The organism is Bacillus sp. WP8, assembly GCF_000800825.1.
GTDB classification, from domain to species: Bacteria; Bacillota; Bacilli; order Bacillales; family Bacillaceae; genus Bacillus; species Bacillus safensis.
On the sequence record NZ_CP010075.1, the window covers coordinates 574,742 to 805,427 of the forward strand.

214 protein-coding genes, 4 tRNA genes, 3 rRNA genes, 4 pseudogenes, 2 riboswitches and 1 other annotated feature (2 of these 228 cut by a window edge) are annotated in these 230,686 nt (G+C 41.5%); of the genes and pseudogenes, 152 read left to right on the forward strand and 73 right to left on the reverse strand.

All coding sequences use genetic code 11. The features are described 5' to 3' along the window. Positions 1-610, reverse strand: the 5' portion of a protein-coding gene (bglS, locus tag QR42_RS02755) for a beta-glucanase (RefSeq protein WP_039176748.1). The gene continues 119 nt to the left of window position 1, outside the view; only the first 610 of its 729 coding nucleotides appear in the window; it begins with the start codon at positions 608-610; the stop codon falls past the left edge of the window. Positions 611-845: 235 nt separating this feature from the next. Between bglS and QR42_RS02760 the strand changes: the two genes are divergently transcribed. Then, positions 846-1,442 carry a TetR/AcrR family transcriptional regulator gene (locus QR42_RS02760; protein ID WP_224930346.1) on the forward strand — a complete coding sequence of 199 codons (597 nt, stop codon included), beginning with the start codon at positions 846-848 and terminating at the stop codon, positions 1,440-1,442. Positions 1,443-1,521: 79 nt separating this feature from the next. Then, positions 1,522-2,961: a DHA2 family efflux MFS transporter permease subunit gene (locus tag QR42_RS02765; RefSeq protein WP_039176750.1), complete on the forward strand. Its 1,440-nt coding sequence runs from the start codon at positions 1,522-1,524 to the stop codon at positions 2,959-2,961. 291 nt (positions 2,962-3,252) lie between these two features. Here QR42_RS02765 and QR42_RS02770 read toward each other — a convergent pair whose 3' ends face one another. Both QR42_RS02770 and QR42_RS02775 read right to left on the reverse strand, forming a co-directional pair. After that, the gene (locus QR42_RS02770; protein WP_039176753.1) at positions 3,253-4,386 is read right to left on the reverse strand and encodes an aminotransferase; all 1,134 of its coding nucleotides are present in this window, start codon (positions 4,384-4,386) and stop codon (positions 3,253-3,255) included. Between the two features lie 100 nt (positions 4,387-4,486). Beyond that, positions 4,487-5,542, reverse strand: a complete 1,056-nt coding sequence (locus QR42_RS02775) for an ornithine cyclodeaminase family protein (RefSeq protein WP_039176756.1) — start codon at positions 5,540-5,542, stop codon at positions 4,487-4,489. A 394-nt stretch (positions 5,543-5,936) separates the two neighbouring features. Between QR42_RS02775 and QR42_RS02780 the strand changes: the two genes are divergently transcribed. The 5 genes from QR42_RS02780 (at position 5,937) to QR42_RS02805 (ending at position 11,319) form a co-directional block, all read left to right on the forward strand. Next, positions 5,937-6,818, forward strand: coding sequence for a LysR family transcriptional regulator (locus QR42_RS02780; protein WP_039176759.1), 882 nt, complete (start codon positions 5,937-5,939; stop codon positions 6,816-6,818). 283 nt (positions 6,819-7,101) lie between these two features. Next, positions 7,102-7,995: an alpha/beta hydrolase gene (locus tag QR42_RS02785; RefSeq protein WP_039176762.1), complete on the forward strand. Its 894-nt coding sequence runs from the start codon at positions 7,102-7,104 to the stop codon at positions 7,993-7,995. A gap of 140 nt (positions 7,996-8,135) precedes the next feature. Then, the gene (locus tag QR42_RS02790) at positions 8,136-8,513 is read left to right on the forward strand and encodes an MmcQ/YjbR family DNA-binding protein (protein ID WP_039176765.1); all 378 of its coding nucleotides are present in this window, start codon (positions 8,136-8,138) and stop codon (positions 8,511-8,513) included. A gap of 112 nt (positions 8,514-8,625) precedes the next feature. After that, positions 8,626-9,387, forward strand: a complete 762-nt coding sequence (locus QR42_RS02795; protein WP_039176767.1) for an SDR family NAD(P)-dependent oxidoreductase — start codon at positions 8,626-8,628, stop codon at positions 9,385-9,387. A gap of 783 nt (positions 9,388-10,170) precedes the next feature. After that, positions 10,171-11,319 (forward strand): type II asparaginase, encoded by a 1,149-nt coding sequence (locus QR42_RS02805; RefSeq protein WP_039176770.1) that lies wholly within the window; start codon positions 10,171-10,173, stop codon positions 11,317-11,319. Positions 11,320-11,354: 35 nt separating this feature from the next. Here the strand turns inward: QR42_RS02805 and QR42_RS02810 are convergent, their stop codons facing one another. Together QR42_RS02810 and QR42_RS02815 are read right to left on the reverse strand one after the other, a co-directional pair. Continuing rightward, complete coding sequence (locus QR42_RS02810) at positions 11,355-12,248, reverse strand: alpha/beta fold hydrolase (RefSeq protein WP_039176773.1); 894 nt, start codon at positions 12,246-12,248, stop codon at positions 11,355-11,357. Positions 12,249-12,304: 56 nt separating this feature from the next. Further along, positions 12,305-12,757, reverse strand: a complete 453-nt coding sequence (locus QR42_RS02815) for a MarR family winged helix-turn-helix transcriptional regulator (protein ID WP_039176776.1) — start codon at positions 12,755-12,757, stop codon at positions 12,305-12,307. Between the two features lie 309 nt (positions 12,758-13,066). On the opposite strand from QR42_RS02815, the gene QR42_RS02820 reads away from it, so the two are divergent. The 3 genes from QR42_RS02820 to QR42_RS02830 all read left to right on the forward strand — a co-directional run bounded on the left by QR42_RS02820 (position 13,067) and on the right by QR42_RS02830 (position 15,819). After that, positions 13,067-13,672 carry a TetR/AcrR family transcriptional regulator gene (locus QR42_RS02820; protein WP_039176779.1) on the forward strand — a complete coding sequence of 202 codons (606 nt, stop codon included), beginning with the start codon at positions 13,067-13,069 and terminating at the stop codon, positions 13,670-13,672. A gap of 31 nt (positions 13,673-13,703) precedes the next feature. After that, on the forward strand, positions 13,704-14,906 hold the full coding sequence (locus QR42_RS02825) for an MFS transporter (protein WP_039176781.1): 1,203 nt from the start codon (positions 13,704-13,706) through the stop codon (positions 14,904-14,906). 127 nt (positions 14,907-15,033) lie between these two features. Continuing rightward, positions 15,034-15,819, forward strand: coding sequence for a GNAT family N-acetyltransferase (locus QR42_RS02830; protein WP_039176783.1), 786 nt, complete (start codon positions 15,034-15,036; stop codon positions 15,817-15,819). Here QR42_RS02830 and QR42_RS02835 read toward each other — a convergent pair. Next, on the reverse strand, positions 15,814-16,287 hold the full coding sequence (locus QR42_RS02835; RefSeq protein ID WP_039176786.1) for a GNAT family N-acetyltransferase: 474 nt from the start codon (positions 16,285-16,287) through the stop codon (positions 15,814-15,816). The two genes, QR42_RS02830 and QR42_RS02835, sit on opposite strands and share 6 nt — an antisense overlap. Positions 16,288-16,340: 53 nt before the next feature. Between QR42_RS02835 and QR42_RS02840 the strand changes: the two genes are divergently transcribed. Further along, on the forward strand, positions 16,341-16,610 hold the full coding sequence (locus QR42_RS02840; RefSeq protein WP_039176789.1) for a YesK-like family protein: 270 nt from the start codon (positions 16,341-16,343) through the stop codon (positions 16,608-16,610). Here QR42_RS02840 and QR42_RS02845 read toward each other — a convergent pair. The 3 genes from QR42_RS02845 to QR42_RS02855 all read right to left on the reverse strand — a co-directional run bounded on the left by QR42_RS02845 (position 16,607) and on the right by QR42_RS02855 (position 18,230). Then, a complete protein-coding gene (locus tag QR42_RS02845; RefSeq protein WP_039176793.1) occupies positions 16,607-17,146 on the reverse strand; it encodes a GNAT family N-acetyltransferase in 540 nt (179 codons plus the stop codon). The two genes, QR42_RS02840 and QR42_RS02845, sit on opposite strands and share 4 nt — an antisense overlap. Continuing rightward, positions 17,143-17,538: a VOC family protein gene (locus QR42_RS02850; RefSeq protein WP_039176795.1), complete on the reverse strand. Its 396-nt coding sequence runs from the start codon at positions 17,536-17,538 to the stop codon at positions 17,143-17,145. Before QR42_RS02850 ends, QR42_RS02845 begins: the two co-directional genes overlap by 4 nt. A gap of 68 nt (positions 17,539-17,606) precedes the next feature. Beyond that, complete coding sequence (locus QR42_RS02855) at positions 17,607-18,230, reverse strand: GNAT family N-acetyltransferase (protein ID WP_039176798.1); 624 nt, start codon at positions 18,228-18,230, stop codon at positions 17,607-17,609. A 149-nt stretch (positions 18,231-18,379) separates the two neighbouring features. Here QR42_RS02855 and QR42_RS02860 point away from each other — a divergent pair, with 149 nt between their 5' ends. From QR42_RS02860 to QR42_RS02885, 6 genes are all read left to right on the forward strand, one after another. Then, positions 18,380-18,931: a TetR/AcrR family transcriptional regulator gene (locus QR42_RS02860; protein ID WP_039176801.1), complete on the forward strand. Its 552-nt coding sequence runs from the start codon at positions 18,380-18,382 to the stop codon at positions 18,929-18,931. Positions 18,932-19,016: 85 nt separating this feature from the next. Continuing rightward, the gene (locus QR42_RS02865) at positions 19,017-19,559 is read left to right on the forward strand and encodes a dihydrofolate reductase family protein (protein ID WP_039176803.1); all 543 of its coding nucleotides are present in this window, start codon (positions 19,017-19,019) and stop codon (positions 19,557-19,559) included. A gap of 108 nt (positions 19,560-19,667) precedes the next feature. Next, positions 19,668-20,141 (forward strand): MarR family winged helix-turn-helix transcriptional regulator, encoded by a 474-nt coding sequence (locus tag QR42_RS02870; protein ID WP_039176806.1) that lies wholly within the window; start codon positions 19,668-19,670, stop codon positions 20,139-20,141. Next, on the forward strand, positions 20,125-20,748 hold the full coding sequence (locus tag QR42_RS02875) for a nitroreductase family protein (protein WP_039176810.1): 624 nt from the start codon (positions 20,125-20,127) through the stop codon (positions 20,746-20,748). The genes QR42_RS02870 and QR42_RS02875 overlap by 17 nt, the downstream gene beginning before the upstream one ends. Before the next feature lie 17 nt (positions 20,749-20,765). Next, the gene (locus QR42_RS02880; RefSeq protein WP_024425426.1) at positions 20,766-21,818 is read left to right on the forward strand and encodes an LLM class flavin-dependent oxidoreductase; all 1,053 of its coding nucleotides are present in this window, start codon (positions 20,766-20,768) and stop codon (positions 21,816-21,818) included. Positions 21,819-22,168: 350 nt separating this feature from the next. Further along, positions 22,169-22,462, forward strand: a complete 294-nt coding sequence (locus QR42_RS02885; protein WP_039176812.1) for a hypothetical protein — start codon at positions 22,169-22,171, stop codon at positions 22,460-22,462. Positions 22,463-22,495: 33 nt separating this feature from the next. On the opposite strand, the gene QR42_RS02890 is transcribed toward QR42_RS02885, so the two are convergent. Continuing rightward, entirely contained in the window at positions 22,496-23,059 is a 564-nt protein-coding gene (locus tag QR42_RS02890; protein ID WP_039176816.1) for a helix-turn-helix domain-containing protein, read from the reverse strand. 110 nt (positions 23,060-23,169) lie between these two features. Here QR42_RS02890 and QR42_RS02895 point away from each other — a divergent pair, with 110 nt between their 5' ends. Beyond that, on the forward strand, positions 23,170-23,757 hold the full coding sequence (locus tag QR42_RS02895) for a LysE family transporter (RefSeq protein WP_039176819.1): 588 nt from the start codon (positions 23,170-23,172) through the stop codon (positions 23,755-23,757). Positions 23,758-23,761: 4 nt separating this feature from the next. Here QR42_RS02895 and QR42_RS02900 read toward each other — a convergent pair whose 3' ends face one another. Next, entirely contained in the window at positions 23,762-24,313 is a 552-nt protein-coding gene (locus QR42_RS02900) for a GNAT family N-acetyltransferase (protein WP_039176822.1), read from the reverse strand. Positions 24,314-24,437: 124 nt separating this feature from the next. Here QR42_RS02900 and QR42_RS02905 point away from each other — a divergent pair, with 124 nt between their 5' ends. Then, positions 24,438-24,623, forward strand: a complete 186-nt coding sequence (locus QR42_RS02905; protein WP_034665964.1) for a CsbD family protein — start codon at positions 24,438-24,440, stop codon at positions 24,621-24,623. Between the two features lie 148 nt (positions 24,624-24,771). After that, the gene (locus QR42_RS02910) at positions 24,772-25,434 is read left to right on the forward strand and encodes an O-methyltransferase (protein WP_039176827.1); all 663 of its coding nucleotides are present in this window, start codon (positions 24,772-24,774) and stop codon (positions 25,432-25,434) included. Positions 25,435-25,470: 36 nt separating this feature from the next. Here QR42_RS02910 and QR42_RS02915 read toward each other — a convergent pair whose 3' ends face one another. Together QR42_RS02915 and QR42_RS02920 are read right to left on the reverse strand one after the other, a co-directional pair. Further along, positions 25,471-25,797 (reverse strand): AzlD domain-containing protein, encoded by a 327-nt coding sequence (locus tag QR42_RS02915; protein WP_039176830.1) that lies wholly within the window; start codon positions 25,795-25,797, stop codon positions 25,471-25,473. Then, complete coding sequence (locus tag QR42_RS02920) at positions 25,794-26,519, reverse strand: AzlC family ABC transporter permease (RefSeq protein ID WP_039176833.1); 726 nt, start codon at positions 26,517-26,519, stop codon at positions 25,794-25,796. The genes QR42_RS02915 and QR42_RS02920 overlap by 4 nt, the downstream gene beginning before the upstream one ends. 298 nt (positions 26,520-26,817) lie before the next feature. Between QR42_RS02920 and QR42_RS02925 the strand changes: the two genes are divergently transcribed. After that, positions 26,818-27,693: a DMT family transporter gene (locus QR42_RS02925; RefSeq protein ID WP_039176836.1), complete on the forward strand. Its 876-nt coding sequence runs from the start codon at positions 26,818-26,820 to the stop codon at positions 27,691-27,693. Between the two features lie 78 nt (positions 27,694-27,771). After that, on the forward strand, positions 27,772-28,791 hold the full coding sequence (locus tag QR42_RS02930; protein WP_039176838.1) for a S66 family peptidase: 1,020 nt from the start codon (positions 27,772-27,774) through the stop codon (positions 28,789-28,791). 35 nt (positions 28,792-28,826) lie between these two features. On the opposite strand, the gene gltP is transcribed toward QR42_RS02930, so the two are convergent. Beyond that, positions 28,827-30,077, reverse strand: a complete 1,251-nt coding sequence (gltP, locus tag QR42_RS02935; protein WP_039182997.1) for a glutamate-aspartate/proton symporter GltP — start codon at positions 30,075-30,077, stop codon at positions 28,827-28,829. A gap of 370 nt (positions 30,078-30,447) precedes the next feature. Here gltP and QR42_RS02940 point away from each other — a divergent pair. The 12 genes from QR42_RS02940 to tsaD all read left to right on the forward strand — a co-directional run bounded on the left by QR42_RS02940 (position 30,448) and on the right by tsaD (position 39,688). Next, positions 30,448-30,524, forward strand: a tRNA-Arg gene (locus QR42_RS02940). A gap of 11 nt (positions 30,525-30,535) precedes the next feature. Next, positions 30,536-30,609 (forward strand) — tRNA-Gly (locus QR42_RS02945). A 178-nt stretch (positions 30,610-30,787) separates the two neighbouring features. Further along, a 16S ribosomal RNA gene (locus QR42_RS02950) occupies positions 30,788-32,336 on the forward strand. A gap of 182 nt (positions 32,337-32,518) precedes the next feature. Further along, positions 32,519-35,449, forward strand: a 23S ribosomal RNA gene (locus tag QR42_RS02955). Between the two features lie 61 nt (positions 35,450-35,510). Beyond that, positions 35,511-35,626: ribosomal RNA gene (gene rrf, locus QR42_RS02960) — 5S ribosomal RNA — on the forward strand. Together the 16S, 23S and 5S rRNA genes with 4 tRNA genes alongside form the textbook arrangement of a ribosomal RNA operon. An 18-nt stretch (positions 35,627-35,644) precedes the next feature. Continuing rightward, a tRNA-Met gene (locus tag QR42_RS02965) sits at positions 35,645-35,721 on the forward strand. Between the two features lie 4 nt (positions 35,722-35,725). Next, positions 35,726-35,802 (forward strand) — tRNA-Asp (locus tag QR42_RS02970). A gap of 273 nt (positions 35,803-36,075) precedes the next feature. Next, positions 36,076-37,053, forward strand: a complete 978-nt coding sequence (gene thiL, locus QR42_RS02975; RefSeq protein WP_039176841.1) for a thiamine-phosphate kinase — start codon at positions 36,076-36,078, stop codon at positions 37,051-37,053. Positions 37,054-37,066: 13 nt separating this feature from the next. Continuing rightward, complete coding sequence (gene tsaE, locus QR42_RS02980) at positions 37,067-37,543, forward strand: tRNA (adenosine(37)-N6)-threonylcarbamoyltransferase complex ATPase subunit type 1 TsaE (RefSeq protein ID WP_039176845.1); 477 nt, start codon at positions 37,067-37,069, stop codon at positions 37,541-37,543. Further along, positions 37,524-38,213, forward strand: coding sequence for a tRNA (adenosine(37)-N6)-threonylcarbamoyltransferase complex dimerization subunit type 1 TsaB (tsaB, locus tag QR42_RS02985; RefSeq protein ID WP_039176848.1), 690 nt, complete (start codon positions 37,524-37,526; stop codon positions 38,211-38,213). The genes tsaE and tsaB overlap by 20 nt, the downstream gene beginning before the upstream one ends. A 25-nt stretch (positions 38,214-38,238) precedes the next feature. Beyond that, positions 38,239-38,667: a ribosomal protein S18-alanine N-acetyltransferase gene (gene rimI / locus QR42_RS02990; RefSeq protein WP_039182999.1), complete on the forward strand. Its 429-nt coding sequence runs from the start codon at positions 38,239-38,241 to the stop codon at positions 38,665-38,667. Beyond that, positions 38,660-39,688 carry a tRNA (adenosine(37)-N6)-threonylcarbamoyltransferase complex transferase subunit TsaD gene (tsaD, locus tag QR42_RS02995; RefSeq protein ID WP_039176852.1) on the forward strand — a complete coding sequence of 343 codons (1,029 nt, stop codon included), beginning with the start codon at positions 38,660-38,662 and terminating at the stop codon, positions 39,686-39,688. Before rimI ends, tsaD begins: the two co-directional genes overlap by 8 nt. Positions 39,689-39,957: 269 nt before the next feature. Here tsaD and QR42_RS03000 read toward each other — a convergent pair whose 3' ends face one another. Then, positions 39,958-41,880, reverse strand: a complete 1,923-nt coding sequence (locus QR42_RS03000; RefSeq protein WP_039176855.1) for an ABC-F family ATP-binding cassette domain-containing protein — start codon at positions 41,878-41,880, stop codon at positions 39,958-39,960. A 138-nt stretch (positions 41,881-42,018) separates the two neighbouring features. Between QR42_RS03000 and moaC the strand changes: the two genes are divergently transcribed. Genes moaC through tatC form a run of 4 tightly spaced genes read left to right on the forward strand, consistent with a single transcriptional unit; the run spans position 42,019 to position 44,151 of the window. Further along, positions 42,019-42,510, forward strand: coding sequence for a cyclic pyranopterin monophosphate synthase MoaC (gene moaC / locus QR42_RS03005; protein WP_039176857.1), 492 nt, complete (start codon positions 42,019-42,021; stop codon positions 42,508-42,510). Between the two features lie 15 nt (positions 42,511-42,525). After that, positions 42,526-43,179, forward strand: coding sequence for a redox-sensing transcriptional repressor Rex (locus QR42_RS03010; protein ID WP_008355687.1), 654 nt, complete (start codon positions 42,526-42,528; stop codon positions 43,177-43,179). A gap of 27 nt (positions 43,180-43,206) precedes the next feature. Beyond that, the gene (locus QR42_RS03015; RefSeq protein WP_008355689.1) at positions 43,207-43,386 is read left to right on the forward strand and encodes a twin-arginine translocase TatA/TatE family subunit; all 180 of its coding nucleotides are present in this window, start codon (positions 43,207-43,209) and stop codon (positions 43,384-43,386) included. 6 nt (positions 43,387-43,392) lie between these two features. Then, positions 43,393-44,151 carry a twin-arginine translocase subunit TatC gene (gene tatC, locus QR42_RS03020; RefSeq protein ID WP_098676753.1) on the forward strand — a complete coding sequence of 253 codons (759 nt, stop codon included), beginning with the start codon at positions 43,393-43,395 and terminating at the stop codon, positions 44,149-44,151. Positions 44,152-44,190: 39 nt separating this feature from the next. Here the strand turns inward: tatC and QR42_RS03025 are convergent, their stop codons facing one another. From QR42_RS03025 to QR42_RS03035, 3 genes are read right to left on the reverse strand one after another with little or no spacing between them, the layout of a single operon-like run. After that, positions 44,191-44,817, reverse strand: coding sequence for an NUDIX hydrolase (locus QR42_RS03025; protein WP_039176861.1), 627 nt, complete (start codon positions 44,815-44,817; stop codon positions 44,191-44,193). Between the two features lie 56 nt (positions 44,818-44,873). Continuing rightward, the gene (locus tag QR42_RS03030; protein ID WP_003213897.1) at positions 44,874-45,068 is read right to left on the reverse strand and encodes a YdiK family protein; all 195 of its coding nucleotides are present in this window, start codon (positions 45,066-45,068) and stop codon (positions 44,874-44,876) included. Next, positions 45,065-45,799 carry a CPBP family intramembrane glutamic endopeptidase gene (locus tag QR42_RS03035; RefSeq protein ID WP_039176864.1) on the reverse strand — a complete coding sequence of 245 codons (735 nt, stop codon included), beginning with the start codon at positions 45,797-45,799 and terminating at the stop codon, positions 45,065-45,067. Before QR42_RS03035 ends, QR42_RS03030 begins: the two co-directional genes overlap by 4 nt. Positions 45,800-46,028: 229 nt before the next feature. On the opposite strand from QR42_RS03035, the gene groES reads away from it, so the two are divergent. From groES to QR42_RS03070, 7 genes are all read left to right on the forward strand, one after another. Then, positions 46,029-46,313, forward strand: coding sequence for a co-chaperone GroES (gene groES / locus QR42_RS03040; protein ID WP_024426730.1), 285 nt, complete (start codon positions 46,029-46,031; stop codon positions 46,311-46,313). A gap of 56 nt (positions 46,314-46,369) precedes the next feature. Beyond that, entirely contained in the window at positions 46,370-48,004 is a 1,635-nt protein-coding gene (gene groL, locus QR42_RS03045; RefSeq protein ID WP_039176868.1) for a chaperonin GroEL, read from the forward strand. Positions 48,005-48,693: 689 nt separating this feature from the next. Then, on the forward strand, positions 48,694-50,001 hold the full coding sequence (locus QR42_RS03050) for an SIR2 family NAD-dependent protein deacylase (RefSeq protein ID WP_039176871.1): 1,308 nt from the start codon (positions 48,694-48,696) through the stop codon (positions 49,999-50,001). After that, positions 49,985-50,476 (forward strand): hypothetical protein, encoded by a 492-nt coding sequence (locus QR42_RS03055; protein WP_039176874.1) that lies wholly within the window; start codon positions 49,985-49,987, stop codon positions 50,474-50,476. The genes QR42_RS03050 and QR42_RS03055 overlap by 17 nt, the downstream gene beginning before the upstream one ends. Continuing rightward, the gene (locus QR42_RS03060; protein WP_039176877.1) at positions 50,473-52,416 is read left to right on the forward strand and encodes a hypothetical protein; all 1,944 of its coding nucleotides are present in this window, start codon (positions 50,473-50,475) and stop codon (positions 52,414-52,416) included. The genes QR42_RS03055 and QR42_RS03060 overlap by 4 nt, the downstream gene beginning before the upstream one ends. Positions 52,417-52,598: 182 nt before the next feature. Further along, positions 52,599-52,868, forward strand: coding sequence for an FMN-binding negative transcriptional regulator (locus tag QR42_RS03065; protein ID WP_442852922.1), 270 nt, complete (start codon positions 52,599-52,601; stop codon positions 52,866-52,868). Between the two features lie 177 nt (positions 52,869-53,045). After that, complete coding sequence (locus QR42_RS03070; RefSeq protein ID WP_039176880.1) at positions 53,046-53,483, forward strand: hypothetical protein; 438 nt, start codon at positions 53,046-53,048, stop codon at positions 53,481-53,483. A 47-nt stretch (positions 53,484-53,530) separates the two neighbouring features. Here QR42_RS03070 and QR42_RS03075 read toward each other — a convergent pair whose 3' ends face one another. Beyond that, entirely contained in the window at positions 53,531-53,998 is a 468-nt protein-coding gene (locus tag QR42_RS03075) for a hypothetical protein (protein ID WP_039176883.1), read from the reverse strand. A gap of 125 nt (positions 53,999-54,123) precedes the next feature. After that, positions 54,124-54,797: pseudogene (locus tag QR42_RS03080) on the reverse strand (hypothetical protein). Positions 54,798-55,006: 209 nt separating this feature from the next. Here QR42_RS03080 and QR42_RS03085 point away from each other — a divergent pair. Continuing rightward, positions 55,007-55,375 (forward strand): RlpA-like double-psi beta-barrel domain-containing protein, encoded by a 369-nt coding sequence (locus tag QR42_RS03085; RefSeq protein ID WP_024424478.1) that lies wholly within the window; start codon positions 55,007-55,009, stop codon positions 55,373-55,375. 73 nt (positions 55,376-55,448) lie between these two features. Next, positions 55,449-56,498, forward strand: a complete 1,050-nt coding sequence (locus tag QR42_RS03090) for a hypothetical protein (protein ID WP_039176887.1) — start codon at positions 55,449-55,451, stop codon at positions 56,496-56,498. Positions 56,499-56,712: 214 nt separating this feature from the next. Here the strand turns inward: QR42_RS03090 and QR42_RS03095 are convergent, their stop codons facing one another. From QR42_RS03095 to gabP, 3 genes and pseudogenes are all read right to left on the reverse strand, one after another. After that, a complete protein-coding gene (locus tag QR42_RS03095; protein ID WP_039176890.1) occupies positions 56,713-57,084 on the reverse strand; it encodes a carboxymuconolactone decarboxylase family protein in 372 nt (123 codons plus the stop codon). A 274-nt stretch (positions 57,085-57,358) separates the two neighbouring features. Further along, positions 57,359-58,891, reverse strand: a complete 1,533-nt coding sequence (locus tag QR42_RS03100; RefSeq protein WP_039176892.1) for a multicopper oxidase family protein — start codon at positions 58,889-58,891, stop codon at positions 57,359-57,361. An 89-nt stretch (positions 58,892-58,980) separates the two neighbouring features. Continuing rightward, positions 58,981-60,377, reverse strand: a pseudogene (gene gabP / locus QR42_RS03105) (GABA permease); the annotation flags it as partial. 481 nt (positions 60,378-60,858) lie between these two features. Here gabP and QR42_RS03110 point away from each other — a divergent pair. The 5 genes from QR42_RS03110 (at position 60,859) to guaA (ending at position 67,952) form a co-directional block, all read left to right on the forward strand. Next, the gene (locus QR42_RS03110; RefSeq protein WP_034282879.1) at positions 60,859-61,758 is read left to right on the forward strand and encodes a cation diffusion facilitator family transporter; all 900 of its coding nucleotides are present in this window, start codon (positions 60,859-60,861) and stop codon (positions 61,756-61,758) included. 102 nt (positions 61,759-61,860) lie between these two features. Then, a complete protein-coding gene (locus QR42_RS03115; protein ID WP_039176899.1) occupies positions 61,861-62,823 on the forward strand; it encodes an AAA family ATPase in 963 nt (320 codons plus the stop codon). A gap of 101 nt (positions 62,824-62,924) precedes the next feature. After that, complete coding sequence (locus QR42_RS03120) at positions 62,925-64,010, forward strand: DUF58 domain-containing protein (protein ID WP_228285989.1); 1,086 nt, start codon at positions 62,925-62,927, stop codon at positions 64,008-64,010. 9 nt (positions 64,011-64,019) lie between these two features. Next, positions 64,020-66,224 (forward strand): DUF4129 domain-containing transglutaminase family protein, encoded by a 2,205-nt coding sequence (locus tag QR42_RS03125; RefSeq protein WP_039176905.1) that lies wholly within the window; start codon positions 64,020-64,022, stop codon positions 66,222-66,224. A gap of 186 nt (positions 66,225-66,410) precedes the next feature. Then, entirely contained in the window at positions 66,411-67,952 is a 1,542-nt protein-coding gene (guaA, locus tag QR42_RS03130; RefSeq protein ID WP_039176907.1) for a glutamine-hydrolyzing GMP synthase, read from the forward strand. 88 nt (positions 67,953-68,040) lie between these two features. Here the strand turns inward: guaA and QR42_RS03135 are convergent, their stop codons facing one another. Genes QR42_RS03135 through QR42_RS03145 form a run of 3 tightly spaced genes read right to left on the reverse strand, consistent with a single transcriptional unit; the run spans position 68,041 to position 71,253 of the window. Beyond that, positions 68,041-68,517 (reverse strand): YbaK/EbsC family protein, encoded by a 477-nt coding sequence (locus QR42_RS03135; protein ID WP_039176909.1) that lies wholly within the window; start codon positions 68,515-68,517, stop codon positions 68,041-68,043. An 18-nt stretch (positions 68,518-68,535) separates the two neighbouring features. Continuing rightward, positions 68,536-69,591, reverse strand: coding sequence for a helix-turn-helix domain-containing protein (locus tag QR42_RS03140; protein WP_039176911.1), 1,056 nt, complete (start codon positions 69,589-69,591; stop codon positions 68,536-68,538). Continuing rightward, the gene (locus QR42_RS03145) at positions 69,592-71,253 is read right to left on the reverse strand and encodes a 2-isopropylmalate synthase (RefSeq protein WP_039183004.1); all 1,662 of its coding nucleotides are present in this window, start codon (positions 71,251-71,253) and stop codon (positions 69,592-69,594) included. 59 nt (positions 71,254-71,312) lie between these two features. Continuing rightward, positions 71,313-71,577 (reverse strand) — a binding site (T-box leader). 309 nt (positions 71,578-71,886) lie between these two features. On the opposite strand from QR42_RS03145, the pseudogene QR42_RS19545 reads away from it, so the two are divergent. Next, positions 71,887-71,988 (forward strand): annotated as a pseudogene (locus tag QR42_RS19545) (GMP synthase (glutamine-hydrolyzing)); the annotation flags it as partial. A 90-nt stretch (positions 71,989-72,078) separates the two neighbouring features. On the opposite strand, the gene QR42_RS03155 reads toward QR42_RS19545, so the two are convergent. The 4 genes from QR42_RS03155 to QR42_RS19550 all read right to left on the reverse strand — a co-directional run bounded on the left by QR42_RS03155 (position 72,079) and on the right by QR42_RS19550 (position 76,372). Continuing rightward, complete coding sequence (locus tag QR42_RS03155) at positions 72,079-74,451, reverse strand: hypothetical protein (RefSeq protein ID WP_039176914.1); 2,373 nt, start codon at positions 74,449-74,451, stop codon at positions 72,079-72,081. Positions 74,452-74,704: 253 nt separating this feature from the next. Next, positions 74,705-75,595, reverse strand: a complete 891-nt coding sequence (locus QR42_RS03160; RefSeq protein WP_039176916.1) for a hypothetical protein — start codon at positions 75,593-75,595, stop codon at positions 74,705-74,707. A gap of 26 nt (positions 75,596-75,621) precedes the next feature. After that, positions 75,622-76,182, reverse strand: coding sequence for a GNAT family N-acetyltransferase (locus QR42_RS03165; RefSeq protein WP_039176918.1), 561 nt, complete (start codon positions 76,180-76,182; stop codon positions 75,622-75,624). 4 nt (positions 76,183-76,186) lie between these two features. Continuing rightward, positions 76,187-76,372: a hypothetical protein gene (locus QR42_RS19550; RefSeq protein ID WP_039176920.1), complete on the reverse strand. Its 186-nt coding sequence runs from the start codon at positions 76,370-76,372 to the stop codon at positions 76,187-76,189. Between the two features lie 179 nt (positions 76,373-76,551). Between QR42_RS19550 and QR42_RS03175 the strand changes: the two genes are divergently transcribed. Both QR42_RS03175 and QR42_RS03180 read left to right on the forward strand, forming a co-directional pair. Further along, on the forward strand, positions 76,552-77,097 hold the full coding sequence (locus tag QR42_RS03175) for a sigma-70 family RNA polymerase sigma factor (protein WP_039176922.1): 546 nt from the start codon (positions 76,552-76,554) through the stop codon (positions 77,095-77,097). Next, positions 77,066-78,514, forward strand: coding sequence for a DUF4179 domain-containing protein (locus tag QR42_RS03180; RefSeq protein WP_039176925.1), 1,449 nt, complete (start codon positions 77,066-77,068; stop codon positions 78,512-78,514). The genes QR42_RS03175 and QR42_RS03180 overlap by 32 nt, the downstream gene beginning before the upstream one ends. Positions 78,515-78,532: 18 nt before the next feature. Here QR42_RS03180 and QR42_RS03185 read toward each other — a convergent pair whose 3' ends face one another. Next, positions 78,533-79,720 carry an MFS transporter gene (locus tag QR42_RS03185; RefSeq protein WP_039176926.1) on the reverse strand — a complete coding sequence of 396 codons (1,188 nt, stop codon included), beginning with the start codon at positions 79,718-79,720 and terminating at the stop codon, positions 78,533-78,535. 100 nt (positions 79,721-79,820) lie between these two features. Between QR42_RS03185 and QR42_RS03190 the strand changes: the two genes are divergently transcribed. The 21 genes from QR42_RS03190 (at position 79,821) to ablB (ending at position 99,259) form a co-directional block, all read left to right on the forward strand. Further along, entirely contained in the window at positions 79,821-80,726 is a 906-nt protein-coding gene (locus QR42_RS03190) for a LysR family transcriptional regulator (RefSeq protein WP_039176929.1), read from the forward strand. 107 nt (positions 80,727-80,833) lie between these two features. After that, a riboswitch (purine riboswitch) is annotated at positions 80,834-80,935 on the forward strand. A 144-nt stretch (positions 80,936-81,079) separates the two neighbouring features. Next, positions 81,080-82,405 (forward strand): NCS2 family permease, encoded by a 1,326-nt coding sequence (locus QR42_RS03195; protein ID WP_034282847.1) that lies wholly within the window; start codon positions 81,080-81,082, stop codon positions 82,403-82,405. A 207-nt stretch (positions 82,406-82,612) separates the two neighbouring features. Further along, a complete protein-coding gene (locus QR42_RS19395) occupies positions 82,613-82,774 on the forward strand; it encodes a hypothetical protein (protein WP_166644707.1) in 162 nt (53 codons plus the stop codon). An 11-nt stretch (positions 82,775-82,785) separates the two neighbouring features. After that, a complete protein-coding gene (locus QR42_RS03200) occupies positions 82,786-82,968 on the forward strand; it encodes a YezD family protein (RefSeq protein WP_034282845.1) in 183 nt (60 codons plus the stop codon). 216 nt (positions 82,969-83,184) lie between these two features. Next, the gene (locus QR42_RS03205; RefSeq protein WP_039176931.1) at positions 83,185-83,976 is read left to right on the forward strand and encodes a hypothetical protein; all 792 of its coding nucleotides are present in this window, start codon (positions 83,185-83,187) and stop codon (positions 83,974-83,976) included. A 205-nt stretch (positions 83,977-84,181) separates the two neighbouring features. Beyond that, complete coding sequence (locus QR42_RS03210; RefSeq protein ID WP_024424505.1) at positions 84,182-84,736, forward strand: DUF2179 domain-containing protein; 555 nt, start codon at positions 84,182-84,184, stop codon at positions 84,734-84,736. Further along, positions 84,733-84,933, forward strand: a complete 201-nt coding sequence (locus tag QR42_RS03215) for an NETI motif-containing protein (protein WP_012009137.1) — start codon at positions 84,733-84,735, stop codon at positions 84,931-84,933. The genes QR42_RS03210 and QR42_RS03215 overlap by 4 nt, the downstream gene beginning before the upstream one ends. 79 nt (positions 84,934-85,012) lie before the next feature. Next, a riboswitch (purine riboswitch) is annotated at positions 85,013-85,114 on the forward strand. A gap of 169 nt (positions 85,115-85,283) precedes the next feature. Beyond that, positions 85,284-85,772 (forward strand): 5-(carboxyamino)imidazole ribonucleotide mutase, encoded by a 489-nt coding sequence (gene purE / locus QR42_RS03220; protein ID WP_039183007.1) that lies wholly within the window; start codon positions 85,284-85,286, stop codon positions 85,770-85,772. Next, positions 85,765-86,907 carry a 5-(carboxyamino)imidazole ribonucleotide synthase gene (gene purK / locus QR42_RS03225; RefSeq protein ID WP_039176934.1) on the forward strand — a complete coding sequence of 381 codons (1,143 nt, stop codon included), beginning with the start codon at positions 85,765-85,767 and terminating at the stop codon, positions 86,905-86,907. The genes purE and purK overlap by 8 nt, the downstream gene beginning before the upstream one ends. Continuing rightward, positions 86,904-88,199, forward strand: coding sequence for an adenylosuccinate lyase (gene purB / locus QR42_RS03230; protein ID WP_024426701.1), 1,296 nt, complete (start codon positions 86,904-86,906; stop codon positions 88,197-88,199). Before purK ends, purB begins: the two co-directional genes overlap by 4 nt. Positions 88,200-88,271: 72 nt before the next feature. After that, positions 88,272-88,994: a phosphoribosylaminoimidazolesuccinocarboxamide synthase gene (gene purC / locus QR42_RS03235; protein ID WP_039176936.1), complete on the forward strand. Its 723-nt coding sequence runs from the start codon at positions 88,272-88,274 to the stop codon at positions 88,992-88,994. Further along, the gene (gene purS / locus QR42_RS03240; RefSeq protein WP_003214349.1) at positions 88,987-89,241 is read left to right on the forward strand and encodes a phosphoribosylformylglycinamidine synthase subunit PurS; all 255 of its coding nucleotides are present in this window, start codon (positions 88,987-88,989) and stop codon (positions 89,239-89,241) included. The genes purC and purS overlap by 8 nt, the downstream gene beginning before the upstream one ends. Next, the gene (purQ, locus tag QR42_RS03245; protein WP_024424510.1) at positions 89,238-89,921 is read left to right on the forward strand and encodes a phosphoribosylformylglycinamidine synthase subunit PurQ; all 684 of its coding nucleotides are present in this window, start codon (positions 89,238-89,240) and stop codon (positions 89,919-89,921) included. Before purS ends, purQ begins: the two co-directional genes overlap by 4 nt. Continuing rightward, positions 89,905-92,136: a phosphoribosylformylglycinamidine synthase subunit PurL gene (purL, locus tag QR42_RS03250; RefSeq protein ID WP_039176940.1), complete on the forward strand. Its 2,232-nt coding sequence runs from the start codon at positions 89,905-89,907 to the stop codon at positions 92,134-92,136. The genes purQ and purL overlap by 17 nt, the downstream gene beginning before the upstream one ends. Further along, positions 92,112-93,542, forward strand: a complete 1,431-nt coding sequence (gene purF, locus QR42_RS03255; protein ID WP_039183010.1) for an amidophosphoribosyltransferase — start codon at positions 92,112-92,114, stop codon at positions 93,540-93,542. The genes purL and purF overlap by 25 nt, the downstream gene beginning before the upstream one ends. A gap of 96 nt (positions 93,543-93,638) precedes the next feature. Then, positions 93,639-94,679, forward strand: coding sequence for a phosphoribosylformylglycinamidine cyclo-ligase (gene purM, locus QR42_RS03260; protein WP_039176942.1), 1,041 nt, complete (start codon positions 93,639-93,641; stop codon positions 94,677-94,679). After that, on the forward strand, positions 94,676-95,245 hold the full coding sequence (gene purN / locus QR42_RS03265) for a phosphoribosylglycinamide formyltransferase (RefSeq protein WP_039176945.1): 570 nt from the start codon (positions 94,676-94,678) through the stop codon (positions 95,243-95,245). The genes purM and purN overlap by 4 nt, the downstream gene beginning before the upstream one ends. Positions 95,246-95,260: 15 nt before the next feature. Next, positions 95,261-96,799 carry a bifunctional phosphoribosylaminoimidazolecarboxamide formyltransferase/IMP cyclohydrolase gene (purH, locus tag QR42_RS03270; protein WP_039176947.1) on the forward strand — a complete coding sequence of 513 codons (1,539 nt, stop codon included), beginning with the start codon at positions 95,261-95,263 and terminating at the stop codon, positions 96,797-96,799. A gap of 12 nt (positions 96,800-96,811) precedes the next feature. Beyond that, positions 96,812-98,086 carry a phosphoribosylamine--glycine ligase gene (gene purD, locus QR42_RS03275; RefSeq protein ID WP_039176950.1) on the forward strand — a complete coding sequence of 425 codons (1,275 nt, stop codon included), beginning with the start codon at positions 96,812-96,814 and terminating at the stop codon, positions 98,084-98,086. A 111-nt stretch (positions 98,087-98,197) separates the two neighbouring features. Further along, the gene (locus QR42_RS03280) at positions 98,198-98,392 is read left to right on the forward strand and encodes a hypothetical protein (RefSeq protein WP_039176953.1); all 195 of its coding nucleotides are present in this window, start codon (positions 98,198-98,200) and stop codon (positions 98,390-98,392) included. Positions 98,393-98,413: 21 nt separating this feature from the next. After that, positions 98,414-99,259, forward strand: a complete 846-nt coding sequence (gene ablB, locus QR42_RS03285) for a putative beta-lysine N-acetyltransferase (protein ID WP_039176955.1) — start codon at positions 98,414-98,416, stop codon at positions 99,257-99,259. Here ablB and QR42_RS03290 read toward each other — a convergent pair. Further along, a complete protein-coding gene (locus tag QR42_RS03290; protein ID WP_039176958.1) occupies positions 99,254-100,912 on the reverse strand; it encodes a PucR family transcriptional regulator in 1,659 nt (552 codons plus the stop codon). The genes ablB and QR42_RS03290 overlap by 6 nt on opposite strands. A gap of 191 nt (positions 100,913-101,103) precedes the next feature. Between QR42_RS03290 and QR42_RS03295 the strand changes: the two genes are divergently transcribed. Genes QR42_RS03295 through QR42_RS03310 form a run of 4 tightly spaced genes read left to right on the forward strand, consistent with a single transcriptional unit; the run spans position 101,104 to position 105,089 of the window. After that, positions 101,104-102,468 carry an aspartate aminotransferase family protein gene (locus QR42_RS03295; RefSeq protein WP_039176960.1) on the forward strand — a complete coding sequence of 455 codons (1,365 nt, stop codon included), beginning with the start codon at positions 101,104-101,106 and terminating at the stop codon, positions 102,466-102,468. 12 nt (positions 102,469-102,480) lie between these two features. After that, positions 102,481-103,167, forward strand: coding sequence for a CoA transferase subunit A (locus QR42_RS03300; RefSeq protein ID WP_084096353.1), 687 nt, complete (start codon positions 102,481-102,483; stop codon positions 103,165-103,167). After that, the gene (locus QR42_RS03305; protein WP_024424520.1) at positions 103,143-103,808 is read left to right on the forward strand and encodes a 3-oxoacid CoA-transferase subunit B; all 666 of its coding nucleotides are present in this window, start codon (positions 103,143-103,145) and stop codon (positions 103,806-103,808) included. Before QR42_RS03300 ends, QR42_RS03305 begins: the two co-directional genes overlap by 25 nt. A 15-nt stretch (positions 103,809-103,823) precedes the next feature. After that, positions 103,824-105,089 carry a peptidase gene (locus QR42_RS03310; protein ID WP_039176964.1) on the forward strand — a complete coding sequence of 422 codons (1,266 nt, stop codon included), beginning with the start codon at positions 103,824-103,826 and terminating at the stop codon, positions 105,087-105,089. Positions 105,090-105,120: 31 nt separating this feature from the next. On the opposite strand, the gene QR42_RS03315 is transcribed toward QR42_RS03310, so the two are convergent. Beyond that, complete coding sequence (locus tag QR42_RS03315) at positions 105,121-105,342, reverse strand: YgaP family membrane protein (protein WP_024424522.1); 222 nt, start codon at positions 105,340-105,342, stop codon at positions 105,121-105,123. 125 nt (positions 105,343-105,467) lie between these two features. Here QR42_RS03315 and QR42_RS03320 point away from each other — a divergent pair, with 125 nt between their 5' ends. Together QR42_RS03320 and QR42_RS03325 are read left to right on the forward strand one after the other, a co-directional pair. Continuing rightward, on the forward strand, positions 105,468-107,210 hold the full coding sequence (locus tag QR42_RS03320) for an adenine deaminase C-terminal domain-containing protein (protein ID WP_039176967.1): 1,743 nt from the start codon (positions 105,468-105,470) through the stop codon (positions 107,208-107,210). 561 nt (positions 107,211-107,771) lie between these two features. Then, positions 107,772-108,086 (forward strand): YerC/YecD family TrpR-related protein, encoded by a 315-nt coding sequence (locus tag QR42_RS03325; protein ID WP_024424524.1) that lies wholly within the window; start codon positions 107,772-107,774, stop codon positions 108,084-108,086. A 241-nt stretch (positions 108,087-108,327) separates the two neighbouring features. On the opposite strand, the gene QR42_RS03330 is transcribed toward QR42_RS03325, so the two are convergent. Then, a complete protein-coding gene (locus tag QR42_RS03330; protein ID WP_039176970.1) occupies positions 108,328-109,908 on the reverse strand; it encodes an FMN-binding glutamate synthase family protein in 1,581 nt (526 codons plus the stop codon). A gap of 139 nt (positions 109,909-110,047) precedes the next feature. On the opposite strand from QR42_RS03330, the gene QR42_RS03335 reads away from it, so the two are divergent. Further along, entirely contained in the window at positions 110,048-110,278 is a 231-nt protein-coding gene (locus tag QR42_RS03335; protein ID WP_039176971.1) for a hypothetical protein, read from the forward strand. A 24-nt stretch (positions 110,279-110,302) separates the two neighbouring features. Here QR42_RS03335 and QR42_RS03340 read toward each other — a convergent pair whose 3' ends face one another. Continuing rightward, positions 110,303-110,668, reverse strand: a complete 366-nt coding sequence (locus tag QR42_RS03340) for a DUF2283 domain-containing protein (protein WP_039176974.1) — start codon at positions 110,666-110,668, stop codon at positions 110,303-110,305. Between the two features lie 274 nt (positions 110,669-110,942). Between QR42_RS03340 and QR42_RS03345 the strand changes: the two genes are divergently transcribed. The 5 genes from QR42_RS03345 to QR42_RS03365 all read left to right on the forward strand — a co-directional run bounded on the left by QR42_RS03345 (position 110,943) and on the right by QR42_RS03365 (position 118,314). After that, on the forward strand, positions 110,943-111,635 hold the full coding sequence (locus QR42_RS03345; protein WP_039176977.1) for a heptaprenylglyceryl phosphate synthase: 693 nt from the start codon (positions 110,943-110,945) through the stop codon (positions 111,633-111,635). A gap of 57 nt (positions 111,636-111,692) precedes the next feature. Beyond that, positions 111,693-113,915, forward strand: coding sequence for a DNA helicase PcrA (pcrA, locus tag QR42_RS03350; RefSeq protein WP_039176979.1), 2,223 nt, complete (start codon positions 111,693-111,695; stop codon positions 113,913-113,915). Positions 113,916-113,959: 44 nt separating this feature from the next. After that, positions 113,960-115,966, forward strand: a complete 2,007-nt coding sequence (gene ligA / locus QR42_RS03355) for an NAD-dependent DNA ligase LigA (RefSeq protein WP_039176982.1) — start codon at positions 113,960-113,962, stop codon at positions 115,964-115,966. 15 nt (positions 115,967-115,981) lie between these two features. After that, positions 115,982-117,178, forward strand: a complete 1,197-nt coding sequence (locus tag QR42_RS03360) for a CamS family sex pheromone protein (RefSeq protein WP_039176984.1) — start codon at positions 115,982-115,984, stop codon at positions 117,176-117,178. Positions 117,179-117,306: 128 nt separating this feature from the next. Then, positions 117,307-118,314, forward strand: a complete 1,008-nt coding sequence (locus QR42_RS03365; RefSeq protein ID WP_039176988.1) for a phosphotransferase enzyme family protein — start codon at positions 117,307-117,309, stop codon at positions 118,312-118,314. Between the two features lie 44 nt (positions 118,315-118,358). On the opposite strand, the gene QR42_RS03370 is transcribed toward QR42_RS03365, so the two are convergent. Next, a complete protein-coding gene (locus tag QR42_RS03370) occupies positions 118,359-119,051 on the reverse strand; it encodes an MgtC/SapB family protein (protein WP_024424547.1) in 693 nt (230 codons plus the stop codon). A 167-nt stretch (positions 119,052-119,218) separates the two neighbouring features. Further along, positions 119,219-120,700: a sodium/proline symporter PutP gene (gene putP / locus QR42_RS03375; RefSeq protein ID WP_039176990.1), complete on the reverse strand. Its 1,482-nt coding sequence runs from the start codon at positions 120,698-120,700 to the stop codon at positions 119,219-119,221. 423 nt (positions 120,701-121,123) lie between these two features. On the opposite strand from putP, the gene gatC reads away from it, so the two are divergent. Genes gatC through gatB form a run of 3 tightly spaced genes read left to right on the forward strand, consistent with a single transcriptional unit; the run spans position 121,124 to position 124,330 of the window. Continuing rightward, positions 121,124-121,414, forward strand: coding sequence for an Asp-tRNA(Asn)/Glu-tRNA(Gln) amidotransferase subunit GatC (gatC, locus tag QR42_RS03380; protein ID WP_024424549.1), 291 nt, complete (start codon positions 121,124-121,126; stop codon positions 121,412-121,414). 14 nt (positions 121,415-121,428) lie between these two features. Beyond that, complete coding sequence (gatA, locus tag QR42_RS03385; protein ID WP_039176993.1) at positions 121,429-122,886, forward strand: Asp-tRNA(Asn)/Glu-tRNA(Gln) amidotransferase subunit GatA; 1,458 nt, start codon at positions 121,429-121,431, stop codon at positions 122,884-122,886. Positions 122,887-122,899: 13 nt separating this feature from the next. Beyond that, positions 122,900-124,330, forward strand: a complete 1,431-nt coding sequence (gene gatB / locus QR42_RS03390) for an Asp-tRNA(Asn)/Glu-tRNA(Gln) amidotransferase subunit GatB (RefSeq protein WP_024424551.1) — start codon at positions 122,900-122,902, stop codon at positions 124,328-124,330. A 180-nt stretch (positions 124,331-124,510) separates the two neighbouring features. Here the strand turns inward: gatB and QR42_RS03395 are convergent, their stop codons facing one another. Continuing rightward, positions 124,511-125,356 carry a TetR/AcrR family transcriptional regulator gene (locus QR42_RS03395; RefSeq protein ID WP_039176996.1) on the reverse strand — a complete coding sequence of 282 codons (846 nt, stop codon included), beginning with the start codon at positions 125,354-125,356 and terminating at the stop codon, positions 124,511-124,513. Between the two features lie 131 nt (positions 125,357-125,487). Here QR42_RS03395 and QR42_RS03400 point away from each other — a divergent pair, with 131 nt between their 5' ends. After that, on the forward strand, positions 125,488-128,697 hold the full coding sequence (locus tag QR42_RS03400; RefSeq protein ID WP_039176999.1) for an efflux RND transporter permease subunit: 3,210 nt from the start codon (positions 125,488-125,490) through the stop codon (positions 128,695-128,697). Positions 128,698-128,728: 31 nt separating this feature from the next. Here QR42_RS03400 and QR42_RS03405 read toward each other — a convergent pair whose 3' ends face one another. Continuing rightward, positions 128,729-129,688 carry a nucleoside hydrolase gene (locus QR42_RS03405; RefSeq protein ID WP_039177002.1) on the reverse strand — a complete coding sequence of 320 codons (960 nt, stop codon included), beginning with the start codon at positions 129,686-129,688 and terminating at the stop codon, positions 128,729-128,731. 181 nt (positions 129,689-129,869) lie between these two features. On the opposite strand from QR42_RS03405, the gene QR42_RS03410 reads away from it, so the two are divergent. The 4 genes and pseudogenes from QR42_RS03410 to QR42_RS03425 form a co-directional block, all read left to right on the forward strand. Then, positions 129,870-130,778, forward strand: coding sequence for a diacylglycerol kinase (locus QR42_RS03410; protein WP_039177003.1), 909 nt, complete (start codon positions 129,870-129,872; stop codon positions 130,776-130,778). Positions 130,779-130,839: 61 nt separating this feature from the next. Continuing rightward, on the forward strand, positions 130,840-132,216 hold the full coding sequence (gene rlmD / locus QR42_RS03415; protein ID WP_039183014.1) for a 23S rRNA (uracil(1939)-C(5))-methyltransferase RlmD: 1,377 nt from the start codon (positions 130,840-130,842) through the stop codon (positions 132,214-132,216). 254 nt (positions 132,217-132,470) lie between these two features. Continuing rightward, positions 132,471-133,445, forward strand: a complete 975-nt coding sequence (locus tag QR42_RS03420) for a tRNA dihydrouridine synthase (protein WP_017366774.1) — start codon at positions 132,471-132,473, stop codon at positions 133,443-133,445. Positions 133,446-133,553: 108 nt separating this feature from the next. Next, positions 133,554-134,003 (forward strand): annotated as a pseudogene (locus tag QR42_RS03425) (SMI1/KNR4 family protein); the annotation flags it as partial. 135 nt (positions 134,004-134,138) lie between these two features. Here the strand turns inward: QR42_RS03425 and QR42_RS03430 are convergent. Continuing rightward, positions 134,139-134,903 carry a MurR/RpiR family transcriptional regulator gene (locus QR42_RS03430; protein ID WP_039177006.1) on the reverse strand — a complete coding sequence of 255 codons (765 nt, stop codon included), beginning with the start codon at positions 134,901-134,903 and terminating at the stop codon, positions 134,139-134,141. Positions 134,904-135,051: 148 nt separating this feature from the next. On the opposite strand from QR42_RS03430, the gene QR42_RS03435 reads away from it, so the two are divergent. Both QR42_RS03435 and QR42_RS03440 read left to right on the forward strand, forming a co-directional pair. Next, positions 135,052-136,638: an alpha-glucoside-specific PTS transporter subunit IIBC gene (locus QR42_RS03435; RefSeq protein ID WP_039177009.1), complete on the forward strand. Its 1,587-nt coding sequence runs from the start codon at positions 135,052-135,054 to the stop codon at positions 136,636-136,638. Between the two features lie 17 nt (positions 136,639-136,655). Continuing rightward, positions 136,656-137,981 (forward strand): 6-phospho-alpha-glucosidase, encoded by a 1,326-nt coding sequence (locus QR42_RS03440; protein ID WP_039177012.1) that lies wholly within the window; start codon positions 136,656-136,658, stop codon positions 137,979-137,981. 96 nt (positions 137,982-138,077) lie between these two features. Here QR42_RS03440 and QR42_RS03445 read toward each other — a convergent pair whose 3' ends face one another. Beyond that, complete coding sequence (locus QR42_RS03445) at positions 138,078-138,449, reverse strand: hypothetical protein (protein WP_039177014.1); 372 nt, start codon at positions 138,447-138,449, stop codon at positions 138,078-138,080. A 172-nt stretch (positions 138,450-138,621) separates the two neighbouring features. Here QR42_RS03445 and QR42_RS03450 point away from each other — a divergent pair, with 172 nt between their 5' ends. Together QR42_RS03450 and QR42_RS03455 are read left to right on the forward strand one after the other, a co-directional pair. After that, the gene (locus tag QR42_RS03450) at positions 138,622-139,059 is read left to right on the forward strand and encodes an Rrf2 family transcriptional regulator (RefSeq protein ID WP_039177017.1); all 438 of its coding nucleotides are present in this window, start codon (positions 138,622-138,624) and stop codon (positions 139,057-139,059) included. A 64-nt stretch (positions 139,060-139,123) separates the two neighbouring features. Further along, on the forward strand, positions 139,124-140,035 hold the full coding sequence (locus tag QR42_RS03455) for an NAD(P)/FAD-dependent oxidoreductase (protein ID WP_039177019.1): 912 nt from the start codon (positions 139,124-139,126) through the stop codon (positions 140,033-140,035). A gap of 10 nt (positions 140,036-140,045) precedes the next feature. Here the strand turns inward: QR42_RS03455 and QR42_RS03460 are convergent, their stop codons facing one another. Continuing rightward, entirely contained in the window at positions 140,046-140,246 is a 201-nt protein-coding gene (locus tag QR42_RS03460; protein WP_039177022.1) for a hypothetical protein, read from the reverse strand. Positions 140,247-140,359: 113 nt separating this feature from the next. Here QR42_RS03460 and QR42_RS19555 point away from each other — a divergent pair, with 113 nt between their 5' ends. Next, positions 140,360-140,698: a DUF3885 domain-containing protein gene (locus QR42_RS19555; protein ID WP_235354787.1), complete on the forward strand. Its 339-nt coding sequence runs from the start codon at positions 140,360-140,362 to the stop codon at positions 140,696-140,698. Between the two features lie 56 nt (positions 140,699-140,754). Then, complete coding sequence (locus tag QR42_RS19770; RefSeq protein ID WP_442852923.1) at positions 140,755-141,006, forward strand: DUF3885 domain-containing protein; 252 nt, start codon at positions 140,755-140,757, stop codon at positions 141,004-141,006. Between the two features lie 35 nt (positions 141,007-141,041). Here the strand turns inward: QR42_RS19770 and QR42_RS03470 are convergent, their stop codons facing one another. Then, positions 141,042-142,370, reverse strand: a complete 1,329-nt coding sequence (locus QR42_RS03470) for a 6-phospho-beta-glucosidase (protein WP_039177025.1) — start codon at positions 142,368-142,370, stop codon at positions 141,042-141,044. 197 nt (positions 142,371-142,567) lie between these two features. On the opposite strand from QR42_RS03470, the gene QR42_RS03475 reads away from it, so the two are divergent. Beyond that, complete coding sequence (locus tag QR42_RS03475; protein ID WP_039177027.1) at positions 142,568-143,299, forward strand: MurR/RpiR family transcriptional regulator; 732 nt, start codon at positions 142,568-142,570, stop codon at positions 143,297-143,299. 17 nt (positions 143,300-143,316) lie between these two features. Here QR42_RS03475 and QR42_RS03480 read toward each other — a convergent pair whose 3' ends face one another. Next, positions 143,317-144,516, reverse strand: coding sequence for an MFS transporter (locus QR42_RS03480; protein WP_039177030.1), 1,200 nt, complete (start codon positions 144,514-144,516; stop codon positions 143,317-143,319). A 145-nt stretch (positions 144,517-144,661) separates the two neighbouring features. Between QR42_RS03480 and QR42_RS03485 the strand changes: the two genes are divergently transcribed. Next, positions 144,662-145,141 (forward strand): aminoacyl-tRNA deacylase, encoded by a 480-nt coding sequence (locus tag QR42_RS03485; protein WP_039177033.1) that lies wholly within the window; start codon positions 144,662-144,664, stop codon positions 145,139-145,141. Positions 145,142-145,173: 32 nt separating this feature from the next. On the opposite strand, the gene QR42_RS03490 is transcribed toward QR42_RS03485, so the two are convergent. Continuing rightward, the gene (locus QR42_RS03490; protein ID WP_039177035.1) at positions 145,174-146,082 is read right to left on the reverse strand and encodes a LysR family transcriptional regulator; all 909 of its coding nucleotides are present in this window, start codon (positions 146,080-146,082) and stop codon (positions 145,174-145,176) included. 103 nt (positions 146,083-146,185) lie between these two features. On the opposite strand from QR42_RS03490, the gene QR42_RS03495 reads away from it, so the two are divergent. Beyond that, positions 146,186-147,388 (forward strand): MFS transporter, encoded by a 1,203-nt coding sequence (locus tag QR42_RS03495; RefSeq protein WP_039177037.1) that lies wholly within the window; start codon positions 146,186-146,188, stop codon positions 147,386-147,388. Positions 147,389-147,452: 64 nt separating this feature from the next. Here QR42_RS03495 and QR42_RS03500 read toward each other — a convergent pair whose 3' ends face one another. Then, positions 147,453-148,532, reverse strand: coding sequence for a DUF3900 domain-containing protein (locus QR42_RS03500; RefSeq protein ID WP_039177040.1), 1,080 nt, complete (start codon positions 148,530-148,532; stop codon positions 147,453-147,455). A 200-nt stretch (positions 148,533-148,732) separates the two neighbouring features. After that, positions 148,733-148,882 (reverse strand): DUF1540 domain-containing protein, encoded by a 150-nt coding sequence (locus QR42_RS18795; protein WP_072367870.1) that lies wholly within the window; start codon positions 148,880-148,882, stop codon positions 148,733-148,735. A 355-nt stretch (positions 148,883-149,237) separates the two neighbouring features. On the opposite strand from QR42_RS18795, the gene rfbF reads away from it, so the two are divergent. Genes rfbF through QR42_RS03525 form a run of 5 tightly spaced genes read left to right on the forward strand, consistent with a single transcriptional unit; the run spans position 149,238 to position 154,019 of the window. Further along, the gene (gene rfbF / locus QR42_RS03505) at positions 149,238-150,002 is read left to right on the forward strand and encodes a glucose-1-phosphate cytidylyltransferase (RefSeq protein ID WP_039177042.1); all 765 of its coding nucleotides are present in this window, start codon (positions 149,238-149,240) and stop codon (positions 150,000-150,002) included. A 4-nt stretch (positions 150,003-150,006) separates the two neighbouring features. Next, on the forward strand, positions 150,007-150,978 hold the full coding sequence (locus QR42_RS03510) for a GDP-mannose 4,6-dehydratase (RefSeq protein ID WP_039177044.1): 972 nt from the start codon (positions 150,007-150,009) through the stop codon (positions 150,976-150,978). Positions 150,979-150,990: 12 nt separating this feature from the next. Beyond that, positions 150,991-151,902: a putative nucleotide-diphospho-sugar transferase gene (locus tag QR42_RS03515; protein WP_039177047.1), complete on the forward strand. Its 912-nt coding sequence runs from the start codon at positions 150,991-150,993 to the stop codon at positions 151,900-151,902. Next, on the forward strand, positions 151,899-153,089 hold the full coding sequence (locus tag QR42_RS03520) for a glycosyltransferase family 2 protein (RefSeq protein ID WP_039177049.1): 1,191 nt from the start codon (positions 151,899-151,901) through the stop codon (positions 153,087-153,089). Before QR42_RS03515 ends, QR42_RS03520 begins: the two co-directional genes overlap by 4 nt. Continuing rightward, positions 153,090-154,019: a putative nucleotide-diphospho-sugar transferase gene (locus QR42_RS03525; protein WP_039177052.1), complete on the forward strand. Its 930-nt coding sequence runs from the start codon at positions 153,090-153,092 to the stop codon at positions 154,017-154,019. It abuts the gene before it with no gap. A 37-nt stretch (positions 154,020-154,056) separates the two neighbouring features. Here QR42_RS03525 and QR42_RS03530 read toward each other — a convergent pair whose 3' ends face one another. Together QR42_RS03530 and pbp4 are read right to left on the reverse strand one after the other, a co-directional pair. After that, positions 154,057-155,295 carry an MFS transporter gene (locus QR42_RS03530; protein ID WP_039177054.1) on the reverse strand — a complete coding sequence of 413 codons (1,239 nt, stop codon included), beginning with the start codon at positions 155,293-155,295 and terminating at the stop codon, positions 154,057-154,059. 147 nt (positions 155,296-155,442) lie between these two features. Continuing rightward, a complete protein-coding gene (gene pbp4 / locus QR42_RS03535) occupies positions 155,443-157,482 on the reverse strand; it encodes a penicillin-binding protein PBP4(5) (RefSeq protein ID WP_039177056.1) in 2,040 nt (679 codons plus the stop codon). Between the two features lie 537 nt (positions 157,483-158,019). Here pbp4 and QR42_RS03540 point away from each other — a divergent pair. Further along, positions 158,020-158,982 (forward strand): helix-turn-helix transcriptional regulator, encoded by a 963-nt coding sequence (locus QR42_RS03540; RefSeq protein ID WP_039177059.1) that lies wholly within the window; start codon positions 158,020-158,022, stop codon positions 158,980-158,982. 74 nt (positions 158,983-159,056) lie between these two features. Continuing rightward, positions 159,057-159,689 (forward strand): type 1 glutamine amidotransferase family protein, encoded by a 633-nt coding sequence (locus QR42_RS03545; protein ID WP_039177062.1) that lies wholly within the window; start codon positions 159,057-159,059, stop codon positions 159,687-159,689. Between the two features lie 130 nt (positions 159,690-159,819). Here the strand turns inward: QR42_RS03545 and QR42_RS03550 are convergent, their stop codons facing one another. Further along, a complete protein-coding gene (locus QR42_RS03550) occupies positions 159,820-160,164 on the reverse strand; it encodes a hypothetical protein (RefSeq protein WP_024424580.1) in 345 nt (114 codons plus the stop codon). A 92-nt stretch (positions 160,165-160,256) separates the two neighbouring features. Here QR42_RS03550 and QR42_RS03555 point away from each other — a divergent pair, with 92 nt between their 5' ends. Then, a complete protein-coding gene (locus QR42_RS03555; protein WP_039177063.1) occupies positions 160,257-160,484 on the forward strand; it encodes a hypothetical protein in 228 nt (75 codons plus the stop codon). Here the strand turns inward: QR42_RS03555 and QR42_RS03560 are convergent. Then, positions 160,465-160,944: an Hsp20/alpha crystallin family protein gene (locus QR42_RS03560; RefSeq protein WP_039177065.1), complete on the reverse strand. Its 480-nt coding sequence runs from the start codon at positions 160,942-160,944 to the stop codon at positions 160,465-160,467. The genes QR42_RS03555 and QR42_RS03560 overlap by 20 nt on opposite strands. 65 nt (positions 160,945-161,009) lie before the next feature. Here QR42_RS03560 and QR42_RS03565 point away from each other — a divergent pair, with 65 nt between their 5' ends. Then, on the forward strand, positions 161,010-161,267 hold the full coding sequence (locus QR42_RS03565; RefSeq protein ID WP_003213975.1) for a hypothetical protein: 258 nt from the start codon (positions 161,010-161,012) through the stop codon (positions 161,265-161,267). A 6-nt stretch (positions 161,268-161,273) separates the two neighbouring features. Beyond that, positions 161,274-161,507, forward strand: a complete 234-nt coding sequence (locus QR42_RS03570) for a hypothetical protein (protein ID WP_024424583.1) — start codon at positions 161,274-161,276, stop codon at positions 161,505-161,507. Positions 161,508-161,542: 35 nt separating this feature from the next. On the opposite strand, the gene QR42_RS03575 is transcribed toward QR42_RS03570, so the two are convergent. Continuing rightward, complete coding sequence (locus QR42_RS03575; RefSeq protein WP_039177068.1) at positions 161,543-162,934, reverse strand: branched-chain amino acid transporter BcaP; 1,392 nt, start codon at positions 162,932-162,934, stop codon at positions 161,543-161,545. Between the two features lie 180 nt (positions 162,935-163,114). Then, positions 163,115-164,188 carry a tetratricopeptide repeat-containing glycosyltransferase family 2 protein gene (locus QR42_RS03580; RefSeq protein WP_039177071.1) on the reverse strand — a complete coding sequence of 358 codons (1,074 nt, stop codon included), beginning with the start codon at positions 164,186-164,188 and terminating at the stop codon, positions 163,115-163,117. Positions 164,189-164,320: 132 nt separating this feature from the next. Between QR42_RS03580 and QR42_RS03585 the strand changes: the two genes are divergently transcribed. Beyond that, positions 164,321-166,204, forward strand: a complete 1,884-nt coding sequence (locus tag QR42_RS03585) for an ABC-F family ATP-binding cassette domain-containing protein (protein WP_039177072.1) — start codon at positions 164,321-164,323, stop codon at positions 166,202-166,204. A 30-nt stretch (positions 166,205-166,234) separates the two neighbouring features. Here QR42_RS03585 and folE2 read toward each other — a convergent pair whose 3' ends face one another. Beyond that, entirely contained in the window at positions 166,235-167,131 is an 897-nt protein-coding gene (gene folE2, locus QR42_RS03590; protein WP_039177073.1) for a GTP cyclohydrolase FolE2, read from the reverse strand. 143 nt (positions 167,132-167,274) lie between these two features. On the opposite strand from folE2, the gene QR42_RS03595 reads away from it, so the two are divergent. Then, complete coding sequence (locus QR42_RS03595) at positions 167,275-167,700, forward strand: MerR family transcriptional regulator (RefSeq protein WP_039177074.1); 426 nt, start codon at positions 167,275-167,277, stop codon at positions 167,698-167,700. A gap of 56 nt (positions 167,701-167,756) precedes the next feature. Continuing rightward, complete coding sequence (locus QR42_RS03600; RefSeq protein ID WP_039177075.1) at positions 167,757-168,947, forward strand: MFS transporter; 1,191 nt, start codon at positions 167,757-167,759, stop codon at positions 168,945-168,947. 46 nt (positions 168,948-168,993) lie between these two features. Here QR42_RS03600 and QR42_RS03605 read toward each other — a convergent pair whose 3' ends face one another. Next, positions 168,994-170,547, reverse strand: a complete 1,554-nt coding sequence (locus QR42_RS03605) for an ABC-F family ATP-binding cassette domain-containing protein (protein WP_039177076.1) — start codon at positions 170,545-170,547, stop codon at positions 168,994-168,996. A 152-nt stretch (positions 170,548-170,699) separates the two neighbouring features. On the opposite strand from QR42_RS03605, the gene QR42_RS03610 reads away from it, so the two are divergent. From QR42_RS03610 to QR42_RS03620, 3 genes are all read left to right on the forward strand, one after another. Continuing rightward, positions 170,700-171,830 (forward strand): DEAD/DEAH box helicase, encoded by a 1,131-nt coding sequence (locus QR42_RS03610; protein WP_039177077.1) that lies wholly within the window; start codon positions 170,700-170,702, stop codon positions 171,828-171,830. 145 nt (positions 171,831-171,975) lie between these two features. Next, complete coding sequence (locus QR42_RS03615) at positions 171,976-172,413, forward strand: hypothetical protein (protein WP_039177079.1); 438 nt, start codon at positions 171,976-171,978, stop codon at positions 172,411-172,413. Between the two features lie 274 nt (positions 172,414-172,687). After that, positions 172,688-175,111, forward strand: a complete 2,424-nt coding sequence (locus QR42_RS03620; protein ID WP_039177080.1) for an ABC transporter permease family protein — start codon at positions 172,688-172,690, stop codon at positions 175,109-175,111. A 53-nt stretch (positions 175,112-175,164) separates the two neighbouring features. Here QR42_RS03620 and QR42_RS03625 read toward each other — a convergent pair whose 3' ends face one another. Then, entirely contained in the window at positions 175,165-176,169 is a 1,005-nt protein-coding gene (locus QR42_RS03625; protein ID WP_039177081.1) for an NADP-dependent oxidoreductase, read from the reverse strand. A gap of 121 nt (positions 176,170-176,290) precedes the next feature. Continuing rightward, positions 176,291-176,668, reverse strand: a complete 378-nt coding sequence (locus tag QR42_RS03630) for a YfmB family protein (RefSeq protein WP_039177083.1) — start codon at positions 176,666-176,668, stop codon at positions 176,291-176,293. A 221-nt stretch (positions 176,669-176,889) separates the two neighbouring features. Here QR42_RS03630 and QR42_RS03635 point away from each other — a divergent pair, with 221 nt between their 5' ends. The 12 genes from QR42_RS03635 (at position 176,890) to QR42_RS03695 (ending at position 194,149) form a co-directional block, all read left to right on the forward strand. Further along, on the forward strand, positions 176,890-177,237 hold the full coding sequence (locus tag QR42_RS03635) for a YflT domain-containing protein (protein ID WP_039177084.1): 348 nt from the start codon (positions 176,890-176,892) through the stop codon (positions 177,235-177,237). A gap of 959 nt (positions 177,238-178,196) precedes the next feature. Beyond that, complete coding sequence (locus tag QR42_RS03640; RefSeq protein ID WP_024424594.1) at positions 178,197-178,853, forward strand: class I SAM-dependent methyltransferase; 657 nt, start codon at positions 178,197-178,199, stop codon at positions 178,851-178,853. 277 nt (positions 178,854-179,130) lie between these two features. Then, entirely contained in the window at positions 179,131-179,856 is a 726-nt protein-coding gene (locus QR42_RS03645; RefSeq protein WP_039177087.1) for a GTP cyclohydrolase II, read from the forward strand. A 32-nt stretch (positions 179,857-179,888) separates the two neighbouring features. Then, complete coding sequence (locus tag QR42_RS03650; protein ID WP_039177089.1) at positions 179,889-180,692, forward strand: formylglycine-generating enzyme family protein; 804 nt, start codon at positions 179,889-179,891, stop codon at positions 180,690-180,692. Between the two features lie 4 nt (positions 180,693-180,696). Next, the gene (locus QR42_RS03655) at positions 180,697-182,454 is read left to right on the forward strand and encodes a WD40 repeat domain-containing protein (protein ID WP_039177092.1); all 1,758 of its coding nucleotides are present in this window, start codon (positions 180,697-180,699) and stop codon (positions 182,452-182,454) included. A gap of 283 nt (positions 182,455-182,737) precedes the next feature. Beyond that, a complete protein-coding gene (gene ribD / locus QR42_RS03660) occupies positions 182,738-183,820 on the forward strand; it encodes a bifunctional diaminohydroxyphosphoribosylaminopyrimidine deaminase/5-amino-6-(5-phosphoribosylamino)uracil reductase RibD (protein ID WP_039177094.1) in 1,083 nt (360 codons plus the stop codon). Between the two features lie 110 nt (positions 183,821-183,930). Next, entirely contained in the window at positions 183,931-187,296 is a 3,366-nt protein-coding gene (locus tag QR42_RS18805; protein ID WP_084096355.1) for an exosporium glycoprotein BclB-related protein, read from the forward strand. Positions 187,297-187,437: 141 nt separating this feature from the next. Beyond that, the gene (locus QR42_RS03675) at positions 187,438-189,033 is read left to right on the forward strand and encodes a sensor histidine kinase (RefSeq protein WP_039177096.1); all 1,596 of its coding nucleotides are present in this window, start codon (positions 187,438-187,440) and stop codon (positions 189,031-189,033) included. Between the two features lie 3 nt (positions 189,034-189,036). Further along, positions 189,037-189,732: a response regulator gene (locus QR42_RS03680; protein WP_025092679.1), complete on the forward strand. Its 696-nt coding sequence runs from the start codon at positions 189,037-189,039 to the stop codon at positions 189,730-189,732. Positions 189,733-189,735: 3 nt separating this feature from the next. After that, a complete protein-coding gene (locus QR42_RS03685) occupies positions 189,736-190,713 on the forward strand; it encodes a tripartite tricarboxylate transporter substrate-binding protein (protein WP_039177098.1) in 978 nt (325 codons plus the stop codon). Between the two features lie 329 nt (positions 190,714-191,042). Then, positions 191,043-192,341 (forward strand): Mg(2+)/citrate complex secondary transporter CitM, encoded by a 1,299-nt coding sequence (locus QR42_RS03690; protein WP_034283666.1) that lies wholly within the window; start codon positions 191,043-191,045, stop codon positions 192,339-192,341. Positions 192,342-192,517: 176 nt separating this feature from the next. After that, positions 192,518-194,149, forward strand: a complete 1,632-nt coding sequence (locus QR42_RS03695; RefSeq protein ID WP_039177100.1) for a M14 family metallopeptidase — start codon at positions 192,518-192,520, stop codon at positions 194,147-194,149. A gap of 53 nt (positions 194,150-194,202) precedes the next feature. On the opposite strand, the gene QR42_RS03700 is transcribed toward QR42_RS03695, so the two are convergent. Then, complete coding sequence (locus tag QR42_RS03700) at positions 194,203-194,688, reverse strand: phenolic acid decarboxylase (protein ID WP_008341777.1); 486 nt, start codon at positions 194,686-194,688, stop codon at positions 194,203-194,205. 112 nt (positions 194,689-194,800) lie between these two features. Here QR42_RS03700 and QR42_RS03705 point away from each other — a divergent pair, with 112 nt between their 5' ends. Continuing rightward, positions 194,801-195,358: a PadR family transcriptional regulator gene (locus QR42_RS03705; protein ID WP_039177106.1), complete on the forward strand. Its 558-nt coding sequence runs from the start codon at positions 194,801-194,803 to the stop codon at positions 195,356-195,358. A 104-nt stretch (positions 195,359-195,462) separates the two neighbouring features. Then, on the forward strand, positions 195,463-196,569 hold the full coding sequence (locus QR42_RS03710; RefSeq protein WP_039177108.1) for a nitric oxide synthase oxygenase: 1,107 nt from the start codon (positions 195,463-195,465) through the stop codon (positions 196,567-196,569). A gap of 182 nt (positions 196,570-196,751) precedes the next feature. Here the strand turns inward: QR42_RS03710 and QR42_RS03715 are convergent, their stop codons facing one another. Further along, entirely contained in the window at positions 196,752-197,024 is a 273-nt protein-coding gene (locus tag QR42_RS03715) for an acylphosphatase (RefSeq protein WP_039177109.1), read from the reverse strand. A gap of 122 nt (positions 197,025-197,146) precedes the next feature. Between QR42_RS03715 and QR42_RS03720 the strand changes: the two genes are divergently transcribed. Further along, positions 197,147-197,797, forward strand: coding sequence for an MOSC domain-containing protein (locus tag QR42_RS03720; RefSeq protein ID WP_039177111.1), 651 nt, complete (start codon positions 197,147-197,149; stop codon positions 197,795-197,797). 42 nt (positions 197,798-197,839) lie between these two features. Here the strand turns inward: QR42_RS03720 and QR42_RS18815 are convergent, their stop codons facing one another. The 3 genes from QR42_RS18815 to map form a co-directional block, all read right to left on the reverse strand. Then, complete coding sequence (locus tag QR42_RS18815; RefSeq protein ID WP_064497716.1) at positions 197,840-197,977, reverse strand: YflJ family protein; 138 nt, start codon at positions 197,975-197,977, stop codon at positions 197,840-197,842. A gap of 134 nt (positions 197,978-198,111) precedes the next feature. After that, complete coding sequence (locus QR42_RS19400; RefSeq protein WP_087976421.1) at positions 198,112-198,273, reverse strand: hypothetical protein; 162 nt, start codon at positions 198,271-198,273, stop codon at positions 198,112-198,114. Between the two features lie 123 nt (positions 198,274-198,396). Next, positions 198,397-199,146, reverse strand: a complete 750-nt coding sequence (gene map, locus QR42_RS03725) for a type I methionyl aminopeptidase (RefSeq protein WP_024424611.1) — start codon at positions 199,144-199,146, stop codon at positions 198,397-198,399. Between the two features lie 189 nt (positions 199,147-199,335). Here map and nagE point away from each other — a divergent pair, with 189 nt between their 5' ends. Beyond that, a complete protein-coding gene (gene nagE, locus QR42_RS03730; RefSeq protein WP_039177113.1) occupies positions 199,336-200,703 on the forward strand; it encodes an N-acetylglucosamine-specific PTS transporter subunit IIBC in 1,368 nt (455 codons plus the stop codon). Positions 200,704-200,721: 18 nt separating this feature from the next. On the opposite strand, the gene QR42_RS03735 is transcribed toward nagE, so the two are convergent. Both QR42_RS03735 and QR42_RS03740 read right to left on the reverse strand, forming a co-directional pair. After that, positions 200,722-201,480 (reverse strand): DUF817 domain-containing protein, encoded by a 759-nt coding sequence (locus QR42_RS03735; protein ID WP_039177115.1) that lies wholly within the window; start codon positions 201,478-201,480, stop codon positions 200,722-200,724. A gap of 578 nt (positions 201,481-202,058) precedes the next feature. Next, a complete protein-coding gene (locus QR42_RS03740) occupies positions 202,059-203,420 on the reverse strand; it encodes a DJ-1/PfpI family protein (protein ID WP_039177117.1) in 1,362 nt (453 codons plus the stop codon). A gap of 479 nt (positions 203,421-203,899) precedes the next feature. Here QR42_RS03740 and QR42_RS03745 point away from each other — a divergent pair, with 479 nt between their 5' ends. Next, positions 203,900-204,403 carry a DoxX family protein gene (locus QR42_RS03745; RefSeq protein WP_024426621.1) on the forward strand — a complete coding sequence of 168 codons (504 nt, stop codon included), beginning with the start codon at positions 203,900-203,902 and terminating at the stop codon, positions 204,401-204,403. 43 nt (positions 204,404-204,446) lie between these two features. On the opposite strand, the gene QR42_RS03750 is transcribed toward QR42_RS03745, so the two are convergent. Together QR42_RS03750 and QR42_RS03755 are read right to left on the reverse strand one after the other, a co-directional pair. After that, entirely contained in the window at positions 204,447-205,034 is a 588-nt protein-coding gene (locus QR42_RS03750; protein WP_039177122.1) for a YjgB family protein, read from the reverse strand. Between the two features lie 98 nt (positions 205,035-205,132). After that, positions 205,133-207,118 (reverse strand): lipoteichoic acid synthase, encoded by a 1,986-nt coding sequence (locus QR42_RS03755; RefSeq protein ID WP_039177124.1) that lies wholly within the window; start codon positions 207,116-207,118, stop codon positions 205,133-205,135. Between the two features lie 579 nt (positions 207,119-207,697). On the opposite strand from QR42_RS03755, the gene QR42_RS03760 reads away from it, so the two are divergent. The 7 genes from QR42_RS03760 to QR42_RS03790 all read left to right on the forward strand — a co-directional run bounded on the left by QR42_RS03760 (position 207,698) and on the right by QR42_RS03790 (position 216,235). Then, positions 207,698-209,356, forward strand: coding sequence for a pyridoxal phosphate-dependent decarboxylase family protein (locus tag QR42_RS03760; protein ID WP_039177127.1), 1,659 nt, complete (start codon positions 207,698-207,700; stop codon positions 209,354-209,356). Positions 209,357-209,387: 31 nt separating this feature from the next. After that, positions 209,388-211,112 (forward strand): methyl-accepting chemotaxis protein, encoded by a 1,725-nt coding sequence (locus tag QR42_RS03765; RefSeq protein WP_039177128.1) that lies wholly within the window; start codon positions 209,388-209,390, stop codon positions 211,110-211,112. Positions 211,113-211,272: 160 nt separating this feature from the next. Further along, positions 211,273-211,659, forward strand: coding sequence for a DnaJ family domain-containing protein (locus QR42_RS03770; protein ID WP_024425857.1), 387 nt, complete (start codon positions 211,273-211,275; stop codon positions 211,657-211,659). Between the two features lie 168 nt (positions 211,660-211,827). After that, positions 211,828-213,264 (forward strand): PTS system trehalose-specific EIIBC component, encoded by a 1,437-nt coding sequence (treP, locus tag QR42_RS03775; protein ID WP_039177130.1) that lies wholly within the window; start codon positions 211,828-211,830, stop codon positions 213,262-213,264. A gap of 15 nt (positions 213,265-213,279) precedes the next feature. Further along, positions 213,280-214,980 (forward strand): alpha,alpha-phosphotrehalase, encoded by a 1,701-nt coding sequence (treC, locus tag QR42_RS03780; protein WP_039177132.1) that lies wholly within the window; start codon positions 213,280-213,282, stop codon positions 214,978-214,980. 19 nt (positions 214,981-214,999) lie between these two features. Further along, positions 215,000-215,728 (forward strand): trehalose operon repressor, encoded by a 729-nt coding sequence (gene treR, locus QR42_RS03785; RefSeq protein WP_039177134.1) that lies wholly within the window; start codon positions 215,000-215,002, stop codon positions 215,726-215,728. Positions 215,729-215,800: 72 nt separating this feature from the next. Beyond that, complete coding sequence (locus QR42_RS03790; RefSeq protein ID WP_039177135.1) at positions 215,801-216,235, forward strand: hypothetical protein; 435 nt, start codon at positions 215,801-215,803, stop codon at positions 216,233-216,235. 39 nt (positions 216,236-216,274) lie between these two features. Here the strand turns inward: QR42_RS03790 and QR42_RS03795 are convergent, their stop codons facing one another. Then, on the reverse strand, positions 216,275-220,567 hold the full coding sequence (locus QR42_RS03795; RefSeq protein WP_039177137.1) for a multifunctional 2',3'-cyclic-nucleotide 2'-phosphodiesterase/3'-nucleotidase/5'-nucleotidase: 4,293 nt from the start codon (positions 220,565-220,567) through the stop codon (positions 216,275-216,277). A 254-nt stretch (positions 220,568-220,821) separates the two neighbouring features. Here QR42_RS03795 and QR42_RS03800 point away from each other — a divergent pair, with 254 nt between their 5' ends. Next, complete coding sequence (locus QR42_RS03800; RefSeq protein ID WP_024425275.1) at positions 220,822-221,340, forward strand: type 1 glutamine amidotransferase domain-containing protein; 519 nt, start codon at positions 220,822-220,824, stop codon at positions 221,338-221,340. Positions 221,341-221,448: 108 nt separating this feature from the next. Here QR42_RS03800 and QR42_RS03805 read toward each other — a convergent pair whose 3' ends face one another. Next, complete coding sequence (locus tag QR42_RS03805) at positions 221,449-221,664, reverse strand: DUF1128 domain-containing protein (protein WP_003214000.1); 216 nt, start codon at positions 221,662-221,664, stop codon at positions 221,449-221,451. Between the two features lie 77 nt (positions 221,665-221,741). Then, positions 221,742-223,097, reverse strand: a complete 1,356-nt coding sequence (locus tag QR42_RS03810) for an alanine/glycine:cation symporter family protein (RefSeq protein ID WP_039177145.1) — start codon at positions 223,095-223,097, stop codon at positions 221,742-221,744. A 173-nt stretch (positions 223,098-223,270) separates the two neighbouring features. Here QR42_RS03810 and QR42_RS03815 point away from each other — a divergent pair, with 173 nt between their 5' ends. The 3 genes from QR42_RS03815 to QR42_RS03825 are packed head-to-tail and all read left to right on the forward strand — an operon-like array spanning position 223,271 to position 224,931. Continuing rightward, the gene (locus QR42_RS03815; RefSeq protein ID WP_024425850.1) at positions 223,271-223,741 is read left to right on the forward strand and encodes a low molecular weight protein-tyrosine-phosphatase; all 471 of its coding nucleotides are present in this window, start codon (positions 223,271-223,273) and stop codon (positions 223,739-223,741) included. 20 nt (positions 223,742-223,761) lie between these two features. Further along, positions 223,762-224,085, forward strand: a complete 324-nt coding sequence (locus QR42_RS03820; protein ID WP_039177147.1) for a YtxH domain-containing protein — start codon at positions 223,762-223,764, stop codon at positions 224,083-224,085. 27 nt (positions 224,086-224,112) lie between these two features. Continuing rightward, a complete protein-coding gene (locus tag QR42_RS03825) occupies positions 224,113-224,931 on the forward strand; it encodes a YihY/virulence factor BrkB family protein (RefSeq protein ID WP_039177150.1) in 819 nt (272 codons plus the stop codon). Between the two features lie 205 nt (positions 224,932-225,136). On the opposite strand, the gene QR42_RS03830 is transcribed toward QR42_RS03825, so the two are convergent. Further along, positions 225,137-226,318: an MFS transporter gene (locus QR42_RS03830; protein WP_039177152.1), complete on the reverse strand. Its 1,182-nt coding sequence runs from the start codon at positions 226,316-226,318 to the stop codon at positions 225,137-225,139. 75 nt (positions 226,319-226,393) lie between these two features. Here QR42_RS03830 and QR42_RS03835 point away from each other — a divergent pair, with 75 nt between their 5' ends. The 3 genes from QR42_RS03835 to QR42_RS03845 all read left to right on the forward strand — a co-directional run bounded on the left by QR42_RS03835 (position 226,394) and on the right by QR42_RS03845 (position 228,754). Beyond that, positions 226,394-226,771 (forward strand): OsmC family protein, encoded by a 378-nt coding sequence (locus QR42_RS03835; protein WP_039177155.1) that lies wholly within the window; start codon positions 226,394-226,396, stop codon positions 226,769-226,771. Positions 226,772-226,836: 65 nt separating this feature from the next. Next, positions 226,837-227,904, forward strand: coding sequence for a calcium/proton exchanger (cax, locus tag QR42_RS03840; protein WP_039177158.1), 1,068 nt, complete (start codon positions 226,837-226,839; stop codon positions 227,902-227,904). A gap of 67 nt (positions 227,905-227,971) precedes the next feature. Beyond that, positions 227,972-228,754, forward strand: a complete 783-nt coding sequence (locus tag QR42_RS03845; protein WP_039177159.1) for a YfkD famly protein — start codon at positions 227,972-227,974, stop codon at positions 228,752-228,754. Between the two features lie 356 nt (positions 228,755-229,110). Here QR42_RS03845 and QR42_RS03850 read toward each other — a convergent pair whose 3' ends face one another. The 3 genes from QR42_RS03850 to QR42_RS03860 all read right to left on the reverse strand — a co-directional run. Beyond that, complete coding sequence (locus tag QR42_RS03850) at positions 229,111-229,830, reverse strand: YebC/PmpR family DNA-binding transcriptional regulator (protein WP_024425262.1); 720 nt, start codon at positions 229,828-229,830, stop codon at positions 229,111-229,113. A gap of 131 nt (positions 229,831-229,961) precedes the next feature. Then, the gene (locus tag QR42_RS03855; RefSeq protein ID WP_039177161.1) at positions 229,962-230,363 is read right to left on the reverse strand and encodes a nuclear transport factor 2 family protein; all 402 of its coding nucleotides are present in this window, start codon (positions 230,361-230,363) and stop codon (positions 229,962-229,964) included. 99 nt (positions 230,364-230,462) lie between these two features. Continuing rightward, positions 230,463-230,686: the 3' end of a mechanosensitive ion channel family protein gene (locus tag QR42_RS03860; protein ID WP_039177163.1), read on the reverse strand. It continues 613 nt past the right edge of the window; only the last 224 of its 837 coding nucleotides appear in the window; its start codon lies off the right edge, out of view; it ends in the stop codon at positions 230,463-230,465.

The following is a 230,686-nucleotide window of genomic DNA, read 5'->3' on the forward strand; positions in this document are numbered from 1 at the left end:
GTGTTTGAGGAATTTGTGTGGTGGCGGTATGCTTTAATTGTCCATCGACATACCATTTGATGGAGTTTGGCTGCCAGTCAAATGCATACGTGTGATAAGAGTTCGCTGCATCGAAACCAAGGTTGACGATCTTTTCATGATTTCCTACACCATTGGTATAGTAGTTAAACTGTACCTTTGTCGTATCTTTTCCTAGAAATTCAATGTCAATCTCATCCCAAGGCGTGCCATCAGTCGGTCCCGTATAAGTGAAGAAAGAAGAGACGATCCCCACATTTTTGGCGGGCTTCATGTTGACTTCATATAGCCCATAGCCGTACGTTTGAACGGAGCGGTTTTCTCCGCAGTCAAACTTGTTATAGGAGGGACTTGTGAGCGATAAACGCATTTCACCTGCTGAGGTCATAGACACATTATTTGCACGCCACGTACAGTTAAACATGTTTCCATTCGAGTATCCATCGGCTTTTTGCCATAACCCCGTATTATAGTTGTTAAAAGGTTCATAAAACGATCCACCCGTTTGTGCCGAGGCACCCGCAGTAAATGTGGACAAACTCAAGACTAATCCAGTGACAACCAGCATCAACATTCGTTTCATACGGTACATATTCGCATTCTCCTCTCCTTTTGTGGAAGCGCTTTCTTTATTGATCATACATGATTCTTTCAAAAGGGAAAATCGGTCTAAATAATGATAAACTGTGTGCATCATTTAATAGAATTGAAAGAAAAAAATAATGATTGACAATGCGGACAGTTGTCCGTAAGATAATATCGGGACAATTTTCCTAAGAAAAACCTAAAGTGTTTTGATTTAACACATAGAGATGAGTGTCATGTGGATGAAGGTAAAGAAGGTGTGTATGGTGGAAAAGGATATTGGTGAGGAAATTGAAGAGATCGCATTCTCCTTGTTTCAAGAATTTGGTGTAGAAAATGTCAGCATGCATAAAATTGCGAAAACAGCTGGTGTTGGACAGGGCACTCTATACCGCCGCTACGCCAATAAAAGTGATCTGTGCCTTTCTATCCTTGGGGAGAGATTTGAACAGCTGATCCCAGCTTTGCATCTTTACTTGAGCAAAATAAGTGATCAGCCGGTTCGTGAACGTTTACGCTATGTTCTCGAAGAAATTCATCTGATCGTCGGTCACCATTTAGACTGGATTCGGATGCTCACAATCTCTGGGAATTTAGAGCAGACAAGTAAAGTGTATGATAGTCATTACAGTCAATCACTAAGACAAATCATTCGTGAATTGCTTGAAGAAGCGAGAGAAAAGGGAGAAGCGAATATACAGGATATAGAACTGACAACGTTATGTATGTCCTCTCCAATGACGCCTGAGCTCATGTTTTATATACATGAATCTGGCTATTCGATCGACAAAATTGCTCAATTTGCAGCAGAAAAACAGATTTTATCCGTCTTTCAATAGACATGAAAGTGGCTCATTTCTGACCACCCTGACTTCCTAAGGTTCATCTAAATTGAAAAAGAAAAGGAGCCAACTTAATATGAACAAAAAGAAAGCAGCAGCTTCTGAAATTCGAACGCTGCCCATTATTATTTCTTTTATCACAGCTGGATTTATTGGCCTGTTCAGTGAAACGGCATTAAACATGGCGCTGAGAAGTTTAACGTTAGACTTTGGAATTGAAGCGACGACTGCTCAGTGGCTGACAACAGGATATTTATTAACACTTGGTATTCTCGTACCGATTTCAGGACTCATTCTTCAATGGTTTACAACAAGACAGCTTTTCATTACGTCGCTCGTCTTTTCGATCATCGGAACATTTATTGCGGCGGTTGCCCCGGTCTTTAGTATTTTAATGGTAGCACGTGTCGTGCAGGCAGTCGGTACAGCATTGCTTCTGCCATTGATGTTTAATACGATTTTGGTCATCATCCCGCCTCATAAACGAGGCAGATCAATGGGGATTATTGGTCTTGTGATTATGTTTGCACCAGCTGTCGGCCCGACAGTCTCTGGTCTTATTTTGAAATCGTTGACTTGGCATTGGATTTTCTGGATTTCACTTCCTTTATTAATGGCTGCACTTGTCTTTGGTTTTATCTTTATGCAAAATATTACAGAACCAACAAGACCGAAAATCGACATCTTATCGATTGTGCTTTCAACCATTGGTTTCGGTGGAATAGTATATGGCTTTAGCAGTGCCGGTGAAGGGGGCGGCTGGAGCAGTATGCATGTCATCGTTGCAATTGTAGTTGGTGTCATAGGGATTCTCGTGTTCTCTTTAAGACAGTTGAACATGAAAGAACCAATGCTGAACTTAAGCCCGTTTAAATATCCGATGTTTGTCATTGGTTTACTTCTGATTTTAGTGTGTATGATGGTAATGCTGTCTGCTATGATGATTTTGCCATTGTATCTGCAAACGTCCTTGGCGCTTTCTACATTTACAGCAGGTTTAATGCTGTTGCCAGGTGGAATTATCAACGGACTGCTCTCTCCAATCATGGGTGGTCTATTTGATAAGTTTGGTCCAAAATGGCTTGTCATTCCAGGTCTTGTCATTGTCGCAGCGACGATGTTTGGCTTTACGAATCTAAGTGTCAATACGTCAATTGGTTTCATTGTAACCCTTCATATTACCTTAATGATCGGAATCGCAATGATCATGATGCCTGCTCAAACCAATGGATTAAATCAGCTTCCGCCAGAGCTATATCCGCATGGTACAGCGATTATGAATACCTTGCAGCAAGTGTCAGGAGCCATTGGTACTGCGATCGGTATCTCGATCCTTTCATCAGGAGCTCGCAGCTTTATGGAAAATGTATCTGATCCCGCAAATCCGGTGAATCAGCTGCTCGCCTTTACAAATGGTGTCCAGCATGCATTTATCTTTGCCGTGATCATGACCGTCATTGGATTGATTATTGCTTTCTTCATTAAACGAGTGAAGGTAGAACAGCAAGTATCATAAGAGAAATGAAAAGCACTGAGGACATAGCGCCGCAGTGCTTTTTTTCAATAAATTAGTCTTTCATCAAATAATGATATCATTAAATATGAAAATAAATGAAAAAAAAAGAGTCGTACATAATGGTAACTATTGAAATTAATGATGTGAGATAATCTGATAAGTTATTTCAATGTTTTTTTAAGGGTTTTAAATATCCCTTATTCACTTTATAAAAAACCGAACTAACCATTATTGGCAGTTCGGTTTTTTGTACGATCAGATATTCCAAATATCTATCTTAATGGTTGTTAATCAGCTATTTACTTTAAGGGTACGCAAATATTCAGAGAATTTCTCAAGACCTGCTTTTAATACATCTGTTGAACATGCGTAACCGATACGAACGTATCCTTCCATATCAAAGCAAGAACCTGGCGTTAAGAATGTGCCATTCGTTTTAAATAGGTCAACGCAAAATTCTTCTGATGAAACAGGGTAATCGTATTTCAGCATAGATGTTGTGCCTGCACGTGGCTTTACGTAGGAGATTGAAGGTTCGTTTTGAACCCACTCATCTAAAATAGCCAGATTATCTTTGATAATTTTGCGGCTTCTCCCTAGGACTTTGTCGTAGTTTTTAAGAGCATGAACGGCTAACATATCGTCAAGCACACCACAGCTGATTGTTGTGTAATCACGGTGTTTTATGCATTCAGCGATCACATCACTTGGACCTGCAATCCAGCCAAGGCGCAATCCGGCTAATGAAAATACTTTTGACATACTTGATGTACTGATTCCTTTTTCATATAAATCAGCAACAGATGGCACAACAAGGTTATCTTCCTGTAATAGGTTTCTGTATACTTCGTCGCACAGCAAGTAAGCATCACTTGAGCGTGCAATTTCTACAATCTCTTCAAGCATTTCTCTCTCAATAATAGCACCTGAAGGATTATTCGGATTGTTGATAATAATCAATTTTGTTTTTTCGTTAATCAGAGACTTTAATTCGTTTAGATCCGGCAGGAAGTTATTTTCTGGTCTCAATGGCAGCAGATCTACATTCGCGCCAAATGAAGCAGGCACATCATATAACTGCTGGTATGTTGGGTGTACAGCAATTACATGATCTCCTGGCTCAATAAGAGAATAGAGCACTAAGAAGTTTGCACCAATTGCTCCATTCATGACAAGTACATTATCAGCTTCAACTGTCTCATACAGGCCAGATACTAAGCTTTTAAACTCTGGAGATCCTTCAATATGTCCGTATGTTAATTTTTTCTTTCCGACTTCATTGAAAAAATCTGCCGGATTTGTGCCGTCAATCCCAATCAACTCATTTACAGTGAAAGATTCAACACATGTTTCCGCGATATTATAAACGGCCTCTTGCTCGTATAAATTCATCCAATGTTCTACAGCAAATGTTTTAATATTCATCCGATTAACTCCTTTGTAAGTATGATCTTATTTTTTGATACATAGTCTTTTGGTAAAGAATACTTTCTAAAATCTGCTTATTTAAAAGGCTATCGATCAGTTACAGCTTTGTCGACATCCCAATTTGTTTTTCTTCTGCCTGTTCTAGAACATAGCTCGCTGTCAATAGATCTTGAAGAGAGATGCCTGTACTGTCAAAAACAGTGATATCTTCTGGAGAAACGCGTCCTGGTGCTTGATTTGTAATCACTCCTCCAATTTCCGAAATGATGCTATCTTTTGCGATGATGCCTTTTTTGAATGCAGTTTCAAATTCTCCTACCGTAACAGACTGTTCAAGGTCATCAACGAATATGCGAGCATCAGTTAAAATATTTTCATCAATTTCCTGTTTTCCTGCCATGTCTGCACCCACACATGAAAAATGAGTACCTGGCATTACCCATTCTTTTAGAATAATTGGTTGGCGTGCTGGAGTAGCTGTAATAATAATATCTGCATTTCTCGTAGCTGATTCAATATCATTAACCGGCGTATACTCAATCTCTATCTTTTGAAGCATTTCTTCATAAACTTCCGGGTTTTGTTCTTTAGTTTGAGCTAACAGCTCTTTTAACTTGCCTTTGATGTCTGCACAAAACTGACCAGCTCGGTCAAATGAATGAGCATTATACACTCGAACTCTTTTGATATGGTTCATTGTCATTAAAACAGCTAAGATTTGATAAGCCGCAACATGACCTGATCCTACCATAAGTAATTCTTCTGATTCTTTTCTTGCTAAATATTTAGCTCCAATTCCACCAGCTGCTCCGGTGCGCATCATGGTCATATACTCACCGCTCAAGATACCGATTGGAAGGCCTGTACGGCTGTCAAGAACTAAGACAGTTCCAACAACAGCAGGAAGGCCTTTAGAAGGGTTGTCACCGAACCAGGAAACAAGTTTTAAACCGAAAATGCCTGCTCCTGACAATTCTCCTGATTTAATATCCATGTCCGCTTTACCAGGTTCGAACTCGTGAAACACCATTGGGAATAAAGAAGCTTCTTTATTTTCTTTTAAGACGTAAGCTTTTTCTACGATATCGATTACATTTTTCATATCAAGAATAGCTTTGATATCTTCATGATTTAATACTTTAAATGGGTACATAATATTCTCCCTTTCCCTTACTTCGTTAAGCTCTTTATCAAATCTATCACAGGATGAAACAAGCTAAAAATTAATTAATTTAATAGTATGCATTAGAAAACTTTAGCGATATATCATAACCTTAAGAGTAAGGAGATGATTTGGTTTTTTATTGGTATTTTAAATTAGGCGATTCAATAGTTACCAATAAAAAATGAATGATTCGTATCAAACTTTTAGATTCTCCCGTTAAAATTTTTGATATAATGATTTGATTGCTATTCGCTTCAGAGCATCTTGTCTATGGGGTTATATGGTTAACCTTATATCCTATGAGAAAGATGATTACTTTATATACTTTTGGTTAGGAGCTTTTGTAGGCTATAAAAAATATAGATAGTGAGATGAAGGTTAAATGGAACTCAGAAATCTAAAAACTTTTCAAGTAGTAGCCAATGAATTGAATATGACCAAAGCTGCAAAGATCTTAAAATATACTCAACCCACTATTACTTTGCAAATTCAAGTATTAGAAAGGGAACTAAACCATTCTCTATTCACCCGTATTGGAAAAAAAACGTTTTTGACGCCTGCTGGAAAAAAATTAAAGCAGCATACAGATAGATTATTTGAATTAATGGAATATATGGAAAGAGACATGGAAGAGTTAAATGGTCCTTCCGGAAGTCTAACTGTGACAGCTTCAGAATATTATTGTACGAATCACCTTTCCCTACTGCTTAGTTCTTATACAAAATTGCATAAACAAGTTAAGCTGCGCCTCATGCCAGCAAACAGCCTTATAGCTGTCGATAAAATTTTAAATAATGAAGCAGATATTGGGATTGTTGCAGGGGAAGTTGATTCCTCAGAATTAGAAAAGTTTGTTTTAGAAAGGGAAAAGGCGGTGTTGGTTGTCTCCGCCGATCTTACAAAAAACCGCTCTAAAGAAGAGATTATAGAATCTTTTCCGTTTCTTGCTTATCATGAACATTGCGGTTTTAGCTCAATTACAGAGCAGTGTTTTTCTGAAATTAACACCCGTCCATCTTCTATCATTGAATGCGGGGGAAGTGATGAAACGATTAGGCGGGCAGTTTTAAATAAAACCGGAATCGCCTTGCTTGGTGAAAATATGATTAAAGAAGAATTAGCAGAGGGTATTCTTATCCCATTGCATTACTGTGAAAAACCAATTGAAACATCTGTCGTATATTTAAGAAGTCGTTCAGAAGGACCAACCATTCAATCTTTCTGTGAATTGCTCAAAGAAACTTGGTTTGCAGTTACAGATTGATCGTATTTTAGGTTTTTTGCGTAATATAAAAACGAGTTTTCCCATTTACATTAAACATGGAAAACTCGTTTTCTTCGTTTTTTCATTCTCTTAGTATCGTGTGTTAAATTCAGTGCGTTACTTAGCTTTATTGATAAGTTTAGCTAATAAACGTATACCTTCTTCAATGTCTTCTTTTTTTATTTTGATTATTCCAGTAAGGTGCTGCTGATTCAGTAGAAGGAAAAGAGGAAAAAGGAACGAATGAGTTAAGAAGAAATGAATAAGATAGGAGTCTGAGATCATGAACTTAGAAGAACAAATCAAAATCGCTGCTTCATTACGCCAGCCATCTGAAGGTTCATTAGCGAGTCAATCGGAACTAAAGCCAGTAAATCCTCCTGATGTGAACAAAATGGAATATGACATTCCAACAAGTGCTGGCGAAACAAAGGTGTGGGTGTTTAAGCCAGTGAACACATCAAAGCAGCCACTTCCTGTTTTTGTGAATTTACATGGTGGCGGATTTATCATGGGCAGTGCTGAAATGGATAATCCATGGTGTCCAGTCATTGCAGACCGGGCGCAATGTATCGTGGTCAATGTCGAGTATCAGCTTGCTCCTGAGCACCCTTTCCCAGCGGCTCTTCATGAATGCTACGATGTACTGAAGTGGCTGTATGAACACCCTGACGAGCTTCAAATCGATCGGAATGCATTAGCCGTTGGCGGACATAGTGCAGGAGGAAATTTGGCAACGGCTGCTTGTCTATTGAATATTCAAAAAGGAAATACACTCCCAATTGTTTATCAGGTGCTTGATTATCCGCCGCTTGATCTAGCCACTGATCCAGCAGAAAAGCCAGCGTTTGATGAAGCGATTCCAGTTGAATTGGCGAGACTTTTTAATTCCTTCTATCTGCAAGGCCAAGATCCGCGCAATCCGCTCGTTTCTCCGGTTTTTGCAGATCGTACATCCTTGGCACAAATGCCTCCAGCTCTCGTCATCACAGCAGAGAAGGATTCGCTGGCTGAAGAAGCTGAGCAATATGCTGCCAAGTTAAAAGAAGCTGGGATAGACGTCACGTATAAACAATTTAAAGGAGTTCCACACGGCTTCACGCACGCCGGAGATTTAGCCATAGCTGAAGAAGCTTGGCATTTGATGGGGGATCAACTAAAGAAGGCGTTTGAATAAAAAAAGCAGAGTGATTCAAAAGCACAGGAGACAATGGGCCTGTGCTTTTCTTATTGTTTCTGAAAAAAAGCGTCAGATATCTTTCCTCATTGTCGATATAATAGAAAAAATAGATGATTTCTAAAAAAGGAGCTAATGAAATGAAAAAAGAACAGCTGCAGGCATTTTGTCTTTCCTTAAAAGGAACAACCCATGATTATCAACCTGAGTGGCAGGCAGATCGTTATCATATTGGCGGAAAGATGTTTGCTATGATGGGGGGAGATGCGAATCGAAAGCCTGTCATCACTTTAAAATGTGATCCTCTTCGTGCTGAAGAACTAAGAGAGATGCATGAAGGAATTATCCCTGGCTACTATATGAATAAGACTCATTGGAATTCCATTTACCTTGATGCAGACATTCCATCCTCATTTGTAGAGGAGTTAATCGAACATTCCTATCAATTGGTTTTTCAGAAATTATCAAAAAAATCTCAGCATGACATCCTCCAAAATGATTCAAAAGGAAGTAACTGAGGAGCTGTATCTAAGTTGACATGATGCCCTTTGACTCTCTTCAAAATTGACTTGAGTGAAACGCTGTCGTTATAATTTAACCAGTTAGAAGACGCGAATAGGGGGATATAAAATGGGCTATACAGTCATTACAGGAGCAAGCTCAGGTATTGGATATGAGGCGGCTCTCGCATTTGCAGCACGAGGGAAAAATCTTATATTAGCTGCACGCCGGCTCAATAAACTCCAAGAATTGAAGAAAAAGATTCATGATCAATATCCCGATATCACAGTAGTCATACAGTCAGTTGATTTAACAAACATAGAGCAAGTGTATTCATTTTATGAATCATTGTCAGATTATGAACTGGATACGTTCATTAATAATGCAGGGTTTGGTCATTTTGGCTCTATAGGAGAACAAGATTTAAGTAAAATTGGGGATATGCTTCATCTGAATATAGAAGCATTAACGATTCTATCCACCTTATTTGTTCGTGATTATGAGCAAGTAGAGGGAGCTCAGCTCATTAACATTTCTTCACGAGCAGGCTATACAGTCGTTGGCAATGCCGTCACCTATTCAGCAACGAAGTTTTACGTGAGCGCCTTTACAGAAGGACTGGCCCTAGAATTGAAAGAAAAAGGTGCCAAATTAAAGGCAAAAGTTTTAGCGCCATCCGCGACAGAATCAGAATTTGCAAAGCGCTCATTGGATCTAGACGAATTTGAATATGAAGGCAATTTCAAGAAATATCATACATCAAAAGAAATGGCTGCTTGTATGCTTGAGCTTTATGACAGTGAAAAAACAGTCGGTATTGTGGACGGAAAGACATTCGAATTTGAATTGAAAGATCTAATCTTTTCACACGCAGGTTCAATGAAGAAATAACGATTCCCATCACTGAGGTAGATAACCTCAGTGCTTTTTTTATGGCATGATTGATTGTGTGGTCAAGGATAGGAGGTATGTAACAAGATATATACCCTTCGTCTCTATTTAGAACAGGAGCTTGTACGTCCTGCGCATTATGTATTTTTTTCATGCATTCTTTGATAAAACAAGGAATCACAGGTCCAGTAGATAAGACTGCTCATGATGATGATGGGTAAAGACACCGGGCTCCCAATACCATCAACGAAAAAGAGCATGACAACCAATGCAATCAGTAAATAAGCAGCTAAATAAAGAGGATGAAAAGCCTTTGGCTGCAAAGAAAACAATAACTGCAAAGGAACCGCAAAGACGAAATAATAAACAAAAAAGATAGGAATGTAAAATATCAGAAACGCAGGCTCAGCTTGAATAGGTGGAAATAAGCAGACAAACAAGCCGAGTAAAGTAGAGCTGATGAATAGTGTGATTAGGATTTTGTAAAAGGGTGGAAGCGAATGCAAAATGTATACTCCTTTTTTGTAAAATTTACTATATTTTATCATAAATTCATTATCAAGCATCGGTTATTTTTAAAATACGCCACCTTCAATACTCAATTTAATTACAGCAAATTTAGGTATTAAGAATTGAATAAACTCTTAATATCATGCCCTTTTTACCTTTATTTGGTTCTATATCTTTAGCCTCATGCCGATGAATGAAGGTATGGTATAAAGTAAAGTCTATAGAAAGAGATTTAGCCATGAAATCCATCAAATGAGGAAAAGAGATGATCCAATGAACATGACAAAATGGTTAGGTGCTGTCCTTCTTTCTGTTTTATTACTAGTGACAGCAGCTTGTGCGAACACAGGCACTCAAGAGAATAGTCAAAGCGAAAAAGAAAACGTATCCAGTGAAACAAAAGAGAAAAACAATGCGGTTGAAACAGGGAATAAGTCCTTATCAAATATTAAGGTATTAGCCACAGGCGGGACGATTGCTGGCAGTTCAGACAGTGATACAGATACGACGGGCTATAAATCTGGTGCACTTGGCATCGATAAAGTCATTGCTTCAGTTCCACAGCTGAAGGATATTGCAAATGTCACTGGTGAGCAGGTAGCGAATGTTGGAAGTGAAAATGTTGATGACGCTCTTCTTTTAAAATTAGCCAAACGAGTCAATGAGCTATTAAAAGATGATCAAGTGGATGGCATTGTCATCACGCATGGAACAGATACACTTGAAGAAACAGCTTACTTTTTAAATCTGGTGGTCAAAAGTGATAAGCCTGTTGTGGTCGTTGGCTCAATGAGACCAGCATCGGCTATCAGTGCAGATGGCCCGCTTAACTTGTATCAGGCGGTGAAAATTGCATCCACCAAAGAAGCAAAGGGCAAAGGGGTCATGGTCACATTAAATGACCGAATTGCATCAGCTCGTTTTGTTACGAAAACAAACACAACCACAACTGATGCCTTCAAGTCACTTGAGCAAGGATACATGGGAGAAATTGCTGGTGAAGTGGTGTCCTTTTATAACGAACCGACAAGAAAACATACGACTGAAAGCGATTTTGATGTATCGAAGATAAAAGAATTGCCACAAGTTGATATTTTATACGGCTATCAAAATGATCAAAAATATATGTATGATGCTGCAGTAAAAGCAGGAGCGAAAGGGATTGTTGTAGCCGCAGCAGGAAATGGAACGATGTCAACAGAAGCCATCAAAGGAGCAACAGATGCAGTGAAAAAAGATGTGGTTCTCGTGCGATCAAGCCGTACGGGTAATGGAATTGTCACCCATGAAAAAACGGATGATGAACATCACTTTGTGTCGTCTGATTCATTAAACCCGCAAAAAGCACGTATTCTGCTCATGCTGGCACTGACGAAGACAAAGGATCCAGATAAAGTGCAGAGGTATTATGAACAATATTAATGAAGAAAAAGACCCGAGTCATATCGGGTCTTTTTTCATGCATGTTTCTGATGTTCAGCACGCTCCTTTAAAGAGCGTAAAATATCTCGCCAAATATCGTCTACATCAGTAAGAAAATGCCCTGCTTGATCTATATAATGCGTTTTGACGTTTGGAATCGCCCGAGCTATTTTTTCTATTTCTACAAATGGAGCCATCGTGTCTTCTTTTCCATGCCAGACATCAACAGGGATTTGAATATCTTTCATATCGAATGCCCATGGTTTCGAAAGTAAAATGGGTTCACGAATACACTCATCCACCGATTGACGAGTCGCTTCGTGTAAATGTGTCATCATCATTTCTACCTGCTCATCGGTTTGAAGGAATTGCCGATCCCACGGATGTAAATGCTTGTTCCCGTTTTTGGCCAGCTTCTTAAATTTCTCTGGTTTGTTCTCAATCATTTTTTTCTGGGAACGATAGCTTGCTTTCAATAGCCAAGGAAACTTCTTACTAAGGAAAAAGGCTAATTTATTTTCTTTCAGCATGCTTTTTGGCGGTTTTCCGTCCTGAAAAGGGGTTGTACTTGAGATCAGAGCGGCAGAAAGAACGCGATCCGGCAATTGATAGGCACAACCAGCAGCGAATGCACCGCCTCCAGATACACCCATCACTGAAAAATGTTGAATGCCAAGATCATCTGCCACTTCCTGCACGTCTTTTGCCCAGTCTAAAATTGTGCGGTCAGGTAGAGGGGTGGATAAACCAAATCCAGGTCGATCCAAACAGATGAGACGAATGCCGAGCTTTTGAGAGATTGGATCATCATCTAAAAACATCACTCTTGATCCAGGTGTTCCATGAAAAAAGAAAATTGGAAACCCCTCAAGATCACCGTATTGAATCAAACCGATGTGCCGGCTATCTTGTAAATGAATGCTTCTCATATTTTCAACCCCTTAATAGTTTAGTTAACTTAAATGTTGGGGAGAGAAACACCGTATTAAGGCGCTTCTTTCGCAATCTGATAGATTTTTTCGTATAGAGATAGTAATGTTTTTAAATCTTCTTTTGGAAGCTTTGCATAGTATTTTTGAATTAGATGCAATTGAATGTCTTCTGTATTCTTGTGATAGTCATGGCCCTTTTGAGCACAATCAACAATGATTTCTCTTCGGTTATGCGGATTAATTTCTCGTGTGACATAGCCGAGCTGCTCAAGCCTTGATACAAGCTGGCTAGCTGCGCTGGCAGAAATCGAAAAGTAATCAGCTAATTCATTGATCGTTCTCGTTTTCGTACGCAGCAACTCAAGCGTCAGCTCTTGTTTGGCTGATAAATCTGCATACTCATGTTTTAAAAATCGCTGATACTCTTCTACATAAATTGAGCCTAGAGCATTCGAGTATTCTATGATTTTTTTACTGTAATGAATAATTTCCTCATCCAATGACATCACCTCTATTCTATTATAGGCAATTTTTATATTTAAGTGAAGTTAAATATAAAGTGAAATTAAATGAATGATGAACACGTAGTAGGTCAAGGCAGTCATGAAAAGGCCGCAGAAGAAAGATGCGTATAAGTCCTTTTTAGTGATAACGCAGATGACTGTTTTGTTTGTTTTCACATGAATTACGCCTTATGAATCGATGCCTTTTTCATTGTATTATGAGGAAAATCCATTTATAATGAAAAAATAAACCAACTGGTCGGTTTTATTTTTTCACATAAAGAAATGTAGGGTAGAAAGGGATTGTGACACATGACAAGTACACAAAGCGGGGCTGGAAAGAGTGAGAAGACGAAGCAAAAAATCGTCACCGCTTCTCGTGATTTATTCGCGAAAAAAGGTTATTCAGAAACATCCGTACGCGATATTTTAGAGGCTGCTGAGGTGAGTAAAGGCAATCTCTATCATCATTTCAAAGGAAAAGAGTTTTTGTTTCTTCATATTATGGAAGAGGATCATCGTTTGATGATGGAAACGTGGCATGAGGAAAAGAAAACACTGAACCGAGCTATTGATAAGCTTGCCGGATTTGCAGAGCTGCTCAGTCAAATGGGGATTAACTACCCATTAATGAGAGCGAGTGAGGAATTTTGTGCCAGCGCCTTTACATCAGATGAAGTCATGGAACGGCTGAACAAGATTGATGTCGATTTTGATGATGTGATGAGAGATATCTTACTTGAGGGAAATGAAGATGGCAGCTGGTCGATCCAGCATGTGGAGTCAAAAGTGAAAATATTACTTTCCGTTTTTTATGGATTAGACGTGTTATATAAAAATGACACCATTGAGCAGAAGAAAGAGTTACAAAAAGAGGCGATCTCATTGTTTATTCACGGAATCAACCATCATGAGTAACAAGTGAGTCAGTAAAGGGGAAACAAACATCATGCAAAAACCGATTCGTGAGCAAAAAGCTGTACTCGTTATTTTATTGAGTAATATTTTTATTGCGTTTTTAGGCATTGGTCTCATTATTCCTGTCATGCCGCTATTCATGAATGTGATGCATCTAACAGGAAGTACGATGGGATACCTTGTGGCGGCGTTTGCCGTTGCTCAGCTCATCGCATCACCGATTGCAGGTAGATGGGTAGACCGCTACGGAAGAAAGATAATGATTGTGTCTGGGCTGTTCCTCTTCGCGTTATCGGAACTCGTTTTTGGTCTTGGAACACACGTGTATGTTCTGTATGTTGCAAGGCTTCTAGGCGGAATTAGTGCGGCATTTATCATGCCGGCTGTCACTGCGTATGTCGCAGATATTACGACCGTTCAAGAAAGATCAAAGGCGATGGGCTATGTTTCTGCGGCCATTAGTACTGGTTTTATCATTGGCCCGGGAATTGGCGGGTTTATTGCAGAATACGGCGTACGCCTGCCATTCTTCTTTGCAGCAGGGATTGCGTTTATTGCCGTCATTTCGTCTATGTTTATGCTGAAGGAGCCTTTAACAAAAGAAGAGCGAGAGAAGCAAATGATTGAAGTGAAAGAATCGACTTTCTTTAAAGATTTGAAAAAATCGATTCATCCTAGCTACCTCATTGCCTTTATCATTGTATTTGTCCTCGCATTTGGACTATCTGCATATGAAACAGTCTTTAGCTTGTTCACAAATCATAAGTTTGGATTTGGTCCAAAAGATATAGCCGTGATTATTACCGTCAGCTCAATTGTGGCAGTCATCATCCAAGTACTTGTGTTTGGTAAACTGGTAAATACCCTAGGAGAAAAAAGAGTCATTCAGCTATGTCTGATTATCGGGGCTGTCCTTGCTTTCGTTTCAACCGTCGTGTCAGGCTTTTTGGTTGTATTGATTGTCACATGTGTCATTTTCCTTGCGTTTGATTTATTGCGTCCAGCATTAACCACCTTCTTATCCAAAATCGCTGGCAATCAGCAAGGATTTGTCGCAGGAATGAACTCTACCTACACAAGCCTAGGTACGATTTTCGGGCCGGCACTTGGCGGCATCTTATTCGACCAAAATATTCACTTCCCATTTCTATTCGCAGGTGTTGTCTTATTTCTTGGATTAGGCTTAACCCTGATTTGGAAGGGAAAAGTGACAGAAGAGGCAACGGCAGAATAATGAGAGACCTTTTAAATAAGGTCTCTTTTTTTAAATTGCGCCATTGATGCAGAAGATTGCTTTTGCTGAAAAGAGTCCTGTATGTCAGCAGCTTTTTCTTTATAATGGAAGGAAAGGAGGAAAAATCGTGCATCTCTTGGAACGGAAAAAGATACCATCAATGAAAAAAGGAATTAAGCAGATCGATCCGGCATATCCAGTGTTTGTAGATGCAGTCATGGATGGCGTCATACAAGGGCATCTTTATGTAGATGATGAAGCGCATCCGCTTGTATATTTTCTCGAAGCTTCATGCGGCATTTATTATGTGGCAGGAAGGAGTGAAGCGGAGCTGTTACGCTGTTCAGCCTTCATTGTGGATGTGTACGAAAGGCAGAAAAGACAAAATGCCCGATTCACCATATTTTCAGCAAACCCATTAACAGATGCGTTGATGAAAAAATGTCTTGGGTTATATCTGAATGAAATGGAAAGACATGCGTACGTTTATTCACAGGCACATTCTCATGTCTCTGCGCCTTATCCAGGCTATAGAGTAGAGCGGACAAATGAGCAGGTGATGACTGCAAGCAGGGCTTTTCCTCCCAGCTATTACGAAGTCTATTGGGGTGAAACAGCTCGCTTTCTTTTAAAGGGAATCGGGATTGCCATTTTAGATGGAGAGAACGTGGTGAGTGAATGTGTCTCTATTTTTTCAAGTAAGGATCGTGCAGAGATAGATATTTGGACAGATGAGACTTATCGAGGAAAAGGTTTGGCGCTGCTGGCAGCTCAGCATATGCTCAGCATCTGTCATGAAAAAAAGAGGACACCGCATTGGGATTGCGATGTCCATCACCAAGCTTCAATCAAACTAGCAGAGAAGTTAGGCTTCCGGAGGATCAAAACCTATCGATTGTTTTATGGTTCATGATGAGAAGGTCTTGAGATACCAAGCATCCATTGCAGAATGCTCGGAGCCTTCAAGCGGTTCTGAAAGAAGAGAAAAGCCGTATCGCTGATAAAGGCCTATAGCCGCTGTTAATTCTCGGCGGGTTTCTAAATAACACGCTTCGTAGTATGTAGAGGCATATTCCAGCGCCGTATCCATCAGTTTTTTGCCCGCACCTTTTCCTTGTGCTTTTGGACTTAAATAAAGCTTTTGTAATTCACATACTCCATTTGTGAATGGAGCAATCCCTACACCACCCACAATCTCACCATGCTCTTCAGCAATCCAATAGGCTGCATGAGTCAATGATTGATAATATTCGAAAAGCTGGTCAAGTTGGGGGTCAGTGTAGGCTGTTCCTTCAATTGCTAGATTCGCTGATTCTAGTGACTGGCGGATAATCGCTGCGATATACGGATTGTCTTTTTGCTCGATGGGTCTAATGTTCATTTGAAGTACCTCCATTGTCATGGGATCAAAAAGAGAAAGGGAGTTGATATCACATGTTCTGGCTGCAAACAGCTATTTTTACAATCGTTATTTTGTGTCTCTCATGGTGGGCAGGGAAAAGAAGCCGGCAGCGTCATGCGGGGTTCATTGTCCCTATATGCTTGATTTTATTTGGTTTGGTTTTATTGATTGTCAGTCTCTTTATTGGTAGGTGGGAAGGCATGGCGCTCAGTCTATCAAGCGTCTCTATCGTTCTCTCTTCCATCATTTGTTTAATCATCGTCACTGGGATTCAATTTTTTAAAAAAGATGACCCTTCTTAAGCAGGAGCATCTGTATTCATCATGTTTTTATATTCTTCACGAAGGATGCCCATGATGATGACATCTGAGTATGTACCGTTGAAATAGAGCGCTTGGCGTCTTTTTCCTTCATATTGAAATCCGGCTTTCTCATAGCTTCGAAAGGCTCTTGGATTGTGGGAAAAGACTTCAAGCTCAAGACGGTTGAGTTCTAATGTGTCAAAGGCAAATGCTTGAACCATCCGAACAGCTTCAGTGCCATAGCCCTTTTGAAAATGCTCCGGCCCGTGAAGCGCAATGCGGAAGCTTGCCGTATGATTGATTGGATCAATGTCCACAATCGCCGCATCTCCAATCATCTCTTTCGTATCCAGCAGACAAATGGCGAAATCTCGTCTGCTGTCATCCTGCAAAAAACGGGTATAGGCGGATCGAATTTCTTCTAGTGTGAACGTTTTTCGTGTACCAGTCATATGAAGTGTTTCTGCATGCTGACACCCTCTTTGAATACCAGGATAATCTTGCTCTTCAATCGGTCTCAAAAATATACGAGTCATGACGGATCACCCTCCTCTATATATCGAGAGATTTCAATTAAATTCAGATCAGGATCACGGATATAAACAGATTCAATTGGACCTAATGTACCGGTACGTCTGACCGGTCCCTCTTCAATCGGGACCACTTGCTTCCGGAGGTGCAGCAGCAAACTGTCCATGTCTAAATCGGTGATAAAGCACAAATCATGAGATCCAGGAAGAGGATGAGCCGCTTTTGGCTCAAATTCATGACCAGCTTCATGAAGGTTGATCTTCTGTAAACCAAAACGAAGCGCTTTACGGCCTTCACCAAAAGTTTCTTCCTTCATTCCTAATACGTTCGTATAAAAGCGAATGGTTTCCTCCATATGTTGTACAGTCAACACGATATGATCAAGTCGTCGTATCATCAGTCTCTCCTCCAAGTATGATCATTGATTGAACTGACTCTATTATATCATCACCTGAAGAGGATACCTTATTTAATCACGGTTTTATAGCTCCAGCTTTCCAAGGACATTTCCTTTCCTCGCAATACCCTTTCATCAAACTCCATCCAGCCATTTTTTCGGTAGAAATGACGATTGGCCTCGTTGTGTGTAATCAGTGTGAACAGTCCGCCGCCTTGCCGGGCGATAAAGGGAAAAAGGCATTGCTTTAACATGCGGCTTCCGAGTTTTTTCCCTTGCTGGTCTTTTGCCACGACAAGTGCTTCTAAATACCAGTAAGGCTGCTTTAAGGAAGAACACGCTTTTTTTGCCTCCTTTAAAACACGGAACACATGCTGAATGGCCGATATACCGCCAGTGAAGAGCAGCTTTAACCCACCTGACAATACATAACCCATGATGCCTGGTTCAGGAAGATGCGGATGCTTTAAAAGGGCAGCAGACACAACCTTCTCGTTCTCAACCCCGACAAAACAGATTTGATGCTGAAAATACACCTTTGTATTGACCAAATGCAGCTGACGAGCGAAAGCAGAGCGCTTTGAGACCTTTTCACATAATAAGTCAAAAAATGAATAGTCCTGAAACGAATCATCTAACAACTCTGCCACTTGAGGCAGTTCATCCTCTCTGGCAAGTCTGAAATGAAGCATATGACGGCCTCCTTTTTTTGAACAGATATATATTATTGAACATGTGTTGATTATAATAAGAAATAAAGAGATCGAACATCGGCAATGGATGATAACCTGTTCATAATTAGACAGTTAGCGCCTGATTGTTCAAAAACGGAGGGGATTTCATGAAGGACAGACGAACAATCAAAACAAAAAGAGCCATTCGGGAAAGCTTCCTTGAGCTGTTAAAGGAAAAGGAAGTGCAGCAGATTACGGTATCAGAGCTATCAAGGAAAGCGGATTTAGGCAGGGGAACCTTTTATTTGCACTATCAAGATGTGTTTGATTTATATGAACAGCTTGAGAAAGAACTATTCGATCAGCTCGGTGGATTATATGATGAAACCTTTCCAAGTCAGGATCCTCTTGATATGCTTTCCTTTTTAAACAAAACGACTGAATACTTGAAAGAGAATCAGTATATGTTGACGTTATTTGTAAAACCAAATGGCCCAACGACCAATCAATTCAAAGCCTTTTTCAAAGAAAAAGTCATGAAAGAGTGGCAGCTTGATCAGCGTCCTATTACAGAGAATGAACAAATAGAGGCCTCTTTTGTCGTATCTGGTGTCGTGGGGGTACTAGAGGAATGGATTCATGAAGAAATGACCATTGATGCCGGCAAGCTCGCGCAAAAATTATACGAGCTTCTCGTCAAGGTGGAACAGGAATCGTAAAAAGGGAGAAAGTTATGTAGCCTTTGTCTTTCCTTTTTGATAAAATAGAATATATGTTCTTATTTGAGGTAAGGGAGTGGTGGGATTGAGTGAGAAAAGAAAACTGCTTTTTTATGGGGCGATGAGTATCGATGGATATTTAGCGAGAGAGGATCACAGGCTCGATTGGCTAATAGGGACAGAGGGCGAAGATGAAACGAGCTACGACACCTTTTATGCGTCAGTCGATACGCTGATCATGGGGCGCAATACATATGAACAAGTTCTTCAGCTGTCACCAGATGAATTTCCTTATGAAGGAAAGACATGTTATATCATGTCACGTACGTTACAAGACAGTCTGGAAGGAACCCATATCATTCGCGAAGATGTCTTATCATTTGTGAAAAAATTAAAGAATGAAACAGGCCGGAATATTTGGATTGTCGGCGGCGGGGGACTGCTTCAATCTTTCATAAAAGAAAAATTGGTGGATGAGCTTTTTCTTCAAATCGTACCTGTCATCATTGGAAGAGGAATTCCTCTCTTTTCGCCGGCGGATCTGGAATCCAAGTTTTCATTACAGGAAGTACATCAATATAAACAAATTGCTGAAATGCATTTCACCTTAAAAGATGAGGACCACTGAGACAAGGTGGTCTTTTTTTCATGAAACAAACTCATTGACAAGAAAATATCCTAGTGTTAGGATAAATTTATCCTAGTTTTAGGATTTATTGAAAAAGGAGTAGTTGCCATGGTGCAGCATGATCATGAATTAGATTTAAGGCTATTCCGCGTATGGATGAAAGCCTATCAAGCCCTTTTTACAAATATCCAAAAAGACATTGAACATTATGATATCGGATTTGAAAACTTTCAGATCCTTGAATTGCTCTACAGTAAAGGGCCTCAGCCTGTTCAAAAAATTAGCGACATCTTGTCAATCCCAAGTGGAAGTATGACATATGTCGTGAACAAACTAGAAAAACAAGAACTGGTGAAAAGGCAATGTGCGCCTTCAGATAAGCGGGTATTCCATGTACAGCTTACGGAAAAAGGGAAGCAATTGTTTGACGACATTTTCCCTAAACACACAGAGGTCATTTCGCAAAATCTATCCTTTATTGAAAAAGAAGAAAAAGAGCAGCTCATTGAATTACTAAAAAAAATCGGTTTAGGTGCAAAACAACTTCGCGAAAAGGGGAAACAAGATGACACTCAGCTTTGATACATTGGTACGTGAAAGACGATCTGCATCAAATTTTTTGCCAAATATCTCGATTTCGAGAGAAGAACTTAACAGCATATTTGAAGAGGTCAAGCTGGCACCATCTGCTTTTAACTTACAGCACACACAATATGTTGTCGTCCAAACAGAAGAGCTGAAAGAACAAGTAAGAGAAGCGGCATTTGGACAATATAAAGTGCACTCTGCTTCAGCAGCGATCATCGTACTCGGAGATCCAAACGCTTATGAGCACGCAGGGGACATATATGAAGGCCTGAAAATGCTAGGCATTTTAAATACGCAGCAATATGAAGAAATGGTCAGAGAGACCATGAGCTTTTATGAGCAGAGAGGGGCAGATTTCCAGAAGGAAGAGGCGATCCGCAATGCTTCCTTATCTGCCATGCTGTTTATGCTTGCCGCTAAAAATAAAGGCTGGGATACTTGCCCGATGATCGGTTTTGATCCCGAAGCAATGAAAAAGGTATTAAACATTCAATCAGATTTGGTTCCTGTGTTAATGATTACACTTGGAAAAGAAAAAGTAGAGAGCAGACAAGCGAGAGGTTATAGAAAGCCAGTTTCTGAATTTGTGACATATTTATAAGATAGGGGGTTCCAATCATGGAACTAGGAATTAGTACATTTGTCGAAACAACACCTGATTTTCAAACAGGAAAAACAGTCAGTCATGCACAGCGTATTCGAGAAGTAGTAGAAGAAATTATTTTAGCAGATCAAGTCGGTCTCGATGTATTTGGCGTAGGTGAGCATCACCGTGAGGATTTCGCCGCATCGAATCCAGCTGTCGTCTTAGCGGCTGCAGCAACACAAACGAAAAATATTCGTCTGACAAGTGCAGTGACAGTCCTTTCATCAGCAGATCCGGTTCGTGTATTTCAGGATTTTGCAACATTAGATGGACTATCAAATGGACGTGCAGAGATCATGGCAGGCCGTGGTTCCTTTATTGAATCATTCCCGCTCTTTGGCTATGATCTTGATGACTATGAAGAATTATTTGAAGAAAAGCTTGATTTGTTGTTGAAGCTGCAGCAGTCAGAGCGTGTAACATGGAGCGGAAAGCATCGCCCATCTATTCAGGATGTTGGGGTGTACCCAAGACCTGTTCAAGATCCGCTTCCGATCTGGATCGGCAGTGGAGGAAACCGTGAATCCGTCGTACGTGCTGGATTACTAGGATTACCGCTTGTACTTGCCATCATTGGCGGAAGTCCAAGACAGTTCGCACCGCTCGTTCAACTGTACAAGCAAGCGGCAGTGCACGCTGGACATGACCCTGAAAAATTAACTGTAGCATCACATTCTCATGGATTTGTTGCGGCAGAAACAGACCTGGCAGCAGATCAATTTTTCCCATCCACACAGCATGTGATGAACACATTAGCGAGAGAGCGAGGCTGGGGACCTTATACTCGTTCTACGTTTGACGCAGCGAGAACTTTAGAAGGTGCGCTGTATGTAGGAGATCCAGATACCGTGGCAGAGAAAGTCATTCATCTTAGAAAAAATGTAGGCATCACACGTTTTATGCTTCATGTACCGGTTGGTTCAATGCCGCATGATCAAGTGCTAAAAGCCATTGAGCTATTTGGAAAAGAAGTGGCTCCTAAAGTAAGAGAAGAGGTTGCCCGCTGGGAAGCAGAGCAAAAATAAATAAAAAGGCCGATCAAGTGAATAGGCTTGATCGGCCTTTTCTTATGCTTAAGGATCAGTGATACATGGTTTTACTGTAGGACATTTAGCAGCAGAAGCAATTGGTGTGATCGCCAAGGTGAAGAGGAAAACAAGTTGAAAACAGATGAGCCATTTTTTCATGAAATCACCTCCGTTCACAATTGTTTCACTAGGTTGAGATGAGGATAAAAGCATAGAAGTATGTAACACACTCTATCCAGCGTAAGACAATGATATCATAATTTTCAAAAAAATGAAAAAATAAACTTACAAAAGTTCTAAATTATGGTATAGTTTATACGTTCAACAAAAAAGGGAGGGATTTTTTTATGAAAAAGGTCATGTCTTCTGTTTTGGTTGGAGCAATTGTCTTAACGGGTGCTGGGGTCACAACTGCTCCAGTGGAAGCAAAGGAGCAAACAAACAGTGAAATAACGGCTCAGGCCAGTCGAACTGTTTCAGTAACAAGAACATATACGACCTCAAACATCCCAGACAGTATTGTATATGCAGAGGATGGCTGGGTCGGTATTTTAGAACAAACCTCTATTAAAGAATTAGGATTAGGAAAATATAGTGTCACATTTACTGGCACAGTGGTACGCGATCCGGGATTTAATTAAATAAAACACAAAGCTGACAGGTGGACAAGCCTGTCAGCTTTTTTCTTGAGGATAATAAAGAATCATTTGCATCCGTACCATTTGTTCTCCGGATTGTTTATACGTGTGCGTCCGGTCCGCTTTAAAACGAATAGAGTCTCCGGCTTTTAAGGTGTATTGTTCATCACCAATGGATAAATCAAGGACTCCCTCAAAAACAGTGATCAATTCCTCTGTTCCCCCAATGTGTTCACTCGCACGCAGCGATCCGCCTCGGTCAATTTCTACTCGGTACATTTCAAATTTCCCCCGGTCATCGAAAGGAAAAGTCGTGTATACGCGATAACGGCCGTCGTCCTCAGTTAAAACCTGCGCATCCTCCTTGCGTACCACCTTGATTTCAGGCTGTGGTGCGTAAATGAGCTCACTAAAAGATACTTTTAATCCGTTGGCGATTTTCCACAAAGTCGTGATGGTAGGGGTAGATTCTCCTCTTTCGATTTGTCCAATCATGGTCTTGCTGACACCAGTTAATTCTGCCATCTTTTCGAGGCTTAATTTTTTTTGATCTCTAAGAAGCCTCACATTTTTAGAAATAATCGATTGTACGTCTTCCATGAAAAAAGCTCCTTTCTCTATTTACTTTATAAAGACCGAACGTTACAATAAAACGTAATATACGCAATAAAGTAATTAAAGTCTAAATAACGTATAAGGGGGACGGCATCTTGATTGTATCTATGTTGATCTATGCTTTTGTTAGCAGCTTTACCCCAGGGCCAAACAACATCATGGCCATGGTCTTTACGAATAAATATGGGGTCAAGCAAACATTTCGCTTTTGTTTAGGTGTGGGTATCGGATTTCTCGTTATTTTGTGTTTGAGCTGCTTCTTTAATATCATTCTTTATCAAGTGATGCCGAAAATAGGCTGGGTCATGGCGTTCATCGGAGCCGCATACATGATTTATTTAGCGGTCAAAATCATGAAAAGTAAAGGCGGTGATGACGAAACACTTGATCGCTACAATCATTTTATCCCTGGTATGATGCTGCAATTTATCAACCCAAAAGCGATCTTGTATGGATTGACTGTGATTTCAACATTTGTTTTGCCATATGGACAATCTAATATGCAGTATGTCATATTGACGCTGATTCTCGCACTTATTGGCTTTCTCGGTACATTCAGCTGGAGCTTATTTGGCTCTTTGTATAAGCGCTTTTTGACTGCTTATGAAAGACCGTTCCAGTATGTGATGGGGATGCTTCTGATATACAGTGCAATTTCGATGATATGGGGCTATGTGATGTAAGCGGTCAGGAACTTGGCAGCTGCCTGCCCATCACAACAGTATCATAATATAATCCGTCACTCAGCCGTTTATCGTTTTTTAATACACCTTCAATCAAAAAGCCATGGTTCTCATATAACCGAATGGCTTTTTTGTTCGTTTCAAGCACATGAAGAGAGATCTTCTGAATGCCCTGCTGATCTGCCCAGTCAATTGAAGCGGCTAAAAGCTCTTTCCCAATGTGATAGCCCCAAGCATCTTTCTGGATAGCGACGCCAAATGTCACTTTGTGAGCAGAGCGCTTGAGTGAATGGCCCTCGCATCTTGAAAAACCGACAATCTTTCCTTCAATAGCAGCGACCAAAAATAAATGCCGGCTTTGCTTGGTATCCTCTTGAATCAAAGCCTCAAATGCTTTTTCATCAAGAAAGGCTTCGCCTGGTTCACGGTCTAAATATTCTGTTTCACCATCGATTTTCAGTCTGAGAGCTGATAACTGTTTAGCATCGGAAGCTGAAGCGGACCGAATATGATAGGTCAACTCACGAACTGTGAATATTTTTTCAGAGATGATCATTGATGAACACCCACCCTTCTTTCCAGTATGTCTATCATACCTGAAACGTGTACATCGCACACTCAGATGTTTTGTATCTTTCAAAAAGGCTAAATGAATAGTATCAAACTTGGAGGTGGAACAAATGAGTGAAGAAAAAGGACATATGGATAAAGCGAAAGGAAAAACAAATCAAGTCAAAGGTCAAGTCAAGGAAAAGCTTGGAGAAGCAACGGATCATCAAAACCTGAAAGCAGAAGGGAAAAAGGATCAAGCAAAAGGAAAACTTCAAGATAAAAAAGGTGATGTCAAAAATAAGCTGAACGAGTAGATTTGAAACCAGTGCGTTGCTTCATGTATTCATCATCGCATGTCTTTCATCAAAAAAATGAATAGATGTGTGAAAAGAATTGATTATACGCTCTCACGATCATCATGTAGACTTGAGATAGAAGACATGATCAAGGGAGATGGATGAAATGGAGCACGTGTGGGAGAAAGTTGACGAGTATATCATAGACAAGTTGATTCCTAAAGATGACGTATTGGAGCAAGCCCTTACTCATAATAAGCAAGCAGGTCTGCCAGCAATTGATGTGTCACCAGCCCAAGGGAAAATGCTTTATTTATTAGCAAAAACGAAGAATGCAAAGCGCATTTTAGAGATCGGGACACTTGGTGGATACAGTACTATTTGGCTTGCGCGTGCTCTTGAAGAGGATGGAGAACTCATCACATTAGAGGCTGACAGCCATCATGTACAGATCGCACAGCAAAACATCAGCAGAGCGGGCTTATCGGAACGAGTGAGCATTTTGCAAGGAAAGGCATTAGATACGTTATCTCAGTTAAAAGAGAGGGCTGCGCTTCCATTCGATTTGATTTTCATTGACGCAGATAAACCAAACAATCCGAAATATCTAAAGTGGGCGTTAGATTTCTCAAAAAAGGGAACAGTCATTATTGCGGACAATGTCGTCAGAAATGGAGCAGTCCTTCATGACTCTAGTGGGGATGAACGAGTGCAAGGAACTCGTGAATTTTTTGATTTACTCAAACAAGAACCGAGAATAGAGGCAACAGCGATTCAAACTGTTGGTGAAAAAGGTTATGATGGATTTGTATACGGAATCGTCAAATGAAAAAAAGCTTAACCACATGTGGTTAAGCTTTTTCTTTTAGAAAAACCATCTAGCAGTGCCCATCAGCATGACGCCGACAAGAACAGTAAGTGATAAGCTTTTTGTCCAAACAGCGATGAGTACAGTGGGAGTCAAGACAGCAAGATACATCCAATGGATAGTGACGCCTGTGCCTGTTGTTGTATGGATGAAGAGATGCTCTGCAATCAAAGCTGTAAAGATACAAATAGGAATAAACGATAACCATTTCAGCACCACTTCAGGCAGCTGAATACTTCGTACAAATATAAAGGGTACGACTCTTGGAATGATGGTGACGATCATACAACCAACAATGAGCCATAACATAAAGCTGCTAATCATTTATCTGTCACCACCCCAATGGTTGCGACAATCATGGTGGCTAACAGAACAGCCACGTGTGAAGGAACGAAATGAAGCAGAACAAACATGGCAATGACCATATACAAAACAAGTGACAGGCGATGAGTTAACTTATTTTTGGGAACTGTCTGTAACGAAAGGACTAGCAGTGCAGCAAACATCGCTGATAAAGCAAAATCAAGACCAAGCGCTTCAGGATTTGAAATCCAGTGTCCAAAAATGCCGCCAAGTATGCAGGCTGCAATCCAGCATAAATAAGCCGTTATGTTCAGTCCGTGCATCCACCGGTTATTCAGCTTTCCATGCTGAGCTAATTTATTCATGGCTACGCCAAAGGATTCATCAGTCAGCAAGAGACCGAATCCGATATTTTGTTTTAAAGAGTAGCGTGTAAAATGAGGAGCCAGCGTCAGGCTGAGTAATAAATGACGCAGATTCACAATAAATGTAGTGAGAATAATAGCGGAAAGGGGACTTCCCGTGACAAGCAGTGCACAGATAATAAACTGTGAAGCACCAGCATAAATAAAGATTGCTAGAAGTGCAATGTCCCATAAGCTCAACTGTGCACTAATTCCAACAATTCCAAAGGCAAACCCGATACTCATATAACCAAGCAGGGTTGGCACACAATCTTTTATTCCCTCGATAAACGGTTCGTGTTCCGTGCTGGGAATGTGTTTCCTCGCTTCAATATCCAACGACCTCTACTCCTTTTCTGCGTGACCACCTATAGTTTTACTTACTATATGAAAACGAATTCAGCATGTCAAGACCCGTTTATCTTCTATTATATGAAGAAAAATGGTGACAAAAAAGGATTGAAGTCAACCAGAATTTGTTATAAAGTAGTCTGAAAATAAAAACAAATGAGGTGACGACAATGCAATGGAAGCCTTTATTTGAACATGATGTACCAAACACCCTCCGTCCATAACGGAGAGTGATCTCCGTTTTGTGGATATGGCGATCAATATATCCAGTAACGGAGGGGAAAAGATGAATGAAAAATATATAGGCGCCCTTTACCTAGCAATCGCTGCAAGTATTTGGGGCGGCATGTACGTTGTTGTCAAAGTAACAGTAGCGGTGGTTCCGCCGCTTGAGCTTGTATGGATGAGATATGCTGTAGCAGGAATTGTGCTGGTGTGCACCATATGGCGCTTGGGCTATTCCTTTCGATTAGATAAAAAAGATATCCCGCTTGTTGTAATGATCGGATTGATCGGAAATTTCCTATCAATTGTGACCCAAGAAATCGGCACCATGTATACATCTGCACAAATGGGGGCTGTGATTACATCTGCGACCCCTGCTTTTATGGTGCTGTTTGCGTTCTTTCTATTAAAAGAAGCCATGACTGTTAGAAAATGCGCATCCATCCTGCTTGCTACAGCAGGTGTATGGCTCATGATTGGACCAGTCGCAGTGCAAACAGATGAATTTATTGGCGGTCTCTCACTCGTCATCGCTGCTTTTACATGGGCGCTCATGTCTGTTTTGCTTAAACGAGTTCCAGGAAAGTACCCTCAAGTGGTGACGACCACATATGCGATCATCATTGCATTCATTGTCTTAACACCACCTGCTTTATTTCGTTTACCTCACCTAGATGTGGAGCAGATGGCAAGACCGGAGATTTGGGGCGGTATTCTCTATCTAGGCATCATCTCAACAGCTCTTGCATTCTTTTTGTGGAATAGAGGGCTTCAATTGATGGATGCCTCGAGCGGCGGTCTGTTCTTTTTCTTTCAACCGATCGTAGGGGCAGCTCTTGGCTGGCTGCTTTTAGGTGAAGAGATGGGGATACGCTCATTCATTGGGATTCTATGTATCTTTGCAGGAGTCTATATCGTACTGCGCCAAAAAGAATAAAAAGAGATGTCCCTTATAAAAGGGGCATTTTCTCTAAAATGGATAGGGTAAGAGAGATAGAGATTGGAGGGAAGCAGAGTGATTCAATTTCCGCATTTGCAAAAAGGACAAACAATTGGCGTCACTGCACCTTCCTCAGGTGTACAGCCAACTTTACATGATATGTTTAAGCTTTCATGTGAACGAATGAAAAATAGAGGCTATGATGTCATATGTGGAGAGACGGTCTGGCAGCAGGAAAAGGCAAAATCTGCCCCTGCGATAGAACGAGCAAACGAACTTCAGTACATGATGACATGTGATGAGATTGATCACATCATCCCGCCATGGGGAGGACAGCTGCTTATGGAAGTGTTAGAGCACCTCGATTTCTCATCGATGCAGAAAAAGTGGATTCTTGGTTACTCAGATACGAGTGCACTCCTGCTGGCGCTCACATTAAAAACAGGCATTGCCACAGCGCATGGACCGAACTTAGTCGATCTAAGAGGAGAAGAGCTTGATCAAACGACTGCCATGTGGGAGCGAACACTTTCCGCAAAAGAGGAGACGGAGATAACCCAGTTTTCTTCATCTATGTATCAAAAGGAATGGCAGCATGACAATCCGAGTAAACATGTCTTTCATTTAACAGAACCTACCGCATGGCATACATTTGATCAACAAGAAATGAAAGTGAAGGGAAGACTGATGGGTGGCTGCATTGATATTATACGTCACTTAGCAGGGACACCTTTTGGAGACGTCAAAGCTTTTCAGGAAACATTCATAAAAGGCGAACCGATTCTCTGGTATTTCGAAAACTGCGCATTAAATGCTGCAAGCATGAAGAGATCGCTTGTTCAATTAAAACTAGCAGGGTGGTTTGATCACTGTTCAGGTATGATGTTTGGGCGAAGTGCAGTAGATGTGCCTGTTGAAGGGTATCAGTATCAGGATGTATATGAAGAATTACAAAAGGAACTACAAATCCCCATTTTTTACGATATAGATTGTGGGCATGTCCCGCCGCAAATGACGATGATAAATGGGGCATATGCAGAAGTGCAGCTGCATCCTCAAGGAAAAGCCGTACTAAAGCAAACGTTTTTAGCATAAAAAAGGAAAGGGCGAGCCCTTTCCTTCCTATAACATTACATCCCTTTTGTTTCTTTACCTGCTTTTGGAACTTCCCAAGCTGACTCACGGAATACCTTTTCCCATTTAGATACGACAATACAAGCAACGGCATGCCCTGGAACATTCACGCCTGTTCGTGCCATATCCATAATTCGGTCAACACCGGCTATAATGGCAACGCCTTCTGCTGGAAGACCGACTGCATGAGCAGTTGCCAAAAGAACAACAAGTGAACCGGATGGCACAGCTGCAATCCCTTTACTCGTTAACACAAGAACAAGCATCATCAAAAGCTGCTGTGACAGACTCATGTCGACACCAAACGCTTGTGCAAGGAATACGCAGGCAACTGATAAATATAAACTTGATCCATCACAATTGAGAGAAAGACCAGATGGAATCACGAAGGAAACGATTCTTTTTGGACACCCGTATTTCTCCATTCGTTCCATCAATTGAGGAAGGACAGTTTCGGTGCTCGTAGTAGAGAAGGCAACAAGGAACAAATCCCAAATCATTTTTAATACTTCGAAGTAGTTAAAACGGAAGATCAGTGCGACCAGAGGGAATAAAGCAAAGAGAATAATGAATAATCCTAAAAAAACAGTCCCGACAAGCTTCATCATTGGGATTAATAAAACAATGCCATATTGGCCGACAGAAGCAGCCATTAATGCAAGAACCCCAATAGGTGCTGTTACCATCACCATCTGTGTGAGCTTAAACATGATTTGTGCCACTGATTCAAAGAAGGTGAGAACAGGAGCAGATGCTTTACCGATGCCGCTTGCCGCTACACCAAATAATATGGCGAAGAAAATGACAGCAAGTAAATCATTCTGAGCCATAACATCGACGATATTGGTTGGAATGATATCTAATACCATTTGTTTAAAGTCAACGACCTTCTCAGTATAACCATCTAATTCCCCAATATCTTTCTTAGCTAATTTAGAGAAATCGAGACCAACGCCAGGCTTTAGACCATTTGCCAATAATAGCCCTATCCCAAGAACGATGGTTGTGATGACCTCAAACCAAATGATCGTCTTTAATCCAAGACTGCCCATTTTCTTCATGCCGCCGCTGCCGGCTGCACCAATAACAATGGTAGAGAAAACGATTGGAACAACGATCATTTTAATCAGCCTGATGAATCCATCTCCAATTGGCCGCAGAGCCATTCCGAAGTCAGGGAAGAAATGGCCGATAAGAGCTCCTATCACCAAAGCGATCATGATCTGAAAAGCGATAAACTTTTTCATCATCTCCTACCTCCTTTAAATGCTTGGAAAAATATTAAGAATTTTCCAATAAATAAAAATTCTATGTGGCCGTGTTTTGTCCTCCTTTGTATTTAGAAAGATTTTATTTAAGAATCATTGGAATTATGAAGAAAGAGAAGAAAATAGGGCTATTACATGTCTATTGATCTAAGAAAAAATCAATTTTAAAAAAACATGAAACTTTTTTAGAAAAATGTATTGACCCTTTTATGTGATCCGTGGTATATTTTTATTCGTCGCTGATGACGTATTTGAAACACAGACGTTCACACGGATGCGGCAAATAAATTTTAAAAAGATGTTGACTTAATAAAATCGATATGTTAAGATAATTAAGTCGCCTGATTAAGCGCCCGTAGCTCAATTGGATAGAGCGTTTGACTACGGATCAAAAGGTTAGGGGTTCGACTCCTCTCGGGCGCGCCAATACAAACCACGCGGGTGTAGTTTAGTGGTAAAACCTCAGCCTTCCAAGCTGATGTCGTGAGTTCGATTCTCATCACCCGCTCCATTTTGAACATGATCTTTGAAAACTAAACAAGACAAAACGTACCTGTTAATTCGAGTTTTTATAAAAAAATCCTATGATATTTCATAGGTAGTCAGTCAAACGCTGACGAGGCAGGAAATGATCACATGCTAAGTTCGCTACATCGTGTAGCAACGCATGTGTGATATGCATCCTGCATACCTCGGAGAGTTTGATCCTGGCTCAGGACGAACGCTGGCGGCGTGCCTAATACATGCAAGTCGAGCGGACAGAAGGGAGCTTGCTCCCGGATGTTAGCGGCGGACGGGTGAGTAACACGTGGGTAACCTGCCTGTAAGACTGGGATAACTCCGGGAAACCGGAGCTAATACCGGATAGTTCCTTGAACCGCATGGTTCAAGGATGAAAGACGGTTTCGGCTGTCACTTACAGATGGACCCGCGGCGCATTAGCTAGTTGGTGGGGTAATGGCTCACCAAGGCGACGATGCGTAGCCGACCTGAGAGGGTGATCGGCCACACTGGGACTGAGACACGGCCCAGACTCCTACGGGAGGCAGCAGTAGGGAATCTTCCGCAATGGACGAAAGTCTGACGGAGCAACGCCGCGTGAGTGATGAAGGTTTTCGGATCGTAAAGCTCTGTTGTTAGGGAAGAACAAGTGCGAGAGTAACTGCTCGCACCTTGACGGTACCTAACCAGAAAGCCACGGCTAACTACGTGCCAGCAGCCGCGGTAATACGTAGGTGGCAAGCGTTGTCCGGAATTATTGGGCGTAAAGGGCTCGCAGGCGGTTTCTTAAGTCTGATGTGAAAGCCCCCGGCTCAACCGGGGAGGGTCATTGGAAACTGGGAAACTTGAGTGCAGAAGAGGAGAGTGGAATTCCACGTGTAGCGGTGAAATGCGTAGAGATGTGGAGGAACACCAGTGGCGAAGGCGACTCTCTGGTCTGTAACTGACGCTGAGGAGCGAAAGCGTGGGGAGCGAACAGGATTAGATACCCTGGTAGTCCACGCCGTAAACGATGAGTGCTAAGTGTTAGGGGGTTTCCGCCCCTTAGTGCTGCAGCTAACGCATTAAGCACTCCGCCTGGGGAGTACGGTCGCAAGACTGAAACTCAAAGGAATTGACGGGGGCCCGCACAAGCGGTGGAGCATGTGGTTTAATTCGAAGCAACGCGAAGAACCTTACCAGGTCTTGACATCCTCTGACAACCCTAGAGATAGGGCTTTCCCTTCGGGGACAGAGTGACAGGTGGTGCATGGTTGTCGTCAGCTCGTGTCGTGAGATGTTGGGTTAAGTCCCGCAACGAGCGCAACCCTTGATCTTAGTTGCCAGCATTTAGTTGGGCACTCTAAGGTGACTGCCGGTGACAAACCGGAGGAAGGTGGGGATGACGTCAAATCATCATGCCCCTTATGACCTGGGCTACACACGTGCTACAATGGACAGAACAAAGGGCTGCAAGACCGCAAGGTTTAGCCAATCCCATAAATCTGTTCTCAGTTCGGATCGCAGTCTGCAACTCGACTGCGTGAAGCTGGAATCGCTAGTAATCGCGGATCAGCATGCCGCGGTGAATACGTTCCCGGGCCTTGTACACACCGCCCGTCACACCACGAGAGTTTGCAACACCCGAAGTCGGTGAGGTAACCTTTATGGAGCCAGCCGCCGAAGGTGGGGCAGATGATTGGGGTGAAGTCGTAACAAGGTAGCCGTATCGGAAGGTGCGGCTGGATCACCTCCTTTCTAAGGATATATGGAGCAGCGTGCGTTTTCGTCTTGTTTAGTTTTGAAGGATCATTCCTTCAAAACATGTCTCTAGCGAGACAGGATTGTTCTTTGAAAACTAGATAACAATAAGTAATACATTCACATTGAATGCAATGCAAAGTTCATCACACATAGTGATTCTTTCTAAAGTAAGAAATGGTTAAGTTAGAAAGGGCGCACGGTGGATGCCTTGGCACTAGGAGCCGATGAAGGACGGGACGAACACCGATATGCTTCGGGGAGCTGTAAGCAAGCTTTGATCCGGAGATTTCCGAATGGGGAAACCCACTGCTCGTAATGGAGTAGTATCCATACTTGAATACATAGAGTATGAGAAGGCATACCCGGGGAACTGAAACATCTAAGTACCCGGAGGAAGAGAAAGCAAATGCGATTCCCTGAGTAGCGGCGAGCGAAACGGGAACAGCCCAAACCAAGAGGCTTGCCTCTTGGGGTTGTAGGACACTCTATACGGAGTTACAAAGGAACGATATAAGCGAAGAGGTCTGGAAAGGCCCGCCAAAGAAGGTAACAGCCCTGTAACTGAAATGTTGTTCTCTCCAGAGTGGATCCTGAGTACGGCGGAACACGTGAAATTCCGTCGGAATCCGGGAGGACCATCTCCCAAGGCTAAATACTCCCTAGTGACCGATAGTGAACCAGTACCGTGAGGGAAAGGTGAAAAGCACCCCGGAAGGGGAGTGAAATAGATCCTGAAACCGTGTGCCTACAAGTAGTCAGAGCCCGTTAACGGGTGATGGCGTGCCTTTTGTAGAATGAACCGGCGAGTTACGATCCCGTGCAAGGTTAAGCAGAAGATGCGGAGCCGCAGCGAAAGCGAGTCTGAATAGGGCGCATGAGTACGTGGTCGTAGACCCGAAACCAGGTGATCTACCCATGTCCAGGGTGAAGTTCAGGTAACACTGAATGGAGGCCCGAACCCACGCACGTTGAAAAGTGCGGGGATGAGGTGTGGGTAGGGGTGAAATGCCAATCGAACCTGGAGATAGCTGGTTCTCTCCGAAATAGCTTTAGGGCTAGCCTCAAGGTAAGAGTCTCGGAGGTAGAGCACTGATTGGACTAGGGGCCCCTACCGGGTTACCGAATTCAGTCAAACTCCGAATGCCGATGACTTATCCTTGGGAGTCAGACTGCGAGTGATAAGATCCGTAGTCGAAAGGGAAACAGCCCAGACCGCCAGCTAAGGTCCCAAAGTATACGTTAAGTGGAAAAGGATGTGGAGTTGCTTAGACAACCAGGATGTTGGCTTAGAAGCAGCCACCATTTAAAGAGTGCGTAATAGCTCACTGGTCGAGTGACTCTGCGCCGAAAATGTACCGGGGCTAAACGTATCACCGAAGCTGCGGACTGTTCTTACGAACAGTGGTAGGAGAGCGTTCTAAGGGCTGTGAAGCCAGACCGGAAGGACTGGTGGAGCGCTTAGAAGTGAGAATGCCGGTATGAGTAGCGAAAGACGGGTGAGAATCCCGTCCACCGAATGCCTAAGGTTTCCTGAGGAAGGCTCGTCCGCTCAGGGTTAGTCGGGACCTAAGCCGAGGCCGAAAGGCGTAGGCGATGGACAACAGGTTGATATTCCTGTACCACCTCCTCACCATTTGAGCAATGGGGGGACGCAGGAGGATAGGGTAAGCGCGGTATTGGATATCCGCGTCCAAGCAGTTAGGCTGGGAAATAGGCAAATCCGTTTCCCATAAAGGCTGAGCTGTGATGGCGAGCGAAATTTAGTAGCGAAGTTCCTGATTCCACACTGCCAAGAAAAGCCTCTAGCGAGGTGAGAGGTGCCCGTACCGCAAACCGACACAGGTAGGCGAGGAGAGAATCCTAAGGTGATCGAGAGAACTCTCGTTAAGGAACTCGGCAAAATGACCCCGTAACTTCGGGAGAAGGGGTGCTTCTTAGGGTGTTAAAGCCCCGAGAAGCCGCAGTGAATAGGCCCAGGCGACTGTTTAGCAAAAACACAGGTCTCTGCGAAGCCGTAAGGCGAAGTATAGGGGCTGACGCCTGCCCGGTGCTGGAAGGTTAAGAGGAGCGCTTAGCGTAAGCGAAGGTGCGAATTGAAGCCCCAGTAAACGGCGGCCGTAACTATAACGGTCCTAAGGTAGCGAAATTCCTTGTCGGGTAAGTTCCGACCCGCACGAAAGGCGCAACGATCTGGGCACTGTCTCAACGAGAGACTCGGTGAAATTATAGTACCTGTGAAGATGCAGGTTACCCGCGACAGGACGGAAAGACCCCGTGGAGCTTTACTGCAGCCTGATATTGAATGTTGGTACAGCTTGTACAGGATAGGTAGGAGCCTTGGAAACCGGAGCGCTAGCTTCGGTGGAGGCATCGGTGGGATACTACCCTGGCTGTATTGACCTTCTAACCCGCTGCCCTTATCGGGCAGGGAGACAGTGTCAGGTGGGCAGTTTGACTGGGGCGGTCGCCTCCTAAAATGTAACGGAGGCGCCCAAAGGTTCCCTCAGAATGGTTGGAAATCATTCGCAGAGTGTAAAGGCACAAGGGAGCTTGACTGCGAGACCTACAAGTCGAGCAGGGACGAAAGTCGGGCTTAGTGATCCGGTGGTTCCGCATGGAAGGGCCATCGCTCAACGGATAAAAGCTACCCCGGGGATAACAGGCTTATCTCCCCCAAGAGTCCACATCGACGGGGAGGTTTGGCACCTCGATGTCGGCTCATCGCATCCTGGGGCTGTAGTCGGTCCCAAGGGTTGGGCTGTTCGCCCATTAAAGCGGTACGCGAGCTGGGTTCAGAACGTCGTGAGACAGTTCGGTCCCTATCCGTCGCGGGCGCAGGAAATTTGAGAGGAGCTGTCCTTAGTACGAGAGGACCGGGATGGACGCACCGCTGGTGTACCAGTTGTTCTGCCAAGGGCATCGCTGGGTAGCTATGTGCGGACGGGATAAGTGCTGAAAGCATCTAAGCATGAAGCCCCCCTCAAGATGAGATTTCCCATTCCGCAAGGAAGTAAGATCCCTGAAAGATGATCAGGTTGATAGGTCTGAGGTGGAAGCGTGGTGACACGTGGAGCTGACAGATACTAATAGATCGAGGACTTAACCTATATTCTATTGTGAAGCATGAACATTGTTATCTAGTTTTGAGAGAACATTCTCTCCATCAGGTTTGGTGGCGATAGCGAAGAGGTCACACCCGTTCCCATACCGAACACGGAAGTTAAGCTCTTCAGCGCCGATGGTAGTTGGGGGTTTCCCCCTGTGAGAGTAGGACGCCGCCAAGCTTGTAATATTTATATCATCGCGGGGTGGAGCAGTTCGGTAGCTCGTCGGGCTCATAACCCGAAGGTCGCAGGTTCAAATCCTGCCCCCGCAACCAAAATGGTCCGGTAGTTCAGTTGGTTAGAATGCCTGCCTGTCACGCAGGAGGTCGCGGGTTCGAGTCCCGTCCGGACCGCCATTTTTATAACTTGTAAACGAAAACGTATAGTTTCGTTTTTTTTTATGTCTTTTTCTTTCTACAAGTACCCAAGATGCAATGAAATGATTTGTGTTTGGCTACACTATATGAAAGAATAGATAGATTACTTCAACCCAGCCTGGTTTTTACACACCAGGCTTTCTTTATATCATTTTTAGTTGGAACTGAGACTTATATTCGCTACACTAATACTAACTGTGTTTGACATCATGTCTACTTAACCAATTGATTGCAAGAAGGGGCTGTCTTTTTATGGATGAATTTGATCTTATTCGCCGAATCACACCAAAAGATACATACCAGCGCTCTTTGATCATGGGCATCGGTGATGATGCAGGTGTTTATCAACCTCATTCACATTGTGAAGAGGTCGTTTGTGTTGATACAATGGTGGAGCATGTTCATTTTCGTTTTGACTTTTCCACACCATTTGAAGTTGGCTTTAAGGCACTGGCAGTCAATGTCAGTGATATCGCTGCAATGGGAGGGACTCCAAAGTATTATCTTGTTTCAATTGCGATCCCGCCTCATGGAGATGAGACAATCGTCACGGACCTTTACGAGGGAATGAAAGCGTTGGCTGACTCCTATCATATGGATTTGATTGGTGGAGATACAGTGGCCACCCGCAGTGACTTTGTCATTACCGTGACGGTCATTGGTGAGGTTTCCAAGGGAACAGCTTGTTATCGTCACAGTGCTCAGACTGGAGACATCGTCTTTGTCACAGGTGAACTTGGTTCATCAGCTGCTGGGTTATCAATCTTAATGAACGAAGTAGCCCCTTCTAAGGCGGTCGATGCTGATTTTTTTCTTAAGCGTCATAAAATGCCTCAGCCTCATATTGCTGCTGGTCACATTTGTTCAAGTTTCCCGCGGGTCACCTTGAATGATGTGAGTGATGGATTAGCGAGTGAGTTGAATGAGATAGCCGAAGCGAGCGGTGTGAGGATCGAGATAGAAGCTGATAAGCTTCCAATTCATCCAGATTTACAGGTGCTGCGCAAAGACTGGCTTGAATGGGTGTTATTTGGTGGAGAAGACTTTGTTTTAACTGGTACGATACCAGAATCTGATTGGGAAAGCTTTGAATCTCAATGTCAAAAAGAAGGCATTCAGATCACACGTATTGGACAAGTCAAAGATGATCAAGCAGCCAGTGTTATGTTAAAAGACAATGATCAACAAACAATGTTAATGAAAAAAGGATATAATCATTTTAAGAAATGAGGTGACATCAACGGTGAAAATAACATGGACAACAAAAGGTGCGGATGAGACGAAACGAATTGCCGCTGCTTTGGCCAAACTTGTGATGCCAGGCGATGTATTGACATTAGAAGGAGATTTAGGCGCAGGCAAAACCACTTTTTCAAAAGGTTTTGCGGAAGGCTTAGGAATTACCCGTATCGTCAACAGCCCCACCTTTACAATTATTAAAGAATATACCGATGGCAGACTGCCACTTTACCATATGGACGTGTACCGCATGGAAGATGCGGAAGAAGACATCGGACTAGAAGAATATTTTGAGGGTGAAGGTGTATGCTTGGTTGAATGGGCACATCTTATTGAACCTCAATTGCCTTCTTCCTATTTAAAAATTGAAATGCTGAGAACAGAACGTGAAGAAGAACGGCATCTCACGTTTGATGCAAAAGGGGAGCGTTATGAGTCCCTTTGTAAGGAGATGAAAGAATTTGACCATACTGGCCATTGATACATCAAACCATACACTAGGAATTGCTCTTGTAAGAGACCTCACTGTGATTGGAGAGAGCATTACGTATTTAAAAAAGAACCATTCCGTCCGAGCGATGCCCACTGTTGAAGCATTGATGAAAGAATGTGGTGTAGCACCAAGCGAATTAAGTAAAATCGTTGTGGCAAAAGGACCTGGTTCTTACACTGGCGTCAGAATCGGTGTTACCATAGCAAAAACACTTGCGTGGACGCTGTCTATCCCGATATCGGCTGTTTCGAGTTTAGAAGCGCTTGCGGCAAATGGCCAATATTTTGATGGGTATATCTCACCTCTATTTGATGCGAGAAGAGGACAAGTTTATACTGGGCTATATACGTTTGAAAAAGGTAAGATCAAAGAGGTCGAACCAGATCAAAATATCCTGCTCACGGATTGGCTTCATGAGCTGAAGAAGATAGGAAAACCTGTTCTATTTCTTGGACAAGATGTGCACATTCATGAAGAGAGCATTCGCTCCATTTTAGGAGAAACGGCTGTACTGGCAGAGGGGACATTTCATAACCCAAGACCTTCAGTGCTTGCATTTTTAGGCGCAGATCGTCCTGCTGAAGATGTTCATCAGCTTGTTCCTAACTATATTCGTTTGGCAGAAGCGGAAGTGAAATGGCTTGAAGGACAAAAATAACCTTAACATAGCAGAAATACGACAAATGACAGTAGCGGACATTCCAGATGTGTATACGATTGAAGTGCATTCGTTTACAGCGCCTTGGAAAAAGGAATCGTTTGTCTATGAGATTCTGCATAACCAATACAGCCATTACTTCCTCATCGAGGAAGATAAGCAGCCTGTTGGATATTGCGGGGTCTGGATTGTCATGGACGATGCACAAATTACGAACATTGCGATTCTCCCTGAGCATAGAGGAAAAGGCTACGGGGAAGCATTGCTTCGATATGTCATGGAATTTTGCAAAGAAAAAAAGACAGATCATCTTTCTTTAGAGGTGCGGGTTTCGAATACACCAGCACAATCCCTCTATGAAAAGCTCGGTTTCAGACCAGCTTCTATTCGAAAGAATTATTATACGGATAATGGAGAAGATGCGTTAGTCATGTGGGTGAATATAAATGAGTGAACAAACAGATCGATTCATATTAGGTATAGAAACAAGCTGTGATGAAACAGCTGCATCCATTGTGAAAAATGGAAAGGAAATCGTGGCAAATGTGGTCGCCTCGCAAATAGACAGTCATAAACGATTTGGCGGTGTTGTACCTGAAATTGCTTCGAGGCATCACGTGGAGCAAGTCACCATCGTATTAGAAGAAGTGATGACACAGGCGGGTATGAGCTTTAAGGATTTGGATGCGATTGCTGTTACGGAAGGACCTGGCCTCGTCGGTGCCCTGCTGATTGGCGTCAATGCAGCAAAGGCACTGAGCTTTGCCCATCAAATTCCTCTTGTTGGTGTTCATCATATTGCAGGGCATATTTATGCCAACCAGCTGGTTGATGAATTGGAGTTTCCATGTTTAGCTCTTGTTGTCTCTGGCGGACATACTGAGCTTGTTTTAATGAAGGAGCACGGATCTTTTGAGGTCATCGGAGAAACATTGGATGATGCAGCTGGAGAAGCCTACGATAAAGTGGCCCGGACGATGGGTCTCCCGTACCCAGGCGGACCTCATATTGATCGGTTAGCACATGAAGGAGAGCCGACAATTAAGCTTCCTCGTGCATGGCTTGAAGAAGGGTCTTATCACTTTAGCTTCAGTGGTTTAAAATCAGCTGTGATCAACACCTTACACAATGCGTCACAAAAGGGAGAAACGATTGCCCCAGAGAATTTAGCCGCAAGTTTTCAAGCAAGTGTCATTGAGGTGCTTGTTGGGAAAACATTGAAAGCAGCAGCAGCCTATGGTGTGAAGCAGGTTGTTCTAGCTGGAGGAGTCGCTGCCAATAAAGGACTAAGAGAAGCTTTAACATCAGCATTTACGAAACTGCCAGACGTGAAGGTCATTATTCCGCCATTATCACTATGCACAGACAATGCAGCCATGATCGCTGCCGCTGGAACCATTGCGTTTGAAAAAGGAATCAGAGGCGATATGGCGATGAATGGCCAGCCAGGATTGCCGCTAGTCTCATATAAATAAAACTCCTGTGGATTACAGGGGTTTTTATTTTTCTATGAAAGCGATTTATTCACATGTAAACGCTATATATCCACAATTGTTAGAAAATTTTGTTTTAAAGTGAAGAGGATGTGTATAATCACGAACTTTTTTGTGGATATGTGATTAAAAACTTGTGGATAAAGTGGATAAGTCCAAAGTATTTAAGAATAATCAAGAAGTTGTTGTGGGTATCGTTGTGGATAATGAGTTTTCATTGAAAGAAAAAAGAGTACCCTCTAGGGTACTCTTTAAGAATCTGACAGCTCTTCCCACTCCGCAAAAAGTGATTCTAACTCTTGATTGAGCGTATCATTTTCTGTTTGAATGGCTTGAACCTTCTCGTGATCTTGAAAAATATCAGGATCACATAACAGCTCTTCATTTTCACCGAGCTTGTCTTCAATGACAGCAATCCGTTTTTCAATTTCTTCAATCCTGCGCTGCTTTTGTCTTTCTTTCTTTTTCAGTTCTTTTTCTTCCGCATAAGAAAGCTTTGTTGTTTCTACTGGTTGGGCAGCTTGTTTTTTAACAGGTTCATTTTCTTGAAGTGCATTCAGCTCTAGTTGTTCATTTTTCTTTTCAAGGTAGTAGTCATAATCACCGAGATATTCTTTAGTTTCTGTAGGCGACAGCTCAAATACTTTCGTTGCCAGACGATTGATGAAATAACGATCATGCGAAACAAATAAGATAGTTCCTGGATAATCGATCAATGCATTCTCTAAAATTTCCTTACTATCTAAGTCCAGATGGTTTGTAGGTTCATCGAGAATAAGAAAATTGGCTTTTTGGAGCATCAGCTTTGCCAGCGCAAGGCGTGCTTTTTCCCCACCGCTTAATGCATGGACAGGCTTTAAAACGTCATCCCCTGAAAAGAGGAAGTTTCCTAAACATGTCCGAATTTCTTTTTCATTCATATGAGGATAATCATCCCAAAGCTCATTTAGCACTTTTTTCGAGGATGTCAGTTTGGCTTGCTCTTGGTCATAGTAGCCGATCGTGACATGAGATCCAAAAGTGATGTCGCCTTTTACTGGTGTTAATGTGTTCGTTAACGTTTTTAAAAGGGTTGATTTCCCGATCCCGTTAGGACCAATGAGTGCCACACTATCCTCGCGTTTAATCTGAAAAGAAAGCGAGGATAGGAGCGGTGTTTTTTCATCATAACTAATATCGAGATCATGTACCTTCAGTACATCATTGCCGCTTTGTCTCGTAATATCAAAATGAAAGTTTGCGGATTTTTCATCTCCTAAAGGCTTATCTAAACGATCCATCCGTTCGAGCTGTTTGCGTCTGCTTTGAGCGCGCTTTGTGGTGGAGGCTCTTGCCAGGTTGCGGTCCACAAAATCCTGGAGCTTTGAGATCTCTTCTTGCTGCTTTTCGTATAGTTTCATATCCCGCTCGAGCTGCTCTGCTTTCAGATCCAGATACTTACTATAGTTCCCTGCAAACTTTTTCATCGAAGTTCTTGAGACTTCATAGACGTGGTTTACGACTTTGTCTAAGAAATAGCGGTCATGGGACACGATGAGAATGGCACCTGTATAATTTTGCAAATACTGCTCAAGCCATGATAAGGTATCAATATCTAAATGGTTGGTCGGCTCATCCAGAATTAAGAGTTCTGGTTTCATTAACAAGAGCTTTCCAAGCGCTAGACGGGTTTTCTGGCCGCCGCTTAAAGATTGGACGGTTGTCTCATCTTCAAAATGACTAAAGCCGAGTCCATGAAGAATGGAGCGGACATCTGCTTCATATTGATAGCCGCCTTGATCTTTAAATTCCTGCTGAAGCCTGTCATAGGTTTTCATAAGGGCTTCCAGCTCAGAACCTGTGGAAGAAGCCATTTTCTCCTCAATGGTTCTCATCTCTTGTTCCATCTCTTTTAAATGATCAAAAACCGATAATAATTCGTCTTTTAGCGTACGTGTAGACGTCACATCGGTATGCTGTGCTAAATAGCCGATCGATAGGTCTTTTGGTTTGATGATCTCACCTTGCTCGTAAGACATTTGACCGGCAATGATTTTCAAAAGCGTGGATTTGCCTGCGCCGTTACGACCTACAATGGCAATTCGATCCCTTGCTTTGACTTCCAATTTTATATTCGTTAAAACGGTATCAGCGCCAAACGATTTGGACAGCTGATTCATTTGTAGAATCATCATGTAACTTCACCTCTGCTATAATATGTTAAGTGTAGCTTATCAGCAGTAAACCGGCAAATGTTACATACAATCGCCATATTCAAATGAAAGACAGATAGGAAAAAATAGTGTATCATTTGAGTGAGGGAGCGTTGAAAGATGAGTCAATTTAGCCACTTTAACGAACAGGGAAGAGCAAAGATGGTCGACATTAGTGACAAATCGTCTACAGTGAGAACCGCCGTTGCTGTTTCAAGTGTTCGTATGATAAAAGAAGTGTTTCATAAAATACAACAGCATGAAATTGGAAAAGGGGATGTGCTGTCTGTTGCACAGGTTGCTGGCATCATGGCAGCAAAGCAAACATCTACCATCATTCCAATGTGTCATCCGCTTGCACTAAAAGGCGTGGATATCTCCTTTAATTGGGAGGAAGACGGAAATGCGCACATCCTGAACATACAAGTACAGGTGAAAACAAAAGGAAGTACGGGTGTGGAGATGGAAGCGCTCACTTCTGCTTCAGTATGTGCACTGACCGTTTACGATATGTGCAAAGCGATTGATAAAGGCATGATCATCGGTCCAACCTATCTAATTGAAAAGACAGGCGGGAAAAACGGTGATTTTCACAGAGCATCTGATATTTAAGTTGGAGGACCTTATATGAATATAGATCAGTCAAAAATTCCACAAGCGACAGCCAAACGTTTGCCGCTTTACTACCGTTTTTTAAAAAATTTGCATGCATCAGGAAAACAAAGGGTGTCATCAGCTGAGCTTAGTGATGCAGTCAAAGTGGATTCTGCTACCATTCGCCGAGATTTTTCGTACTTTGGTGCACTTGGGAAGAAAGGGTATGGCTATAATGTCGATTATCTCTTGACCTTCTTCAGAAAGACCCTTGACCAAGATGAAATGACCAATGTCATGCTCATTGGTGTCGGGAATTTAGGGACTGCTTTTTTACACTATAATTTCATAAAAAATAATAATACAAAAATTTCAATGGCTTTTGACGTCAATGAGAGTAAAATAGGAAGTGAGATAGGCGGCGTGCCTGTCTATGATTTGGATAAGCTTGAAGAGCATGTTCAAGAGGTAGGAGATATCCCTGTTGCAATTTTGACAGTACCTGCCGTAGCAGCTCAATCCATTACAGATCGTTTGATTGCCCTTGGCATCAAAGGAATCCTTAACTTTACGCCGGCTCGATTGAATGTGCCGGAACACATTCGAATTCATCATATAGATTTGGCGGTTGAACTTCAGTCTCTTGTGTATTTCTTAAAGCATTACTCTGTTACGCAGGAGGACTGACGAAAAGGGGTAAAGGGGGTGGAGCAAATGGGTCCGATCGGTCCTGGGAGTTTGATTCTGATTGCGATTGTAGCGCTCATTATTTTTGGGCCGAAAAAGCTTCCTGAATTAGGAAGAGCAGCAGGAGATACATTACGTGAATTCAAAAATGCCACAAAAGGCTTAGCTGATGATCAGGAAGAAAAAAAGAAAAAAGAAGATCAGTAGAATAGGATGAGCTTCATGAATGTCAAAGATATGCCGCTTATGGAGCATATTGTGGAACTGCGAAAACGCCTAGTGATCATTGCGATGTTTTTTGTCGCCTTTATGGTGGCTGGTTTTTTTCTCGCTAAGCCGGTCATTGTGTATTTACAAAATACCGATGAAGCGGCAACACTGACGCTGAACGCATTTAAGCTTACAGATCCACTGTACGTGTTTATGCAGTTCGCATTTGTCATTGCTTTGGTTTTGACGTGTCCCGTTATTTTATATCAGCTGTGGGCGTTTGTGAGTCCTGGCTTATATGAAAAAGAAAGAAAGGTGACACTTGCTTACATTCCGATTGCACTGCTTTTATTTTTGAGCGGTGTGGCTTTCTCTTACTTTATTTTATTTCCGTTTGTCGTCGATTTTATGATGCGAATGTCGAATGATTTAAATGTAGAGCAAGTCATTGGGATTCATGAGTATTTTACATTTCTAATGCAGCTAACACTTCCATTTGGCTTTTTGTTTCAGATGCCCGTCGTGTTGATGTTTCTCACAAGACTTGGCATCATCACACCGATGTTTTTATCAAAAATACGGAAGTATGCCTATTTTGTCCTCCTTGTCATTGCCGCACTCATTACACCGCCAGAGCTTGTTTCTCACCTCATGGTCACCTTGCCAATGCTCGTTTTATACGAAGTGAGTATTATCATTTCAAGAGTGACCTACCGCAAAATGCAGCAAACAGAGGAGAAAGAAAAACATTATGTTTCATAAAAAAGCATCATGATCCAATAAGGGATCACGATGCTTTTTCTATTGTATAAGAAATTGATTGATCGTGTGAAAGAGGTGCTCATAATAGGCAGGCTCATGCGGGACAAAATTATGAATACCCACTTCGATGCTTTCCTCACGTCGTTCTCCGTTTGCATCAACTATAAAGCCCTCGATACGAATTCTTTCACATGATCCTGTTAAAAGCTGCTGTGCATCAGGCAGCTTTGCTCTGTACAGACCAGCGACTTCTTCTTTCTGTAGATGAACTTCCATGTGCTTTTCTTCATTCATATAAAGATACACATGACAGAACTCACGGTCGATGAAAGAAGGCAGGTGAATTTCATCTTTTATGATTCCTGTATAAGTAAGGTCCTCAAAAAGGATAGAAAGACCAAGTTCTTCTTCTACCTCTCTTAAGCCATCAGAAGGCTGTTCATCTGCGAGAAGGTGACCTGCTGCGGTGATATCAAACAGTGAAGGAAAATCCTTTTTTGCAGGACTCCTTAGCTGAAAATAGAGATACACGGTGCCAAGCTCCTTTTTAAGAAGCCAGAAATGAAATGTTTCATGCCAAAGACCTTGGGCGTGGACATCTGAACGAGCGGCAGCTCCAATGGTTTCATGCTGATCATTGAAGAAACGAAGTTTTTCATGTTCCATGAAGTTACATCCTCCATAAAAAAACCATTTTCCAAACACGGAAAATGGTTTTTAATTTATTTTTGTTGCTGTTTTTTGAGTTTGACAGAGAAGGCAAACATTTTAAGCGCGATATTGATATTATAGGCCGCAAACACCATCAGCAAAATGCTGTAAAATGACCACATGTCACCTGGGTTTTGAATGGCCATATAGGTGAAAGCGACACCTACGGCAAAATAAATGATGCCCCATACGACTGGGTTTCTCATGAGAAAAAGCCTCCAATAATCATTTGCATGGTTTGAGATTGTTCTTCAATCATTTTTTTCACTGGCTCAATCTGCACAAGAACAACAAGTGAATTCATCAGCATATGAGCGCCGATTGGGACAATGATTCGTTTTGTTTTCGCATATAAAAAGGCAAAGGTAAAGCCCATTGCGGTATAGAGCAAGATATGGGGAAAATCATTGTGTACAGCAGCGAAAACCACTGAACTGGCAAGTGCCCCAATGAAGAAATTCGTTTTTTCATAAATCACACCAAAGATGATTTTACGGAAAATGATTTCCTCTAAGATCGGACCAATCAGGGCGATGACGATCACAAGCCAAGGAACGGCATTCATAATGGATAATATGGTTTGCGTATTTTCTGATTCACGGCCAATGCCGAATGCATATTGTTCAATCACGCCTGCAATCGATTGTGCAAAGAGAGAAAGAAAGAAACCGCCAATGATCCATGCGATAGCAGAACCGATTGAAGCAGGCGCTTCATTTCGCAGTGAAGCTTTTGGGACGGTTCGAAGGATGAGCAGAATAATGATCAATCCGATACAGAAACTGATGATTGTCCACGTTCCTGATAATTTTGAAAGCTCTGTTTGAGTCATCGGTGTTTGAATGAATCCCAGCCATTTCATTATGAGAAAATAAGGAAACGCAGATACCTGTACCAATATATACGTTAAGATGATGTACCAATATTGTTTTTTCAAGTAACGAAAACCCCTTTACTAAAAGAACTAAATTTATTGTAACACAAGTCTTCTTTTTCGATGAAAAGGAAAGAATCTGAGATTCAAAAAGATCGTGAAAGCGTAAAAATTTTTAAAGGTTTTCACTTGAAATTGCAGAAGACATTCTTTATTATAATAAATGTGTTAGCACTCACTGGTGATGAGTGCTAAAAAAGACTACATATAAAAATTGAGGAGGTTGTTTCTTATGTTAAAGCCATTAGGCGATCGCGTAATCATTGAACTCGTTGAATCTGAGGAAAAAACCGCTAGCGGTATTGTTTTACCGGATTCTGCAAAAGAAAAACCGCAAGAAGGTAAAATTGTTGCAGCAGGTTCAGGGCGTGTACTTGAAAGTGGTGAGCGCGTTGCGTTAGAAGTAAGCACAGGCGACCGCATTATCTTCTCAAAATATGCAGGCACTGAAGTGAAATATGAAGGAAAAGAATATTTAATCCTTCGTGAGAGCGACATTTTAGCTGTTATTGGATAATCACATAAAAAAGCATTGAGATATATTTTTAAAAAGACTGAGGAGGTTTCGTTATTATGGCAAAAGATATTAAGTTCAGTGAAGAAGCACGTCGTGCGATGTTACGTGGTGTAGATGCACTTGCAGATGCTGTAAAAGTAACTTTAGGACCAAAAGGACGTAACGTGGTTCTTGAGAAAAAATTCGGTTCTCCACTTATCACAAATGATGGTGTAACGATTGCAAAAGAAATCGAATTAGAAGATGCATTTGAAAACATGGGTGCAAAACTTGTGGCTGAAGTTGCAAGCAAAACAAACGACGTAGCTGGTGACGGTACAACGACTGCAACAGTTCTAGCTCAAGCGATGATCCGTGAAGGTCTTAAAAACGTAACAGCTGGTGCAAACCCTGTTGGCGTTCGTAAAGGGATCGAAGAAGCAGTGAAAGTAGCACTTGTAGGCTTGCACGAGATTTCTAAACCAATCGAAGGTAAAGAATCAATTGCTCAAGTTGCGGCTATTTCTGCAGCAGACGAAGAAGTCGGCAGCCTAATCGCTGAAGCGATGGAACGCGTAGGTAACGACGGTGTCATCACAATTGAAGAATCTAAAGGATTCACAACTGAGCTTGAAGTGGTTGAAGGTATGCAATTTGACCGCGGATATGCTTCACCATACATGGTGACTGATTCTGATAAGATGGAAGCAGTTCTTGAAAATCCTTACATCTTAATCACTGATAAAAAGATCACAAACATTCAAGAAATCCTTCCTGTACTTGAGCAAGTTGTACAACAAGGAAAACCATTATTGCTTATTGCTGAAGATGTAGAAGGCGAAGCACTTGCAACTCTTGTTGTGAACAAACTTCGTGGTACATTCAACGCAGTAGCAGTAAAAGCACCTGGGTTCGGTGATCGTCGTAAAGCAATGCTTGAAGACATCTCTGTTCTAACTGGCGGAGAATTAATCACAGAAGATCTAGGACTTGACCTGAAATCAACTGAAATCGGTCAGCTTGGCCGCGCGTCTAAAGTCGTTGTGACAAAAGAAAACACAACAATCGTTGAAGGTTCAGGAGATTCTGCTCAAATTGCAGCACGTGTGAACCAAATCCGTGCACAAGTAGAAGAAACAACTTCTGAATTCGATAAAGAAAAATTACAAGAACGTCTTGCAAAACTAGCTGGCGGCGTCGCTGTCATCAAAGTTGGTGCTGCAACTGAAACAGAACTAAAAGAGCGTAAACTACGCATCGAGGATGCACTGAACTCAACTCGCGCAGCAGTTGAAGAAGGTATCGTATCCGGTGGTGGTACAGCACTTGTGAATGTATACAACAAAGTCGCTTCAATTGAAGCTGATGGTGACGTTCAAACAGGTGTAAACATCGTTCTACGTTCTCTTGAAGAGCCAATTCGTCAAATTGCTCACAACGCTGGACTTGAAGGATCCGTTATCGTTGAGCGCTTGAAAAACGAAGAAATTGGCGTAGGCTTCAACGCAGCAACAAACGAATGGGTAAACATGATCGAAAAAGGAATCGTTGACCCAACAAAAGTAACTCGCTCTGCACTTCAAAACGCAGCTTCTGTAGCAGCAATGCTTCTAACAACTGAAGCAGTCGTAGCTGACAAACCAGAAGAAGGCGGCTCAGGCGGCGGAATGCCAGACATGGGCGGCATGGGTGGAATGGGCGGAATGATGTAAACGCCTAAAACCCTTTTAATAGAAGGTGGCAAGTGAAATAAGAATTTTTTGTTAATCCTTTACGAAAAACAAAGATAATTGTTTTATAAAAGGCCTTTTGTATGTTCACTGAACTTACAAAAGGCCTTTTTGGCATTAGTATAAAAGCGTAGATAATCATGTGTCTGCATTCACTAATTGTTCCTGAATTAATCATGTATATGTGTATCTTCATTTATATAATGTAAAGTGTTTTTGGATATTCACATGCTTCATTATTAATTTTAATCAGTTTTTATTCAATTTAATATATATTAGGTATATGGTGTCATCAAAGAAAACAAAATTTTGGTCAGTATAAATCAATTGTTGTTTCATTTTATTTTTTAAAACATGATTTAGTTATTTAAGAATTTTTTCTTTATCTGCTTTTGAAAGATGAATGCCCTATAAGCTAAAATTTAGATATTTCTTTAATTTTTGACTGTTTAGTGCAGAAATTCAAAGAAAAATTAGCTAAACTAAAGGATCTAAGTGAGAATCCTCATCTTAAGATATTGTGATGGTGTTAGAAAAGTAGAATTCGAAGATATGGAGTTAAAAAGGGTAAGGAGAGGATTTATATGGATATAACTGTAATGATAAGTTAAAATGAATATAAAAAATCATATTCTGGACTTTTAATTAAGAGTAGAGAAAGAGGAGGCAATATGAACATTCACTTAGAAGATCTAAAAAAAGATTACCATGATGGAATACTAGTACCCTTTATTGGTGCTGGACTATCTTTACCTTTTAAAGTGCCAACTTGGGGGGGGCTAATTAGAGATTTAACTGAAAAATATGCTGTAGAGCAATTAGCTTTTATAAAACAAGCAGTTGAAATAGACTTGAAAAAACATGACTATTGGGGGGCTATCGATGCAATAAAGAAATATGCTCCTATAGAAGAGGAAGATATTCAAGAAAGAATAGTAGAATTAATTTTAGAAAAACAAAAAAAATTAGATGACAATTCCGAGCATAACTATTATGACCTTAGTAAAATGAATTTCTCTTTATACTTGACTACTAATTATGAAAACCTCTTACAAGAATACTTGAAATTTGATTTACAACCCATCCTTCTTAAGGATATAAATTTTAGTACTCAAAAATTATTTAGTCAAAAAAGGGTTTGTCACCTACACGGAACCATTTCTAACTCTGGACACATTGTAATTAGTCGACAAAGTTATCAAGAATTATATAATGATAAAAAATACGACAATTTATTGAAAGCTGTAACTGCGAATAAAAAGCTTTTGTTTATGGGGTTTTCCTTTGACGATCAATTTATTAAGACTTTAATTAAAGAACATAAAGAATATTTTAAAAGTACCCACTACATTTTATTAAGTAATCCAACTGAAGATAAGATTAGAGAATTAAGAAAAAACTACGGATTAATTACCATTCCTTATGATGCAGAAAACTCAACTCATCCAGCTGAAATAAGAAAAATCCTTCATGAAATTTCTAAACCTGCAAAAAAAAAGAGCCTTGAATCTAATAATGAAGGTAAACAAAATAATTCCGTAGTTGTAGCAGGTGCTGGATTAAAATCTTTTAAGAAAAACTTAGAAGGCAACTTATTTTATAAAAAGTTAAAATTAGAAAAAATAAATCCTGCTTTAATAGAATTAAGTTCTGTTTTTTATGTTACGGCAGATGAATATATTAGAGCTTTGAATAAACTAGGAATGTCTATCGATGTCATAGATTTGATACTAGGACAAGTATTTGTTGAATATATGGATCGATATGTTGATTCATATTCAGAACATGGTGACAGTGAAGAATTTTTAAAAGAAGTTCATAAAAGTCTAGAGGAAATTGATTTTGGAAGATACAATGAATTTTTAAAAGTTAATAAATCGAATAAATCTGAAAATAGAGGTTTTGTTCATATTCTAGCAGATAATGAAAAAGAAGAGATATGGTGGGGGAGGGAACGTTTCGATGGAGCTAGAAACTAAATATAAATCTTCGGTACCTATCTCAATACAACTTTTATTCAATAATCAAAAATTAGACATTATGAAGGTATTATGTTTAATGAATGCGCTTTCTATTCAAAATAAAAAACAAAGAAAAGTAGAAGAAATTTTATTTTATTATAGTTTAGTAAATTTTGATTTGGCTAAGATCTTTCATGATGATATAGACAATATTGATAAATTTACTCTTTCTCCTAATCAATATTTTCGTTTTCAAACAAAAATAAATGAAATACTGTTAATCATGTCACATTTACAATTTATTGAGGTAAAAGGGAAGATGTATAATAAAATAGGTGAATTAAAAGTGAAATTAATATCTTCTGGAGAAAAATTTTATCATGATAATAAATCGGAATATTTAAATTCACTTTTTAATAAATATGTTGAAATGTATACAAAAATAAGCTATTCAGCAGAAAATGCTAAGAGAATTAAGGAGGGAAGGTATTGAGTCGTATAATTCTACATAAATTAATAGTTCAGGGTATCTCTTATAGAAGGGTAATACACTTTAATAAGGATTTAACCATTATAAGTGGTGAAAAAACATCTGGGAAATCTCTTATACTTAGTTTGATTGATTATTGTTTTGGAAAATCTGAAAAAATTGATTTAAATGTTCAGCTTGAATTAGATGCCAAGTGTGATCAAGTTTTTTTAGAGTTAAGCATTGATAAAGAGATTTTAACTTTAAACAGAATGTTAAAAAAGAAACAAACTAAAATTAGCATTTATTTTTGTCCCTATGAAAATTTAGATGAATATACACCTAAGACCCTCGATATTCAAGATGCGATGAAGATTTTAATGAACAAATTAAATATAAATGAATATAAATTAATACGTCATCAAAAACATAGTAATCAAAAAGAAATAGAAACTGTATCTTTTAGAGATATTTTTAGGTATGTATATATTCATCAGCATGAACTTGGAACAGGTGATTTTTTAGAGAAAAAGAGCACCTTCAAAGCAAATAAAAATCCTCATGCTTTTAAAATGATGTTTAACTTAGTAGATGTTGATAAGGATACATTAAATGAACAATTGGTTAAAGTACAAAATGAAATTGATGAAACAAGAAGAGAATTGTATGGATTAAATTCATATTTGAAAGATTTAGATGCACTAGACAGATTTAGCCTTCAATTAAAATCTGATAAACTTCATTTAGAGATTGAGGAACAAAAAGAAATTAAAGTCAGTGTATTGGAAAAAAGCGTTACTAAAAGTAATAACAATGACGAGAATAAAATGTATGTCAAATTGAAAAATGATTTTAACGAAACTTCCAACGAGATTTTTGAGTATCAACGTAATAAAAGGCATTGTCAACTTTCAGTAAATTCTAAGAAACTGTTGATTAAAGAATATGAAGTTGAACTAAAGGAAGTTCAAGAAACTCTGGAACTTAATTATAATCTGACAATTCCTGACCAAAGTGTAGAATGTCCTCTTTGTAGTTCAAAAGTTTTGGGATACTTACATAATAGAGTACACCAAAGTGAAAATGCTGAGAAGACTCTTCAAAAGATAAAGAAACAAATTGTAAATAAAATAAGTTTAGTTCAGGGGCTAATTGAAAAGGAAAGTAAACAAATTGAAGATTATAACAAAGAAATTTCATTACTTTCAGAAAAACAATCAATTTATAATGAAGCGTTAGGAGAGTACTCAAAAAAAACTGAGGTACCATATCTTTCTCATATTGATAGTATTAACGCAGTTATTAATAAGTTGACTAAGAAACAAGAAAGTTTAAAAGAAGCGCTGAGAATACATCATAAAATTGATGAAAAAGAGAAGCTAATTGAAGATTTGAAGGCCCAAGAATCTCGACTAATTAAAGACATTGAAGCTTTACATGTTAGTAGTGCAGAGAAAGAAGAGATTTTTAAATTTCTAGATAAGAAGTATAAGAGTTTTATGAAAAGGTTAAAATATGATACTACAAATGAAACAAATATTCATCAAGAGCAAATGATACCGTATTACAATGGAGCAAGTGTATATGCACATGAAAGCGGTGGACTATTAGAATGTATGCAGCTCTCTTTTTTGGGAGCAATCCTAACAAGTAAAACCAAGGGTTATGCTAAAGGTCATCCTGGAATTCTTTTATTGGACTCAATAAGTAAATATGTGGGAACATTAGAGAAGAAAGAGGAAATTGGTGAAGAGTTTGCTTCTCCAAAAAATAAAATTAATGATCCTGAAGTTTACGATGAGTTTTATAAGATTTTAATAGAACTTAGTGAAAATCATCAAATAATACTTGTAGAGAATACACCACCAGATAAATATGATTCAATTTATACGAAGTATACCTTCTACAAAGGAAAAAGAGGATTTATTGATGAGGAAGAAAATGAAATAAGAGAAGATATCTAAATTATTTAGGAATGAGACTATTATGTGAGTGGAGTAACCCTCATATCAGAGGGCCACATTTTCTGTGAAAGAGGATTTAATCCGCAAGAAGATGAGGTATCAGACGTTTTTGATTCTAAAGGTGAAGGTATATGAAAATCTGAAAATTTGGGCTTTTTCAAACAGGGGGGCATGCCTTTCACATGGGAGACGAAGAGCAAAAGAAATTAACCACAATGCTGGAGACATACGAAAGTCACAGAGAACAGCCGGTGCTATGGGATACGTTATCTGAGGAACTGTTAGAGAAGCAAATGAAAGGCATTGTAGGCTTTAAGATCATCATTGATGAAGTTCAGGCTGCTTTTAAATTAAGCCAAAATCGCCACGAAAGGGATTATGCCCGCATCGTTGAAAAGCTCGAAGCAGAGGGTGAAGTGGAAATCGTTGAGGCGATGAAGGAAAGATTATAGGAAGTATGAGAAAGCACTCTTATGATCAAGAGTGTTTTTTTATTTTCAGAGATATAAGATATCTTGGCTTATAATGTCACATTTTCTTTAAAATTACATAAAAAAATCCACTATTTCCATAAAAGATCAGATCAATTCCTTATAATAAAGGTATCTGAGAATGGGGAGTGAGTCGAGATGGACCAAAACTTGTTGCAAATGGATCAAGTAAGATCAGAGGACGAATTAGCGGTTGTGAATATTTCTTCTACAGAGATTGGTGCGCTATCAAAAGAAACAGCGGAGCGGATTTTACAAACGCAGGATACGGATTATATTCATCAGCTGATGTATGTTCCGATTGAAAAGAAAGAAGATTTGAATTGGTTGATTCAAAGTGTTGGAGAGGCGTTAGACGATGAAAATGAAGATGACGCTGCACTTGAATTCGCTGATTTGCTCTATTTCTTTGTAATTCCGTTATATGAGGAATATATAATGAGAGATCATCATTTGTATGAATGTTTAGAGGATTTGCTGGTACGATTAGCATCAAGGGCTCACTCAGATATTCACGCACTGGTCAATGTTATGAGAGATGATTTAACCGAGATGAACATTAAAAAAAGCTTGTAGAGTGATTCTCTACAAGCTCTTTATTTATAAGAAAATCCATCAAGCAGTTATTGGGCTCTTTCCCAAGTAATTTTTGTTTCGTTTGTTTTTTTCGTTCCCTTTGCCAGCACCTTGCCGTTTTCTTGTTTCACGGTGATGTTTAGGTCATAAAAGGAATAGAGGGCGCCGAGGCTGTCGTTTTCTGGTTTATGAAGATTGTTTTCTTTTTCGGTTGATGCTCCAATGGCAAGCGTCTTGGCAAAGTTTAAACCGATGACTTCAGCGTAATCACTATTGGTATCAGAGGAAGCTGTTACGTTTAAAGAAATGATTTTTTTCTTTTGATCAACGGTGATGTCAGTGTCTTTGATGAGCTTAGACTGCTCCATCACTTCTTTCGTTTCCTTTTGAATGCGTTCATTAATTGTTGGAAGTGCCTTCGTTTCTGTTTTTTGTTCTTTCGTCGTATTTGAGCAAGCTGCTAGAATGCAGAGACTTGCAACTAGACTCATGAAAACAAGTAGACTTTTTTTCACGTTCGATCTCCTTTTTTCTCCGAAGTATGTATGCTTATGTTACCACGAATCCTTGTTTTGATTAAAAGAGAAGTGTTGATAAGCTGTGAACAATAAAAAGCACCCTCTATCGGGTGCTTTATTTCTTATTGTGCTGAAAGGCTTGTACTTAATGGAATAGAAGAAATAACAGTGAATTTAGGAGTGGCAGCACCAGATTCTAAATTTTACGTAAAAGCGATGATTTGATTGACCCATCCCATTTTTTATAGACACTTCCTGATGTATTTGCTCGAAGCTGTACATTTGAGAAGCTTGCTTGTGAATAGCTGTTTGTTCCATTATCCTGTACGCCGTGTACCATTTTGACAACATCAAGGTTTTTCAGACGGCTAGGGTTGTAAACAGGCTGCTTATAACGCAGTTTTCCATTGACGTATAGTGACACTGTACCATCACCGTTGTTGATGAGCTTTAAGTTGACGCGTGCGCCATCTTTAATACTTGAATCGTATTCGCTGTTCCAGTATTTACTGCCGCCTTGTGAGCCGCTGCCTAGAAAGACCTTATAGCCAGAAGACGTTTTTGAAATACCGCTCTCTACAACGGCAGAGCCGAGACCGAGATACCAGTCCGCATAGCCATTTTTAATGGTGGCTGTTTTCGGCAGGACAATATCGGCAGAGATACCTGACCATTTGGCTTCATCCGTTTGTGTCACAATGGCGCCGTGACGAGGACTAGCCGCTGAGGCAGGAAGGCTTGAAAACATCAAAACGAAGGCCAAACTTACAATCAAAACAGTGAACCACTTTTTCATGAAAATTCCCCCTTAAATTTGATTCACCTTCATTATATAAAATGAAAGAGGGGAGCTGCTTACAATGTTCTAGCTGATTTTGGCAGTATTTATGAACTTAATCGGTCATAAAGTGGTCAACTTGTATTTGAATTGTAATGTGTCTGTAAAATAACTGGGTTCATCTTCATGTATAATAAGTGCAGAAACCAAAAACGGAGGATTTCTTAATGAATAAAAAGCTTATCACGACAATCGTAACAGTAGCTAGTTTATTTTTAGCATTCAGTTTCTCACATGGAGCAAGTGCAAAAAAAGTAAGCGGCAATATTACTTGGTATAATGGTGTCGGCAAAAAAGGCGCAGATGGAAAAAAACTCGGTCATTGGGATGCAGCAACTAAAATGGGCTTTGACGTACCGAAAAAAGGTACAAAACTAAGAGTGACAACAAAAGCGAAACCACATAAAGTGATTACAGTATATAAATATGATGTAGGCAGAATGCCAAATGCTGTACTAGACGTAAGTCCAAAAGCATTCAAAGCACTTGGGTATAAAACAAGTAAAGGTGTCGTAAAAGGGCATTACACTTATTAATACATAGGCATGCAAAGAAGCGGGAAAAGTTCATTTTCTGGCTTCTTTTCTTGTAGAGAGGGTCTGAAAGGCAATGAAAAAATCAACATGGTGGATCATCACAGTCATTGGCGTCGCAGTAATTGCGGCAGTTCTTTTCTTCATGATGAAGCCGGGGCAAGAGGCAAAACATGCAGGGAAAGTCAAAACAAACCAAGATGCAAAAGACGAATTGCTCGTTTCATTTACAGATCAAAAGTTAAACAATACTTATTACTTGCATGATCGGGCGCTTCATACGGAGAAACTGACAGCATATCCTTCGATTGCTTATGATTCTACGAAACAGGTTTTATATTACACGTATACAGATGAAGATACGCAAAAGGTGAGTATTCGGGAATTAAAGGTGAAATCTGAAGAAGAAAAAACACTGTTTACGAGTGATGATTCCATCGACAGTATGAGACTGTCTGGTGATGGGAAGAAGTTATTTCTTAGGTATAACAAGGAGTCTGGAGAGCAATTTTATGTCGCGTCTTTTGATTTGAAAACACACAAAATGAAGGAGCTGTATCCAGAAAAAAGCAAGGACGATACGGTGAGTTCTTTTGCATATGATCCGACTTCAAATGATTTGGCGATCCAGCATTATTCTTTAAAAGAAGATTATCAAAAAACCGATGAAGCGAATGAAAAGGGCAGAGATCCTGAACCAACAACCATGAAGATCACCCTTCAAACAGGTGAGAAGGGGAAACGCATTGCACGCATCTCACAAACGATCAATGACATTTCATTTTCTCCAGATCATAAGAAATTGATTTATACAGAAGTAAAGGTTCGTAAAGAAAAAGAAATATCCTCTATTAAAATGCTTGATGTAGAAACAGGAAAAACGACGACACTCGTTAAAAACAGTCAGGATGTTCATATTTTAAGTGCTGCACAGCCGCAATTTTCTACGGACGGGTCGTCAGTTTATTTCTTAGGTGTTGCAAAAAACGCAAAAGAATTAAAGGATGACACTGGACGAAAGGCGAAGGTAAGAACGATTTTTGAATACAATATGAAGAAGAAAACAGTGGAAGCCGCTTGGGAGAAGGATGGCGGAATCATTAACAATTTCACTGTCAATCGATAAAGGAAACGTTCAGTTATTTATATAACTGGACGTTTTTTTATTTTGTCATTTGAAATGCTGGAGAAATGGTGAGTTTATAGGAAGAAAATCAGCTTTTAAACAGTGATACGAGTGCTATTTTCATATTTTGCTTATGTGACAGAGAAAAAGAAAAAGAGTAATATGAGTGAACATAAAAAAACGAGAGGACTGATGACATCTCGTTTTCTCTGTTTTATTTGTTTTCATCTAATAAGTTTTGAAAGATAAACAGGGCATTAATGGAGTGAGGGAAGCCAGCAACCTTTGTACAGTGTTTAATAATCTCCATAATTTCTATGACAGAAAGTCCAATATGTAATGCTTGTTCAAAATGAGTCTTTAAGTCTTCATCACAATCGCCTTTTGTGATGAGGGAAGATAATGTGCTGATGGCCTTTTGTTTTTCATCTAATATGAAGTGGTTGAATTCTTTTTGTTCACTGAGTTCAATGGTTAGTTGTTCAATGTTTGACCGAATGCTCTCGTTCTCATGAATTGAAAGCTTCTCTCTGTTACCTGCCGCTGTTTCTTGTTTGACCTGGCAAGTTTCTTTTTCTTCATTCAAATTGAACTCCTCCGTTTGTTATCGCAATTTTCCATTTGTTCGTTCATTATGGCTTATGTGCCTTTTGATAGATGTAATGGGTATATAGTAGTATTATCGGTTTGCTGCGTCAACTTTTTAAGTGTGTAATGCTCCTCAAAGGAATGATTCATGCGATTTATTTTTCCATTTTGAAATGGATCATAAAAGGGCTAATGAATAGATGTCCGTTAGCCCTTTGTAATCAGCAATTTCATAAAAGTTCTACGCATTTAGCGGAAGAATGGTTTCATTTTTAATGAATGATATCCATCGGCCTCATCATGTCATAATCTTCATGCTCTAAAATATGACAATGCCACACATATCGGCCGGTATATGGAACAAATCGAGCAACGATCCGAATGACTTCACCTGCATGCGCCTGAATGGTGTCCTTGTAGCCTTGTTCATGTAAAGGAGGCGCTTCGTTTGGCCCTGTATACACGATTTCTCCTGTCGATTGATAGACTTCTGTATCAAACGGCCTTCTGTCTAATACCCTAAATTGAACAAGATGCAAATGAATAGGGTGTGTACCCCTGGTTGGATTGACGATGGACCAAACCTCTAGACTGCCAAGACGAGGATTTTCCGTGACAGGGTCATTCCAAAAGTTGTTATCGAGCAATAGGATTGGGCGGCCGTATTTATCCTGTGTGCCGGTAAGTGTGAGTGTACGCTCTCTATCAGCTCGACTTGGCCGAAGCGGTGGCAGCGGTTTGAAAATCGGACGTAATGTCTTAGGTACCCTTCCTTTTAGCGGACGTGTGACTTTGAATTGCATAATGTTCGCATCTGTTTCAGGATTCACATCCTGTCCGCAGCCGGCTGTATTTTTGAGAGTGATCGTTTTGTTTTCGTAAGCTGAAAAGTCGATGATGACATCGAAACGTTCAGCAGGCGCGATGCTAAATGATTGATGGCGAACGGGTCTTGGCAAAAAGCCCCCATCTGAACCAATTTGCATGATTGTAGCGTCGTTATCTAGATGCAGCTCATAAGTTCTAGTATTGGACGCATTTAAAATACGAAAACGGTATTTTCGCGGCTCTACTTCTAAATACGGCCATACTTTTCCATTGACTAAGATTGTTTCTCCACAAAAAAAGGGCACGATGGATGGGTCTGGAATGTCACTGTCTTCTGGCGAGTCGTTTGGTCTGCTAGGATAAAACAGTGAGCCATCCTCTTGAAACGTACGGTCCATAATCATTAAAGGAATGTCATAGTCATCTTTCGGAAGCTCTAAGGACTTTTCAAATGCATCTGAGATCAAATAAAACCCAGCTAAACCGGCGTACACATTTAGTCGTGTCAATGCCATCGCATGATCGTGATACCACAATGTGCAGGCTTGCTGATGATTCGGGTATACGTAAGTCTCTCTTTCAAAAAAAGGGCCGGTTGCTTCAAAGTCCCTTGAAAACCAGGCCTCTGGGTAGCCGTCACTGCTTGCTGGCGTGACACCGCCATGCAGATGAACGACTGTTTTGACCTCTGGTTCATCGTGATGCCCAGGATGAATGGTGTGATCGACAGGGAGGAAATGTTTCAATGGCAATTTGTTCATCCATTTCACTTTGACCTTTTCATTTCGATTGGCTTTAATGGTTGGACCAGGCAAACTGCCATTATAGGTCCATAACTTGGTTGGGGGCAGGTCTCTATGAACTTTTAAGAATACCTCCTCCATAGCAATTTCATAATACGTTTGTCTTGGGTTTTTTTTGACGGGCTCCGCGACTTCTGGAATTGGAAGCTCGTCAACAAATTTTTCTAGGTTCATGTTGACTAATCCTCACTTAAATACAATTTGATACAGTATAAGTGCGGACATCCAAATAGGTGAATAAAATAAAAAAACCCGCTTTTCAGCGGGAGAATTACGGGTGTTTATTTTCAAGCGCCGCATTTGCAGGCACTTTTTTATTCGGTTTAAAGATAAAATAAGCAGCCAGTACGCTAAAGGTAATGATACTCGTCAAAATGAGCTGTGGCCGCATGGATTCGATAAACAGCATCGATGCCAAGATGGCGCAAATGACCAAAATGGTAAAGTACGTGAGGTATGGGAACAGCCACATTTTGATTTTGAGCTGTTCTGGATTTTCTTTTTCGATTTTACGGCGCATTCTTAATTGTGAAACGGCGATGACCAAGTAGACAAGAAGGGCAATGGCTCCAGATGCATTGACTAAGAACAAAAAGATGGTTTCAGGATAAAAATAGTTCATCATGACAGCAATGTAGGAAAAGAAGGTACCTGCGACTGTAGCCGCTACAGGAACACCACGTTTGCTGATTTTCATAAAGCGTTTCGGCGCTTCGCCTCTTTCTGCTAATGAATAAAGCATTCTGGACGTTGTGTACAATCCGGAGTTTAAACAAGATAGAACAGCTGTTAAGACAATAACGTTCATGACTTGAGCGGCTGATGGAACACCGATGTATTCTAATACCGCAACGAACGGGCTTGTTAAAATACTTGCGGAATTCCACGGAAGTAAGGTGACAACGACAGCAATTGATCCGACATAGAATACGATAATACGCCATACAACAGAGCGTGTGGCTGTCGTCACAGATTTGACTGGGTCTGCTGATTCACCAGCCGCTATGGCCACAATCTCCGTTCCCATGAAGGAAAAGATGACGACAACGATTCCGAGTAACACAGAGCTGAATCCATTTGGAAGGAAACCGCCGTTCCCTGTTAGATTGGCAAGTCCTGAAGTATGATGACCGCCAAAACCAAAGATAAATGCAAAACCAATGAGTAGAAAGAGAATGATGCTGACGACTTTAATCAATGAAAACCAATATTCAAATTCGCCAAAAGATTTAACAGAAAAGATATTTGTTAATGTTAAGAGGATTGTGAGGATAAGACTTGTGAGCCAAACAGGTGCATCTCCATACCAATATTGAATAATGGCAGCACCAGCAATGGCTTCAATGGCGATGACGATCACCCAGAAGAACCAGTAAAGCCAGCCGATTGTAAAACCGGCCCATGGACCGATAGCATCGCTCGCATATTGTGAGAAAGAACCGCTTGTCGGATAGGCACATGCCATTTCTCCGAGCATTCTCATAATAAAGATCACCAGAAGTCCGGCAAAAGAATAGGAAAGAATGGATCCAGGCCCTGCAGAATGAATGACAGCGCCGCTACCAACAAATAGCCCTGCCCCAATGACCCCAGCAATGGAGATCATCGAAATATGTCTTGTTTTAAGGTTTTTTTGAAGACCGTTTGTCATGTTGGACATTTCTTTACCTCCAAACATTTCTCATGAATAGAGAATTTGTTTTTAGAATATTTTAAATTTTATCACACTGAATTGTCATTCAGCATTGGACAGGTTATCAAACTGACATTTCAAACCTCTTAACATGATGTTAAAAAGTAGAAAGGATTTGAGAGATTATGTTCCCTCTTTTCCTTCGGATGATTCTTAAAATAACATAAAAAAGGGAGTGGGGAAGTTGTGTCACAAAATAAAATTATTCTGATAATTCATCCAAGGAGAGAGATTTGACGATATGTCCATTTCGAAGAGAATTGGAAAAGGTTGATAGGAGTAAGGCTTGAGGTCATTTGACCTTGTAAAAATAAGTTTACTTAGGTCAACACATTTCTATTTATCCTATTTTGCTGACATAAGCGAATCATGTTGCTGTAGACCCACACGGGCTTTGCTTTGTAAGATAAATAATAGAAAAGTGATGTGTGAGGAGGCGCGGTTCGACATGGAGCGCTATAACGAATTAAGACAAGGTGAAACGGGTGCTTGGGTCAGCATCATTGCCTATGTGATCTTATCTGCGGTCAAACTCATTATTGGATATGTGTTTCATTCAGAGGCTCTTTCTGCAGATGGATTGAATAACACGACGGATATTATTGCATCCCTTGCTGTGTTGATTGGGCTGCGTATTTCTCAAAAGCCGCCTGATGAAGATCATCCATACGGTCATTTTAGAGCGGAAAATATTGCGTCTCTTGTGGCTTCCTTTATCATGATGCTTGTTGGGCTTCAGGTTTTGCTGAGTGCAGGGAAGTCGCTCTTCTCATCTGAGCATCAAACGCCGGATATGATCGCGGCTTGGACGGCAGCAGGAAGTGCTGTTGTGATGTACGGTGTGTATATTTATAACCGCAATCTGTCCAAACGGATCAATAGCCAGGCTCTTCATGCGGCAGCTGCTGATAATAAATCAGATGCGTATGTGAGTATTGGAACATTTGTAGGAATTATGGCTTCTCAATTTCAGCTGGCATGGATTGATACGCTTGCAGCGTTTGTCATTGGCTTAATTATTTGTAAAACTGCATGGGAGATTTTCAGAGATGCCTCTCATTCGTTAACAGACGGTTTTCATATCAAAGATATGTCTAAATATAAAGAGACCATTGAAGCAACACCAGGAGTGGGCGATTTAAAGGATATTAAAGCGCGTTATCTTGGAAGTACAGTCCATGTGGATGTAGTGGTTGAGGTCGAGCCCAACTTGAACATTGCAGAAAGCCATGATATTGCAGATGAAATTGAACGCAGAATGAAACAAGAGCATGATATTTTACACTCTCATGTTCATATGGAGCCAGCAAGTGAGCCGAAAGAAGAGAAGAAGTCTTTTCCATCGTGAGAAGGCTTCTTTTTTATACGTGCTGATGTTATATGCAAATGCGTGTTGTATGGTAAAGTTAGACTATATGAAATTTGACAGAAACGTGATAGGAGGATCAGGATGGCATTTGAAGAACCGATGCATTCAGATTTACAAAAAATCGTAGATAACATCAATAAAGTCATGGTTGGGAAAAAAGACATTGCGATATTAAGCCTTGTTGCGATTTTGGCGAAGGGGCATGTGCTGCTAGAGGATGTGCCTGGTGTAGGGAAGACGATGATGGTTCGTGCTTTGGCAAAATCCATTGGTTGTGAGTTTAAGAGAATCCAATTCACTCCTGACCTTTTGCCGTCAGATGTAACAGGCGTGTCGATTTACAATAAAAAGACGAATGAATTTGAATTTAGGCAAGGACCGATCATGGGGCAGATTATTTTAGCTGATGAGATCAACCGGACCTCTCCTAAAACACAATCAGCATTACTTGAAGCGATGGAGGAAGGCAGTGTCACTGTGGACGGGGAAACGATGCCGCTTGCGGATCCATTTTTCGTCATGGCGACGCAAAATCCAGTTGAATATGAAGGAACTTATCCGCTGCCAGAAGCGCAAATGGACCGGTTTTTATTCAAGCTGCAGATGGGATATCCGACCATGCTCGAGGAGCTGGAGGTGCTCAACTTGCAGGAGAAGCAATCCCCGATTGATACGCTCCAAGCTGTCATGACAAAGGAACATATCCATGCGTTGCAACAGGCTGTTCAAACCATTCATGTGGATGCATCCATTAAAGAATATATTGTTGAAATTGCTCAAGCGACGCGTAAACACCCATCTGTTTATCTAGGTGTCAGTCCAAGGGGATCGATCGCCTTGATGAAAGCGGCACAGGCGTATGCGCTTTTGAATCAGCGCGATTATGTGATTCCTGATGATGTACAGTATTTGGTGCCTTATACATTACCGCATCGTATGATTTTGACATCAGAAGCGACATATGAAGGGAAGAAGGCGGAGACACTGCTGCGACAAATGCTTGAGCAAATTGGCGTGCCAGTTCAAAAGTCGATGACTCAATGAAGTCGCGTCATCGTTTAGCAGTTTCATTATGGTTACGGGTGATGATGCTCATCATTCTCACCGCGGCAGCCTTTTGTTATGCCATGTTTCAGGGAGGGTTTGTGAGCTGGTTCCTTTTTTATGCATTTTTACCATATGCTTTGTATGCATTGCTGTTTGCGCTCGTACCGCTTCGCGCGACAGCCAAGAGAACATTACAGCAAACCCGCTTGAAGGCGGGGGATGTGCTGTCCGTTGACCTTGAAATCAAGCGTACACATCCATTTCCGTACGTTTACGTCATGATAGAGGATGCTCCGCCAGACACCTTTCATTTACAGGAACAGATTGAAATGAAGAAAATGCTGTTTCCTTGGTTTCGGAAAACATGGCGATTTACTTATCAATTGAACGATATTCCGCGGGGAGAGCATCATTTGACAGCGATTAGAATCAAAACGGGTGATATGTTTGGGTTTGTTGAAAAAGAAATCATCATTCCGCTAGAGAAAAAGCTGCTTGTCTACCCAAAAGTGCTGGATATCCCTGTAGAGCCTGCTGAGTCAGTGAGTGAAAATGGAGGCAAAGCGGTTCACTCGTGGTTAAATGAACCGACCCATGTGACAACAGGCGTACGGGAATACCAGCAAGGAGACCGGTTTGCTTGGGTGGATTGGAAGACGACGGCCAGAAGAGGCCAGCTGATGACGAAGGAATTTGAACAGAATCAAGCAAAGGACCTTGTCGTGTTTGCTGATTTTACTGATCAAGCTGTTTATGAAACAGTTGTCTCTATTACAGCATCTGTTCTTCAAACGGCTGTGAAAAAAGGAGTGCCGTCCGGTCTTGTCCCTCTGGGAGATCAGCATGCCTTTCGAGTCGATCAAGGAGAACTTCATTTACAGGACATGCTTTATTATTTAACAAGGGTGCAGCATCAGCCTTCCCGCGCACTAGAATATAAACCGTTAGCAGCGAGTGAGTATCAGCATTCAGGAAAATATGTCGTCACAGGTCAGCTGCAGGAGGAGCTTGCGGCAAGTCTCTTTGGAAATCGAAATAGAAAGAACATCACCGTGCTTTTAGTGAAGAAAGCCGTTGACCGTTTGACGACAAAAGAAAAACAGCTTGCAGACCGGCTCAAGGCCTCTGGAATACGCATCACCCTTTTATTTGAAGACCGGCTGCACGAAAGAACTGTGAGGTGACAAACATTTATGCTGCATACGCATCTGCGGCAAAGCCGTTTTGAATTGTTCATCTATTATGCTGTAGCTTTTCTGCTGCTATGGGAGTGGCTTCGTCCACTTCAAGATTTTACAGAGACGAGCCATACGTCTTATTTCATCATTTTTATCGGGCTTACGTGTTTGTTTACGTTCTTTCGTCTGAAGTGGTATGTGACGTTTCCTATTTGTGCTGGACTGATTTTGCTCGCCTTATATTTGATCTTTTATCAATCAGCGCCAGGCTATCCGTCTGCTTTGTTTGCTGATATTAAGGATAATATCACGTTAATGAGCATGGGTATGTGGAGTGATATGTATCCGTCTTTCCGCACATTGTTGTTTTATATTTTGCTGTGGCTGCTTGTCTACTTGCTTCATTATTGGGTGGTCTATCAGCAGCGTATCTTTTTCTTTTTACTGATGACGATTGTGTATGTCACGATTCTTGATACGTTTACGCCATATGATGCGACCTTTGCGATCGTTCGTATTATGGTATTTGGCTTTTGTTTGCTTGGATTGCTGTATTTCGATCGACTGCGTTCAGCTGAGGGCGTTCGGGTGTCACAGAAAGCGCGTCTAAAGTGGTTTTTCCCCATGCTCGCGCTTGTCCTTCTATCAGCGTCACTCGGTGCTTCTTTGCCAAAGTCTGATCCGAAATGGCCCGACCCTGTCCCGTTTTTTAAGGCGGTCACGAATCAAGATGGAACAGCCGGGCAGAATAAAGTGGGATATAGTGCAGATGATTCGGCGCTTGGCGGACCGTTTAGTGAGGACCGCACACCTGTCTTTAAATGGAGCGGAAAGGAGCCGTCCTATTTTCGTGTAGAAACAAAAAGTATTTACACAGGAAAGGGCTGGGAGGATGCATCAAATGATACGAAGCCTACTCGGCTAAAGGACGACACTGTGCCGAATCGGTGGTTTACTGAGCGAGTGAAAACAGAGGAGCATGAAACAAGAATCGATATAGAATCGGATTATCGATTTAATCATGCTGTGTATCCTATTGGAACGATCATGCTGACGCCAATGGAAAACATTCCGCTGCAAATCATGGGCAAAACGGAGAAAATTGTCCCGTCTATGCAAAACCCACCCAAAAATTTAGGGAACTATCAAGTCAGCTTTTTATCTCCTACATTTATCCTAGAGGATTTGCAGAGAATCAAAGTACCGACAAAAAAGCAGGTGAATCAGCAGGTTGGCCGTGAATACTTGCAGCTTCCATCCTCACTCCCAGAGCGTGTGAAAACTTTGGCAAACAGCTTAACGGAAACGAAGGATAATATGTATGATAAAGCGAAAGCGATCGAGGATTATTTAGGATCTGCGAAGTTTTCATATGAAACGCAAAATGTCGCTGTGCCTGGTCGTAATGAAGATTATGTGGATCAATTTTTATTTGATACGATGATTGGCTACTGTGATAATTTTTCAACCTCTATGATTGTGATGCTTCGTTCGATCGGTATTCCGGCGAGATGGGTGAAAGGGTATACGTCTGGCCAGTTATATGAAACACAAATGGATGGAAACAATGTGTATGAAGTAACCAATAACAATGCGCATTCATGGGTAGAGGTTTATTTTCCAAACAGAGGCTGGGTTACCTTTGAACCGACAAAAGGATTTACAAACCCAGAGACATTTACGAATGAATCCGTTTCAAGCGATCAAACGGATGATCAAAAGGAAGAAGAAAATCAGTCTAGTTCTGATGCAAGTGAAGATCAGCCGCAAGACCAGCCGCAGCAGCAGGAGACAGAGCAGCCGGCACAACAAAAGAAACAAGCAGCGAAGGCAAAGCCAAATATGGTACATGCGGGTTCAATTGCAGGTTATGCGGCAGGAGCTATTGTCCTGCTTGGATTCATCAGCTGGTTGCTTTATCGATTCAGAACAAGATGGCTGCCATTCTTTATTGTAAGAAAGGTGAAACGTCTGCCGGAGGACGAAGCATTCTTCTATGCATATGCGGCTCTATTAAAGCAGCTAGGGCGCAGGGGAATTGAGAAAAAGCCAGGTATGACGCTAAGAGAATTCGCTTCTTTGATCGATGACAAGGACGGAGATCATGACATGTCAGAGCTGACGCAGCTCTATGAACGTGCGCTTTATCGGCGAGAGGATTCGTCGGCGCTTTGGCAGCAGTCGGCAAAGTTATGGGAAAATTTAATAAACAGGAGATAGTCTTGACCGCGTACCTTCCTGTTGTTAGAATAGGTGAATATTAAAACCTTCTAAAATACATGAAATTGAAGCGTTCGGATGTGAGTCTGGGCGCTTCAAAAGCGTGATTCACACTGAGAGCAGGTTTTCTCCTCTCATTTTTTCTGTGCGTTTATAAAAAACTATATTGGACATAGAGGTGACACCATGACAAATTTAGTAAATGAAATGATTTTGGTTCTCGATTTCGGCAGTCAGTACAATCAGTTGATCACACGCCGTATTCGTGAATTTGGTGTGTACAGTGAGCTTCATCCGCACACTTTAACTGCTGAAGAAATTAAAGAAATGGCGCCTAAAGGAATCATCCTTTCTGGTGGACCAAACAGTGTTTATGATGAAGGATCTTTCCGCTGTGATGAAAAGATTTTTGATCTAGGCATTCCGGTTCTAGGCATTTGCTACGGCATGCAGCTCATGACTCACTATTTAGGTGGGAAAGTAGAAGCGGCAAGCCAGCGTGAATATGGAAAAGCAGATATTCATATTAACGGAACACCTGCTTTATTCAAAGACCTTCCAACGGATCAAGTCGTTTGGATGAGCCATGGTGACCTCGTAGTTGAAGTACCAGAGGGCTTTACAGTCGATGCAACAAGTGCACATTGTCCAAACTCAGCGATGAGCTTAGCTGAGAAGAATTTCTATGGCGTTCAGTTCCACCCAGAGGTTCGTCACTCTGAGTACGGAAATGACCTATTGAAAAACTTTGTCTTCGGTGTGTGTGATTGCGATGGCAAATGGTCAATGGAGAACTTCATTGAAATCGAAATGCAGAAAATCCGTGAAACAGTAGGCGACAAGCAAGTATTGTGCGCACTAAGCGGCGGTGTCGATTCATCTGTTGTGGCGGTATTGATCCACAAAGCCATCGGCGATCAGCTGACATGTATTTTCGTTGACCACGGTCTTCTTCGCAAAGGCGAAGCTGAAGGGGTTATGAAAACATTTAGCGAAGGTTTCAACATGAACGTGATTAAAGTAGATGCAAAAGATCGTTTCTTAAACAAGCTAAAAGGTGTGTCTGATCCTGAGCAAAAACGTAAGATCATCGGTAACGAATTCATCTATGTATTCGATGACGAAGCGGACAAGCTAAAAGGAATCGACTACTTAGCACAAGGAACACTTTACACAGACATTATTGAGAGCGGAACAGCAACAGCGCAAACAATCAAATCTCACCACAACGTAGGCGGTCTTCCAGAAGACATGCAATTCGAATTGATTGAGCCACTCAATACGCTATTCAAGGATGAAGTCCGTGCCTTAGGTTCAGAGCTTGGCATTCCTGATGACATCGTCTGGAGACAGCCATTCCCAGGTCCAGGACTAGGTATCCGTGTACTAGGTGAAATTTCTGAAGAAAAACTAGAAATCGTCCGTGAATCTGATGCGATTCTACGCGAAGAAATTGCCAACTTCGGCCTTGAGCGCGACATCTGGCAATACTTCACGGTTCTCCCAGACATCCGTAGCGTAGGTGTCATGGGTGATGCAAGAACATACGACTACACAATCGGTATCCGTGCTGTTACGTCTATTGACGGTATGACGAGTGACTGGGCAAGAATCCCTTGGGACGTGCTTGAAAAGATCTCAACTCGTATCGTCAATGAAGTGAAGCATATTAACCGCGTGGTGTATGATATTACGAGTAAGCCGCCTGCTACGATTGAGTGGGAATAATTGTAAAAGAGCTAGAAACCTTTGTGTATCAAGGGTTTCTAGCTCTTTTTTATTTTTAACTGCACTTTTTCCTTCCGTCTTCATGTGTTCATTCATCATTCCATCCCTTACACACATCAATCCATTGTGAATAACCGGAGTGTTTTTCTAATTGTTTTATTGTGAGTTCAATAGCACTGTTACTGCTCCCGCAGGCTGGATAGACTGTCTCAAAACGTTTGAGTGAAATATCTAAATAAACAGAAACGCCATTCTTTGTAGCGAAAGGACATACTCCGCCAATTTCATGACCGACCAAGTCAACAACCTCATAAGGAGAAAGCATTTTAGCTTTTGTTTTAAAATATTCCTTGAATTTTTTGTTATCAACTTTTGCATCGCCAGAGGTCACAACTAAAATAGCTTGTCCATTTACTAGAAAGGAGAGTGTTTTTGCGATTCTTTCAGGTTCGCAGCCCAGTGCAGAAGCAGCCAAGTCTACGGTTGCACTAGATACTGAAAATTCTTGAATTCGAGTATCCATATCATATTGTTTAAAATAATCTTTTACTTGTTTGATTGACATGATCATTTCTCCTTTTTATTATCTATTATTTAATCGATATTGATGTGGTGTTAGGTGATACTTTTTCTTAAATAAACGAATGAAATGCTCTGCATTTTGATAACCAACGGCTGCCGCAATATGATCTACTTGTAAATGGCTACCAGTGAGCATTTCGCAGGCTTTTTCCAATCTTATTTCTTGTCGAATCTCACGAAATGATTTGCCAAGCTTACGAGCTATATATTTTGACAGATAAGATTGTGAAAGGTTAAATTCCTCTGCCATCTTCTGGATGGTGATATGCTCACAACATTGCTGAATATATTGTAGCATTTGAATCATACGTATATCACTAGATTGTTTGACCTGATTGACGTTCATATGGCTTGGTTTGAATCTTAATAAGAGACATAATAATATCTCAAACACATTATTCATAATCAACTGGTAACTAGGGAACCGATTATAATTTTCTGCAAATAGTTGAAGAGAGCAGTCTAGCAAATGTTTATCCAAGTGACTATGGAAAATAAGAATATTTTTATTTTCTTTTATATACAATGCATTCAAAAAGAACTCTGAAATGACATGATTTCCTTTTAACATTTTAAAAAACACTTTTTGAAAAGTACTCTTACGGATCATGATTTGCATGGCGATTGTATTCTCCATTACAATTGGCTTGTGAATTGTGTTAGGTGGAATAAAGGCAATATCTCCTGATTTTAAAGCCATTTTTTTGCCTTCCACTTCTACATACATCTCATTTTCCAGAACATAGATCATCTCAAAGAAATCATGGATAGCCGACAATTGGGGCATAAAACGGCTATACTTTCTCACTTCGATATCTTTCTCCTGATCTAACCACATAGTATCTTCCTTTTCAAATTCATTCTGCCCATTTAGCAAAAATTCTTCTATATATATTTGTTTATGCATTAGACTGTGTTTATCATAATCCTTCAAAAATAATTGCAATGATGTATTGTCATGCTTTTTCTGTTGGTATTGTTGATAAAAGATTTCTTGTTCGTTATATTCTCTTAAATATTGCATCACTTCATGTTTTTCAAGTTTATCTTTTTTCATCTACATCCAAACCTCTAGTTTATTTACTGCAACCACCAGAGCCTTTACTGTTGCTTCTATAATATCTTTATCAATTCCCGCACCCCAATGCATTTTTCCTTGAGATGAAATTCCAATCTGTGCACAGGCTTTTGCTTCGGAATCCTTGCCCAAAGAATTCTGTTCATAGACTTCCAAAACATAATCGAGATGAAAATATGCTTTTAACGCATTACTGATGGCATCTAAACTTCCAGTGCCAGTTCCTTGTATGTCAATTTGTTGCTGATCTCTCAGCAAAGTTAAGGTGACTTCCTGCTTATTTCCCTTATTAAATTGATAATCAAGCAGCTGGAAATGAGGGTGAAAATCAACATACTGCTTTTCAAAAACATGATATATTTCTTCGATAGACAATTCCCTATTTGTCTGATCAGATACTTTTTTCGCTGCATATCCCATGGCTTCATTCATTTGATAAGGAAGTTTAATGCCATAATTTGTTTCTAGTATATAGCCTATGCCGCCTTTTCCAGACTGGCTATTGATTCGAATCACATCCGTTTGATAGTTCCTCCCCAAGTCAACTGGATCTACTGGGATATACGGAACGTCCCATTTATCAATATTATTTTCTTTTCTATATTTCATCCCTTTGGATATCGCATCTTGATGTGACCCAGAGAATGCAGTGAAAACCATCTCCCCAGAATAGGGCTGTCTCTCAGGAACAGTGATTTTTGTTAGTTTTTCATATTTTTTACGAATAGCTTCTAGGTTATTGAAATTCAATTTTGGATCATAACCTTGTGAATACATATTCATCGCCAAGGTAATCAAGTCTACGTTCCCTGTACGTTCACCGATACCAAATAATGTACCTTCGACTCTTTCTGCGCCAGCCAGAACACCAAATTCTGCATCACTCACCCCAGAGCCACGGTCATTATGAGGATGAACAGATAATGTCACACTGTCTCGGTAAGACAGATTTTTGTGTATATACTCAATCTGACTTGCAAAGATATGAGGCATTGAATATTCAACTGTTGTCGGAATATTGATGATTGCTTTATGATTTGGTGTCGGTTTCCAAATATCTAAAACACTATTACAAATATCTAACGCATAATCAACTTCTGTTCCTGGAAAGCTTTCTGGACTATATTGAAAATAAATATCACTTGTTGTTTTTTCGGCAAGTTCTTTTACTAAAATAGCTCCATCAATGGCAATTTGTTTAATTTCATCTTTTGTTTTCTTAAATACTTGTCTGCGCTGCGCTTCTGAAGTCGAATTATATAAATGAACAATCGCTTTCGGTACCCCCTTAATGGCTTCGAAGGTTCGGCGGATAATATGCTCTCTCGCTTGCGTGATCACCATAATCGTGACATCGTCTGGAATCATGTGATGATCAATCAGTGTCCGCAAAAACCTAAACTCTGTATCAGAAGCAGCTGGAAATGCGATTTCAATTTCTTTAAAACCGATCTCTACTAGTAACTGAAACATTTCCAATTTTTCTTCTAAGTTCATAGGAATAGGTAATGCTTGATTTCCATCCCGTAAGTCCACGCTGCACCATATCGGAGCACTTTCTAGTGTTTCTTTCTTCACCCAATCATAAGTAAGCTTCGGTGGCAAAAAGTATTTCTTTTCGTATTTTTTGTGATTAAACATCATCATTGATTCCTCCTGTAATTGGAATATAAAAAAAGCCTTTCATCCCCAAGATTTAACTTGGAGACGAAAGACTTCTTCTTACGCGGTACCACCCCTATTTCATGATAAACAAACATTATCATGCCCTTATTCGGATACAGATTGTTTGATCTTATATCCTTCCCATATAACGGTGGGGTGCCGACCTTAACTACATCAATCCTTTTCATTTCACTAAGGCTACTCTAAGGTGAGTTCCTTGCCTTTTTGTTATTGCTTCTCATCAGCCAGCAACTTTCTGAAAACAATTCGGCAAGTACTATTCCTTATCATCGCATTCTAATTTTTCTGATTTTTTCTATTATACCAAGTTTACAAAAAAGAGATAGTGGTAGGGATATCTTTTTTAATTGATTTTTTTTGTCTTCTCGGTGTCTTATCTTTTCAATTTTATTTTGTTTGAGCCCTTAACCAATCTATTTTTGTAATTTTATTCTTATAAGGGATTAAAAATAAACAATCTTGTATTTATTCTACAATCATCCAGTTCCTATCTTTCTATAAAGTCAAATCATACTGTGAAAATTGTGTCGCTTTGCTTGCCTCATCTAAATATTTTACTTTGACGGGTAAGAATCTCTTGGGACGCACGTGCTTGAAAAGATATCAACTCGTATTGTGAATGAAGTGAAGCATATTAACCGGGGGATGGATGATATTACGAGTAAGACGTCTGCTACTAATGGGTGGGAAGAGCCGAATTCCTTAAGGAGGGTTTCGACTCTTTTTTATGGACATTGTTGCTTCTTTTGTTTTAGTTTTATGAAAGATACTATTAAAAAGTTAATCAAAAAGAATTTTTTCTATTTTAATAGAAAGCAGCCTCAAACTAGCCTTCCCAATTTTTCCGTAGATTGAATTTTTTAACCTTTCATAAATTGTTTCTAGATATTCATCTAATGTCATATCTATTCTATCAAGAATAGAAATTCCACCAGTTTTAAACGCATATAAAAATTGTTTGTTTTTGAAATATTGTTCATAGTTACTGTCAATAATTTTTAACGCAAAAAATGTGAATATAGATTCTCTATCTAAAATAATAAATATGTCACCTTCATTTCCATATGTGATAGATTCAAGAAATAGATTACTTGCCGAGCTTCCCTTTTTATAAGTTACGATGACTTCATAATACAACAGACTGACTATATTCAAATCATCAACTATGCTTTTCATATTTAGGGGAATTTCTCCTAGTAAATATTCCATTGTTTTTGTTAATTCTTCATATTTTGCTAATTTAGGTATTTTATCAACGGCACGTAAAAATTCCATACAAAGATTTTTAATCTTCCTTAAATCATTTTCTGTTTGTTGTTTTGTTAAGACAATTCTATGGGAATATTTGTTGTTAGGCGATAATATCGCTTGAATGAATAATATTTTAAGAGGTGAGATAAGGCTATAATCAAATTGATCATAGTAGTCCATATTTTCAATTTGCTTTCCTCTGTCAGTATAAATAGTCGTTAGCACTTTGAAAGTGATTCTGTGATTTATATGAGTTTGTGCAACTATTTTGGCGGATGAAAAATATAATTCCTTTTTCTTGTCCTCTTCAGGCCAATAAAATGCATCTATTAGTTTTCTTTTGAAATATAAAGTATTATCATTCCATTTTTCATTAGCTGGATAAAACAATTGATATAAGGAATAAGCAACGATATATTCCTTATTCATCGAAGAAATTAATTTTTCCAATTTTTCATTCTCAGAAATTTTCTCTCTTAAATTACCATGATTTCTAATTAAGTAATCAAACACTGCTTTTGAATACAATTCATCGTTGTAGTATCTCGAAAAGTTAGGCAGGTCAAATTGAGATTCTGAAATTAAATATTTTTTAACTATTGTCTCCCAATTATATTTTTCAACTCCAGCATAATATTTATTTAAAAGGTCAGCTGTTTTGTTCTTTAATACAGACTTTAATTTAATTCTTGTGAGATTATTGTTGATATCTTCATATAAGTCCTTCATTTTACTTGAATTAGAAACTGCTTTTTCTATTAAATGGTCAAATAAATAATTATGAACATTTCCTATTTGTTTATTTAAGACAGATCTAAGCTCAAATTTTTCATTGGTCTTTTCAAATATCTCTGGTGTTTCAGCAACTAAATAATTAAAGGTATTCATGTCTTTGTCAATAAGTTCTTTGAAATAGTACCAATCAATATTTTTTTGAATTTTAGATAAAAATTTCCATTTTTCGTATATAAATCTTTTGTAGTCATCATATAAATAAACTTTTTCTTCTCTATAAATACATTTTTCAACTCGGACACTTTTAAATTCTCCAAATTTCGAGCCTACTTCAATATCTATTTTAGAAAATACTTGGGTTAAGAAGGAACCGATTGATGGATTATCTACTTTCGATATATCAGATTCGAGAACTCTAAAGAAAAATATTATATCTCCATAATCAAACTTTCTTCGATACATTTTTCTAAACTGTCTATAGTATTTATTAGATATTGATTCACTTATAATATTTTCTAAAACTACGTCTGATTTTCCCTTTATTAAAAATAATATACGAATAATTTGTAGGCTCATCCCGATTAAAAAGATGTAAATCCAAAATAGCATTGTAATACTTGTTTGCCAGGAATATATTAGAATGTCTTTCAGTTCTCCACTAGTATTAATAATTAGAATGGGAGAAATAATAGTTAATAATAATATCCCTAAAAATGTTTTTGTATGCGTGACCTGATACCAAATAGACGTATCTGTTAAATGCTTAATTTTACTTCTTCCTAAATATCTAACTTTATCACTGTCACCAACTATAAATTGCAAAAAACCTATATAAATACCATAGAGACTTAAAAGTCCAATAACAAATCCATATACACCAATTAAATTGAAATATTGATTTTGATATTCAATAAATTTGATTTCAAATTTACTTTGAACAATAAGCAAAGAAAAATATAAAACTAAAAATACTGAATTACTAATCCGTGGTAAACTTTTTTCAGATAAAAGGTCATTTTCTATAAAGTTTAGAAATCTTCTACCAAGTTTTGTTTGAATCATTAACAATTTAATATATAGTTTAATTGATTTTAAAAACATAGATATTAAAATAAATGCTACTATTACCAATTCGATTCGGATAACTTCATGACTAAATATTTTCAAAATCTAACCTCATTTCTTTGAAGGTGTTTCCATGTCTTTCAGATATTGTTACCGACATTCTTTCACCCTCAAGATTCTCTTGAACTTTTCAAATGGGATTATATTCTTATCAACTTAACTCATAGAAAGTGTAAGGGAACATAGAGTTTTATCGTGAACGTTGTCTAAGTGCCGTGGCAAGTGAAAACCTTCTTTCTAATTTCTTTTATATAAAAGAAAAAAAGAAGAGTTGCTTGTTTTCACTCATGTTTATTTAATTCATTTCGTTAGAAAATCGAATCTGCATATCTTTTAATTCATCATAAAATTTGAAGTGTTGTAATATCAATTCTTCACAGACTTTTTTGATGATCCATTTACCTCGTTCTTCAATTCTTAAATTCACTTTATGTATATACTCAATTAGTTCCTTTTGATTTTTAGGTGCTAGTTTTTTGGGTTTCTCTATGTTTAAGAAATGTCCTTCCCAAAATTCACAAACTGTCCATTCTTCATCATTGGTTACATAAGGTTGAAGAAAGTATGTTTCGACGAAATTTTTCCAACATCCCATTGGTTTGAAAAAATCATAGAATGATTGTAATGTCACATCCCAATAATCTTGAGAGAAACAGTAGCGACCAGTATTCATCCAATGAGGTAATACAGTGAAATTTCCAATACTATGAGATAAAGTAGCGAATTTTTCAAACGCTGAAATGTTATTTTTAACAAGCTCAAAGTCTCTAAAGTTGTCATTAGAAATTAATAAATGACATTGATCTATAAGAGCCATTCTTGGATCAATGCCAATTTCATCGTATAAAGTGTTTTTATTAGATGAGTTGATCACACTGTTCTTAAAAGTGGTCCAAAACGAATTCATTGTTTCGCCACGAATCAAATTGTAACGATCTAAATAACGCTTTGTTTCGATCTTTTGATCACTCTCTGTACCCCAAAGTACTTGGTAAATATGAAAAGGTCTTTTATCGCAATCAGCTACTTTGAGTTTACCAATCTTATACTCTAACATGAGTTTAATTGGTGAGGTGTTTTTTATCGATTTTTCGGTATCACTTTGTTTAAAATCCCATTCCCAGGGCTTTATTTCTAGCTCTTCGCACTTTTTAAACCAGTCTTCTATCCATGTGTTATACGTCATTTGTTTCTCCTCTGTCCAATAGAATTTTATTCGTAATTCCTCTTCAAAATCGCATACATAAACACATCATCAAACCCATACTGACCAAGATCATACTCCCGCAATAAACCCTCTCGTACAAAATCAAAGTTCTCCAATAATTGAACAGAAGATATGTTTGCTGGATCAATGATCGCTTCAATCCGATTCAGGTTCATTTCCTGAAATCCATATCGTAACACTGCAGCAATCGCTTCGCTCATGATGCCTTTTCTCCAATGATCGTGATGCAATTCATAGCCAATTTCCGTGCGGCAGTGCTGTTTTTCTAGATTGAGAAAGCCACAGCTGCCGATGATCGTAGGATCTTCTTTTAAAGAAATGCCCCAGCGGATGCCTGTTTGTTCTTTGAAGATGTTGTCATACCACTTGATTTCTCCTTTTGTGTCTTCAATCGTTTCATGAGCATCGATTCCCATGTAGCGGCACACGGTTTCATTGGATAAGTAGATGTGCATATCCTCAACGTCTTTGATCGTTGCTTGTTTTAAGATTAGTCTTTCGGTATGTATCGTTGGAAATGTTTGTGGAAAGTTGATTTTGTTCATTTGGTTATCCTCCATGCGATGTCTTTTGTTCTGTACATGCCTTACAATAAAAAACCCCTTCATTCCTCAGCCAAGCCTTTACCTCTGTCATTCCACGTCTCTTTGGATAGACGAGCTTGATGTACACTTCTTCGTTACCTTCTATCTTCTTCTGACAGCTAGCACATACGGGTTCTTCAAATAGAAACAATCGGCATACTCCTTTATGTAGATATTTCTTCCATTATATCAAATATGCAACATAATCTTTGCGGCCTGTTCTTCACTTTTTCTATTTTTGTCCGACATATGCTACGTGAAAGAAATTTCCGTTTGTTGAAACCGTTTGAGAGAAACCTTGCTCTAACAGGTGTAGGAGGTGTGGATGAGATGAAGCAAGTGCGTCTAATTAAAAAAGCACAAAAAGGGAATGTTCTGGCATTTGAGAAATTAATGCTGATGTATCAGGAGCGTTTATATAAAACGGCTTTTCTCTATACAAGAAATAAAGAGGATTCGTTAGATGCTGTTCAAGAGACGGTCATTAAAGCGTTTAAGCATTTATCTGGCTTAAAAGAACCGGCTTATTTTTCTACCTGGCTGACGCGGATTTTGATTCATACGATTTTTGCGATGAAGAAAAAGCAGCAAGATGTTGTTCCGTTTGAACAGCATCATGAGAGCGTTGAGCGACATGATTTTTTAGAAGACAAGCTCGATTTAAAAAATGCACTTGAAGTGTTAGATGAGCAATATCAGCTCGTGATTCAGCTATTTTATTTTCAAGATTATTCGATTTCGATGATTTCTGAACAGATGGGTGTGCCTGAAGGAACGGTTAAAACTCATTTGTATCGAGCAAGAAAGTTATTAAAGCAAACATTGGAGAAGGAGGAGAGTGTCGATGGAACGAAAAGAAATGAAAAAGCTTTATGATGAGATTGATGTACCAACAGTTGAAGTGACCTCTGCTATTCACCAAGCCATTGGGGATGTGAAAGCGGAACAAAAAAGACACTGGTTCAAATGGAACTGGAGAACGCCAATATACTCTGCCATTGTTCTCATCGTCCTTTACTTTTCATCAGGTTTCCTTTTTCCTTCTCTTAATACAGCGATGGCACGTGTCCCGATAGTTGGGCAATTTTATATGATGTTTCACGATAAAGTAGGAATGGCTCTTTTTCAGAGTGATTTGGTGAAGCATGTCAATGAGGGGGCTGAATCAAGAGGAATTACTGTGAAAGTAAACAGTGTATACTATGATGCCGGGCGGCTTGTTTATACGTTTACTGTCGATCATTTGAATACAAAGGAAGGTTCTGTACCATTCATCGTCAGCAACTTAGATGATATAAATGAAAATTTCCAACCGAGTTACGACAATCAGGAATTGAAAAAATTAAAGGATGGCCGATATGTTGGACAAATGGAAGTCTATACAAATGGACAGACAATTAAGCAAGGTCAAAAAGCCCCACTCGTCATTTCAAAAATTGGAGATATTGTAGGGAATTGGCGTTTTGAATTACCTGTAGTGAAGCAAAAAACAACTTTATTAGCTGGACAAAAAGACGTGTCTATTTTAAATGGACGTTATCAAATAAGAAATGTAAAGGTAGAAAACGGAGTGAATGGCTCGGCTATTCAATATGCCATTGATTACAATGGTTTTGCCAAAGATGATAGAGTTAGTATATTTGGAATGAAGGATAATTTAGGGAATGAGTACGAGTTAGAATTAGGAACAAGGTTAGGAAGAAATCCACTTTCTCCTAAAAAAAATAGAGTCGATCATTTAACCATTTTGAATCAGCCGATCAATCCAAAGGCGACTGAATTGACATTTTACACAGATGTGAGATACGAACGAGAATACAGCCACATTATTCCTCTCAAGACAAAGCTGCCTGTTCAGTTCAAAACAAAACACCATGGCATCGGAATCAAAATCATTAAGATAGAGCAAAAAGACCGTTCTGTGATTGTTGATTATCAATTTACTGGAGTAGATCAAAAAGAATTAGATCAGGATGTGATGGAGAATATAGGTGAATTCCTTGGATTAGGCGATGTTGAAAAGATGAAATCATGGCCCGATCCACAAGCAGACTATGAAAGCGGATATTACTTGAAGGGGAACCATGCGAAGGTGACGAATTTAAAGACAGCTTCCATGCAATCCACCTTTGAATTTGATGATAAGAATTTAGAGACTTTATCATTAAACCATTTTTCTTTTAAAGAATATGGGCTTTATCTTGATTTGACTGAACTGAACATGTTGGCACCACAGGAAGAGATAAAGGTAACCATTCCAGTCAAAAAAGAAACTTCAAAAGCTAGTCAATAAATAAGTGAGCGAACATGATTACACATGTTCGCTTTTTGTCTGTTGTTCTACCAGTCGATGACGATTGAACGAGTACCGAATCAACATCAACGCCACAAAACTAGCTAATCCACCAATCCAACTTAAATTCGTTACATTTGTATACTGAATAATCACGCCGCCCATGGACGATCCGAGCATCATGCCGATGTTCATTATCGCTGTATTAAAGCTCAGCACGGTTTCAGATGCATGGGGTTTAAGGGAGATCAGATAAAACTGCTTCGCTGGTGTTGTTGTCCATGTGGCGATGCCCCAAATGGCAAGCGTTATCAAGACGGTAATTGTAGAGAATTGCGTAAAAAATAAGGTAAAGAGAGCGAACATCTGGATCATGATGCTGATCGAGATGGTTCGGTTTGGTCCCCATTGATCGACGGCGAATCCGCCAAAACGTGAGCCAATAAAAGCAGAAATTCCTAAGACGAGCAAGGCAATGCTTGTCATTTCAAGTGAAAAGCCGGCGGTCTGTCTTAATAATGGAGAGATATAAGCAAAGACCATCGTGTAGCCTAAGATCCAAAAGACCGTCGTTGCTAAGCCGCTGATCACATTGCGGTCTTGAAGGATGTGTAATTGCTGCTTTAATGGCAGATGAGAATGTCCCTCTATGCGTGGCAGCAATTGATAAAGAAGCATGAAGAGACAAGCCGTACCTAGTGCAATGATGAGAAAAATATAGTGCCAATCCACATGACCTGATAGAAATGTTCCAATCGGCACACCAAGTACGAGTGAAACGGTGAATCCAGTGATGACCGTCGCCATTGCACTTCCCTTTTTTTCTGGCGGGGCGATCTGCGCTGCATAATTCGTGGCAACGACAATATATAAGCCGCCGCTCATGGCCATGATGACGCGAGATAGCAGGAGCAGCACAAAATGATGGCTAAAAAAGGCGAGCAAATTGCCTAAAATAAACACAAAAATAGCCGCTAACAAAACCTTTTTTCGGTTCAGTTTCGACGTTGCCATGACTAAAAAGAGAGCGCCTACTGCATAAAAAAGAGAATAGACGGTGATGAGCTGTCCGGCAGCAGGAATGGAGATGTGTAAATCGACAGCAATGATATCTAGAATGCCTGACACGACGAATTCTGACGTGCCTGTGACAAATGAACCGACAGCTAAAAGAACAATCAATAGCTGATGAGATGTGTTTTTCATTTTGAACCCTTCCTTCATGTTGATACGTTGTCTTTAGTTTAAATTCCATGCTAACATAAGTAAAATTGATGTTTTTCATGAAGGAGATGAGTAAATACTCATGAGCTTTGTTCGTTTTGATATTATCGCAAAAGTGGTGGAGCTTGGCAGTTTTACAGCAGCAGCTGAAGCATTAAATATGACGCAGTCAGCTGTGAGTCATGCAGTGGCGAATTTAGAGTCAGAGTGGGGTGTGTCTTTATTCATTCGCGACCGAAAAAAGGGCATTATGCTGACGGACATTGGACAAACGCTTCTCCCGCATATTAGAGAAGTGTTAAATAGAGTGGAGAAAATCCAGCAAGAAATTGCGTTAACGAAAAATATTGAAACAGGTTTGATTCGGATCGGCACATTTGCCAGTGCCTCTGCCTGTTTATTGCCTAAGCTGCTTGTGAGCTATCAGAAAAAACATCCGAAAATCGAATTCAAATTTTATGAGGGAACGTATGAAGAAATATTGGAGTGGCTGGATTCTGGCATCATTGATGTTGGGTTTGTTGTGAAAGGCCATGCGGATGAAGCCTTTGATTTACTGCCGCTTATGAAAGATGAAATGGTGGTCGCCTATCACCCAAATCATCGATATGAACAGCAGCCCATTGTAGATATAACAGATTTGGCGGATGAACCATTTATTATGCCGACTGGCATGTATCAATCACATGTAGAGGATATTTTTTCGGAGGCGCAAATGAAGCCAGCTGTTTTATTTGAAGTTCATGATTGTACGACCATTGCCCGTATGGTCGGGGAAGGACTTGGCGTCACAATAGGCCCTGAGTTATTTTTAAAAACGCAGCAGCTTGTGCATATTCGTAAGCTGAATGTCTCTCATCATCGTGAGGTTGCGCTCGCCTGTCCTTCTCTCACCCAAGCTTCTCCGGCAGTGAAAGAGTTTTTCCGTGTAGCCGAAACAGTATTTGCCAAAAGAGAAGGTTTTGGGGAAAGGTGTATAAAGAACTAGATGTGAATTTCCAAATTCGTGTAATAAGACGAATGAAGCGGACATTTCTTTGAAAAATGTTCGCTTTTCATATTGTGTTTTAAAAATGAAGTTGGTACAATAGACACAGAAATCAAATAGATAGAAGTCGTATAATCGCGGGGATATGGCCCGCAAGTTTCTACCAAGCTACCGTAAATGGCTTGACTACGTCAATTCACACTCGTTTGATATAAATCATGCATTGTTCTTGTTTTATGTCACAGTCTGAATTCACATATGTAGTCAAGCGTCCCAAAATTGTTGGGGCGTTTTTTATTTGACTAGTGAATGGGGCAGGCTAAAGCAAAAGGACATGAAGGGAGTCAGTTGGCTTGAAACAGTTTTTTCAGTTTGATGAGTTAGGAACGAATTACCGCAGAGAAATCATCGGTGGTTTAACCACATTTTTGTCGATGGCTTACATTCTGTTTGTTAATCCGATCACACTTGCATTAGTGTCGGTACCGGATTTTCCAGATAAATTACGTATTGATCAGGGCGCTGTCTTTACAGCAACGGCGTTAGCTTCTGCTGCAGGGTGTATCCTGATGGGATTGATCGCCAGGTATCCGATTGCGATTGCACCAGGTATGGGTCTGAATGCGTTCTTCGCCTTTTCGGTTGTGCTTGGCATGGGCATTAAATGGGAAGCAGCACTTTCAGGTGTGTTTGTTTCAGGATTGATTTTCGTTGCCCTTTCTTTAACAGGTTTCCGTGAAAAAATCATCAATGCCATTCCGGCTGAGCTGAAACTTGCTGTTGGTGCAGGTATTGGTTTGTTCATTACGTTTGTCGGTCTTCAAGGTTCTGGCATTATCGCCAATAATGATAATACGCTCGTTTCGATTGGGAACATTCATAGCGGTCCTGTCTTGTTAACGGTGTTTGGTATCGTTGTGACGGTCATTTTAATGGTTCTTCGAGTGAATGCAGGTGTCTTCATTGGGATGCTTGTGACAGCTATTGCTGGGATGATCTTTGGTCTTGTGCCAGTACCATCTCAAATTGTGGGAAGTATTCCAAGCTTGTCTCCAACCTTTGGTCAAGCCTTGATTCACTTGCCAGAAATTTTCTCCATCCAAATGCTTGTCGTGATTTTGACGTTCCTATTCGTTGGGTTCTTTGATACAGCTGGTACACTTGTGGCTGTGGCAACACAGGCTGGTTTAATGAAAAATAATGAACTGCCTCGTGCAGGAAGAGCACTGCTAGCGGATTCTTCTTCTATTGTTGTAGGTTCTGTTCTTGGTACATCTACAACGACATCTTATGTTGAATCTAGCTCAGGTGTTGCTGCTGGTGCACGTTCTGGTTTTGCAGCGGTCGTCACAGGCATTTTCTTCTTGCTTGCGATGTTCTTCTCACCACTTTTATCCATCGTTACATCGAATGTGACAGCACCTGCTTTAATTATTGTCGGTGCACTGATGGTCGCTCCGCTTGCAAAGATTGCATGGGATCGTTTTGAAATTGCGGTACCAGCGTTCTTAACGATGATTATGATGCCACTGACATACAGTATTGCAACAGGGATTGCGGTTGGCTTTATTTTCTACCCGATTACGATGATCTTTAAAGGGAAAGCCAAAGAAGTGCATCCAATCATGTACGGATTGTTTGTCATCTTTATTCTATATTTCGCTTTCTTAAATCATTAATTGAACATCTGAAACAGCAGCTCATGGGGCTGCTGTTTTTTTGTTAAAAAAATCAAAACATAGTTGACTTATAGGAATTATGTGTTTATGATAAAAAGACATAATTCGCTGATTGGATCACCAAAGGCGCTTTGATTTCCTTTTTTAATAGAAGGTTTCAGGGTGCCTTTTTTTCTTGCATACATTCAAAAGGGGAGGAGATGTCTTTTGTCACGCTGGCTTAGACAGGTGATTGAACGAAAAAAGCAGGTGCTGATTCAAAAGCTCCTTTTATGGGGGCATGAAGAAAAGCAGGAAGCGCTCATGCATTACACGATTCATGAGCTGGAAAATGAGGTTCTCTATTTAAAAGAACGAAAACAAAAATAGGGGGATGAGCGATGGATGAACAAAAGCTGAATTATATTTTATCTGCCTTAAAAGGGATCGACTATGGATCAGTGGTCATCACCATTCATAATGGACATATTACACAGGTCGATACGACCAAAAAGACTCGGTTCCCCGCTCATCAGGAGAATCTCCGAGTTCAGCAAGGAAAGCGGAGTCACTATCGTTCATGAAGGATTGCAAGGTGTTAAAAAGCTGATGGAGGCCGTCAGCTTTTTTGTTTTGTCTTATTTTCTCTCCGTTTTAAAACCTCTGCTGCCTTTTATCCGTCTATTCGTATGAACGTCAAGGAATCTTGACTGAATAGAGAGACTCCGCTACCTTAAGAGGAGTCATCCGAACAGTTCATTTACTTGAGCCTGTAAGGATTGGATAGGAGTTGATATGAGATGTTAGAGAAAGATCAAGATCAGAGGACATCTGAAAAGAAAAATGAAGAGTCATCAATAGATCAAGAAACAAGGCAATCCCGCCTCAGCCGCAGCGCTGCAAAACGTGGAAGAATCTCAAAATCAGCGGATGATGAGCGTTCAACCATCCAGCGTATGCTGCAAGGTGCAGGAGGCGCGTTTAAGCGTTATGGTTCATATGGACTGGCAATGTTAAAATCACCGAGCAAGGCCATCAATCAAGCGGAAACATTGCGTATGAAGTACGCCTGGATCTCGATTGTGTTATTCAGTGTGTTTTTTGCTTTAGGCAACTATGTTCAATTAAAGGCGTCAAAAACCCGTTTATTAGGCTTTGGCATTCATTATTCTTTTGGTGACGCCTTTTTGAGGGTTGCAGTCTTTACACTCATTGTGTTGACATTGATGATGCTCACTGTCTGGCTGCTCGGAAAATACATGCTAAAAGGAAACATATCACTGAAAGAAGTGATCATGAAGTTTGGTGCTGCGCTTGTGCCGGTGTTGGTTTTATCCATCCTTTGGCTTGTATTTGCCATGCTGAATATTCCATATGTGACCGTCATATTATCCGTGATGATGTTTGTCGGCCTTCAGTTGATTGCGGTCGTGCTCTTTCGCTCGATTCAATCGGAGCATGATGCCGAACGTGGAGATTTGATGTATGCGGGCTGGGTCTTTTTATTGGTTGAGCTTGTCATCATCGCGCTGCTCTGGGGCATAGTCGGGGAGTATTTGATTCCATCACTTGTTCCTGTTCGATTTGGATAAAACACACATGAAAACCTCCTTTTTTGAAAAAGGGGGTTTTCATGTTGAGAAGAGAAAAAAACGGGTAAACTCTTGGTAACAAACACCACCCTTGTTGTCGAAAGATATATGTGTTTTGATCGCGTAAATTTGATTGTATCAAGGTATGTTCTCTAGTAGAATATGGGGTGCTTTATTTGATTTTTTAGTGCAGGGGGTTCGAATCGTGCTTCAACAACTTTTATCCAATGCGTTCACCATGGTTTTAATCATTTTAGTGATTAATATTGTCTATGTTTCTTTTTCCACCATGCGTTTGATTTTAACAATGAAAGGCAGACGGTACGCAGCTGCTTTTGCGGGTACGATCGAAATGCTCATTTATGTCATTGGGTTAAGTATCGTTCTAGATAACTTAGATCAAATACAAAATGTCATTGCGTATGCCCTAGGTTATGGAATGGGGATCATTGTCGGGATGAAAATTGAAGAGAAGCTGGCACTTGGCTACACAACTGTTAACGTGATCACAAAAGAATTGGATGTCGATCTCCCAAGACAATTGAGAGAAAAAGGATATGGTGTCACCAGCTGGGTAGCAGGCGGTCTTGAAGGAGACCGGACAGCATTGCAAATTTTAACACCGAGAAAATATGAACTGCAATTATATGAAACGATTAAGACGCTGGATTCAAAAGCGTTTATCATTTCATATGAGCCCAAATCGATTCACGGCGGCTTCTGGGTGAAGGCTGTGAAGAAAAGGAGAATTAAAGAATGACCGCAAAACCAAAGAAGAAAAAATTCTATGTGGAAGACAACATGACGATTGATCAAGTGTTGTCCCAGATGGCGGCGGAAGGCTACTCGCCTGTCAGACGAATGGAGGAGCCAATTTTTCAAGAAAAGAAGGAAAATGGGTCGATTCAGATCATTCCGATTGGGAAAAAAATCGTATTTGAAGGAAAAATAGTCTAAATCCGAACATTAAAACGACGACTTCATAGATTGTTCGATAAATCCGTTGACATCATGAACATCCGTTGTTAAGATAAACATGAAATCAAAACACGAGCCTCATATAATCTTGGGAATATGGCCCATAAGTTTCTACCCAGTTACCGTAAATGACTGGACTATGCAGGATAGTGAACAAAACTGACATGGCAATTCAAAAGCGAACAGCGCTTACCATGGCCCGGTTTGTGTTGCTTCCTAACAATGCAATGCAAATCGGGCCTTTTTGTTCGGCGTTTGACAAGCTGCTTAGGTTTGGGAAGCGTGTCAAACGATACAAAATCGAATATCAGCTTAAAGGTGGGGACAAAATGAAGCCGCTTGTAGGTGTCATCATGGGAAGTACATCTGATTGGGAAACAATGAAAAATGCGTGCGACATCTTAGAGGAATTAAACATTCCGTATGAAAAACAGGTAGTATCCGCACACCGGACACCTGACTTGATGTTTGAATATGCGACTGAAGCAAGAGGTAAAGGACTAAAGGTCATCATTGCCGGTGCTGGAGGCGCAGCACATTTACCGGGAATGGTCGCAGCAAAAACGACACTGCCGGTCATTGGTGTGCCTGTACAATCAAAAGCACTAAACGGTCTGGATTCCTTATTATCCATCGTTCAAATGCCAGGCGGTGTCCCAGTTGCTACAGTAGCAATTGGCAAAGCCGGTGCAACAAATGCAGGCCTTCTTGCCGCACAAATGATTTCAGCATTTGATGAAACAATCGCAGCTCGCCTTGAAGAAAGAAGAGAGCAGACAAAACAGACTGTACTAGAAAGCAGTGATCAGCTTGGCTAAGCAGACCATTTTTCCAAACGCAACCATCGGAATTATTGGCGGCGGACAGCTTGGCAGATATATGGCTGTCAGCGCAAAGCAAATGGGGTACCGGGCAGCAGTTCTAGACCCGGTCACACAATCTCCTTGCGGACAGGTTGCCGATACAGAAATCACAGCCGCATATAGTGACCTTGAAGCGATTCGAAAGCTGGCAGAAATCAGCGATGTGGTGACTTATGAGTTTGAAAATATTGATTATGATGCACTGAATCAGCTGAAGGAAGAAGCCTATTTACCACAAGGAAGCGACCTTCTCCTTTTAACTCAAAATCGTGAGACCGAGAAAAAAGGGATTGTAGACGCAGGCTGTGAAGTAGCACCTTACCGCATCATTCATGAAGAAAAAGAGCTGGAAGATGCCGTGAACGCGCTCGGTTTGCCAGCCGTGCTGAAAACATGCAGAGGCGGCTACGACGGAAAAGGACAGTACGTCATCAAAGAAAAAGGACAGCTTCCGGAAGCAGCTGCACTGCTCACACATGGAACATGTATTTTAGAAAGCTGGGTTCCATTCCAAATGGAGCTTTCGGTGATCGTCACTCGTTCTGTTCATGGAGAGATCGCAGTATTCCCAGTCGCTGAGAACATTCATAAGCATAATATTTTGTTCCAAAGCATTGTGCCTGCAAGGGTAGAGAACCGCATTCAGGAGAAGGCGAAAGAACTGGCAACAACACTGGCTGAAAAGCTGGGGCTGGTTGGTACTCTTGCTGTAGAACTGTTCCTGACAAATGACGGAAAGCTGCTCGTCAATGAACTGGCACCACGCCCGCATAATTCTGGCCATTATACGCTCGATTTATGTGAGACAAGTCAGTTTGAACAGCACGTCCGCGCTATATGTGGTCTGCCGCTTGGCGGTACAGCCCTTTTATCAGAGGGAATGATGGTGAATTTATTAGGCGATGAAGTGGACATTCCAAAAGAGCATCCTGAGCTTCTCAAAGAAGCGAAGCTTTATCTATATGGAAAGCATGAAGTAAAAGCCGGCCGCAAAATGGGGCATATGACGTTTATGAAACAGCTCGATGATGAATGGATGACAAACATCACAAAGATATGGACTGAAAGAGATGGAGGAAACGGGAAATGATCGAACGTTACGCACGACCAGAAATGTCAGCAATCTGGACAGAGGAAAACAAATTTAATGCATGGCTTGAAGTAGAAATTCTCGCTTGTGAAGCTTGGGCAGAGCTTGGCGTCATTCCGAAAGAAGACGTTGTGACAATGCGCAAAAATGCAAGCTTTGATATTGGACGTATTCTGGAGATTGAACAAGACACGCGCCACGACGTGGTTGCCTTTACGCGTGCTGTATCTGAATCTCTAGGAGAAGAAAGAAAGTGGGTTCATTACGGATTAACATCGACAGACGTAGTGGATACGGCGCTTTCATATCTATTAAAACAGGCGAATGATATCTTGCTCAAGGACATTGAGAGATTTGTTGACATACTAAAAGAAAAAGCAAAAGAGCACAAATATACCGTCATGATGGGCCGTACACACGGTGTACACGCTGAACCGACAACATTTGGCCTGAAGCTTGGTCTTTGGTACGAAGAAATGAAGCGTAACCTAGAACGTTTTAAACAAGCAAAAGCTGGCATTGAATACGGCAAAATCTCTGGAGCTGTTGGCACATATGCGAACATCGACCCGTTTGTTGAGCAATATGTATGTGAGAAACTTGGCATCAAAGCTGCACCAATTTCAACCCAAACCTTGCAGCGTGACCGCCATGCAGATTACATGGCTACTCTTGCTTTAGTGGCAACGAGCATTGAGAAATTTGCTGTTGAAATTCGTGGTCTACAAAAGAGTGAAACACGTGAAGTAGAAGAGTTCTTTGCAAAAGGACAAAAAGGATCATCAGCGATGCCGCATAAGCGTAACCCAATCGGTTCTGAGAATATGACTGGGATTGCCCGCGTGATCCGTGGATATATGCTGACAGCTTATGAAAATGTACCGCTTTGGCACGAGCGTGATATTTCTCATTCATCTGCTGAGCGCATCATTTTACCAGATGCTACGATTGCACTGAACTATATGCTCAACCGTTTCTCAAACATCGTGAAAAACTTGACGGTCTTCCCAGAGAACATGAAACGCAACATGGACCGCACACTTGGCTTAATTTACTCACAGCGCGTTCTTCTTGCATTAATCGATACAGGCATGGCACGTGAAGAGGCATATGACACGGTTCAGCCAAAGGCAATGGAAGCGTGGGAGAAGCAAGTGCCGTTTCGTTCATTAGTAGAAGCAGAAGAAAAAATCACGTCACGTTTAACACCTGAACAAATCGCTGACTGCTTCGATTACAACTATCATTTGAAAAATGTCGATATGATTTTCGAACGTCTAGGTCTTGCGTAAGAAATGGGCCGCCTGCTCGCCAGGCGCCCAATCCTGAAAATTGCCAACATTCAAATTAGGAGGCCAACCTGAATGACTGTGAAACAAGAACTTCTCTACGAAGGCAAAGCGAAAAGAATTTATCAGACCGATGACGAGCATATTTTATATGTTGAATATAAAGACTCAGCTACAGCATTTAACGGCGAAAAGAAAGCTGAAATCGAAGGCAAAGGCAGACTGAACAACGAGATTTCAAGCTTAATCTTTCAAATGCTGCATGAAAAAGGGGTCAACAATCACTTTGTAAAACGCCTCTCTGAAACAGAACAGCTCATTCAAAAGGTACAGATTGTTCCGCTTGAAGTCGTTGTACGAAATGTAGTGGCGGGCAGTATGTCAAAACGCCTTGGCATTCCAGAGGGAACGAAACTGGACACACCTTTGATTGAGTTTTACTACAAAGATGATGCACTCGGCGATCCGCTCATTACAGAAGATCATATTCGCATTTTACATGCAGCCACACCTGAACAGGTAGAGGAAATGAAACAGATCACAAGACAAGTGAATGAAGAATTAAAGCAAATCTTCTCAGACTGTCATGTGAATTTAATTGATTTCAAGCTTGAATTCGGAATAGATCACGAGAATCGTATTTTGCTAGCTGATGAGATTTCACCTGATACGTGCAGGCTTTGGGACAAAGATACAAACGAAAAGCTTGATAAAGACGTGTTCAGACGAAACCTGGGCGGCTTAACGAATGCATACGAAGAAATTTTCAAAAGACTTGGAGGCCATAAACATGTATAAAGTGAAAATTTTTGTCAGCTTAAAAGAGAGCGTTCTTGATCCACAAGGAAGTGCCGTGCAGCACGCTTTGCACAGCATGTCTTATCAGGAAGTAAAGGATGTCCGTATCGGGAAATACATGGAGCTCGTCATTGAAAAATCAGATCGTGATTTAGACACAGTCGTCAAAGAAATGTGCGAAAAATTACTTGCCAACACGGTGATTGAAGATTACCGCTATGAGGTGGAGGAGGTTGTCGCACAGTGAAGTTTGCAGTGATCGTCTTGCCTGGCTCTAACTGTGATATCGATATGTACCATGCGATTCAAGATGAGCTGGGTGAACAAGTTGAATATGTATGGCACGACGAAACGAGTCTTGACGGATTTGACGGTGTACTCGTACCAGGCGGTTTCTCTTATGGGGATTACTTAAGATGTGGTGCGATCGCTCGCTTCTCAAACATCATGCCGGCGGTGAAGAAAGCAGCTGAGGAAGGAAAACCTGTTCTTGGTGTTTGTAACGGGTTCCAAATTCTTCAGGAGCTAGGCATTCTTCCGGGGGCGATGAGACGAAATAAAGACTTGAAGTTTATCTGTCGACCAGTTGAACTCATTGTAGAAAACAACGAAACGCAATTTACAAGCGGTTATCAAAAAGGCGAATCCATTACGATTCCTGTAGCGCACGGTGAAGGCAACTTCTACTGTGATGAAGACACTCTAGCGAAGCTCATTGAACGTGGCCAAATCGCTTTCACTTACGGAGACGATATTAACGGCAGTGTGAATCGAATTGCAGGTGTAACGAATGAAGAGGGCAATGTACTCGGCATGATGCCGCACCCTGAGCGCGCGGTTGATTCATTACTAGGCAGCGCAGACGGACTTAAATTGTTTCAATCTATCGTGAAAAATTGGAGGGACACTCATGTCACTACTGCTTGAACCAAGTCACAAGCAAATTAAAGAAGAGAAATTGTATCAGCAAATGGGATTGAGTGATGAAGAATTCGCTTTAATCGAATCCATTATTGGCAGGCTGCCAAACTACACAGAAACGGGTATTTTTTCTGTCATGTGGTCAGAGCATTGCAGTTATAAAAACTCAAAGCCTGTTTTAAGCAAATTCCCGACAAAAGGAGAACATGTCCTTCAAGGTCCTGGGGAAGGCGCTGGAATCGTTGATATTGGAGACAACCAAGCGGTTGTATTTAAAATCGAATCACATAACCATCCATCTGCGATTGAACCGTATCAAGGAGCGGCGACAGGTGTCGGCGGAATTATCCGTGATGTATTCTCCATGGGTGCGCGTCCAATTGCTGTATTAAACTCTCTTCGTTTTGGTGAACTGACTTCACCGCGCGTGAAGTACTTGTTTGAAGAAGTAGTGGCAGGGATCGCAGGCTATGGAAACTGTATCGGAATTCCAACAGTCGGCGGAGAGGTTCATTTCGATCAAAGCTACGAAGGCAACCCGCTCGTAAATGCAATGTGTGTTGGATTAATCAACCATGAGGACATTAAAAAAGGGCAGGCCAAAGGTGTTGGCAACACGGTCATGTACGTTGGTGCCAAAACGGGACGTGACGGAATTCACGGTGCAACATTTGCATCTGAGGAATTTTCTGATGAATCAGAAGAAAAACGCTCAGCTGTTCAAGTCGGTGATCCGTTCATGGAAAAACTGCTGCTTGAAGCGTGCCTTGAAGTCATCAAAAACGATGCACTCGTTGGGATTCAGGATATGGGAGCGGCTGGCTTAACAAGCTCAAGTGCGGAAATGGCGAGTAAAGCAGGTTCTGGTATCGAGATGAATCTAGATCTCATCCCGCAGCGTGAAACAGGCATGTCAGCATACGAAATGATGCTGTCTGAATCTCAAGAGAGAATGCTTCTGGTCATTGAAAAAGGCCGTGAACAAGAAATCATTGATATTTTTGAAAAATACGATCTTGAAGCAGTATCAGTCGGTCATGTGACAGACGATAAAATGCTTCGTTTACTCCATCAAGGTGAAGTGGTATGTGAGCTTCCTGTTGACGCTCTTGCAGAAGAAGCGCCGGTTTATCACAAACCGTCAAGTGAGCCTGCCTACTACCGTGAGTTTTTAGAAACAAAAGTTGAAGCACCTGCTATCACAGATGCAGCAGACACGTTAAAGCAGCTCCTTCAGCAGCCAACGATCGCAAGTAAAGAATGGGTCTATGATCAATATGACTACATGGTTCGGACAAATACAGTCGTTGCACCAGGCTCTGATGCGGGCGTTTTAAGAATCCGTGGAACGAAAAAAGCCCTTGCGATGACAACCGATTGTAACGCACGTTATCTGTACCTTGATCCAGAGGTCGGCGGGAAAATCGCAGTCGCAGAAGCAGCACGTAACATTGTTTGCTCAGGCGCTCGTCCACTTGCAGTAACAGATAACTTGAACTTCGGTAACCCAGAGAAACCAGAAATTTTCTGGCAAATTGAAAAATCTGCTGACGGTATTAGCGAAGCGTGCCGCAAGCTAAGCACACCAGTTATCGGTGGTAACGTCTCTTTATATAACGAATCAAATGGAACAGCCATTTACCCAACACCAGTCATTGGGATGGTTGGTTTGGTTGAAGATACAGCGCATATTACGACACAGTCGTTCCAGCAGGCTGGCGATGTAATTTTCGTGATTGGTGAGACGAAGGAAGAATTCGCAGGCAGTGAGCTTCAAAAGATGACAGAAGGCCGTATTTACGGAAAAGCACCGGAAATTGATTTGGATGTAGAGCTCACGCGTCAGGAAGCCCTTCTTGCTGCGATTCAAAACGGACTTGTTCAATCAGCACACGATGTGTCTGAAGGCGGTCTTGGTGTCGCACTTGCTGAAAGTACATTTGGAACAGACGGTCTTGGCGCTCATATCCAAATGGATTTAAACAGCGAAGCTTCATTATTTAGTGAAACACAGTCACGTTTTGTTGTCACAGTGAAACCAGAGCACCGCGAAGCATTTGCTGCGGCTGTCAAAGATGCGAAAGAAGTTGGAACAGTCACAAATGATGGTGTATTCACCGTCAAAAATCAAGAAGGACAACAATGGATTCATGCAGCGGTCAACGAACTTGAACGTGCATGGAAAGGAGCGATCCCATGCTTGCTGAAATCAGAGGCTTAAACGAAGAGTGTGGCGTCTTTGGGGTTTGGGGACACGAAGAAGCCCCGCAAATCACATATTACGGATTGCATAGTCTTCAGCACCGAGGACAAGAAGGTGCGGGAATCATTGCAACAGATGGTGAAAACCTGACGGCACATAAAGGCCTTGGACTGATTACGGAAGTCTTTCAAAACGGTGAGCTAAAGGATTTGAAAGGTAAAGGAGCAATCGGACACGTTCGGTATGCGACAGCAGGCGGAGGCGGCTTTGAAAATGTGCAGCCCCTCTTCTTCCGCTCGCAAAACAACGGCAGTCTTGCCCTTGCTCATAATGGGAACTTAGTGAATGCAACGCAATTAAAGCAGCAGCTAGAGAACCAGGGGAGTATATTTCAGACATCTTCTGACACTGAAGTGCTCGCTCATTTAATTAAGCGCAGCGGCTATATTGAATTGAAAGAGCAGATCAAAAATGCCCTGTCCATGCTTAAAGGAGCATATGCTTTCTTAATTATGACGGAAACTGAAATGATTGTGGCACTTGATCCGAACGGCTTACGTCCGCTTTCACTTGGTATGCTTGGGGACGCTTATGTCGTTGCTTCTGAAACATGTGCATTTGACGTTGTCGGCGCCACGTATTTACGAGATGTGGAGCCTGGCGAAATGCTGATCATTAATGATGAAGGCCTCAAATCTGAGCGCTTCTCCATGAATATTAACCGCAGCATGTGCAGCATGGAATACATTTATTTCTCAAGACCTGACAGCAATATCAATGGCATCAACGTGCATAGTGCGAGAAAGAACCTTGGCAAAAAGCTTGCTGAGGAAGCACATGTCGAAGCAGATGTTGTGACAGGTGTACCAGATTCGAGTATTTCTGCAGCGATTGGATATGCCGAAGCAACAGGTATTCCATATGAGCTCGGTTTAATTAAAAACCGTTATGTCGGCAGAACCTTTATCCAGCCGTCTCAAGCACTGCGTGAGCAGGGCGTGCGCATGAAGCTGTCTGCTGTGCGCGGGGTCGTCGAAGGAAAGCGTGTCGTGATGGTGGATGATTCCATCGTACGCGGAACAACAAGCCGCCGCATTGTGACGATGCTAAGAGAAGCGGGTGCGACGGAAGTCCATGTCCGCATTAGTTCACCGCCAATTGCACATCCGTGTTTTTATGGAATTGATACGTCCACACATGAAGAGCTGATTGCTTCTTCTCATTCAGTGGAAGAAATTAGACAGGAAATCGGTGCAGACTCCATTGCCTTTTTATCTGTAGACGGTTTAATGGACGGGATTGGCAGAAAGTATGATGATCCGCAGCGCGGTCAATGCTTAGCATGCTTTACTGGGAAATACCCGACTGAAATTTATGAAGATACTGTTCTTCCGCATGTGAAGGAAACAGCACTGACGAAATAATCGAATAAAGGAGCAGCAGTCAAGATGCTTTGATATGCTGCTCTTTCATTCTGCTGAAAATAAATGGAAGAGAAGCAGCTAAAAGGAGTGAATGGGATGTCAGAAGCATATAAAAACGCCGGTGTCGACATCGAAGCAGGATACGAAGCCGTTAAACGAATGAAAACACACGTAGAACGTACAAAAAGAGCAGGCGTCATGGGTGCTCTAGGTGGATTTGGCGGTATGTTTGATTTATCTGAGCTGCCATATAAAAAGCCCGTTCTTGTTTCAGGAACAGATGGTGTCGGAACGAAATTAAAGCTTGCCTTTTTAATGGATCAACACGATACGATCGGTGTCGATGCCGTGGCAATGTGTGTCAACGATGTGCTTGCACAAGGGGCAGAACCGCTCTTTTTCTTAGATTACTTAGCAGTCGGAAAAGCAGATCCTTTGAAAATTGAATCCATTGTCAAAGGTGTGGCTGACGGCTGTGAGCAGTCTGGTTCAGCGCTTGTCGGCGGAGAAACAGCAGAAATGCCGGGTCTTTATACAGAAGATGAATATGATATTGCTGGTTTTTCAGTAGGCGTCGTTGAAAAGGATGAAATCGTGACAGGAGAGAGCATCAAAGAAGGACACTTGCTGATTGGACTCAGCTCAAGCGGAATTCATAGCAATGGGTACTCTCTCGTTCGTAAAGTATTGCTTGAAGACGCTGGTCTTGACCTTCATCAAACGTATGAGCCTTTTACAAGACCGCTTGGAGAAGAGCTTCTTGAACCGACCAAAATTTATGTGAAGCCTGTTCTTAAACAAGTGAAAGCCGGTAAGGTTGACGGTATGGCACATGTGACAGGCGGCGGCTTTATTGAAAATTTACCACGTATGCTGCCTGAAGGGCTTGGCGTTGAGATTGATAACGGCTCATGGCCAGTACCGCCAATTTTCTCCTTTATTCAAGAAAAAGGACAGTTAAAGGCTGAAGAAATGTTCAATGTGTTTAATATGGGCATTGGTTTTGTCTTAGCCGTAAAAGAAGATGACCTTGTCGAAGTGATCAGAGGACTTGAAGAAGACGGAGAGAAAGCTTTTCTCATCGGCCGTGTTCAAAAAGGAGAAGGTGTCACATTCGGCGGTGGAAGCCTCTCATGAAGAAGTTTGCGATCTTCGCCTCTGGAAGCGGGACGAATTTTCAAGCCATTATTGATACATTAAAAAAGGAACAGTGGCAGGCAGAGGCCGCCATTGTGATTTGTGATAAACCGGGGGCAAAGGTGCTGGAGCGTGCTGAGAAAGAGGGCATTCCCTCCTTTGCATTTACCCCGAAGGCTTTTCCGAATAAAGCCGCTTTTGAACAAACGATCATTGAACAGCTTAGGCTGCATGAAGTGGAATGGGTTTTCCTTGCTGGGTATATGAGACTGATTGGTCCGACATTACTTGAAGCATTTAGAGGGAAAATTGTTAATATCCATCCGTCCTTGCTGCCAGCCTTCCCAGGGCTTGATGCCATTGGTCAAGCCTATCAAGCAGGCGTCAAAGTGGCAGGCATCACTGTCCATTTTGTCGATGAAGGCATGGATACAGGTCCGATCATTGACCAAGCGTCGATTTACATCGAACAAGGGGAAGAGCTTAAATCGATTGAAAAAAGAATGCATGAACTAGAACACACACTATATCCAAAAGTGATCAAATCACTTTTAGAATTATCTTAATGAGGTGACGAAGGCATGACGATCAAACGCGCATTAATCAGTGTTTCCGATAAAACGAATCTTGTACCTTTTGTGAAAGAATTAACAGAACTTGGTGTTGAAGTGATTTCAACTGGAGGTACACACAAGCTTCTTCAAGAGAACGGCATTGATGTCATTGGGATTTCAGAAGTCACTGGATTCCCTGAAATCATGGACGGACGACTCAAAACACTTCACCCGAACATTCATGGCGGACTTTTAGCAGTGAGAGAAAACGATGAGCATATGGCACAGATTGAAAAGCATGGCATTCAGCCGATTGATCTAGTTGTCGTGAATCTCTATCCATTCAAAGAGACGATCTCAAAAGACGATGTGACATATGAAGAAGCGATTGAAAACATTGATATTGGCGGACCGGGAATGCTTCGTGCAGCTTCAAAAAACCATCAAGACGTCACAGTGATTGTCGATCCTCGTGATTATGATACAGTCATTCAGCAAATCAAAGAAGGCGGCGTGTCACTAGAGAAAAAGCGTGAGCTTGCTGCAAAGGTATTCCGTCATACGGCTGCTTACGATGCTCTAATTGCGGATTACTTAACGAATTTTGTTGGCGAAACAGAGCCAGAACAGTTCACTGTCACGTTTGAGAAAAAACAATCCCTTCGTTATGGAGAAAACCCGCACCAAGCGGCGACTTTCTATGAAAATGCTCTTCCAGCGAAAGGTTCGTTGGCTACTGCAAAGCAATTACATGGAAAAGAGCTTTCCTATAACAATATTAAAGATGCAGATGCAGCACTCCAAATTGTACGAGAATTCACGGAGCCGGCAGCTGTTGCTGTGAAGCATATGAACCCGTGCGGCGTTGGTACAGGAGAAACGATTGCAGAAGCATTTGACCGAGCGTTCAAGGCAGACGAAACTTCTATTTTTGGCGGCATTGTGGCACTTAACCGTGAAGTAGACAAACAAACGGCTGACGTGCTGCATACAATTTTCTTGGAAATTGTCATCGCTCCTTCGTTCAGCCAAGAAGCACTTGACGTGTTAACGTCGAAAAAGAACCTTCGTCTATTAACATTAGATGTAGAAGCGGATCTCGGGAAAAAAGAAAAACAGCTGACAAGTGTACATGGCGGATTGCTTGTTCAGGATATTGATACGTACGGCTTAGAGGAAGCAACGATCTCTATTCCAACGAAAAGAGAACCAACAGAAGACGAATGGAAAGACTTAAAGCTTGCTTGGAAAGTGGTCAAGCATGTGAAATCAAATGCCATTGTTCTTGCGAAAGATCAAATGACAGCAGGGATCGGCGCTGGACAAATGAACCGTGTCGGCTCAGCGAACATTGCGATTGAGCAAGCAGGTGAAAAGGCAAAAGGAAGCGCACTAGGCTCTGATGCGTTCTTCCCAATGGGCGATACAGTGGAAGCTGCTGCAAAGGCAGGCGTAACAGCGATCATTCAGCCAGGCGGATCTATTCGTGATGAAGAATCGATTCAAAAGGCAGATGAATACGGCATCGCCATGGTCTTCACTGGCGTTAGACATTTCAAACATTAAGGGGATGACAGTGTGAACGTACTAATTATCGGCAGAGGCGGAAGAGAGCATACCATCGCATGGAAAGTGAATCAAAGTGAACTTGTCAGCCAAGTATTTGTCGCACCCGGCAATGATGGAATGACAGATGCTGCGAAGCTTGTACCAATCGACGAAGGCGATCATGAGGCATTAATTCGTTTTGCAAAAGAAAACGAAATCGGCTTAACCATTGTCGGTCCAGAGGTTCCTTTAATCGCAGGTGTCGTTGATGCATTTGAAGAAGCAGGTCTAAAAGTATTTGGACCGAATGCAAAAGCTGCGGTCATTGAAGGCTCAAAGGAATTTGCAAAAGACTTAATGAAAAATTATGATATCCCAACAGCCGCTTATGCTACCTTCACATCGTTTGAAGAAGCGAAGGCATATGTGGAAGAAAAGGGTGCGCCGATTGTGATTAAAGCAGACGGTCTCGCCGCAGGAAAAGGTGTGACAGTCGCGATGACGCTTGAAGAGGCGATCGACTGTCTGCATGATTTCTTAGAGGATGAAAAGTTTGGCGATGCAAGTGCATCTGTCGTCATCGAAGAATTTTTAACAGGCGAGGAATTTTCACTCATGGCCTTTGTCAACGGAGAAAAGGTGTACCCGATGGTGATTGCGCAGGATCACAAACGGGCCTTTGAAGATGACAAAGGGCCGAATACAGGCGGAATGGGCGCTTATTCACCAGTTCCGCAGATTTCAGATGAAGTGGTTCAGAAAGCGGTGGAGGACGTCGTCAAACCGGCAGCTCGCGCAATGGTGCAGGAAGGGCGTCCATTTACAGGCATTTTATATGCAGGCTTAATGCTGACACCAGAAGGCTCAAAGGTGATTGAATTCAATGCACGCTTTGGCGACCCTGAAACGCAAGTGGTTCTCCCTCGTCTACAATCAGATCTAGTTCAAGTATTTCTCGATATTCTTGATGGAAAAGATGTGGACTTACAGTGGAAAGACACTGCGGCTGTCAGTGTGGTTCTTGCATCAGAAGGATACCCAGAAGACTATGCAAAAGGCACACCAATCGGTACCTTGCAAACGACTGTCTCTGATGTCGTGACCTTCCACGCAGGAACAAAAAAAGAAAACAATCAATTCGTCACGAATGGCGGCCGTGTAGCGAATGTGACCGCATTTGACGACACATTAGAAGCGGCAAGATCAAGAGTGTATGAGGCGGTTGAAGAAATCATACAGCCAGGTCTATTTTATCGCCGTGACATTGGTGCCCGTGCGCTGAAGGCTGCGGGGAAAAACGTTTAATCAAAACACCTTTCTATCTGACGAGATGGAAAGGTGTTTTTTGTTCATGAGAAGGGATGATGCTCGAATATGAAGAAGTAATATGGGATGACGAATTTATAAGGAGGCAGCATGGTCATTCAAGGAATCATTCTATTTGCCATCGTTCTACTTATTTTATTTATACTGTTCTCAAATCTCATCATGTATGAAGCGAGAAAGCAAAACAAAGCCAAAAAAGGCTCAGCCATTAGGTATATGATCATGTCGATTTTTTCTGGTATCGTCATTGTTTCATGTTCCATTTGGATTTTTTTTATTAGCTGATTTATAAGAGAGGATGAGTATATGGTGCAATTGAAGGAACTTGCGAACGAGCGTTTTTCTGCCTCGATCTGTATTGATTCATTTAATGAGCGAATCCGTTTGGATGACTATAGCGGCAGGGTGCGGGATGTGATTCAGTCGGTTCTTCAGGAAGCGGCGGACTGTAAGGCTTCTAAGGTCATTGTGAAAGTCAGGCGTGAGCATATGCCTCTTTTTTTAGAAAAAGGCTTTCGGCTTGAAGGTGTGTTTTCTCATTATTTTCTTGGAAGTGATGCGTACGGCATGTCGCTCTTTCTGACGGAGAGTCGAATGAACAGCCCGTATTGGCTGAAGGAAGATGAAATTGTTGCGTCTATTCAAGAAAAGCCTCTCAAAAAAGATCAAGGCACGTGGCAGGATGAGTATGTGATGAGGAAAGCGGATACGCAGGATATTCACAAGCTGGCAAAGCTCTATGATACCGTCTTTGAAACGTATCCTACGCCAATGAATGAGCCAGATTACATCCAAAAGGTGATGGAGGAAGGGACGGTTTTTTATGCCGTTGAACATGACGGGCACATTGTGAGTGCAGCATCTGCTGAAATCAATGACCCTTATGGTCATGCGGAATTAACAGATTGTGCGACCCTTCCGGCATACAGAAAGCTAGGATTCATGCACCATTTGATTCTAGCACTCGAAAAAGAACTTCAATCCATGCACATTTATGTCTTTTATTCTCTTGCACGTGCACTATCCTATGGAATGAATCAAGTGTTTTATCAGCTCGGCTATACATATACCGGCCGATTCCAAAACAACTGCTATATTTTTGACAAAATTGAAGATATGAATCTATGGGTCAAAACGCCGAATGAATCATGAAATGGTTCTCATCTGATCAAGCAGACCAGATAGGCGGTACGCCATGATACTGAGCTGCAGCTTCATCCGATCATCCGTGGATTTGAGGCTGCAGCCTGTTCTCGTTTCAATTTGTTTCAGCCGGTAGCTTAATGTATGTCTGTGAATAAACAATTCTCCCGCAGATTTTTGAATATTTTCATTGTGGGCCAAATACACTTCGAGTGTATGGATCAGGTCTGCTCCCTGTTTTTTCGTATAAAGCAAAGGACTTAACAGCTCCACGTAAAAGTCATGCAAATTCATCCCCGCTTCATTCATTTCAAGAAGCATCCCGTATAAGCCGAGCTTCTGATAATGAATGATGCATTCGTCTGTCTTTAAAAGCGGAAGAAGCCTTGCTGCATACTGCGCTTCCTTCGCGCTTTTTGCAAAGAGACCGATCTGGTCATAGGCTCTCCCAATGCCAATCACAATCGGGTGGACGGGAAAAAAATAAGACCAAGTGCTTCGGCACTCTTCTGCTGCACGATACCACTCCGCTTCTTGAAACGCTTTTTTTCCTGCTGGTGTAAGAACAAAAATGGAATCGAGCCTTGTCTTAAGTAAAAAAGGAATATGTCTGCGTTCAAATATCGACGTGAGTAATTGAGATAGGCGCTGCATCATTTGGTGATCGAGCTGTGTGTGCTGATGCTGAAATTGAAAGTAGATGACCACCTGCTCATCGCTCATATCGTATTGCAGCTTTGTTGCCTGTTCGACCACATAGCTTTCTTCTGTGTATTGCTGCTGCAAAATATCATCTAACAAATGACCTTGCATTTGGTTTTCTGTATCTTGAATGGCTTTTTGCTTCAGCCATTCAATCGCATACACCGCCCCGGCATGCTCGATGGCAATCGCGTCGAGATGATGCCACGCATCCTTTTTCTTTAAAGATACAATAAATCCGAAAATATCGCCCATCGCAATTACTGGGCATGCAGCGAGGACAAACGCACCGCACGTGTCATAAACGAGCCTTCCTTTCTCCTCAGCCTGCTTGAGAAGAGGCGTCGTTTCGATTGGTTCATGATCTGTCAAAAAGCCAAAAGCAGGAGAGTACGTCACTTCATCTTTGATGAGATGAGCTGCTGTTTGCTGTAAAAAAACATCAAGCACAACGATGTTCGCCGAAGTGAGATGTGCCAGCTCATCTGTAATTTGGGTGACATTTTTATTGCTGACATTTAAATGGGTTAGTCTTTGGTGAATGGCTGAAGAATATTTAAGCTGATGGAGCTGGCTGCTGACGATTTGCTCTAGAACGGCTTTTGTAATGTCTGAGAAGTTGACATGTGAAGGAATCTCGATGAGTGGAATGCCGCTGTTTTTGGCAGCTTCGATCAGTGATGCCGGAATTTCCGTTAAGTATACGCCTTTATAAATCGCAATGGCCGATAGACGTTGAGATTGAATCAGCTCCTCAAGCCGGGCACGCCTTTCTAGATTGTCTGCAAGCCCAAAGCCGGTTGTGACGAGCAGCTCCCCTTCTGAAAGCCTTGAAGTATCTTCGATAATTTCCACGATGGTCACCCACTGAATGAGGCGGTCTAGTCCATTTTCCCCAGCAAGCAGCTTTGTTTCCTTCATGATATCGAGCGAGAGTGCATCTTTGACGAGAATCGCCATAGACTCATGACCTCCTTTTGAACACTCTTATACACGATGTATAAAAAATGCGTGTGAAATTCGGGCATGTGGCGAATGGAGGATGACTGCCCTCTTGATTAAGCTAATCTTATAACAAGTATACAAAATTTTCTTGCGATTCATGAAAAAAGAAAGATGCAGCTGCTGACGAGAGAGGGAGGAATGACAAAGTGGAGACCCGGGATTACTTAATCAAACCAATGTTGAATCAGCATTATCCTGTGGCTGTGAAAGGAGAGGGGATTTATTTATATGATCGGGACGGGAAAAAATATTTAGACGGCTCATCGGGTGCTGTCACGGCGAGTATTGGACATGGCATACGAGACATCATTGATGCCATGACAGAGCAAGCGGAAAAGGTGAGCTTTACGTACAGGTCACAATTCACAAATGAACCAGCAGAAGAACTTGCCTATGAATTGAGTACACTCTGCCCAGGGAACCTGAACTGGTCTTTTTTTGTCGGAAGCGGATCAGAGGCAACAGAAACCGCCATGAAAATAGCCATTCAGCATTGGCAGGAGCAGGGGAAGGCTGAGAAGAATCACATCATCTCAAGATGGATGAGTTATCACGGCATCACACTCGGTGCGCTGTCGATGTCAGGACATATTGCAAGGAGAGAGCGCTTTGAACCACTGCTCGAAAAACACCCGGTGCTGTCTCCGCCATACAGCTATCGTTCGTGGCTGCCAAAGGAAGAAAGCAAGCAGGTCGAATGGTATGTACAGGAATTTAAAACCGTCATCCAGCGTATAGGAAAAGAGAGGATTGCGGCTTTTATTGCAGAGCCGATTGTTGGAGCAGCGGGCGCGGCGCTTGTTCCGCCAGATGGATATTTTGCGGCGATGAAGCGAGTTTGTGAGGAAAACGATATTTTAATGATTGCAGATGAAGTCATGACAGGCTTTGGACGAACTGGGAAAATGTTTGCCATGGAACATTGGGGCGTCGTACCAGATATTATGGTACTCGGAAAAGGCATGAGCGCCGGCTATTCACCGATTGCGGCAGCTGTCTCAGCGGATCATGTGATTGCACCGATTCTCAGCGGTTCGGGCTCTGTGATGGCAGGCCACACTTATAGCGGCAATCCGCTTTCAGCAGCCGTCTCACTGGCTGTCATTCGATATATGAAAAAACACCAGCTTTCAGAACGGGCTGATCTGTCTGGCCGATATTTAATGAATGCTTTAAAGGATTTGCAAACAAATCATTCCATCATAGGAGATGTGAGAGGAAAGGGGCTGCTCATTGGCATTGAATTTGTCGCAGACCGATTATCGAAAACACCATTTCCTGCTCATGCTCAAATGACACATTTAGTTGTGGAGACGGCCAAGCAAAATGGTTTGCTTGTTTACCCAGCAAGCGCTGGAGAGGATGGTGTAGGAGGTGCAGCGGTCATGATCGCACCGCCGCTTTCCATTACGCAGCAGGAGATGGATGAACTGATTCATTTATTCGGGCAGACAATGACGCAGGTCGAGCAAGAAGTCATCAATCGAGGGTTTTTCCCATCTGCCATGTAGGGAGGAAAGATGATGAACAAAACAGCGAACTTAGATCAAGTCATCACGCATTTTAGAGACGGAATGACCATTATGTTTGGCGGGTTTGGCGGTGTAGGGTCCCCGCCATCATTGATCGATGCCATCCTAGAAGCCAATATTAAAGACCTGACATTGATCGGAAACGATGCAGGCTTCCCGCAAATCGGTGTTGGCAGGCTGATCACAGAAGGAAGAGTGAAGAAAATCATTGCCTCTCATATTGGCTCAAATCCAATTGCCGGGCAGAAAATGCAGGCAGATACACTAGACGTTCTTTTTTACCCGCAGGGCATCCTAGCAGAAAAGATCAGGGCAGGGGGGATGGGTTTAGCGGGCATTGTGACAGATGTCGGCATGGATAGCCTCAATCTTGATGAGAAACAATTGGTTCAGCTGGATGGAAAGAAGTATATTCTTGAGCCTGCACTGACCGCGGATATCGCGATTGTGAATGCCCTCAAAGCAGATGAAGCAGGCAACCTGATTTTTGATAAAAGTGCACGGAATACAAACCCGATTGTGGCGATGGCAGGAGACTGGACCATTGCGGAAGTAGAAGAGATTGTGCCTGTGGGCGGGCTTCATCCAGAGGAAATCGTCACACCAGGCGTATTTGTGAACCAGATCGTGCAATCAAAAGGAGTGAACTGGACATGGGCATGGGAGACATCGATTTAAGACACCGCATAGCCAAACGCGCGGCACAGGAAATTGAAGATGGCATGATTGTGAATCTTGGGATCGGAATCCCAACCCTTGCGGCTGATTACATTCCAGCGCATTACAACGTTTGGCTGCATGCAGAAAACGGCATTATGGGGGCAGGCGCTTCACCAGCACAAGGGGAAGAAGATCCGAATTTGTGCAATGCCGGGGGTTTTCCCATTACGTTAACAAAAGGCGGATCATATATGGACAGCACAACCGCTTTTGGCATCATTCGCAAAGGGATGCTGGATATGACCATTTTAGGTGCACTTGAAGTCAGCAGTCATGGGGATCTTGCCAATTGGATTGTGCCAGGGAAACGAGTGCCGGGTATGGGTGGAGCCATTGAACTTGCGCAAAAAGCGAAAAAGGTGGTGGTCGTGATGAGCCACCTTGATAAACATGGACAATCTAAGATAAAAGCAGCCTGCACGCTGCCCTTAACTGCTAAGTCTTGTGTAGATCTGATTATTACGGATATGGCAGTCATTGAGGTCAAATCACAGCTACTCATTTTGCGTGAAGTCATGCCGCCGTTTCAGCCGGAAGATGTCATGAGGGCGACAGAGGCGCCGCTCATTTTAGCGCCTGATGTCAAATCTGTTGTGTAGAAAGGATGACCGACTTTGCAGCCAACCACACGTATCAGAAACTGGATGAAAGAACATAAGGAGGAAGCCGTGACGCTTCTTCAGCAAATGGTGCAATGTGACAGCACACAAGGAAATGAGCAAGAAGTACAGCAAATCGTAGCAAATAAGCTTTCTGCCATTGGCTTTGATGTTGACGTATGGGACATTGGCGGGGATGACTTGCTGAACCACCCGTATTTTTATTCCCCGAGACGTTCCTTTAAAGGAAGTCCTAATGTCGCCGGACGATTGAAAGGAAAAGGGGGCGGCAAATCTATTTTATTAAATGGGCATGTCGATGTTGTCCCGGCAGGTGATCACAAACAATGGACATATCCGCCCTACAGCGGGCATATCATAAACGGGAGACTTTATGGACGCGGGGCAACAGATATGAAAGGTGGAAACGTTTCTTTACTCTTTGCACTTGAAGCACTGCATGCGCTTCAGATTCCGCTGAAGGGAGATGTCGTGTTTCATAGTGTTGTCGAAGAAGAGAGCGGCGGCGCAGGCACCCTTGCAGCCATACTGAGAGGATATACAGCAGATGCAGCCATCATTCCAGAGCCAAGTCATATGAAAATCTTTCCGATTCAGCAAGGATCTAAATGGTTCAGACTGCATATTAAAGGAAGGGCTGCTCATGGCGGAACAAGATATCACGGCGTTTCTGCTATTGAAAAGAGCACGATAGTCCTTTCACATATAGCGGCACTTGAAGAAGAAAGAAATCAGCGAATCACTGAGCCGCTGTTTCAGCATATCCCAATCCCGATCCCAATCAATATCGGGAAAATTCAAGGCGGTGATTGGCCATCCTCCGTAGCAGACCTTGTCACAATGGAAGGCAGGCTCGGGGTGATGCCGGGTGAAACGGTAGAACAGGCAGAGAAGGAATTAGAAAATTGGATGGCAGGACTCGGAGAAAAAGATGAATGGTTCCATGAACATCCTGTTGAGGTCGAATGGTTTGGTGCAAGATGGCTTCCGGGTTCAATCGATACGGATCATCCGCTTTTAGGTTTATTGAAGGAACAATATGAAGCGGTCATGAAGCAGCCGCCGAAGATCGAAGCCGCCCCTTGGGGAACGGACGGCGGATTACTGTCACAGGCAGCGGGTATTCCGATTATCGTGTTTGGACCTGGAACAACAGAGCTTGCCCATTTTCCGAATGAATCTATCGACATTGATCATGTGATAGAAGCAGCAGAAATTATTGCAGGGACAATGGTCGAATGGTGTGAAGCAGCGGAATGAGATGAAAATGATCACAAAAAAGAAGGCTGCCTTACTCAGCCTTCTCTTTATGTGTGTCCTGCTGCTCACACATATATGTCACTGGACAAAAACGAAGAATGCCAGATCCTAGTTTCATACCGCCAAACATGATGCCCAAAAGCAGCATTTTACTCCATGGTTTTCTAGCATATAGGGATCCAGCTACAGTACATATTGTCATTCCGCAGGCAATTCTAATGAGCGCTTCCATTAAGCCAAGATTAGGTTTCATTGAAGGTGAATCTCCTTTTTTAAATTATTTTAAGTGTGATTTCAAGAAATTGTAACGTTTCATTAATGCGTAACGTGGTTCGTTATGTTACGATAGGGCTAATACAAATGAAGGAGAGTATGTGAATGTCCGAACGTACTTTTAATTGGAGAAATAATGACATCCGCACACAAATCGATGTAGTCGACTCAAAAATAGTTCCAACACTCCTTTTAACGAATGGACTCGTGCTTAACCCGTTTTTGAAGCAATGGGTGAAGGCAAATATTTGGATACATGATGATCGAATTGTTTATGTCGGAGCAGAGCTTCCTCAAAATAAATCAGCTAAACGTGTGATTGATTGTGAAGGGAAATACATTGTCCCTGGGTATATAGAGCCTCACGCGCACCCGTTCCATGTTTATAATCCCCAATCACTTGCAGAATATGTGTCTCAATTTGGCACAACAACAATGGTCAGCGATAACTTATTTCTTCTTTTGCAAAGCAATGAAAAGAAAGCGCTTTCCACTCTATGTGAATTAAAAAAGCAGCCATTTCAGTATTTCTGGTGGTCCAGATACGATCTTCAAACGGAAGTCAGATATGAAGATGAGATGCTGCCAGTCAACTACCGGAAGGAATGGATTGATCATCCTGACGTCCTTCAAGGCGGCGAATTAACAAGCTGGCCAAGATTGATGGACGGTGATGATCTCATTTTATATTGCATGCAAGAAACGAAGAAGCAGAGAAAACGAATTGAAGGGCATTTCCCTGGAGCTTCTGAGAAAACGCTAACAAAAATGAAGCTGTTTGGCGCGGACAGTGATCATGAAGCGATGAATGCGGACGATGTGTTAAAACGCTTGTCCCTTGGCTATCATGTTTCATTGCGGCATTCTTCCATCCGCCCAGATTTAGTGAACATTTTAAGAGAATTGCATGAGCGTGATTTTAGACACTATGACCACTTTTTCTATACAACAGATGGTGCTGCTCCTCACTTTTATGAGGAAGGCATGATTAACCGCTTGATTTCGATCGCCCTTGAAGAAGGCGTGCCGATCATTGATGCGTATAATATGGCGACATTTAACATTGCAAAATACCATCAAATTGATGACTTATTAGGCGTTGTCGGTCCTGGACGGCTGGCTTCTTTGAATATTTTAGATGATCCAATGAACCCAAATCCTGAAACGGTCATATCTAAAGGGGTTATCCTCAAATTAGATGGCGAGAACCAGCATCAATTCCAAGAAACAAAATGGGAAAATGGCGGGCTTCTTCCATTAGATTTGGGGTATGACCTGACGATGAGTGATTTGCAATTCTCTATGCCACTGGGTGTGAAGATGAGAAATGCCGTCATCATGGAGCCTTATACAGTGGAAATTGATAACTCAATCAACCAGCTGTCATGTGACCATGATCAAAGCTTCTTTAGCCTAATTGACCGAAAAGGCGAGTGGCGTGTGAATACGATGCTAAAAGGATTCGCAAACAAAGTGCAAGGCTTTGTCAGCTCATTTTCGCTCACGGGTGACATTTTAGTGATCGGGAAAAATAAAGAGGATATGATGCTGGCACATAAGCGGATGAAAGAAATTGGCGGGGGAATCGTCCTCACAGAGAACGGGAAAATTTTGCATGAAATCCCGCTGCAATTATCAGGCTGTGCATCGGCTGAACCATTTGAGACTGTTCTTCAGCAGGAACAAACATTACGCGAGCTGCTCATTGAGCGCGGCTATCCATTTGACTGCCCAATTGATACACTTGTCTTTTTCCAAAGTACACATTTGCCATATATTCGAGTGACGCCAAGAGGAATATTTGATGTCATGAAAAAAACTGTACTCTTTCCGTCTATAATGCGTTAAAATATAACAGAGTGGAGCTGTATCATCTTTGCCGCATTTCTGACTGCTGTTATAGGGCAGAAGTGAGCTATGGTTCTCTTCACTGCCATGTAAGTGATCATGATCTTATGTGGAGCTGTTGACAAAGCAGAGGGCTTTGACATGACGAATGAAGTACTCTAATTGTAAAATGATTCTGTCGGTTACGCTGACCGGCCAGCATATTTTGAATGATCGAGCAAGGCGGGGCGCATATTTGTGGGTCTCGCTGAGCTTTCCGCAAAGTCTATATATTAGGGCAGAAGACCTAACCAAGCAGAAGTCATCTTTATACAGGAAGCAAACAAGTTTGTCAGATTGTCATACAAGGAAAATGACAGAACTTGTCGAATTTGTTTACGATAAAGAAGCTTCGGCTTACGAAAGAACCTGACGGCATTTTCAGCGTAGAACCAAACCTGTCATGATCTGTTCAAAGCTCATTGCTGAGGTTTTAAAAAAATTAGTCAGGAAAGATACCGCTTTCTTAGAAGAAGATCGTGCGAAGCGGTGTGGCAATAGTAAAGGAGAAGATGTATTAAGATGCAAATTGATAAATTAAGGGGCAAAAGCTTAGATCAGTTATTCAACTCCATCTTATCCCTTAAAGACCTGGAAGAATGTTATCGATTCTTTGATGATTTGTGTACCATCAATGAAATTCAATCTTTATCACAGCGTCTTGAAGTAGCACGTATGCTTCGCGAGGGAAACACGTATCATAAAATTGAGACGGAAACAGGTGCAAGCACTGCAACCATCTCACGTGTCAAACGCTGCTTGAACTACGGCAACGATGCCTATACGATGGCACTTGACCGCGTAGCCGAACAGCAGGAAAATAACGAAACAAAATAATGCAGCTTTCACTGTAAACAATCCTTTTCACGAAAAATGGACTTGTTTGCAGTTTTTTTATGAAAAGCGGGCAGGGACTGATAAATGGTCCCTGTTTTTTTAATTTAGCTCGCCCATAAACCATCTTTCTCATTCATAGGAGATGTCATCTTCGTTTGAGATGATTTTCTTAAACTCTACTGTTTGCTAACTTTATACGAAAATGTTAATAAAAAAAGGTGCGTTTCCGCACCTTTTCAAGCTAGACAGATGGCTGTGTGCCTGAGAACATCGGCACTTCGCTTGTCTCGCCATTCTCTTGTCTAAAAATAATATGTTTTTCATTAAAATGAATAGGCGATTCTATTCCCGCAGCTGCGGATAAGTTAAACAGACCTTCTCTAAGAGAAAGGATATAATTGCATACTCGGTATTTCTTTTCTTCAATCGATAAACCCTTTTGCAGCTTTGGATCAGTCGTGGCGACCCCGACTGGGCATTTATTCGTGTGGCAGACTTGGGCGCGAATGCATCCGACTGAAAACATGAGACCTCTAGCAATATTCACAAAGTCAGCTCCCATTGAAAGGGCAATCGCAATTTTATCTGGCGATAGAAGCTTGCCAGAAGCAAAGAGCTTTACCTGATCTCTGACACCGTATTCTTTCAAAATTTGATGAACCATAGGGAGTGCCGTGAAAATTGGCAGCCCTGCGGAATCCGCCAATTCATGAAAGGACGCCCCTGTACCGCCTTCTCCGCCATCAACTGTAATGAAATCAGGGTGTTTCCCGCTTTTTTTCATATAGCTGGCAAGCTCTTCAATATTTTCTTTATGCCCGACAACAAGTTTGATTCCAACTGGCTTTCCGCCTATACTCCGCAGCTCCTCAATGAAATCAAACATGTCAGGAATGGAGTGGAACATCTCAAAGCGGTTTGGGCTGTCAATGGATTGGTGAGGCGGTAATTTACGGATATTCGCAATTTCTTCCGTTACTTTTTCGCCGTCAATATGACCGCCGCGTGTTTTTGCTCCTTGTGCCAGCTTGAGTTCAAAGGCTTTGACTTCCTCGTGCTCGCTTTTTTTCTTGAATTCTTCAAAGGAAAATGCGCCATCCTCTGTTCTAACGCCAAATAAACCGGGCCCAATTTGACAAATGATATCTGCGCCGCCTTTGAGGTGATAAGGAGAAAGCCCGCCTTCACCTGTGTTCATCCACGTACCGCCGGCCATTTTTAATCCTGAGGATAAAGCTGTAATGGCCCTGTCGCCTAAGGAGCCGTAGCTCATAGCGGATTGACCGATCAGTCCTTTCACATGGAAAGGCTTTTGACATGTGTGTTCGCCAATGACTTGTACATCCTCTTGATGGAGAAAATAAGGATTTGCTTCGACTTCTTTGAAATGTTCACTTCTTCGCAGTAAATTGTCTTGATCAATTTGATACACTTTCGTTTTGATTTTTTCAGATTGATCGCTTCGTAGTTCATCTCGCTGCTTTGGAAACAGGACGTTTCGAATGTAATAGCCTGGCTTGTCAAAATCACGTTTTGATCCAAAGCCCATCGTCCGGCTTTTGTACTTTCCTGACATGACCGCCTGCTCGTATTCTCTTCTTGAGAAGGGCAGCTCCTCTCGGTCATTCAGAAACAGATATTGGCGAAGCTCAGGTCCTATTTTTTCAAAGATAAACCGCAGCTTTCCAATGACCGGATAATTTCGCAGAACTGAATGTTCTTCTTGTTTTTCATCCCTCATCCAAATCCAGATCAATAGAATGATTGGGATGATCAAAAAAATGATTAGCAATGTGCCGATGATCATTAAGGTTGTGGTCATGAAGATCCCCTCTTTTCTCTTTCATTGCTGTTGTTATTCCACTTTTCATAAAAAGAGAAACCACATCAACATATTGTGACGTTTAGAAATGAAAAGGCGGGGTAACTTACAAATAAGATCATAAGGGGAGGGAACATACATGAATAAGCGTCCAAATGCGTATGTACTTGCAGGATTAGGGGTTGGAGGAGCTGTGTTATTAGCCGTAAAAAATAAACAGCATCTGAAAAAATGGGCAAGCATGTTCCGGTCAGATGAAAAGGTTCCTGAAAAAGCCGGCCACCCAGATCCATTAGATATCCAAGACAACAAGATGGTCGACGAAGGGGCCATGACATCCGTCCATTATTTTAATGAAGCGAGACAATAGTTTGAAAAAAACCGTTTTGAAAGATCAAAACGGTTTTTTTCTTGTGATGTTATATCGAAGAGGATCGACAATGGTAAAACCGATCAGCCCATTGTGATCAGATGTCGAGAATTGAAATTCAATGCCTGACAGATGATAGGTTGAGAGAACTTCCTGATCCGTCAAACGTAAAGAAAGATGATCCTCATAAACCGGAGCGTTCCGCAGCACTTCGGATTCTTCTGCAAATAACTCCAATCCAGCCACTCGGTCCTCTTTATCGATATCTACATTGATACATTCATTGACATCTAATTCAATGGTTTCTTTGATTTTCAAACGCTCCGATTGCGGGGTGATATAGATGTATCCGATATCTATACTTTGTTCATATGTAATTGTTCTTTTCAAAAGAGTCACCTCTGTTCAATAGATCTTTTTTATATCTATAGTAAAATATTCCTTTATTGTATAATAGCATGTGACAAAGTGCCAAAATATCAACCTCTTTCAGCTCCTCTCCAAGTCGATTTTTTCATCTATTCTCCAGCCATTTTATCTAAAGTCACAATCTCTCATTTTCAAAAGAATGAAACTTTTAGCTGAAGGAGGTTACCCATTTTTTGCGGTCACTGATTTTGTTATAATATTTAAATGGAATGAAACGAATGGAGGAACGTTTTTCATGTATGATGTTACCGAGTGGAAGCATGTCTTTAAACTCGATCCAAATAAAGAAATTTCCGATGAACAGCTAGAAGCGATTTGCGAATCTGGGACGGATGCCATATTGATTGGCGGAAGTGATCATGTGACAGAGGACAACGTGCTTCAATTGATGTCAAAGGTCCGCCGCTTTCTAGTGCCATGTGTGCTCGAAATCTCCACACATGAGATGATTGTGCCGGGCTTTGATCTGTATTTCATCCCGACTGTCTTAAACAGTACTCACCCTGACTGGATTGTCGGGCTTCATAAGGACGCGATGAAGGAATTCGGTGATTTGATGTCAATGGAAGAGATTGTGCCTGAAGGTTATGTCATCTTAAATGAAGATTGTAAAGCGGCCAAGCTCACAGAGGCAAATACAGCGCTGGATATCGATGACGTCAGGGCATATGCAAGAGTGGCAGAGCATTTGATGAAGCTGCCCATTTTTTATCTGGAATACAGCGGAACGCTTGGAGACATAGAGCTTGTCAAAGAAACAAAAGCAGTGCTTGATGAAACAGTTCTTTTTTATGGCGGCGGCATCGAGAACGCTAAGCAGGCAAAAGACTTCTCGCAGCATGCAGACGTCGTGGTTGTAGGAAACGTCATTTATGACAATTTCAAAGAAGCATTAAAGACCGTGGATGCAGTCAAAAAGTCATCATAGTCAAATAAGACGAAACGGGTTAAAATAGAACATAAGTTCGAATTGGCGGTGAATGGAATGAATGAAATATCGAATCATCTATTAGAAGGGCTGAATGACGCACAGAAAGAAGCAGTCAAAGCAACAGACGGTCCTTTATTGTTGATGGCAGGAGCAGGAAGCGGGAAGACACGGGTGCTCACACATCGAATTGCCTACTTAATGGCAGAAAAGCATGTAGCTCCGTGGAACATTTTAGCGATTACATTTACAAATAAAGCAGCACGTGAAATGCGTGAACGTGTCCAGGCTATTTTAGGACCTGGCGCGGATGACATCTGGATCTCTACGTTCCACAGCATGTGTGTCCGTATTTTAAGACGCGATATTGACCGCATTGGTGTGAATCGCAACTTCTCTATTTTAGACACATCTGACCAGCTTTCAGTCATTAAAAACATTTTAAAAGAACGGAATATCGATCCTAAAAAGTTCGATCCACGCAGCATTTTAGGATCGATCAGCAGTGCAAAAAACGAACTGATTGACGCAGAGGAATACGCCAAAACAGCCGGTGATTTCTATGATCAAGTGGTCAGCGATGTCTATACAGATTATCAAAAGCGTTTACTCAAAAACCAATCACTCGACTTTGATGATTTAATTATGATGACGATTCGTCTATTTGAGCGCATCCCTGAAGTGTTAGAGCACTATCAGCGGAAATTCCAATACATTCATGTGGATGAGTATCAAGATACGAACAGAGCGCAGTACATGCTTGTGAAACTGCTCGCGCAGCGTTTTCAAAATATATGTGTTGTCGGTGACTCGGATCAGTCTATTTATCGCTGGCGCGGAGCGGATATTACAAACATTCTCTCCTTTGAAAAAGATTATCCATCCAGTGAAGTGATTCTGCTTGAGCAAAATTACAGATCGACGAAACGCATTTTGCATGCCGCAAATACGGTGATTCAAAACAATGCAAACCGAAAGCCGAAAAATCTTTGGACAGAAAATGATGAAGGGGCGAAGATTGCCTATTACCGTGCAGATAATGAATTCGGTGAGGGACAATTTGTCGCAGGAAAGATTCGTCAGCTTCATCAAAGCGGAAAGCGTAAATTATCCGATTTTGCGATCCTTTACCGAACAAATGCCCAGTCTCGTGTCATAGAGGAAACGTTAATGAAAGCCAACATTCAATACAACATTGTCGGCGGCACGAAGTTCTATGACAGAAAAGAGATCAAGGACATCTTGGCATACTTACGCCTAGTGGCAAACCCAGATGACGATATTAGTTTTGCACGAATTGTCAACGTACCAAAGCGCGGAATCGGTGCGACATCTGTTGATAAAATTGCAGCATATGCGGAGATGAATGACCTGTCTATGTTTGAAGCACTTGGTCAGGTGGATTTCATTGGACTGAGTGCACGAGCAGCCAATGCGCTTGATGAGTTCAAACAGCTCATCGATCAAATGACGAACATGCAGGATTATTTATCTGTCACAGAATTAACAGAAGAAATCCTAGAGAAAACAGGCTATCGTGAAGCGCTTAAGCTCGAAAAAACGATTGAAGCACAAAGCCGCTTAGAAAATATTGACGAGTTTTTATCCGTCACGAAGAACTTTGAAGAACAAAATGAAGACAAGTCACTTGTGACCTTCCTGACAGATCTTGCCCTCGTCGCAGACATTGATAAGCTGGACGAAAATGAAGAAGAAGATCAGGATGCCGTCATCTTAATGACACTTCACGCCGCAAAAGGTCTGGAATTCCCTGTTGTTTTCTTAATGGGAATGGAGGAGGGTGTCTTCCCGCACAGCCGTTCATTAATGGAAGATGCAGAGATGGAAGAAGAGCGCCGCCTCGCTTATGTAGGCATCACACGGGCTGAAGAAGAGCTTTATTTATCAAGTGCGAAAATGAGAACACTTTTCGGCCGGACGAACATGAACCTTGAATCAAGATTCATTCGAGAAATACCAGCCGATTTATTGGACAACCTAAATGAGAAAAAAGAAGCAAAAACACCGTTTGGCCAAACAAGAGAAAGACCGCAAAGACGGGGACCTGTCTCACGTCCGCAAACACAAACCATTCAAAACACAGGCGGCGGCAGTATTGGCTGGGCTGTGGGCGATAAAGCGGCCCATAAAAAATGGGGCGTTGGTACGGTTGTGAGTGTGAAAGGCAGCGGAGACAGCACAGAGCTTGATATTGCGTTCCCAAGCCCTACAGGCATTAAGCGTCTTCTCGCAGCATTTGCACCAATCGAGAAGCAATAAACTGATAGGACTGACAAAACGGATGAATTGAAAGGAAGAAGCAGATGGATAAAGAAGCAGCGAAACGCCGGATCGAGGAACTGCACCAGATTTTGAATCAATACAACTACGAATATCATACACTTGATCGTCCAAGTGTTCCTGACGCTGAGTATGATGCGCGGATGCGTGAGCTGATCTCTTTGGAGGAAGAGCACCCTGACTTAAAAGCAGCAGATTCTCCATCACAAAGAGTAGGCGGCGCTGTTTTAGACGCCTTTCAAAAAGTGCGTCACGGCACACCAATGCTCAGCCTTGGGAATGCGTTTAATGAACAGGACCTTCTTGATTTTGACCGCCGGGTTCGTCAAGCAGTCGGTGACGATATCGCATACAATGTCGAGCTGAAAATTGATGGACTCGCTGTTTCTCTCCGTTATGAAAATGGCGTGTTTGTCCGAGGAGCGACGCGCGGCGATGGAACAACGGGTGAGGATATTACTGAAAATCTCAAAACAATTCGTTCCATCCCGCTTAAAATCAAACGCCCTCTGTCGATTGAAGTGAGAGGCGAGGCATTTATGCCAAAACCTTCTTTTGAAGCATTAAATGAAAAAAGAATACAAAACGAAGAAGAGCCGTTTGCAAACCCGCGTAATGCGGCTGCAGGTTCACTTCGTCAGCTTGATACGAAAATTGCAGCGAAACGAAACCTTGATATATTCGTCTACAGTATAGCGGAGCTTGATGAAATTGGTGTTGAAACGCAAAGCGCAGGACTTGATTTTCTCGACGAACTTGGTTTTAAAACAAACAAAGAAAGACGGATGTGCCAAACGATCGAAGAAGTCATCGACCTCATTGAAACATTAAAAATAAAGCGTGCCGATTTTTCATATGAAATCGATGGAATCGTCATTAAAGTCGATTCACTCGCTCAGCAGGAAGAACTCGGCTTCACAGCAAAAAGCCCGCGCTGGGCGGTTGCGTACAAGTTTCCGGCTGAAGAGGTCGTAACGAAGCTGCTTGATATTGAACTAAGTGTCGGACGTACAGGCGTGATTACACCAACAGCGATTCTTGAGCCTGTCAAAGTCGCAGGGACAACAGTTCAGCGTGCATCTCTTCATAATGAAGATTTGATCAAAGAAAAGGATATTCGCTTGTTCGATCAAGTGATTGTGAAAAAAGCCGGGGATATTATTCCTGAAGTCGCAGGTGTCCTTGTTGATCAGCGTACAGGCGAAGAAAAACCGTTTCACATGCCAACTGAATGTCCAGAGTGTCATAGTGAGCTGGTGCGAATCGAAGGCGAAGTGGCATTGCGATGCATCAATCCAGAATGTCCTGCCCAAATACGTGAGGGACTCATTCACTTCGTTTCCCGTAATGCAATGAATATTGATGGACTTGGCGAGCGGGTCATTACACAGCTCTTCAAGGAACAGCTCGTTTCTCGTGTGTCCGACCTTTATCGATTAACGAAAGAAGAGCTCATTCAGCTTGAACGAATGGGCGAAAAATCTGTCGACAATTTACTGCGTTCAATTGAACAATCGAAAGAAAACTCTCTTGAGCGTTTACTATTTGGACTCGGTATTCGATTTATTGGTTCAAAAGCGGCAAAGACCTTGGCGATGCATTTCGAAAACATCGATCAATTAAAGCAAGCGACGAAAGAACAATTACTTGAAGTCGACGAAATCGGTGAAAAAATGGCTGATGCCGTCGTCACGTACTTTGAGAAAGAAGAAATACTCGATCTGCTGAACGAACTAAAAGAGCTCGGAGTCAATATGACCTACACAGGGCCAAAGCCGGTAAAAGCAGAAGAAAGTGATTCCTACTTTGCAGGAAAAACCATTGTGCTGACAGGAAAATTAGAAGAAATGGCTCGAAACGATGCAAAAGCAGCGATCGAAGCATTAGGCGGAAAACTGGCAGGCAGTGTGAGTAAAAAAACAGATCTAGTCATTGCCGGAGAAGCAGCGGGAAGTAAGCTGACAAAGGCAGAAGAACTCAATATTGAAATTTGGGACGAAGCTAAAATGCTCGAGGAGCTAAAGAAATAAGAGGAGTGTTTTCTATTGAAAAAGTTGTTATTGCTGCTGACAATGCTCACACTGGTATTGTCAGCGTGTGCACCTTTTGGGGGAAAGGAAGAGGAAGAGGTCACACAAAAAACGGATGAAACGAAGGAAACAAAGGAAACAGCCATCATCCCGATGTACAATATCTCAGACTCCTATTACAAAATGGTGCTGCCGTTTAAACAAGGAGCTGCTAGAGGTCTAACAGCGGAGCGTCTCAATACACGCTTGGACATTGATGAATTTGAAACAGGACTCATGCGCCTTGCAACAGAGTCATTTAATACAAACGACTATCTTTTCCAAGAAGGACAGCATTTAGATGAGGACACCGTTCTCAGCTGGCTGGCGCGCAAAAAAACAGGCAGTGATCTGAAAAAGGCAGAAAAAGAAGATAAAGACTTTAAGAATCTGGGCTTAAATCCTGCTCTTCCAAACTCAGGTTCAACAAAGTCTAAAAATGAAAATAGTCCAATTTACTTAGCTTCAATGCTAGAGCATAATTACTTAATCCGAAAAGATAAAAACAGCTTACAGCTTGGCGGAGTTGTCATTGGTCTTGCGCTGAACTCGGTTTATTATTACCGTGAAAAGATCGGTGATCCTCAGCAAGAGGTGACCATCGATTCATCGAAAAATTCAAAGAAACTTTTGGCAGAGGGTGAAAAAATCGCTGAACAAGTGATCAAGCGAATTCGTCAAATGGACGGACTGCAAAAAGTGCCTGTCATGATTGCCCTTTATAAGCAAGCACCAAAATCATCTATCGTTCCAGGTAACTTTATCGCCAAAACAGATGTGAAAGCAGGCTCCGCTGATATCGGAAATTGGGATACGATCAAAGAGGAGAATGTATTCTTCCCTTCAGATAGTGCGAAAAGCAGCTACAAAGATGATTCAGAGCGATTTGACCGCTTCAAGACAAAGGTAGAAGATTACTTCCCGAATTACACTGGTGTTGTTGGAAAAGGCTTTTACAAAAACGGCAACCTGCAAAAAATGAAAATCGAAATTCCAATGCAGTTCTATGGAAAAACGGAAGTCGTAGCCTTCACACAATATTTAACCGGTGAAGTCATGGATTACTACAAGAGTACCAATATTGAAATCAACATCACATCTTCTGATCAACAAGAAGCCCTGATCACGAAAAATGCTGAGGACAAAGAACCGACTGTTCATATATATGACTAAATAAGAGGGATTTCCAAACTCTTGTCAAAATATTAGTAGAAACCAAGAAGAAAGGCAGGTATGTTGATGCTCGTATAATGCTGATTACCGTCAAGAACATTTAAAAAGACGATAAAAGGAGAATCAGCATGCATAAAGAAGTAAAAGCACGATACGATGAACAGAAAGTCTTAAAGAAAGCGGCTCACTTGTATGACTTTCAGCTTGACCAAGTGACATTTCTAGCCGATGCAGAAAATTATGTGTATGAATATAAGGCAATGAATGGGGAGAATTATATATTAAAAATCACCCATACCATTCGTCGCTCACCCACATATATTTTAGGAGAAATGGACTGGCTTCGATTCCTGTCTCATCATGGTATTTCCGTAGCAAAGCCGATTTCATCAGCAAGAGGAAAAGACGTTGAAACCATTCCTGATCAAGCCGGAGGCGCATTTTTACTCCGTGTATATGAAAAAGCACCGGGGAGAAAAGTGAATGAAGGAGATTGGAATGGGAAGCTGTTTGAAGCGTTAGGGTCCTATACAGGACGAATGCATCAAATAACAAAACAATATCAAGTAAAAGATCCTCTCTATAAGCGTCAAGAGTGGTATGAAGAGGAGCAATTAAAGCTTGATCAATATATTCCATCTGATCAAACGGTTGTGCTTCGAAGAAAAGATGAATTGATGCAAAAGCTTCACCAGCTCCGAATTTCGAAGGATGTGTATGGGCTGGTGCATGCCGATTTGCATCACGGGAACTTTCATTATCATCAAGAAGAGATTATCGCATTTGATTTTGATGATATTGGATACCACTGGTTTATCAATGATATTAGTATTTTGCTATACAATGTTCTTTGGTATCCAGTGATTCCATATGATGATAAAGCTGAATTTACGGCAGAATTTATGAGTCATTTTCTAAAAGGCTATCGACAGGAGAATGAGTTTGATGACGCGTGGCTGGCAACAATCCCTGATTTTCTCATGCTGCGTCATATGCTTATTTATGGGCTTTTACATCAAGCATTTGATCTCCAAACATTGACTTCTGACGAAAAAGCCATGCTGTCATGTTTTCGAAAGGAAATTGAGCAAAAAACACCCATTACTCCTTTTGACTTTCAACAGCTGGCACGATAAAAAAAACCCCTTGCTGTGTTAAACAGCAAGGGGTTTTTTTATAACTACACCGTATCACACTTCACGCCAACGACGCCTTCTAGATCTTTAATATCAAAGTACACATCGGTTGTATAGCGGTCTTTATGCACACGTACGCGTACTTCCATGATCGGATAGTCTTTTTCTTTTAAATCATCAATTCGTACAGAATGAATGCGAATATTGAGGGCTTTCATTTCTTTTAAAATATCGGTCATACGGTTTCGATCAGAAAGAGACATTCTGATGCGGATTTCTTTTTCCTGCAGGCGAATCGGTCCGATCCGCTGGAAGAGCCATGGCAGGAATTCGACACTAATCAGAATAAAGAAAAGACTGAGGAAGGCTTCTTTATAAAATCCTGCACCGGTTGCAACCCCAAGTCCTGCTGCTCCCCAGATCATCGCAGAAGTCGTGAGACCTGAGATGACATCATTGCTTTTTCGAAGAATCACACCTGCTCCAATAAAACCAACACCAGATATAATTTGCGCCGGTAACCTGAGTGGGTCCATTTGAAGCTTAGAGACTCGAGGGAAATTGTAGGCTGCATCAATGCTGATGATGGTTAAGACGCAGGAGCTGACAGCAATGACAATACACGTTTTTAAGCCGAGGGGCTTTTTCTTCAGCTCTCGTTCAAGCCCGATAATCAGCCCGATTAAAGTGGCCACGGCTAATTTTAAGACTGTATCCCATTCAATTGTCCAAAACATGCGTATCGCTCCTTTCACTTCATGTACGTTTCACAACATGTATATGATCTTCTCACAGCCCATATGGCTGCACAACTCTTATTTTATTCAGTTTCTGAAGAAAGAAAAGCTTTTTATTTTATTTAAAAAGAGAGTCATCCGCATAGGGCAGATGACTCTTCAATTCTTTATTTTGTTTCTTCCTCAAGATGATCTTCCATTTTGTTAAATAGCTGTTTTGATGCTTTTGACGGCTTACTTGTCAATAAGCTCACAATAATGGCAGCTAAACCACTTAGCGTAAAGCCTGGAATCATTTCATAAATACCTGTGACATGGTTGAGACCTGTCGTAATCCATGTCAGAACCACAACTGCCCCAACGATCATCCCAACTAGGGCACCATGATGATTCATTCGTTTCCAGTATAGGCAAAGCAAGATGACTGGACCGAATGAAGAACCAAATCCTGCCCATGCATAACCGACAAGATCAAGAATGGTGTCACTTGGGTTAAGTGAAAGGCATAAGGCAATCACAGCGACAACGAGTACAGACATCCGGCCAATCATGACAAGCTCTTTGTCTGAAGCTGTTTTTCTAAAGAACGTTCTGTATAAATCCTCTGTCATTGCACTTGCTGTGACAAGCAGCTGAGACGAAATTGAACTCATAATCGCAGCTAAAATCGCAGAAAGTAAAAATCCAGTGATATATGGATGGAACAATACTTTAGAAAAGACGATAAAGATGGTTTCAGGGTCAGCAAGGTTCATGCCCGTTTCATGAACATAGGCAACACCCACTAAACCGACAGACAGTGATCCAATCACTGAAATAATCATCCAGCTCATTCCGATTCGGCGTGCTGGTTTTAAATCTTTAACAGACGTAATGGCCATAAAGCGCACGATAATATGCGGCTGTCCAAAGTAACCTAGTCCCCAAGCGAGGAAGGAAATAATGCCAATGACGCTCGTTCCTCTAAAAATATCTAGCAATTTAGGGTCAATCTGTTGAATATCTTGGAATGTAGCAACAGGTCCGCCTAATTGTGTAAAGGCAACGATCGGCACGAGCACTAATGCTAAAAACATGATAGCTCCTTGGACAAAGTCCGTTAAGCTCACTGCCAGAAATCCGCCGAACAATGTATACAAAATGACAATACTTGATGTTAAGATCAGTCCAAACATGTAGTGAGCACCGAATGCTGACTCAAATAAACGTCCGCCTGATACCATCCCAGACGATGTATACAGCGTAAAGAAAATTAAAATGATGACGGCTGAAACAGCTTTTAATAAAGAAGATGATCCTTTGAATCGTTTATCAAAGAAATCAGGAATCGTAATCGCATCATCCGCAATTTCTGTATAAGAACGTAAACGAGGTGCAAGAATGAGGTAGTTCAAGTAAGCACCAACGATTAAACCAATTGCAAGCCAGGCTGTCGATAAACCTGTTTTATACATTTCACCTGGCACACCCATCAGCATCCATCCGCTCATATCCGCAGCACCTGCTGAAAGGGCTGTAACGAATGGACCAAGCCCGCGTCCACCAAGCATATAATCATTTAAATCATGTGTTTTCCTGAATGCATACCAGCCAATGGCAAGCATCCCGATAAAATAAATAGATAAGGAAATTGTAACTTCAATACTCATTTTGTGTTCTCACCTTTTTCGTATTAATTTGACATCACCTCAATCAAAATATACAGAAGTGCGATGGCAGCTTTTTTGTTTGACTGTCCCGCTCACTGCTATGGTTACTTAACCTAACAGAGTATTCCCAAGTGATCAACCTGCCTAAACCTCTTCATTTTGAAGAAAAAATGTACCGATCGATGATAAGAATCAATATGTAAGCGATTACAAAAATAATCAAAAGTAAAAATTTTCTGAAAAATAAAAAGTCACCTGATGAATATTTCTTTTATCGATTTGATCATAAAGACGTTTCAAGAGAACGGACCTTTTACCGCACCTGCGTAAAGTTGCTTTAGAACAGTAAAATTTGATATGATAAAGTGTATATGACTTATGATCATGACCACGATCACGCATCATTTTTGGAGGTGAACCTGCATGTCAAGAATTTCAATAGAAGAAGTCAAGCACGTTGCGCATTTAGCAAGGCTTGCGATTACAGAAGAAGAAGCTGAGATGTTTACAGAACAGCTTGATAGCATCATTTCATTTGCAGAGCAGTTAAACGAGGTAGATACGGAAAACGTTGAACCTACTACACACGTATTAAAAATGAAAAACGTCATGAGAGAAGATGTTCCGAATAAAGGTCTTTCCATTGAGGCAGTCGTCAAAAACGCGCCTGATCATAAAGACGGCTATATTCGTGTGCCATCAATTTTGGACTAAAGGAGGCCCGAGACATGTCACTGTTTGATCACAAAATTTCTGAATTAAAACAGCTTTTACATAAAAAGGAACTGTCTGTTTCTGATTTAGTGGACGAGTCTTATAAACGAATCAATGAAGTAGACGGGAAAGTACAAGCATTCCTTGCACTGGACGAAGAAAAAGCTCGTGCGTATGCAAAGGAATTGGACGAGGCAGTTGGTGAAAAGGACGAGCTTGGCCTATTGTTCGGTATGCCGATCGGTGTGAAAGATAACATTGTTACAAAGGATCTGCGTACAACAGCTTCAAGTAAAATCCTGCAAAACTTTGATCCAATTTATGATGCAACCGTTGTGAACCGCTTAAGAGACGCAGAAGCAGTCACAATCGGTAAATTAAATATGGACGAATTCGCAATGGGATCTTCTACGGAGAACTCAGGCTTCAAAGCGACGAAAAACCCGTGGAATTTAAACACCGTTCCAGGCGGATCAAGTGGTGGATCAGCAGCTTCTGTTGCAGCAGGTGAAGTACCGTTCTCACTTGGATCAGATACAGGCGGTTCTATTCGTCAGCCGGCATCTTTCTGCGGAGTTGTAGGTCTTAAACCGACATATGGACGTGTATCCAGATACGGATTAATTGCATTTGCTTCATCATTAGACCAAATTGGTCCGATTACACGCAATGTAGAGGACAACGCTTATGTTCTTCAAGCGATTTCTGGTGTCGATCAAATGGACGCAACAAGTGCAAATGTCGATGTCCCAGATTTTCTTTCTTCATTAACTGGCGACATCAAAGGTCTGAAAATCGCTGTGCCGAAAGAATATCTTGGCGAAGGCGTTGGCGAGGAAGCAAAAGAGTCTGTTCTTCAAGCGTTAAAAGTATTAGAAGGACTTGGTGCTTCGTGGGAAGAAGTGTCTCTACCGCATTCTAAATATGCGCTTGCGACTTACTACTTACTATCTTCTTCAGAAGCATCTGCAAACCTTGCACGTTTTGACGGTATACGCTATGGCTACCGTACAGATAATGCAGACAACCTGATTGATTTATACAAAAATACTCGTTCTGAAGGCTTCGGAGACGAAGTGAAGCGCCGTATCATGCTTGGTACATTCGCGCTAAGCTCAGGATATTACGATGCGTACTATAAAAAAGCGCAAAAAGTCCGTACATTGATCAAAAAAGACTTTGAAGAAGTTTTCGAAAAGTATGATGTCATTGTAGGACCGACAACGCCAACTCCTGCATTTAACATTGGTGAAAAGACAAGCGATCCATTGACTATGTACGCAAACGATATTTTAACGATCCCTGTTAACCTTGCAGGCGTTCCAGGAATCAGTGTGCCTTGTGGATTTGCAAATGGCCTTCCGTTAGGACTGCAAATCATCGGCAAGCACTTTGACGAAGGAACAGTGTACCGCGTGGCTCACGCTTTTGAGCAAGCAACAGATCATCATAAAGCAAAACCTGAACTGTAAGGGGTGAATCAGAATGAACTTTGAAACGGTAATTGGACTTGAAGTCCACGTAGAGCTAAAAACACAATCGAAAATTTTCTCAAGCTCGCCGACACCTTTTGGTGCAGCTGCCAACACGCAAACAAGTGTCATCGACCTTGGATATCCTGGCGTACTGCCTGTACTGAACAAAGAAGCGGTGAACTTTGCGATGAAAGCGGCTATGGCGCTGAACTGTGAAATCGCAACGGATACAAAATTTGACCGTAAAAACTACTTCTATCCTGATAACCCAAAGGCGTATCAAATTTCTCAATTTGATAAACCGATCGGTGAAAACGGCTGGATTGAAATTGAAGTAGAAGGCAAAACAAAACGAATCGGTATTACGCGTCTCCATTTGGAAGAGGATGCAGGGAAACTAACGCACACAGGCGACGGTTACTCACTCGTCGATTTCAACCGTCAAGGAACACCACTTGTTGAAATCGTATCTGAGCCAGACATTCGCACGCCAGAAGAAGCGTATGCTTACTTAGAAAAATTAAAATCCATTATTCAATATACAGGCGTTTCTGACTGTAAGATGGAAGAAGGCTCACTTCGCTGTGATGCCAACATTTCTCTTCGCCCAATCGGCCGTGAAGAGTTTGGTACAAAGACAGAGCTCAAAAACTTGAACTCATTTGCTTTCGTACAAAAAGGTCTTGAATTCGAAGAGAAGCGTCAAGAGCAAGTATTGCTTTCTGGCGGCTTGATCGAGCAGGAAACACGCCGTTATGACGAAGCGTCTAAAAAGACAATTCTTATGCGCGTTAAAGAAGGCTCTGATGATTACCGTTACTTCCCAGAACCGGATTTGGTGGAGCTGTACATTGATGATGAGTGGAAAGAACGCGTAAGAGCATCCATCCCAGAGCTTCCAGACGAGCGCCGCAAACGCTACATCGATGAGCTTGGCCTTCCTGCATACGATGCAATGGTACTCACGCTGACGAAAGAAATGTCTGATTTCTTTGAAGCGACCATTTCAGAAGGTGCAGAGGCGAAGCAAGCATCGAACTGGCTCATGGGTGAAGTATCTGCTTACTTAAACTCTGCTCAAAAAGAGCTGGACGATACAAAGCTAACGCCGCAAGGGCTGGCTGGTATGATCAAGCTTATTGAAAAAGGAACGATTTCCTCTAAGATTGCGAAAAAGGTATTCAAAGAGCTCATCGAAAATGGGGGAGATGCAGAAACAATCGTCAAAGAAAAAGGACTTGTCCAAATTTCTGACGAAGGTGCACTGCTCAAACTTGTCACAGAAGCACTTGATAACAACCCGCAATCCATTGAAGACTTTAAAAATGGTAAAGACCGCGCGATTGGTTTCTTAGTCGGACAAATCATGAAAGCATCGAAGGGCCAAGCGAACCCACCGATGGTGAACAAGATTCTCCTTGAAGAAATCAAAAAACGCTAAATAGCAAAAAACCGCCTGATGAAAAAGGCGGTTTTTTTTGATTGAAATGACAGGGTCTTACTATAGATTCGGACCACAGCCGTATATCAATTTAGAGATACTTTTCTTATAATGAAGCATAAGCGAAAGTGCACATTCGAAGGGGGAAAGGTGAGCTAAATCAAAAAACAGCACGTTATGTTACTGAAGAAACAGCCTCAATTGTTCCACTGCTCTTAGAACAGCAGGGTCCTCACACTTTTCTAAATTCGTCAGCATTCCTTGGATGACTGGCTTACGAGGTTCAGCTTTTGCCAGCTCTTCTTCAATCACTTCAATGGATACAACGGTATCATCAGAAAGCAGATGCTCCAGCTTTAACAAACGAAGCTCCTCTTGAAGGGAAGCAGCACTAGGCGCTTCATCGTCCCAAATGGTTTGCTTCAAAATCGGCTTCGTCTGAGAGCGAAGCAATCCTTGAACCAGATCATCAAACCGTTCGAGTATAAAGGATGAGAGCTCATCAAATGATAATTGCATTTGATCCTGTAAAAGCAGAACCTGCACATACGATTGGATAATTCCTTGAATCATGACTGACAGGTCAGTTATATATGGTTCGATCTCCTGTCCATAAGTGGTCAAGATGGAAATTTGAATTTCATCATTCATTTGCTTTTTCACAGTTTTTGAATACTTTTTAATTTGCTGGTTTTCCGGAATAATGTTCTCGCTGAGGATCAGAATGATAAAATCTTTGTTCTCAGCAAAATGCTGAAACTGTTCAGCAATTTGTTTCTGAAAGATCTCTCTCGGCGCGAGATGCTGATTCTCTTTTCGAATCGTTTCGATAGTTTGCATCGAAGTGTCGATATAATATTCAAACGCTCGGTTGAAAAGCTGTTCTTTTGATTTGAAATGTAAATAAAATGCGCCTTTTGATATTCCGCATTCATCTGCAATTTCCTGAATGGTCGTAGAAGAAAAACCCTTTTTCGCAAACAATTGGATGCTTGCTTTAATGATTTTTTCTTTTTTTTCGTTCATGAAATAAGGCCCCTTCAGCTTTAGAATGTTACGTCAAACGCAAGTGAAATGGTTGACGGCATTGTATATCACCGTTTATTATGATATAGAATGACCAGTCAGTCAATACATAAAGGAAAATGGAGGATATAATGAATTCGATCATCAATTTTGTATTAAAGAATAAGTTCGCTGTATGGCTCATGACGATTATCGTAACAGTTGCTGGTCTATATGCCGGATTGAATATGAAACAAGAATCAATCCCGAATATCAACACTCCAGTCATTACGGTTTCTACAACGTACCCTGGCGCAACGCCGGACGAAGTATCAGATAAGGTGACAGATCCAATTGAAAAGTCGATTCAAAACCTCAATGGGGTCAGCGTGGTCACTTCTAATTCTTTTGAAAATGCATCATCCATTCAAATCGAGTACGATTACAGCAAAGACATGGATGAAGCAAAAAAGGAAATTGAAGATGCGATTAGCAATATTGATTTCCCTGAAAATGCAGAAAAACCTAAAATCGCACGCTTTAGTATTAATGCGATTCCAATCCTAGCTCTTAGTGTCTCAGGTGATAAAGAATCATTACAAGACCTTACACAAAAAGTAGAAAATGACCTCGTTCCTTCACTTCAAGGGTTAGACGGCGTCTCTTCTGTGGAAGCTTCAGGACAGCAAATCAAAGAAGTAGAATTTTCGTTTAAAGAAAAGAAACTAAAGGAATACGGTTTAGATGAAGAAACCGTCCAAAACATGATCAAAGGCTCTGATGTGAATGTACCATTAGGTCTATACACATTTGGCAACAAACAAAAATCAGTTGTCGTGGACGGCAATATTTTAAGCGTCAAAGATTTGAAAAACATGCGAATCCCTGTTACACCAAGTGCAGGCGGCGGTGCGGGAAGCGCTGGAGCGGGAGCACCATCTAGCAGCGCAGGTGCGCAAGGTGCCGAGCAGCAGGCGGGAAGTGCAAGTCAGCAGCAAGCAGCAGCACAGCAGCAAACAGGTGCAGCAAGCAGTCAATCTGTAGAGCTGCCAACGATCAAGCTGTCTGAGATTGCAGATATTAAAGTCGTAAAAGAGGCAGAATCGATCTCTAGAACGAATGGGAAAGACAGTATCGGTCTGCAAATTGTCAAAGGCTCTGATGCCAACACAGTGAGTGTTGCAGAAGAAGTGACAAAAGAGCTTGAGAAATTCAAAAAAGACAACAAAGGAATCAAAGTAAGCACCACATATGATCAAGCAGAGCCGATTAAAGAGTCTGTCAGCACAATGCTGAACAAGGCGATCATCGGAGCAATCTTTGCGATCATTATCATTCTCTTGTTCCTGCGAGATATCAAATCAACATTAATCTCGGTCATCTCCATTCCGTTATCTCTGTTGATTGCTGTTTTACTATTAAATCAGCTAGATATCACGTTAAATATCATGACACTTGGTGCCATGACCGTCGCCATCGGGCGTGTTGTCGATGACTCGATAGTGGTCATAGAAAATATCTATCGACGAATGGCGTTAAAGGATGAACCGTTAAAAGGCAAGGCACTCGTCAGAGAAGCCACCAAAGAAATGTTTATCCCAATCATGTCTTCAACGATTGTGACAATTGCGGTATTCTTACCGTTAGCATTAGTAGGTGGAATGATTGGTGAACTATTCATCCCATTTGCCTTAACGATTGTGTTTGCGTTACTTGCTTCACTGCTTGTCGCCATTACAATTGTTCCAATGATGGCACACACTCTATTTAAAAAGAACCTGTACGGCACAGCGAAAAAGGTAAAAGAACATAAACCAAGTAAGCTTGCTGGCGGTTATAGACGTGTACTTAATTGGACACTCAACCATAAATGGATCACATCAGGAATTGCCATTCTTATGCTTGTCGGAAGCTTATTCTTAGCACCATTTGTCGGTGTCAGCTTCTTACCACAGGAAGCAGAGAAAACGGCGATGGTGACATATACACCTGAACCTGGACAAACGAGAGAGCAAGCAATTGATGAAACGAAAAAAGCTGAAGAATATTTGATGAAACGTGACCATGTCAATACAGTTCAGTATTCTCTTGGCTCTTCAAATGCCATGACAGCAAGTGTTGGGGGTAACTCTAACGGTGCATTATTCTTCGTACAATATGACGAGGACACACCGAATTTTGATAAAGAAAAAGACCGTGTAGTCAAAGCCCTGCAAGACAAAGCGTCCAAAGGGGAATGGAAATCACAAGACTTCTCATCTGCTGGCGCCAGCAATACTGTGACGTACTATGTGTACGGGGACAAAGCAAGTGATATTGAAGGCACAGTAAAAGATGTTGAGAACATCTTAAAAGATGAGAAAAACCTGAAAAATGTCAGCACAAGCTTATCTGAGAAATACGACGAATATACGTTTAATGCAGATCAAGAAAAACTGGCGAAACTAGGTCTAACTGCTTCACAAATCGCTCAAGCGATTGCACCTCAAAATAGTGAAACAACACTGACGAAAGTCACAGAGGACGGCAAAGAACTTGATGTGAAGCTTCAAACGGAAAAAGATGAATATAAGAGCAAAAAAGATTTAGAAAATAAAAAGATCACCACACCAACAGGGCAAGAAGTCCGAATTGGTGATGTCGTCAAAGTAAAAGATGGGACGACAGCAAATACGGTGACAAAACGTGATGGAAAAATCTACGCAGAAGTGTCTGGTGACATGACAACAGACGACGTCTCAAGTGTGACACAAGATGTTCAGAAGAAAGTTGACAAGCTTGATCTGAAATCTGGCGTAACGATTGACACAGGCGGCGTAAGTGCGGATATCCAAGAATCCTTTACACAGCTTGGCCTTGCAATGCTTGCAGCGATTGCCATTGTGTATCTCGTTCTCGTCATCACATTTGGCGGAGGTCTTGCACCATTTGCAATTCTCTTCTCACTTCCATTTACGGTTATTGGCGCTCTCGCTGGATTGTTTATAGCAAAAGAAACCATCAGCTTAAATGCCATGATTGGATTGCTTATGCTGATCGGTATCGTTGTAACAAATGCCATTGTCTTGATTGACCGCGTGATTCATAAAGAACAAGAAGGTCTCTCAACAAGAGAAGCGTTACTTGAAGCAGGTGCAACAAGATTACGTCCAATCTTAATGACGGCACTTGCGACAATTGGTGCACTGCTGCCACTCGCATTAGGATTTGAAGGCGGAAGCCAGATCGTATCAAAAGGACTTGGTGTTACCGTAATTGGCGGTTTAACAAGTTCTACACTTCTCACATTGGTCATCGTTCCAATCGTGTATGAAATGTTAAGCAAGTTTAAACGTAAGAATAAATACGCAGAAGAAGAATAAGAGGAAGCCCCGCTCATTAGCGGGGCTTTTTTTATTTTGAAATCTGGCAAACAGCTTTTCTCATAAGTTCTTCAAATGCGTGGAAAAAGGCATCACGATCGACATGGTCAATCACTTGAATTGATTTTCCATCTGGATGTTCTTCTGTCCGTCCTTGCTTTGGCGTCTCGGTATAAACGATCGCATTCACTTCTTTTGAACGGGTAAATGATAATGATGTAGAAGCAAGTGTAATTGTTGTCAGCACGTCCCATAAGTAATACGTCGAATTGGTTTCATGATGAATGAGCGGCGGACAAAAGGCGTAGCACTGTCCGATAAGATCTATTCCAATATGAGAACGAAGAGAAGCCCAGCGCTGACGTACATCAAGTGTAAGCGGGACTTGATTTGTACTTTCAAGTGCGACCATTTCAATAGGAAACGGTTCCTGAAAGACAGTGCTCACAGCATAAGGATCCCAAAATGCATTCCATTCTGCTGTCCCGTCATGCTCGGGTTCTTCAACATTGCCTTTTTCAAGGAACGTGCCGCCCATCCACACCAATTTCTCAATTTTGTTAGAGATTGAAGGATCTTCTTCTAAAGCGCGTGCAAGATCTGTGAGCGGACCAGTAAAGAGCAGGGTGACAGGTTCTTTTGTCTTCTTAACTGTTTCAATCAGATGAAGGTGTGCTGGCAGCTTGGACACCTTTGTATCAACAGTACCTTTTTCATTTAAAATTGGCAGAGCATCTACATAGAAAGCATGCATACGCCACTCCTTCGGAAATGGATTGACGCCTCTAGAAGTTGAAGCAGCGACTTCAATTTCATAAGGGCTGAATCGATCAATGATTTTTTGAGATGCACTGAGCGCAGGCTCTAAATAACAATCAGCAGGAATCACAGACATTCCGATGACTTTCAGATGTTCCATTTGAAGGAGAAGAAATAAAGAGACGAGGTCATCAACACCGCCGTCATGATTAAAATAGACAGGCTTTTTCATCGCATATCATCCTTTACAGCGTTTTCTTTTATCTTATCAGAATGCTTTCTTACTGAGGGAAATGTGCTTGGAGATTTTACATATTAGGTGGTTGTTTTGTTGCCATTTTCAAATCTCATAGTATAATTAAAGGTTGTTAGTGGTGAAAATAGATTGCATAATGAATATAGGATGATGATGAATGAAACGTGCTCGAATTATATACAATCCGACATCTGGGCGTGAACTCTTCAAGAAGAATTTACCGCAGGTTTTGCAAAAATTTGAACAAGCTGGCTATGAAACTTCTTGTCATGCGACGACATGTGCAGGAGATGCCACGCAAGCAGCAGAAAAGGCCGCACAGAGAGATTTTGATTTAATTGTAGCAGCAGGTGGAGACGGCACGATCAATGAAGTCGTCAACGGACTAGCACCGCTTGAAAAAAGACCAAAACTAGGAATTATTCCAGTTGGAACGACAAATGATTTCGCAAGAGCACTTGGAATTCCACGAGAAGGTGTTTTGAAAGCGACAGATGCCATTATTGAGGGTGTAGCGAAGCCGCTTGATATCGGTAAAGTCAATGGCCATTATTTTATTAATATTGCTGGCGGCGGCCGGTTAACAGAGCTCACCTATGAGGTGCCTAGTAAGCTGAAGACCATGCTTGGACAGCTTGCTTATTATTTAAAAGGTATGGAGATGCTTCCATCTATCCGCCCGACAGAAGTCGAAATTGAATATGACGGCAAATTGTTTCATGGAGAAATCATGCTGTTCCTTGTTTCACTCACAAACTCAGTTGGCGGCTTTGAAAAACTAGCGCCAGATTCCATTTTAGATGATGGAATGTTTGATCTAATTATTTTAAAGAAGGTCAATTTAGCAGAAGCCATTCGAGTAGTCAGCCTTGCTCTCAGAGGCGAGCATATTCATGATAACAATGTCATCTACGCCAAAGCGAATCGCGTAAAGGTAGATGTAAAAGATAAAATGCAATTGAATTTAGATGGTGAATACGGCGGCATGCTGCCAGGTGAATTTGAAAACCTGTATCGCCATATTGAATTTATTGTGCCAAAAGAAACAGCTGAAAAAATAGGGTGAAGACTGAACTTGGTTCCTTATGGCGGCCAAGTTTTTCTTTGCAAATGAGGTGATAAAATTGGTGAAAATGAAACCGCCTGTTGAAAAGAATGAATACTACAATGTAACCTTCGAAGACTTAACGCATGAAGGTGCAGGTGTAGCAAAAATTGAAGGATTCCCTGTCTTTGTACCAAATGCCCTTCCTGACGAACAAGGGCAAATCAAAGTCACACGAGTCAAAAAAGGATTTGCTTTTGGACGACTCATGGAGCTGACAAAGGAAAGTCAGCACAGGCAAGATGCGCCATGTCCCATTTACAAGCAGTGCGGCGGCTGTCAAATTCAGCATATGAGCTATGAAGGCCAGCTGCTATTTAAACAGAAACAAGTAAAGGACGTTTTAGAGCGGATCGGCAAGCTTGATATGAGCCGTGTAAAAGTTCATCCTGTACTCGGCATGGAAGACCCTTGGAATTACCGAAACAAAGCACAAGTGCCAGTTGGCGAACGCGAAGGCGGACTTGTTGCAGGATTTTATCAGCAGCGTACCCATGAAATCATTGATATGGAAAAATGTTTGATTCAGCAGTCAGAAAACGACGAAGTGGTACAGGCAGTAAAAGACATATGCAATGCGTTTGGTATCAAAGCATATAACGAAGAGCGGCACAAAGGCTGGCTGCGTCATGTCATGGTTCGCTACGGTATTGCAACAGGTGAAATGATGGTTGTGTTTGTTACTAGAACAGCTGACTTTCCGCAAAAGCAGCAGGTGATTGAGCAAATTATAGCACGCTTCCCACACGTTCGGTCAATTGTACAAAACGTGAATTCAAAGAAAACAAATGTCATTTTCGGAGACGAAACAACCGTTTTATGGGGCGAAGAATACATTTATGATACGATTGGCGACATCAAATTTGCCATTTCAGCCCGATCATTTTATCAAGTGAATCCAGCTCAAACAAAGGTGCTTTATGACAAAGCACTTGAATATGCAGAGCTGCAAGGCGAAGAAACCGTCATCGATGCCTACTGCGGAATCGGTACGATTTCCTTATTTCTCGCACAAAAAGCAGGAAGAGTATATGGCGTAGAAATTGTGCCAGAAGCGATTGAAGACGCAAAACGAAACGCTGCCTTAAATGCAATCAATAATGTTGAATTTGCAGTCGGCGAAGCAGAAACCGTGATCCCAAACTGGTACAAAGAAGGCATCAAAGCAGACACGCTAGTTGTCGATCCGCCTAGAAAAGGCTGTGACGAAGCATTGCTTGACACCATTTTAAAGATGAAACCAAACCGTGTTGTTTATGTTTCCTGTAATCCTGGGACGCTAGCTCGTGATTTGCGTATTCTTGAAGATGGCGGGTATGTGACGGAGGAAGTGCAGCCGGTGGATATGTTTCCGCATACCTCACATGTGGAATGTGTAGCAAGTCTTGTGATTAATTAGTAATGTATTGAGACATCCCGATTTCGTGAAAAAAATCGATATTGGGGTGTTTTTATTTTTGTATGTTCAATCGGCACTAAAAAATGATATTTGGAAGTGGAATCAATATTTTCACCCCGCAATTCATTACCAAATGTCCTTTTTTGCAATTTTGCCCGGTTCATATTAAAGTATATAATGATAAAAATTGCTGAAAGAATTTACAGAAGGACATGCCCTTTAGGCGCTATGTCATGAGAGGAATTGGATGAAAGATGAGTAAAAACTTCTGGCGTGATTTACCGCGGCCATTTTTTATATTAGCACCAATGGAAGAAGTGACAGATGTTGTGTTTCGTCATGTTGTGAGTGAGGCGGCGAGACCTGATGTGTTTTTTACAGAGTTTACGAACAGTGAGAGCTATTGCCACCCTGATGGCATTCAAAGTGTGAAGGGGCGTTTAACGTTTACAGAGGATGAGCAGCCGATTGTTGCTCATATTTGGGGAGACAAGCCTGAGAACTTTAGACAGATGAGCATTGGAATGGCGGAGTTAGGATTTCAGGGGCTTGATATTAATATGGGCTGTCCTGTCCCAAATGTCACACAAAACGGGAAAGGCAGTGGATTGATTCTACGACCAGACGTTGCCGCAGAGCTGATTCAAGCGGCAAAAGCTGGGGGATTACCTGTCAGCGTCAAAACAAGACTTGGTTTTACTGAGGTTGATGAATGGCGCGGATGGCTTCGACACATTTTGGAGCAAGATATTGTGAATTTATCGATCCACCTTCGCACAAGAAAGGAAATGAGCCAGGTGGATGCGCATTGGGAGCTCATTCCTGAGATCAAAAAACTTCGTGATGAAGTAGCACCTGATACGCTTTTGACGATCAATGGTGATATTCCTGATCGTCAAACAGGCTTAAAGCTCGCTGAACAGTATGGAGTGGACGGAGTGATGATTGGGCGCGGGATTTTCCATAACCCATTTGCTTTTGAAAAAGAGCCGAAGGAACATACAAGTGATGAACTGCTTGGTCTTTTAAGATTACATCTTGATCTTCATGATCAATACTCATCACTAGGTCTGCGTCCATTCAAGGCACTGCACCGTTTCTTTAAGATTTATGTAAAAGGATTCAGAGGAGCGAGTTTCTTAAGAAATCAATTAATGAATACATCATCAACAGATGAAGTGCGTGCCATGCTGGATGAATTTGAAGCGAGAAATCAAGAACAATCATGACCAACAAGAGGAGGGGGCGAACCCTTCTCTTTTTTATTAAATAGGACTATTAAACTAGTTCTCTTAAATGGTAAAATGAGATAGAAATAACAATTGGAGGTATTTTATTTGAAACCATTTTGGGATAAAGACAGTGAAAGCGATGAAACATTTAAGAAAATCAATGAGAAAGGCATTGCAAAAGCGGAAAAGAAGCTAGGCGTCATCTTGCCGGATACATATAAAAAACTGATTCTCGAACAAAATGGCGGGTATACCCTGCATAACGCTTTTCCCACGGATCAGCCGAATGGATGGGCAGAGGATCATGTGTCATTTGATCATTTAAGAGGAATTGCCAAGAATGAAGGCATTATGGATAGTGATTATTTAATAGAAGAATGGGAATTGCCTGAGGGACTTGTGCTCATTTGTGGGGATGGTCATACGTGGATTGCATTGGATTACAGAGAAACAAAGGAACATCCGCCGGTTCATTACTTTGATCTAGAATATGAGACGGATTTCAAATTAGCGGATTCGTTTGATGAACTGCTTGCTGGGCATTATACTGCTGAATAGGAAAAGGCGGCCGCAAGTAGATATATTTCATTACATCCGCTGTTATACAGTGTTTTTTGAGAGAGACAAAAGAGTCTCTCTTTTTTTTGCGAAGCAACATTGAATCTCTCTCCAAAACTGTACCTGTTATGTTTAAGTCCTATTATTCAATTGGTTCACTTTCCACTCACTATATTTTCTGACGATCATATCTGCCACAATGTAAAATGGCAGAAAGCTGGAGTTGTCCACTTTGTTATATAAGTGAAACGGGGTGCTGCTTACATAGATGTTAAACATGGCATTTTGTGCAAGGAGGTTATTCCTTAATGTGGTCATGCTGATAAATTTGATATGTCTCGTTTTCACCAATTGAATGATTTCATCTAAATTCTTCGATTCACCCGATAAAGAAATGATAAATAAAAGGTCATCCTCACCAAATTCAATGATTCCATCTGTTAAGTCCCGCTTGCTTCGTAATACTTGAGATTTCTTATGCAGTGACCATAGCTGCCGCTGTACATCATTGGCCAAATCGAGCTGTGCAGTTCCTGTACCATAAATATAAATATACGGTGCGCGATCTATCAGTTGATTTAATTGATGAAAGTCCAGCTGCTCCATATATTTTCTTGTCTGCCGGATATCTTGATCAAGCAGCTGCATTAAATCTTGTGTTGTCTCTTCAGTGAAAGCATTTAATTTCACATAAGACTTTAAGTCACTGTAGCCGTCGAACCCTATTTTCTTGGCAAGCCGATGGATGGATGAAATGGAAGTATGAGCATAACGGGCAAGGTCCTGAATTTTCATTGTCTTCATTTCTTCAAGATGATCATGGATCGTTTTAATAATGTGCAGGTCATTCTTATTTAAATCTTCGAAGTATTCATTAACCAGCTTGTCCAGTATCATGCGATGTGCCCTCCAACATGAAAATATTTTCTTCCTGTGAAAATATAATCTAATGTTACAACTTGATTTCTAAATACGTCAAACCTATTGGTTTTTGTAAGCGCTACCTTTACAGTGGTGTTATGGATCAAGCAAAGGGGTAATGCTTATGAATGCAATCAAGCGGTTTGGCAGTGCTATGGTAGTTCCTGTACTTTTATTCGCGTTTTTTGGTATTGTTGTCGGCCTCGCGACTTTATGTAAGAATCCAGCGATTATGGGGGAAATGGCTGCAGAAGGTACGATGTGGTATAAGGTTTGGACACTGATTGAAAGCGGAGGATGGACGATTTTCAATCATATGGAATTAGCCTTTGTGATTGGATTGCCCATCTCACTTGCAAAAAAAGCGCAAGCCCGTGCGACGCTCGCAGCTTTGATGATTTATCTCGTATTTAACAATTATATTCATGCTATTTTGACACTTTGGCCGTCTGCTTTTGGTGTTGATTTATCGCAAGGTGTTGAGAATGTAGCAGGGGTAAAAGAAATTGCGGGTATACCTACGCTGGATACAAGTATCATTGGTGCGGTGATGATATCTGGAATCGTCATTTGGATCCATAATCGTTTTTATGATCAAAAGCTGCCTGAAATGCTTGGGATTTTCCAGGGGCTTGTATTTGTTGTCATCATCGGATTCTTTGTGATGATTCCTATTGCTTTTATCGTTGCTTTTGTATGGCCCTATGTTCAGCAGGGGATTCAATCTCTCCAAGGGTTCATGGCACAGTCTGGTTATATTGGTGTCTGGCTGTTTCATTTCTTGGAAAGGGTATTAATTCCAACAGGACTTCACCATTTTATTTATACACCTTTTGAGTTTGGTCCAGCGGCTGTAAATGGAGGGTTAAAACCATATTGGATTGCTCACTTAAATGAATTTGCGTCCTCAACTTCCGATTTGAAGGATCTTTATCCATACGGATTTTTATTACATGGGAACATTAAGATGTTCGGCTGTTTAGGGATAGCTCTAGCCATGTATTTTTCTACACCGAAGGAAAATAGAAAAAAGGTTTTGGCTTTGGTATTACCCGCCACATTGACAGCCATATTTGCGGGAATTACAGAACCGCTTGAATTTACGTTTCTATTTCTCGCGCCTTATTTATTTGTGATACATGCACTTCTTGGAGCGACCATGGTGACAATCATGAATATGTTTGGTGTTGTCGGAATGATGGGTTCCGGGCTGATTGAAATAGCTGCATTGAACTGGATTCCGCTCTCTTCAAATCATGGAGGGATTTATCTGATCCAAGCGATGATTGGACTTCTTTTTACTGCATTGTATTTTGTCATATTTAGATGGATGATTGTGAAATTTGATATTCCATTACCAGGACGAAAAGATGAGGAGGAGACGAGGCTATATACAAAACAAGATTATGAGAGTCATAAAAAAGGTCATGACAAAAAGGAATCACCCGTTTATGCATCAGAGTATGAAGAGAAAGCCGTTTATTTCTTAGAAGGCCTTGGCGGTAAAGAAAACATTAAAGATGTGACAAACTGTGCCACGCGTCTGCGTATTACAGTGATTGACCCTAGCTTGGTGAAAGATAGGGACTACTTTACAGAGAATAAACTGGCACACGGCATGGCTAAGAGTGGTCAAAGCATTCAAATCATTGTTGGCTTAAGTGTACCGCAAGTAAGAGAGTCCTTTGAGACTAAACTTTCATTAGATTGAAAAAGGAGCTGGATATCATGAAAAGATTTAATATTACCATCGCTGGAGGCGGAAGTACATTTACACCGGGAATCATTTTGATGCTGTTAGACTATTTAGAGGAGTTCCCAATTCATACAATTAAACTCTATGATAATGATGAAAATAGACAAAAGACGATTGCAGATGCATGTGAGATTATGTTAAAAGAACGAGCACCAGAAGTACGATTACTGGCAAGCACGGACCCAGAAGAAGCGTTTACTCAAGTCGATTTTGTGATGGCACATATTCGTGTCGGAAAATATGCAATGCGTGAATTAGATGAGAAAATTCCATTGAAGCATGGAGTCGTCGGACAGGAAACATGCGGTCCAGGCGGAATAGCTTACGGAATGCGTTCTATTCCAGGTGTATTAGAACTTGTCGATTATATGGAAAAATACTCACCTGAAGCTTGGATGTTAAACTATTCGAACCCTGCAGCGATAGTAGCTGAGGCAACACGTAAGCTAAGACCGAATTCTAAGATTTTAAACATATGTGATATGCCAATTGGCATCGAAGAATTAATTGCAAAAAATTTAGGCTTATCTTCACGGAAAGAACTAGAAGTAGATTACTATGGTTTGAATCACTTTGGCTGGTGGACAGATATTCGAGATAAATCAGGAAATAGCTTAATGCCTGAGGTGATTAAGCATGTAAGCCAGCATGGTTATGCAACAGATGGAACATCTGAACTAGAACAGCAGAAGAGCTGGAACAGCACATTAAAAAAGGCCAAAGATATTCAAGCGCTTGACCCAAAAACGGTCCCTAATACGTATTTGAAATACTATCTATTTCCAGATGAAGAAGTAGCACATTCCAATATAGAATTCACACGTGCCAATGAAGTCATGGAGGGACGGGAAGCTTTTGTTTTTAGTGAGTGTCAGGCCATCATTGATAAAGGAACTGCAAAGGAAACAAAGCTGACCATTGATGAGCACGCTTCCTATATCGTTGATTTGGCAAGAGCCATTGCTTTTAATAAAAAAGAACGGATGCTGATGATTGTAGAGAACAATGGCGCCATTAGAAACTTTGACCCAACAGCAATGGTCGAAATTCCTTGTATCGTTGGCAGCAATGGTCCAGAAAAATTAGTAGTTGGAGAAATTCCTAGATTTCAAAAAAGTCTCATGGAGCAGCAAGTTGGCGTAGAAAAATTAGTAGTAGAAGCATTTGAAGAAGGGTCCTATCAAAAACTATGGCAGGCCATCACATTATCGAAAACGGTGCCGAGTGCAAAAGTAGCAAAAGATATTTTAGACGACTTAATTGTGGCAAATCAAGCATTTTGGCCAGAATTAACATAACAGGAGAATAAGCAATATGGGCGTGACAGTGCTCATATTGCTTATTTATTGTGATGGAGACGAAAAGACCCCTTACCAAAAGGGGCCCGTCATTCCTTACTCGGCACTCTCCTCAACCTCACGGCTATCCTCAGTTTCACCAATATAAATAGGGCCGTTTGCGTGGTCGATTCTGATTGGCCATTCGTATGGAATTTGAAGACGTCTAGCGATGGCTCTCCAGAATTTTGTGGAATCCAATTCGAATTCTTGGAAGTCTTTTAATAAGTCTTTGTAAGATGAGCCATCAAATTGAATGTACATATCTTGAAGGCGCATGAACGCGACATGTCTCACTTCAAGTGCTGCCGCGGCTTCCATTTCTTCTTCTGTTGCTTCTCCGATGATTGTACCTGCGGGCGGAAGCATGTCGTATACGTTAAATTCCTCTTCTTCTTCGTGTGCTGCATTGTGCTGTTGATCTGACATTTTTCTTCACTCCTTCTAGTTCTCAATCAAAATTTTATTCCGTACTTACTTCTATTATCGGAAGGAAATGTGAAAAGTGGAGCAGATCCACAGCACTTGCTTTTTTCTCTTGAATCATCTATGATCAATTACAGATATAAAAGGTCTATAATAGATAGAAAGGAGTTTCCTCATGAAATATTCTAAAGCGACCAACTATGCGCTACATACGATGGTGTTTTTAACTATTGCGCCAAAGGGTAAAGCGATTGGCGTTGAGCCACTTGCTAAGATGCAAGATCTTTCACCAACCTATTTATCCAAAATTTTAACAAAGCTTGTGAAGGCGGGATTGATTGAATCAACACCTGGTGCAAAGGGAGGATACACCCTTATCAAACGAAAGGAAGACATTTCGTTTTTAGATGTCATTCAGGCTGTAGAAGGACAAACGAATTTATTTCGCTGCTCTTTAGAGCATGACTCCTTCATGCCTCATGATGGCTGTTTGATTGAACAAGTCATGCAGGATGTGGAAACGAAAATGCAGGAGACATTAAGTCAAAAACGGTTAATTGATATTGCGAACCAAATTGAGCAGACAGAAAAAAATCCATTTTTCAAGATGTGATTTTTTTTGAACTAATTATAGACATTAAGAGTCTTTAAAGTCTTGAATAAAAGGAGAGATTGATATGTTATTAGATTGTGCGATTATCGGAGGCGGGCCAGCCGGATTAAGTGCAGCACTTGTTGTGGGCCGGGGCAGAAAGCAGGTCATTGTATTTGATGACGAGCTGCCAAGAAATCGAGTGACTCAGGAATCACATGGATTTATTACAAACGATGGAATGACACCGTTTGAAATCAGACAAGCCGGAGAGGCAGATCTTCAAAAATACCCTAATATCCAAATCAAACGAAGTAGAATTAATGATATACAAAAGCGAGAGGAATTCTTTACGTTACTGACACACGAAGGGGATACATTCGAAGCGAAAAAAATCATCTTGGCAACTGGACTTCAGGATATATTACCAGAGATCGAAGGAATTCATGATGTGTATGGAAAAACGTTGTTTAGCTGCCCTTTCTGTGATGGATGGGAATTAAAGGATAAAGCGCTTGCCCTTATTGCGGAGAATCAGCGAGCCTTGCATATGGCTAAGCTTCTATCCAATTGGACAAAGGATTTGATCGTGTTTACGAATGGGCACGTGTTGGCTGAAGAGGACAAGTCACTTCTGACGGAGCATTCTATTCAAGTCATTGATGTGCCTATTGTATCGATTGATCATGACAATGGTGAGCTGCGCTCTCTCCAGCTTGCAAATGGGGAGACAGTAAAAAGGGAAGGCGGTTTTGTCGCAAGTGAATTCAAGCAGTCAGCCCCATTTGCTGAAAAGCTTGGCTGTCAAATGACGAAGAATGCAGGTATTGAAACAGATATTCTTGGACGTACAACCGTCAGTGGTGTCTTTGCATGTGGTGATAATTTAGGCGGTCCTGCTCAGTTAGTTCTCGCAGCAGCAGCTGGAAGTCAGGCAGGAATGGGCGTCATTCATGAACTTGTGCAAGAAAAGTTTCAAGAAAAAACATCTCTATGAAAAGAGATGTTCAGCGATGAACGGTTTTCTGTTTTGCTAAGACGTGAGCTGTCCATTCAAAAAGTGCGTAGATGACAAAGAAGATCAGGATCCAGCTGCTGGCATCGACCCAAACATTGGTAATATGAATGATGTTCGCCTGATCAAGTCCAGTCTGTATCCACATAGTGATCAATGCGGTGAGGAACACCTGTAAAAACCATTTTTTCAATTGGTCACACCTCCATCTCTTTCTATCATATAAGAAATGACAGTTAATTCCTAATTGTTTTCCTGTATGTTTCAACGGTAAAATAAGAAATAAAATCAATGGAAGGACATGACATGAGCGATCAAACAAATAGCTTTTTAAAAAGTCATTTTCCTGATCTTGTCCTCACCCCGCCTCTTTTTTATGGGTGGCCTTTTGGTCTTCGCTTTGAAGTGGCAGATTGGTCATTAGGAAAAGAATCGATTGTACTAGAAAAATCGGGAGATCGTGCTTTTGAGATTGTAAAATATGCTTTTGATCCAGAAGACGAAATGCTGCTTGTAACGGATGTGTATACAGAACATGAACATGAATTAACGAAGCGTAAGCTCCTGGTTTATCAAAAATATGTGCATCGGCAAGTAAGGAAGCGGTTGCGTCACGAGCTTTTGACTTATGTACGTCCAGAATAGAAGATTCACTGACATTAGAGAGATTTACACTCAAATGCCAGCTGCAAGACATTCGATTGCGTCCGCTTCTCCATGCGATCTGCCAGGAGGACTTTTATACACCGAATCAAATCTTGAAGGGGAAGCTTAGATATGAAATTTACCTAATGAATGTCTCGAAAAAAATGATTTTTCACTTATATGATGATCGAGGCTGTGATCTCATCGCGGCAGAGCCAGAGCGTTTAAGACCAGTCTATGAAGGATTACAGCACTGGCTATTAGATTATGATCGCCCACAAATGGACCGGCTATTTACAGCCAAATAAGAAAAACCGCACTTTCGAAAAGTGCGGCTTCTTTTTTATGCTTCTACTTTATTAAAAAACTGTGGCAAATATTCTTTGTGTGCTTCTAGCATTTCATCTAGGATGCTTTTTGCAACAGCATCTGATGGGACAAGCGGGTTGATGGTCATTGCGACAAGGGCTGTGTTGTAATCGCCTGTCACAGCTGCTTCAGCAGCTACACGTTCAAAGGATTTAATTTGAGAAATGAGTCCTTTGACAGCGACCGGCATTTCACCAACAGCGATTGGTTTAGGACCGTCTTTTGTGATAACGCAGTTGAGTTCAACGGCAGAATCATTTGGAATGTCACTGATGGCGCCATTGTTAATCGTGTTGACAGGCTGAATGTCATGCTTGTCGTTATAAATGGATGCAATTAAGTTACAAGCTGCATCACTGTAGTAGGCACCGCCTCGTTTTTCAAGCTGCGGCGGCTTGATGTCTAGATCAGGGTCTTTGTAAAGCTCGAACAGATCATTTTCTAATGCGCGAACGACTTCTGCACGAGTTCCTTCGTTTGCTGCTGCTTTCTTTTCCTCAGCCAGCATATCACTTGTTTTGTAGTAGTAGCGGTGATATGGACAAGGAATAACGCCAAGCCCTTTTAAGAAATCAGCATCCCACGGAATCGCTTGAATGTTGTTCATCGACATGCTGGAGTTTGGATCCGCCATGTCTTCGATCACTTGATCCATGATGCTTTTGCCGTCTAAGAATACATTGAGTCCAAAGACCATATGGTTTAATCCAGCAAAGCTGACTTCGACTCTGCTTGCGTCGACATCAAGCCCTTTGGCGATTCCCATGCGAATGCCGATTGGCACGTTGCATAAGCCAACGACTTTTCGATGGTTTGAATAACGAAGTACGGCTTCAGTGACCATACCAGCTGGATTTGTGAAATTCACAAGCCATGCATTCGGGCAAAGCTCTTCAATATCTTTGACAATATCAAGAATGACAGGAATGGTGCGAAGTCCTTTGAATAGACCCCCTGGACCATTTGTTTCTTGACCAATGACATCATATTTTAAAGGAATGCGTTCATCCTTCATACGTGCTTCAAGAAGTCCGACACGGAATTGTGTTGTAACAAAATCAGCATCTACAAGCGCTTTTCTACGATCTAATGTTAAATGAACCTCGATTGGAAGTCCTGCTTTTTTGACCATGCGTTTTGCAAGATTTCCTACGATCTCAAGCTTTTCTTTTCCCGCTTCAATATCAACGAGCCAAAGCTCGCTAATCGGAAATTCATCGTATCGTTTAATAAATCCTTCGACAAGCTCTGGTGTATAGCTTGATCCTCCGCCAATTGTGACAACCTTTAATCCTTTTGCCATGCTCTGCACCTCCGAATAATGTAACGCGCAATGTTATAATAGAGAAAAGTCTTTTTTATTTTGTACATCTATAGCTTATCGTGAGAGCATCTCATGCGTAAATGACTTCAGCGTCTTTAGGCAAGGGTGCCCTATTTAGAGATTTGTTACATAAAAGAAACACCTTGTGACATGTTGTTGGAGAAAGGGGAAGTCAGATGTTTTCAAGTGAGGTCATTTCCAGCTTTAATGAACTAGAAAGCGCTTTATACCGATATATCATGGAAAACAGTGAAAAGGTCGTATACATGAGAATTCGAGACCTTGCAGATGCTGCACATATTTCCACCTCGTCTGTCCTTCGTTTTTGCCGAAAAGTAAATTGTGAAGGCTTTTCAGAGTTTAAAGTGAAGCTCAAAATGTATTTAGAATCAGAGCAGACACCTTCTTTAAAAAGCACACAGCACTTTCTATATGAATTTATTGAACGAACATTAAAGGGAGACTTTGAGGGGAAAATTAAGGAGGCAGCGAAACTCATTGCTGAGGCAAAAAATGTGCTGTTTATCGGGACTGGCAGTTCTGGCATTTTGGCGCAGTATGGGGCGAGGTACTTTTCAAGTCTTGAGAAATTTTCCTTTTACATCAATGATCCATTTTTCCCGATGAATATGCAGTATTTAGACAATAGTGTCACCATTGTGCTGTCTGTATCAGGGGAGAACAGTATTACGATCGATCATATTTCAAAGTTAAAAAGGGAAGGCAGCACAATCATTAGTATTACGAATAACCAGCACTGCACGATTTCGCGCATTTCAGATTTAAATATTGCCTACTACGTCACAGATGAGCGGGTACACAGAGCCAATATCACCACACAGACGCCAGTTGTGTATATTTTAGAAGCAATGGCCCGTGACATGTTCGCGATGTTAAAAGAAAAGTAAAAGAGCCGCTGCATGAATCAGCTGCTCTCTTTTTTCTGCTTCATAAAAGAAAGGATGGCAATACCAGAACAGATGAGCACAAACAGACCGCCTAGCAAATACACAGACCTCGCCCCATATGCATCCGCAATCAATCCAACAAAGAAAATAGATAAACCGACAGATACAGAAGAAAGGACGTAATGAGCTGAGTACACCTTTGATAAATCTTGGACAGGTGTTTCCGTTTGAAGAATGGTTTGCTGCGAAACATCACGAATTTGATAAGCAGGCCCCATCAAAATACAAAGCAGTAATGCAAGCCATGGCAGGTTGTTCAGTGAATAGACAATAGTCAGCACTGCATAAATGAATGACCCAGCTGCCATAAAGAGAAGAAGCTGTTTTTGAATAAATTGACTCATCCATGCAGCTAAGAGACCGCCTAGAATGGTGCCGATATAATAAGCGGCATTGATAAAGCCCCACCATTCCTCACCTTGCTTTAAATCTTGTGTGACAAAGGCAAGCGTAATTGCACCGATCCATACAGCACCCGCAATATTTTCACAAACATCCATAAACGTCAGGGTGCGCACCGTTTTATTTGTCCAAATGATCGTCCAGCCATCTTTGAAGCTGTTCGTCTTATTTGCTTTTCGAACCGTCTCTTCTTGCTTGAGAAGAGGAAAGACAGGGATGAAAAATAGGTAAGACAACACAATCATGACACAAGTGATCCACATTAAATAAAATGGCCCAATCCATAGGACGAGCATTCCAGTGAACGAATAGCCGGCGATTTGAACCATTTGATGAAATATGGACGCTGTACTGTTTGCTTTCACAAGCTGATTTGCTGGCACAAGCATCGGCATGATCGCCTGCATTAAAGGACTGATGAACCCGCCTGTGAGGGAAATCAAAATGAGTGCACTAAACAGCCAGACCATATGCTGCTGAAAGAAATGAAATTGGGCTGTAAACACGACGAGCATCCCAAGACGTAAAAGCGGGACCCATTTCAATAGGCGGCCAGCTTGAAAGTAATCAGTTAAAACAGGAGAGAAAAGCCCAGCCAATAGCTGGCATATCGTTCTGATCAGTGGAAAGACAGCCGCATAGGCAACAGATTGTGTATCTTGATAAATGACAAACGTGATCGTCATGACAAATAAAATATCACTCAACATGAGAAGGCTTTTACTGCTTGTATAACACCAAAACTTGTTTCCCATATTAAACCGGCTCCTTTTCAAAAACATGTTTAGTATAGCATGGTGATGAAGGGTTCAGAGGCTTTCCATTGAAAAATACATCTTAAGGATGAGAAGATTGTGATAAGCTAAATGAAGGACATTGTAAGGAAAGGGGTTCAATCACTTGAGAAAATTACCAGCACATGACTTTTTGGACAAACATGGCATCCCATATGAGATCAAAACATTTTCTGCCGAAACAGAAAAAGGAGCAGCAAATGTAGCGGCAGCCCTTGGTTTTCGTGAAAGACAAATGATCAAAACATTGATCTTTGAAACAGGAGAAGGGGAGCAGCTGCTTGTGATGGTTGGCGCTGACCAGCATATTAAGTCAGGGAAACTAAAGAAAGCGGCCGGCTCCCGTAATATTAAAATGGCTTCACCGGAGAAGGTTCTTGAAGTGACGGGCTATCGAATTGGTTCGATTCCGCCGTTTTGCTGGCAGCCAGAAGGATTTCGCACGATCATTGAAGCTTCATTATTAGAGGAAGAGATATTAGGGGTTGGAGCAGGAGAATGGGGAAATGAAATCCTCATCACACCAGAACAATTAGTGAAAGCCTCAAAGGCTGTACCGTTTGACATCGTGCAGCCAGCCGAATAAAAAAAGTGCCTGTTTTTGGAGCAGGCACTTTTTTAATTGGCAGCAGGCGTAGTGAATGGACCGATACCTTTCATTTGCAGGAAGGCATCCACGGTTCTATTTTCTTCAAGATCATTCGCCCGCTTGCACACAACAACTGGTCTGACGATCTCAATGCCTTCAATGTACACGCGCCCAATTTCTTTCCGCTTGAGACTACCTTGAACCGCATCACGGGGAACAAGTGTGATACCATATCCAGCTTTGATCATTTGTATCGCTTCATGAACACCGCTGAACTGCAAGTCTACGGTAGGTTTTTTGATGCCTTTCGAGGTAAAAAGAGAAAAAAGTTTATCTCTTGTGGAACTGCCTTCTTCACGCATCAAAAAAGGCTCCTGGCTCAGGCGCTCTAGCGGGACGGTTTTTCCGTTCAATGGATGGTCTGCCGGGACAATAAAATCATAGCTTAAATTCGTTAAATGAGAGGTGAGAATCTCTTCATGGTGCAAATCCTCGATCACAGCGATGGCCACATCTGATTCATATTGAAGCAGGCTTTCTAAAACTTGAGCGGAGTTTCCACTTTTTAATTCAATTTCCGTTTCGGATGAAGCTGTTTTAAAAGCAGCGAGCCAATCTGGCAATAAAAAGTTGAGTGGTACATAGGTAGAAGCGATGCGGAGCCGCCCCTTTTTTCCGTTTTGTAAAAGTGCAATCTGATATTCTACTTCCTTTTCAGCCTCGAATACTTGCCTGGCATAAGGGTATAGAATTTTCCCCATTTCCGTAAGTGTAATCCCTCTGCCATTTCGTTTAAAAAGACGGAACCCGATCTCACTTTCAATGCTTCTAAGCTGAGCCGTCACAGCTGGCTGTGTCAAAGATAGCACGTCTGCTGTTTGTGTAACACTTTTTGTTTCTGCGACCTTTGCAAAAATTCGAAGGGCATGTAAATTCAACTTTGCACCACCTATCAATTATTTTGATGGTTCAATCAAAAACATTCATTAGATTTATTATAAGGCATCCCTTATTGTAAAGATAGCGAAGGGGGAAGGGAAAATGGATCATCGTCAAAAGCAAGTGGTGTCAATATCGCTTATCACAGCATTTGCACTGATTGGGGATTCAATGCTTTATATTGTTCTTCCGATCTATTGGAAAGAGATTGGTTTATCATCTATTTGGGAGGTTGGGCTGCTACTGTCCATCAACCGATTCATCCGCATCCCGCTAACGCCTGTCGTTTGGTGGCTCTATCGGTTTGTCCCAATGAAAACAGGTGTATTGATCGCTATATTGATTGCATCAGTAACCACGATGCTATATGGTGTGAGCGGTTTTTGGCTGCTGCTGATTTGCCGCTGCGCTTGGGGGCTGGCATGGACGTTATTGCGTATGAGTGGAATGAGGTTAATTGCTGAGATGGACGAAGGCTCACAGGGGCATTATACGGGCATTTACAATGGGCTTTACCGGCTGGGCAGTTTATTTGGCATGTTATTTGGCGGAATATTTGCCAGCCTGATCGGCTTCCAGTCCATGACGCTTGTTTTTGGTTTACTCACATTGCTAGGGGTCATTTTTTATGTCTCTCTGGATGAGATTGAAAAGGGAGAAGAGGGGCAGGTGTATCAAGTCATCAAACAGCGGTGGCTTGCACGAGATGTTGTAAAAGTTTTAATGACAGGTATGCTGATCGCACTTGTGATACAAGGGTTATTCGCATCAACACTCAGTCATGTCATTGAAGCAAGGATCGGTGATGGTGAATTTGCTCTGTTCGGCTTTGTCATCGGAGCTTCTGCTTTAAGTGGCATCATTCAAGCGCTCAGATGGGGGTGGGAACCATTTGTAGCACCGAAAACGGGCAGATGGTTTGATGGCCTTGTGATGAAGGAACGAACGCTTTGCTGGATGTTTCTTTCATTTGGATGTCTTAGTCTTCTGGCGGTCATGCTGAAGGTCAGCGGCTGGTTTCTTGTGATGCTGCTTTTGATCCAGCTGCTGTCAACAGTCTTAACGACATTAACGGATACGCTTGCCTTTCAAAAAGCCTCTGCTCAAACCGATAAAAACCGCTTCCTCGCAAGCTATTCCTTTGTTCAAGATATGGGAGCAGCTTTAGGACCCTTGTTCGGATATACGATGATTCAGTTTTTTGGATCAAGCAGCGTCTTTTGGCTGATGCTCATCATAAGCTTATTGCTTGTCAGCATGTGGGCAAGAGGCAGGGAGCTGCATGTTTCTTCTGATCCAGCGTAATAAATTCAGGCGTTATACAAAAAAACTGCCTCTTGCGCTGAATGCAAGAGGCAGTCATGGTTTCTTATTCTACATCTGAATCATAGGCTTTTTGCGTCAGCTGGCTGACCACCTCTTTTAACCCATTTGGTTTATGAAACTCAACAGGTGTGCTTCCTTTTTCGAAGACGATTTGATCTGCTTCAACGAGCACGACATATCGATTGTTGAGCTTTGCAATATGGATCGAGTGGCCAAAGTCTGCAAGAAGACCTTTGATTTCCGTCTCGCCTAGACGCATTTTCATTGTGATATCAGGAGTTTGTTCAACAATATGAGAGGCTGCTTGTGTGACCTGCTCTGTATCGAGTGTTTCTCTAATTTCTCGTTTTTCACTCGCTTCCCATATTTCAAGATCCTCTTCAAACTGCTTTAATTCTTCACTTTCATCCTGTAATGTTTCAAAAACCTGTTCCTGTACCATATTCATGACCTGTGATTTCATGATTTCAGGCATGGATTCACCGTATTCGACGAACTTCAAAAAGTCCTCAAAATAACGAGCGTGTGACGATTGGTGAATTTTCACTTCCGCTTCTTCAGTCATGCCCTCTTCTGGCATAAACGGGTATTGAATTGATTTCATGTTTTTTGTCGTAATGGCCATTTCGACTTTTCTGATCAAGGTAGATGTATCAGCGATAGAAGCCACTTTCTGCTCGAAATCGCATTTCATAATAAAGACAAAGGAATCGTCGAAATACTTTTTAGGAACGGCAGAAGCCACTAAAAAAACGCCGCCTCTGACAGCACTTGTATCTAAATATGTGCGAACAAACTGTTCACTGCATTCATTAAACAATTCTTTTGTATCTGCAAATCTCGTTTGATGAAATAGGTTGTAGTTTGGGTTTGAATCGAGCTCATGACCGGGTTCTACAATAAATCGGCCAATTTTGGTCGGTACTTGTTCAGATTTAGGGTGTCTGTCCACTTTTCGTTTGACGATTTTTTTCAGTTCGCCGTCTAAAAAGTCCTTCAGCTCACTTTGTTCAAATTCCTCTTGATCTAGTGTTTGATAATGTTTAAATCGTTTATTTGCTTGTTCATCTTTGCCTTCAATTTCTACGACAAAGAATGATAGAAAACGTATCGTAAAATCCATTGATTGGTCACCACTTTTTCTTCTTCGGATATGTTGAGTATAGAAAAAGGAGTGAAAATCGTCAACGAATGGAGAAATATCGTGTCATTATTTCCCGAGAAATGTTTATTGAAAAACACTTGATAATAATTATCATTCTTGATAGAATGATAAAAGAAAAGAAGGAACCTGCCAGTTCCTTCATCTCAGAGAAAAATAGATTATTTTGTTTCAAATGTTTCGCAATCAGTTTCAGTATTGCGAGTCACTTCAGTCATCGTGTTTTTACCAATTTTAATGGTAGAAGCGGTACAGCTGTTTTCAGCCCAGAAACGGCAAGAGTTCACTTCACAAAGAACATTTTGTGCCATGGGAATTCACCTCCGTGATTCATATTGAGAATGAAGCAAGCTGCCACTTGTATTCATTCAATCTAGTAGTCTCTTTATATAAAGAGGCTGTTTGTGCTGGTTATGCACATGTTTATCATACCATCTACCCTGAAAATATACAATTTAAACTTTGAAAGAGCGAGAATATGAATCTCGCTCTTTTTTTATTTGTAAAAATAGTTAAATGCTAGGTGGCACACTCTCTCATTTCGACATATGAATAGAGTAGATTCAAAACCTGATGTCGGACAAAGTATGGGGGTACATGTACTGATTTTCCGCATAAAGATAAGGTTTTTAATCAAAAATCTTCATAGAGAGATGAGGGGAGAAGATGAAAGCAGTCATTCTCTGCGGAGGAAAGGGAACGAGAATGAGTGAGGTCACACAAGCGCTTCCTAAACCACTTGCTATGATCGGAGATCGGCCTATTCTATGGCATATTATGAAAATCTATCAGTATTACGGTGTAGACGAATTTATCCTATTGCTTGGTTATAAAGGAGAGAAGATCAAAGAGTACTTTCTGAACTACGACTGGCAGCACCACAGCATGCAGCTCGATATGGCGACAGGAGAAATGAAGCTATTAGGGAAATCGGAGAACTGGAAAATCACCTTTTTAGATACAGGTGAAGATACGATGACAGGCGGACGTTTAAAGCAGGCACAGGATTACATCGGTGATGAGACCTTTATGATGACGTATGGTGATGGACTGGCCAATATCAATATGTTTCATTTGCTGAAACGTCATCAGGATCTTGGTGCAGCTGCGACTGTCACAGGCATTGAAAAGAAGTCCCAGTACGGGACACTGAAGGTGTATAACGGGATGGCACAATCCTTCTCTGAGAAGACAGACAGTATCGGGATGATCAATGGAGGATTTTTTGTGTTGTCTCCAAAGGTATTTGATTATTTGACAGACGATGACCAATGCGTGTTTGAAGCGGAGCCTCTTCAAAACCTAGCGGATGATGGAGAGCTTGCCGTTTATGAACATCACGGATTTTGGACAGCAATTGATACGTATAAAAATCTGAAGGAAATCAACGACATGTGGACAGATGGAAAACAACCATGGAAGGTTTGGTGACAGCATGAGCGGATTTTGGAATGGAAAGAACGTATTTGTAACTGGATGTACAGGGCTGTTAGGGAGCTATCTCGTCAAGGAATTAATTGATCAAGGGGCAAACGTGACTGGCCTTGTGCGTGATCAGGTGCCTCGATCGAATTTATATCAAGGCAGTCAATTTGAAAAAATGAATGTGGTGCAAGGCGCATTAGAGGATATGCAAACGATTGAACGTGCGTTAGGAGAATATGAAATTGACACCGTCTTCCATTTGGCTGCCCAAGCCATTGTGGGGGTCGCAAATAGACATCCTGTTTCTACATTTGAAGCGAATATCTTAGGGACATGGAATGTGCTGGAGGCGTGCAGAAGACAGCCGCTGATCAAACGAGTGATCGTGGCATCAAGTGACAAAGCATACGGTGATCAAGAGCAGCTTCCATATGATGAAGACATGCCATTAAACGGGAAACATCCGTATGATGTCTCGAAGAGCTGTGCAGATCTTATTTCTCATACGTACTACAACACATATGGTCTTCCGGTTTGTATTACACGCTGCGGTAATTTATACGGAGGCGGAGATTTGAATTTCAACAGAATCATTCCGCAAACCATTCAGCTTGTGTTAGAAGGAAAGGCGCCGGAAATTAGAAGTGACGGGACATTTATTCGTGATTACTTCTACATTGAAGATGCAGTGAAGGCATATTTGCTGCTAGCTGAGAAGATGGAGGAAAAAGGGCTGGCGGGAGAAGCCTTTAACTTTAGTAACGAAATTCAGCTGACAGTGCTTGACCTTGTGGATAAGATTTTAAAGGCAATGGGAAGTGAGCTGAAGCCTCGTATTTTGAACCAAGGAACACATGAGATTAAGCATCAATATTTGTCGGCCGAGAAAGCAAGAAAGCTGCTTGATTGGAAGCCTGACTACTCCATTGATGAAGGTTTAGAGAAGACGATTGAATGGTACCGCGAATTCTTTCAAAAATAGAGGTGTAAAAAGATGAACAGCATATATTGTACGGTTCTTTCAAGTGGAAGACTTTATCAAGCCATTGCGTTTTTCTTATCGTTGAAGCAAGTAGAAGATGATGCTGTCATCAAGACGTTATGTATGGATGATGCTGCATTTGATTTGCTTCATCAAATGAATTTCCCGCATGTGGATCTTGTTCATGTACGGGAGCTCGAGACACCAGAACTGCTAGAGAAAAAAGAGGAACGGGATGCATCGGAATATTGCTGGACCTTAAAGCCGATTTGGATTGAGTGGTTATTTGAAGAGGAGCAGGCAGAGAGCGTGACTTATCTTGATGCGGATTTATTCTTTTATGAGAGCCCTCAGGTTATTTTTCAACATCAGCCGAATGCCTCTGTTTTAATTTCAAGAGGGGATATTGTCATTCCAAGCTTTGATGCTGAGGAAGTGAAGATGCTACAGAAGCTTTTAGGCCGCTATAATTCAGGCTTTCTGCATTTTAAAGGAGATGAAGCCGGACGAAAATGCCTCAGCTGGTGGAAAGAAGAATGCTTAAAAGAATGTAAAAATGCACCGGGAGAAGGCAAGTTTGGCGATCAAGGATATCTGGATCATATGCCGAGGCTGTTTGACAATGTAGAAGATATTGAGACAAAAGGTGTGAATATTGGTCATTGGAACTATGGGCAGCATTCTTATCGGGAGGAGAATGGACGTATTCTTCTGGAGGATGGGCACCCGCTCATTTGCTATCATTTCAGCGGCTTTCGGATTGTGAGCAAGGATGAGATGCAGCAAATTCATGAAAAAGGACGAAATGACCTGCCGTTTTTCCAAGAAGCCTATCGGCAAGTGCTTCGCCATGTGATTGAATCTGTGGAGCAGGTCGATCCGCTGTTTAACGGATATGCCAAACGGGAGGAGGATGACGCATGAACGAAAAGCCAAAGGTGAGCGTCATTATTCCAAGCTATAATGCCAAAGAGCGGTTAGAAGGAAGCCTTTTTTCCTTAACACTTCAGGAAACAGATATTCCATTTGAGGTCATTGTTGCCGATAATGGCTCAACAGATGGCACGATGGAAATGCTCGAGAACATTGAAGTGAACTTTCCGTTTAAAAAGGTGCGTATTCCTGTCAATCAAGGGATTGCAAAGGGGCGTAATCATGCCATTCGCGAGGCGGAGGGAGATCTGCTCATTTTCCATGACAGTGATATGCTGGCAGAACCGAGATTTATTGAAAAGCATGCAGAGGCCCATGCTGACAGGGAGGATCTCGTTATTTGCGGTGTGTGCTGGAAGCGGATTTATCGCTATTTTTACACAGCTTTTGATAAGGATCATATGAAGCGGTTGAAAAAGCAAGGGCTGTATAAACGGAAAATGGAGGACAAAACGCCTCTTTTATCATTGGAAGAAGTCGAAAATGGTGCATTTCTTGAGAAAAGTTTCGATTTGCAGTCTGAGTTTATAGATATCCTGAAAGACATTTTAAATACGTACCACTATGATTTAGGTTCTTATGAGCTGCCATGGCGATTTTTTATTACAAATAACTCCTCTGTCAAACGGAAGCATGTCATGGCACTAGGGATGTTTGATGAAAATATCGTTCGGTACGGATTTGAGGATTATGATTTAGGGATTCGTCTGCATCAGCTTGGTCTCTCCTTTGAATTGCGAGAGGATATCATGAGCGTGCATCAAGAGCATCCAAGTAATTTAACGTCGTTTGATGACATCAAATACAACATTTTGTATATGTGTGAGAAGTACAACAATATTGATTCCATTGATGTCCATTTGGCTTTCTCCGGTCCGTTTTCTCATACTGTGACAAATGATATTGTGAAAGAAGTTCGGCAGCTGCGTGAGAATTCAGCATTTGATGACCTGTTATCTTATTTTTTAGAACTGATTCACTTGATCACAGAGCGGAATGTAGGCATCAAACGCGATAAAAAAGATATGCTGACAGCCAAGCATGTTCCTTTGAAAAAGCTGGCAGAAGCGGCGCAGCTTGCACGGCAGGAGTATGGCTGCACGGTACTTGTAGAAGCCATTCAAGGGCTGACGAAAGAGCTGTTACACGTTGATTTGTTCCAAGTGGATGTGTTGTAAATGGCGTCTTATCACTTTACAACCATTGTGTCGAATACCCACGTCTTTAAGCTTTTGGCGCTGATTCATTCGCTTGAGAAAAACGCTCATGCATTCAAGCTATCGGTTTTATGTGCAGACCCTTTGGCTTACAAGGTGTTAAAGGAGTTCCCTCACCCGAATGTTCAATATGAACAGCTTGAAAACATTGAGGATGACTCCCTGCGCAAGGCAAAAGAGGATCGTACGTTTCATGAGTATTGCTGGACATTAAAACCTGCCTTTTTGCTCAAAACTCTTGAGTTCTCAGATGCGGATTATCTTGCTCATTTGGATACGGATTTGTATTTTTATCATGATCCAGAGGCAATTTTTGCAGAGAATCCAAGCGCTCATTTATTTTTAACGGATCATATGAATTCCAAGCGGTTCTATCGTTATTACGAGTTGTCTGGCCGTTTTAATACTGGGTTTGTAGGCTGTCGTAACACAGATGTTGCCAAACAGGCAGTCACGCAATGGAAAGAAAACTGTCTTGCCCATTGTACAGTAGAAATGGATACAGAAAAAAAGACGTACGGAGATCAGCGGTATGTGGAAAGATGGGTTGATGATTTTGAAGGGGTTCATATCGTTGCATCTAAAGGAGCCAATGCGGCGATTTGGAACATTGAAAACTACAAGCTTTCAGTTGTAAAAGGGGATATGTATCTCGACGAATGTCCACTTTTGTTCTATCATTTTTCTGCCTTTACGATCATTGATGAGAAGACCTTTAATCTGAATTGGTATTACTATATGACAGAACAAAAGCTTGTGGATCACCTGTATATTCCTTATGCTGACTTGATTCATCGAAAAATCAAACAGGTGCAAAAGGTATTTCCAGAATTTAAGCAAGGGTTTATTGCAAAGAAGCATGTTCCTGATACACATTTCTATGAGATGTGAAAAAAACCGCTCATATTGATTTGAGCGGTTTTTCCTTTTATGATTCATTCCATTTGGAGATGGTTTGGTCGCTAGGAAGTAAGAAGGCTAGGATGCCTAATATCGGTAAAAAGGCAACACCGAGCATGGTAGGCGTTAAGCCAAAGGCATCAATGAATGAACCGAGGGCAACCGATCCGATTGCACCCATACCAAACGCAAGCCCAACAGTTAAACCAGACATTGTGCCAATTTTCCCGGGAAATAGTTCTTGGGCATAAACCACGGTGACAGAGAAGCTTGATGTCAAAATGAGCCCAATCAGCCCGAGTAAAACATAAGCAAAAACGGGTCCGGCAAATGGCAGCAGCAGGGCAAGCGGGAAGGATGCCAATAAGGAAACTAAAATCACGTTTTTTTTGCCAAAGCGGTCTGCAAGTGGCCCGCCTAAAAATGTCCCAATTGCACCTAGAATGAGAAATAAGAAAATATAAGTCTGTGATTCTTTAATCGTCAAACCGTATTGTTCAATCGCATAAAACGCATAGAAATTCGAAATGGCATTTCCATACCAAGAGCGGGCAAAGATGAGAAAGACGATAATGCCAAGTGCAATGAGTGCTGATTTCCGATGAATATCAGATCTAGCAGCTTTTGCAGGTGTTTTTTTCGCTTGGGCCCGAATGGTTTGAAGTCTTCCGGCATACCATCTTGAAATATAAAGAAGGAAACCGACCGCTATCATTCCAACAATCGTAAACCAAGCCACGCCTGTCTGACCGAGCGGTACGAGCATTAATGCAGCGATAAGCGGGGCAAAGGCTTGACCTGTATTACCGCCTACTTGATAAATGGACTGTGCAAGTCCTCGTCTTGGACCAGCTGCCATGTTGGCAACACGGGAGCCCTCTGGATGGAAGATAGCAGAGCCAAGTCCGATAAAGACAACGCAAAGCAAAATGGTTGCAAAAGATGGAGCAAACGCGAGTCCGAATATACCGACAGCACTTGAAAATAAAGCAATCGGAAGTGCATAAGGCATCGGCCGTTTATCTGTGTACCAACCAATAGCAGGCTGCATCACGGAGGAGACCATATTTAATGTAAAGGCAATCAGCCCTAATTGTGTAAAGGTCAGCCCCATTGAGCGTTCCAAAATAGGGAACATCGCAGGAATAACGGCTTGAAGTGTGTCGTTCAGCATATGACAAATACCAATAATCAATAGGATGGGATAAACCGTTGAGCCGGTAACAGAATGTTGAGGTTTATCCTTTGTACGAGCAGCAATGGCCAATGAGACTTCCTCCCTTCATTTATCTGTTTTCTGATTTTTGCATTCTTCTCATTTTATTCATAAGGTGAACTATAAAACAATAGCAAATTGTCATGATTTAGAAAAAAAGAGACACAAGCGCTTGATTGAGCTTGTGTCTCTAAAGAGTTATTTGTAAAAAGAAGCAATCACAGGCTTCATTTTTTGAACGACGAGTCCACTGCCGCCGCGGTTTTTCACACCTTCGATCATGCCGACGAGGACGTAATCTTCTTTTTTAGGATTAAACGCAAGTAAAAATCCATTTTCAGTGCCGTCTGTTGCACCTTGTTTGCTCTTTAATTCTGCCGTTCCTGTTTTAGCGGCAATATCCGCTCCTTCGATTTGTAAGGAGTGGGCTGTTCCGTTTGGACTGGTCACGACCTTAGTCAATGCGTCTTTCACTGTGTTTGCCGTGCCTTCTTTGATGATTTGTTTTGGTGATGCTGTTTTTTCATCTTGAATCACTCGAGGGTAGACAAGCTTGCCTCCTGTGGCAAATGGAGAATAGGCATGTACTTGTTCAATTGGTGACATGAGTAATTCGCCTTGGCCATACGCCGAGTCAGCGAGTAAGATATCCGATTGAATGCCATCGTTCGATACTTGTGCAGGCTTCATTGTAAATGGCATGTGTAAGTCTTCGCCAAACCCAAATGCTTTCACTTTTTTCTCGTAGGTGTCTTTGCCGATTTCGAGTGCTTCCTGTCCAAAATAAATATTGTCTGAGTACACAAGGGCATCGACCATATTTACTTTTTCTTTATCGTGAACCCGTGTGATGCGATAATTTCCCCAAGATTGATCCTTTTGCCATTTCAGTCCGTGAATGGTACGCACTTTGTCAGGCTTTGTGACACCTGTTTCCAGCCCAATGGCGGCTGTAATGGTTTTGAATGTGGACCCTGGCGCATACCGGCTCGCATATCGAGCTTGGAATGGAAGGTCTGGATTTTCACTGTATGCCTGATATTGCTTAGGTGTAATCCCGTTTGTCATGAGATTGACATCGTAGGAAGGGGTGCTGACAAGCGCTAATAGATCGCCTGATGATGGATTCATGATCGTGACGGCCCCTTTTTCGCCTTTCAACTGATCATAGGCTTTTTTCTGTAAAGAAGCATCAATCGTCAGCTTCACTGTTTTTCCATCTTTTCGATCTGATTTTTGCAATGTTTCTTCAATGCCTGTTTCATCATGGACGATGAGAATGCTTCCGCCATCTTGTCCGCGTAAGTTTTTGTCAAATGTAAATTCAAGGCCGGTTTTGCCGATGATTTGATCTGCCTTTAATGCTGGATTTCTTTTGATATCATCCGCATTTGCTTTTCCGACATACCCGGTGAGATGAGCGGCGGCTTTGTTATATGGATAGTAGCGCATTTCCTTCGTTTGATAGGTAACGCCATTTACGTCCTTTGGAATCGGCTTTTGTTTTAACATCGATTTGAGCGGGACAAACGTGTCGTCTGTGACCCATGCTTGTTTCAATTGATTGTTGATTAGTTCTTCCTCTATATCAAAAGCTTTGCTGATCTTTTTGATATTGCGTTCTTTTTCTTCTCCTGTTCCGAGCTTTCCTGGGATGACGCCAAGTGCGTTTCCACCAGTTGTTTCTGCCAGTGTACGTCCTTTTCGGTCGACAATGTTTCCGCGGACAGCAGGGTCAGCTTTGACCTTGATGGTATCTCCTTTCTCCATTTGCGGGAAGATGAGATTTGGCTTCCAGTCCACTTTCCACTTGTCGTCCTCTTCGGAAAGAACGCCCTTGTAAGACAGCTTATGCAGCTTGCCAAGAGACGTTTTCATCGTGACATCATAGGAGAATTGATACCCATTTCCTTTGTCCTGTTTTTCAACGTTGAGCTTTGAAATGTTCAGGTCATAAGCACCAATACCGTTGAAAATATTGTCGTATTTTTCAGCTAGTTGTTTTTTTGAAAAGTCATTGGCTTTCAAAGATGCACTTGTCACCTCATCTGCCAGCTTCGTAAAGTCTTTCTTCTTCATATGTTCCGTAAAGTTTTGAGCGGCTTTTAAAGCTTCTTTTTCTTTTGAGAAAAGAGTATCTTTTAAGAAAAAGAAAGCAGCAGCAACTACGATGATACTAAGAATGGGAATTATGACTTTTTTCTGTTTCCAAAATGATTTTCGTTGACCCGTATACAATGAAAACACCTCAATTTTTGATTAGATCCTCTATATTTTACAGTGATTGGTCTTGATTTGTATAGTTTCTCATAGAAACCTAGCGAAATAGATAAGAAAAACGAGCTGTGATTTGTCGTTTAGGATACCCGATTTTATTAAAAAAATTTAACTTCTCTATTGAGGAAAAAGGTAAAATCATTTAAGGTACAGACCTAGCCTTGTATGATTCACAGTAAAAAGACAAATTTAAAATTCTTAAAAAATATGTGGCTAGATATTAGAAGATAATGCCCTACAACTAATTCTTAATTTACGGTTATGGCGGGGTAAACCAATTAGAACGTGATCTTATCCGTATGCGACAGCATGAACCGAATAAACTTAAAAAAGCTTATAGGTCAGCTAAAGAAGTGCCGTGATGAAGTAAAGCTTAATCAAGAGGAACATATCATTTTAAATCAAATGTGTGTAGAGCTTCAATATATAGAAAGCTGCCGGAAATGAATAGTTGTTCCGGACATTGTATAAATAAATCTCATATAAAGGAGGTATTATATGCCTAAAGTTGACAACCTGTTAGCCATTCTATGGATGCTTCGCTCAGATAAAAAAATAACTGCAAAACAAATTTCAGATAAGTTAGAGATGAATATAAGAACTGTTTATCGTTATATTGATACACTTTCAACGAGTGGTGTACCTATCATTTCAGAACCAGGTCATAACGGTGGATATAGTTTAATGAACAATTTTATAGAGGCTCCTCTATTTTTTGATTTTGAGGAGCAAATTTCACTATTTCACGCTGCTGTTTTTGCAGAAGAAGCGGGATATTATGGAGGTGAAGCGCTACAAAGAGCCATTTCAAAACTTAGTAAACACTCAAATCAAGAGCAAGAAACAAAGGTAAACCAACATATAACTAGTCTTGAAGTAATAAGTCGAACCAGTTCAATCTCTTTGGAACCTTCTTTGAAAAAGTTGGAAAAGGCAATAGCGGCCAAAAACACGGTGGAAATTCTTTACCATAAAAGTGGAGAAAAGCAATTACATCATAGATGTGTCGATCCATACAGAATGATCTATTGGAATAATAAGTGGTATGTGATTGGATTTTGTCATCTTAGAAATGATATGCGCAGTTTTAGAGTAGATCGAATTGAAAATCTAATGGTGACTGAAAATCAGTTTGACCAGCAAGAAAACTTTTCAGCACGTGACTTTTTTATAAATAGTCTCCTACCAACTTTAAAAGATAAGGAAGAGATTATTTCTTTGGTGATTCATGGGGATAAAAATGTATTGGCTGATATTTGCCAACATTGGTTTTTAGGACATTATTTACAAGAACGGAATTCACATCAAGCAGTTTTTCTTCTTCCAAAAGATATGATACATACATATGTACCTTATCTACTTTTACCTTACAATAAATCTATTAAAGTGGTTGAGCCAATTAGTCTTAAAAAAAGAATGATTGAAGTTTTGTCGGATTTAATCAAATTTCACCAAGTATGATAACTTCCCTGACGCTAACTGTCAGGGAAGTTATTTTATAATCGCTATATCAACTGTGATTGGAGCGTGATTGGATGCAAACACAAAAAGCTTATCTATATGTATTTGATACGATGTCTGACTGGGAATATGGATATTTAATTGCTGAACTAAACTCAGGTAGATATTTCAAAAAAGATTTAGCACCTTTAAGAGTCATTACAGTAGGAGTTAATAAAGAAATGAAGACGACTATGGGAGGTTTGAGTATAAAACCAGATATTTCCCTTGAAGAATGTAACCTTGAGAACAAAGATCTTTTCATTTTACCAGGAGGTACGACTTGGGGTGAAAACATTCACCAACCTATCTTGGAAAGAATTGGCCAAGCTTTAGAGCTGGGCACTATTGTTGCTGCAATTTGTGGTGCAACTGAGGGGCTCGCGAATAGAGGATACTTAAATACTAGAAGGCATACAAGTAATAACTTAGAATATACTAAAATGGTATGTCCTAACTATAAAGGAGAGAAGTTCTATGAGTTGGCACCTGCGGTATCTGATGCGAATTTAGTTACTGCATCTGGAATAGCCCCTTTAGAATTTGCAATGGAAGTGCTGAAAAAAATAGAAGTATTTACACCAGATACCTTACATTCTTGGTATAACCTGAATAAGACACATCAATCTGATTATTTCTTCAGGTTGATAAATTCAATAAATAAATGAAGTAACTGAAAAGCTCAATTTCTCTATTTTGATTAGTAGAGAAGTGGAGCTTTTTATTTTGGACTTACCTTATCGTTTTCAATTTGCATGTTCCTGATACTGGCCCGATTGTACTAAAAAGCCGAGCGCCTTAAGAAGAAGGCTTTGATCGAATTGAGACGACCGGTGTTTTTGTTTCTTTTGGCTTCGGTGTTTGTGTGGATTTTTTGATGCGCGTTTCCTTTGGCGTGTAATAGGTTGCCCCAATATTGAGCCTGCCTTGAAGCTGGTCAATAGAAAGCTCCCCAAATTCTAAGTGGTAATCAATTTTGTCCACGTGCAGGGATTCGATATGGATGTGTGTATCTTCTGAGACAGGAGCAGCTGGTGCAGACATTTTTTGCTCAAGAGCGGCGAGTCTTTTTTCTAGCTCAACGACAGATGGGGATGGACTGGATTCAGTTTTTTTAAAGAGTGATTGAATGAAATGTTTCAAGTAGACCACAACCTTTTCTTCCGCCTTGCTCTAGTCTATGGAAAAGCTATCGCATATATACTTATAGAGATGACAAGAAAGGGGAGAAGTATATGCTGCCTACTCAGATTCACATTGCCCATATGAAAACGAATTCGATTGGCACAGGTTCATCCATGACGTTTGGCTCGACGTTTGTTCGCAATCATTGCAGTACGATCAAAAGAAACAATGGATTTGGGGAACAGAATGCTGATGGCGTGATCACGATCCTGCCAATTGAAACAATTGATGATCGTGATCAAATAGACGCAGTGAGTATCAATATTCGTCATCTATGATGATAGCAGTCGCTTTTCCTTCATCCTTTTGCAGGCGGATGTAAAGTACCCCGTCTTTAAAGGCAGCATTCATTTGACCAAGAATCATTTCTGGAAGGCGGATTTTCTTTTCAAACGGACCATACTTCCCTTGCTTTTGGCGAAAGTCCTGCTCGTTAAAAAAGGAAAAACGCTGTCCTTTCACAACCAAATATTCACCATATGATAACACCTGAACATCTTCTTTTCGGTAGCCAGGCAAATAAATTAAGTATTGAATTTCTGTAGGGGTTTCCACCATGTCGATTGGTGGAAACGACGCATCTGATCCCCGCTGATCCTGCTGTGTGAATGTAAATGGAGATGGACCGTTTGCCATAAAGGGGGATCTTTGCTCATCGTCGAAGATCATTTTCCAAAAATCATCTCCATGCATTTGCTGGGCAATATCCATCCACTGTTTCATTTTTTCGAAGTCCATGTGAAGACCTCCCGTTAACATACTTGATGGGTGCTTGCATATACCTATAAAAAGGAGGTTTATCTGTGGTTCAACCAACTCCGTATATCAATATTAATATTTTCATGTTAAAAATTAATTCCTTTGAAAATGCGTCGGCGGTGAATGTCGGACAAAATTTGTTAGCAGAGTGGCAAAACTCAGATAAAAAAAATCAGGGTTACGGACAGAATTTTGGAGATGCCAGCGGTTTTGTCGGTACAAAAAGCCATGTAGATGATCGAGATCAAGTGGACTCACCTGCCTCTTTTTCACCAGCAGCTAAACCCATTCAAAGGAAGTGACGTGTGATGTTATTCTCACCTTCAGTCGTCAATGTCGGTGCTTTTAAAATCAATGCAATGGATCGGGGTGCATCACTGACGCTAGGACCTTATCAGCAGATTGATTATTTTCTCTCGATGAAATTGAATCAAGGTTTTGGTGAGGACAATGGAGATTGTTCACCGCTTGTCATTCCGATTTCAAGCGTGTTAGATCCAGATATGGTGGACTCAAATTCAGTCAAAAACAGCGTGGTTTAAGAAAAAAAGAGACCGGGAATCCCCGAGTCTCTTTTCTAATTTGTTTCATTCAGATGGCTTTTTCGTCTTGCATAGGTGAAATAGACAACAACACCGATGGCGATCCAGATGAGGAAGGCTCTCCATGTCTCCCATTTCAGTGTGGCAGCCAATGTCATACAAATGATCGCACTGATAATCGGAAGCACAGGCACGAACGGTACTTTAAATGCTGCTTTAAGATTCGGATGTTTTTTCCGTAAAATGATGACCGCAATGGAAATCACCGTGAAGGCTGCCAGTGTACCGATGCTGACTAAATTCGCAAGCGTAGATAAATTCACAAAACCTACGATACACGCTGCGACTGCACCTGTCAGCCAAGTGTTGGCAACTGGCGTTTGTGATTTTGGATGAACCTTTGAGAAAATATTTGGCATAAGCCCATCGCGGCTCATCGCAAAAGTTAAGCGAACCTGTGCATAAACCAAGGCAATGAGAACCGTTGTAATCCCAATAATAGCACCGGCTGATATGATACCCGCCACACTATTCAGGCCAACCACTTGAAGAGCAAATGCGACAGGATCACTGACATTCAGCTTCGTATAGTGAACCATGCCTGTTAAGACAAAGGAAACCCCGATGTATAAAATGGTACAAACACCGAGCGCTCCGATAATCCCAACCGGCATCGCCTTTTGCGGATTTTTGACCTCTTCAGATGCATTAGCGATCGCATCAAATCCAAGGTAAGCAAAAAAGACGGTTGCCGCGCCTGCAATCACGCCGTTAAAGCCCATTGGCATAAACGGTGTCCAGTTTTCAGGTTTGACGTAAGCAAAGCCTGAGATGATAAAGAGTAGGACGATGGCAATTTTGATCAGCACAATAATGTTATTCAGCTTTGTGCTTTCTTTGACGCCTCTTGAGACGATAAAGGTGATGAGCAAAATAATGAGTGCGCCTGGAAGGTTAAAGACGGCCCCATCAGCGGCTCCAGGTGCAGCTGATAAAGCCTTCGGTATGTGAAGACCGAATCCGCTGAGCAGTGATTGAAAATAGGACGACCATCCACTTGCCACAGCAGAGAGGGCAATGACATATTCAAGCATGAGATCCCAGCCCATTAAAAAGGCGAGAAATTCCCCAAGTGTTGCGTAGGAATACGTATAGACGCTTCCTGACACAGGAATAGACGAGGAGAATTCAGCGTAGCAAAAAGCGGCAAGGGCGCATGCGATCGCAGCCAAAATAAAAGATATAATAATCGCAGGTCCTGCATCATTTGCCGCAGCAACCCCCGTAATGACAAAGATCCCAGTCCCGACCACACAGCCAATGCCAAGCAAGATTAAATCAAACGTATTTAATGAACGACTGAGCCGCTTCGTTTGACTTTCAAGCATGAGCTGGTCGAGAGATTTTTTTCGAAATAAAGAACTCATGTTGACCTCCTAATGGATAAATCTTTTCGTAAGACGAATGTTAGTATATGCGCAAATGATAATTTAGTCAATTGGTTGAAAAACGCTTTAAATCACTAAAGTATTAAACGTCACAACCGAAGAAGTGTATAAAAAGAGACATCCGCCGGGAGATCGAAGGCGGATGTGGTGTCAGACAATCTATGTCTGTTCAGCAAATATTTTTTCATTGTACAGCACACTTGGATGAGTTGGATGATGGGCCGAGGAGGCGCGGTGATGTATTTTGGCTTGTTCCAGGTTGCCGAGCTGATAATAACAGTAGCAAAGCTGAAGGTGAGGATACCACGTTTTATATTGTGTCAGTGTGAAGGCTGTTTCGTTTTCAGGAGCCTTCAGCGCCTGCTCATACCAAAAGATGGCTGCTTGATGTTTATTTTGTATTTTTAAATGATCCCCGATCCGGCAGCAAAATTCTGGCCGGGGCTGATCATATAAGAAGGAACGTAATAATGAGGATAAGGCTGCTTCCTCATAGCCTTCCGCATAATAGCAGTCCGCTAAATATTGGCATGTGCGAATTTCATCCTCAATCCAGCACTGTTTTGTGTTTAAAAATTCATGATAAAAACGAATCGCTTTGACACGCTGACCGTTGTCTCTTAATTCATTGGCAAAGTAAAAGAGATCACGGGGCGTCATATCCTCTCCTTTTGCCAGCATGTCTTCATAAATTCGCAAGTTGCGCCCAGGCTCACCAGCAGTTGTTTTCTTGCGTTTTTGATGTGTGACGGCGATATCTGCAGGAAGGATGTTTCCATACACTTGAAGAAACTCATGAACGGCCCCGTACCACTGAAAGTTCAAGGAACGCTTCACAAGGCGATTTCTTCTATATTTGAAATTGACTTGACCGTTTTCATCGAATCCTACATGATAAAACATCGAAACGGCATCCACCGAGGGATCAAGTGTCTGTTTGAGCTGAAGCAGTTTTTGGCGATCTTCTTCAAGGAGAACATCGTCAGCATCGAGCCATAAAATATACTCTTTCGCTGCATGTGAGAAAGCAAAGTTGCGTGCTTTTGCAAAATGCTGGACCCATTCAAAATCCAGCACTTTTGCTGAAAAGGAATGAGCAATTTCCTTCGTTTGATCTGTTGATCCCGTATCAACGATGATCATCTCGTCGACAATGTCTTGAACAGACGAAAGGCAGTCCGCCAGCACCTCCTCTTCATTTTTCACAATCATACATAAGCTAATGGTTATCATCTTTAGATCACCTCTTCATAGTGTATCGAGCATCAAAAGGAAACATTCTTTTCTGCAGCGGGTTTTTTAAAACTAGTTTTCTGCTACTGGCTGATTTAAAATAAAGAAAGAATCTATGTAAGGGCTGATAAAATGAGTTTATTGAATGTTGAAGGATTATATAAAACCTATGGCGAGAAAACGCTGTTTGATCATATTTCTTTTCATATAGAACCAAAGGAACGCATCGGATTGATTGGACCAAATGGAACAGGGAAGTCAACGCTTCTAAAAGTCATTGCAGGACTTGAATCGTTTGAGGAAGGTGACATCACGAAAGCAGGGACACTTGATATCGAATTTCTCGAGCAAGATCCTGAAATGAGCGGGAATGAAACGATTCTTGACTATATTTTTTCAGGAACGGCACCAATGATTCAAACGATGAAGGCGTATGAAAAGGCACTCGCCGATTTAGAGCATGATCCGCAAAATGAGGCAAAACAAGAGGCACTGATGCGCATGCAAAATCGAATGGATCAAGAAGATGCTTGGGATGCGAACCTTTCAGCCAAAACGATTTTGACAAAGCTTGGCGTGAAAGATGTAAGCCGCTCTGTACATGCATTATCAGGCGGACAGAAAAAACGTGTCGCCATTGCTAAAAATTTAATTCAGCCTGCTGGTTTGCTGATTTTAGATGAACCAACCAACCATCTTGATAATGCAACGATTGAATGGCTTGAAGGATACTTAAGCCAATATAGCGGTGCTGTCATCCTCGTGACGCACGATCGTTATTTCTTAAATCGGGTGGCCAATCGGATTTATGAGCTAAATCAAGGACAGCTTTATACGTATAAAGGAAATTATGAAGTCTTTTTAGAAAAAAGAGCAGAGCGGGAAGCAGAAGCTCAGGTGAAAGAAACGAAGCGTCAAAACTTGCTTAGACGAGAGCTTGCATGGCTCAGACGAGGAGCAAAAGCAAGAACGACAAAGCAAAAAGCACGTATCGGCAGAGTCGAAGAGCTGAAGGATCAAAAAGGACCTGATGCGAAGGGAGAGCTTGATTTTGCCATTGGCTCACACCGCTTGGGAAAACAAGTGATAGAGGCAGAAGACTTATCGATTTCATTTGCTGGCCAGACCCTTGTGGATCGGTTTACAGATTTAGTCGTGCCAGGCGATCGTATCGGATTTATCGGACCGAATGGAGTCGGTAAAACCACTCTGCTGAACTGTCTAGCAGGTAAGATTGAACCGACTTCAGGACAATTGACCATTGGACAAACCGTTCGTATTGGTTACTACACGCAGGATCACAAGGAAATGAATGATGAGCTGACCATCATTGAGTACATCAAGGAAACAGCTGAGATCGTCAAGACGTCTGATGGCGCCATTGTCACAGCAGAGCAGATGCTGGAGCGCTTCCTTTTCCCAAGATCGATGCAGCGGACGTATATTCGTAAGCTGTCAGGGGGAGAACGCCGCAGATTGTATTTATTGAAGGTCTTAATGGAAGAGCCGAATGTTCTCTTTTTAGATGAGCCGACGAACGACCTTGATACAGAAACCCTTAGTATTTTAGAGGATTATTTAGAGCAGTTCCCTGGCGTCGTCATCACCGTGTCCCATGATCGTTATTTCTTAGACCGAGTGGTTCACCGCCTGCTTGTCTTTGAAGGAAATGGGCGAATCTCACACTTCCAAGGTGCTTACAGCGATTATATGGAACAAGAAAAAGAGCAGAAGCGGACAGAGACAAAGCCTGCTGAAAAACAAGTAGAAGCTGCGCCTAAAAAGAGAAAAAAACTTTCTTATAAAGACCAGCTTGAATGGGACGGGATTGAAGACCGGATACAAGCATTAGAGGAAAAACATCAGCAGCTCGAAACCAGCATTGCAGAGGCAGGCAGTGATTTTGGGAAAATTCAAGAACTGATGGACGAACAAAAAGCCGTTGCGGAAGAACTAGAACAAGCAATGGACCGCTGGACAGAACTATCTCTTATGATTGAGGAAATGAATGAATAAAGATGTGGAAATAAAAACCTGTAGAGCGATCTACAGGTTTTTTTGATAGGAGCATTTGGCATACGCATCATGCTGATGGATGGATTCCTCATTACGACACTCGACTTGAAAGCCTTTAATCCATGGCTGCTCATATAATTCAATGGCAATTAATCTTGTGATATCTTCTACAAAGCGCGGATTTTCATAAGCCTCTTCTGTCACTTTCTTTTCATCAGGTCTTTTGAGCACGGGATAAAGCGGTGCGCTCGCATTGGACTCAATGATATGTAAAAGAACGGTCTTGATGTCGTCAGGGAGCGCTGCTTGTTCAAACGACTCTACTTGAATGGAAACAGACCCGCGCTGATTATGGGCACCATATTCACTGATTTCTTTGGAACAGGGACATAATGTCGTGACCTGTGCAGCGCACCCAACGTGACAGGTCCATCCGTCCTTTTCATGAAAATGGACGTCATATTTGACAGTTGCATGCATCAAGCCTGACTGCCCGGTGACTGGACTTTGTTTTTCCATGTACCATGGAAAGGAAACTTGAACGGAAGCAGAGGATTGATTCATTTTCCGGGCGAGCGCTGCCGTCAATTCTTTTAGGGTATTCACATCAAGCGGCTTGCTGCTTTCATAAAACGAGTGCAGCTGTTCAGTGAGACGGCTCATATGAATGCCTTTTTGATGTGCTGGCAGGGTTGTACTCAGTGAGAATTCAGCAGTGGTTGTTTGGCGCTGTGGTGCTGTTTTAGATACGATATGTATGGGATAGGACATGCGGCAGATCCCGACTTTTTCAAGATGAAAATAAAAGTCCTGCTCTGTTTTTTGAATGTCAGACATGTCCTCTTTTTGCCAAGGCTTTGTGCCAAGACTTGGCGGTACTGATCCAAATAGCTGGTGCCGTTCTACTTTAGGTGGAAATGAGCGCATATAGTACCTCCTGTAAATCGTAATTATTACTATTTATTTTGCGATAACATATGAAATAAATCAAGTGTTAAAACTTTGACGTTTACGTTAAGGTTATAAAGGTGTATAATAAAACATGAATTGATGAGCAGGAGGCACTGGCGATGGAATGGATGAAAATTGATCAAGTGGCGAAAAGAAGCGGACTGACAAAACGGACGATTCGTTTCTATGAAGAGATTGGTTTATTATCAGCACCAAAGCGGACTGAGGGCGGTGTCAGACTTTACTCAGAGGACGATATGGAAGAGCTAGAGAAAGTGATGCAGGCAAAAGAGGTACTCGGCTTTTCTTTACAGGAGCTTCAATCGTTTATGGAAATCGGAAAGCAGCTAGAGTTGAATAAAGAAGGCTACTTGCTGTCGCTTGATCCGAAGGAGCGATTAGAGAAGCTTTTAGATATTGATGCGCAGCTGACTGTGCAGCATCAATTGATAACAAAAAAGCTTGAAACGATTCAATCCTTTAAAAAGGATCTTGAAGCGATGAAAGAAAGAGCGGCTCATGCAATTGAGCAATTACAAAAATAAACACCTCTGCGTGTTTATTTTATTTTGTCAACATTTGAAGGAAAGGTTCTGATGGAATGAAGGAAGAAGAAGTGTTGAAACAGCGTACAAGTCTGCTTAGGCAGCCAAAAGCCGTTTGGGCTGTTGCCTTTGCGTGTGTGATTTCGTTTATGGGAATAGGACTCGTCGACCCGATCCTGCCAGCCATTGCATCGCAATTACACGCATCTCCAAGCCAGGTCTCTCTTTTATTTACAAGCTACTTACTTGTGACCGGCTTTGTGATGTTCTTTACCGGCTTTATTTCTAGTCGGATTGGTGCGAAATGGACGTTATTAGTTGGACTCATTTTTATTATTGTTTTTTCTGCTTTAGGTGGTACTTCTTCAACGATTAATGAATTAATTGGCTTTAGAGGCGGATGGGGCATTGGGAATGCTTTATTTATTTCAACTGCACTCTCTGTCATTGTTGGTGTATCTGTTGGAGGAAGTGCGAAGGCTATTATTTTATACGAGGCAGCACTAGGTCTTGGGATATCGGTTGGACCGCTGCTTGGCGGTGAGCTTGGCACAATTTCTTGGCGCGGGCCTTTCTTTGGTGTTGCCGTGTTAATGCTTATTGCTCTTTTAGCGATTACCTTTATGCTTCCACCTATGCAAAAGCCGCAGAAAAAAGTGAAATTATTTGAGGCTGTCGGGGCGTTAAAATATAAAGGGCTTTTAACGATGGCATCTGCCGCTTTCTTATACAATTTCGGTTTCTTTGTGCTTTTAGCGTATTCGCCATTTGTGCTCCATCTTGATGAGCATGGACTTGGATATGTCTTTTTTGGATGGGGGCTATTCTTGGCTGTGACCTCTGTCTTCTCAGCGCCAGTCATTCATCGCAAACTTGGGACATTGACCTCGCTTGTCGTTCTGTTTGCTTCGTTTGCTGTGATTTTATTCGGTATTGGGGTATGGACGTCTCATGCTGTGGTCGTGATCTGCGGAATTGTCATTGCTGGGGGAATTCTCGGTATGATCAATACAGTGCTCACGACAGCTGTGATGGGGTCAGCACCGGTTGAACGTTCAATTGCTTCATCCTCTTACAGTGCTGTACGATTTATTGGGGGCGCGATTGCTCCTTGGATTGCCGGAGTTCTCGCTGAATCCTATACAGCAAGTACACCTTATTATGTCGGGGCTGCTGTGGTTCTCTTAGGGATGATCATCCTGCTCCTTGGACGTAAACATTTGGTGAATATCCAAGCAGGTCATTAATTAGAAAAAGCCTTATATCTTTTGAAGATATGAGGCTTTTTTGTCGTTATAATACTTTTGTCGTCCAAGATTCGCAATTCCAAGTTTCGGTTGCCACATCTTGATAAAATTCAGGTTCGTGAGAAATCAATAAGACGCTGCCTTTATATTCTTTTAACGCGCGTTTTAGTTCTTCTTTTGCATCGACATCTAAGTGGTTTGTCGGCTCATCGAGAACAAGTAAGTTGGTTTCTTCGTTTATCAGCTTGCAAAGACGAACCTTTGCTTTTTCTCCTCCACTTAAAACAGATACACGGCTTTCAATATGTTTTGTCGTTAATCCGCATTTTGCAAGAGCGGCTCTGACTTCATATTGCGTGTAAGAAGGGAAGGTGCTCCATACTTCTTCAATACAAGTATTGCTGTTTTGCTCTTTTACTTCTTGCTCAAAGTAGCCAATATGCAAGAATTCTCCACGTTCCACCTCACCAGAAATAGGTGTGATTTCCCCAAGAAGACTTCGGAGCAGCGTCGTTTTACCGATACCGTTAGCACCGTACAACGCAATTTTTTGCCCGCGTTCCATTTTCAAATTCAATGGGCGGGAGAGTGGTTCATCATAACCGATGACCAAATCTTTCGTTTCAAAAATCAGTTTCCCAGAAGTACGTGCCGGTTTAAAATGGAATTCAGGTTTTGGCTTTTCTGCTGCGAGTTCAATCATATCCATCTTATCCAGTTTCTTTTGGCGGGACATCGCCATATTTCTTGTGCTGACACGTGCTTTGTTTCTTGCGACAAAATCCTTTAGTTCAGCCACTTCCTGCTGCTGTCTTTTATAGGCTGCTTCGAGCTGCTGCTTTTTGACTTCGTACACTTGTTTAAATTGGTCGTAATCCCCAACATAGCGCGTGAGCTCTTGATTTTCAACATGATAAATCAAGTTGATGACACTGTTTAAAAACGGAATATCATGTGAAATGAGGATAAACGCATTTTCATATTCTTGTAAATAACGCTTCAGCCACTCAATATGCTGCTCATCCAAATAGTTGGTCGGCTCATCGAGAAGAAGAATTTCTGGCTTCTCTAACAGCAATTTCGCTAGCAGCACCTTCGTACGCTGACCGCCGCTGAGCTCCGTCACATCACGGTCCAGCCCGAGATCCGTTAAGCCAAGACCTCTTGCAATCTCCTCGACCTTAGAATCAATGATATAGAAATCATTGTTTGTCAGTGCATCCTGAATGACGCCCACTTCCTCTAACAGCTTTTCCAGCTCATCAGGATCGGCTTCACCCATTTTGCCATAAATTTCATTCATCGCGGCTTCCATTGAAAATAAATAATGGAATGCATCCTGAAGGACTTCACGGATCGTTCTTCCCTTTTCTAGCACGGTATGCTGATCAAGATAGCCGACACGGACATTTTTCGCCCATTCGACTTTTCCTGCATCTGGCTCCAGCTTGCCAGTAATAATATTCATAAACGTTGACTTTCCTTCACCGTTGGCGCCGATTAAGCCGACATGCTCGCCTTTTAATAAACGGAAGGACACTTCGTGGAAAATGGCTCTGTCGCCAAAGCCATGACTTAAATCTTTAACAGATAATATCATTTTTTACACCTCAAATAGATTCAAAACGGCTAGTGCCTCTCATGATTATATCGAACTGTTCGGCTCGATAAAAGCATCAAAAGAAAAATTGCGTTTCAAAGCTGATTTTGAGATACTAAAGGATAGATTGAATGAGGATAAAGGAGATCGACATGACGGAAAATTGGGCATTTTTGAAAGAAGCAAAGCCATTTATTCAAGAGAACTTTCAAGCGGCTGGCTTCGAAAAACCAACAGCTATACAAGAAAAAACAGCAGAGTGGATTACGAAGAAGCGTGATGTGATCGCAGAATCGCCAACTGGAACGGGGAAGACACTTGCGTATGTTCTGCCGCTTTTAAATAAAATTGATGTCAATATCAAGCATCCGCAAGTCTTAATCTTGGCACCTTCAAGAGAGCTTGTGATGCAAATCTTTGATGTCGTGCAAGAGTTCAAACAAGGATCAGACATCAAAGCGGTCTCCTTGATTGGTGGAGCGAACATCAAGAAGCAGCAAGAAAAGCTAAAGAAACACCCGAACGTCGTTGTGGCGACACCTGGCCGAGTACAAGAATTAATCAAAATCAAGAAACTCAAAATGCATGAAGTCAAAACGATCGTATTAGACGAAGCAGATCAACTTCTTGTGCCAGAGCATATGAAAACGATCCAAGCGATCATTAAGTCCACATTAAAAGAAAGACAAATCCTTTGTTTTTCTGCCACGTTGAAAGAAGAAACCGTTCAGCTGATCAAAGAAATGACATCTGAACCAGAAGTATTGAAAATTGCTAGAAGTGAGGAAGAAGCGCAGAAAGTGGGTCACTATTATCTGTTATGTGATCAGCGTGACAAAGTGAAACTACTGCAAAAGCTATCACGGCTTGAGGACATGCAGGCGCTCGTTTTTGTGCGTGACATTACGAACTTAAGCATTTATGCAGAGAAATTAGCGTATCACCATGTCGACCTTGGTGTCCTTCATAGTGAAGCAAAAAAAGCTGAGCGTGCTGTAATATTAAAATCATTTGAACAGCGTGAATTCCCGCTCCTCCTTGCAACAGATATTGCAGCAAGAGGAATCGATATTGATGACCTGCCATATGTCATTCATGCAGATATGCCAAATGAAGAGGGCTACATCCACCGTTCAGGCAGAACCGGACGTGCTGGAAAAGAAGGCGCAGTCATCAGTCTTGTCACACCTCAAGAGCAATCAATGCTGAAAAAAATGGCGAAAAAGCTAAATCTTTCGCTTGAAGAAATTGTGTATAAGCAAGGCAGAATTTTTTCTATATAAAAAATACAGGAAAAAACGATTACTTAAGATCAATGATCTCGGAATCGTTTTTTTTTGGTTAAAAATAATTTTTTTGGAATATATATTGATATGTAGAAAAAAATGTATTAATCTATAAATGTATAAAATATAGGAGGTAAGGAAATTGAAAAAACATTTTAAAAAAATAACTGCACTTGTGGTAATTGGATTTGTTACTATTTTTAGTTTTGCTCATCTAGGAGAAGCAAGTAGCCAAAGGTTTGTTATAGGAGGAAAAAATGATATAGTAAGAGCTGAAGTAAAAGGACCAGTAAAATATAAGCTTAAAAATAAAGCTACAAAGATTTATTCAAATGCTAGAATATATAATAAAATCACAGGGAATTATAGTAATAGCGTACACCGTTATAGTGTGGCTGTTCAGAAAAAGAATTTTATTGGTTTTGGTAAGAAATACATTGCTGAAAACTTTAAAACCCCTAATAAAAGTACAAAATCAATTGGCAAGGTTCAAGAAGGAAATTATAGAGTTATTGTAACTAAACATACTCAAACAAAAGATGGAGTTGGCCTAAATGGGTCTGGAGAAATTAGACAGTAATTTCTAATGAAGTGAGTATATTAGGCATAGCAAAAGAAGCATGGGTTCGCCTCAATTTATTGATTGAGAAGATCTCTCGCTTCTTTTCATTTGTATGTATAATTTATTAGCTTAATAACAAGAAGCTCAATTTATAAACTAGTTATATATTCATAATTTAAATGTTAGAGATTACATTTAAATTATGAATATGATAAGGTATGAAGGATTGTTTTTATACTATAACTAATATAGTATTTCATTGACATGATGTTATTTATTCGAGGTGCATAGAATGATATTCAAGCTAGCTTTTAAAGCAGTTTTATCGAGAAAATGGTTTTCAGCGTCAGTAATCATCTTAATGACATTATCTATGTTTATAATAACCCTCGGTGAGGCAGAAGCAAATAAATTAATTGAAAAGTTGGAAAGGAATACAACTAATAAGTATGGAGCCTTTCATGCAGTGGTCAATGGTATTAAACAAAATGAAGAAGATTATATAAAAGCTCAAAAGAGTATTAAGCATTACGGTATTATAAAAAACATGGGCTATACAAATTCTTTTAACAATACTAATTTGCTTGCAACTTTCGGTACCATGGACTTTCAAGCTAAAGAAATGGGCCATATAATAATTGAAAAGGGAAGATATCCAGAAAGGAATAACGAAGTAACTATTGAATCATATCTACAAGAGGCGTTTACTGGAAATGCAATTGGAGAAAAAGTTAAAATAAAAATAAATAACACAGAAAAATACTATAAAATAGTAGGCGTTATAAAAAATTACTCCTCAAATTGGACAACTCCAAATAACTATAAAATAGGGAAAACAAGCTATCCTAATGTTATATTTAACAATGATTTAATGAATAAAACGCAGCTTAATACTAGTGCACTGATAGAGCTAAATGAATATCATGATTTTGATGAAGCAGTTAAGGTTATAAATGATCTTTTTGATAAGTCAGAAAATGTGTATCTGAATACTAAGTTTTTTGAGGAAGAATTTATTTATAAACAATCCATCCCTACTTTGCGACTTTCCTTTTTTATAATTTCATTATTTATAATTTTAATTAGTTTAATTTATACGAAGAGTGTTCATTTTAAGAAGCAAGAGAATGAAATTGAAGAAATATTTAAATCATTTGGGTTTAACAAAAAAAAGATTGTATTTTATTTTTTAAGCCAGTCCATTCTATTAACAATATTCAGTACTATTATATTCTTTTTGTCAAATATTTTTATTAATGGTTTTTTTCAAGTCGATTTTTTAGGTATCTTATCTTGGTTAATAATATTATTCTGTGTTGATATTATTTATATTATGAAACAATGGACTTCTTTCTTCAATAGGAAATATTGTGGTAAAGAAAGTGTCAATATGCCAAAGAAGTTTGTAGAAGATAATGCATTTTCCTTGAAGGGAAATTTAATAATTATTGTTATTGTGGCGATATTTATACCGGTTTATTATATTTCGAATCTAATAGTTGAAGAAAACACTCCTAAAAAACTTAAAAATGAACCGGACTTTAGTCTTTTTGCCAAACAAACAGTAGCATATGATTTAGTTAACAATTACGTTATTGAAAATCAAAAAGCAAACACGTTTAAATTTAGAGATGTTGAAAAGTTAGAGAAGGATGATACCATAAATTATATAGAAAAGGTTCCTTATTCAATTGGAACTTCTCTATCTGTAAATGAGAGTAATCTATCTCGATATTTAAAAAGTTGGGTTAGTAATATGAGTGAAAAAGATGATACATATCAAACACCTATTGACCTCGAAAATAAAATAAAAAAATTATCGATAAAAAAGAAGCTGACGCCAATACCTAATGTGAACTACTATGTTTTAAATAAACAAGAGTGGACTAGTTTAACAAGTAAATATAAGTTGAAAAATAAGTATCAAAGTGACTCCATTCTTATGTTCTTCCCTTCAATTAATGGAATGAAAGAGGACAAAATTAAAGATGGAGATAGTATAAAGTTAGAGAGAATAGATTTAGATGAAAAAAACGAAATTAAATATAAAGATTGGGATTTGAAAGTTGGAAAAGTTATTAATAAAAGTTATACTTTAAACTTTAATGGTATACATATAGAGAACAGTGGTTTGTCTATTGCTATCCCCGAAAGGCTAGTAAAAAAGGAAAAGATATTCGAAGGTTATTTAGAATTATATATTTATCTAAAAGAAAAAGTAAGTGCCAAAGCATATGAAAACACACAATTATCTATTAAGAAAATGTATGATAATAATCAGGAGAGTAACCACGAAATTAAACATGAACAAATTGAAAAACAACTTTCACTACTAAGTTTTATTAATAAACTGAGTAATATTCTAATTTTCAGTATTATTATTAATCTAGTTATCGTGTTAATAACTAAATTGAATTTCAAATTAAGAGAAAAACAACAATTCAATTCTGTGAATAAACCATCATCATTGAAGCCATCTAATTGGACATTATGGGGTTTATTTAAAGAATTAATTATATGTTTCATATATTCTTTTTTTATAGGTTTGCTCTTTATATATCTGATAGAAGTGAATTATAGTTCAGATTTGCTGCTTTCTATAAAAATATCCTTTTTGTTGGAAAGTTATGCTATTGTCAGTACAATTCTAGTTGGTTTAGTTTTTCTTTTATTTTTTCAAGATAAGAAATCTAAAAAAATTACCAATAATTATTAAATGTTTATTAGATAAATAAAAAAAGAGCCCGCCAAATGGCAGGGCCTTTTTTGTTATGAAATTTTGACAAGCTGTTTTCCGACATTTTCCCCTTTGAATAATCCAAGGAATGCATCAGGAATGTTATCAAAGCCTTCAATGATTGTTTCTTTATATGTGAGTTTGTCTTCTTTTACCCATTGTGCGAGATCCTTCGCTGCCTCTCCAAAACGATCTGAATAGTTGGCAACGATGAAGCCTTGCATCAATGCGCTTGTTTTGATGAGTTTTGTTTGCACACGCGGACCGATATCTTCGCTTGCGCTAATATTATAAGAAGAAATGGCACCGCATACTGGAATGCGTGCAAAACGGTTCAAATGATTCATCACCGCATCTGAAATTTCGCCGCCTACGTTGTCAAAGTACACATCAACGCCGTTAGGACAGGCTTTTGCAATCGCATCATCTAAATCATTCGTTGTTTTATAATTAATCGTTTCATCAAAGCCTAATTCTTTTAAATAAGCGAGTTTATCATCAGATCCGGCAATTCCCACGACGTGTGCGCCTTTGATCTTAGCGATTTGTCCCACAACGGAACCAACGGCACCTGCGGCTCCAGAAATGGCAACCGTCTCGCCTTCTTTTGGCTGGCCAATCGCAAGCAGGCCAAAGTAAGCGGTTTGCCCTGGCATCCCCAAAATGCCTAAATAATAGGACAATGGCGCAATGGACGGATCAATTTTAGTCAGAGATTCAGCTTTGGCAGTGGAATATTCTTGCCATCCAAGGAAACCAAGGACAAAATCACCCTTTTCAAATTGAGGCGATTTCGACTCAACGACTTCTCCGACGACACCGCCCTGAATCACTTCATTTAGCTTGAACGGAGGTGTATAGGATTTTGTATCCTGCATTCGTCCTCTCATATAAGGATCTACAGAAACATATTTCGTTTGAATCAAGACCTCTCCATCTTGCGGCACAGGTATATCTACTGTTTCAAAATGAAAAACATCTTTTGTAGGTAATCCTTTTGGACGTTTAGCTAATTGAATTTGCTTTTGTTGACTCATGTCAAATCCTCCCTTTCACTTACAGCCTAGATTTACATTAACATGATGCTTCTTTTCGTTCAAAACATACGGTCTTTTCAAAACACACACAAAAAAGCAGCCGCCATCTCATTGGAGGGGACTACTTTTTCTGAAAAGATACAGAGAGGAGCGGCGGGAGACAGCCAAACAGCTGATACACATCCGCATCACGTTCTTTTAACAAATATTCGTTTGCATTTTGCATGGAGGCTTTCATCATATCGCGCGTCACAAAAGGAAAAAGGATATTCAAATATGAGGACAACAGGTCTTGTGGATCTTGTTCAATTGACTCGATATCTCCAATGTTAATAATGATGGAAAAGAGATAATCAATGGAGATGCGAAAGTGCTGTTCGGCAAACAATGTAAGCGGCTTTGTATTTGCTTCTTCAGGATTCCACTTTTGAAAAAGCTGTTTCACCAAATCACTGACAACCCAAGCATTAAACTGCTGCTCCGCTGAAAAGTAATACATCAGCTCTCCCTCATTTCTAGCCTCCAGTATAAGAATTGTACAACAAATCCACAGGAATGAACACGATATTTCAGAAAATTTAGTCATTTTAACAGGCTTTTTGTCAAAAATAAGTCGATAGGCATGGTATGTTCATTAAGCAAATTGGATGTGCTCTTGTAAGGTTTAATGTCAAAAGTGACGGGTAAAAGATTCGTAAGACGTTAAAGGAGGAATATAAAATGAAACCTGTTGTAAGAGAGTATTCAAATGATGAAACACTTCAAAGAGATGTAGAGCAATTAAAATCAATCGGTGTTGCAAGAGAGGACATTTATGTTCTATCCCATGACGATGATCGAACAGAGCGTATTGCAAATAATGCAGATGCCAATACGATAGGCTCAAGAGAAGTTGGGCTTAAACATGCGGTCGGGAACATCTTTAGTAAAAAGGGAGATGAGCTCCGCAATAAAATTCATGAAATTGGTTTCACCAAAGAAGAAGCTGAGACATTTGAAGAACATTTAGATGAAGGGAAAGTGCTTCTCTTTGTCACAGATCATGAAAAAGTGAAAAACTGGGCGTAAAAGCCAACTGAAAAAGCCTCTTACTTTTGTAAGGGGCTTTTTTTCATGCCTCCATGTCTGAAGGAGAGACATATATCTTTTTTACGATAAAAAACAAATACAGAAGTATGGAATAAATAGTAAACTCTCTAATTGAAAATGCCGCTATACCAAAGAAAAACATGGGGAATCAGAAAAAATAGTCGAAATATCACAAAAAAACATTCGGGAAATAATTATTGTATCTTTCTATTTTGATTTAAAATTAAATAAAAAACTTGTGTAATTTAGTAGATAAATTTCTTAGTTCTATTGGTTTAAATTGTATTTTTGTGTAGAAATGATTGTTTTAAGGTCAAAAAACCACGAAAAATACCTGTATTTTCAATTAGAAAATTCATTTTAATGTTTAGGAAATAATTTGTTGACAAAATAAACTAAAAACAATATATTTGGCTTATTCCAGTCATTATGGAATTAGTTGTTAAATTTTTGGCGGGTTTATTCGGAGCATAACTTAGTGAAAGGGGGTGGCAGAAACCAAGGCCTAAGCGCCTTTAAGTTACAAAAGTGTCTACTAAAACAAAAAAAGAATCATTTACTTGAAAAAAAATGATAGTCATTCTAAACAGTAGATTGGTTTTTCTACTATGAACACTTTGCAAGAGATAGTCAAAAGGCGTTAAGTCCTTATACAAAAGAGAAAGCGGTTTCAATAAAGGATGTGAGTTGATCGAACGGTGAAGGAGGTGAACTCATATGAAAAAAAGAGAGAACAAGCTGAGGCGAGGCGGCCTTCAAACGGCTGCATATGAGGAGGAGGAATGCTGAAAAAGAAGAGTGAACATGTGGGATGCTGCTCTCCTTTTTCAGACAAACAGATTTTCCTAAAAAATCCATCTCTCATTCTAACATAAGGTTTTTGGCTTGAAAACTACCTTTGCCCGAAAAGACGATTGTGAATTGAAGGAGGTTTCATGATGAAAAAGGCTTTGTACCATGAAGACAGTGGATTGTATTTAGAAAAGATGCGCATGGCATTCCAAGAGCATTATGAGCAAAGAACAGATATGTGGTCCACTGATCCATCCTTAACAGACGCAGCAGTGATGTCATTAAAGGCATGGCGTTCAAGGGAAAAGAATGCACTTGCTTCTGTACTGGATATCGGATGTGGCAACGGCCGTGCACTTGAACATTTAAGCGGGCTTTCCGCATATGTCGGTATCGATCTGTATGAGCATGAGGAGTGGGAAGGGTTACAGAAAAGAGAAACAGTTCCTGTCCACTTTGTTCATCAAGATTTTATGTCATGGTCCATGGATCAGGGACGCGGGATGCAGTTTGATTTAATTTTAGATCATGGCTGCTTTCATCATCAACATCCTGATGACCATGAACGTTATTTAAAACAGGTCTCTTCTTTACTTCATGAAGGCGGTGTCTTTTCACTTGTTGTCTGGGGAGAACAGTGGAAAACAGGATTAATCGGAGAAGATGGTCGTTTTCATTTTTCATTTTCAGATTCTCAGCTTGGCGAAAAAATTTGTACATCAGGTCTGGAGCTTGTATCCATATCACCGTTACAAGCGAAGGCCGGAATAAGCCAGCATCATGTCATTGCCGTCAAAATCTAGTACAAAGGTGAGTGATTCAAAGCTAGCAGAGGTGTTCAAGTTAAGAACGAGCGTCTGCCAATCAAGGGTGTTTGCTGCTCTGACAGAAAAGCATATGAACCAAGATTTCTGCTCCTTTGTACTGGAAATGGACAAGGTCTAAAGCGATGAGAGACACTGCACATTCATTTCCTTCTGCGGGAGCACACAGGCAGAGGGAGTGCATACACATATTCATCACTCCATCACTGCGCTATGGGAGTCGATTTGGGTGCAGTGATGAATAGGGGGGAGACAAATGAACAAGTTTGTAGATGAATTACAATCAATGATTCATCATTTTACCTTTCAAGAAAAACACTATTTGCTCGTGGGGCCTGTGAATTTGCCAATTTCCATTCAACATGAAGAAGTGCCATTTAAGTGGTATGCCTTCGCACGTGTTGAACGGGATACAAAACCAACGATCGAATCGATTGTCCAAATGAGTACCGCGCAGCAAACCTTTTCCTCTTGTCTCTTATTTGGCGACTTTGAAAATGAACGGCCGCCGCTTGTGCGAATCCATAGTGTCTGCCAAACAGGTGATGTGTTTGGGTCACTGAAATGTGACTGTGGTCCACAGCTTGCATTATCACTGAAGAAAATCACCGATTACGGAAAAGGCATGCTGGTGTATATGGCCAATCAAGAAGGGCGGTCTATTGGGCTGATGGCAAAAGCATTGACGTATAAATTACAGGAAATGCAGCTGGATACTTTTGAAGCCAACCGTCTGATCGGCTGCGGGGATGATGATCGGCATTACGAGGAAGCAGCAGCAGTTCTGCACTATTTAAACAAAGGGAAACCATTGCATTTACTAACGAACAATCCAGATAAAGTCGATTCTATTGCAGCTTACGGTCTTCCTGTTTTGCGGTTTGATCATACGGTCGAAGCCTCTCTCTACAATGAAGCCTATTTAAAGGCAAAAGCAGCCTCAGGGCATATGGTCGATGAGAAGAAATTAATTAATCAATAGACGAGTTTATTGAAAGAAGGCGGGAGAAAAGCGTGAAACCTGATATCAATTGGATTCAAATTCCAAGCGGCTATGCAACGATTGGAAGTAATGAAGAAGATATGAAAAAGGCATCAGAATACTGGAAGGACAAGCTGCTCAATCCAACCTACGGCCGTGAGAAAAAATTTCAAAAATGGCTGTACAAAGAATTTCCATCCTATCAGCCATATATCAACGAATTTTTTATCTCAGATACGGTCGTCAGCAATGAACTGTATCAAAGCTATTGTGATGAAACAGGACAGACATACCCAGAGAGCTTAACGAACGAAGAGCTTGGCGGAGGAAAAGATCATCCAGCTTGGGGCATGGACATTGAGGAAGCCTTCTCGTTCTGTCAGTGGCTGAGCGGGAAACTGGGGATGGATGTGTCGATTCCTACGGAAGAAGAATGGGAGTATGCTGCCCGGGGAAACACGAGAAATCAATACCCGTGGGGAGATGAGTTTGATCCTTCTTACTGCAATACGCACGAATCAAATATTGAAAAAACGACGCCTGTCCGTCATTACGAAAAGGGCAGATCCTTATTTGGTCTTTATGATATGGGGGGCAACGTCGAGGAATGGGTCAACACCAAATATCACGTATATGAAGGCGGCATCGAGGTCGTCGATGATTTAACGGAAACACTCGGAAGTGACTACTACATTTTAAAAGGCGGCTCCTTCGCAAGAGGTGGAGATTTATGCAGAGTCGCAAGAAGACACGGGAAGCACCCAGATCCCGTTTTTCGATTTACTGGTTTTCGTTTAGTGACTCGTCAAAAACAACATATAAAGGTGGGAGTGTAAAACTATGCATAGAGGACCAATTACATCTGTTTTATCAACTCAGCACGACCAAATCGTTTACACTGGCGGCTATGACCGCTGTATTTATCAGTGGAACCGGGCGACGGGAGAAGGAACGTTCATTGGCAGTCACGAGCATATCATTAACTCAATATCTCTTTCTGAAAACGGAAAGTATTTAGCGAGTGCATCGTCAGACTATACCATTCAATTATATGATACAGGCACAAATACACGAATCCGCACGTTGTTTGGTCATGCGGATGATGTAGAAGCCGTCGCTTTTGCGAAGCAGGATACTTTGCTTGTATCCGTATCCAGAGATAGAAGATGCTTAGTGTGGGATATCGAAACGGGTGCTATTTTAAGAGAATTCCATGGTCATAGCAAAGATGTATTAGCTGTATGGATACATGGTGATAAAGCTTACACAACAGGTGATGATGGATACGTCCTTGTATGGCTGTATGAGACCGGAGAAATTGTAGGGGAAATCGGCCCGTTTGATTATGAGCTGGATACGATCAGCGGCAGCAATCAAAAAGAAGTATTCGCACTTGGCAGAGATGATGGCACCGTTATTATTTACGATGCGGCGACTTTACAGGAGAAGAAAATCATCAAAGCCCATTTACAGGGCGTCAAGCGCGTGAATTTTTCTCCAAGCGGCAATTACTTGCTCACAGCAGGCTATGACCATTTAATTAAGCTGTGGAATTATGAAACAGGTGATTTAGTCGATACGCTGCTGCCTCATAAATATCAGTGGGAGCGCTCGCTTGTCTGGACAGAGGATGAGAAGTCAATACTAGGAGCCAGCTTTGGAAAAACATATTGTGAATGGTCGATTGAAAAGGGCAAAGTCATATCAGATGAGATCGAAATGGCGACACCATCTATCAATGACATTGCGCTGACTGATGCAGGTGATATTATTACCGCATCAGATGATGGAAAATTCAGAAAAAATGGAATAGAAATTGCTAAATCAACGGGCGTTTTAACGAATGGAGTAGCTGTTGCACGGGATGGAAGCTATTATGCGTGGGGAGACCATGCAAGTCAGGTGCATATTGTTCACGAGTCATTACAGCAAATGGTTTCGTTTGATCTCAACACAGGTCCGGTCAACAGCGTGTATTTCCACGAGGAGGATCGTCAATTTTATATTGGAACTTACGGCGGTTATGTCCATGTCATTTCAACAGAACACTTAAAGGAAATCGGCCGTTCCAAAGCACACGATTGTGCGGTCAAAGCATTAAAGGTAGAAGGAGATCATATCATCACAGCAGCGGTTGAAGGAACCATCTGTCTTTTAGATAAAAAGAGTTTATCCTTAAAAGCGGAATACATCGGTGCGACAGAGCTGTTAAATGATGTCTTTATTGATAGTAAACGAGACCGTATCGCCATTGTCAGCCGTGACAAGAATGTGAGATTGTTTGATTTGCATACAGGAAGAATTTTAGACCAGCATAACGAACACCAGTATTCGATTAAATCGGTCACAGTCACAGACTCAGGGTATATTGTAAGCGGTGATTATTGGGGCTATATCGTTGTGTGGAATCCAGAGCTGGGTGTCAATACCGGCCCAATTAGAATTGCCCAAAATGGGATTAGTGCCATCAGACAATTAGGCAATGATGTATATGCAAGCTCATATGACGGCGGGATTTATCACGTTCGAGAAGATGGGACGCATACCGAAGTACTACGCTTATTCGAACAATTTCCGAAAGAAGTAATCTCTCATTAAGAAAAAGAATGTAAGCGGGGGATTCTCATGATAAGTGTTTGCAAGGAACATATGAAAAAAGGTCTGTCTGTACTCAATTGTCCGCATGTGCTCCTCATTAATAAATATGAATGTCGCAAATGCTGTTTTTGTAAACAACGAGCATCTTATAAACTTTTTTATTCCTTGCCTTACTATGATCGATCTGAAAAGAAACGGATGGAAAAAATATAGCACATGAGAATAGAACTCCTTCATTCCCTGAAGGAGTTCTTTCCCTTGAAAGAGAGGAAAGGAGACTTACATGAAAGACGATGTTTTTTATATGAAGCTAGCGATTGCCAACGCAAAGGCCATGAAAGGACAAACCTCACCAAATCCGCTTGTCGGGGCAGTGGTAGTCAAAAAAGGTGAGATCGTTGGAATTGGTGCTCACATGAAGGCGGGCGAACCGCATGCTGAAATTCATGCGCTGCAAATGGCAGGAGATAAGGCGAAGGGAGCTCATATGTATGTGACGCTCGAACCTTGTTCGCATCATGGAAAAACAGGGCCTTGCTCAGAAGCCATAATAAAGAGCGGGGTGAAACGTGTGGTCATTGCCACTGGGGACCCAAATCCGCTTGTAGCAGGTAAAGGGGTCACGATGTTGAAACAAGCAGGGATAGAAGTAGGAGAAGGGATATGTAAACGGGAAGCGGACAGCTTAAATCTTCCTTTTTTTCATTCCATACAATCAGATCTTCCATATGTCATATTAAAAACAGCCATTTCGTTAGACGGGAAAATTGCTACAGCTCACCAAGAAAGCAAATGGATTACGGGAACAGAAGCGAGGAATGAAGTGCAGCAATTACGTCAAGAAGCAGATGCTGTGATAACAGGCGTCGAAACCATTATTCAAGATGATGCAGGTCTTATTGTAAAAGATTCATTCGTGACACAACCCATTCGTGTCATTTTAGATTCCACCTTAAGGATTCCGCTTCATGCGAAATGTTTAAACGATCATATGGCAGAAACCATTATTTGTACCTCAAACAAGTACGATCAAAAAAAATACCATCAACTGGTGCAAAAAGGACATCAGGTCTTTATCACAAGCGGAGAAAATCGGACAGACATCCATGATGTGTTACGCATGCTGAAGAAGCGTTCTGTCATGTCGGTACTTGTGGAGGCGGGAGGAAGTGTGAGTGCATCCTTTTTAGAAGCATCACTTGTGAACGAAGTCATTATTTATATGGCACCATTATTAATTGGAGGGAAAGATGCACCTACTTTCTTTGAAGGAGAAGGTACGAAAACATTAAAAGAAGCCATCCGTCCAAAAGATATGGATTATAGTATGGTAGGAAAAGATTTAAAAATGACGATGAGACTTTAATGAAAGAAAGACCTTGTATATGAAGTGCAAGGTCTTTTGATTAATAAAAAAATAAAAGTGTACATACACCTTTCTAAATCATGATGAATACGATGGATGGGGGTGATTCTATGAGAAGATGTAGACAATGCGGAAAGACATATCCAACTCATTCGACAGACCACTACCAAAAAGGAAGCTGGTATGATGCGTATAAGGATGATGGCTGGGAATGTGATAGTTGTAAGAAAGGAAGATCAGGGAAGCCAGGAAAACCAGTGAAAAATCCTTGCTGCGGAAAAGATCCTTGTGTTTGTGTGATTCAAGGTCCGCCAGGCGGGAGAGGAAGAAGAGGCCCAGCAGGTCCGGCGGGTGCAGCAGGTCCAGCAGGTCCAGCGGGCCCAGCAGGTCCAGCAGGTCCAATCGGTCCAACAGGTGTAGGTTTAACAGGCATTCTGGCATTTGATCCAGCAGTAGCACCAGCCTACCCAGTAGGGCAAGTGGTGACATACGATGGCAGTACGTATGTGGTCAATTCAGCACCGCCATTAGGGACGCCTGATACATCACCGGACTATACGCTTTTAGCTGCTGCAGGAGCAACAGGTACAGGACCAACAGGTGTTACGGGAGATCCCGGTCCGACTGGGGCAACCGGCGCTACCGGTGTAGGTCTAACTGGAGTTGTTCCGTTTGATGCGGCAGCGGCACCAGGGTATCCAGTAGGTCAAGTGGTGACATATGAAGGCGAGACGTATCTTGTAAACACAGCATCGCCAACAGGTACACCCGATACTTCCCCAGATTATACGCTTTTAGCTGCTGCAGGAGCGACAGGAGTTACGGGCGCCACCGGCACAGGAGCAACCGGTGCAACAGGTGAAACGGGAGCGACCGGCGTCACAGGAGCAACGGGGGAAATTGGTCCAACCGGCGCCACTGGAACAGGAGCAACCGGAGCCACAGGTGAAACGGGAGCGACTGGCGTCACAGGAGCAACGGGGGAAATTGGTCCAACCGGCGCCACCGGCACAGGAGCAACCGGAGCCACAGGTGAAACGGGAGCGACTGGCGTCACAGGAGCAACGGGGGAAATTGGTCCAACCGGCGCCACTGGTACAGGAGCAACCGGTGCAACAGGTGAAACAGGAGCAACCGGCGTCACAGGACCAACAGGTTTAACTGGGGTAACTGGTGAAACAGGGGCAACAGGAGTGACCGGAGCGACTGGAGTCGGTTTATCCGGAGTTGCAGCGTTTGATCCAGCAGTAGCGCCAACTTATCCAGTAGGTCAAGTGGTGACATATGAAGGAGGAACCTACCTTGTTAACACGGCGCCACCAACAGGCACACCAGATACGTCACCAGATTATACGTTATTGGCCGCTGCAGGAGCGACTGGCGTTACAGGAGCAACCGGTACAGGAGTCACGGGTTCCACCGGCGCAACAGGAGTGACAGGACCAACGGGAGAGGTTGGTCCAACCGGAGTCACTGGCGTCACAGGAGCAACAGGAGAAATTGGTCCAACCGGAGCCACAGGTGAAACGGGAGCGACGGGGGAAATTGGTCCAACGGGAGCTACTGGTACGGGAGCCACCGGTGAAACAGGTGCAACAGGGGTCACAGGAGCGACAGGAGAAACTGGTGCCACCGGCGTCACAGGACCAACAGGTGCAACAGGGGTAACTGGTGAAACCGGGGCAACAGGAGTGACTGGAGCGACTGGAGTCGGTTTATCCGGAGTCGCAGCGTTTGATCCAGCAGTAGCGCCAACCTATCCAGTAGGTCAAGTGGTGACATATGAAGGCGGAACATATCTGGTCAATACAGCACCGCCAACAGGCACACCGGATACTTCTCCAGACTATACGTTATTAGCAGCCGCAGGTGTTACCGGAGCCACCGGCGTCACAGGAGCAACTGGGGTAACCGGTGATACTGGAGTCACAGGAGTAACCGGAGCGACAGGAGCAACTGGTGTAACGGGTGATACAGGAGCAACGGGAGTCACGGGTACAGGAGTGACCGGAGCCACAGGAGATACAGGAGCGACCGGCGTCACAGGTGTTACTGGAGCAACGGGAGCAACGGGAGCAACTGGAGCCACCGGAGTAACGGGTGTAGGATTAACTGGCATCCTGGCGTTTGACCCAGCTACAGCCCCAACCTATCCAGTAGGTCAAGTGGTGACATATGAAGGTGGAACCTATGTTGTGAATACAACACCACCAACAGGTACACCAGATACGTCCCCAGACTATACGTTATTGGCCGCCGCAGGTATTACCGGAGCAACAGGAGTAACCGGGGCAACTGGGGTAACAGGTGATACAGGAGCAACGGGAGCAACAGGAGTAACCGGAGCAACTGGGGTAACGGGTGATACAGGAGCAACGGGAGTCACGGGTACAGGAGCGACCGGAGCCACCGGCGTCACAGGAGTAACAGGAGCGACCGGAGCCACTGGCGCCACGGGTTTAACAGGTGCAACTGGGGTAACCGGAGCAACAGGAGCAACGGGAGCAACGGGAGTAACCGGAGCCACTGGTGTTACGGGTGATACAGGAGCAACGGGAGTCACGGGTACAGGAGCGACCGGAGCCACCGGCGTCACAGGAGTAACAGGAGCGACCGGAGCCACTGGCGCCACGGGTTTAACAGGTGCAACTGGGGTAACCGGAGCAACAGGAGCAACGGGAGTAACCGGAGCCACTGGTGTTACGGGTGATACAGGAGCAACGGGAGTCACGGGTACAGGAGCGACCGGAGCCACCGGCGTCACAGGAGTAACAGGAGCAACCGGAGCCACTGGCGCCACGGGTTTAACAGGTGCAACTGGGGTAACCGGAGCAACAGGAGCAACGGGAGTAACCGGAGCCACTGGTGCCACAGGTTTAACAGGTGCAACAGGAGTAACCGGAGCCACCGGCGTCACAGGTACCGGAGCGACCGGAGCAACAGGTCCAACAGGTGTGACAGGATCGAGTGCGATCATTCCATTTGCTTCAGGTACACCTGCTGTCCTGACAACAATTGCAGGCGGACTTGTTGGAACATCCAGTTTGATCGGATTTGGTAACTCAGCGACAGGTGTCAGTATTGTAGGCGGAGTTATTGATTTAACAGGCGCTGCGGGTACATTAATCAACATGGCGTTCTCAGTTCCAAGAGCTGGAACAATCACGTCATTTGCCGGCTATTTCAGCACAACAGCAGCTCTTTCTTTAGTTGGCACGAGTGTTACCGTAACGGCTAGTCTATTCGCTTCACCGACACCAAATAACAGCTTTACACAAGTAGCGAGTGTCACATTAGCCCCAGCTTTAACTGGAGTTTTAACACTGGGTGCTATTTCAAACGGTATTGCGACTGGTCTAAATGTACCAGTCACACCGGAAACACGATTGCTTGTTGTATTCTCTGCATCAGCTACAGGTCTATCCTTAGTGAATACCGTAGCAGGCTATGCGAGTGCTGGTTTATCGATCACGTAATAGGCATACAGGGATGACTCGATTCTGAGTCGTCCTTTTTTGTTTGAAAGAATTTTCTCTTAACTTAGTAAGAAAAAATGATATCATTTTCTTAGAGTCTATTCGGGTGAATCTACTGAATTAGGGGTTGTAGCGGTGAGGATGGGCAAAAGGAAAGTTACTTTACAAACGAAAATTTTGGGGTTAATTATCGGGCTTTTGCTTGTTGTCATTGCATTATTAACCATTTGTTTTGGTTTTCTGCAGACATCGGAAAGGCAGGGACAAGCTGAACAGCTGGCGGTGCAGACCGCTAGAACGATATCATATATGCCGCCCATTAAAGCATCGGTGGCGGTGTCAGCTTCCCAAAATGAAGAACAGGCAGTGCTTGAGCAAATGAAGGAGCAAGTAAGAGCACATGCCATCTTCATTACCAACCGAAAAGGAAAGGTTCTTGTTCATACGAATCATGAGGACGTAGGAAAAACCATCAGTGTATCGGAAGGAAGAAGTACCCTCTTATTTGGAGGAACTTCTATATCCACTGATGATTCTAATGGTGAAACCGTTGTCAGAGGCAGTGCACCCATTATGAAAGAAACAGAAGGGCATGAAGAAATTATTGGGACAGTCACCGTCGAATTTTTAAAAAAGGAAATCGATCAAGCAACAGCTCATCAGCTATTGAAGCTTAGCTATATTGCCCTTTTAGTGCTCTTGCCTGGCATATTCGGTGCGATTTTTTTAACGAAGAGTATTCGAAAAGATACATTAGGGCTTGAGCCGCATGAAATTGCTTCGCTGTATCGAGAAAGAGAAGCGATGCTGCTCGCTATAAAAGAAGGGATCATTGCGTTTGACCAGAAAGGCGCGATTACGATGATGAATACATCAGCTGAACATATGCTGCGCGTCTCATCAGAACTGCCCCTTCATATTGATCAAGTCTTGCCAAATGCCAAACTTCTTTTCTATTTAAAGGCAGAGACGATTGAACCTAACATCGAAACCGTCGTCAATGATAAAACCTATGTTTTAAATGTGAAAAAGGTAATGCAGGACAATCGAGTATTCGGAGGGATTGTGAGCTTCAGGGAGAAAACAGAACTGACGAAGCTGCTGGATACATTAACAGAGGTCAGCCAATATTCAGAAGACCTAAGGGCACAAACGCATGAATTCTCAAATAAGCTGTATGCCATCTTAGGCCTGCTTGAGCTGAATCAAGTCGATGAAGCCATCGACTTAATTAAAGAAGAATATCATCTGCAAAACCGACAGCACGATTTACTCATGAAGCAGATTCGGTCTCCTAAAATACAAGCGATCTTACTTGGCAAGTTAGGGAAAGCATCTGAGAAGAAAGTCCAATTTCACATTGATGAAAATAGCTCACTTGAGCCGCTCCCAGCACATTTAAGTCTATCTCACTTTATCACCATCATTGGCAATCTCGTAGACAATGCTTTTGAAGCTGTAATAAATAAGGAGAAGCGCGAGGTAGATCTATTCATCACAGATATTGGGTTTGATATTATCATAGAAGTGTCAGATTCAGGTGATGGAGTGAATGAAGAGGAACTGTCACAGATTTTCACAAGAGGCCATTCGTCAAAGGGAGAAGGACGAGGCTACGGGCTTGCGAATGTGAAAGAAGTATTGGACGAGCTTGGGGGCTGGATTGAAGTTGCGAACCAAAAAGAAGGCGGTGCCATCTTCACTGTATACATACCGAAAGGCACAAAGGGGGAATAGATGGTGATTAAGGTACTCATTGCGGAGGATGATTTTCGAATCGCTGCCATTCATGAATCTTATATACAAAAGATAGAAGGATTTAAGGTCGCCGGAAAGGCAAAGAGTGCAAAGGATATGTGGGAGGCGCTCCAAAGGGAGCAAGTTGATCTCATCTTACTTGATGTCTATATGCCTGATGAGCTCGGCACAAACTTGCTGCCGCTTTTAAGAGAACGCTGTCCTGAAGTAGATGTGATCATTATCACGGCTGCAACGGAAACGACGCTTTTAAGAGATGCACTTCATTACGGAGTGGTTCATTATTTAATCAAACCGGTAACTGCACAAAAGTTTGCACAAGTTTTAACCGAATATAAAGAAAAGAAAGACATCATCAATTCAAAGGATGAAGTCAATCAAACGATGATCGATCTGTTTTTTGGGCAAATGCAGGAAGAGCCAAAACAAAGGGATGACAGAGATCTCCCCACAGGCATTAATTCACTGACCTTGGATAAAGTGAAAACATTGATGGCATCTGAAAATAGCGGAATTACAGCAGAAGAACTCGGGGAAAAGATGGGCGCATCACGTACAACTGCGAGACGGTACGTAGAGTACCTTGTGACAACAGGGGAATGCCGGGCAGAGCTTGCATACGGAATCATTGGCAGACCAGAACGTAAATATTATCCTGCCAAACAAGCGGAGTCATAAAAGATGAAAAAAGCAATATTTTTTGTTATCGTGCTCTGCCTTTGTATCACGCTCACTTTTAATGAAAAAAAGGCCGGAGATTCTTTCCTTCAGCAAAGCTCCTTATATATTGTGGTGTCGGGTGTACCAGAGGGGGGATTTGACCAAACGGCTCAGGTGATGAAATCAGTGCTTGAACAAGAGAAGCTGGTGAACCGGCCTGTGAACATTCTTTATCAAAGAGGCGGAACGGTGGATAAAGGATGGACCTACATGATGGAGCGAGAAGCCAACTATATCAGTTTAAATTCAAGCTTATTGTTAAGCCGTAACTTGCTTGGCAGCAGTAACGTGACGATGAATGATGTGACACCGCTGGCAATCCTTGCAGAAGAGTGGCAGGTCGTCGCAGTCCCAGTGGATTCTCCTTTTGCAAATGGGAAGGAGCTGTTACACGCACTCAAGAAAAAACCAGATTCCTTAAAAATTGGTTTTGCCCCTGACTTTGGAAATGATGATCAAATCTCATTCGCCCGGGCAGCAGAAATGGCAGGGATTGATCCATATCGCATTCAATTTCTGAAATTTGACAGTGCAGATGATTTATTTCAGGCGCTCATCGACCATGAGGTAGATGCAGCAACGACTACTATTACAGAGGTTCGTCATGATTATGAAAAAAAGAGGCTGAAGCTCGTAGCGACGACAACCAGCGAGCGCTTAGATGGATTTGAAGATGTGCCGACATGGAAAGAGCAGGGCATACCGCTCATCTTTTCCCATTGGCGCGGTGTGATGGGCCCAAAACAAATGAGTCAGCATGACATTCGTGAATGGGATCAGCTTCTTCAAAAAATGACGAAAACGAGGTTATGGAAAAAACGATTAAAGCAAAAGGGCTGGACAAGTCGTTATATGAACAGCAAAGAGGCAAAGATCTTTATGGAAGATCAATTAAGGCAATACGAGCAATTGATACAAGGAGAACAAGCGGTCGAGTGAGACCGCTTCCAGCGTGTAGACAAACCCTTGCATTCGCCCGCAGTCCTGCGTGCCGGTGCTCACCAATCTCACATTCGCTCCGCTCCAGTACTCGTCTTTCCTAGACTTCTATCAAGAAGACAAAGGGCTAAATTAAACCCTTTGTTTTTTTCATGGAATGAAAAAGCCCAATGTTTGAACAAAATGAACAAAAAGCATTTATCGACCGAAAAAGAATTAAAATTCATAATATTTACTTCAATTCTCACCTCAGATATGATGACAAAAAGGGTTGGAAATGGGATACCAACACATTAATGAAAGCGTATACAACATAAGGGGTGAACAATATGTTAGCAATCTTAGGATTTCTTATGATGATAGTATTTATGGTTTTGATTATGACGAAACGTATGTCTGTTTTAACGGCATTGGTGTTAACACCGATTGCATTTGCTCTTATTGCAGGTTTTCATTTTACTGAAATTTCAGACATGATTGTCAAAGGCGTGCAGCAAGTCGCACCGACAGCGGTCATGATCATGTTTGCGATTTTGTACTTTGGCATTATGATTGATGCGGGTTTATTTGACCCAATGGTGGCGAAAATTTTAAAAATCGTTAAAGGCGATCCATTAAAAATCGTGGTCGGAACAGCTGTCCTGACGATGCTTGTTGCACTTGATGGTGACGGAACAACGACATATATGATTACAACAACAGCGATGCTTCCACTATTTACACTGCTTGGCATCCGACCAATTATTTTAGCCGGAATTGCCGGAGTTGGCATGGGAATTATGAATACAATTCCGTGGGGAGGAGCCACACCTAGAGCAGCGAGTGCACTTGGGGTCGATCCTTCACTTTTATTTGGCCCGATGATTCCAGTCATTGGTGCAGGGGTTCTCAGTATGATTATTGTTGCTTATTTTCTTGGAAAAGCCGAAAGAAAACGTCTTGGTGTCATTGAACTTGACCAGCCGATTCATGCAAATGAAATGGCAGCTGCACTGCAAGATGACATCAAACGACCGAAGCTTTGGTGGTTTAACCTGGCGCTGACTTTGTTATTGGTGCTGCTGCTTGTATCAGGTAAAGTCAGTTTAACTGTTCTATTTGTTCTTGCTTTCTGTGTGGCAATTATTGTGAACTATCCGAACTTGGACCAGCAGCGTGAGCGAATTGCGGCTCACTCCACAAACGTTTTAGCCATTGCCTCGATGATTTTTGCGGCAGGTGTTTTTACAGGTATTCTAACTGGAACGAAAATGGTTGATGAAATGGCGATTTCGATTGTATCTGCAATTCCAGAGCAGCTTGGCGGCTTTATTCCAGTCATTGTCGCATTAACAAGCGGGATCTTTACTTTCTTTATGCCGAATGATGCATACTTTTATGGCGTACTGCCGATCCTATCAGAAACAGCGGCAGCTTACGGTGTCGATAAAATTGAGATTGCCAGAGCCTCTATTATTGGTCAGCCGATTCATATGTTAAGTCCACTTGTTCCATCGACTCATTTACTTGTTGGACTTGTTGGCGTATCACTGGATCAGCATCAGAAATTTGGGATGAAATGGGCTGTGCTGGCAGTTGTCGCTATGACTGTCATGGCAGTTCTCATTGGGGCTATTTCCATCTGGTAAATAAAAAGTGTCTGCTGTGAGCAGGCACTTTTTTTAGGTCATATTGCTGGGGAGGCTCCATTCATTTGCCCTAGACAAAGAGATGCCTGTTCCTCCAAAAGATTTATTTTTGAAAAATACTGACACTTTTGCTGTTTTTTTCTTTATAATGCAAATCAACGAAGGGAGAGGATAGCATGTCCAAACGAAAAGGCACGATTCTTTTTGCTGCTGTATGCCTCATGGCAGGCAGTTTGTCGATGGTGAGCCCAGCTTCAGCTCATGCAGAAACCCCTTATTACGGAAAGAATTATGAACAGCCGGCTTCAGTGAAAAAGCTATACCCTGAGCCTGACGAGACGTTTGATACCCCTGCCTTTCAGAAAAAAGAAGAAACATTTACAACACAAGAAGAGCTTCAAACTTTCTTACGAGACATTGTCCACAAAAGTCCTTACGCCACGCAGAAACAGATTGGAACATCCATTGAAGGCAGGTCCATCCAGGCCCTGTACTTTACAAAGGATCGCTCGATTACTCCACTTTCAAAAAAGCCAACAATCTGGCTCCAAGCACAAATACACGGAAATGAACCAGCCTCCGGTGAATCTGCTCTCGTCATTGCAAAACGATTAGCAGGTGAAGAAGGAGACCGTATACTTAATCATGTCAATATCATCATTGTCCCAAGAATCAATCCTGATGGTTCTTATGCGTTTGACCGCAGACTGGCAAACGGATTAGATGGAAACCGTGATCATATGACATTAGAATCTCCAGAATTGACAGCACTGCATCAAGAATTTAATCGGTATGCGCCAGAAGTGGTCATTGATGCCCATGAATACGATGTGGGTCAAAAGCAGTTTGAAGATATCGGTTCATCAGGCGCTCTCAAATATCATGATTTGCTTATTCTATCAGGGAAGAATCTAAACATTCCTGAAAGCATCCGGCTGACATCAAATGAGTTATATGTTAATGGAGTTCGTGAAACGCTGACGAATAAAGGGTTTTCTAACGATTCGTATTATACAAACACAAGAGGAAAGGATGGCAAGATCGACATTTATGAAGGTGGAACGGATGCGCGAATTGGCCGAAATGCCCTTGCACTTTCGCCAGCCCTGTCATTTCTTGTAGAAAGCAGAGGGATTGGGATTGGGAGAGAGGATTTTTCCCGCCGCGTCGCTGCGCAAGTAGCCACCCATGAAAAAATCATTGAGACCACGGTGAAACATGCCAAGCAGGTGAAGCAGCAAATGGTGACGGAGCGGCTGAAGCTTGTGAAAAAAGGGCTTCATCCAAAAGATGACGATCAAGTCGTCATTCAAGATGCTTTCAAATCACCTGTTGATGACAAGCTGGAAATGGTTGATATTGAGAAAGGACAGACCACCAATGTTCCTGTACGTTTTCATAGTGCGAGCGATGCTGTTCCTGTCTTAACGAGAGAACGGCCGACAGCTTACCTCATTCTTCCGGGGCATGAAGGAGTAGAAAGGAAACTCAGAACATTAGGGTTAAAAAGTGTCACATTGCCGGTTGGCATGAAGGTGCCGGTACAAGCCTACAAGGTGACAAAACGAGAGGAAAAGAGCAAAACAGATATTCAGCTTGAAACAAAACTCGTTGACAAGAAACGTCAGCTGCCAAAAGGAACAAAGGTATATGTCACGGCACAGCCGCAAACCAATTTGCTGTCACTTGCCCTTGAACCAGAATCAAAGGACAGCTATATGTCATCAGGGTTTATCGCTTCAAAAACAGGTGATGAACTGCCAGTCTATCGTTTCGTGCTTCCTCAAAAGACGTTAGGCATTCAATAAAAAGGGGCTAAGATTTTATCAAATGTAAAAGCGGCACGCCTAGTGCCGCTTTTTTATTTTCGTCCAGCTCTTATTTCATCTGTCATGCCTTCATATGGTGCTTCTGCGATAATGGTTTCGTCATTCACACCTGCATGATGGATATACGTAATGTCCGCAAATTCTGGGACAACATATTTCGGATAGGTTTCGTATTTTTCACGAGATTCTTTCATGAGATCGATGTAGTCATTTTGATAGCAGACGGTGATGTCTGGACGTTCATGCACCCATTTTGGGAAGAAGATGACGCCATGCATGCGTTTTTCTTCAGGCATAAAGTTTAGAGAGACGTCTGTCCCAGTTGGTTCTGTCCAAGAGACTTTGTATACGCCTTTTGTCAGCTTTACAATATTTACTTCCTGATCACGGACCCAGCGTCCTCCAACCATTCCGCTATGAATGCGGTAATCAATGGTGTGATCGTTTTTAATGTAAATCTCATATTCCCAGCCATTTTCATACGTATAAATCATATGAAGTCCAACGAATTGATCCATGTTTATTCCTTCTTTCATTAGAATGATGTTTTTTCAAACATGTTGTGATTTACATGTTTATTTTAAAGTCTATGGTATACTATTGTCAAAGAATAAGCGTTGGAGGCACATCATGAGAGTACTAAAATATGCCATTCTTGGCTTGCTGGATCAGCATGAGCTGACAGGATACGATATTACGAAACATTTTAAGGACTCCCTTGGACAGTTTTGGAGTGCAAAGCACAGTCAGATTTACCCTGAGCTGAAGCGTCTCACAGAGGAAGGGTTTATTGAATTTGATATTCACATACAAGGAAAAAAGCTGGAGAAGAAGGTCTATCAAATCACAGCGGCAGGAAAAGAAGAATTGCGTCAGTGGTTAAGAACAAAAGATCCGATTCCAGAAACAACAAAGGATGAATTCATGCTCAAAACATTTTTTATCTCCTCCATGGACAAAAAAGAAGCGGCTGACCTCTTTGCATATCAACTTTTAGAGCGCACCAAGAAAGTAGATGTGCTGGAACAAAAGCTGCACGCTTTGACAGAGGAAGATCCTTCTGCTGAATCACTGCATTCAGCGCAATTTGGGCATTACTTAGTGCTGACAAGAGCAATCGAAAGAGAAAAAGGCTATGTCCGCTGGCTCCAAAAGACCCTTATACGTATTGAATCATCTATTGTCTAAGGACAATGGTCGGATGATTTGATAAAAAATGGTTTGAAACGAGTGAATTTATCAATAGAAACCGCTACAATGGATATATTCGTATTAAAGTGAGGCGAGTATGTTTGAGTAATCAAGAAGCGTTGTGGAATGAAGCAGAAGCTTTTATTTCTGTATGCTATGAAGAATTAAACAAGTCAAATGAAGAGAAAGCAGCACGTCTGCATGAAATAAAAAAAGAAATTGAGTCTGAAGGTAGTTATACGCATACACTAGAGGAATTAGCTCACGGGGCGAAAATGGCATGGCGCAACAGTAACCGCTGCATTGGCCGTTTGTTTTGGTCGACCCTGCAAGTGCATGACTGCCGGCATGTAAAGACTGAGGATGAGGTGAAAGAGGCGCTCTTTCATCATATTGAGTATGCGACAAATGGGGGAAAAATCAAACCGTCTATTACGATCTTTCCCCCAGAGAGGAACAAGCAGAAGGAAGTCGTCATTTATAACCATCAGCTCGTTCGTTATGCAGGCTATGAGACGGAATATGGCATCATCGGCGACGAGGCGTCTCTTGAATTAACAAAATTATGTGAAGCCCATGGCTGGAAAGGAGAGGGCACACATTTTGATATTTTGCCTCTCATGTTTCAGCTAAAAGATCAGCCACCTGTTCTGTATGAGCTTCCGAAAGAAATCGTTCAAGAGGTAGAGATCACCCATCCTGAATATGATGGATTCCGTGATTTGGGACTAAGATGGTATGCGGTTCCGATTATTGCTGATATGAAATTAGAGATTGGCGGTATTCATTACAATGCTGCACCGTTCAACGGCTGGTATATGGGCACAGAAATTGGCGCACGCAACCTAGCGGATGAAAACCGCTATAATATGCTAAAAAAAGTTGCTTCTCTTTTAGGACTGGACACGACCAAGAATTCGTCCCTTTGGAAGGATAAAGCCATTGTCGAATTGAATGTGGCGGTTCTCCATTCTTATCGCGAAGCAGGGGTGACGATTGTTGATCACCATACAGCAGCACATCAATTCAAGCAGTTTGAAAAGCAGGAAGAGAAGGCTGACCGCAAGCTGACTGGGGACTGGACATGGCTGATTCCCCCTGTATCACCAGCAGCTACCCATATATTCCACAAGCATTACGACAATACCATTGTGAAACCAAACTATTTTTATCAAGACAAGCCCTATCACGGGACAGAAAAAGCCTAGCGAGAGCTAGGTTTTCAGCGTGTAGACAAACCCTCGCATTCGGTGTCAGGTCTGCGCTCCGGTACTCGCCCTTCCTAGACTAAAGGTTTTCTATCATGCTGAAAGGAAGACAAAGGGCTAAAATAAAGATCATTTTAGCCCTTTGTCAACAATCTGAAAGCCTAGCGAGAGCTAGGCTTTTTTTATGACTGTATTCGAAAATCTCGATAATGAGCCAGCTCCGTGAGCGGCTCCATTTGCATGCCGGTGACTTTTGAAAAAGGACTTCCTTTCCGGACAGTTTCTAAGAAATCAATTACTTTCTGCTGCTCACCTTCTACCTTTAACTCGACATGACCTTCATCAGTGTTGCGTACCCAGCCTTTCATTCCACGATTGACGGCTTCTCCCTGAACAAAATAACGAAAGCCGACTCCTTGCACACGTCCTTTTACAATGGCGTGATAATGAACCATGGTCATCTCTCCTTTTTTCACATCGTACCATAGCCTGCATCTGATCTTCACGCCTCGACTTTGATTTGTTTGTCAAACGATGTAAAATAAAAGCCAGTAGACAACCAAAGGAGATGGCCATCGTGGGACAGAAGAGATATGCCATAGAAGGAATCCAAGTGGGACAACCTATCATCACCTATGCGAACGGAAAAGAAATTAAAACAGCCATCAACAAAAAGCGCATTCATGAGCCTGTGTATTTAAGTCAGATCAATTTTGAGGGAGATGGCCAAGGTGATTTGATTCATCATGGGGGCTATGATAAAGCCGTCTGCGTCTTTCCGTATGATCATTATGCTTACTTTGAGCAATTTTTAGGGATTCCTTTACAGGAAGCTGCCTTTGGCGAGAATGTAACAGTACGCAAGCTAGTCGAGACGAATGTGCATATTGGCGATGTGTTTCAGCTTGGAGATGCATTTGTTGAGGTGAGCCAGCCAAGACAACCTTGTGTGAAATTGTCTGTTAAGCATGGCAACATGAAGCTTGTAAAAGAAGTGCAAAAAACAGGGTATACAGGCTTTTATTTACGTGTACTGAAAGAAGGCATGGTGCCGCCTGATGCATCGCTTGTACTCGTAGAAAAAGCGTCCCATCACATTACGGTCCATGAGGTCAATGAAGTCAAATATCGTCAAACAAGTCCAGAGAGACTGAAAGCCGTTCTTGAAGTAGATGCTTTAGCAGATGTGGTGAGGAAGTCTTTAGAAAAACGAATTCAGCACATTTAAAAAAAGCCGTACATCATCTTAAGATGTACGGCTTTTCAGCGCTTATGAGCTGCGTTTCTTTTGCTCAAGAAGATTTGCAAGGAAATATGTTTTTAAGCTTTGAAGCTTTCTTCCTTCATGCTTAGTCACACCAAGCTTCTTCAATTCTTCGACATACCAGCCTTTGCTACCATAATGCATGATAGAAAACTCCTTTCAATTGAAACTGCCTGCATTGTAACATCTCAAAAAAGGACGTGAAAAGCGTGCAGGTGTCAAGAAATGAAAACTGATTCTATCTGCCTATGATCCATGTATATGCTGGAAATATTGATTTATGAATTTGGCGGGTTGAGGGTAACGAGGATCATGCCGACCGTCATAATCATGATGATAACACCAAGATAGGTCATCATGGATTGTTTTTTCTTAATCCCTACAACCGTTAAAATAATACTTTCGATGAAAAAGATAACACCTATGATGATGAACCACATATCAAATAAGACCCCTTTCGCATATCTTTGCCTATTTTACCACAGGCATTTTTGTTTAGTCGTGACAGATTCGTGAAACGGGCATGAAAAAATCCCCTCCAGTAAAGGAAGGGATCCGCTGGCTTACAGCTTTGTTAAAATAATCGGTTCGTCTTTAGTGATCACAATGGTATGTTCAATCTGTGCGACTAGACTTTTATCTGGTGTTTTAAATGTCCAGCCATCATCAGCCTGATAAATCGATTCAGCATTTGTTGAAATGAAGGGCTCGAAGGCAATAACTGTGCCATTTTTAAACAAAGCATTATCGAATGGATCATAGTAGTTCAAAATATGGTTAGGTGCTTCATGCAGGTTCTTCCCAATGCCGTGTCCTGTCAGGTTTTTAATAACGGTAAATCCTTGTTCTTTCGCTGTATTGTAGACCGCACGGCCAATTTGGTTTTGTCTTTTACCAGCTTTTGCATGCTTTAATCCTTCTAGGAACGCATCCTCCGCACACTTACATAATGCTTCAAGACGAGCATCACCTGTACCTAAAACAAATGAAATGCCTGTATCGGAATAATATCCGTCAAGCTCTGCTGAGATATCAATGTTTACGAGGTCACCCTCTTGTAAAATGGTTTTTTCACTAGGGATACCGTGTGCCACTTCATCGTTCACGCTGATACAAGTGGTACCAGGGAAGTCGTATTCCTTTTCAGGTGCTGAATTGGCACCATGCTCTTCTAATATTTTTTTCCCAATCAAATCTAATTCTTTTGTAGACATGCCTGGTTTCGCTTGGCTTTTCATTTCTTCTCTTGCCAAAGCGACAATTCGACCGACTTTTTTTAAGGCTTCTAACTCATGATCATGTTTGACAATCACTGTTCATTCCCGCTTTCTATATCTTCATTCTATTCAATAGCTTACCACATTTTACGCCAAAAGAGTAAAGAGCGGAATTCAAATCGATGTGGACAAATTGGTATAGATAACTAGACGTGCATATGATATATTTTTTATGAACATCATGAACGATTTAGTCATGATGATGACAAAGGGGGGAGAAGTCAGATGGTGTTTCAGTTTTTTCAAAAGCTAGGAAAATCATTTATGCTTCCAATCGCTGTACTTCCAGCAGCAGGGATTATTTTGGCCATTGGGCGTGAGGATGTATTCAATATCCCGTTTATTTATGAGGCAGGGAATGCAATTTTTGCGAACTTGGCTTTAATTTTTGCAATGGGTGTAGCGATTGGTATTTCAAAGGATGGGAACGGGGCAGCGGCATTATCAGGTGCGATTTCTTATTTTATTTTGTCAGCCGGTACAACATCGATCAACTCAACCAACAATATGGGGGTATTGGGCGGTATTTTGTGCGGGCTTTTGGCAGGTTATGTTTACAATAAATTTAAGGATACGAAACTGCCGGAATACTTAGGTTTCTTTAGCGGAAGGCGGCTTGTGCCTATTATGACGGCACTTTTCACCATTCTATTAGCAGCCGTTTTCGGATATGTATGGCCTCCGATTCAAAGTGTGATCAATGATCTAGGGGAATGGATTTTAAGTCTCGGTGCAACAGGTGCAGGGCTGTTTGGTTTCTTTAACCGATTGCTTATTCCATTGGGACTGCACCATGTTTTGAATAACTTATTTTGGTTTCAATTCGGGGAATTCAGCGGGGCAACAGGGGATTTAGCGCGATTCTTTAAAGGAGATCCAAGCGCGGGTGTCTTTATGACAGGATTCTTCCCAGTGATGATGTTTGGTCTGCCAGCGGCATGTCTAGCCATGGTTGTGACTGCAAAACCTGAGAAGCGAAAAGCAACAGCGGGTCTGATGATTGGGATGGCACTTACATCATTTATTACAGGGATCACTGAACCAATTGAATTTTCTTTTATGTTTTTATCTCCACTTTTATATGGTGTCCATGCTATTTTAACAGGGCTTTCGCTTTTTATTGTGAACACCCTCGGGATTCATAGCGGTTTTGCCTTTTCAGCAGGTGCGATTGATTACGTCTTAAGCTTTGGCATTGCGCAAAAACCGATCATGCTTCTTGTAGTAGGAATCATTTATGGCGTTGTGTACTTTGTCGTTTTCTATTTCCTCATTAAACTATTAAAGCTGAAAACACCAGGCAGGGAAGATGATGACATGGAAGATATCGCAGCGGATGATGTGGTCACGGCAGGAGGAGCGAGTATGCTCGTAGAGGGACTTGGCGGCAAAGACAACATCACCACGATTGATCATTGTGCCACACGTCTTCGCTTAACAGTAGAGGATACAAATTTATTAAATGAAGGTACATTGAAAAAAGCAGGCGCCAAAGGGGTGCTGACTTCTGGAAAAACATCCGTACAAATTATTATTGGAACGAATGTAGAATTTGTCGCAGATGATCTCCGTAAGGAAGTCGATCGAGATTAAAAAAAGCGTTCAGCCAGGTCAAATGGGCTGAACGCTTTTTTGTTTTCGCTGTTCGATCACTAGCACAATACTGATCACAACGAGTAAGAACCACGAACTAATTTTCCCTAGATGAACAATGGACCAAGCATGCTGCTGATTTGGATATTGCCATGCGCCTAAAAAGGTGGTGACATTTTCGGCAATCCAAATGAAAAAGCCAATCAGGAAAAATGAAACAACAAGCGGCATTCGAAAGGAAGATGGACCAACCTGAAACGAAACCGACGTTTTCCAAAACACAACAACAAGCAGACATGTCAGCCACCACCTGACATCATAAAGCCAGTGATGCGTAAAGAAATTGAGATAAATGCACAAACTGATACCAATTGAAAGAAATGGATGAGGCCAGTCGGTCACTTTTACATGAAGTCGTGAAAATGCTTGATAAATATAACTAGCCACACTCGCATACATAAAGCCGCTATAAAGTGGAACCCCGAATATTTTTGTATAAGCTGCTTCTGGGTAGGACCAAGAGCCCATATGTACTTTATACACTTCCAAACAGATTCCTATGAGATGAAATAGACAAATGACCTTTAGCTCCGTCCAAGTCTCCAGCCGCAGCGTGAGCATCAGGATTTGAGCTGCGAGGCAAAGCAGTAAAATGAAATCATACCGGTGAAGAAAAGGAATAGACACCGTCTTTGAAAGGGCAAGTGCCGCAAAGATCATGACGGGGAATACACATGAGATGGCCTGTAAATAAGCAAAATGAAATAGTGTTTTCATACAAAATTAAACCCCTTTTTACTGTTTGAAATGACTTAGACGGTTTTCGCAAGGGAAAAGTTTACCTCTATGAAGCAGAAAGAACAAGATAAGATGAATTCTGGTGGTGACCTGTTCAGTTTTGACTCAGCACAAAGAACACCCTCTTGATAGAGGGTGTTTTTATAAAGTTTAATCAAAAATACCTGATAAACCCTTATTTTACGATAAATTAGAAGAATCCATTTTGAAAAAAGTATGATCAAAATGGATTCTTCTCGAGCATATTTAAGTTTTGGTTTTATAAAAAAGTTTGATCATTTTCTACCTTTGATCTTAAATAATAGCGCCCTTTAATGGAATAACTAAAATATGGGCTTAATCCTAAAATTACTCATAGCTTGTTGAACTATCGGTACTCGTTTGTTTAATAAGGAATTTAATTAAATTTATAGTAATCAACCATCATGGCGACTTTAAAAGCATTATCAATCTCATTTTTCCTTAAAAAATCCTAAATAGATTGTGCTTCTTCTTCCTAATCTGCTCCAAACATGTATAAATAATTCCAAACTGTGATGCTTCTTTTGCTTTCTGTTTTATTCGCGAACAGTCTTTCTTCTTACGAAACGTCTTTCTACCAAATATACGACGAACATAGACAACAAGCCGACACCGATCGGTATGCCGAACGCTTCGTACGAAAATGGTGCTCCTTTAAGCTTAAGCTGGCTTGTGGCGCGGTACTCGAGCCGCTTGGCGGCGAATTTCGCCGTCAAGATATCTTCTTGCTTCGCCAAATCTTCAAACGCAGGTTCCATCGCGAACCGCTCTGGCGAATCACTGTGCAGGAAAAGCTGCTCAGCCTTTCCACCGTTCACGTTCCAGTTTCGGATATCGTCTGCAGCGCGCGTCTTCACGTCCGGTCCCACAAAAATCATTTTGTCGAGTTTTGGAGCATCCTCTATTTGATATCGGGCGATCAGATTCAGACCGTGCCGAGTAACAACCGGCTCGCGTTTGTTGGATATCGTCAATGTTGTTGTTGTTCCAGAAGCCCCGTACGTGTCAAAAGCCGAGGATAACATAAGCTCGTCGGCACCGTCATACAGCAGGACTCCGTTCTTTTCCTTGCTCCATTGAAACGCATTGTTCAAAATATAGACGATATCGCTCAATCCGGCCGTGAAAGGCTCCATTTGCGGATGCTGAACAAAATCGTAGGAAGGGTAATTCATTTCCTTCGCCACTTTCTCCGCTACAGGATCTCCCATTTGCTGGGATATAACATACAGTGTGGCATCAATCCCCGAAGTCAGGCCGGCGGAGGAGACTATGTTACCGTCATGCACGTAACGCTGATCCCTTTTCCAAGTAATCTCGGTATATTTCTTTTCCAATCTGCCGATATCTCCCCAATGTGTTGCTGCAGATTTCCTGTTCAGCAGGCCGGTATCCGCCAAATTTTCTGCCCCATTGCAGATGGACAACAATATCGTTTCCTTGCCGGAGTGCTTCCTTATCCAATCGCGGACGGGCTTGTATTGCGCTTCATCCAAAATCGGCATGAAAGGGATCACAATTATATCCGGGCTTTTGCCTGTCAATTTGTCCAACTCGTCGAAAGAGTAATGCGGTACGACATCAAGCCCGCCCGTCAACGATTTTATGTTTTTGTTGGGAGCTGCCGCAAATACATTGTACGAACCCGTCATGGAGAACATTTCGTATGGTACGAGAAAATCAAACACCTCGGTTACTTCATTCGCCAAAATAACGACCACTGTTGGCTTTTTCGAATCATAGGTAGGAGTTTGGATGCTTTGTAGAGAAGCAGGAACTGGCTTATCATAAACCGACATAGCCTCCTGCATCGTGCTCATGAAACCGATCGCTCCGGTTCCTCCAACAACCAGAACGAAAACGCATACATACACGATGAAACGCCATAATTTATTCAATTGTCTTCTCTCCCTTAATGTTCTCTAGTTAATTGTGACGTGTTACTTACTTTGATAATAAAGGGAGGAGGAAATTGATTAAACCCGCTCGAGGCTTATATTTTCTCTGACTACGGTCTTAGTAAAGGATTTTTTTCTCGAACAGCAGACGAAAGCTTATTTTAAAATATTAACTGACCGGACAGGTTGTTAGAGTATTACTTCTGGTTCTTTAAAGGTACACATCACTACTAACCAATACCTCATCCCTATCGTACTTTGACACAGCAGTTGAGTTGTTTGAAAACCATGAAACGCGTCACACTCCAAAAGTTTATTTCTACAAGCTGCACACACTTTTGAGATTTGCATAAATTAGATATTCATGAACAATTTGTGAATATATATGTGAAAAAGATCACAAATAAGAAATAGCATAGTATAATAAGATCATAAAGAAAATGTGAAATATTTCACATAATTTAAAAGGAGGCATCATCATGTTTACAAAATTCTTACAAACGAATGTATGGGCAGCCGTTATCCTTTTGGCAGCAAGACTTTATATCGGATGGACTTGGCTGACATCTGGTATTGGAAAACTAACAGGTGGATTTGATGCATCAGGCTATTTGCAATTTGCGATATCTGAACCTGTCGTCAAAGATGGTCATCTTGTGTATCCATTCTATGTATGGTTTTTAGAAAATGTCGCTTTGCCGAATGCCGGATTATTTAGTGCCATGGTCATGTGGGGTGAAATCTTAGTAGGCCTAGGATTAATTGTCGGATTATTCACAACAACGGCAGCCTTTTTTGGAAGCGTGATGAATGTCTCTTTCTTACTAGCTGGAACCGTCTCTGTGAACCCGCTGCTTCTTCTGATCGCAGTCTTCATCATGGCAGCGAAAGGAAATGCCGGAAAACTTGGTCTTGATTATGTAGCAGGTCCAGTCCTCAAACGAAAACTGAAAAGAAAGCCGCAATTAGAAGTGGCATCATAATAAAGAAAAGCATCCAGAGCATGTGCTCAGGATGCTTTTTTATTTAAGAATTGGCTTTTATCAAGTTGATATGCAGCACGGTGAGTTCATGCTGGCTAATATCAGGATCATGTCCAACGATAAATTCGAGCTCATAATCACCGGTTCGATACACATATTTTTTCTCTTTTGTTTGCGGGATGGTGCTCACTGAATCCGCTGATCCGAGCTGTTTCTTTAGTAGAGCAGGGGTCATTCCACCAATATTCGTTTCTTTTTCTACATTCGTTCCGAAATAACGGATTTCATCAATCTTGCCTTTTGCATCATAGTGAAAAGCAAATCCGGGATTCCCCATTTCAGCGTGATAGAGATCAAAGCTGCTTTGACCTGTTTCTGGGTATGGATTTCCGAGCTTATGATGAACGTCTTTTTTGGTTTGAACGCCTATTTTGAGCCCTTTTGCATAGTAAGGCATCTGCCCTTTATGTGCCAGCTCATAAATGCTGGTAAGCGCGGCTTTTGGACCTTGAGGAACGGATTGTTCTGCTGCCGGTTTGGTCATGGCGTGTGCTGAGACCGCAGGGCTGAAACCGAATAAAGCGGACGAAGCAAGCGAGGCAGTCACGACAAAAGCTGCTGTTTTCTTCATGATAAATCCCTCCTTCTTCTCCTATACCCGGAGTAATCATGATCAAACGTAAAAAGAACCAGCTGATCAAGGATCGGCTGGTTCTTAGCATGAGAAAGTTATTTTGAAGAAGAGCTGGATTCATCTTTGGCGGAAGAGGAATCCTTTTCATCCTGTACTTTCTTTGTATAGTCATAGTCGTTGCGGTCAATCGGTGTAAAGCCTTTAGGTTTGTAGAAACGGAGTAAATCTTCGGTGACAATCTTATCAGATGTCTCCAGCATCTTTTTCACCGTTTCATTTTCTTGTGATGCCTTGTCAGTTGGCTCGATTTTCTCGCCTGTTTTGTTGCTGTAATAGTTATTGCCTACTTTCGTGTAGTCCTTAGACACGAAATCACCGTTTCTAAATGGCACAAGCTCTTTAAAGTTCTTCGATAAGATATCAGAACCAGACATTAAATAGTTCTTCGTATCATCGCCGAGCAGGTGCAGAAGGGTTGGTGCGACATCGACTTCACCAGAGTATTTATGAATCTGTCCGCCTTTTACGCCAGGTACATGGATAAAGAGCGGCACACGCATGAGCTGTGCATTTTCATAATCTCCAATTTTTTGTCCAGTCACTTTTTCCATCGCTTCATTATGGTTTTCAGAAATGCCGTAATGATCTCCGTACATAATGACGACTGTGTTGTCATAGAGACCTGACTTTTTCAAATCGTTGAAGAACTGTTCAATCGCTTCATCTAAATAATGAGCCGATTGGAAGTAGTTATCGACGACAGAGTCACCGAAGTCACCAGGTTCGAAATCAGTGTCACCTTCGTCCATTCCAAATGGGAAATGGTTCGATAAGGTAATGAATTTCGAATAAAACGGCTGCTTCAGGTTTTTAAGCATTGGCATCGATTCTTTGAAGAACGGTTTGTCTTTCAGTCCGTAGTTCTTCGTATCCTGCTCGTTCATATCGTAGTACTCAGAATCGTAAAATCTGTCATACCCAAAGGATTTAAACATTTCATTACGGTTCCAGAAGGTTTTCGTATTGCCATGGAATTCGGCTGACGTATATTGATCCTTCTTCAAAATACCAGGAAGTGCTTGATATGTGTTTTGCGCTTTGTTAATAAAAACAGAGCCCTGTGATAATGGGAATAATCCAGTATCCATCATAAATTCAGCATCAGACGTTTTTCCCTGTCCTGTTTGATGGAAGAAGTTATCAAAGTAAAACGTTTTGTTGTCGTGTGCCAATGAGTTAAGGAACGGCGTTACTTCTTTTCCATTCACTTTATAATCAATGACAAAGTTTTGCAGAGATTCAAGAGAAATTGTAATCACGTTCATGCCTTTCGCTTTCCCGTAATAAGCCGGGTTAGGATCAGCGCTGTTCGCTTTTAAATAATTCTCTACATCTGTCACGTCATTTGAATTTGCGAGAGCACGCTGGCTGTTTGATTTCACATTTTGAATGGCATCAAACACAGTAAAGTTATAAGCACCTAAATATTTAACTAAATAATTGCGGTCGAACGATCTTGATAAAAGCTCTGGACGATCGATCTCTGCAGCAACTAAGTTTAAAACAAAGATCACAACAGAGGACACAAGGACGAGTCTAAACGATTTTGACTTTTGTACAGGTACAGTCGTGGCTGTACTTGTTTGCTGCTGCCTTTTCATGCGGACTGCAAGTACGATCAAAATGATTGTATCAATAAAGTAAAACACATCAGTCCAACGCATGAGTGAAAATGCACTATCACCTAATTGTCCGCCATTCGTTCCTGCCTGCATCACTGTAGGCAGCGTGATAAAGTCATTGAAGAATCGATAGTACACGATGTTTGCGTATAGTAAAAAAGACATGAAAAAGTGAATCACAATGATAGCGGCAGGCTGCCATTTTTTCTTGAACAATAAAGCAAAGCCAAGAAAGAACAAGCTGGAGCTAATAGGATTCACGAAAAGCAAAATATGCTGAAGCACATTTGATATACCAAGTTTAAATTCGATTAAATACGCTGAATACGTTTTGAGCCATAGTAAGATGGCTGCAATCAGAAAGAAGCCGAGACCTCTTTTTTGAATAAATGTTTTCATATAAACACTCCTTTTCTCCGATACACGGAAGAGGCGGAACGAAAGAAAACGAACCATTAGAATATACCACGAAATGCACAAATAGAAAAGTCATAACCGGTGAGGCGCCTTTGCAAGCCTGTCCGAGCAATAAAAGGAGAGAAAATGAAAATATTCGCCCATCGAAAAACTTTTTATGAAAATCGACCTATTATTGACAGAAAATTCAGCAATTTTCCAGTTGCTATATCAATAAAACAGGTAAAAAGGCATAAGTCTAAAGAATTAATTTAATTTCTACAATGGTCATTTAGAGAGTTTTTCCATTGTTTATTAATGTTTATGCAGGTTAAGCAAAAAAAATGAACAATGGAATGGAACAAGATGATGGATAAAAATTCCTCTCATACGATATATCAATATATTTTTGTATTTCATCAACATAATGCTTTTAATGTGTTTTTTAAGGGTTTTATTTATTTTAATAAGTAAACAAATTATCTAGATATACTTAAGTGAACATATCGAGACTATAAACTTCTGAATTGGGGTCGATATAGACAGTGACAGGAAATCTTCCATTGAAAGGATTGATAGTATATGACTGTACGAGCAGAGAACCTCGTTCAGAACTGGTTTCCGAGTGAGGACGGAAATGCAGGAGAGCGTAAAGAACTCGTCAAATTGATGGAGCAGATCATTTCAGGGGTCGATGACCTGAAGGATCCCAACCGTGCACACCTTAAAGGTGAAAAGAATCGTGGGGAGGACTTTTACAAAAAGCTCACTGAAACAAGTCAAATTCCGATGAACGGCCAGCAAGCGGAACTTGTGAATGAAGAATTACTGAAGCTTTTACATAACCATCCATACCACACCAAGTATTTCTTCACGAACATTTTGCCAATGGCAAGTACACCAGGAATTTTAGGCATGCTGACAGCTATGCTGGTAAACGGAAACAACCTATGGGATGTTTACGGGCCAGCAGGTGCGGAAGCTGAGGTCAGAGTGGTCTCAATGATGTCTAAGCTCATCGGATATGATCCAAACGTGAGCGGGGGATACACAACATGGGGAGGTCAAGGAGCGATTTTTTCAGGACTTCGTTTAGCGATTGCCAAAGCAGCGCCGGAGTCACTGCGAAAAGGAGTTCCGCAAAATCTTTATGCGTTTTGTTCTGATGCCGCACATTACAGCTTATTTAAGTCAATGGAAGCAACAGGACTTGGCACAAACAACTTAATCAGAATTAAGACGAATAAAGATCATTCAATGGATATGGAAGATTTGCGTTGTCAAATGGAACGTGTTGCACAGGATGGCGGGATTCCCGTTTATATTGTGGCAACAACCGGAACAACAGATGCCATTGCAATTGATGATGTAAAAGGGGTACGTGAAACAGCAGAAGCGATTGCTGAAAAGTATGATCTGAAGGTGCCGCATATTCATGCAGATTCGGCGCTGGGTGGATTCTTTGCTTTCTTTAATGAGTATGATGTATCAGAAAACCCGCTGCAATTCTCAGACGGTGTTCTTCGTATGCTAAAAGAAATCAAAGCGAAATTCCAGCATCTTTCTCTTGCAGACTCGATGTGCTTTGATTTTCAAAAGCTCGGCCAAACACCTTACACATCCAGTTTATTCTTAGTGAAAAACGCTGCTGACTTAAAGCGTTTGGATCTGGAAGAACAAGAGACGCCATATGTTGGCCATAGAGGCTACGGGGAATACCATACGGGTTATACACTTGAGTGCTCAAGAATGGGAAGCTCAATCAGCATGCTGAGTGTGCTGTTAACGTTTGGGATTGAAGGCTACCAGCGCTTGCTCGGTCAATTCTTAGAAGTAAACCTTGCCTTCAGAGAAGCACTTAGTAGGGAAATTCCGCAAGCAGAAGTCGTGAATGATGACAACGTCGGAATGGCTACATTATTTAGAATTTACCTAGACGGCTCACCGCGTTTTCAAGAAGAGATTTCTGGCGAAGCGACTTCAATGGAAATTGAGCGAAACAATGAATTGAACAAAATGCTGTTTGAAAAACTTGGAGAGAAAAGAGACGAGATGTTCTTTGGCGATACAACGAAGTTTTTACTTGTTAACTCAAAAGAAGGTCAAGAATTCTATCTAAGTGTTAGTAAGTTTTTTGTCATCTCACCTTATACGTTACCAGAGCATATCCCTCATATCGTATCTTATTTAAAAGATGTGATTGCATCTGTTTGTGGACAATTTGAAAATGTACATGCTTAAATCAAATCTGAGAGTGGAGATGTAGGAAAAAATGGCGAAACAAAGGAAATTTGGAGGATACACGATATCCTCTAAAATCATGTCAGTCGTTACCGTAACATTACTCGCAACCGTTGCATTATTCGTTCTAACATTTTATCTAGTCAGCCAGGATTTATCATCCCAGTTATTAAAGCAATTTGATTATCGATTAACAACAGATATTGATACCGCCAAAAAAGAAATCGATAACATCGATGGAAACGTGCTCAGCATTAGCGGGAAGGATGATCCCATTTATGTCGATATCAAAAAGAAATTCACAGAGCTTCAAAAAGATCATACGCTTGAGAACTTATACGTGTTATCTAATAAAGGCGGTAAAGAAAGAATTATCGTATTAACTGGGGAAGACAATGATTTTGACCAGGATTATGCATTTTCAGATGAGATGAAGCAAGCTCTTTCTGAAGATAAAATGGTCAAAAGTGATATTTACCATGATTCATATGGAACACATAAATCAGTCTTTTTGCCAATCAAAGATTCAGGCGGTGAGCTGACAGGGATTTTAGGGATTGATCTAGATGCATCAATTGTTCCAGCCACTACGAAGAAGCTCACAATCTACATTACGGTTGCATCGGCTATTGTGCTCATCGGTGGATTGCTCTTCTCCTTTATCATGGGAAGAAGAATTGCGAAACCAGCACGTTCATTGATGGAATCAGCGAACCGAATTGCTGACGGTGATTTAACTGGAATGGTAGAAGTTGAGAGTAAAGACGAGATCGGCCAGCTTGCTGCATCCTTCCAAAAGATGCAGGGGCGGATCAAAGAGCTCATTTCGAAGATCTCGCACTCATCTAGTGAAGTATCAAAAATGTCTTCACAGCTTCGCACGGTGACGAACGAATCAAGTCAAAGTGCGCAGCAAGTGTCAGAAGCCATGACGAATATGAGTGAAGGAATCAATGATTCTGTCGCAAATATTACGGATTGTACGAGATCTGTTGCAGAGATCGATACTCAAATCGAAGGTGTCACAAAAGAAGTCGATGAAATGAAATCTGTTTCATCTGACGTACAGGAGCAGTCAGAATCTGGTCAAAAACTTGTGAACCATGTGCTTGATCATCTGAACTTGTTACATGACAAGATGACCAACTCGAAGCAGGCAGCAGAAGAATTACAATCCCATTCCACGGAGATTGAAAGTGTGATCTCGATTATTACGGACATTTCAGCACAAACGAATCTTCTTGCACTGAATGCTTCCATTGAAGCGGCACGTGTTGGGGAAGAAGGAAAAGGGTTTGCTGTTGTGGCAGATGAGGTACGTAAATTAGCAGAGCAATCAGCGGATGCAGCTAAAACTGTTTCAGACCTCGTTATCGGTACACAGGAAAACAGCCAGCGTGTTCTTGAAAGCGTAGAGGAAAGCAGTAAAGCAGTGGAAGAAGGACGTGAGCAAATGGAAGGCACGTCACAAAACTTCGCTGTGATTTACGACGGCGTGTCTCAGTTTGCAAGAAGAACGAACAACTTGCTTGAATCCATCAACCAGGTAGAACGTGCATATCAAACGATTTCTACATCGATTGAACAAATTTCGGTGGTATCGGAAGAACAAGCAGCCAGCTCTCAAGAAGTAGCAGCAGCAACAGAACAGCAAAGTGCTGGCATGCAGCAAATTTCAAGTGCGATTGAACAGCTCTCTGACATGTCAGACGACTTAGCACAAATGGTCTCAACTTTCAAAATCGACAAGAAATAACAAGAAAGGGCTAAAATATTTTAGCCCTTTTTCTCTTTTCAGCGAAAAAGGGACGAGCACCGAATGCGAGGGTTTGTCTAGACGCTGAAGCTGGTTCTTGTGAGAGAGCCAGCTTTTTTGCTATGCTTAATTACATACTTGCGGTGAAAGGAGAAACGCTATGGATTTTGCGCAGAGATTATCAGAAGAACGGATCAAAAAAGCGATGGATAATGGGGCTTTTGAAGGATTATCTGGCTTTGGGAAGCCTCTGCCAAAAGATGACGCTGCTCATGTACCAGAAGAACTTAGAATGGGCTACCGCATTATGAAAAATGCCGGATTTGCTGGGGAAGAAACAGCGCTGAAAAAAGAACTTATGACTGTCAAAGAATTACTTCAATCGAGTATAGATGGAGAGGAAAGAAAGAAACTGTCTCTCATATGTGAAGAAAAACAAAAACGTCTGGATGAACTTACATCTAAGCGTCAAACTTTTGCTCGCCCAGCCTCCTCCTTTTACAAAAATAAGGTCTACGAGAAATTAACAGAGCATAAAAAAAGATGATGACACGCTGCCTCTCCCTGAGCACATTGAGGGAGCTTTTTTTATGTAAGCGCTACATTTTATTGTTGACTACATGTATATACAAATATAAAATATGAAGTAAACATGTATATACAAGTTTTTTGGTTCTTTTTTCTTATATAAAAAAACGATCTCGGAGGGGATAGTATGGCTGATTATCAGGCAGCAGCAGATCAGATTGTGAAAGCCATCGGCGGCAAAGAAAATATCGATCAAGCGACACATTGTGTAACAAGGCTGCGCTTTGTGCTGAAAGATGAGGGCAAGGTGGATGAGAAAGCACTTGAACAAATTGATGAAGTGAAGGGATCTTTCTCAGCGAACGCTCAATACCAAGTTGTTATCGGCCAAGGGGTCGTCAATCGAGTATATGCCGAAATGGTCAAAAGGACGGGAATTGGGGAAGCCACAAAAGAGGACGTCAAGCGTGCCTCTGATCAAAAATTGAATCCATTGCAGCGTGCTGTGAAAACGCTTGCGGATATCTTTATACCGATTCTTCCTGCTATCGTCACAGCCGGTTTATTAATGGGGATTAATAATATTTTAACAGCTCCTGATATTTTCTTCGATCAAAAATCGATTGTGGATGTGTACCCAGCATGGGCTGATTTAGCGAATATGATCAACTTAATTGCAGGCACTGCCTTCACGTTCCTGCCAGCATTAATTGGCTGGTCAGCTGTGAAGAGGTTTGGGGGGAATCCGCTTTTAGGGATGGTCCTCGGTCTGATGCTCGTACATCCAGACTTGTTAAACGCATGGGGCTATGGAGCGGCAGAGAAGACAGGTGACATTCCTGTTTGGAACTTGTTTGGACTTGAAGTGCAGAAGGTAGGCTATCAAGGACAGGTTCTTCCGATACTCGTTGCCTCCTATTTACTTGCAAAGCTCGAATTATTTATCACAAAACGGACACCTGAAAGTATTCAGCTGTTAGTTGTTGCACCGATTACGTTATTAGTCATTGGATTTTTATCATTCATTGTCATTGGACCTGTTACATTTGCAATCGGTAATGTTTTAACATCTGGACTTGTAGCGGTATTCCAGCAATTCGCAGCACTTGGCGGTCTATTATACGGCGGACTGTATGCAGCATTAGTCATTACAGGAATGCACCATACGTTCCTCGCTGTTGATATTCAATTGATTAACTCAAAGCTGCACGGCACGTTCCTATGGCCAATGCTTGCCTTATCCAACATTGCACAAGGATCAGCTGCCCTTGCGATGATGTTTGTCTTAAAAGATGAAAAGCAAAAAGGACTTTCGCTGACATCAAGTATTTCTGCTTATTTAGGAATTACCGAACCGGCCATGTTTGGGGTCAACCTGCGTTATCGATTCCCATTTATTTTTGCACTAATCAGCTCAGGACTAGCCGGTATGTTTATCGCCTCTCAAGGGGTGCTGGCAAGCTCAGTTGGTGTTGGCGGCATTCCAGGAATCTTCTCCATTATCCCGAAATATTGGGGCGCATTTGCAATCGGAATGGTGATTGTACTCATCGTCCCATTCATCGGCACACTTTTATATGCAAAACTAAAAAAGAAGAAGGATTTTTCAGACGAACTTAACTAGTGGTGGTGAAGGAAATTGAATCAGCAAACAAATGAACCGTGGTGGAAAAAAGCGGTGGTCTATCAAATTTATCCGAAAAGCTTTTTAGATACAACAGGCTCTGGGACAGGTGATATCAATGGCGTGACGAAAAAGCTTGATTATATCAAAGAGCTTGGGGCGGATTGTATTTGGCTCACGCCAATGTATGAGTCCCCGCAGCATGACAACGGCTATGATATTAGTGATTATACAAAAATCCATGAGATGTACGGCACAATGACAGATTTTGAACGCATGCTGAAGGAAGCGCATGAGAGAGGAATAAGGGTCATCATGGATTTAGCCGTTAACCATACATCCATTTTCCATGAGTGGTTTCAAGCCTCGCGTGAGTCAAAGGATAACCCTTATCGAGATTATTATATTTGGAAGGAGCCAAAAGCGGATGGATCTCCGCCGAATGATTGGCAGTCGAAATTTGGCGGTCCAGCCTGGGAACTCGATGAAGTAACAGGAGATTATTATCTTCATTTATATGATGTCACTCAGGCGGATCTCAATTGGGAGAAGGATGAAGTGCGCAGGAAAGTATATGACATCATGCACTTTTGGTTTGAAAAAGGAATTGATGGGTTTAGGCTGGATGTCATCAACAACATCTCAAAGGATCAGCGTTTCTTAGATGATGCCGGACAATCTGTGCAAGGCGACGGCCGCATGTACTATACAGACGGGCCAAGAATTCATGAATTTCTGCATGAAATGAACCAGAAGGTTTTTTCGAAATACGATAGCATGACAGTGGGGGAAATGTCTTCAACGAATATCGCAGACTGTATTCGGTATACAAGACCTGATCGGCAGGAGCTGGATATGACGTTTAACTTCCATCATTTAAAGGTGGATTATCCAAACGGTGAAAAGTGGGCGATCGCACCATTTAATTTTCAAGAATTGAAGTCGATTCTTTCTGAATGGCAGACGAAAATGCATGAGGGCGGCGGCTGGAATGCGCTGTTCTGGTGCAATCATGATCAGCCGCGTATCGTCTCAAGATATGGTGATGATGACACGTATCATCAGCAATCAGCGAAGATGCTGGCGACCACGATTCATCTCATGCAGGGGACTCCTTATATTTATCAAGGTGAGGAAATTGGTATGAAGAATCCTCGCTTTGAGGACATTTCGTCTTATCGTGATATCGAATCACTCAATATGTACGAAGTCATGCTTGAAAAGGGAAAATCAAAGGAAGAAGCACTCGCCATTTTACAGGTCAAGTCAAGAGATAATGCGCGAACACCAATGCAGTGGACCTCAGAGAAGAATGCAGGCTTCTCAACAGGAACGCCTTGGATTGAGCCAGCCATTAACGACATTTCGGTCGAGGCTTCATTAAAAGACCAGACGTCCATTTTCTATCATTACCAAGCCCTTTGCAGACTGCGTAAAGAACTTGACGTGATCACATATGGCAGCTTCTCCTTACTCCTAGCAGAAGATCCAAAGATTTTTGCTTATGTTAGAGAAAGCAAGGATGAGAAGCTCCTCGTGATCAACCACTTTTATGCAGGGAAGACGGACTTTACGCTTCCTGATGAGCTTGTGCAGGCTGCTGATGAGATGGAGAGTCACGTGCTGTTATCCAATTATGAGGATGTGCCGGCACATATCAAGGGATTTACGTTGCGCCCATATGAGTCAATCGTTTATCATTTAACCAAACGCTAGAAAATGGGGCGGAGGGAAAATGAAAGAGAATAAGTTTCGAGTGATTTATGATCAGCTCGCAAGACGAATTGAACAAGGTGAATGGCAGGATAAAGGTATCCTCCCATCAGAGCATGAGCTTTCGATCATGTACGACACGTCCCGGGAGACGGTGAGAAAGGCATTAAATATTCTTGTGCAAAATGGCTATATCCAAAAAATCCGCGGGAAAGGCTCTGTATTGCTGAATCGGGAGAAAATGCAGTTCCCTGTATCAGGTCTTGTCAGCTTTAAAGAGCTTTCCAAAACGCTTGGCCGAAAGACAGTCACAACGGTTCATGAATTTGGTTTAATCAAACCGGATCAGTATATTCAGTCTCAGCTAAAAATTGACGAACAGACGGACGTCTGGAAAGTCATTCGCTCTCGCAATATTAGCGGGGAAGAAGTGATTTTAGACAAGGACTACTTTTTGCAAAAGCATGTTGAAGTATTGTCTAAAGACATATGCGAAGGATCAATCTACGAGTATATTGAAGGAGAACTCGGTGTATCAATCAGCTATGCTCAAAAGGAATTTGTGGTAGAGCCATGTACAGAAGAGGATGCGAAGTACCTTGATTTAAAGGGATTTGACCATGTCGTCGTGGTAAAGAATTATGTGTTCTTAGAGGATACGAGTCTATTTCAATACACAGAAAGCCGTCACAGGTTAGACCGCTTCAGATTCGTCGATTTTGCTAGAAGAGAAAAAAAGGACAGAGCATAGGCTCTGTCCTTTTCAGGTTTTGGAGAAACGGGGATATACACAACGACAAAATTTTGATATACAGGAGGAAAAATGATTAGACTGAATCGACCACTAAAATTACGGGATTTAGAAATTTTTAGCGTGATGAAAGATCATCGAATATTATGTTACGTCATCATTGAAGATACTCGAAAACCGTTTACGCAAGAAGATAGAAAACTAAATCCATTATGTTATATGGATGAAGAAGATATACAAGCGATTTTGAATGTCTTTCATATTTCAATTATTAATGATGAAAAGTTAAGTGAAGAGGATTTAACTCTTGTCCAATCGTATTTTGCTGAATTTGTAAATAATACGAATTTAACGAATTTTATTACGAGAGATTATGTTCAAGAGGATTTATATGCCATCGATGATGAAGATGACATCACGTTCTTCAATAGAATGCTGCGTCATATAGGATCAGATGATGTGAAACAATTTGATAAACGCAATTGGATTTATTTATCACAGGATTGAGATGGAAAAAGGACAGAGCATACGCTCTGTCCTTTTCTTTTAGGATGATACATTTTTTCTTGTACGCTTACGCTGGTAGTAATAGAGGATACCGCCTGAGGCAAGCATGAGTACGCCAATCAATACAGCTGTATACATCATTGTTGCTGTATTCGGCAGTGTGCCGCCTGGGAGTCCGGTTCCATCTTGGTTTGGATCTGTACCTGTACCTCCGCCTGGCGCTGAACTTCCGCCGTCTCCACCAGTTTGATCTGGCGTTGTTCCAGCTGCCCCGCTTTGGTTGAGTACGGTGTATTCGCTGAAGTGCTCAGTTTGACCTGAAACGACCCCATTTTCGAATGATCCATTACTTGTTTTGGCATAACGATTTTTCTTGCGGTCTACATAATATACACCAGGTTTCTTTGCCTTTTGAGGCTCATCTAATGTAAAGGATAGTGTAACAGGATCTTTAAAGGTAGAAACCTTTTTCTGATCTTGTTTGATTTGGAAATCATACGTATCAGTTAATGCATTTTTCACCTTATCCGTCTTTGTCATCGATATTTCTGCGTTTTTCTCGGACAAGTTAGAGAGCGGTAATGCGAGTCCCACTTTGTCATGATAGATAGTGACGTTCGGATCTTGCTCTCTTTTCTTCAGCTCGGTTACCTGTGCTTTTGATAGTGACAATTGAACGTTTTTCGCTTCGCTCGCTTTGTCTAAATAGAGCAATGCTTTGTTTGTATGCTGCACATACGTTTGGAATTTCTCATCATCTTGAATGTCATAAGCGCCTTTTCCTTTCGCACGTGGAAGGAACACTTCTTTCACTCGATGATCGATGACAGGAGAAATATGCCCGCCGTCTGCCTGTTCAATTTGCTCTTTGAAGATTTCATAGTCAACATAGCCTAAGTCTTCGCCGTGAGAGGCTTCTGTAAAGACGCTGTAGCCATCGCCGCCTGTCCCGACAAATGCGTTTGTTGCCACGCGGTATGTTTTCTTATCATCAATGTCTGTTAGTTTGCCGTTTTTGTCTTTCAGTTTGACATCAATGAGTCTGCTGCCAGCTGGTTTACTCAGTGTAAACGTATATTCAATGCCGGCTACATGAGGGAATGCGCCGCCGCCTTCCTCAATGCCTGAAAGCCCTTGTTCGAGCGCTTTCTTAATTTGGCTGCCTTTTAAATCCGCGACATAGAGTGTGTTTCCGAATGGCATGACCGTTAAAATATCACCTAAAGTGATATCTCCTTTTTCAATGCTGCCTCGAATACCGCCGCCGTTTGTGATGGCAAGATCGGCACCAGCAGATTCCTGCGCTTTCTTCAGCATGCCGTCAGCAATAAAGTTCCCAAGGTTTGTTTCCTTCGCCCGGACATGCTCTCGTTGTCCGTCTAAGAGGACATCAGTAGACCCGACTTTTTCCGTTTTTAAATCTTGAATATCTGCCTTGTACTGATCGAGGATCGCTTTTGCATCGGCATCTTCTTTGACAGAGTCATCGATGGTGATGAGGTCAAAAGAAGATTTCTTTGGCTGTACGACGCCTTTTTGATTAAAGGCCACATCTACTTTCCCTAAGAATTGTCCGTAGTCTTTCACCTGCGCGACAATCGTTGGTTCTTTCTTATTGACGACCTTTAATTTTTCTACAAGGGTGTGCGTGTGACCGCCAATGATTAAATCAATACCGTCTACTTTTTGAGCCAGCTCAAGGTCACGGTTATAGCCAATGTGTGTTAAAGCAATGATTTTATTGATTTTTTCTTCTGTTTGAATGGTGTTGACTGTTTCCTTTGCTTTCTTGTATGCATCTTTGAATTGAATGTTAGGGCCGCTGCTGGATGTAATGGCCGTGTCTTCAGTGGTTAAACCGAATACCGCCACCTTTTCACCGTTTACATCAAGCAGGATGTATGGGTAAATCCCAGCTTCTTTTTTCTCACCAGCTTTAAATGTGGCTGGCTTTTTCACTAAGCCGCTCAATTGTTTTTCCTTAGAGACATCAACGTTTGATGACACAATCGGGAATGCAGGCTTTTCAAATTGATGACGGTTTTTCGCATCTACATCTGATGCATCACCTGTCAGGAATTGACGAAGAACAGAAGGACCTTTGTCAAATTCATGATTACCAAACGTCATGGCATCATATTTCATTAAGTTCATCAGTTTGAGATCGGCAAGTCCTTGCCATTTTGTGAAATATAGGTCACCAGAGAAGACATCTCCAGCATCTAATAAAATGTTGTTCTTGCTTTCGGCTCGAACTTCTTTAATCTTTGTGGCACGTCTTGCCGCATCATCAAGGTGTGCGTGTGTATCGTTTGTATGCATCACCGTTAAATTCCAGTTGTCTGATGCAGGCGGTTCTGTTGTGCCATCCTCTTTAAAGGCTAGCTTGTACACACCAAGACCATCTGTGCTGGCGTTACGAACAAAGTCTACACTGCTAGATTTTTCAGCAAACGGCTTAGCTAAAAGAGAAGATTCGAATGTGACTGTTGCGCCTTTGATTGGTGCAATGGACCAGTTTTGATCCGCACTTGGGTTGATGGTTTTTTGTTCGATAATATAATCCATCAGCACTTGGCGGTTCTCATCGGCTGAGGCAAGCACCACTTTATCTTGCGTCAGATGCGGGAAGCCACCGCCGCCAGAAGCTCGATAGTTGTTTGTCACGACTAAAAATTCTTGATTGTCAGAGACTGGTTTCCCGTTGTAGGACAGGTTTTTGATGCGGTTTGCCTTCGCATTGACAAGAGTGCCTGTTGTGCTGTACTTAGCAGGCTGCGTCACATCAACTTGATAGGTGACACCATCGATCACATCAAAGTTATACGAGCGGTATTCTTCGTTTAACATAGGCTGTTCATTTGAATCGTTTGGCTTGATCTGATTAAACTGTCCGGCAGACATCTCGAGCCAGTCTTTCACTTCACTGCCTTTCAGTTTGACAATTTGCACGGTGTTATCGTAAAGGTAGAGATCGCCGATGTTTTTAATCGCTAAATCACCTTTTGCGATATTTGTATAATAATTTACACCGTTTCGGCCGCCGGCTTTAAACGGGGCGCCTGCAGATAAAATCGGTAAGTTTTTGTATGACGTATCCTTCATTTTTTCTTGTGCATACCATTTTTGTGCATCCGTCACAATTTGAATAGAAGGGTCATCCATCACTTGAGCAAAAAAGCTGTTAATGTCTGCTTCTGTTTTACCGACAGGCTTTCTTACATAATCAAGTGTGTTTTGATGCGTCGTTTGAATAGCATCTTTTACAGTGCTGTTTTGAGAGGTGACTCCTGCAACAGATTCAATCTTTCCTGTTCCATCTGTGACTTTCCAGTTGCTGCCGTCAGGCTCTAATGTTAAATCAATGACGCCGAGGTAGCTTCCCCAGTTTTTAGACATGACGACTGGAATGCCGTTGATGGTTCCTTTTGAGACATCGAATTTGTCAACGCCGCTATATTCAGCGCTTGGGAATGTGCCGTGCTGGTGGCCAGACACGATCGCATCAATGCCTTTCGTTTTCGTGGCAAGGTCAAAGATCATATTTTCTGATCCTTTAGGCGAAGCGGTTTTTTCAATTCCTGTATGGGCAAGAGCGACGATGATATCTGCTCCTTTTTCCTTCATTTCAGGAATGGTTTCATTGGCAGATTCGACGATATCCTGCACTTGAACTTGTCCATCTAAATGCTTCTTATCCCACGTCATAATTTGTGGTGGAACGAATCCTATGTAACCGACTTTCACAGTTTGTGAGGCACCGTTTGCGTCTTTAAATGTTTTTTCTTGAATCACATAAGGCGTAAAACGGTGTTCTCCATTTAACTTTTTGACGTTCGCATTGACAATTGGGAAGTTAGCCCCGGCAATAGTACCGTCAAGAAATGATAATCCGTAGTTAAATTCATGATTGCCAAGTGTTCCTGCATCGTACTTTAGTTTGTTGAGTGTATGAATAATGGGGTGAACCTTTGTTTGATTGATGATGCTGTCTTTCTCATTTTTGTAAACGTATTCTCCAAGAGGGGTTCCTTGAATCAGGTCTCCGTTATCAACAAGGAGTGTATTTGGATTTTGTGAACGGTGCTTTTCAATTAGCTCGGCTGTTTTTGCCAAACCAAATTCATTTGTTTCTTTGTCGCTGTAATAATCATAGTTCATCATGTTCGCATGAACATCCGTTGTGGCTAAGATGCTGACTTTTACGGCATCGCCGTTTTCTATTGCTGCATGAGTAGGTACTGCTGGGAGAATGAGACTAATCATCATAATGGAAGTGAGCAGAATAGACAGGTTTTTCCTTCGTTTAGACCTATGTGTTTGCTTCTTCACCTGATCTCCGCCTTTCTAATTTTTTTGACCACAATACCTATTGTAGAAATGTTTCGTTAACTTTTGTAGTTATTTTTTGCAGATTATTGTAAAGATAACATAAATCATACGAATTACCTTGTTGAGGAAATATAAATAAGTCTAAATGCTTATTTTTATCATAAGGGGTTTTCTGATCGGGATAGGATGTTTGATTTCAATGTACCCGGGTATAGTGTGTAGTGTAAACGATAATCAAGCAGGAGGGTTTCTACATGGGTAAGAAAATTGCAGTTGTATTAACAGATTACTTTGAGGATGTTGAATTCACCGAGCCTGCAAAAGCCTTTAAAGATGCAGGCCATGAGATCACAGTAATTGAAAACGAAAAAGGTAAAACAGTGAAAGGGAAGCAAGGAGAAGCAGAAGTGAGAGTGGATGCGTCCATTGATAACGTGAAGCCTGAAGACTTCGATGCACTACTGATTCCTGGCGGTTTCTCACCAGACATTCTGCGTGCAGATGATCGCTATGTCCAATTCACAAGAGCATTTATGGACGAGAAAAAACCAGTATTTGCGATCTGTCACGGACCGCAATTGCTCATTACAGCGAAGACGCTGGAAGGCAGAGGCGCGACTGGCTATACATCCATTCAAGTAGATATGGAAAACGCAGGCGCCAAATTCAAAGATGAAGAAGTTGTTGTTTGTCAGGATCAGCTTGTGACAAGCCGTACACCTGATGACATTCCAGCATTTAACCGTGAATCATTAAAACTGCTCGCAAAATAAGCAGTTTTTGACAGGATAAATAAAGCCAGCACCTTGCGGGGTGCTGGCTTTTTCTGTGCATGGATGGAAGAAAGCGGCGTAAACCGCAATCTGGTTTCCTTTGCACGTTTATTTTCTTAAGTTTTTTAGTTCGCTTGCGATGGCTTGCATTTCACTTGGGCTGAATGAAGATTTTTTCATCACCATTTGGTGTAGAAATTCAATATCTTCGTACTTGTCTGGACTGAAGTCCTCGGCTTTGATGACTCCAATGTTCAGCATATTTAACTTTTGCGAAATGTCTTCAATCAGCTGATTGACTTCAGCCGCTTTTTGCTCTGACAAGGGCGGCACGTCCTTTCCTGCATATGTGTTGAATAACATGTCTATTTTAACAGAAATGCAAAAGAATAAAAGGGCTATTAAGACGACACGGAGATGTTTTTCTCCTTTTTCTCCTGCTTGATCTTATCAATGATTCGTTTAGATTCAAACACGACAACTCCTGATAAACCGATAAGGCCGATTAAGTTCGGAACAGCCATCAGTCCGTTTAGCATATCCGCCACGCCCCAGACGAAATCATTCTTAAACACGGCACCGAAAAAGACAGCAATAACAAACACAACACGATAATACATCACATACGAATCTTTTGCCAAATATGTAAAGCATTTTTCACCGTAATAGGACCAGCCAATAATGGTGGAATAAGCGAATAAAAGTAAGCCGATTGCAACAATGATTGAGCCGATTGGTCCAAGGAAATGAGCAAAGGATAACGAGGTGAGTGCATCACTTTTTTCTGTGACGTACATATCGGCCATGACAATTGTGATCCCTGTAATGGAACAAACAATCATCGTATCAATAAATACTTGCGTCATTGACACAAGCGCTTGACGAGCAGGCATATCTGTTTTGGCAGCAGCTGCAGCGATTGGTGCAGAACCAAGACCTGCTTCATTGGAAAATACCCCTCTCGCCACACCCCAGCGGATTACGGTACCGATCGCACCGCCTGCAACGGCTTGACCTGTAAATGCATCCGTAAAAATGAGCCCGACTGCACTTGGGACAAGATCCGCATTCATGACAAGAATGATCAGCCCGCAAATGACGTAGAATAAAGCCATGACCGGTACAAAAATAGCCGTCACCCGGCCAATGCTTTTAATCCCGCCTAAAATCACGAGCGCAGTAAAGGCCGTAATAATAATGCCTGTGATCCATGTTGGAATCTGAAAGGTTGAATTCATGACACCAGAAATCGAATTTGACTGCACGAGATTCCCAATTCCAAAGGCAGCCGCAGCACCAAAAATAGCAAACAGCACCCCTAGCCATTTTTGCTTCAAGCCATGCTCCAAATAGTACATCGGCCCGCCGGACATTTCACCTTTTTCATTTTTGACACGGTATTTCACTGCGAGAACAGCTTCAGCATATTTTGTCGCCATTCCAAAGAACGCTGCAAACCACATCCAAAACACAGCGCCTGGTCCGCCGGCAATGACAGCAGAGGCGACCCCTACAATATTTCCCGTTCCAACCGTTGCAGCAAGAGCTGTCATTAATGCTTGGAAGTGAGAAATATCACCTTCTGATGTCTTGTCTTGCTTTGAAAATGCAAGCTTCAGCGAATAGGGGAGCAGCCTAATTTGAATAAAGAGTACGCGAAAGGTAAGGTAAATCCCAGTCCCCACGATCAAAAACAAAAGCGGCGGTCCCCATAATACATCATTGATATTGCTGACAATCTGTTCTACCCATCCCATATATATCCCCCTTTATTTGTGCAATTCTCCTAAAGTGTCCCCTTTTTTTGTATAATGTGTCAATGCCGATGGGAGTTTTTCTTGCAAAGTTTTCAAAAGAAAAAGGGCTTGATATGATAGAGAAAAGGTTTTCGAAAGCAGTTTCTAGGGAAAAGATAGGAGGAGAATGAAGGATGATTCATGTATTATTCGTATGTCTTGGCAATATTTGCAGGTCACCGATGGCAGAAGCCATGTTTAGAAAACGAGTAGAAGATGAAGGACTAAGCGAGCACTTTGTCATTGATTCAGCAGGAATTGGCGGCTGGCATCAAGGCAGTCCTCCGCATGAAGGAACACGAAAGCTGCTTGATGAAAAAGGGATCAGCTATGAGGGGATGTCCGCAAGACAAATCATAGATGAGGACATCACAGCATACGACTATATCATTGCGATGGATGCTGAAAATGTAGGGGCACTTCGCAGTATAGCCGGTTATGGGAAACATCACTTTATTGGCCGTCTTCTTGACTTTGTTGAAGACGATGATCGAGATGATGTGCCAGACCCTTATTACACTGGAAACTTTGAGGAAGTACATGATTTAATTGAAACAGGAATTGATCGTTTTTTGACGTATGTAAAGAAAGAGAAACACCTTTAACTGAAAGGAGATCAGACGAGATGGAAGAGAAAAATCAAATCATGCTTCGAGGAGCTGTGATAGGAGCAGCTTGCGGCGCACTGCTGACATTATTTCATCGGCCAACGAGAATTGCGCTTAAAGACAAATGGGATGACTGTCAGGAAAAGCTGGCGGAATACCGTCAGGAGCCAGCCAGAATTTCTGCTTGCGTGAAAGAAAAAATGGAAGAAACGAAGCAGCTGATGCGAACAGTCTCAGATGATTTGTCATTTTTAAATGAACAAGTCAATCAGTTAAAGGAAACAACCCCAAAAGTATTAGAGATTATTGAAGAAACAAAGGATCACTTTCGATCGAAATAGAAAGATTGATCATTGGAGATGAGGCGTATGGGTTTTATTAAAGCGTTAATTGAACGCTTTTTGCTGCATGAAGGACCAGCAAAATCTGCTGAGCTTGCTTATTTCTTTTTGCTTTCATTATTTCCGTTTCTCATCTTCGTGCTGACACTCGTTGGATATTTGCCGCTGACGTCGAAGGATGTCCTGAGCGTCATTTCTGGTTATGCGCCAGAAGGAGCGCTTTCGATGATTGAATCCATCGCCGAAGAGACACTGAACAGCCGCAACGGCGGATTGCTGTCATTCGGGATTATTGCCGCCCTTTGGTCTGCATCTAACGGGATTAATGCCGTCGTCAGAGCATTTAACCATGCTTACGAAGTTGAGGAAAATCGTTCCTTCATTCTCGTACGTTTAACATCAATCATCTTAACTATAGCGATGGTTCTTACGATTATTTTTGCCTTAATGCTGCCTGTCTTTGGAAAAGAACTTGGCTTATTTGTCGCTAAATTAGTTGGGCAGTCAGATGCCTTTCTCACCATTTGGACGGCCATGAGGTGGATCATTAGCCCGCTGATTTTATTGATTGTGTTTACAGCCTTGTACTATTTCGCCCCAAACATCAGACTGAAATTGAAATTTGTTCTGCCAGGCGCCATTTTTGCATCGATTGGATGGATTTTGGTGAGCATGCTGTTCTCATTTTACGTAGGCGAGTTTGCTAATTACAGCGCGATGTACGGAAGTATTGGGGGAATCATTATTTTAATGATCTGGTTCTATTTAACCGGCATCATGATTATCCTTGGCGGCGAGCTCAATGCGCTTTTACATAAGCGTAAAATCGTACCAGGCAAGGTGTGAAGAAATCTGGGCATCCTAAAGAAGAACGAACATGTTCAATCTTGATGGATGGGGGAATCACATATGTCCAAACAATCGAAAAAAGGCGGAAGCAACACGAAACAAAACAAAGGCCATCAGCCAAAGCACAAAACAAGCGGCAGTGCGAACGGGCAAAATGGTTATCATTAAATGAAAAAACTCCTCTGCGGTGCAGGGGAGTTTTTTAATTAGAAATGGATTCATTAGGACTTTCCACCACTGCCGTCGTTCTCCCAAACCGAACGCAGCAAAACACAAATAATATTACGAAACTGACAAGGTAAAGTAAATTCATTCCTTCAAACGTTTGCACAAAGAATCCTCCAAGTACCGGCCCGAGAATACTGCCTGCACTAAACGCCATCCCGCACATCAAATTCCCGGCGGGAAGCAGATGCTTTGGCAATAAGTCGGTCATATAACTGATGCCAAGTGAGAAGGTAGAGCCTACAGCCATTCCGGCGATAAAGAAACAAATGGCGACAGCCAAAACGGATTGAATGAAGATCCCTGCTAAAAGGAAAAAGAATGATCCAGCGAGTGTCACACATAAAATGATGCGGCGTCTGCCAAACCGGTCACTGAGCATCCCAAGAGGAAGCTGAAAGACAATGCTCCCAATGGCAAACGCAGGTAAAATAAACGCAACTGCCTCTACTGTCACACCGCTTCTTAGCGCATATACAGGGAAGTTACTATTAAGCGTCGTTTCTAAAAATCCATAGCAAAATGGCATCATAAAGGCGACCCAGCCAAATTGAAAGGCCTTTTTGAAGCGCTTCAAACTGTTTGTCTGCTCTGACGTTTGCACTTCGCCCGTATCTGGATATGTATTTTTTAAAACAAACACAAGCAGCCAAATACATAAACTAACGGCACCAGAAACAATAAAAGGCAAAGCTGGATTGATCTCAATGAGCGGCGTTAAAAAAGGGCCGGCGGCAAAACCGAGTCCAAACGATAATCCATACAGTGAAATGTTTCTTCCGCGATTTCTCGAGGATGAAGCATAGGTCACCCACGTCTGTGTAGAGAAATGCAGCATATGGTCACCAATCCCGATCATAAGCCGGAGAAAGAACCAGACGACATAAGATTCAAAAAACACAAAGCTAAACAAGCTTAAAAAGACAGCGGCGCCTCCAATGACGATTAACGGCTTAAATCCAAACCGGCGAAGCGGTGCTTCCATAAAAGGAGACGCAAGCAGTACTCCGAGATATAAGCCTGTGGCATGCAGTCCGTTTAACGTAGGAGAAGTACCGGCATGTTCGAAAATAATGGAAATGACAGGAAGTAATGCACCCTGTGAAAAACCAGACACGGATACAAGTAAAATTAAAATCATAAAGTGAATTCTCGACATAAGATGCTCCTTACAAGTTCATATTTTCATCGTACAATGGAACCATAGGGGTTTCAATAGAAAGGTGGAAAAGGAATGAAGCTGACATACGAAAAGGATCGTTGGATCGCACATAATGAGGACAGGCAGCTGCCTATTTCAGGAACAGAAGAAATGGGGTACCGTCCAGCTCAATTGTTCACCTCAGCCATTGCAGGCTGCTTTGGAGAAATGCTCATTCATGTGTGCCGTAAAAAGCGAATATCCTATGAAGGGCTGACGATCACACCTGAAACGACAAGAGCAGGAGCTGTAAACAAGATTTCCAGCATTCATTTACATATCTTATTTGAAGACATTAATACATCTGATGAACAAATCGATAAAGTGATCACCCTTGCATTGAAGCATTGCTCAATGGTGCAGTCCGTGAAAGGAAGTATTGATATCACCTTTTCACACGCGCGAATCTAAAATGTATATGATGCCGGCACTCACGAAAGAATAACAGTCAGACATATGTAAAGGAGAATGGCTGTATGAATCGTTTATTTCTTGTGATTGTCGCAATCGGTGTTCCGCTATCGGTGCTTGGCAGTTTTCTTCATTTCCCGCAGGTCGTCATGTTTGCCGTTTATTGTATCGCCATTATTGGTCTTGCTAGTTTTATGGGAAGAGCCACAGAAAGTCTTGCCATCATTGCGGGGCCCAGAATTGGCGGACTTTTAAACGCTACATTTGGAAATGCGGTGGAGTTAATCATTTCGTTTTTTGCTTTAAAGCAAGGACTGACGGCCATCGTACTTGCATCATTAACAGGATCGGTCATCGGAAATTTACTGCTTGTGGCTGGCTTGTCTTTTTTCGTTGGCGGATTAAAATATAAGCGCCAAGTATTCAATGTCCATGATGCAAGGCACAATTCAGGCTTGCTCATGTTTGCCATTATTGTAGCGTTTGTCATTCCAGAAGTATTTTCGATGGAGATGGCAGAGAATAAACAGTTTGTTTTAAGCATTGGGATCAGTATTGTGATGATTTTGCTTTATGTCGCGGCGCTCTATTTCAAACTGGTCAGCCACCGCGGGGTGTATGTTGCCAAGCAGGAGAGCATGGAAGGCGAAGCAGAGACGGAAGAAGAAACACCTGAATGGTCTGGAAAGTTTGCCACTGTCATTTTGCTGCTTTCGACGATCGCAGTTGCGTACATTTCAGAGCGTCTTGTTCATACATTTGATACAGTGGGAGAACAATTTGGCTGGAGTGAGCTGTTTATCGGTGTCATTATTGTGGCCATCGTCGGCAACGCAGCAGAACATGCCTCAGCTGTCATCATGGCGTATAAAAACAAAATGGATGTAGCAGTAGAAATCGCCTTTGGCTCCACGCTTCAGGTTGCCATGATGGTCGCGCCAATCCTTGTCATCAGCTCTCTATTTTTCGACAAGCAGATGCCGCTCATTTTTTCCTTACCGGAACTCATTGCGATGGCATCCTCTGTGCTGCTCACGGTCATTTTATCAAATGATGGTGATACAAACTGGTTTGAAGGCGCCACATTACTCGCTGCCTATTTTATTATGGCGATTGGATTTTTCCTTTTATAATCTTTTGTGGATAAGGGACGTCTTTCGGGAAAATACTATGGAAAAATGAATGAGAAAGAGTGATGATATGAAAAAGATGCCCCGCATCATGTTTGTTGTTCTCTTATCCTTAAGTTTTCTATACAGCTTTCCAGCGGAGGCGGCAAAGCCATTTAAAGTGCCATCCTCTGTCGCAAGTATTTCAAAGGAGAATACGTATCCGAACGCGTCACAGGATCAGCCGCTGCTCCAGCCGAGCGAGCTGACGGCTGAATTGTTCAAAACAACAAGTGTCCCGATTGAGAATACTCATTTGATTAAAATGCTGAATGAATCCAGCATTTCAGGGACGCCATTAGCAGTTGGATACCGCGCGACCATTTTCCTTGGGAGATGGGCACTGAGCTACGATTCAAACGAAACCGTCGCCAATTGGGAATACAAAAAGGTGAATACGAACCATATTGATAACAGAGGCGGCAATAAAACAGCCATTGGAAAATACGTTCAAAAGCAGCAAGTGAAAGTAAGCGGCGGACTCACAGCAAAAGTGCCAAGCCCAGAAGATGTGAAAACATTGATGATGCAAAAAGCCATTCAAAAAACAAAGCTGCCCCTTGCGTTTGACACCGTAATTGGTGCAGGAACAAAACGAGATCAGTCTTACCATGTCTCTCCAAAAAAAGCAGCATCGCTTCATGCCTATGCACCAGCGATTAACGAAAAAGGTAAGGTTACTTACGGAGAAGTGTACCTTGTGCTAAAAGGAAATAAACGCAAACTCGTCGTGAAAAACGTGACTTCGCAAGGAATCGGCGCTTGGATACCTGTTCAGGATCACCTGACGTTTGGGTTTCAAGGGATGAATTAAAACAGTCATCTCCTCTTATCAACAGAGGAGATGACTGTTTTTTGCTAATAGGGTTTCTCTTTTTTTCTTTTTAGTTCATTTTTGTAAAAGTCAAAGGCGTTATATAAATACCAAATGATAAAAAGAAAGAAGATAACTTTAGTCAATATCGGTAAGTCGTTGAAAATAAGACATAGGCCAAGATAAGGGATGATCATAAATCCATAATAAGAAAACCACCATGTTTTAAAAATGAAACTCATCTCCTTGAAAATTGTAGACATTAACACATTATACATATATTACATTTTATTGAGAAAATAAAAAAGCCATAGTAGAAGTTGAATGAACTCAACGACTACTATGGCTTAAGTTTTTTATTCCCCTAAATCCACATTATGATAAACCTGCTGCACGTCTTCAAGCTCTTCTAATACATCGATCAGCTTTTCAAATTGTGCTTTAGATTCATCATCTAACGTCACTTCGTTTTGCGGTAGCATTGTGATTTCAGCGACAGTGAATTCTTCAACACCGGCTTGTTTGAATGCTTCTTGTACTTGATGGAATTGATCTGGTTCAGCGTACACAATCACCGTTTCATCTTCTTCCATGATGTCACGTACATCAACATCTGCTTCCATTAAAAGCTCAAGTGTTTCTTCTTCGCTTTTCCCTTCGACACCGATGACAGCTGTTTCGTCAAACATGTAAGCAACAGAGCCGCTTACGCCCATGTTTCCGCCGTTTTTCCCAAATGCTGCTCGAACATCTGAAGCTGTACGGTTCACGTTATTGGTGAGGGCATCAACGATTACCATTGATCCGTTTGGACCAAATCCTTCGTAGCGCAGCTCATCGAAGTTCTCTTCCGCACCGCCTTTGGCTTTTTCAATGGCACGGTCCACAATATGTTTTGGGACACTATATGTTTTTGCACGTTCTAGGACAAAACGAAGTGCTTGGTTTGATTCTGGGTTTGGCTCACCTTGTTTGGCAGCCACATAGATTTCACGCCCGAATTTTGCGTAAATACGACTTGTACTGGCATCCTTTGATGCTTTCTTTTCTTTAATGTTGTTCCACTTACGACCCATCTTATTCACTCTCTTTCAATTAGAAAATACACAGTATGAGGGTCCCCATGCTGCATGAAATCATTCTGCTATCTATTATACATGAATCAGTCAAGAGGATAGAAGTAAGAGGGCTGAAATGAAGAGAATTGTTAGCTAATGTGCCCCAGCTGTTCAAGCATTTCATGTTTTTCGTGAGCCCGAGTCAGCTCGTCGCACCGAATGATCCTGCCATCTAATAAGGTGAAAAGAGCTGTGACATCTATTAAACCCCCGTCTCCGCTTGCGAGGTCAATATGTACCGTGTAACGAAAACACGCTTGCTGCGTTTCTTCATCAAATAACACATCATGAAAGGCGGGGATCGCAAGCTGTGTTGTCATTTCTTTTAATGTGGATAGATGCTTTTTAAACTCATTAAGCGTGGAAACCTTCCCATCGGTCACTTGCTGATAGTCAGGTGAAAAATAAGCCTCCACCTTTTTTGTATCGAACTTGGTTAACACCTCTTGATACATCTCCTTGATGAAAGAAATTGCTTCTGTTTTTGTCATTCCATACATCCTCTCTATTATTAACTGGTTAACTAAATAACATTATAATTAACCGGTTAACAAAATACAAATAAAAAAATAACCCCATATAGAATGAGGTTATTTTGCAGGCTGGGGATAAGCGAGATCCTCAAGCAATTTGACATCATGCTGATGAAGTTGCTTGATCATTTCTTTTCGCACAGCGAGAGCGGCTTCGAAGTATTTTTCGTCTTCGACCATTCCCTTAACTGTGATTTCAATCCCGCGATTCAGCTTATTCAAGCCCATAATTCCATGAACTTGAAAGGGTTCAATGGCGTTTTGGAATTCATCTTTTTTAA

Coding starts and splice junctions, on each gene's coding strand:
- QR42_RS03000 (WP_039176855.1), bottom strand. CDS start 41,880: ATGATGATTCTACAAATGAATCAGCTGTCCAAATCGTTTGGCGCTGAT.
- QR42_RS03145 (WP_039183004.1), bottom strand. CDS start 71,253: ATGTTTAATCACAAAAAATACGAAAAGAAATACTTTTTGCCACCGAAG.
- QR42_RS03800 (WP_024425275.1), top strand. CDS start 220,822: ATGGGTAAGAAAATTGCAGTTGTATTAACAGATTACTTTGAGGATGTT.
- treR (WP_039177134.1), top strand. CDS start 215,000: ATGAAAGAGAATAAGTTTCGAGTGATTTATGATCAGCTCGCAAGACGA.
- purM (WP_039176942.1), top strand. CDS start 93,639: ATGTCAGAAGCATATAAAAACGCCGGTGTCGACATCGAAGCAGGATAC.
- QR42_RS03070 (WP_039176880.1), top strand. CDS start 53,046: ATGGACCAAAACTTGTTGCAAATGGATCAAGTAAGATCAGAGGACGAA.
- QR42_RS03405 (WP_039177002.1), bottom strand. CDS start 129,688: ATGAAAAAGCCTGTCTATTTTAATCATGACGGCGGTGTTGATGACCTC.
- QR42_RS03135 (WP_039176909.1), bottom strand. CDS start 68,517: ATGTCAATCAAACAAGTAAAAGATTATTTTAAACAATATGATATGGAT.
- QR42_RS02925 (WP_039176836.1), top strand. CDS start 26,818: ATGAATGAAAAATATATAGGCGCCCTTTACCTAGCAATCGCTGCAAGT.
- QR42_RS03015 (WP_008355689.1), top strand. CDS start 43,207: ATGGGTCCGATCGGTCCTGGGAGTTTGATTCTGATTGCGATTGTAGCG.
- QR42_RS03480 (WP_039177030.1), bottom strand. CDS start 144,516: ATGGGAAACAAGTTTTGGTGTTATACAAGCAGTAAAAGCCTTCTCATG.
- QR42_RS03570 (WP_024424583.1), top strand. CDS start 161,274: ATGTTATTCTCACCTTCAGTCGTCAATGTCGGTGCTTTTAAAATCAAT.
- gatC (WP_024424549.1), top strand. CDS start 121,124: ATGTCAAGAATTTCAATAGAAGAAGTCAAGCACGTTGCGCATTTAGCA.
- QR42_RS03420 (WP_017366774.1), top strand. CDS start 132,471: ATGAGTAAAAACTTCTGGCGTGATTTACCGCGGCCATTTTTTATATTA.
- QR42_RS03395 (WP_039176996.1), bottom strand. CDS start 125,356: ATGAACGAAAAAAAAGAAAAAATCATTAAAGCAAGCATCCAATTGTTT.
- QR42_RS03750 (WP_039177122.1), bottom strand. CDS start 205,034: ATGAAGAAAACAGCAGCTTTTGTCGTGACTGCCTCGCTTGCTTCGTCC.
- QR42_RS03620 (WP_039177080.1), top strand. CDS start 172,688: ATGATATTCAAGCTAGCTTTTAAAGCAGTTTTATCGAGAAAATGGTTT.
- ligA (WP_039176982.1), top strand. CDS start 113,960: ATGGATAAAGAAGCAGCGAAACGCCGGATCGAGGAACTGCACCAGATT.
- QR42_RS02845 (WP_039176793.1), bottom strand. CDS start 17,146: ATGACTCGTATATTTTTGAGACCGATTGAAGAGCAAGATTATCCTGGT.
- QR42_RS02915 (WP_039176830.1), bottom strand. CDS start 25,797: ATGATTAGCAGCTTTATGTTATGGCTCATTGTTGGTTGTATGATCGTC.
- QR42_RS02795 (WP_039176767.1), top strand. CDS start 8,626: ATGGGCTATACAGTCATTACAGGAGCAAGCTCAGGTATTGGATATGAG.
- QR42_RS02765 (WP_039176750.1), top strand. CDS start 1,522: ATGAACAAAAAGAAAGCAGCAGCTTCTGAAATTCGAACGCTGCCCATT.
- QR42_RS03845 (WP_039177159.1), top strand. CDS start 227,972: ATGAAAAAGATGCCCCGCATCATGTTTGTTGTTCTCTTATCCTTAAGT.
- QR42_RS03125 (WP_039176905.1), top strand. CDS start 64,020: ATGCTGCATACGCATCTGCGGCAAAGCCGTTTTGAATTGTTCATCTAT.
- QR42_RS03320 (WP_039176967.1), top strand. CDS start 105,468: ATGTCCGAACGTACTTTTAATTGGAGAAATAATGACATCCGCACACAA.
- QR42_RS02910 (WP_039176827.1), top strand. CDS start 24,772: ATGGAGCACGTGTGGGAGAAAGTTGACGAGTATATCATAGACAAGTTG.
- QR42_RS03855 (WP_039177161.1), bottom strand. CDS start 230,363: ATGACAAAAACAGAAGCAATTTCTTTCATCAAGGAGATGTATCAAGAG.
- QR42_RS02880 (WP_024425426.1), top strand. CDS start 20,766: ATGGAACTAGGAATTAGTACATTTGTCGAAACAACACCTGATTTTCAA.
- gltP (WP_039182997.1), bottom strand. CDS start 30,077: ATGAAAAAGTTTATCGCTTTTCAGATCATGATCGCTTTGGTGATAGGA.
- rimI (WP_039182999.1), top strand. CDS start 38,239: ATGACAGTAGCGGACATTCCAGATGTGTATACGATTGAAGTGCATTCG.
- QR42_RS03410 (WP_039177003.1), top strand. CDS start 129,870: ATGAAACGTGCTCGAATTATATACAATCCGACATCTGGGCGTGAACTC.
- QR42_RS03175 (WP_039176922.1), top strand. CDS start 76,552: ATGAAGCAAGTGCGTCTAATTAAAAAAGCACAAAAAGGGAATGTTCTG.
- QR42_RS02770 (WP_039176753.1), bottom strand. CDS start 4,386: ATGAATATTAAAACATTTGCTGTAGAACATTGGATGAATTTATACGAG.
- QR42_RS03640 (WP_024424594.1), top strand. CDS start 178,197: ATGAAAAAGGCTTTGTACCATGAAGACAGTGGATTGTATTTAGAAAAG.
- gatA (WP_039176993.1), top strand. CDS start 121,429: ATGTCACTGTTTGATCACAAAATTTCTGAATTAAAACAGCTTTTACAT.
- QR42_RS03115 (WP_039176899.1), top strand. CDS start 61,861: ATGGCATTTGAAGAACCGATGCATTCAGATTTACAAAAAATCGTAGAT.
- QR42_RS02875 (WP_039176810.1), top strand. CDS start 20,125: ATGACACTCAGCTTTGATACATTGGTACGTGAAAGACGATCTGCATCA.
- rfbF (WP_039177042.1), top strand. CDS start 149,238: ATGAAAGCAGTCATTCTCTGCGGAGGAAAGGGAACGAGAATGAGTGAG.
- QR42_RS03430 (WP_039177006.1), bottom strand. CDS start 134,903: ATGATACTGGACAAGCTGGTTAATGAATACTTCGAAGATTTAAATAAG.
- QR42_RS02815 (WP_039176776.1), bottom strand. CDS start 12,757: ATGTCATTGGATGAGGAAATTATTCATTACAGTAAAAAAATCATAGAA.
- QR42_RS03180 (WP_039176925.1), top strand. CDS start 77,066: ATGGAACGAAAAGAAATGAAAAAGCTTTATGATGAGATTGATGTACCA.
- QR42_RS03305 (WP_024424520.1), top strand. CDS start 103,143: ATGGGCATGGGAGACATCGATTTAAGACACCGCATAGCCAAACGCGCG.
- QR42_RS03330 (WP_039176970.1), bottom strand. CDS start 109,908: ATGACCACAACCTTAATGATCATCGGCACATTGCTAATCATTTTTTTG.
- nagE (WP_039177113.1), top strand. CDS start 199,336: ATGGTGTTTCAGTTTTTTCAAAAGCTAGGAAAATCATTTATGCTTCCA.
- QR42_RS02825 (WP_039176781.1), top strand. CDS start 13,704: ATGCAAAAACCGATTCGTGAGCAAAAAGCTGTACTCGTTATTTTATTG.
- QR42_RS03215 (WP_012009137.1), top strand. CDS start 84,733: ATGACCGCAAAACCAAAGAAGAAAAAATTCTATGTGGAAGACAACATG.
- QR42_RS03055 (WP_039176874.1), top strand. CDS start 49,985: ATGGAGCTAGAAACTAAATATAAATCTTCGGTACCTATCTCAATACAA.
- QR42_RS02775 (WP_039176756.1), bottom strand. CDS start 5,542: ATGTACCCATTTAAAGTATTAAATCATGAAGATATCAAAGCTATTCTT.
- QR42_RS19400 (WP_087976421.1), bottom strand. CDS start 198,273: ATGTGGTTCATCATCATAGGTGTTATCTTTTTCATCGAAAGTATTATT.
- QR42_RS03685 (WP_039177098.1), top strand. CDS start 189,736: ATGAAAAAAGCAATATTTTTTGTTATCGTGCTCTGCCTTTGTATCACG.
- QR42_RS18815 (WP_064497716.1), bottom strand. CDS start 197,977: ATGCATTATGGTAGCAAAGGCTGGTATGTCGAAGAATTGAAGAAGCTT.
- QR42_RS03165 (WP_039176918.1), bottom strand. CDS start 76,182: ATGAACAAAATCAACTTTCCACAAACATTTCCAACGATACATACCGAA.
- groL (WP_039176868.1), top strand. CDS start 46,370: ATGGCAAAAGATATTAAGTTCAGTGAAGAAGCACGTCGTGCGATGTTA.
- ribD (WP_039177094.1), top strand. CDS start 182,738: ATGAAAGACGATGTTTTTTATATGAAGCTAGCGATTGCCAACGCAAAG.
- purC (WP_039176936.1), top strand. CDS start 88,272: ATGACTGTGAAACAAGAACTTCTCTACGAAGGCAAAGCGAAAAGAATT.
- QR42_RS03140 (WP_039176911.1), bottom strand. CDS start 69,591: ATGAAAAAAGATAAACTTGAAAAACATGAAGTGATGCAATATTTAAGA.
- thiL (WP_039176841.1), top strand. CDS start 36,076: ATGGATGAATTTGATCTTATTCGCCGAATCACACCAAAAGATACATAC.
- QR42_RS03700 (WP_008341777.1), bottom strand. CDS start 194,688: ATGGATCAATTCGTTGGACTTCATATGATTTATACGTATGAAAATGGC.
- gatB (WP_024424551.1), top strand. CDS start 122,900: ATGAACTTTGAAACGGTAATTGGACTTGAAGTCCACGTAGAGCTAAAA.
- QR42_RS02855 (WP_039176798.1), bottom strand. CDS start 18,230: ATGCTTCATTTCAGACTTGCCAGAGAGGATGAACTGCCTCAAGTGGCA.
- QR42_RS03495 (WP_039177037.1), top strand. CDS start 146,186: ATGGATCATCGTCAAAAGCAAGTGGTGTCAATATCGCTTATCACAGCA.
- QR42_RS03300 (WP_084096353.1), top strand. CDS start 102,481: ATGAACAAAACAGCGAACTTAGATCAAGTCATCACGCATTTTAGAGAC.
- QR42_RS03850 (WP_024425262.1), bottom strand. CDS start 229,830: ATGGGTCGTAAGTGGAACAACATTAAAGAAAAGAAAGCATCAAAGGAT.
- purL (WP_039176940.1), top strand. CDS start 89,905: ATGTCACTACTGCTTGAACCAAGTCACAAGCAAATTAAAGAAGAGAAA.
- QR42_RS02850 (WP_039176795.1), bottom strand. CDS start 17,538: ATGATACGACGACTTGATCATATCGTGTTGACTGTACAACATATGGAG.
- QR42_RS03190 (WP_039176929.1), top strand. CDS start 79,821: ATGAGCTTTGTTCGTTTTGATATTATCGCAAAAGTGGTGGAGCTTGGC.
- purE (WP_039183007.1), top strand. CDS start 85,284: ATGAAGCCGCTTGTAGGTGTCATCATGGGAAGTACATCTGATTGGGAA.
- QR42_RS03050 (WP_039176871.1), top strand. CDS start 48,694: ATGAACATTCACTTAGAAGATCTAAAAAAAGATTACCATGATGGAATA.
- QR42_RS03770 (WP_024425857.1), top strand. CDS start 211,273: ATGGATTTTGCGCAGAGATTATCAGAAGAACGGATCAAAAAAGCGATG.
- QR42_RS03370 (WP_024424547.1), bottom strand. CDS start 119,051: ATGTTTTGGACAATTGAATGGGATACAGTCTTAAAATTAGCCGTGGCC.
- QR42_RS03580 (WP_039177071.1), bottom strand. CDS start 164,188: ATGATAACCATTAGCTTATGTATGATTGTGAAAAATGAAGAGGAGGTG.
- QR42_RS03065 (WP_442852922.1), top strand. CDS start 52,599: ATGGGAGACGAAGAGCAAAAGAAATTAACCACAATGCTGGAGACATAC.
- QR42_RS03365 (WP_039176988.1), top strand. CDS start 117,307: ATGCATAAAGAAGTAAAAGCACGATACGATGAACAGAAAGTCTTAAAG.
- guaA (WP_039176907.1), top strand. CDS start 66,411: ATGACAAATTTAGTAAATGAAATGATTTTGGTTCTCGATTTCGGCAGT.
- QR42_RS02760 (WP_224930346.1), top strand. CDS start 846: ATGAAGGTAAAGAAGGTGTGTATGGTGGAAAAGGATATTGGTGAGGAA.
- QR42_RS03600 (WP_039177075.1), top strand. CDS start 167,757: ATGAAGGAAGAAGAAGTGTTGAAACAGCGTACAAGTCTGCTTAGGCAG.
- ablB (WP_039176955.1), top strand. CDS start 98,414: ATGGTGCAATTGAAGGAACTTGCGAACGAGCGTTTTTCTGCCTCGATC.
- QR42_RS03705 (WP_039177106.1), top strand. CDS start 194,801: ATGAGAGTACTAAAATATGCCATTCTTGGCTTGCTGGATCAGCATGAG.
- purF (WP_039183010.1), top strand. CDS start 92,112: ATGCTTGCTGAAATCAGAGGCTTAAACGAAGAGTGTGGCGTCTTTGGG.
- QR42_RS03290 (WP_039176958.1), bottom strand. CDS start 100,912: ATGGCGATTCTCGTCAAAGATGCACTCTCGCTCGATATCATGAAGGAA.
- QR42_RS19555 (WP_235354787.1), top strand. CDS start 140,360: ATGAGCGATCAAACAAATAGCTTTTTAAAAAGTCATTTTCCTGATCTT.
- QR42_RS03605 (WP_039177076.1), bottom strand. CDS start 170,547: ATGATATTATCTGTTAAAGATTTAAGTCATGGCTTTGGCGACAGAGCC.
- QR42_RS03280 (WP_039176953.1), top strand. CDS start 98,198: ATGGTCATTCAAGGAATCATTCTATTTGCCATCGTTCTACTTATTTTA.
- QR42_RS03525 (WP_039177052.1), top strand. CDS start 153,090: ATGGCGTCTTATCACTTTACAACCATTGTGTCGAATACCCACGTCTTT.
- QR42_RS03515 (WP_039177047.1), top strand. CDS start 150,991: ATGAACAGCATATATTGTACGGTTCTTTCAAGTGGAAGACTTTATCAA.
- cax (WP_039177158.1), top strand. CDS start 226,837: ATGAATCGTTTATTTCTTGTGATTGTCGCAATCGGTGTTCCGCTATCG.
- QR42_RS03815 (WP_024425850.1), top strand. CDS start 223,271: ATGATTCATGTATTATTCGTATGTCTTGGCAATATTTGCAGGTCACCG.
- QR42_RS03745 (WP_024426621.1), top strand. CDS start 203,900: ATGTTTACAAAATTCTTACAAACGAATGTATGGGCAGCCGTTATCCTT.
- QR42_RS03200 (WP_034282845.1), top strand. CDS start 82,786: ATGGATGAACAAAAGCTGAATTATATTTTATCTGCCTTAAAAGGGATC.
- treP (WP_039177130.1), top strand. CDS start 211,828: ATGGCTGATTATCAGGCAGCAGCAGATCAGATTGTGAAAGCCATCGGC.
- QR42_RS03825 (WP_039177150.1), top strand. CDS start 224,113: ATGGGTTTTATTAAAGCGTTAATTGAACGCTTTTTGCTGCATGAAGGA.
- QR42_RS02885 (WP_039176812.1), top strand. CDS start 22,169: ATGAAAAAGGTCATGTCTTCTGTTTTGGTTGGAGCAATTGTCTTAACG.
- QR42_RS03030 (WP_003213897.1), bottom strand. CDS start 45,068: ATGAGAAACCCAGTCGTATGGGGCATCATTTATTTTGCCGTAGGTGTC.
- QR42_RS03715 (WP_039177109.1), bottom strand. CDS start 197,024: ATGGTTCATTATCACGCCATTGTAAAAGGACGTGTGCAAGGAGTCGGC.
- QR42_RS02835 (WP_039176786.1), bottom strand. CDS start 16,287: ATGAACATTAGACCCATCGAGCAAAAAGACAATCCGTATATCGCAGCG.
- QR42_RS03160 (WP_039176916.1), bottom strand. CDS start 75,595: ATGACGTATAACACATGGATAGAAGACTGGTTTAAAAAGTGCGAAGAG.
- QR42_RS03810 (WP_039177145.1), bottom strand. CDS start 223,097: ATGGGATGGGTAGAACAGATTGTCAGCAATATCAATGATGTATTATGG.
- QR42_RS03010 (WP_008355687.1), top strand. CDS start 42,526: ATGAATATAGATCAGTCAAAAATTCCACAAGCGACAGCCAAACGTTTG.
- QR42_RS03445 (WP_039177014.1), bottom strand. CDS start 138,449: ATGTCAGATCAACAGCACAATGCAGCACACGAAGAAGAAGAGGAATTT.
- QR42_RS02900 (WP_039176822.1), bottom strand. CDS start 24,313: ATGATCATCTCTGAAAAAATATTCACAGTTCGTGAGTTGACCTATCAT.
- QR42_RS03560 (WP_039177065.1), bottom strand. CDS start 160,944: ATGGACTTCGAAAAAATGAAACAGTGGATGGATATTGCCCAGCAAATG.
- QR42_RS02810 (WP_039176773.1), bottom strand. CDS start 12,248: ATGAGAAGCATTCATTTACAAGATAGCCGGCACATCGGTTTGATTCAA.
- QR42_RS03755 (WP_039177124.1), bottom strand. CDS start 207,118: ATGAAAACATTTATTCAAAAAAGAGGTCTCGGCTTCTTTCTGATTGCA.
- putP (WP_039176990.1), bottom strand. CDS start 120,700: ATGAGTATTGAAGTTACAATTTCCTTATCTATTTATTTTATCGGGATG.
- QR42_RS03520 (WP_039177049.1), top strand. CDS start 151,899: ATGAACGAAAAGCCAAAGGTGAGCGTCATTATTCCAAGCTATAATGCC.
- QR42_RS03205 (WP_039176931.1), top strand. CDS start 83,185: ATGTTAGAGAAAGATCAAGATCAGAGGACATCTGAAAAGAAAAATGAA.
- QR42_RS02790 (WP_039176765.1), top strand. CDS start 8,136: ATGAAAAAAGAACAGCTGCAGGCATTTTGTCTTTCCTTAAAAGGAACA.
- QR42_RS03635 (WP_039177084.1), top strand. CDS start 176,890: ATGAAACCTGTTGTAAGAGAGTATTCAAATGATGAAACACTTCAAAGA.
- QR42_RS03110 (WP_034282879.1), top strand. CDS start 60,859: ATGGAGCGCTATAACGAATTAAGACAAGGTGAAACGGGTGCTTGGGTC.
- QR42_RS03790 (WP_039177135.1), top strand. CDS start 215,801: ATGATTAGACTGAATCGACCACTAAAATTACGGGATTTAGAAATTTTT.
- QR42_RS03690 (WP_034283666.1), top strand. CDS start 191,043: ATGTTAGCAATCTTAGGATTTCTTATGATGATAGTATTTATGGTTTTG.
- QR42_RS03185 (WP_039176926.1), bottom strand. CDS start 79,720: ATGAAAAACACATCTCATCAGCTATTGATTGTTCTTTTAGCTGTCGGT.
- QR42_RS03470 (WP_039177025.1), bottom strand. CDS start 142,370: ATGGCAAAAGGATTAAAGGTTGTCACAATTGGCGGAGGATCAAGCTAT.
- QR42_RS02890 (WP_039176816.1), bottom strand. CDS start 23,059: ATGGAAGACGTACAATCGATTATTTCTAAAAATGTGAGGCTTCTTAGA.
- QR42_RS02860 (WP_039176801.1), top strand. CDS start 18,380: ATGAAGGACAGACGAACAATCAAAACAAAAAGAGCCATTCGGGAAAGC.
- tsaD (WP_039176852.1), top strand. CDS start 38,660: ATGAGTGAACAAACAGATCGATTCATATTAGGTATAGAAACAAGCTGT.
- QR42_RS03510 (WP_039177044.1), top strand. CDS start 150,007: ATGAGCGGATTTTGGAATGGAAAGAACGTATTTGTAACTGGATGTACA.
- QR42_RS03630 (WP_039177083.1), bottom strand. CDS start 176,668: ATGTATTACTTTTCAGCGGAGCAGCAGTTTAATGCTTGGGTTGTCAGT.
- QR42_RS18805 (WP_084096355.1), top strand. CDS start 183,931: ATGAGAAGATGTAGACAATGCGGAAAGACATATCCAACTCATTCGACA.
- QR42_RS03025 (WP_039176861.1), bottom strand. CDS start 44,817: ATGGAACATGAAAAACTTCGTTTCTTCAATGATCAGCATGAAACCATT.
- QR42_RS18795 (WP_072367870.1), bottom strand. CDS start 148,882: ATGGCACAAAATGTTCTTTGTGAAGTGAACTCTTGCCGTTTCTGGGCT.
- QR42_RS03100 (WP_039176892.1), bottom strand. CDS start 58,891: ATGAACCTAGAAAAATTTGTTGACGAGCTTCCAATTCCAGAAGTCGCG.
- QR42_RS03655 (WP_039177092.1), top strand. CDS start 180,697: ATGCATAGAGGACCAATTACATCTGTTTTATCAACTCAGCACGACCAA.
- QR42_RS02820 (WP_039176779.1), top strand. CDS start 13,067: ATGACAAGTACACAAAGCGGGGCTGGAAAGAGTGAGAAGACGAAGCAA.
- QR42_RS02780 (WP_039176759.1), top strand. CDS start 5,937: ATGGAACTCAGAAATCTAAAAACTTTTCAAGTAGTAGCCAATGAATTG.
- QR42_RS03765 (WP_039177128.1), top strand. CDS start 209,388: ATGGCGAAACAAAGGAAATTTGGAGGATACACGATATCCTCTAAAATC.
- QR42_RS03610 (WP_039177077.1), top strand. CDS start 170,700: ATGACGGAAAATTGGGCATTTTTGAAAGAAGCAAAGCCATTTATTCAA.
- QR42_RS03625 (WP_039177081.1), bottom strand. CDS start 176,169: ATGAGTCAACAAAAGCAAATTCAATTAGCTAAACGTCCAAAAGGATTA.
- QR42_RS03820 (WP_039177147.1), top strand. CDS start 223,762: ATGGAAGAGAAAAATCAAATCATGCTTCGAGGAGCTGTGATAGGAGCA.
- QR42_RS03500 (WP_039177040.1), bottom strand. CDS start 148,532: ATGGATTTTACGATACGTTTTCTATCATTCTTTGTCGTAGAAATTGAA.
- moaC (WP_039176857.1), top strand. CDS start 42,019: ATGAGTCAATTTAGCCACTTTAACGAACAGGGAAGAGCAAAGATGGTC.
- QR42_RS03760 (WP_039177127.1), top strand. CDS start 207,698: ATGACTGTACGAGCAGAGAACCTCGTTCAGAACTGGTTTCCGAGTGAG.
- QR42_RS03585 (WP_039177072.1), top strand. CDS start 164,321: ATGAGTTTATTGAATGTTGAAGGATTATATAAAACCTATGGCGAGAAA.
- QR42_RS02870 (WP_039176806.1), top strand. CDS start 19,668: ATGGTGCAGCATGATCATGAATTAGATTTAAGGCTATTCCGCGTATGG.
- QR42_RS03315 (WP_024424522.1), bottom strand. CDS start 105,342: ATGAAACCTAATCTTGGCTTAATGGAAGCGCTCATTAGAATTGCCTGC.
- QR42_RS03440 (WP_039177012.1), top strand. CDS start 136,656: ATGAAAAGATTTAATATTACCATCGCTGGAGGCGGAAGTACATTTACA.
- purH (WP_039176947.1), top strand. CDS start 95,261: ATGACGATCAAACGCGCATTAATCAGTGTTTCCGATAAAACGAATCTT.
- QR42_RS03595 (WP_039177074.1), top strand. CDS start 167,275: ATGGAATGGATGAAAATTGATCAAGTGGCGAAAAGAAGCGGACTGACA.
- purB (WP_024426701.1), top strand. CDS start 86,904: ATGATCGAACGTTACGCACGACCAGAAATGTCAGCAATCTGGACAGAG.
- QR42_RS03335 (WP_039176971.1), top strand. CDS start 110,048: ATGAATAAGCGTCCAAATGCGTATGTACTTGCAGGATTAGGGGTTGGA.
- QR42_RS02905 (WP_034665964.1), top strand. CDS start 24,438: ATGAGTGAAGAAAAAGGACATATGGATAAAGCGAAAGGAAAAACAAAT.
- QR42_RS03835 (WP_039177155.1), top strand. CDS start 226,394: ATGAAGCTGACATACGAAAAGGATCGTTGGATCGCACATAATGAGGAC.
- QR42_RS03090 (WP_039176887.1), top strand. CDS start 55,449: ATGAAAAAATCAACATGGTGGATCATCACAGTCATTGGCGTCGCAGTA.
- QR42_RS03735 (WP_039177115.1), bottom strand. CDS start 201,480: ATGAAAACACTATTTCATTTTGCTTATTTACAGGCCATCTCATGTGTA.
- QR42_RS02840 (WP_039176789.1), top strand. CDS start 16,341: ATGTTCTGGCTGCAAACAGCTATTTTTACAATCGTTATTTTGTGTCTC.
- QR42_RS03540 (WP_039177059.1), top strand. CDS start 158,020: ATGCCTAAAGTTGACAACCTGTTAGCCATTCTATGGATGCTTCGCTCA.
- tatC (WP_098676753.1), top strand. CDS start 43,393: ATGAGCTTCATGAATGTCAAAGATATGCCGCTTATGGAGCATATTGTG.
- QR42_RS03645 (WP_039177087.1), top strand. CDS start 179,131: ATGAACAAGTTTGTAGATGAATTACAATCAATGATTCATCATTTTACC.
- folE2 (WP_039177073.1), bottom strand. CDS start 167,131: ATGCGCTCATTTCCACCTAAAGTAGAACGGCACCAGCTATTTGGATCA.
- QR42_RS02785 (WP_039176762.1), top strand. CDS start 7,102: ATGAACTTAGAAGAACAAATCAAAATCGCTGCTTCATTACGCCAGCCA.
- QR42_RS03085 (WP_024424478.1), top strand. CDS start 55,007: ATGAATAAAAAGCTTATCACGACAATCGTAACAGTAGCTAGTTTATTT.
- QR42_RS03675 (WP_039177096.1), top strand. CDS start 187,438: ATGGGCAAAAGGAAAGTTACTTTACAAACGAAAATTTTGGGGTTAATT.
- QR42_RS03575 (WP_039177068.1), bottom strand. CDS start 162,934: ATGAGTTCTTTATTTCGAAAAAAATCTCTCGACCAGCTCATGCTTGAA.
- QR42_RS02805 (WP_039176770.1), top strand. CDS start 10,171: ATGAACATGACAAAATGGTTAGGTGCTGTCCTTCTTTCTGTTTTATTA.
- QR42_RS03475 (WP_039177027.1), top strand. CDS start 142,568: ATGTTTTCAAGTGAGGTCATTTCCAGCTTTAATGAACTAGAAAGCGCT.
- QR42_RS03545 (WP_039177062.1), top strand. CDS start 159,057: ATGCAAACACAAAAAGCTTATCTATATGTATTTGATACGATGTCTGAC.
- QR42_RS03455 (WP_039177019.1), top strand. CDS start 139,124: ATGTTATTAGATTGTGCGATTATCGGAGGCGGGCCAGCCGGATTAAGT.
- purN (WP_039176945.1), top strand. CDS start 94,676: ATGAAGAAGTTTGCGATCTTCGCCTCTGGAAGCGGGACGAATTTTCAA.
- QR42_RS03555 (WP_039177063.1), top strand. CDS start 160,257: ATGCTGCCTACTCAGATTCACATTGCCCATATGAAAACGAATTCGATT.
- purS (WP_003214349.1), top strand. CDS start 88,987: ATGTATAAAGTGAAAATTTTTGTCAGCTTAAAAGAGAGCGTTCTTGAT.
- QR42_RS03695 (WP_039177100.1), top strand. CDS start 192,518: ATGTCCAAACGAAAAGGCACGATTCTTTTTGCTGCTGTATGCCTCATG.
- QR42_RS03435 (WP_039177009.1), top strand. CDS start 135,052: ATGAATGCAATCAAGCGGTTTGGCAGTGCTATGGTAGTTCCTGTACTT.
- QR42_RS03325 (WP_024424524.1), top strand. CDS start 107,772: ATGCAAATTGATAAATTAAGGGGCAAAAGCTTAGATCAGTTATTCAAC.
- QR42_RS03345 (WP_039176977.1), top strand. CDS start 110,943: ATGTATGATGTTACCGAGTGGAAGCATGTCTTTAAACTCGATCCAAAT.
- QR42_RS03400 (WP_039176999.1), top strand. CDS start 125,488: ATGAATTCGATCATCAATTTTGTATTAAAGAATAAGTTCGCTGTATGG.
- QR42_RS03830 (WP_039177152.1), bottom strand. CDS start 226,318: ATGTCGAGAATTCACTTTATGATTTTAATTTTACTTGTATCCGTGTCT.
- QR42_RS03450 (WP_039177017.1), top strand. CDS start 138,622: ATGAAATATTCTAAAGCGACCAACTATGCGCTACATACGATGGTGTTT.
- groES (WP_024426730.1), top strand. CDS start 46,029: ATGTTAAAGCCATTAGGCGATCGCGTAATCATTGAACTCGTTGAATCT.
- pcrA (WP_039176979.1), top strand. CDS start 111,693: ATGAATGAAATATCGAATCATCTATTAGAAGGGCTGAATGACGCACAG.